This is a genomic window from Phytoamicus setariae, assembly GCF_016722925.1.
Lineage (GTDB): Bacteria > Pseudomonadota > Alphaproteobacteria > Rhizobiales > Rhizobiaceae > Rhizobium_E > Rhizobium_E setariae.
In genome coordinates this window covers 54290-284975 of record NZ_JAEQNC010000001.1, presented here as the reverse complement: position 1 = coordinate 284975, position 230686 = coordinate 54290, and the positions used below count along the sequence as shown (strand labels likewise).

Annotated in this window: 199 protein-coding genes, 1 tRNA gene, 1 other RNA gene and 2 pseudogenes (2 of these 203 cut by a window edge); 104 read left to right on the top strand and 99 right to left on the bottom strand. The window is 59.8% G+C overall.

Annotated features, from left to right (window positions below; all coding sequences use genetic code 11):
• On the bottom strand, positions 1-93 hold the 5' end (the start) of the coding sequence (locus JJB09_RS26870; protein WP_201651993.1) for a globin-coupled sensor protein. Its footprint begins 1518 nt before the window's first position; 93 of the gene's 1611 nt are visible here — the first part of the coding sequence; the start codon lies at positions 91-93; the stop codon falls past the left edge of the window.
• Between the two features lie 748 nt (positions 94-841).
• Between JJB09_RS26870 and JJB09_RS01295 the strand changes: the two genes are divergently transcribed.
• Together JJB09_RS01295 and JJB09_RS01290 are read left to right on the top strand one after the other, a co-directional pair.
• Positions 842-1300: a YbaK/EbsC family protein gene (locus JJB09_RS01295; protein ID WP_201651991.1), complete on the top strand. Its 459-nt coding sequence runs from the start codon at positions 842-844 to the stop codon at positions 1298-1300.
• Positions 1301-1310: 10 nt separating this feature from the next.
• Positions 1311-1610: a helix-turn-helix domain-containing protein gene (locus tag JJB09_RS01290; protein ID WP_201651989.1), complete on the top strand. Its 300-nt coding sequence runs from the start codon at positions 1311-1313 to the stop codon at positions 1608-1610.
• A gap of 18 nt (positions 1611-1628) precedes the next feature.
• On the opposite strand, the gene JJB09_RS01285 is transcribed toward JJB09_RS01290, so the two are convergent.
• The 5 genes from JJB09_RS01285 to JJB09_RS01265 all read right to left on the bottom strand — a co-directional run bounded on the left by JJB09_RS01285 (position 1629) and on the right by JJB09_RS01265 (position 4758).
• Positions 1629-2636, bottom strand: coding sequence for an HWE histidine kinase domain-containing protein (locus tag JJB09_RS01285; protein WP_201651987.1), 1008 nt, complete (start codon positions 2634-2636; stop codon positions 1629-1631).
• A gap of 104 nt (positions 2637-2740) precedes the next feature.
• A complete protein-coding gene (locus tag JJB09_RS01280; protein ID WP_201651985.1) occupies positions 2741-3547 on the bottom strand; it encodes a response regulator in 807 nt (268 codons plus the stop codon).
• 152 nt (positions 3548-3699) lie between these two features.
• Positions 3700-4101 (bottom strand): hypothetical protein, encoded by a 402-nt coding sequence (locus JJB09_RS01275; RefSeq protein ID WP_201651983.1) that lies wholly within the window; start codon positions 4099-4101, stop codon positions 3700-3702.
• A gap of 2 nt (positions 4102-4103) precedes the next feature.
• Entirely contained in the window at positions 4104-4448 is a 345-nt protein-coding gene (locus tag JJB09_RS01270; RefSeq protein ID WP_201651981.1) for an ElaB/YgaM/YqjD family protein, read from the bottom strand.
• 151 nt (positions 4449-4599) lie between these two features.
• Positions 4600-4758: a DUF3309 domain-containing protein gene (locus JJB09_RS01265; protein ID WP_201651979.1), complete on the bottom strand. Its 159-nt coding sequence runs from the start codon at positions 4756-4758 to the stop codon at positions 4600-4602.
• Between the two features lie 406 nt (positions 4759-5164).
• Here JJB09_RS01265 and JJB09_RS01260 point away from each other — a divergent pair, with 406 nt between their 5' ends.
• Complete coding sequence (locus tag JJB09_RS01260) at positions 5165-5362, top strand: CsbD family protein (RefSeq protein WP_201651977.1); 198 nt, start codon at positions 5165-5167, stop codon at positions 5360-5362.
• Positions 5363-5500: 138 nt separating this feature from the next.
• Here JJB09_RS01260 and JJB09_RS01255 read toward each other — a convergent pair whose 3' ends face one another.
• A complete protein-coding gene (locus JJB09_RS01255; protein ID WP_201651975.1) occupies positions 5501-5665 on the bottom strand; it encodes a DUF1328 domain-containing protein in 165 nt (54 codons plus the stop codon).
• A gap of 208 nt (positions 5666-5873) precedes the next feature.
• Here JJB09_RS01255 and JJB09_RS01250 point away from each other — a divergent pair, with 208 nt between their 5' ends.
• Entirely contained in the window at positions 5874-6059 is a 186-nt protein-coding gene (locus JJB09_RS01250) for a NepR family anti-sigma factor (RefSeq protein ID WP_246748526.1), read from the top strand.
• On the top strand, positions 6056-6622 hold the full coding sequence (locus JJB09_RS01245) for an RNA polymerase sigma factor (RefSeq protein ID WP_201651971.1): 567 nt from the start codon (positions 6056-6058) through the stop codon (positions 6620-6622). Before JJB09_RS01250 ends, JJB09_RS01245 begins: the two co-directional genes overlap by 4 nt.
• A gap of 60 nt (positions 6623-6682) precedes the next feature.
• On the opposite strand, the gene JJB09_RS01240 is transcribed toward JJB09_RS01245, so the two are convergent.
• The 5 genes from JJB09_RS01240 to JJB09_RS27095 all read right to left on the bottom strand — a co-directional run bounded on the left by JJB09_RS01240 (position 6683) and on the right by JJB09_RS27095 (position 12983).
• Positions 6683-7717: a sensor histidine kinase gene (locus JJB09_RS01240; protein ID WP_201651969.1), complete on the bottom strand. Its 1035-nt coding sequence runs from the start codon at positions 7715-7717 to the stop codon at positions 6683-6685.
• Between the two features lie 14 nt (positions 7718-7731).
• Positions 7732-8166, bottom strand: coding sequence for a response regulator (locus JJB09_RS01235; RefSeq protein ID WP_201651967.1), 435 nt, complete (start codon positions 8164-8166; stop codon positions 7732-7734).
• Positions 8163-9656, bottom strand: coding sequence for a sensor histidine kinase (locus JJB09_RS01230; RefSeq protein ID WP_201651965.1), 1494 nt, complete (start codon positions 9654-9656; stop codon positions 8163-8165). The genes JJB09_RS01235 and JJB09_RS01230 overlap by 4 nt, the downstream gene beginning before the upstream one ends.
• Positions 9657-9837: 181 nt before the next feature.
• Positions 9838-12531 carry a bifunctional diguanylate cyclase/phosphodiesterase gene (locus tag JJB09_RS01225; protein WP_201651963.1) on the bottom strand — a complete coding sequence of 898 codons (2694 nt, stop codon included), beginning with the start codon at positions 12529-12531 and terminating at the stop codon, positions 9838-9840.
• A gap of 230 nt (positions 12532-12761) precedes the next feature.
• Entirely contained in the window at positions 12762-12983 is a 222-nt protein-coding gene (locus JJB09_RS27095) for an SH3 domain-containing protein (RefSeq protein ID WP_425523675.1), read from the bottom strand.
• A gap of 333 nt (positions 12984-13316) precedes the next feature.
• On the opposite strand from JJB09_RS27095, the gene JJB09_RS01215 reads away from it, so the two are divergent.
• Positions 13317-14510 carry a CaiB/BaiF CoA transferase family protein gene (locus JJB09_RS01215; RefSeq protein WP_201651959.1) on the top strand — a complete coding sequence of 398 codons (1194 nt, stop codon included), beginning with the start codon at positions 13317-13319 and terminating at the stop codon, positions 14508-14510.
• A gap of 207 nt (positions 14511-14717) precedes the next feature.
• The gene (locus JJB09_RS01210) at positions 14718-16151 is read left to right on the top strand and encodes an aldehyde dehydrogenase family protein (RefSeq protein WP_201651957.1); all 1434 of its coding nucleotides are present in this window, start codon (positions 14718-14720) and stop codon (positions 16149-16151) included.
• 93 nt (positions 16152-16244) lie between these two features.
• Here JJB09_RS01210 and JJB09_RS01205 read toward each other — a convergent pair whose 3' ends face one another.
• Both JJB09_RS01205 and JJB09_RS01200 read right to left on the bottom strand, forming a co-directional pair.
• A complete protein-coding gene (locus JJB09_RS01205) occupies positions 16245-17234 on the bottom strand; it encodes a LacI family DNA-binding transcriptional regulator (protein WP_210341637.1) in 990 nt (329 codons plus the stop codon).
• Positions 17235-17287: 53 nt separating this feature from the next.
• Positions 17288-18379, bottom strand: a complete 1092-nt coding sequence (locus JJB09_RS01200; protein ID WP_343228971.1) for a lactonase family protein — start codon at positions 18377-18379, stop codon at positions 17288-17290.
• Between the two features lie 298 nt (positions 18380-18677).
• Here JJB09_RS01200 and JJB09_RS01195 point away from each other — a divergent pair, with 298 nt between their 5' ends.
• Positions 18678-21233 carry a sensor domain-containing protein gene (locus JJB09_RS01195; protein WP_201651955.1) on the top strand — a complete coding sequence of 852 codons (2556 nt, stop codon included), beginning with the start codon at positions 18678-18680 and terminating at the stop codon, positions 21231-21233.
• A 135-nt stretch (positions 21234-21368) separates the two neighbouring features.
• On the opposite strand, the gene JJB09_RS01190 is transcribed toward JJB09_RS01195, so the two are convergent.
• The 7 genes from JJB09_RS01190 to JJB09_RS01160 form a co-directional block, all read right to left on the bottom strand.
• Positions 21369-22796, bottom strand: a complete 1428-nt coding sequence (locus tag JJB09_RS01190) for an aldehyde dehydrogenase family protein (RefSeq protein ID WP_201651953.1) — start codon at positions 22794-22796, stop codon at positions 21369-21371.
• Between the two features lie 33 nt (positions 22797-22829).
• A complete protein-coding gene (locus tag JJB09_RS01185) occupies positions 22830-23909 on the bottom strand; it encodes an ABC transporter ATP-binding protein (RefSeq protein WP_201651951.1) in 1080 nt (359 codons plus the stop codon).
• Complete coding sequence (locus JJB09_RS01180) at positions 23902-24522, bottom strand: cupin domain-containing protein (protein WP_201651949.1); 621 nt, start codon at positions 24520-24522, stop codon at positions 23902-23904. Before JJB09_RS01180 ends, JJB09_RS01185 begins: the two co-directional genes overlap by 8 nt.
• Before the next feature lie 77 nt (positions 24523-24599).
• Positions 24600-25673 carry an ABC transporter substrate-binding protein gene (locus JJB09_RS01175; protein WP_201651947.1) on the bottom strand — a complete coding sequence of 358 codons (1074 nt, stop codon included), beginning with the start codon at positions 25671-25673 and terminating at the stop codon, positions 24600-24602.
• A gap of 41 nt (positions 25674-25714) precedes the next feature.
• Entirely contained in the window at positions 25715-26530 is an 816-nt protein-coding gene (locus tag JJB09_RS01170; RefSeq protein WP_201651945.1) for an ABC transporter permease, read from the bottom strand.
• A complete protein-coding gene (locus JJB09_RS01165) occupies positions 26527-27414 on the bottom strand; it encodes an ABC transporter permease (RefSeq protein WP_201651943.1) in 888 nt (295 codons plus the stop codon). Before JJB09_RS01165 ends, JJB09_RS01170 begins: the two co-directional genes overlap by 4 nt.
• An 88-nt stretch (positions 27415-27502) precedes the next feature.
• Positions 27503-28783: an NAD(P)/FAD-dependent oxidoreductase gene (locus tag JJB09_RS01160; RefSeq protein WP_201651941.1), complete on the bottom strand. Its 1281-nt coding sequence runs from the start codon at positions 28781-28783 to the stop codon at positions 27503-27505.
• A gap of 732 nt (positions 28784-29515) precedes the next feature.
• On the opposite strand from JJB09_RS01160, the gene JJB09_RS01155 reads away from it, so the two are divergent.
• From JJB09_RS01155 to JJB09_RS01130, 6 genes are all read left to right on the top strand, one after another.
• The gene (locus tag JJB09_RS01155; protein ID WP_201651939.1) at positions 29516-31930 is read left to right on the top strand and encodes an FAD-dependent oxidoreductase; all 2415 of its coding nucleotides are present in this window, start codon (positions 29516-29518) and stop codon (positions 31928-31930) included.
• A gap of 211 nt (positions 31931-32141) precedes the next feature.
• Positions 32142-33395 (top strand): sarcosine oxidase subunit beta family protein, encoded by a 1254-nt coding sequence (locus tag JJB09_RS01150; protein WP_201651937.1) that lies wholly within the window; start codon positions 32142-32144, stop codon positions 33393-33395.
• Between the two features lie 12 nt (positions 33396-33407).
• Positions 33408-33680 (top strand): sarcosine oxidase subunit delta, encoded by a 273-nt coding sequence (locus JJB09_RS01145; protein ID WP_201651935.1) that lies wholly within the window; start codon positions 33408-33410, stop codon positions 33678-33680.
• Positions 33677-36568 (top strand): sarcosine oxidase subunit alpha family protein, encoded by a 2892-nt coding sequence (locus JJB09_RS01140; protein WP_201651933.1) that lies wholly within the window; start codon positions 33677-33679, stop codon positions 36566-36568. Before JJB09_RS01145 ends, JJB09_RS01140 begins: the two co-directional genes overlap by 4 nt.
• A complete protein-coding gene (locus JJB09_RS01135; protein WP_201651931.1) occupies positions 36561-37073 on the top strand; it encodes an aminomethyltransferase family protein in 513 nt (170 codons plus the stop codon). The genes JJB09_RS01140 and JJB09_RS01135 overlap by 8 nt, the downstream gene beginning before the upstream one ends.
• Complete coding sequence (locus JJB09_RS01130; RefSeq protein ID WP_201651929.1) at positions 37070-37717, top strand: TetR/AcrR family transcriptional regulator; 648 nt, start codon at positions 37070-37072, stop codon at positions 37715-37717. The genes JJB09_RS01135 and JJB09_RS01130 overlap by 4 nt, the downstream gene beginning before the upstream one ends.
• 134 nt (positions 37718-37851) lie before the next feature.
• Here JJB09_RS01130 and JJB09_RS01125 read toward each other — a convergent pair whose 3' ends face one another.
• The gene (locus tag JJB09_RS01125; protein ID WP_201651927.1) at positions 37852-40764 is read right to left on the bottom strand and encodes an aminotransferase; all 2913 of its coding nucleotides are present in this window, start codon (positions 40762-40764) and stop codon (positions 37852-37854) included.
• A 185-nt stretch (positions 40765-40949) separates the two neighbouring features.
• On the opposite strand from JJB09_RS01125, the gene JJB09_RS01120 reads away from it, so the two are divergent.
• From JJB09_RS01120 to JJB09_RS01100, 5 genes are all read left to right on the top strand, one after another.
• On the top strand, positions 40950-41777 hold the full coding sequence (locus JJB09_RS01120; protein ID WP_201651925.1) for a DUF6030 family protein: 828 nt from the start codon (positions 40950-40952) through the stop codon (positions 41775-41777).
• Positions 41778-42027: 250 nt separating this feature from the next.
• A complete protein-coding gene (gene ileS / locus JJB09_RS01115) occupies positions 42028-44934 on the top strand; it encodes an isoleucine--tRNA ligase (protein ID WP_201651923.1) in 2907 nt (968 codons plus the stop codon).
• A gap of 219 nt (positions 44935-45153) precedes the next feature.
• Positions 45154-45768, top strand: coding sequence for a hypothetical protein (locus JJB09_RS01110; protein ID WP_201651921.1), 615 nt, complete (start codon positions 45154-45156; stop codon positions 45766-45768).
• Positions 45769-45771: 3 nt separating this feature from the next.
• The gene (locus JJB09_RS01105; protein ID WP_201651919.1) at positions 45772-46299 is read left to right on the top strand and encodes a DUF4136 domain-containing protein; all 528 of its coding nucleotides are present in this window, start codon (positions 45772-45774) and stop codon (positions 46297-46299) included.
• Between the two features lie 145 nt (positions 46300-46444).
• On the top strand, positions 46445-47185 hold the full coding sequence (locus tag JJB09_RS01100; protein WP_201651917.1) for a GGDEF domain-containing protein: 741 nt from the start codon (positions 46445-46447) through the stop codon (positions 47183-47185).
• Here the strand turns inward: JJB09_RS01100 and JJB09_RS01095 are convergent.
• Entirely contained in the window at positions 47182-47613 is a 432-nt protein-coding gene (locus tag JJB09_RS01095; protein ID WP_201652662.1) for a nucleoside deaminase, read from the bottom strand. The genes JJB09_RS01100 and JJB09_RS01095 overlap by 4 nt on opposite strands.
• 88 nt (positions 47614-47701) lie before the next feature.
• On the opposite strand from JJB09_RS01095, the gene JJB09_RS01090 reads away from it, so the two are divergent.
• The 3 genes from JJB09_RS01090 to JJB09_RS01080 are packed head-to-tail and all read left to right on the top strand — an operon-like array spanning position 47702 to position 50978.
• Positions 47702-49567 carry a pseudouridine synthase gene (locus JJB09_RS01090; RefSeq protein ID WP_201651915.1) on the top strand — a complete coding sequence of 622 codons (1866 nt, stop codon included), beginning with the start codon at positions 47702-47704 and terminating at the stop codon, positions 49565-49567.
• The gene (gene rsmD, locus JJB09_RS01085; protein ID WP_201651913.1) at positions 49548-50105 is read left to right on the top strand and encodes a 16S rRNA (guanine(966)-N(2))-methyltransferase RsmD; all 558 of its coding nucleotides are present in this window, start codon (positions 49548-49550) and stop codon (positions 50103-50105) included. Before JJB09_RS01090 ends, rsmD begins: the two co-directional genes overlap by 20 nt.
• On the top strand, positions 50106-50978 hold the full coding sequence (locus JJB09_RS01080) for a patatin-like phospholipase family protein (protein ID WP_201651911.1): 873 nt from the start codon (positions 50106-50108) through the stop codon (positions 50976-50978). It abuts the gene before it with no gap.
• A 3-nt stretch (positions 50979-50981) separates the two neighbouring features.
• On the opposite strand, the gene mscL is transcribed toward JJB09_RS01080, so the two are convergent.
• Positions 50982-51389, bottom strand: a complete 408-nt coding sequence (mscL, locus tag JJB09_RS01075) for a large conductance mechanosensitive channel protein MscL (protein WP_201651909.1) — start codon at positions 51387-51389, stop codon at positions 50982-50984.
• 210 nt (positions 51390-51599) lie between these two features.
• Here mscL and JJB09_RS01070 point away from each other — a divergent pair, with 210 nt between their 5' ends.
• The 3 genes from JJB09_RS01070 (at position 51600) to JJB09_RS01060 (ending at position 57250) form a co-directional block, all read left to right on the top strand.
• Positions 51600-55103: a hybrid sensor histidine kinase/response regulator gene (locus JJB09_RS01070; RefSeq protein ID WP_201651907.1), complete on the top strand. Its 3504-nt coding sequence runs from the start codon at positions 51600-51602 to the stop codon at positions 55101-55103.
• Positions 55104-55147: 44 nt separating this feature from the next.
• The gene (gene mutL / locus JJB09_RS01065; protein ID WP_201651905.1) at positions 55148-56950 is read left to right on the top strand and encodes a DNA mismatch repair endonuclease MutL; all 1803 of its coding nucleotides are present in this window, start codon (positions 55148-55150) and stop codon (positions 56948-56950) included.
• Positions 56951-57019: 69 nt separating this feature from the next.
• Positions 57020-57250: a DUF2093 domain-containing protein gene (locus tag JJB09_RS01060; protein WP_201651903.1), complete on the top strand. Its 231-nt coding sequence runs from the start codon at positions 57020-57022 to the stop codon at positions 57248-57250.
• A 14-nt stretch (positions 57251-57264) separates the two neighbouring features.
• On the opposite strand, the gene JJB09_RS01055 is transcribed toward JJB09_RS01060, so the two are convergent.
• The gene (locus JJB09_RS01055) at positions 57265-57645 is read right to left on the bottom strand and encodes a nuclear transport factor 2 family protein (RefSeq protein WP_246748524.1); all 381 of its coding nucleotides are present in this window, start codon (positions 57643-57645) and stop codon (positions 57265-57267) included.
• Positions 57642-58118, bottom strand: a complete 477-nt coding sequence (locus JJB09_RS01050) for a VOC family protein (protein WP_201651901.1) — start codon at positions 58116-58118, stop codon at positions 57642-57644. Before JJB09_RS01050 ends, JJB09_RS01055 begins: the two co-directional genes overlap by 4 nt.
• A 48-nt stretch (positions 58119-58166) precedes the next feature.
• On the opposite strand from JJB09_RS01050, the gene JJB09_RS01045 reads away from it, so the two are divergent.
• Complete coding sequence (locus JJB09_RS01045) at positions 58167-58799, top strand: TetR/AcrR family transcriptional regulator (protein WP_201651899.1); 633 nt, start codon at positions 58167-58169, stop codon at positions 58797-58799.
• Here JJB09_RS01045 and lpxK read toward each other — a convergent pair.
• From lpxK to JJB09_RS01015, 6 genes are all read right to left on the bottom strand, one after another.
• Positions 58796-59821: a tetraacyldisaccharide 4'-kinase gene (gene lpxK / locus JJB09_RS01040; RefSeq protein ID WP_201651897.1), complete on the bottom strand. Its 1026-nt coding sequence runs from the start codon at positions 59819-59821 to the stop codon at positions 58796-58798. The genes JJB09_RS01045 and lpxK overlap by 4 nt on opposite strands.
• 104 nt (positions 59822-59925) lie before the next feature.
• Positions 59926-60639: an HAD family hydrolase gene (locus JJB09_RS01035; protein WP_201651895.1), complete on the bottom strand. Its 714-nt coding sequence runs from the start codon at positions 60637-60639 to the stop codon at positions 59926-59928.
• A 2-nt stretch (positions 60640-60641) separates the two neighbouring features.
• Positions 60642-61967: a lipid IV(A) 3-deoxy-D-manno-octulosonic acid transferase gene (gene waaA, locus JJB09_RS01030; RefSeq protein ID WP_201651893.1), complete on the bottom strand. Its 1326-nt coding sequence runs from the start codon at positions 61965-61967 to the stop codon at positions 60642-60644.
• The gene (locus JJB09_RS01025) at positions 61967-62209 is read right to left on the bottom strand and encodes a DUF4170 domain-containing protein (RefSeq protein WP_201651891.1); all 243 of its coding nucleotides are present in this window, start codon (positions 62207-62209) and stop codon (positions 61967-61969) included. Before JJB09_RS01025 ends, waaA begins: the two co-directional genes overlap by 1 nt.
• A 121-nt stretch (positions 62210-62330) precedes the next feature.
• Positions 62331-63149, bottom strand: a complete 819-nt coding sequence (locus JJB09_RS01020) for a 3'(2'),5'-bisphosphate nucleotidase CysQ (RefSeq protein ID WP_201651889.1) — start codon at positions 63147-63149, stop codon at positions 62331-62333.
• An 11-nt stretch (positions 63150-63160) separates the two neighbouring features.
• Complete coding sequence (locus JJB09_RS01015; RefSeq protein ID WP_201651887.1) at positions 63161-64507, bottom strand: TldD/PmbA family protein; 1347 nt, start codon at positions 64505-64507, stop codon at positions 63161-63163.
• Positions 64508-64636: 129 nt separating this feature from the next.
• Here JJB09_RS01015 and JJB09_RS01010 point away from each other — a divergent pair, with 129 nt between their 5' ends.
• The 3 genes from JJB09_RS01010 to JJB09_RS01000 all read left to right on the top strand — a co-directional run bounded on the left by JJB09_RS01010 (position 64637) and on the right by JJB09_RS01000 (position 69794).
• The gene (locus JJB09_RS01010; RefSeq protein WP_201651885.1) at positions 64637-66403 is read left to right on the top strand and encodes a monovalent cation:proton antiporter-2 (CPA2) family protein; all 1767 of its coding nucleotides are present in this window, start codon (positions 64637-64639) and stop codon (positions 66401-66403) included.
• Positions 66404-66628: 225 nt separating this feature from the next.
• Positions 66629-68302, top strand: coding sequence for a response regulator (locus JJB09_RS01005; RefSeq protein ID WP_201651883.1), 1674 nt, complete (start codon positions 66629-66631; stop codon positions 68300-68302).
• Positions 68303-68432: 130 nt separating this feature from the next.
• Positions 68433-69794, top strand: a complete 1362-nt coding sequence (locus JJB09_RS01000; protein WP_201651881.1) for a putative bifunctional diguanylate cyclase/phosphodiesterase — start codon at positions 68433-68435, stop codon at positions 69792-69794.
• 36 nt (positions 69795-69830) lie between these two features.
• On the opposite strand, the gene JJB09_RS00995 is transcribed toward JJB09_RS01000, so the two are convergent.
• A complete protein-coding gene (locus JJB09_RS00995) occupies positions 69831-70112 on the bottom strand; it encodes a porin (RefSeq protein ID WP_201651879.1) in 282 nt (93 codons plus the stop codon).
• 108 nt (positions 70113-70220) lie between these two features.
• On the bottom strand, positions 70221-71144 hold the full coding sequence (locus tag JJB09_RS00990) for a LysR substrate-binding domain-containing protein (protein WP_201651878.1): 924 nt from the start codon (positions 71142-71144) through the stop codon (positions 70221-70223).
• 101 nt (positions 71145-71245) lie between these two features.
• Between JJB09_RS00990 and JJB09_RS00985 the strand changes: the two genes are divergently transcribed.
• The 3 genes from JJB09_RS00985 to JJB09_RS00975 all read left to right on the top strand — a co-directional run bounded on the left by JJB09_RS00985 (position 71246) and on the right by JJB09_RS00975 (position 76310).
• A complete protein-coding gene (locus tag JJB09_RS00985) occupies positions 71246-72790 on the top strand; it encodes a trimethylamine methyltransferase family protein (protein WP_201652656.1) in 1545 nt (514 codons plus the stop codon).
• 204 nt (positions 72791-72994) lie between these two features.
• A complete protein-coding gene (locus JJB09_RS00980) occupies positions 72995-75046 on the top strand; it encodes an NADH:flavin oxidoreductase (RefSeq protein WP_201651876.1) in 2052 nt (683 codons plus the stop codon).
• 97 nt (positions 75047-75143) lie between these two features.
• The gene (locus tag JJB09_RS00975) at positions 75144-76310 is read left to right on the top strand and encodes a pyridoxal phosphate-dependent aminotransferase (RefSeq protein WP_201651874.1); all 1167 of its coding nucleotides are present in this window, start codon (positions 75144-75146) and stop codon (positions 76308-76310) included.
• A gap of 88 nt (positions 76311-76398) precedes the next feature.
• Here the strand turns inward: JJB09_RS00975 and JJB09_RS00970 are convergent, their stop codons facing one another.
• Entirely contained in the window at positions 76399-76833 is a 435-nt protein-coding gene (locus tag JJB09_RS00970) for a DoxX family protein (RefSeq protein ID WP_201651872.1), read from the bottom strand.
• 224 nt (positions 76834-77057) lie between these two features.
• On the opposite strand from JJB09_RS00970, the gene JJB09_RS00965 reads away from it, so the two are divergent.
• Entirely contained in the window at positions 77058-77762 is a 705-nt protein-coding gene (locus JJB09_RS00965; RefSeq protein ID WP_201651870.1) for a glutathione S-transferase C-terminal domain-containing protein, read from the top strand.
• A 37-nt stretch (positions 77763-77799) separates the two neighbouring features.
• On the opposite strand, the gene JJB09_RS00960 is transcribed toward JJB09_RS00965, so the two are convergent.
• The 3 genes from JJB09_RS00960 to groES form a co-directional block, all read right to left on the bottom strand.
• Positions 77800-78234: a hypothetical protein gene (locus JJB09_RS00960; RefSeq protein WP_343228970.1), complete on the bottom strand. Its 435-nt coding sequence runs from the start codon at positions 78232-78234 to the stop codon at positions 77800-77802.
• Positions 78235-78878: 644 nt separating this feature from the next.
• On the bottom strand, positions 78879-80519 hold the full coding sequence (groL, locus tag JJB09_RS00955; RefSeq protein ID WP_201651868.1) for a chaperonin GroEL: 1641 nt from the start codon (positions 80517-80519) through the stop codon (positions 78879-78881).
• A gap of 66 nt (positions 80520-80585) precedes the next feature.
• Entirely contained in the window at positions 80586-80882 is a 297-nt protein-coding gene (groES, locus tag JJB09_RS00950; RefSeq protein WP_201651866.1) for a co-chaperone GroES, read from the bottom strand.
• A 317-nt stretch (positions 80883-81199) separates the two neighbouring features.
• Here groES and JJB09_RS00945 point away from each other — a divergent pair, with 317 nt between their 5' ends.
• The 4 genes and pseudogenes from JJB09_RS00945 (at position 81200) to JJB09_RS00930 (ending at position 86195) form a co-directional block, all read left to right on the top strand.
• On the top strand, positions 81200-82108 hold the full coding sequence (locus tag JJB09_RS00945; protein WP_201651864.1) for a LysR substrate-binding domain-containing protein: 909 nt from the start codon (positions 81200-81202) through the stop codon (positions 82106-82108).
• Positions 82109-82244: 136 nt separating this feature from the next.
• Positions 82245-84110, top strand: a pseudogene (locus JJB09_RS00940) (TPR end-of-group domain-containing protein).
• Positions 84111-84344: 234 nt separating this feature from the next.
• Positions 84345-85193, top strand: coding sequence for a TIGR01459 family HAD-type hydrolase (locus JJB09_RS00935; protein WP_201651862.1), 849 nt, complete (start codon positions 84345-84347; stop codon positions 85191-85193).
• 21 nt (positions 85194-85214) lie between these two features.
• Positions 85215-86195, top strand: coding sequence for a bifunctional riboflavin kinase/FAD synthetase (locus JJB09_RS00930; RefSeq protein WP_201651860.1), 981 nt, complete (start codon positions 85215-85217; stop codon positions 86193-86195).
• Between the two features lie 203 nt (positions 86196-86398).
• On the opposite strand, the gene hisG is transcribed toward JJB09_RS00930, so the two are convergent.
• Genes hisG through hisS form a run of 3 tightly spaced genes read right to left on the bottom strand, consistent with a single transcriptional unit; the run spans position 86399 to position 89759 of the window.
• A complete protein-coding gene (hisG, locus tag JJB09_RS00925) occupies positions 86399-87091 on the bottom strand; it encodes an ATP phosphoribosyltransferase (RefSeq protein WP_201651858.1) in 693 nt (230 codons plus the stop codon).
• Complete coding sequence (locus tag JJB09_RS00920; protein WP_201651856.1) at positions 87088-88212, bottom strand: ATP phosphoribosyltransferase regulatory subunit; 1125 nt, start codon at positions 88210-88212, stop codon at positions 87088-87090. Before JJB09_RS00920 ends, hisG begins: the two co-directional genes overlap by 4 nt.
• A gap of 32 nt (positions 88213-88244) precedes the next feature.
• A complete protein-coding gene (gene hisS / locus JJB09_RS00915) occupies positions 88245-89759 on the bottom strand; it encodes a histidine--tRNA ligase (RefSeq protein WP_201651854.1) in 1515 nt (504 codons plus the stop codon).
• A gap of 439 nt (positions 89760-90198) precedes the next feature.
• On the opposite strand from hisS, the gene JJB09_RS00910 reads away from it, so the two are divergent.
• Positions 90199-91014, top strand: a complete 816-nt coding sequence (locus JJB09_RS00910; protein ID WP_201651852.1) for a hypothetical protein — start codon at positions 90199-90201, stop codon at positions 91012-91014.
• A gap of 62 nt (positions 91015-91076) precedes the next feature.
• Positions 91077-91553 (top strand): hypothetical protein, encoded by a 477-nt coding sequence (locus tag JJB09_RS00905; RefSeq protein WP_201651850.1) that lies wholly within the window; start codon positions 91077-91079, stop codon positions 91551-91553.
• A gap of 47 nt (positions 91554-91600) precedes the next feature.
• On the opposite strand, the gene JJB09_RS00900 is transcribed toward JJB09_RS00905, so the two are convergent.
• The 4 genes from JJB09_RS00900 to JJB09_RS00885 form a co-directional block, all read right to left on the bottom strand.
• Positions 91601-92821 (bottom strand): MFS transporter, encoded by a 1221-nt coding sequence (locus JJB09_RS00900; RefSeq protein WP_201651848.1) that lies wholly within the window; start codon positions 92819-92821, stop codon positions 91601-91603.
• A gap of 101 nt (positions 92822-92922) precedes the next feature.
• Positions 92923-93771, bottom strand: coding sequence for an MOSC domain-containing protein (locus JJB09_RS00895; protein ID WP_201651846.1), 849 nt, complete (start codon positions 93769-93771; stop codon positions 92923-92925).
• The gene (locus JJB09_RS00890; protein WP_201651844.1) at positions 93768-94424 is read right to left on the bottom strand and encodes an HD domain-containing protein; all 657 of its coding nucleotides are present in this window, start codon (positions 94422-94424) and stop codon (positions 93768-93770) included. The genes JJB09_RS00895 and JJB09_RS00890 overlap by 4 nt, the downstream gene beginning before the upstream one ends.
• 49 nt (positions 94425-94473) lie before the next feature.
• Complete coding sequence (locus tag JJB09_RS00885) at positions 94474-97329, bottom strand: DUF2339 domain-containing protein (RefSeq protein WP_201651842.1); 2856 nt, start codon at positions 97327-97329, stop codon at positions 94474-94476.
• Positions 97330-97488: 159 nt separating this feature from the next.
• Here JJB09_RS00885 and JJB09_RS00880 point away from each other — a divergent pair, with 159 nt between their 5' ends.
• Positions 97489-99489 carry a PhoX family protein gene (locus JJB09_RS00880; RefSeq protein WP_201651840.1) on the top strand — a complete coding sequence of 667 codons (2001 nt, stop codon included), beginning with the start codon at positions 97489-97491 and terminating at the stop codon, positions 99487-99489.
• A gap of 229 nt (positions 99490-99718) precedes the next feature.
• Here JJB09_RS00880 and recO read toward each other — a convergent pair whose 3' ends face one another.
• A complete protein-coding gene (gene recO, locus JJB09_RS00875; protein ID WP_201651838.1) occupies positions 99719-100450 on the bottom strand; it encodes a DNA repair protein RecO in 732 nt (243 codons plus the stop codon).
• Between the two features lie 3 nt (positions 100451-100453).
• Positions 100454-101071, bottom strand: coding sequence for a DNA-3-methyladenine glycosylase I (locus JJB09_RS00870; RefSeq protein ID WP_201652650.1), 618 nt, complete (start codon positions 101069-101071; stop codon positions 100454-100456).
• Between the two features lie 196 nt (positions 101072-101267).
• On the opposite strand from JJB09_RS00870, the gene JJB09_RS00865 reads away from it, so the two are divergent.
• The 3 genes from JJB09_RS00865 (at position 101268) to JJB09_RS00855 (ending at position 103707) form a co-directional block, all read left to right on the top strand.
• Positions 101268-102008: a L,D-transpeptidase gene (locus tag JJB09_RS00865; protein WP_201651836.1), complete on the top strand. Its 741-nt coding sequence runs from the start codon at positions 101268-101270 to the stop codon at positions 102006-102008.
• A gap of 130 nt (positions 102009-102138) precedes the next feature.
• Entirely contained in the window at positions 102139-102837 is a 699-nt protein-coding gene (locus tag JJB09_RS00860) for a L,D-transpeptidase (RefSeq protein ID WP_201651835.1), read from the top strand.
• A 204-nt stretch (positions 102838-103041) separates the two neighbouring features.
• Complete coding sequence (locus JJB09_RS00855; protein ID WP_246748523.1) at positions 103042-103707, top strand: outer membrane protein; 666 nt, start codon at positions 103042-103044, stop codon at positions 103705-103707.
• An 85-nt stretch (positions 103708-103792) separates the two neighbouring features.
• On the opposite strand, the gene JJB09_RS00850 is transcribed toward JJB09_RS00855, so the two are convergent.
• The 5 genes from JJB09_RS00850 to JJB09_RS00830 all read right to left on the bottom strand — a co-directional run bounded on the left by JJB09_RS00850 (position 103793) and on the right by JJB09_RS00830 (position 109241).
• Positions 103793-104125: a hypothetical protein gene (locus JJB09_RS00850; RefSeq protein WP_201651833.1), complete on the bottom strand. Its 333-nt coding sequence runs from the start codon at positions 104123-104125 to the stop codon at positions 103793-103795.
• Between the two features lie 484 nt (positions 104126-104609).
• On the bottom strand, positions 104610-105074 hold the full coding sequence (locus tag JJB09_RS00845; RefSeq protein ID WP_201651832.1) for a hypothetical protein: 465 nt from the start codon (positions 105072-105074) through the stop codon (positions 104610-104612).
• A gap of 53 nt (positions 105075-105127) precedes the next feature.
• Positions 105128-106426 (bottom strand): glycolate oxidase subunit GlcF, encoded by a 1299-nt coding sequence (gene glcF, locus JJB09_RS00840; protein ID WP_201651831.1) that lies wholly within the window; start codon positions 106424-106426, stop codon positions 105128-105130.
• Between the two features lie 3 nt (positions 106427-106429).
• Entirely contained in the window at positions 106430-107623 is a 1194-nt protein-coding gene (glcE, locus tag JJB09_RS00835; RefSeq protein WP_201651830.1) for a glycolate oxidase subunit GlcE, read from the bottom strand.
• 178 nt (positions 107624-107801) lie between these two features.
• Positions 107802-109241 (bottom strand): FAD-binding oxidoreductase, encoded by a 1440-nt coding sequence (locus JJB09_RS00830; protein WP_201651829.1) that lies wholly within the window; start codon positions 109239-109241, stop codon positions 107802-107804.
• 162 nt (positions 109242-109403) lie between these two features.
• On the opposite strand from JJB09_RS00830, the gene JJB09_RS00825 reads away from it, so the two are divergent.
• Complete coding sequence (locus JJB09_RS00825; protein ID WP_201651828.1) at positions 109404-110300, top strand: LysR family transcriptional regulator; 897 nt, start codon at positions 109404-109406, stop codon at positions 110298-110300.
• A gap of 26 nt (positions 110301-110326) precedes the next feature.
• Here JJB09_RS00825 and JJB09_RS00820 read toward each other — a convergent pair whose 3' ends face one another.
• Positions 110327-111736, bottom strand: a complete 1410-nt coding sequence (locus JJB09_RS00820; RefSeq protein WP_201651827.1) for a DUF6880 family protein — start codon at positions 111734-111736, stop codon at positions 110327-110329.
• Between the two features lie 21 nt (positions 111737-111757).
• The gene (locus JJB09_RS00815; protein ID WP_201651826.1) at positions 111758-113023 is read right to left on the bottom strand and encodes a DUF3422 family protein; all 1266 of its coding nucleotides are present in this window, start codon (positions 113021-113023) and stop codon (positions 111758-111760) included.
• Between the two features lie 208 nt (positions 113024-113231).
• On the opposite strand from JJB09_RS00815, the gene JJB09_RS00810 reads away from it, so the two are divergent.
• The 11 genes from JJB09_RS00810 (at position 113232) to JJB09_RS00760 (ending at position 124450) form a co-directional block, all read left to right on the top strand.
• Complete coding sequence (locus tag JJB09_RS00810; RefSeq protein WP_201651825.1) at positions 113232-114053, top strand: FadR/GntR family transcriptional regulator; 822 nt, start codon at positions 113232-113234, stop codon at positions 114051-114053.
• Between the two features lie 185 nt (positions 114054-114238).
• Positions 114239-115375 carry an alpha-hydroxy acid oxidase gene (locus JJB09_RS00805; protein WP_201652647.1) on the top strand — a complete coding sequence of 379 codons (1137 nt, stop codon included), beginning with the start codon at positions 114239-114241 and terminating at the stop codon, positions 115373-115375.
• Between the two features lie 379 nt (positions 115376-115754).
• Positions 115755-116150, top strand: coding sequence for a DUF930 domain-containing protein (locus tag JJB09_RS00800; RefSeq protein WP_425523668.1), 396 nt, complete (start codon positions 115755-115757; stop codon positions 116148-116150).
• Between the two features lie 162 nt (positions 116151-116312).
• Positions 116313-116795 carry an NUDIX hydrolase gene (locus JJB09_RS00795; RefSeq protein ID WP_201651824.1) on the top strand — a complete coding sequence of 161 codons (483 nt, stop codon included), beginning with the start codon at positions 116313-116315 and terminating at the stop codon, positions 116793-116795.
• A 63-nt stretch (positions 116796-116858) separates the two neighbouring features.
• Positions 116859-118406, top strand: a complete 1548-nt coding sequence (locus JJB09_RS00790; protein ID WP_201651823.1) for an inorganic phosphate transporter — start codon at positions 116859-116861, stop codon at positions 118404-118406.
• Between the two features lie 10 nt (positions 118407-118416).
• A complete protein-coding gene (locus tag JJB09_RS00785; RefSeq protein ID WP_201651822.1) occupies positions 118417-119154 on the top strand; it encodes a 16S rRNA (uracil(1498)-N(3))-methyltransferase in 738 nt (245 codons plus the stop codon).
• 120 nt (positions 119155-119274) lie between these two features.
• Positions 119275-120648, top strand: a complete 1374-nt coding sequence (locus JJB09_RS00780; protein WP_201651821.1) for a glutamate--cysteine ligase — start codon at positions 119275-119277, stop codon at positions 120646-120648.
• A 143-nt stretch (positions 120649-120791) separates the two neighbouring features.
• Positions 120792-121634 (top strand): DUF937 domain-containing protein, encoded by an 843-nt coding sequence (locus tag JJB09_RS00775; protein WP_201651820.1) that lies wholly within the window; start codon positions 120792-120794, stop codon positions 121632-121634.
• A 432-nt stretch (positions 121635-122066) separates the two neighbouring features.
• Entirely contained in the window at positions 122067-122801 is a 735-nt protein-coding gene (locus tag JJB09_RS00770; protein ID WP_201651819.1) for a sugar transferase, read from the top strand.
• Positions 122802-122884: 83 nt separating this feature from the next.
• Positions 122885-123454, top strand: a complete 570-nt coding sequence (locus JJB09_RS00765) for a hypothetical protein (protein ID WP_201651818.1) — start codon at positions 122885-122887, stop codon at positions 123452-123454.
• Positions 123455-123607: 153 nt separating this feature from the next.
• Positions 123608-124450 carry a calcium-binding protein gene (locus JJB09_RS00760; protein WP_343228969.1) on the top strand — a complete coding sequence of 281 codons (843 nt, stop codon included), beginning with the start codon at positions 123608-123610 and terminating at the stop codon, positions 124448-124450.
• 74 nt (positions 124451-124524) lie between these two features.
• On the opposite strand, the gene JJB09_RS00755 is transcribed toward JJB09_RS00760, so the two are convergent.
• The 5 genes from JJB09_RS00755 to JJB09_RS00735 form a co-directional block, all read right to left on the bottom strand.
• Positions 124525-125313, bottom strand: a complete 789-nt coding sequence (locus JJB09_RS00755; RefSeq protein WP_201651817.1) for a heme ABC transporter ATP-binding protein — start codon at positions 125311-125313, stop codon at positions 124525-124527.
• 10 nt (positions 125314-125323) lie between these two features.
• A complete protein-coding gene (locus tag JJB09_RS00750; RefSeq protein ID WP_246748539.1) occupies positions 125324-126376 on the bottom strand; it encodes a FecCD family ABC transporter permease in 1053 nt (350 codons plus the stop codon).
• Positions 126377-126440: 64 nt separating this feature from the next.
• Positions 126441-127319, bottom strand: coding sequence for a heme/hemin ABC transporter substrate-binding protein (locus JJB09_RS00745; RefSeq protein ID WP_201651815.1), 879 nt, complete (start codon positions 127317-127319; stop codon positions 126441-126443).
• A gap of 11 nt (positions 127320-127330) precedes the next feature.
• Positions 127331-128383: a hemin-degrading factor gene (locus tag JJB09_RS00740; RefSeq protein WP_425523674.1), complete on the bottom strand. Its 1053-nt coding sequence runs from the start codon at positions 128381-128383 to the stop codon at positions 127331-127333.
• A 25-nt stretch (positions 128384-128408) separates the two neighbouring features.
• A complete protein-coding gene (locus JJB09_RS00735; protein WP_201651812.1) occupies positions 128409-128597 on the bottom strand; it encodes a hemin uptake protein HemP in 189 nt (62 codons plus the stop codon).
• Positions 128598-128802: 205 nt separating this feature from the next.
• Here JJB09_RS00735 and JJB09_RS00730 point away from each other — a divergent pair, with 205 nt between their 5' ends.
• From JJB09_RS00730 to JJB09_RS00700, 7 genes are all read left to right on the top strand, one after another.
• A complete protein-coding gene (locus JJB09_RS00730) occupies positions 128803-130068 on the top strand; it encodes an energy transducer TonB family protein (protein ID WP_201651810.1) in 1266 nt (421 codons plus the stop codon).
• 169 nt (positions 130069-130237) lie between these two features.
• A complete protein-coding gene (locus JJB09_RS00725) occupies positions 130238-130489 on the top strand; it encodes an acyl carrier protein (RefSeq protein ID WP_201651808.1) in 252 nt (83 codons plus the stop codon).
• Positions 130489-131670, top strand: coding sequence for an acyl-CoA dehydrogenase family protein (locus JJB09_RS00720; protein WP_201651806.1), 1182 nt, complete (start codon positions 130489-130491; stop codon positions 131668-131670). Before JJB09_RS00725 ends, JJB09_RS00720 begins: the two co-directional genes overlap by 1 nt.
• Before the next feature lie 7 nt (positions 131671-131677).
• On the top strand, positions 131678-132586 hold the full coding sequence (locus JJB09_RS00715; protein ID WP_201651804.1) for an amino acid--[acyl-carrier-protein] ligase: 909 nt from the start codon (positions 131678-131680) through the stop codon (positions 132584-132586).
• Between the two features lie 10 nt (positions 132587-132596).
• Entirely contained in the window at positions 132597-133568 is a 972-nt protein-coding gene (locus tag JJB09_RS00710) for a DUF1839 family protein (protein ID WP_201651802.1), read from the top strand.
• A 75-nt stretch (positions 133569-133643) separates the two neighbouring features.
• Positions 133644-136112 carry a glycoside hydrolase family 2 protein gene (locus tag JJB09_RS00705; protein ID WP_201651800.1) on the top strand — a complete coding sequence of 823 codons (2469 nt, stop codon included), beginning with the start codon at positions 133644-133646 and terminating at the stop codon, positions 136110-136112.
• Between the two features lie 105 nt (positions 136113-136217).
• Complete coding sequence (locus JJB09_RS00700; RefSeq protein WP_201651798.1) at positions 136218-137291, top strand: glycoside hydrolase family 5 protein; 1074 nt, start codon at positions 136218-136220, stop codon at positions 137289-137291.
• A gap of 11 nt (positions 137292-137302) precedes the next feature.
• Here the strand turns inward: JJB09_RS00700 and JJB09_RS00695 are convergent, their stop codons facing one another.
• Both JJB09_RS00695 and JJB09_RS00690 read right to left on the bottom strand, forming a co-directional pair.
• Positions 137303-137578 carry a hypothetical protein gene (locus JJB09_RS00695; RefSeq protein WP_201651796.1) on the bottom strand — a complete coding sequence of 92 codons (276 nt, stop codon included), beginning with the start codon at positions 137576-137578 and terminating at the stop codon, positions 137303-137305.
• Between the two features lie 79 nt (positions 137579-137657).
• The gene (locus JJB09_RS00690) at positions 137658-139568 is read right to left on the bottom strand and encodes a GumC family protein (protein ID WP_201651794.1); all 1911 of its coding nucleotides are present in this window, start codon (positions 139566-139568) and stop codon (positions 137658-137660) included.
• 252 nt (positions 139569-139820) lie between these two features.
• Here JJB09_RS00690 and JJB09_RS00685 point away from each other — a divergent pair, with 252 nt between their 5' ends.
• Positions 139821-140984, top strand: a complete 1164-nt coding sequence (locus tag JJB09_RS00685; RefSeq protein WP_201651792.1) for a glycosyltransferase family 4 protein — start codon at positions 139821-139823, stop codon at positions 140982-140984.
• A gap of 29 nt (positions 140985-141013) precedes the next feature.
• On the opposite strand, the gene JJB09_RS00680 is transcribed toward JJB09_RS00685, so the two are convergent.
• The 6 genes from JJB09_RS00680 to JJB09_RS00655 all read right to left on the bottom strand — a co-directional run bounded on the left by JJB09_RS00680 (position 141014) and on the right by JJB09_RS00655 (position 152823).
• The gene (locus tag JJB09_RS00680) at positions 141014-144322 is read right to left on the bottom strand and encodes an oligosaccharide flippase family protein (protein WP_201651790.1); all 3309 of its coding nucleotides are present in this window, start codon (positions 144320-144322) and stop codon (positions 141014-141016) included.
• Positions 144323-144335: 13 nt separating this feature from the next.
• Entirely contained in the window at positions 144336-145505 is a 1170-nt protein-coding gene (locus JJB09_RS00675; RefSeq protein WP_201651788.1) for a glycosyltransferase, read from the bottom strand.
• Between the two features lie 165 nt (positions 145506-145670).
• Entirely contained in the window at positions 145671-146855 is a 1185-nt protein-coding gene (locus JJB09_RS00670; protein WP_201651786.1) for a calcium-binding protein, read from the bottom strand.
• Between the two features lie 153 nt (positions 146856-147008).
• On the bottom strand, positions 147009-148148 hold the full coding sequence (gene dnaJ, locus JJB09_RS00665) for a molecular chaperone DnaJ (protein ID WP_201651784.1): 1140 nt from the start codon (positions 148146-148148) through the stop codon (positions 147009-147011).
• A 153-nt stretch (positions 148149-148301) separates the two neighbouring features.
• A complete protein-coding gene (dnaK, locus tag JJB09_RS00660; protein WP_201651782.1) occupies positions 148302-150215 on the bottom strand; it encodes a molecular chaperone DnaK in 1914 nt (637 codons plus the stop codon).
• A 268-nt stretch (positions 150216-150483) separates the two neighbouring features.
• Positions 150484-152823, bottom strand: a complete 2340-nt coding sequence (locus JJB09_RS00655; protein ID WP_201651780.1) for a transglycosylase domain-containing protein — start codon at positions 152821-152823, stop codon at positions 150484-150486.
• A gap of 265 nt (positions 152824-153088) precedes the next feature.
• Between JJB09_RS00655 and JJB09_RS00650 the strand changes: the two genes are divergently transcribed.
• On the top strand, positions 153089-153358 hold the full coding sequence (locus JJB09_RS00650) for a hypothetical protein (RefSeq protein ID WP_201651778.1): 270 nt from the start codon (positions 153089-153091) through the stop codon (positions 153356-153358).
• Between the two features lie 83 nt (positions 153359-153441).
• On the opposite strand, the gene JJB09_RS00645 is transcribed toward JJB09_RS00650, so the two are convergent.
• Both JJB09_RS00645 and JJB09_RS00640 read right to left on the bottom strand, forming a co-directional pair.
• Positions 153442-161874 carry a glycoside hydrolase family 94 protein gene (locus JJB09_RS00645; protein ID WP_201651776.1) on the bottom strand — a complete coding sequence of 2811 codons (8433 nt, stop codon included), beginning with the start codon at positions 161872-161874 and terminating at the stop codon, positions 153442-153444.
• A gap of 479 nt (positions 161875-162353) precedes the next feature.
• Positions 162354-163742 (bottom strand): M20/M25/M40 family metallo-hydrolase, encoded by a 1389-nt coding sequence (locus tag JJB09_RS00640; protein WP_201651774.1) that lies wholly within the window; start codon positions 163740-163742, stop codon positions 162354-162356.
• Positions 163743-163968: 226 nt separating this feature from the next.
• On the opposite strand from JJB09_RS00640, the gene JJB09_RS00635 reads away from it, so the two are divergent.
• The 5 genes from JJB09_RS00635 (at position 163969) to JJB09_RS00615 (ending at position 168772) form a co-directional block, all read left to right on the top strand.
• Entirely contained in the window at positions 163969-164349 is a 381-nt protein-coding gene (locus JJB09_RS00635; protein WP_201651772.1) for a methylglyoxal synthase, read from the top strand.
• Between the two features lie 25 nt (positions 164350-164374).
• Positions 164375-165391 carry a glucokinase gene (locus JJB09_RS00630; protein WP_201651770.1) on the top strand — a complete coding sequence of 339 codons (1017 nt, stop codon included), beginning with the start codon at positions 164375-164377 and terminating at the stop codon, positions 165389-165391.
• Positions 165392-165479: 88 nt separating this feature from the next.
• The gene (locus tag JJB09_RS00625; RefSeq protein ID WP_425523667.1) at positions 165480-167282 is read left to right on the top strand and encodes an ABC transporter ATP-binding protein; all 1803 of its coding nucleotides are present in this window, start codon (positions 165480-165482) and stop codon (positions 167280-167282) included.
• The gene (gene dapB, locus JJB09_RS00620; RefSeq protein WP_201651768.1) at positions 167279-168103 is read left to right on the top strand and encodes a 4-hydroxy-tetrahydrodipicolinate reductase; all 825 of its coding nucleotides are present in this window, start codon (positions 167279-167281) and stop codon (positions 168101-168103) included. Before JJB09_RS00625 ends, dapB begins: the two co-directional genes overlap by 4 nt.
• A 33-nt stretch (positions 168104-168136) precedes the next feature.
• Entirely contained in the window at positions 168137-168772 is a 636-nt protein-coding gene (locus tag JJB09_RS00615) for a 2,3-bisphosphoglycerate-dependent phosphoglycerate mutase (RefSeq protein WP_201651766.1), read from the top strand.
• Between the two features lie 28 nt (positions 168773-168800).
• Here the strand turns inward: JJB09_RS00615 and JJB09_RS00610 are convergent, their stop codons facing one another.
• Positions 168801-169679, bottom strand: coding sequence for a methylated-DNA--[protein]-cysteine S-methyltransferase (locus tag JJB09_RS00610; RefSeq protein ID WP_201651764.1), 879 nt, complete (start codon positions 169677-169679; stop codon positions 168801-168803).
• A gap of 70 nt (positions 169680-169749) precedes the next feature.
• Entirely contained in the window at positions 169750-170250 is a 501-nt protein-coding gene (locus JJB09_RS00605; RefSeq protein ID WP_201651762.1) for a DUF2244 domain-containing protein, read from the bottom strand.
• 21 nt (positions 170251-170271) lie between these two features.
• On the opposite strand from JJB09_RS00605, the gene nth reads away from it, so the two are divergent.
• Positions 170272-171024, top strand: a complete 753-nt coding sequence (gene nth / locus JJB09_RS00600) for an endonuclease III (RefSeq protein WP_201651760.1) — start codon at positions 170272-170274, stop codon at positions 171022-171024.
• Here nth and JJB09_RS00595 read toward each other — a convergent pair.
• A complete protein-coding gene (locus tag JJB09_RS00595) occupies positions 170996-171727 on the bottom strand; it encodes a sulfate transporter family protein (protein ID WP_201651758.1) in 732 nt (243 codons plus the stop codon). The genes nth and JJB09_RS00595 overlap by 29 nt on opposite strands.
• Before the next feature lie 81 nt (positions 171728-171808).
• Between JJB09_RS00595 and JJB09_RS00590 the strand changes: the two genes are divergently transcribed.
• Positions 171809-172087: an Rdx family protein gene (locus tag JJB09_RS00590; protein WP_201651756.1), complete on the top strand. Its 279-nt coding sequence runs from the start codon at positions 171809-171811 to the stop codon at positions 172085-172087.
• Between the two features lie 77 nt (positions 172088-172164).
• Here the strand turns inward: JJB09_RS00590 and JJB09_RS00585 are convergent, their stop codons facing one another.
• On the bottom strand, positions 172165-172557 hold the full coding sequence (locus tag JJB09_RS00585; RefSeq protein ID WP_201651754.1) for a BA14K family protein: 393 nt from the start codon (positions 172555-172557) through the stop codon (positions 172165-172167).
• 321 nt (positions 172558-172878) lie between these two features.
• On the opposite strand from JJB09_RS00585, the gene JJB09_RS00580 reads away from it, so the two are divergent.
• Together JJB09_RS00580 and JJB09_RS00575 are read left to right on the top strand one after the other, a co-directional pair.
• Positions 172879-172965 (top strand) — tRNA-Leu (locus JJB09_RS00580).
• Between the two features lie 396 nt (positions 172966-173361).
• Positions 173362-174225, top strand: a complete 864-nt coding sequence (locus JJB09_RS00575) for a LysR substrate-binding domain-containing protein (protein WP_201651752.1) — start codon at positions 173362-173364, stop codon at positions 174223-174225.
• Between the two features lie 24 nt (positions 174226-174249).
• On the opposite strand, the gene JJB09_RS00570 is transcribed toward JJB09_RS00575, so the two are convergent.
• From JJB09_RS00570 to JJB09_RS00555, 4 genes are all read right to left on the bottom strand, one after another.
• Positions 174250-175293, bottom strand: a complete 1044-nt coding sequence (locus tag JJB09_RS00570) for a zinc-dependent alcohol dehydrogenase family protein (protein WP_201652635.1) — start codon at positions 175291-175293, stop codon at positions 174250-174252.
• Positions 175294-175411: 118 nt separating this feature from the next.
• Positions 175412-175909, bottom strand: coding sequence for a heme-degrading domain-containing protein (locus JJB09_RS00565; RefSeq protein ID WP_201651750.1), 498 nt, complete (start codon positions 175907-175909; stop codon positions 175412-175414).
• Positions 175902-176894 (bottom strand): NAD(+) diphosphatase, encoded by a 993-nt coding sequence (nudC, locus tag JJB09_RS00560; RefSeq protein WP_201651748.1) that lies wholly within the window; start codon positions 176892-176894, stop codon positions 175902-175904. Before nudC ends, JJB09_RS00565 begins: the two co-directional genes overlap by 8 nt.
• On the bottom strand, positions 176894-177298 hold the full coding sequence (locus JJB09_RS00555; protein WP_201651746.1) for an HIT domain-containing protein: 405 nt from the start codon (positions 177296-177298) through the stop codon (positions 176894-176896). Before JJB09_RS00555 ends, nudC begins: the two co-directional genes overlap by 1 nt.
• A 92-nt stretch (positions 177299-177390) precedes the next feature.
• On the opposite strand from JJB09_RS00555, the gene ffs reads away from it, so the two are divergent.
• The 3 genes from ffs (at position 177391) to JJB09_RS00540 (ending at position 179765) form a co-directional block, all read left to right on the top strand.
• Positions 177391-177488: signal recognition particle sRNA small type (ffs, locus tag JJB09_RS00550), an RNA gene on the top strand.
• Positions 177489-177593: 105 nt separating this feature from the next.
• Positions 177594-179423, top strand: a complete 1830-nt coding sequence (locus tag JJB09_RS00545) for a DNA polymerase III subunit gamma/tau (RefSeq protein WP_201651744.1) — start codon at positions 177594-177596, stop codon at positions 179421-179423.
• Between the two features lie 18 nt (positions 179424-179441).
• On the top strand, positions 179442-179765 hold the full coding sequence (locus JJB09_RS00540) for a YbaB/EbfC family nucleoid-associated protein (protein ID WP_201651742.1): 324 nt from the start codon (positions 179442-179444) through the stop codon (positions 179763-179765).
• Positions 179766-179864: 99 nt separating this feature from the next.
• Here the strand turns inward: JJB09_RS00540 and JJB09_RS00535 are convergent, their stop codons facing one another.
• On the bottom strand, positions 179865-181877 hold the full coding sequence (locus JJB09_RS00535; RefSeq protein WP_246748522.1) for a mechanosensitive ion channel family protein: 2013 nt from the start codon (positions 181875-181877) through the stop codon (positions 179865-179867).
• Between the two features lie 268 nt (positions 181878-182145).
• Between JJB09_RS00535 and JJB09_RS00530 the strand changes: the two genes are divergently transcribed.
• From JJB09_RS00530 to JJB09_RS00520, 3 genes are all read left to right on the top strand, one after another.
• Positions 182146-182757, top strand: coding sequence for a LysE family translocator (locus tag JJB09_RS00530; RefSeq protein WP_201651740.1), 612 nt, complete (start codon positions 182146-182148; stop codon positions 182755-182757).
• A gap of 99 nt (positions 182758-182856) precedes the next feature.
• The gene (gene recR, locus JJB09_RS00525; RefSeq protein WP_201651738.1) at positions 182857-183462 is read left to right on the top strand and encodes a recombination mediator RecR; all 606 of its coding nucleotides are present in this window, start codon (positions 182857-182859) and stop codon (positions 183460-183462) included.
• Between the two features lie 26 nt (positions 183463-183488).
• Positions 183489-184739, top strand: a complete 1251-nt coding sequence (locus JJB09_RS00520; RefSeq protein WP_201651736.1) for a lytic murein transglycosylase — start codon at positions 183489-183491, stop codon at positions 184737-184739.
• 42 nt (positions 184740-184781) lie between these two features.
• Here JJB09_RS00520 and JJB09_RS00515 read toward each other — a convergent pair whose 3' ends face one another.
• Together JJB09_RS00515 and JJB09_RS00510 are read right to left on the bottom strand one after the other, a co-directional pair.
• On the bottom strand, positions 184782-185228 hold the full coding sequence (locus JJB09_RS00515; RefSeq protein ID WP_210341627.1) for an SRPBCC family protein: 447 nt from the start codon (positions 185226-185228) through the stop codon (positions 184782-184784).
• Complete coding sequence (locus JJB09_RS00510; protein WP_201651734.1) at positions 185215-185556, bottom strand: ArsR/SmtB family transcription factor; 342 nt, start codon at positions 185554-185556, stop codon at positions 185215-185217. Before JJB09_RS00510 ends, JJB09_RS00515 begins: the two co-directional genes overlap by 14 nt.
• Positions 185557-185799: 243 nt before the next feature.
• Here JJB09_RS00510 and rimP point away from each other — a divergent pair, with 243 nt between their 5' ends.
• From rimP to truB, 7 genes are all read left to right on the top strand, one after another.
• Complete coding sequence (gene rimP, locus JJB09_RS00505) at positions 185800-186390, top strand: ribosome maturation factor RimP (protein ID WP_201651732.1); 591 nt, start codon at positions 185800-185802, stop codon at positions 186388-186390.
• A gap of 60 nt (positions 186391-186450) precedes the next feature.
• The gene (gene nusA / locus JJB09_RS00500) at positions 186451-188079 is read left to right on the top strand and encodes a transcription termination factor NusA (protein ID WP_201651730.1); all 1629 of its coding nucleotides are present in this window, start codon (positions 186451-186453) and stop codon (positions 188077-188079) included.
• 20 nt (positions 188080-188099) lie between these two features.
• A complete protein-coding gene (locus JJB09_RS00495; RefSeq protein ID WP_201651728.1) occupies positions 188100-188750 on the top strand; it encodes an RNA-binding protein in 651 nt (216 codons plus the stop codon).
• A gap of 69 nt (positions 188751-188819) precedes the next feature.
• Positions 188820-191510 carry a translation initiation factor IF-2 gene (gene infB / locus JJB09_RS00490; RefSeq protein WP_201651726.1) on the top strand — a complete coding sequence of 897 codons (2691 nt, stop codon included), beginning with the start codon at positions 188820-188822 and terminating at the stop codon, positions 191508-191510.
• Between the two features lie 233 nt (positions 191511-191743).
• On the top strand, positions 191744-192424 hold the full coding sequence (locus JJB09_RS00485) for a hypothetical protein (RefSeq protein WP_201651724.1): 681 nt from the start codon (positions 191744-191746) through the stop codon (positions 192422-192424).
• A gap of 149 nt (positions 192425-192573) precedes the next feature.
• Positions 192574-192981 carry a 30S ribosome-binding factor RbfA gene (gene rbfA / locus JJB09_RS00480; protein WP_201651723.1) on the top strand — a complete coding sequence of 136 codons (408 nt, stop codon included), beginning with the start codon at positions 192574-192576 and terminating at the stop codon, positions 192979-192981.
• A 2-nt stretch (positions 192982-192983) separates the two neighbouring features.
• Complete coding sequence (gene truB, locus JJB09_RS00475; RefSeq protein ID WP_201651721.1) at positions 192984-193913, top strand: tRNA pseudouridine(55) synthase TruB; 930 nt, start codon at positions 192984-192986, stop codon at positions 193911-193913.
• On the opposite strand, the gene JJB09_RS00470 is transcribed toward truB, so the two are convergent.
• Genes JJB09_RS00470 through gstA form a run of 3 tightly spaced genes read right to left on the bottom strand, consistent with a single transcriptional unit; the run spans position 193910 to position 195143 of the window.
• Positions 193910-194125 carry a tautomerase family protein gene (locus JJB09_RS00470; RefSeq protein WP_201651719.1) on the bottom strand — a complete coding sequence of 72 codons (216 nt, stop codon included), beginning with the start codon at positions 194123-194125 and terminating at the stop codon, positions 193910-193912. The genes truB and JJB09_RS00470 overlap by 4 nt on opposite strands.
• A 9-nt stretch (positions 194126-194134) precedes the next feature.
• Positions 194135-194512 (bottom strand): nuclear transport factor 2 family protein, encoded by a 378-nt coding sequence (locus JJB09_RS00465; protein WP_201651717.1) that lies wholly within the window; start codon positions 194510-194512, stop codon positions 194135-194137.
• 22 nt (positions 194513-194534) lie between these two features.
• Positions 194535-195143 carry a glutathione transferase GstA gene (gene gstA / locus JJB09_RS00460; protein ID WP_201651715.1) on the bottom strand — a complete coding sequence of 203 codons (609 nt, stop codon included), beginning with the start codon at positions 195141-195143 and terminating at the stop codon, positions 194535-194537.
• A 138-nt stretch (positions 195144-195281) separates the two neighbouring features.
• On the opposite strand from gstA, the gene JJB09_RS00455 reads away from it, so the two are divergent.
• The 6 genes from JJB09_RS00455 to JJB09_RS00430 all read left to right on the top strand — a co-directional run bounded on the left by JJB09_RS00455 (position 195282) and on the right by JJB09_RS00430 (position 201682).
• Positions 195282-195659 carry a winged helix-turn-helix transcriptional regulator gene (locus tag JJB09_RS00455; protein ID WP_201651713.1) on the top strand — a complete coding sequence of 126 codons (378 nt, stop codon included), beginning with the start codon at positions 195282-195284 and terminating at the stop codon, positions 195657-195659.
• 204 nt (positions 195660-195863) lie between these two features.
• Complete coding sequence (gene rpsO, locus JJB09_RS00450; protein ID WP_201651711.1) at positions 195864-196133, top strand: 30S ribosomal protein S15; 270 nt, start codon at positions 195864-195866, stop codon at positions 196131-196133.
• A 249-nt stretch (positions 196134-196382) separates the two neighbouring features.
• Positions 196383-198521: a polyribonucleotide nucleotidyltransferase gene (pnp, locus tag JJB09_RS00445; protein ID WP_201651709.1), complete on the top strand. Its 2139-nt coding sequence runs from the start codon at positions 196383-196385 to the stop codon at positions 198519-198521.
• Positions 198522-198708: 187 nt separating this feature from the next.
• A complete protein-coding gene (locus JJB09_RS00440) occupies positions 198709-199725 on the top strand; it encodes a class I SAM-dependent methyltransferase (RefSeq protein WP_201651707.1) in 1017 nt (338 codons plus the stop codon).
• A 277-nt stretch (positions 199726-200002) separates the two neighbouring features.
• Positions 200003-201109: an AraC family transcriptional regulator gene (locus JJB09_RS00435; protein WP_246748520.1), complete on the top strand. Its 1107-nt coding sequence runs from the start codon at positions 200003-200005 to the stop codon at positions 201107-201109.
• A gap of 324 nt (positions 201110-201433) precedes the next feature.
• Positions 201434-201682 carry a LuxR C-terminal-related transcriptional regulator gene (locus JJB09_RS00430; RefSeq protein WP_201651705.1) on the top strand — a complete coding sequence of 83 codons (249 nt, stop codon included), beginning with the start codon at positions 201434-201436 and terminating at the stop codon, positions 201680-201682.
• Positions 201683-201896: 214 nt separating this feature from the next.
• On the opposite strand, the gene fabI is transcribed toward JJB09_RS00430, so the two are convergent.
• The 3 genes from fabI to fabA are packed head-to-tail and all read right to left on the bottom strand — an operon-like array spanning position 201897 to position 204488.
• Positions 201897-202703, bottom strand: a complete 807-nt coding sequence (gene fabI, locus JJB09_RS00425; protein WP_201651703.1) for an enoyl-ACP reductase FabI — start codon at positions 202701-202703, stop codon at positions 201897-201899.
• A 4-nt stretch (positions 202704-202707) separates the two neighbouring features.
• Positions 202708-203928, bottom strand: a complete 1221-nt coding sequence (gene fabB / locus JJB09_RS00420) for a beta-ketoacyl-ACP synthase I (RefSeq protein WP_201651701.1) — start codon at positions 203926-203928, stop codon at positions 202708-202710.
• Between the two features lie 44 nt (positions 203929-203972).
• Positions 203973-204488, bottom strand: coding sequence for a 3-hydroxyacyl-[acyl-carrier-protein] dehydratase FabA (gene fabA, locus JJB09_RS00415; protein WP_201651699.1), 516 nt, complete (start codon positions 204486-204488; stop codon positions 203973-203975).
• A gap of 228 nt (positions 204489-204716) precedes the next feature.
• Between fabA and irrA the strand changes: the two genes are divergently transcribed.
• Entirely contained in the window at positions 204717-205136 is a 420-nt protein-coding gene (irrA, locus tag JJB09_RS00410; RefSeq protein WP_201651697.1) for an iron response transcriptional regulator IrrA, read from the top strand.
• Positions 205137-205230: 94 nt separating this feature from the next.
• Here the strand turns inward: irrA and JJB09_RS00405 are convergent, their stop codons facing one another.
• From JJB09_RS00405 to JJB09_RS00390, 4 genes are all read right to left on the bottom strand, one after another.
• Complete coding sequence (locus JJB09_RS00405; protein WP_201651695.1) at positions 205231-206589, bottom strand: esterase-like activity of phytase family protein; 1359 nt, start codon at positions 206587-206589, stop codon at positions 205231-205233.
• 122 nt (positions 206590-206711) lie between these two features.
• Positions 206712-207347: a trimeric intracellular cation channel family protein gene (locus JJB09_RS00400; RefSeq protein WP_201651693.1), complete on the bottom strand. Its 636-nt coding sequence runs from the start codon at positions 207345-207347 to the stop codon at positions 206712-206714.
• 92 nt (positions 207348-207439) lie between these two features.
• Positions 207440-208222, bottom strand: a complete 783-nt coding sequence (locus JJB09_RS00395) for a YdcF family protein (RefSeq protein WP_201651691.1) — start codon at positions 208220-208222, stop codon at positions 207440-207442.
• Positions 208223-208298: 76 nt separating this feature from the next.
• Positions 208299-209486, bottom strand: a complete 1188-nt coding sequence (locus tag JJB09_RS00390) for a TMEM43 family protein (RefSeq protein ID WP_201651689.1) — start codon at positions 209484-209486, stop codon at positions 208299-208301.
• 234 nt (positions 209487-209720) lie between these two features.
• On the opposite strand from JJB09_RS00390, the gene JJB09_RS00385 reads away from it, so the two are divergent.
• Complete coding sequence (locus JJB09_RS00385; protein WP_201651687.1) at positions 209721-211733, top strand: hypothetical protein; 2013 nt, start codon at positions 209721-209723, stop codon at positions 211731-211733.
• Positions 211734-211817: 84 nt separating this feature from the next.
• Here JJB09_RS00385 and JJB09_RS00380 read toward each other — a convergent pair whose 3' ends face one another.
• The 3 genes from JJB09_RS00380 to JJB09_RS00370 all read right to left on the bottom strand — a co-directional run bounded on the left by JJB09_RS00380 (position 211818) and on the right by JJB09_RS00370 (position 216303).
• On the bottom strand, positions 211818-215210 hold the full coding sequence (locus tag JJB09_RS00380) for an acyl-[ACP]--phospholipid O-acyltransferase (RefSeq protein ID WP_201651685.1): 3393 nt from the start codon (positions 215208-215210) through the stop codon (positions 211818-211820).
• Between the two features lie 92 nt (positions 215211-215302).
• Positions 215303-215584, bottom strand: coding sequence for a YiaA/YiaB family inner membrane protein (locus JJB09_RS00375; RefSeq protein ID WP_201651683.1), 282 nt, complete (start codon positions 215582-215584; stop codon positions 215303-215305).
• 32 nt (positions 215585-215616) lie between these two features.
• On the bottom strand, positions 215617-216303 hold the full coding sequence (locus tag JJB09_RS00370) for a PspA/IM30 family protein (protein ID WP_201651681.1): 687 nt from the start codon (positions 216301-216303) through the stop codon (positions 215617-215619).
• Between the two features lie 110 nt (positions 216304-216413).
• Here JJB09_RS00370 and JJB09_RS00365 point away from each other — a divergent pair, with 110 nt between their 5' ends.
• The 8 genes and pseudogenes from JJB09_RS00365 (at position 216414) to rpsA (ending at position 224978) form a co-directional block, all read left to right on the top strand.
• Positions 216414-217004 carry a TetR/AcrR family transcriptional regulator gene (locus tag JJB09_RS00365; protein WP_201651679.1) on the top strand — a complete coding sequence of 197 codons (591 nt, stop codon included), beginning with the start codon at positions 216414-216416 and terminating at the stop codon, positions 217002-217004.
• 104 nt (positions 217005-217108) lie between these two features.
• Positions 217109-217813, top strand: a complete 705-nt coding sequence (locus JJB09_RS00360; RefSeq protein ID WP_201651677.1) for a DUF899 family protein — start codon at positions 217109-217111, stop codon at positions 217811-217813.
• A gap of 111 nt (positions 217814-217924) precedes the next feature.
• Entirely contained in the window at positions 217925-219250 is a 1326-nt protein-coding gene (locus JJB09_RS00355) for a vanadium-dependent haloperoxidase (RefSeq protein WP_246748519.1), read from the top strand.
• 3 nt (positions 219251-219253) lie between these two features.
• A complete protein-coding gene (locus tag JJB09_RS00350) occupies positions 219254-220858 on the top strand; it encodes a CRTAC1 family protein (protein WP_201651674.1) in 1605 nt (534 codons plus the stop codon).
• Positions 220859-220924: 66 nt separating this feature from the next.
• Positions 220925-221416, top strand: coding sequence for an L-2-amino-thiazoline-4-carboxylic acid hydrolase (locus JJB09_RS00345; protein WP_201651672.1), 492 nt, complete (start codon positions 220925-220927; stop codon positions 221414-221416).
• Positions 221417-221503: 87 nt separating this feature from the next.
• Positions 221504-222306 (top strand): annotated as a pseudogene (locus JJB09_RS00340) (alpha/beta fold hydrolase).
• A 211-nt stretch (positions 222307-222517) separates the two neighbouring features.
• A complete protein-coding gene (cmk, locus tag JJB09_RS00335; RefSeq protein ID WP_201651670.1) occupies positions 222518-223174 on the top strand; it encodes a (d)CMP kinase in 657 nt (218 codons plus the stop codon).
• Positions 223175-223274: 100 nt separating this feature from the next.
• Positions 223275-224978 carry a 30S ribosomal protein S1 gene (gene rpsA, locus JJB09_RS00330; protein ID WP_201651668.1) on the top strand — a complete coding sequence of 568 codons (1704 nt, stop codon included), beginning with the start codon at positions 223275-223277 and terminating at the stop codon, positions 224976-224978.
• 106 nt (positions 224979-225084) lie between these two features.
• Here rpsA and JJB09_RS00325 read toward each other — a convergent pair whose 3' ends face one another.
• Positions 225085-226842, bottom strand: coding sequence for a hypothetical protein (locus JJB09_RS00325; RefSeq protein WP_201651666.1), 1758 nt, complete (start codon positions 226840-226842; stop codon positions 225085-225087).
• Between the two features lie 185 nt (positions 226843-227027).
• Here JJB09_RS00325 and JJB09_RS00320 point away from each other — a divergent pair, with 185 nt between their 5' ends.
• Together JJB09_RS00320 and JJB09_RS00315 are read left to right on the top strand one after the other, a co-directional pair.
• The gene (locus JJB09_RS00320; protein WP_201651664.1) at positions 227028-227363 is read left to right on the top strand and encodes a DUF6665 family protein; all 336 of its coding nucleotides are present in this window, start codon (positions 227028-227030) and stop codon (positions 227361-227363) included.
• Positions 227364-227430: 67 nt separating this feature from the next.
• The gene (locus tag JJB09_RS00315; protein WP_201651662.1) at positions 227431-227808 is read left to right on the top strand and encodes a nuclear transport factor 2 family protein; all 378 of its coding nucleotides are present in this window, start codon (positions 227431-227433) and stop codon (positions 227806-227808) included.
• Between the two features lie 2 nt (positions 227809-227810).
• Here the strand turns inward: JJB09_RS00315 and JJB09_RS00310 are convergent, their stop codons facing one another.
• The 5 genes in view from JJB09_RS00310 to JJB09_RS00290 are tightly spaced (at most 51 nt apart) and all read right to left on the bottom strand, a layout consistent with a single transcriptional unit that may run on beyond the window.
• Positions 227811-228353 carry a DUF1697 domain-containing protein gene (locus JJB09_RS00310; protein WP_201651660.1) on the bottom strand — a complete coding sequence of 181 codons (543 nt, stop codon included), beginning with the start codon at positions 228351-228353 and terminating at the stop codon, positions 227811-227813.
• Between the two features lie 17 nt (positions 228354-228370).
• Positions 228371-228997 (bottom strand): ribonuclease D, encoded by a 627-nt coding sequence (locus JJB09_RS00305; RefSeq protein ID WP_201651658.1) that lies wholly within the window; start codon positions 228995-228997, stop codon positions 228371-228373.
• A gap of 51 nt (positions 228998-229048) precedes the next feature.
• On the bottom strand, positions 229049-229285 hold the full coding sequence (locus JJB09_RS00300; protein WP_201651656.1) for an Lrp/AsnC ligand binding domain-containing protein: 237 nt from the start codon (positions 229283-229285) through the stop codon (positions 229049-229051).
• Between the two features lie 18 nt (positions 229286-229303).
• Positions 229304-230158, bottom strand: a complete 855-nt coding sequence (locus JJB09_RS00295; protein ID WP_201651654.1) for a prephenate dehydratase — start codon at positions 230156-230158, stop codon at positions 229304-229306.
• A gap of 31 nt (positions 230159-230189) precedes the next feature.
• On the bottom strand, positions 230190-230686 hold the 3' portion of the coding sequence (locus JJB09_RS00290; RefSeq protein ID WP_201651652.1) for a 3-deoxy-manno-octulosonate cytidylyltransferase. 250 nt of this gene lie beyond the right edge of the window; only the last 497 of its 747 coding nucleotides appear in the window; the start codon falls outside the window, past its right edge; the stop codon is at positions 230190-230192.

The following is a 230686-nucleotide window of genomic DNA, read 5'->3' as shown; positions in this document are numbered from 1 at the left end:
ATCGGAGGCTTCGAGCCCGGCAAAACGCAGCCGACCGCCGAGGCTTCCGCCGTCGCGCCGCTCCTTGTCCGCCGATGTTTCCGCCTCAACCAATACAGTCCCCGTCCAAACGCATGACGCCAGCCAATGGGCTGACATATCCCCTTGCGCCGCCACGCCTGCCCCTTTTGCTCGGTACAAACCCGAACGAAAGCCTGGACGTGCGGCCAAAATATTTAGTGAATTCCGGGTCTTAGTACCGGCACGGCGAAGCGGCATCATGCCTATGGATTGGCTCAGCAATCCCATTCCGGCGTAGTAACAATGTTTATGGTTAATTCCTTGCCTGAAGGTTAACGGAGGGTGCAAACTTTCGGTATCCACCAAATAAAGCCAGTCGATAAGACTTTATTCATCTCTCGCGAAAAGCCGTGCATCGCAGGGGTTTGGCGCGCAAGCTACAAGCAAGTCTGGGCGTGTACAGACCCACGTGTAGCTGACAATGTCGTCACTAGAGGTTGAGCAATGATTGTTCTTGGACTGAGTGCTTCGCTTATCGCCACCTTTACCCTGGCAGCCGTAACCCTTCTCCTGAATATCGACTTCGACAGAAAGACCGCTAGCAATAAAGTGTTCTGACGCCAGACAGCGAAACCCTCGAGAATAGTCGGAGCAGTCCGACACCAAGGGAAGGATGCCGACCGAAGACGAAAGATTGCGCTGCGGGATCGCCCCGGGGATTACCCGGAGTTTCGCGCAAGCCAGTCGCCGAAAGTAAAATGCGCTGTCCGAAAGGGTTGGCGCATTTTCGCTTTGCAGCTATAAGTCGGGCACCTTCAACAGTTTCAAGTGTTCGATTTTCATGAGTGTTGCCTCGGTCAAAGAATTTCTCAACCTGAACGCTCCCGATATCGATATCATCGAACTGGACGTCAGCACCGCCACGGTGGAACTGGCGGCTGCAGGCCACGGGGTGGAGCCCGGCCAGATCGCCAAGACGCTTGCACTCAGGATCGGCGACGAGATCGCCCTGGTCGTCGCCGGAGGAACTGCGAGGCTTGACAACAAGAAGTTCAAGGCCCGCTTCCAGACCAAGCCGAGAATGCTCGATTTCGAGGACGTGGAGCGGGAAACCAGCCACCCGGTCGGTGGGGTGTGCCCTTTCGGGCTGCCAAAGCCGATGAAGGTGTTTTGCGACAGTTCCCTGCGGGTCTATGACGAGGTCGTTCCTGCAGCCGGCGGCACAAAGGCCGCGCTGCGTATTTCCCCCGAACGGCTGGTCGCACTGACCGGGGCGGAGTGGATCGACGTTTGCCAGTGAGGAGAGCACCATGATCACAGCATCCCAATGCCGCGCCGCTCGCGCGCTGACTGATGTTTCCCGCGCCATTCTCGCCGATCAGTCCGGCGTGTCGGAAGATGTGATCCGAGAGTTTGAGAACAAGCTTTCCAAGCCCGATGACGCGACCATCAATGCGTTGCAAGCGGCGTTGGAATCTTTAGGAGCGTTGTTCATTGCCGAGAACGGCGGCGGTATCGGCGTACGTCTGAAATTCACCCGCTCGGAAGCCCGTCGTATCGCACAAATGGAAAACGAGGGCGGACCGACGGCATTTGACGAAGTCCCTTGAGGTTCGCTCTGCTCTCGATCAGTTGATGCTGACGGGGTCGGCCGGGAAGGCCAGCTCGTAATGTATATTTTTTGGTGTAATTGAGTATCTTGCCTGCCCGTTCACCGAGGCTGGAACCACTCTCTCCAGGATAGCCGTTCCCAGGCGGCGCACCGGAGTGGGCAGGTCAGTCAACACCAGCGGATGTTGGGGTGTAACCGGCTCGTTCCACTGAACCTTAACCTGCCTGACATCGCCGCCATTCTTTATACGGCAATCGACCTTGATCTGCTCTCCGGTCGAAAGAAACGTGCCGTAGTTGATCGCGTTGACCAGCAATTCGTGAAAAGCCAGCCCTAGATGCATAGAGACGTTCGGCGACAGCAAAACGTTCTCGCCGGTAAAGTTCACCCTATTCTGGCGTCCGGGCATGTAGGCAGCAACCTGCTGATCCAGCAGATCACGCACGAAAGCGCCGCGCCAGCCCGAATCCGTGACCAGATCCTGTGACCGCGAGAGCGAGTAGATCCGGCCCCTCAGCTTCTGCACATAGGCATCGATCGAGTCGGTATGCTGCGACGTCTGCGTGGCGATGCTCTGGATGATCGCCAGCAGGTTTTTCGACCGGTGACTGACATCCCTCAGTAAGCCTTGCAGCACCTTCTCGCGCCGGCGATCCTCGGTACGATCGACGATCGTGGTGATGACTTGCGACCGCGACTCTCCGACGAAGAACACCAGGATCCGAAACTCGAAATAGCGCCGCTCGTCGAGCGACACCTCGATCGTCTCGGTCGATCCCGACTGGCGGGCGCGGCATTTCGCACTTGCCAGCATGCCGGCGATCGCATCTCCGAAGATGGTGTTGTCCGCGGGCACCGTGGACCCGTCGATGCTCCAACAGTCTGGTAGGCCGGTGATGCAGAGATAGGCATCATCGGAGTCCTGCAGGATCAGACTTGCACTCATATCCAGCAGTGCCACGACCATGAATGTACTCAGGGAGTCCGCATTCACATGATCGGCGCGCCAGAGAAATCGTTGCACCACAACCCACCTCGAAACCGCCGGACCAGGAGGTGCGACGCCCGTTCAATTCTACTTTCTGTCCGTGCCGAACCCCAGGCGCACGAACCGGTTTTTCCCAATCGTCACGCCGACTGAACCCGCTGCGACGTCGCGTTCTCCTTGAAGAACAAAGCCTGACTGATCAGCGCCTTCAACATATCCGGATTATAGGGCTTGGTGACGAGGAAGGTCGGCTCCGCCCGTTCACCCGTCAACAGCCGCTCGGGAAACGCGGTGATGAAGATCACCGGAATGCTGGCGACCTTGAGGATTTCGTTGATCGCATCGATGCCGGAGCTTCCATCAGCAAGATGAATGTCGGCGAGGATCATGCCGGGATTGGTGCGGTGATAAAGCTCTACAGCCTCCGCACGGGTGCGCGCTATGCCGCTGACCGAGTGCCCGAGATCGACGACGATCTGCTCAATGTCGAGCGCAATCAAGGGTTCGTCCTCGATGATCATGATCTCGGTCGAGATATGGCGAGAGATTTCCCTTGCCGCTTCATCGACCAATGCCCGGCATTGTTCCGCCGATGCATCGAGAATTTCGGCGGTTTCTGCGAGATTGAAATCCTCCACCGAAACGAGCAGGAACGCCTGCCGCGCCATGGTTGGCACCGAAGACAGGTTCGACATCGCCTTGGTTTCCCAGGCAAAAGGCGACACGACCGGGGGAATATTTATCGAAGCCGACTTCTGGATGCGAACATAAAGCTTGTAGAGCGCCACACGGTCGGACGACGCCTCCGGAAATATCGACAAGTCGGCGATCAGCGCTTCGAGTGTGGCGGCTACGAATGCGTCACCAGAGGTCTGTGTGCCGGTAATGGCTCGCGAAAAACGTCGTAGAAAAGGGAGATGGGTGGCTACACGCTCGGTCAATGTCATAAACTAAACTCCCATATAAGCAGTCAGACGCTGGCTTGAACTGACCATAAACGTGCTAGTGACGCATTGGTTCCGACAAATCCGTTTCGTTGTTCGACAACTCGGCAAATAGCTCCGGAACCCGATCCGGGCGGAACAGGTTTGCGGGCATCCTATTTCTGACTGGCCTTGGCCAGCACATACGCCGCAGCAGCGACGGCCGCGAGTGTTCCGAGCGGGCTGGCCCGCAAGGCGACGGGAAGGGCCTGCATTGCAGCGGCGGTCAGCGCCGGCTGCGTCGCTTTGCGCAACAATCTTCGGCGCCGAAGACTTCTGCGCCTGTAACCAAGCCACCCGAGCACCGCGAGCGCGGCCACAAGCGCGAAAACCGCGACGCTCAACGCCGCCGCCACAGGCCCGTAGGCCAGTGCCACCGCAGTCGCGGCGGCATAGATAGATGCGCCAAGCGCCACCAACAGCAGCAAGGTGATGACCGCATAGGCAATGATTGTCACGACCACCCGCTCACCGGACGCTTCCATACGGGCGACATAAGCAGCAAACAGATCAGCCATCTTCATCCGCGCCGTGTCAGGAGTGCCGCAAGGAAGCCGATGCCGACGGCGATTCCGACAGCGTGCAGCGGCCGGCTGCGGATCTGGGTTTCGAGACTCTGCTCAAGCGATACCGCCTCGTCCTTTGCTGATTGAAAGGCCTGTGCCGAGGCTTGCTTGACATCCGCGGCAAGTCGGTCGAGACCAGCACGATAGTCATCGGCCTTGGCTACCCCGAAATCGGCGAGCGCCTTCGTCAACGCAGCGACTTCGCCCCGCAGTTCTTCAATACGTTCTTCGATTTCTGCCGTCGATGCCTGCGAACCATTGGACTTCAGGGCTTCCTGGGGGGCTTTGCTTACAGCCATTTTGTTATCTCCTCAAACGTCAATCGATGCGAGATGTGTCGGCTCAGTTTACCCATCCGAGCAGATACAGAAGGATGATCACCTGGATAGGTATGCCGATAATCCAGAGTAGAATGGGTTTCATTGCTTCTCTCCTCATGAGCGTACCGGGTCAGATGACCTTCATCAACATCAGGATGACGACAATGATGAGGATCGTTCCGATCAGCCCGGTCGGACCGTAGTTCCAATTGCGGGAATGCGGCCAAGTTGGCAGGGCTCCTATTAGCAGGAGTATCAGCACGATTATGAGAATGGTCGTAATCGTCATAACTTCGGTCCTTTCGTCAGGCGGCTCCTGCAGGCCACCGGGCTGATGGTTTTCCATTTGCCGCCGAAGAGGACTTGCATCGCTTCCGGCTTGATACTGCAACGTCCTTTGAGACGTATTGTTCCAGTCGCCAGACGACCAGCCGCGCTTCGGTGAGAGCAAAAGGGAACGGTTCCCTCAAATAAGACGCCAGCGTGCGGGGGCAATTGCGGCGCCTTGGCAGAGCAACGAATGAGGGCAATCCGCGCGTCCCGCAACCGCTTCAACGTACCTCTCCCGGTTTGGTTCTAGGCAGAACACACGCAATGTGAACTATTTGTCAGGGAACCCTACCGCGACTGGGTTCGTTCTTATTGCGGAGCGACCGTTCGCCCATACAACGCAATAGCATTCGAAAGGAAAGACCATGAACTGGAACCAAGTCGAAGGTAATTGGGAACAGGCCAAAGGCAAGATCCAGGAGCAGTGGGGCAAGCTGACCGGCGACGATCTGGATGTGATTGCCGGCAATCGCAAACAACTCGCGGGCAAACTCCAGGAGCGTTATGGCAAGGCCCAGGACGACGCCGAAAAGGAAATCGATCGCTGGCTGGGCAACGCATAAGCCCAATTGCCCGAACTCACTAATTGAAGCGGCATCGCCAGGCGATGCCGCTTTTTTTCTACGTCCGTCTGGCCCGGACTGAGCCAACAAAAAGCCGGGCGCATGACCCGGCCATCTCCGCCTCCATTCCTGACTGCGTCAAACGCTGCGGATCGCCTTTAGGATCAGCGACACCGCAAGAAGTGCCAGGAAAAGAAAGAACAGGATCTGTGCGATGCCGGCCGACGTTCCTGCGATGCCCGAAAAGCCGAGGACGCCGGCAATGACGGCAACTACCAGAAAAAGCAGAGCGTAATACAGCATGATCATCTCCTTGTTGTCACACATGATAGAAATGTGCTCCTTTCGGATTTGTTCCTCTTTTAGGTCGGCAAGGGCGACCTGCCGACAATAAGGAACGCGCCATGCATTATATTCCAGAGCATTGGAACATTTCCATATTCCAATCGTTTAGGACCAATGCCGAAAACAAATTCGCACTGATACGAGCACAACGATAATGGCAAATTACATGAAATCAGCAGATGAAGCGGGACTGCCGGCACCGATTGAGGAAATACCCCGAAAGCTGAGGCAGTACTACGATTCCCTGCAAAACGAGGCGATCCCGGATCGCCTGCTGGACCTTCTTGAAAAGCTGGATCAAGCCGAGCAAGCCGCGGCACGACAGGCCTCCGCTGAGGAATCCGGAAAATGACCACAGCCGCCGAAGCGCTGGACGATGATTTCAAACGTACCATGCTCGGCTGCCTCGGCAGTCTGCGCGCCTTTGCCGTTTCGCTGAGCGGTCGACACGACAGAGCTGACGATCTGGTACAGGACACCATCATGAAAGCCTGGGCGAAGAAAACATCCTTCGAGCCCGGAACAAACATGAAAGCCTGGCTTTTCACCATCCTGCGCAACGAATTCTATAGCCAGATCCGAAAAAGCGGGCGGGAAATACAGGATTCGGACGGTTACTACACGGAACAACTCGCCAGCCACCCCGGTCAGTACGGTGCTCTGGATTTCAGTGATTTCAAGATTGCATTGGAAAAATTGCCCGACGACCAACGCGAGGCAATCATCCTGATCGGCGCCACTGGCTTTTCCTATGAAGAAGCGGCCGAGATCTGCGGATGTGCAATCGGCACGATCAAAAGCCGCGTCAACCGCGCAAGAACTCGCCTTACCGAATTGCTCAACATCGAAGGCGATGGGGATTATGGCCCGGATTCAGGCGCTCTCGCAGTGACCGGACGGCCATTCATAAACTAACGCGACGCATAGCCATCAGCGGGAAAAGTATATCAAAACTCACCCTTCGGCGGGAAATGTTCAGGGATGCAGGCTAAGATGGACCTCGGCCCGCGTGCCGCTTTCCAATGGCACGTAACGTATGCCATCGCCGATCGACTTGGCCATCGAAGCAACAATACGGGAGCCCAGCCCCGTTCCCTGAGCGGGGCTGTCGACATTGTAGCCCGCCCCGTCATCCTCCACCACCAGCAATGCCTCGCTGTCGCGAATGCGCTCCAGCTTCACCCGGATGGCACCAGCCGCGCCATCGGGATAGGCATATTTAATCGCATTGGTCAGGAGCTCTGTCACGATCATGCCAGCAGAAACCGCCCTATCGGACGAAACGGCAATCGAATCGAGCGAACACTCGATATTCAGCTCCTGCCCGTCCTTCGACATCGTCTGCGCAATATCCGAGACCAGCGCCGATAGATAGCGGTTCATATCCACACTGCGAACATCATCCGAAGTATAGAGACTGCGATGCATGCCGGCGATTGCCGAAATGCGCGCCTGCGTTTCGGCCAGCGCATTCTTGACAGCGGCATCTTCGGTTGTCGAAACCTGCAGCCGGATCAAGGCGGCCACCAGCGCCAGGCTGTTGGCGACGCGATGATTGACTTCCGCCAACAGAATTTCTGCCCGCTCCTTTGCCGCTAGGATTTCCTGCTCCGCAAGCTGGCGCGCGGCACGAAGTTCCGCGTTTTCCAGCGCCTGCTCGATGGAGTTGAGCAACAACGGCCAGAACTCATCACCGACCGTTTTGATCACGTAGTCGGCAGCGCCCGCCTTCAATGCCTCGATTGCAATCTTGGCCTCGCTGGAGCCCGTGACGTAGACGACCGGCGTAGGAATTCCCCGACGGTTGAGCTCCTCCAGAAAAGACAGTCCCGTATAGCTTTGCAGATAGTGATCGAGGATGATCCCCGATATGTCGCCTTCGGCGAGGCGCACCAGCCCCATCTCCGGATCTGACGCGTGCACCACCTCGTAACCCGCACGGTCGAAGGCCTTCTGCGCCAGACGAACCAGTCCGAAATCGTCATCGATATACAGCAGCTTTTTCGTCATTCGCCGTCACACCATCAAGGAACTTGCATTACTGAAAAGAACAGACCCAATTGGCGTATCGCGTGGGCGAAGCTGTCATAGTCAACCGGCTTGGTGATATAGACATTGGCGCCGAGATCGTAGCACTTCTGGATTTCCCGCTCGTCGTCAGTCGTCGTCAGAATTATCACCGGCAGGCGCTTGGTATGGGGATTGGACTTGACCCGCTCGAGGACATCGATGCCCGACATGTCGGGAAGGTTCAGGTCCAACAGGATCAGCAGATAGCGATTGAAGTTCTCGCCGCTGCGGTCATGGCCAAGGATGAAGTCGAGAGCCGAGTTTCCATTGGTGAACGGCATGATCGGGTTGTTTACTCCGGCACGCCGCACATTTTTCTCGATCAGCCTGGCGTGACCCTCGTCGTCTTCTATCATGACGATCGTCACTTCTTTGCCTGCGGCCATCATGGTCTGGCACTCCTCAAAACAGCGTCGAGATTCAGAGGCAGGCGTATCATGAATGTCGTTCCTTTACCAATCTCGGATCGCAACTCGATGTCACCACCCATGTTGCGCAAGAGCGAACGGACATGCGCAAGCCCGATCCCTTCCCCCGGACTATCCTGCACGCCGGCACGACGAAAAAGCTCGAAAACACGTTCGCGGTCGCCATCGGAAATACCACGGCCGTTGTCCGCCACCTCGATGCCGACCGTCAAACGGTTTACGACATAGGTTCTTATCGACAACCGCAGCGGCCGCGACGGCTCCTTGTATTTGGCGGCGTTATCGAGGAGATTGGCGATGACCTGTTCGATGGAAAAACGGTCGGAAACGATCTGTCGCACGCCTATGGAAATCTCAATCTCACCGTTCGCATCGGAAACCTGGTGGCGAATGGTCTGCGTTGCCGAATTGATGAGGCTTTCCAGATCGATCGTCTCAGGCTTCAGATCTCGGCGACCGTCGCGCGAGATCTTGAGGATGGCACTGATCAGGGCATCCATTTTGCTCGTGGAGGAGCGGATGAAACCGATGGCCTCGGGCAGGTCCTCACTGACCGCGTGCTCCGCCGCTTCCTTAGCCTGCGGATCGAGATTGTCAGCGGTATTAAAATAGGTGGAGATGGCTTTCAGCGCGGCGTCGAGTTCGCTGGTAAAACCCATTATATTGACGAGCGGCGCCCGAAGATCGTGGGTGACTATGTAGGTATAACGCTGGATCTCCTGGTTGGCGGCAAGCACGTCCTGTGTGCGCTCCCTGACCCGTTCCTCCAGGCTGGCATTCAACCCTTCCAGTTCCACGCGCGCAGCCAGGATCTCGAGCACATACCGACGCATAACGGCAATCACCGCAATCATGATGCACACGATGAGGATTGCGCCGACGACGGTTGCCAAACGCAGCAGCGTGGCCAGTTCCACCTGTGTCGTAAGCTGGCTTTCGATCCGGGCATCCGAGGCTTCGATGATCCCTGACAGCTCCGCGCGGATGTCAGCCATCAGCCTGAGACCGTATTCGCTGCGCAAGACCTCCATCGCCTCGTTGCGACGATTGGCCTGCGCAAGCGCCAATGTCTGGCGAAGCTCGGCAATCTTGCTGTTGATCGTCTGCTTGATGAGCTCGGGATCCACCGCGATGAAGTCGCTCTGCGACAGAGCCCTGTCGAATTCAGCCTCCCGCTCCTCGAGCTTTCCAATGGATTCGAGATATGGCGTTAGGAATGCGTCCTCCTGCGTCAGCAGAAAGCCGCGCTGTCCGGTCTCCGCGTCCTGGACGGCCAAAAGCAGGTCGGCGGCCGCACTGCGCACCGTCCGCGCCTCCACCGCGCCAGAGACGAAATCCTGGGTCCGGTAGACGAGGTAGACCATCGAGGCGACGATTCCGACAAGCACCACACCGCTCGATAACAATGCAATGGATGTCGAGCGAATAAGGGATTTTTTCCTTGCCGGCATACATGAACTTTCGAAGTCTGCTGCAAAACGTCAAAGCCAAATCCGGCCGTCGGGTTGCTTCGTCCATGGGCCGCAACGGCAACGATACTCCGGTCAATCGTCAAGATGCAACCGGATATGCCGGAAACGGGCCAGCACAGGCAATGTGCGCTGCTGCGGTCTTCGGGGGGCTGCAGGCTGCCTAGCCTGCCTTGGCGCCGGGCCAATTGCCGAACCAGCGGCGTTCACTTGCAAATTCCAGCAGTTGCGCCGGGCTGAGCGGCTTTGACAGTGCATATCCCTGCAGGACATTGCAACCGAGGTCACGCAGGATCTCGGCATGGGCTATTGTCTCGACGCCTTCGGCGACGATCTCGATTCCACGCGAACGGCCTATCTCGATGATCGAGCTGACCAATCGCTGCTGGGAGGTCGAATTGACGATCGGGAGGATCAACTGTCGGTCGATTTTCAATCGCTTGGGCGTCAATTTCAACAAGGTAACGATCGAAGCATAACCCGTGCCGAAATCATCGATATCGATGTCGATACCAAGATCGCGGATCTTCTCGATCTGCGGAATCAGTTCCCCGTCATGGCCGTCGAGAGAAATCGACTCCAACAGTTCGAATGACAAGGTGCCCGGCCGGAAACTCAAGTTCCTCAGTCGGTCGAGCAAGGTTTCGTCGCGCAGACGCTGGGCGGAAATGTTGACCGAGACCTTGGGGATGTGGATGCCGTTTGCCGCCAGCCGATAATGTTGCAACAGCGCCTGATTGAGAATGATGTCGTCGATGGTCGAGACGACTTTCAAGCTCTCGGCGATCTGCAAGAACGCACTGGGGGGCAGCATCCCCTTGCTCGGATGATCCCATCGGGCCAGCGCCTCGATGCCAACAATTTCGAGCGTATGGGCGTCGAACTGCGGCTGGAAATGGGCGATGAACTCATTTTGCTCAAGTCCACGCAGGATCTCGTCAGCCGTCTTCTTGGTGTTGATGGCGACCAGCCTCAACGTGTCGGTGAAATGCTCGACCCGGTTGCGGCCACGGCGCTTGGCTTCGTAGAGAGCAATGTCGGCGTTGACGAGCAGTTCGTCGATGCCTTCGCCCTCGTTGGAGCGGCAGGCGATGCCGATGCTGGCGCCCACCCTGCATTCGTGCCCCTCGTAGTCGACGGGCTTGCTGATCGCATCGATGAGGCGGGACGCCATTGCGGATATCTGATCCAGCCCCACGCCGCGCGATACGATCACGAATTCGTCGCCGCCGATGCGGGCCAGGAAGTCGTTCTCACGGATATTCTCCCGAAGCGTCTTGGCGGAATGGCGCAAAATGCGATCGCCCGCAGCGTGGCCAAGGGTATCATTGATGTCCTTGAACCGATCGAGATCGATGTGCAGGATAGTGATGTCGTCTGCCAGTCTTGCCGTATCGAGCTCGACCATGACCCGGTCGAGGTAGCGCCGGTTCGGCAATCCGGTCAGGGCATCATGCAGGGCAGCACTTTCCATGCGCAACCGCGCCTGCTCGAGCGCCCTGTTCTGCTCGTCGGACTGACGTTTGGCCTGGCGCAAATCCGCCTGCAGCTGGACGTCGGCGGTGACATCCCAATTGACGCCGACGATCTTGCGATTGCCTGTAGAGTCGCGATAGATTGAACCGATCGCGCGAACATGGCGGATGTCGCCGTTGCGCCAGACGACCCTGAATTCGCTGCGGTAGTTGACGTCATTGTCGACAGAAGCGGCAAAACTCCGCATCGCTTCATCGACATCGTCAGGATGGATGGCCCTGCGCCAATCCTCGTAACTTATCGTCCCGCTCTCCTGGTCGATGTCGTAAAGATCCCTCATCCGCTTGTCCCACAGCAACTGGTCAGCGGTGATGTTGTACTCCCAAACACCGATCTCTGATGTCTGCAGCGCGATCCGCAGGCGATGCGACATCCTCTTCACTTCGTCTTCACGCTGTGCAAGCTTCAGGGCGCTACGCTGGCGTTCTTCCATCAGGCGCCCGGCCCAGAGCATGGGCAACACCACGAGGAATTCCCCGAACAGCAGCAAAAGCCGGAAGCGCCAGATCTGGATGAAGGAGAGGTGCCAGCCAGCCTTTGGCTCAGCCGTGATCAACCAGTCTTCGTGACCAATCCGGATCACCGAACTGACCGGATCGCTAGCGGGCGTATCCCGCTTGCCGAAAAATGTTTCACCAACGCTACCGTCTCGCGGCATTGTGGAAATGGAAACGTCGATGGGAAGCGTGGATGATGTCAGGCCACTATCGCGATAGAGCGCTTGCATATCCATGACCGCCGAGGTGATACCCCAGAACACATTCTGTCCATAGCCCCCCTCGATGGTCATAGGAAAGCGTGCGACAAGCCCTTCCCCTCCCTGCACCAGCTTGATTGGCCCCGTCACGACCACTTTTTGGGTGTCAAGAACTTCCAGTGCGGCCGGTCTTTGCCGTTCGTTCCGCATATAGTCCAGCCCAATGACCTGCTGGTTCGTCTCGAACGGATAAACCATTCGAACGACAAAATTGGGTGCGACGGCGATGTTGCGGAACTGGTTGGAATTGGCGGTCACATGCCTGGCAATATGCTCAAATTCTGCCTGCTCCATCGTCGGCTCGATCTCGACCGCAGCAACAAGGCCGCGCATCAGCTGGATATTGCCGTTGATGTTGTTTTCCAGCCGTGTGCGGATTTCGCTAACCTGGTCGGAAACGGCATTCCGCTTGGCTTGCATGACCTCGCTTTGGTTCAGCCAGTCGGCGTAGATAAGTATTCCAAGCATCGCAATTATTGCAACAATGGCTGGCACGTAATGCAGAGTGAAGAAACGCCTGAACGGCGCTATCCCATTTTTCCCAGCATCATACGCCTTTAACATTGTACGCCCGCACCGCAATTACAAAAGGGCCACCCTTGGCATCCCCGTGTTGAGATGTCTCACACTTCTCTTAAGAAGACCTTGACTTAGTGATGCGATATACACGCTGAGCTTGTCGGTGCCGAGTTACAGCAACGAATTTTCAAAACCTCGTAAAGATTGTATTATTCCTATGCCTGTGCAGTCGAATTGCAGGGTCTAGTGCCTTGCAAACTCGAATTATCACAACTTCAAATCGTGACGTGCACGGCATCATGGCGAAGGTCTATCGCGCGATAGGCCGGCATTGTCGGCCAGGTCAACCTGTTACCCTCCACCCAACCGCGCTGGCCGTCGACCAAGACCTCACACCATCCGACTCGCCTGTCGCATCCAACGACCTTAAGGCTTTGCCTCCAGGTTATCATCGCAATGGCTGGGTAATCTTTCGATGGGCCCCCATACAGCCTCATGGAGTTTTTCGCCAAGGCGATATCGGCTGCGGACGCTGCACTGGTCATCATTGTTAAGGCTAAAAACGCAGATGCGAAGAATTTGTGCTCAAACATGGCTCGTTCTCCTCGTGCCCGGTAACGCGTCATCCGCTGACCACCGGTTGACTTCGAGTACAATGCGCTCGCATGCTTGTTGTTCCACGCCCAGCATCCCGCACCTTCGATTTCGATCTGCACGCAACCGTCCCATCCTCTAAAAATGTTAGCGCTAACTCTTGACTTACTGAGCAGTTCTCTTAGTTTGCGACAAAGCAGGGGCTCCCGATCAGGCGGAGCGGGAAGGAAAAGACGATGGGAATTTTATCGGGGTATCGGGTACTGGATTGCTCTATTGCCATGGCGGGGCCGTTTGCAGCCCAGCGGCTGGGCGATCTTGGCGCCGATGTGGTCAAGATCGAACCTGTGACGGGGGAGTGGCAGCGCCACGTGGCCGCTGGCGGTGCGACCGGCAACAAGGTCAATGTGTCGTTCCTGTCGCTCAACCGCAACAAGCGCTCGCTTGCGGTCGACCTGAAGGCCCCCGAAGGCAAACAGGTGCTCATGGATCTCGTCAAGACAGCGGACGTTTTTCTGCAGAACTACCGCCCCGGTGTCGCAAAGCGTCTTGGGGTCGATTATGAAAGCCTTTCGGCGATCAACCCCGGGATAATCTACATTTCGATGTCGGGTTACGGCGAAAGCGGTCCCTACATGAACTGGCCGGGTCAGGATCTGGTGTTGCAGGGTCTGTCAGGGGCAATGCTATCGACCGGCCGGGAAGGCGAACCGCCCACGGCTGCAGGCCAGTATCTGGTCGATGCCATCACTGCCTACACAGCTTTCGAAGGCGTCTTGGCGGCGTTGCTGCATCGCGAACGCACCGGCGAGGGCCAGCTCGTCGAAGTCAACATGCTCGATGCGATCACCACGATCCAGATGCAGGAACTCTCGGTCCATACGGTCGGCGGCAAGCAACAGAAGCGATCGGCCGAACCCCACGCACACGTCTTCATCCGGGCGCCCTATGGTGCGTTTGCGACGACCGATGGCTTCATCATCATTTCATTTCCGAAGTTGAAGACACTCGGCGAGGTCATCGGCGAGGAAAGCTTCCTCACCATGAACGACGAAGTCGACAGTTGGACGCAACGCGACGAAATTTTCGCCAGGACGCGTGACAAGATCAAGACGAAAAGCAGCGCCGAATGGCTTGCGGCGCTGCGCGCGGCCGACATCTGGTGCGGCCCGGTCTATGGATATGCCGATCTCGTCAAGGATCCGCAGATCGTCCATAATGGCACATTCGTCGAATACGACCATCCGACCGAAGGGCGCGTCAAGACGCCGGGATTTCCGATCAAGTTCTCCAAGACACCTTCGAAGGTGGAACGGGGCGCGCCGGTCACCGGCCAGGATACGCGCGATGTGCTCGCCGAGGCCGGATACGATGCGGCGACGATCGACAGACTTGCGGCCAATGGCGTCATCGCAACCGGCAGCGTCTGAGCTCTGCCGCCTGCGAGATCAGTTGTGAATTTGGCTTTCGGCGAGCATTGCAAGATGCTGCCGGAGGCCATACATCGTTGCGGACATATTTTCTTGCTGTTGCGGCCTGAGCATTTTCCAGATGCCAGTCTTCTACGACGCTGCAAAGCGCCACCACCGGCTCCTCGTGGAGCTGACTTTACCAATGACCTAGAACGGAACAAGATCATGGCACTTCATCATAATCTGATCGGCGGAGAATGGGTTGGAGGCGAAGCCGTCGCCAATATCAATCCATCGGATACAAACGAAGTGGTGGGCGAATTCGCACGCGGCACCGCCCAGGACATGAAGGATGCCATTGCGGCAGCCAAGGCGGCATTTCCTGCCTGGTCGCGCTCCGGCATCATGGAGCGTCACGCCATCCTCAAGAAGGCCGCCGAGGAGATCATGGTCCGCAAGGACGAGCTTGGCGCGATCCTGTCGCGTGAGGAAGGCAAGACCTTGCCCGAGGGCATCGGCGAGACCATTCGCGCAGCCCAGATTTTCGACTTCTTCGCCGGCGAGGCCCTGCGCCTGACGGGCGAGACGGTCCCCTCGGTACGCCCGGGCATCGGCGTCGAGATCAACCGTGAGCCGCTCGGCGTGATCGGCGTCATCACGCCGTGGAATTTCCCGATCGCCATCCCGGCCTGGAAGATCGCACCGGCCCTTTGCTACGGCAACACGGTCGTGTTCAAGCCGGCCGACCTGGTCCCGGCTTCGGCCTGGGCTATCGTTGATATCCTGCATCGTGCCGGCCTGCCCAAGGGCGTTCTCAACCTGGTCATGGGCAAGGGCTCGGTCGTCGGTCAAGTCATGCTCGACAGCCCCGATCTGTCCGGCCTGACCTTCACCGGCTCGACCGGCACCGGCAAGCGGGTGGCGCTGTCTTCCATCGAGCATAACCGCAAGTACCAGCTGGAAATGGGCGGCAAGAACCCATTCGTGGTGCTCGACGACGCCGACCTAAACGTTGCGGTCGAAGCTGCAGCCAACTCGGCCTTTTTCGCCACCGGCCAGCGCTGCACGGCGTCCTCGCGCCTGATCGTCACCGAAGGCATCCACGACAAGTTCGTCGCCGCGCTGACCGAGCGGATCAGCGGCCTCAACATCGACCACGCGATGAAGCCCGGCACGCATATCGGCCCGGTGGTCGATCCCGGCCAGCTCAAGCAGGACGAGGACTACATCGCCATCGGCAAGCAGGAAGGTGCAAAGCTCGTCACGGGCGGCGAACGGCTGGAGCGTGAAACTCCGGGCTTCTACCTCAAGCCGGCACTTTTTACCGAAGCGACCAACCAGATGCGGATTTCCCGCGAAGAAATCTTCGGACCGGTTGCATCGGTCATCCGGGTCAAGAACTACGACGAAGCGCTGGCCGTCGCCAACGACACGCCGTTCGGCCTGTCCTCCGGTATTGCCACCACCAGCCTGAAGCATGCGACGCATTTCAAGCGCAATGCCGAAGCCGGCATGGTGATGGTCAACCTGCCGACAGCGGGCGTCGATTTCCATGTGCCGTTCGGCGGCCGCAAGGCGTCTTCCTTTGGTTCGCGCGAACAGGGCAAATACGCCAACGAGTTCTTCACCACCGTCAAGACCGCCTACACGCTGGCCTGAGCCACACAAGTTGCATTCTCAAAGCGGGCCATCCTACGGCCCGCTTTTTTTCCAGAGTATGCCGATCGAGAACTTCCCAGAGACCCTGACGCGTCAACTGCTCTGGCGGATCATCAGCCTGAACCCTACATCGATATGCTTGTCTGAAGACACGATACCCTGCATGCCTTCCAGCAGCAGCCTTCCGGCTTCGCGGCCGATTTCGGCTGCGGGCACGGCCACCGTCGTCAGCGACGGGTTAAGGTGACGGGCGAGTTCGAAATCACCGAAACCGGTGATCGCGATGTCTCCCGGCACCGAAATTCCACGGCGCACGCATTCGAGCAGCGCACCCGACGCCAGCACATCGCTCGAAAACATGATCGCGTCAGCGTCCGGAAACTCTGCCCGGGCACGGACGAGAAGTTCGGCGCCGGCCGACATATCCAGCGCCAGTTCGCTCGACGTCACAAGCCTTGGTGCTTCGCCGGCAAAGGTCTTGCTCATAAGTTCAACAAATCCGTCGCGCCGCTCGCTTGCGCGACTATCGCCTTTGCGCAGTGTCCCAGCAAAGACGATCTTCCGGCGTCCACCATTGATCAGATAGGTCGCCAGATCGGCAATGGCGGCTGCGTTCGAAAACCCGACAAGCCGATCGATCGGGCGCGCGGTGAGATCCCAGCCCTCGACGACCGGAATGCCAGCCCGCTTCAACAGTTCCTTGGCCTGGCGGCTGTGATGCGTGCCGATTATGAAAATGCCATCCGGTCGTCGGCCCAGCAGACTGCGGATCACCTCCTCTTCCCGGTCTTGCCGATAATCGGTGTTACCCAGGAAGATCTGGTAGCCCTGCCGATTGAGCGTCTCGGAGAAGTGCTGGATCGTTTCGGCGAACACCGACGCCGACAGGGTCGGGATGATGGCCGCCACCGTATTGCTGCTCGCCGAAGCGAGATGGCTGGCTGCGAGATTGTGGACATAGTGAGTCTTGTCGATCGCAGCGCGGATCAGTTCGCCGGTATCCGCCGTCACAGTATCGGGCAGACGCAGATAACGCGAAACGGTCTGCATCGACACGCCCGCGGCGGCAGCAACGTCTGCCATCGTCACGCTCGTCCCCTTGCGACGGGCTTTTCGCGGGGTGGAGGGAGCCTCCGTCACAACAGGAAAGGCCTGACGCACATCGGGGTCCCGACCTCGATCCGCTTGCCCGTGAAGGCCAGCGCGCCCGTATCGCCGTCACGTCGAAAGATGGAGATGTTGTCGCCATTCTGGTTGGCAACCAGCAGCGTGCGTCCACCGGCCATCAACACGAAGCTGCGCGGGGTCGCACCGCCGCAATCGACATGCCCGTTCGGCGCGAGCACTCCGGTTTGCTGATCGACCCGGAAAATCGCGATCGTATCGTGTCCGCGATTGGCCATATAGACGAAGCGGCCGTCAGCGGAAACATGGATATCGGACGGATGGTTTTGTACGCCTTCCGGAGCGGCCGGCCAACTGCCGACATGCCTGAGGTCATGGCCATCGCGGACCAGCGTCGAGACCGTTGAGTTCAACTCGTTTGATACGAAGACAAAACGGCCGCCGGGATGCTGGGCGATATGGCGGGGTCCCGAGCCCTCCGGCATCGTGACCGCGGAGACCAAAGCGAAACCACCGCTGTCGGTCAGCCGGTAACTGAAGATGCGGTCGAGCCCCAGATCAGCCGACAGGAATCCTGTCTTGTCGACCATCTCGACAATAGAATGGGCATGGCTGCGCTCTTGTCGCTCGGGCACTGTCATTGCAGCCCCTTCATGCGCAGCACTGCCACTCGGCGGCGCAAGTCCACCATCCGGACGGAACGGAAATGACACGAGCGACTGATCCGGGCCAGCATTGCCGTAGCCATAGTTTGCCACCAGCAGAAAACGCTGGTCCGCCGTTATCTGGGCATAGGCTGAAATGGCGCCGAGCGTCGGCTGCTTGTTGAGATAGACGAGTTCCTGTGTCCGCTTGTCGAAATGAAATGCCGTTGCCGTGCCTTCACACCATTCGGCGACTTCGGACACGGAATAGATAAGGCCGTCTTTCGGGGAGACCGCAAGATAGCAGGGATTGTCGGCTGTGGCAGAGGAGGCAAGTTCTTGCCATTCGAGTCGATCCTCGTCGAAGGCATAGACGATGACGCCCCTTCCCCTCGCCCCCTGGAAATAGGGTGTCTCCCGATTGAGCGTTCCGACCGCCAAATACAATTGCTGCACCACTTAGCCCCCAGATGAATTCCTGGCACTCTGTTTGGCAGGGCATTTCGCGCGACGTTTCCTGCCATCGGAGCGCTCTAATTGGCGATATCAATCAGCATATTAGCGAAGGGAGCAAGCGAAATCGTCAGTGTTTGCGGGTAACTCACAATGCGACAATACGGCCCTACGCCGCCTACAGTTAGCGAGCCTGCCAACGGCACAGAACAGACCGCCAAATCCGCCTTCTGTACTTCGTCGATTAAGATGAATTTAAGCGGTCTGCAGTATTCAGTTTAGCGTAGAAATCGAGAGTACCGACTTGGCGTCGTCCGGCAAGAAAATACAACCAGACTCTATTCGCGTCCCTGGCAACGAAGCCACGCTTGCAGGGCTGCTCGACGACTCTCCCCTGGGCATGGTCCTGCTCTCTTCGGACTACCGCATCCTCTATTCGAACCGAATTTGCAGGGACCTGTTTTCCAGCCGGATACAGGGCTCCTCGCCCGTACTGCTGACCGATCTCGTTTGCCCGGAAGATCGTGAGCGGATGCATTTTGCCTTGACGCTGCATGCCCTTGCGGAGTTTCGCCCGCGCCACAACGAGATCCGCTTCATCAGAGATGACGGAACCGAGCGGTGGATGTCGGTGCACATGTCGTCGGTGCATTGCGTCGGACCGGATTTCGTCGCCAAGATCGTCGTGCAGTTGACGGATATCGACCAACGCAAACGCGATGCGATGGAACATCGGGCATGGGAGGAACGCTGGAACAGCGCTCTGGTTAGTTCGGACCTCGGCGTCTGGGACCATGATTTCAAGACCGGAACTATGTATTACTCCGATACATGGAAGCGGCTGCGCGGCATGGCGGCGAATGAGGAAGTAGACTCGGTGACGGAAGACTGGCTGCAAAAGGTGCACCCAGACGACCGCGCCCATGTGCAGGAATGCATCCGTCGGCAGAATGCCGGTGAAGTCGCCTTCTCGATTTTCGAATACCGCGAACTGCATAAGAAGGGCCACTGGATCTGGATTGAATGCCGGGGATCTTGTGTCGAATGGGATGAAAACGGCAAACCGACCCGAATTGTCGGAACCGATATCGACATTTCAGCCAGAAAATCGACCGAAGAGGAGCTGGCCCGCGTTTCGCACAGGTTGGAACTGGCGCTGACCGTGACACGGATCGGCGTCTTCGAAGCCGACATCAGCGAAGGCAGCCTGCTTCTGGACGACAGACTGCTGTCGATCATGGATCTGGAAGGCGCACCCAGGTGCCAGGGACCGGACGACTGGAAATACATTATCCATCCCGAAGATCGGGAAATGACCAGGCAGCGCATCGACAGCAGCGTCAGCGAGAATGCCGATTTCTCCAACCAGTTCCGCATTGTCCGAAAGGACGGTTCCATCCGTCATATTCGCGCGCGCGTCGCACCCTTCGAGGACAGTTCAGGTCATACCAAATATATCGGCGCCAACTGGGACGTTACCGAGGACATCGAGGTCCGCCAGGAACTCGAACGCGCCAAGCTGCTTGCCGAAGCGCGCAACCGCGAACTTGAAGATGCCAAGGCGAAGATCGAGCATAACGCCCTGCACGATTTCCTGACGGATCTGCCCAACAGGCGCTACCTTGACGACAGGCTCGGACACCGCGACCCTGCAACGATACATGGCCTGGCCGTCCTGCATATCGATCTCGACCGCTTCAAACAGATCAACGACACATTGGGCCACCAGGCCGGCGATTCCATGCTGATGCATGCGGCAAAGGTGCTTCGCGAAAATACCGGGCCGGACGAGTTCGTCGCACGCATCGGCGGCGACGAATTCGTGGTCCTGTCGCCTTTCGATGGCGCAAAGGACAAGCTTACGAGACTTGCCGACAAGATCATCAGGCGGATGTGCGAGCCGGTGCACTTCAACGGCATGACCTGTCGGATCGGCGCCAGCATCGGCATCGCCTGCGACCCGCATCCGGCGGCGGATGCCAAGCAATTGCTGCTCAATGCCGACATCGCGCTCTATCGTGCCAAAAGCCGTGGCCGTAACCGCCACGAATTCTTCACCCTCGACATCCAGCATCAGGTCATCAACAACAAGCTGGTTTCCGACGAGATTCTCGTGGCACTCGAGAAGGACGAGTTCGTACCCTTCTATCAGTTGCAGTTCTCGGCGCAGACACTGGATATTGCCGGGGCCGAGACGCTTGCCCGCTGGGCACATCCAACCAAGGGTATTCTAGGACCCGACAGCTTTCTGACCATTGCCGAAGACCTCGATGTGGTGGCGGCCATCGACAGCGTCATTCTGCAAAAAGCACTGGTGGATCTGGAAGCATTGCGCCGCCACGGCATCGATATTCCCAACCTGTCGGTCAATGTCTCGACGCGCCGGCTCTATGACCCCAAACTCGCCGAAAAGCTCGACAGCCTGGATATTCAACCGGGCCGGGTTTCCTTCGAGCTGCTGGAGTCGATCTTTCTGGACGACTGCGACGAGATGGTACGCGACAACCTCGATGCAATCCGGCGCAAGGGGATCGGCATCGAAATCGACGATTTCGGCAGCGGCCATGCCTCTATCGTCAGTTTGCTGAAGATTGGCCCCGGCACGCTGAAGATCGACCGTGAACTGATTTTTCCGATCGACAAGACGGCCGAACAGCGGCGGCTGGTGCGCTCGATCATCGACATCGGCAAATCGCTGGGCATCAGGGTCGTCGCAGAGGGCGTGGAGACCCGAGAACACATCCGTATCCTGCAGGATCTGGGCTGCGATGTTCTGCAGGGCTACGCCCTTGCCCGGCCGATGCAGTTTTCAAGCCTGGAAAGCTTCATTCACCAACAGAAGTGGCGGGCGGAGAGCTAAGTACTAAATGCATCTGCGTCCATAATATCCGCCTCGGGGCGCGCATGATGGAGGGTAGCTCGTTGCCATTTTTTTGGCATCGCTGCACTCAAGGATTGACGGCGAGCAAACTGGCTCGCCGTCAACTAAATCAGATCAATCGCCGTAACCGACGATGCTCTTGATTTCCAGGAAGTCGTGGATGCCGAAATCGGCATACTCGCGACCGTTGCCCGACTGCTTGTACCCACCGAACGACGAGAACGTATCCCAATCCGGATAGTTGAGATTGACCGTGCCGGCGCGCATCTCGGCAGCGACAGCGCGGGCATGGTTGATGTCTTGCGACTGGATATAGGCAGCCAGGCCATAGACCGTGTCGTTGGCGATGCGGATGGCATCTGCATCGTCGTCATAGGAAATGATCGACAGCACCGGTCCGAAGATCTCTTCGCGGGCGACGGTCATTTCCTCGGTCACATGGCCGAAGACGGTCGGGCGGATGTAATAGCCACGGTTGAGATGTTCCGGACGGCCCACCCCGCCGGTGACGACGGTTGCACCTTCATCGATGCCGGTCTGGATCAGCCGTTGGATCTTGTCGTACTGCAACTGGCTGACGACCGGGCCGAGATTGGTGTCGGCGGCCTTCGGATCGCCGGTCTTGAAGCCTTCGGCTGCAACCTTGGCAATCTTCAGCGCTTCGTCGTGACGTTCCTTCGGCACCAGCATGCGGGTCGGCGCATCGCAGGACTGTCCGGTGTTGCCGAAGCAACCCTCGACACCCTTGCTCACGGCCGTCTCGAAATCGGCATCACGCAAGATGATGTTGGCCGACTTGCCGCCGAGTTCCTGCGCCACGCGCTTGACGGTATCGGCTGCGGTCTTGGCAACGATGATGCCCGCGCGGGTGGAACCAGTGAAAGAGACCATGTCGACATCGGGATGGCCAGCCATGACCTGACCGACGTCAGGACCGTTGCCGTTGACCATGTTGAAGACGCCCTTCGGCACGCCGGCGGCATGCATGACTTCGGCAAACACGATGCCGCTGATCGGCGCGATTTCGGACGGCTTGAGCACCACGGTGCAACCGGCTGCGATGGCGGGCGCCACCTTGCAGACGATCTGGTTGAGTGGCCAGTTCCAGGGCGTGATGAGCGCGCAGACGCCGATCGGCTCCTTGACGACCAGGGTCGAACCGCGCTTTTCGCTGAACTTGTAATCTTCGAACGCCGCGATGGTCGCTTCCATATGTGCACGGCCAGCCCAGGCCTGTGCTTCGAGCGCAAAGCTCATCGGTGCGCCCATTTCATCGGATACGGCGCGGGCGATGTCCTCATAACGCTCGTTATAGACTTCGAGAATCTTCTTGAGCAACGCCAGTCGCTGTTCCCGCGGGGTCTTGGAGAAGGTTGCGAAAGCCCGCTTGGCTGCAGCAACCGCCTTGTCGACGTCAGCCTTCGAGCCAAGGGAAATCTTGGTGTAAGCTTCCTCGGTTGCCGGATTGATGACATCGAGCGTTGATGGCACCTCTGGGGCAACCCACTCACCGTCGATGTAAAATTTCAGGTTATTGCTCATTATTCACTCCCATTTCGAAGATCGCGGATGTTATCAGGCCGCAAGAACCGGGCAAGTGGCATCTTGCCTCACATACACATGAATATTCGTACCCGCCTGCAGCGCCGATGTCTCGCCTTGGCGCGGCGTATCGATGACAATTTCCGTAGCGGTGCCGATCACCGCCCGAATACGCAGTGCCTTGCCATGGAAGACAATGTTCGCCACCCGGGCAGGCGTCGTTGCCGGGCCGGCGACAGCCGATATGAGGATGTCCTCCGGGCGGACGCCAATCGTCCGGCTCTCGCCGAGCCCCGGAGCCTCGCCCGCCGCCGGTATCGACAGATGCAGGCCGTCGGCATCGAACTTCATCATCCTTTCGGACAATCCCGCAAAACGAGCCTCGAGCAGATTCATTGTGCCGATGAAGCTTGCGACGAAGCGGGTGGCCGGCCTGTCATATAGCGTTGCCGGCGACGCAATCTGTTCGATCCGCCCATCATGCATGACGACAATACGGTCGGATATCGACAAGGCTTCCGTCTGATCGTGCGTCACCATGACGAAGGTCGTGCCGAGACCCGACTGCAGGCGCTTCAACTCCACCTGCATCTGCTCGCGCAAATGCGCATCCAGTGCCGAAAGCGGCTCATCCAGGAGCAGCATGCGCGGCTCGCAGACGATGGCGCGCGCAAGCGCAACGCGCTGGCGCTGACCGCCCGAAAGCTCCGTCACCCGAGCCGAGATCTTGTCGGACATCCCGACCATGTCGAGCGCGGCGGCAACCTTCTTGCGTCTGTCGGCGGGGGGGATCTTTCGCAGCCACAAACCGAACTCGATGTTTTCAGACACATTCATATGCGGAAACAGCGCATAGTCCTGAAAGACCGTGTTCACCGGCCGATCATAGGGTCTGAGTGGCGTGATGTCGCGGCCATCGAGCAGGACCGTGCCGCCGGTCGGTGCCTCAAAGCCTGCGATAACGCGCAGCGTCGTCGTCTTGCCGCATCCAGAAGGGCCTAGCAAAGTCAGGAATTCGCCCTGGGCAATATCGAGATCGATGGCATCCAGCCCGATGACGCCACCCGCAAATTCCTTGCGCACGGATTTGAGGCGCAGCAGCGGGTCAGCCATTGTCGCGTACCTCGGATGGCTTTGTGGTATTGACCCAGAGTATCTCGCCACGCACACGACTGTTGTTGCGGAAGGCGTGCAAGAGCGTGCTCTTGAAGGCGAAGCTGTCGCCCTGCCTGAGAATGTAGGCGGTGCCGTCGACCACCAGTTCCATTTCCCCGGACAGGACGTAGCCGAACTCATGGCCGGCATGGGCATAGGCTTCCGCCGTGCCACCGCCGGGCTCGACGATCACCATCATGCCGGTCAGTGCCGCGCCGGGTGGCGACAGCAACTGTTTGGCGATGCCCTCCGAACGCACTGGCAAGGGGCGGCGCGCATGGGCACGAACGCAATAGAGATCGCCCGCAGCATCCGCACCATCGCCGATCAATGCGCTTGGCTCGACGGAAAGCGCCGCCGCCAGAGGCCAGATGACCTTGACCCGCAGCGACGTAAGTCCACGTTCGATCTGGCTGAGTGCGCCGATGGAGATTCCGGCCATGCTGCCGAGATCGCTGAGAGACAGGTTGCGCTCGAGCCTGAGCGCTCTTACCCTGCGGCCGACAAGCACATCCGCCTCGCTGATGTCCCTGCTCGCCTTCTCCACCACGCCTTGCAACTCTTCTACCATATGCACTCGCCTTCCCAGCCAGTTTCGAATACCACGCGGACGAGAACCTGAGCCCTCGCCCGCGCGATCTTCCCGGTTCAACCGCCTGCCTTGATCTTCTCGAACATCTTGGCGAGGTCGTCGTTCTGCTTCATCGGACCTGTGAAGATCGTGGTCTTCAGCATCACGTCAGGATCGGCAGGCAGTTGCAGATTGTCGAGCGTTTCCTTGGGAACTGCTGCAAAGGCAGTGCTGGTGGAACTGCCATAGCCATAGGCTTCGATCAGGTATTTGCCGGCATCAGTTTCCAGCCGGCTGTTGATGAAGTCATAGGCCAGATCGACATTGGTCGCATCCTTGAGCAGCACGTAGCCGCAAGTCCAGGTCAGCATACCTTCCTTGGGGTTCATGAACTCGACCGGCACTCCCTGCTTCTTGAGCGCAACCGCCGAAGCATTCCAGGTCATGGCCGCGACCAGCGCGCCGCTGGCGAGCGCCTGCTGGACCGAAGTCATGTCGGTGGTGTAGGCGCTCAACAGCGGCCGTTGTTCGCGCAGCTTTTCGGCGACCTTTTCCAAGTCTGCCGGGCTCATGTCGAACGGATTTACGCCTGCCAACACGGCGGCGACGAGCGGTGTGTCGTGCACGGCGTCGATGGTCGCCATGCGGCCGGCATATTGCTTGTCCCAGAGCAGGTTCCAGCTCTTCTCAGGATCCTTCACAAGGTCCGTGCGATAGAGAATTGAGGTATTGCCCCAATCCCACGGCACCATCCAGACCTTACCGTCTCCCGCCTGGATATCCGGCAGGTTCCTGAAAGTCGGGAATATGCTCTCCCAGTTCTTGATACGCTTGGTATCGATTGGTTGCAGCAGACCTTCCTTGTTCCACCGCGCCACCTTGTCATAACAAGGATGGGCCACGTCGGGCCTGAAACCGGCTTTCACCTTGGTGAAGGCATCATCGTCATCACCGAACATGGAGAATTCCACGCCGTCCGGATGGGCGGCAAGGAAAGTCTTGTTGAAATCGGGCAGCTCATAGCCCGACCAGGTGAAATATTTGAGCTTGCCATCGGCCAGCGCCTGGCCCGCCAGGGACGTAACGATTGCAGTGAGAACAGCAAGTCCGGTCTTTTTGACGCGGTTGGCATTTCCGGTATCCCAGTACATGATCATTCTCCTCTTGGTGGTTTTGTTCTTATGGTTCGATGTCATCGGCGCTCGCCGGCGGAAAGCCCCCGGTTGCGGAGCAACTCCGCAGCACCGGCGATCACCACGGATGCGAGCAGGATCACGCTGCCCAGCGCCATCACGACAGGCAGCGATATCGGGAAACGCAACTGACTCCAGATATAAAGCGGCAGGGTCTGTTCTGAGCCAGCCAGGAAAAAAGCGATGATGAATTCATCGAAACTGGTCAGGAACGCCAGCATGAAGCTCGACGCTACAGCCGGCAGTGAAAGGGGCAGCAAGATCCGCCAGAAGACCAGCGCTTCGCGCGCTCCCAGATCCTCAGCCGCCTCGGCGACGCTGCGCGGAATGGCCTGGAACCGGCCCTTCATGATGATCACCGTCGTCGGCAGGCCCGCCAGCACGTGGCCGGCGACGATTGCCAGCAAGGAAGGCCCGAGGCCCGCAAGGTTGACGAGGATGAGCAGCGCAATGCCGACGATGACCCCGGGAATGAGAATCGGCAGCCGGGCGATGGCCGAGATCGCCCGGGCTGTCGTGTTGCGCCCGAAAACATCCATGTAGGAGATGGTGACGCCGCACAATGTGGCGATCCCTGCCGCGGACACGCCGACCAGAAGGCTGTTCACCAGTGCATTGCGCAAGGCTTCGTTGCCGGCGAGCGAACGATACCAGTCAAGCGTAAAACCCATCAGCGGAAACGCCGCCTGGATGGAATCGTTAAAGGAAAACAGCGGGATCAACGAAACCGGCAAATAGAGAAAGGCGATATAGAGCAGCACATAGGCGCCGAGCCAACGGCTGCCTTGCCCAGGCGCTGCCGCCCCACCGCTCATGTCCTGCTCCCGTATCTCTTATCCATCGACCGGACCGTCAGGATAAGCGCCGCGATCAGCAACATCACCGACACCGCAAGTGCTGCACCGAACGGCCAGTCATTGGCTTTGCCGAACTGGGCCTGGATCAGCGAGCCAACCATCGTGCTGGACGGTCCGCCAACCAAGGCGGGGGTAACATAATCGCCGATGGTCGGGACGAAAACGACGAGCGCACCGGCCAGGACGCCGGGCATGGAGAAGGGCAGGATCACCTTGCGAAAGGTGGTGAAGGGCTTTGCGCCGAGATCTGCCGCCGCCTCGGTCAACGACTTCGGCATCGTCTCCAGCGCCACATAGATCGGCAGGATGGCAAACGGCGCATAGGCATGGGCCAGCGTGACGACCACGGCGGCGGGCGTATTGAGAAACGCCAGCGACGGCTCGTCGATGAGCCCGGTGGCCATGAGGGCCGAGTTCAGCACCCCATTATAGGCCAGCACAATCTTCCAGGCGAAGACGCGCAGCAAGTAGCTCGTCCAGAACGGCAATGTCACCAGAAACAGGATCAGCTTGCGGCGACGGCCGGCATGGAACGCCAGATAGTAGGCGACGGGATAGGCTGTGACCACGGTTGTCGCCGTCACCAGACCGGCAATCAGGATCGAACGCAATGAGACGGTCAGATAGAGCGGATCGGACAGCACCGTGGCAAAATTGCCGAGCGTATAGCCGTCACCCAGAAGGTTGCCACCATTAAGGCGGAAACCGAGAAAAACCACCAGCGCGAGAGCAAACAGAATGAGGACGAAAGTGACAAAGCCGCCCGGCAGCAGCATCGCAAAGTGAAACCTGGCCCGCGAGGCGCCTGAGGTCTTGACCGCCGATGTACTGATTTGAGACATGGCAATTTTTCAGAAGTGAAATCCTGTCTAAAGATTTCACGGTTTGAAAAACTGTCAAGTAAAATACGACGATGCGCGCCGTTCATCTCTATTGTTCGATCGCGTCCAGCATCCGATACCATCCGATCGTCGCCGCGACCCCGATGTTGCGCAGGAAGTGAAACGATATGGGCTTGATCGGCGTTATGGGAAATGGAAGCGCGGCCTGATCGCCCGTCAGAATATAGTCGGCAAGCCGCCGGCTCATGGCGGTCATCAGACCGACGCCCCTGCCCTGACAGCCGACAAAAGCCAGCAGCCCCTTCTCCGGTTCGTGGAGATGCGGCAGGTGGTCCGGCGTCATCGCCACACGCCCATACCAACGCCTGGAAATCTCGACATCGGAGAGCGAGGGAAACAACCGCGCCATGGCCCGCTCAAGATGCGACCAATCGTCGATATGCTTCGGTCGGGAAAGCGGCCCTCGCCCGCCGAGAATGAGACGCCGGTCCGGCGTGCGCCTGTAGTAGACGAGGATGCGGCGCGAGTCCGAGACTGCGTGCCCTTGCGGCAGGATATCGCGCGCCACATGTTCGGGCAGCGGCTCGGTGGCGATCTGGAAGGAGTGCAGCGGCACCAGAGTCTGGGCGAGGCCCGGCACGAGATTGCCGGTATAGGCATTGGTCGCGACCAACACCGATCGGGCACCAATCTCGACACCGTTTTCCATCGTCAGCAGCCAGCGATCCTGCCGCTTCTCCAGCTTGCGGCACTTCATGTTTTCGGTGATGCGCGCGCCGGCCGCCGCGGCAATGCGCGACAGTTCCATCGTATAGGCAAGCGGCTGAATGACACCTGCGCGGCGGTCAAGAAAGCCGCCGTGATAGTTGCTGGTGCCGATCAGCCGCTCGATCGTCTGCGCATCCAGCATTTCGACATCGGCGCCCAGCGCTTTCCACTGGGCAAATCGGCTCGACGCGGTTTTCAGGGCCGCTTCCGTATGACAGGCCTGGATCCATCCATTGCGATTGTAGGCTACGTCAAGCTTCTCTTTGCGGATCAGGTCAAAAACAGCATCCGCAGTCTGCGACGCAAAGTTGATTAGCACTTCGCCACGTTCGCGCCCAAAGTGTTGGAGCAGCCATTCCGGGTCATACTTCAATCCCGGTATGACCTGGCCGCCGTTCAAGCCACTGGCCCCGTCGCCGATTCGTCCCGCATCGATGACTTGCACCTTGAGGCCGTTCCGCGCGGCATGAAAAGCCGTGGCCAGACCCAGAATACCAGCGCCCACCACAGCAAGATCGACAGTTTCGCCGGATTCAAGCGGCACGCCGCTCGACTTGCGGATATGCTCCTCGGCCCAGACAGGCTCCGAATAACCGGGCATGCCGCAAAGTCTCCAAAAAACGGCTCAAATCAATGCCGGAATGATAGTGCAGTTTCACATTTCTGAAAAGAGAGCCGCAATAGTATGCCATGCCTTGGAAATCAGTTAACCACATCGCCCTCTGCTGCGATGCAAACAAAACAACCGATCACGAAACCGCAAGCAATCCAAAATTTCACTTCCGCAACCAGAAGATACAACAATCACCAATTTCGATTGAATTCGCATTTCAAATTTTAGATATCCGAGCTCAGCCGAGCATCCGAATATGACAATTCATCTTAAGTCTAATATTTGTATTCGAATGTATATTGAATTCAACGGAGATGGACTTGGAATTCCACACGAGGTTTCGGGCATGACCTCATATTCCAGCTTCGCACCGCCGCTCCAACAGGAATTGGCAGGAATTCGGGACCTAATGCGCGCCGATGCCGATCGAGCATTCAGTCCATCAAAATCGCGCAGAGACGCGCATTGTGCAGCGCGAATATTTATGGACACTGATGTATGCATTTTTCGCTTTGCAAGTTCACTATGCATGAATGCGCGGCCCCCTGACGCCGCCAGCAAGCACGCGCGATGGGATCCATTCCGTCGATCGTCAAAAGGCGGCAGGAAATAGGCGCCAAAGTGTCCAAATGGGATAGCACCCGAACGGGAAACTCCCTAGACATTTATGTCCATACATCTTACCAATATCCGCATTCCGGGCGCAGAGGGAGCATCGTCGTGAAATCGCATTACAAGGTCGTGGTCATCGGTGGCGGCGTGGTTGGCGCCTCGGTTCTCTATCATCTGGCCAAATATGGCTGGAGCGACACGCTGCTAATCGAGCGCAACGTGCTAACCTCCGGGTCCAGCTGGCATGCGGCCGGCGGTTTCCACGCGCTCAATTCCAATCCGAACGTCGCAACGCTCCACGCCTACACGATCGACCTTCTGAGCGAGGTCGAGAAGGAATCCGGCGTCAATATCGGCATGCACACCACGGGCGGCATTTCCTATGCCTGCAATCCCGACCGCTGGGATGCGCTCAAAGCCTCCTACCGGGTCTTCCAGTCAACCGGCATCGATGACGTCCGGATGATCTCGGTGGAGGAAATCCTCGACCGCTGCCCGATCGTCAAGCCCGACGGCATCATCGGCGGCCTCTATGCCGACCGCGAAGGCCATATCGATCCCTCCGCCGTCGTTCACGCCTATGCCAAGGCCGCCCGCATGCGCGGCGCATCGATCGTCGAGAAGAACCGCGTCATCGAGCTCAAGCAGCGCCCGGACAATTCCTGGGACGTGATCACCGAACAGGGCACCGTCAATGCCGAGCATGTCGTCAATGCCGGTGGCCTGTGGGCCAAGCAGGTCGGCCGCATGGCCGGGCTTGAGCTGCCGGTTTCGCCGCTCGAGCACATGTATCTGGTCACCGAAGCAATCCCGGAGGTCGCCGAGCTCAAGCAAGAGCTGCCGACCATGGTCGACCTCGACGGCTTCTCCTATCTGCGCCAGGAGCAGAAGGGAATCCTGCTCGGCATTTATGAACTCGACCACCGCCATTGGAACATGGACGGCGCGCCGTGGGATTACGGCTTCGACCTGATCCAGGAAGACGCCGAGCGCATCGAGCACGAACTGACCCTATCCTACGAGCGCTATCCGATCCTCGAACGCGCCGGCATCAAGCGCTGGGTCAATGGCGCCTTCACGTTCACCCCTGACGGCAACCCGCTGGTCGGCCCCTCGCGCGGCGTGCCGAACTACTGGCTGGCCTGCGGCGTCATGGCCGGCTTCATGCAGGGCGGCGGCGTCGGCAAGGCGCTGGCCGAATGGATGATCCACGGCGAGCCGGAAGACGACACCTTCGGCATGGACATCGCCCGCTATGGCCAGCACACGGCCAACCGCCAGTATATCAAGGAAACCACGGGCCAGTTCTATTCCCGCCGTTTCGTCATGACCTATCCCAACCAGCAATTGCCGGCTGGACGCCCGCTCAAGGTCTCTCCGTCCTATGACGTGATGACCGAGGCCGGCGCGCGCTGGGGTTCGTCCTGGGGTCTCGAAGTGCCGCTCTATTATGCACCGAAGGACTACGTCGAAAACCACACGCTCCGCCGCTCCACCGCCTTCGATATCGTCGGCAAGGAAGTGCTGCATACCCGCGAAAAGGTCGGTCTGATCGATATTTCCGGCTATTCGCGCTACGAGGTGAAGGGGCCGAAGGCCTACGAATGGCTCGACAAGGTTTTTGCCTGCAAGATCCCCAAGCCGGGCCGTTCCGTTCTTGCACCTATGCTGGCGCCGAACGGCAAGCTCAAGGGCGACCTCACCATCTTCAACTGGGGCGACGGTACCTACTGGATCATGGGCTCCTACTATCTGCGCGAATGGCACATGCGCTGGTTCGACCTCTTCCCGATGGAGGGCGTCATCGTCAACGACCTCTCCGATGCCTGGGTCGGCTTTTCGCTTTGCGGTCCGCTGTCGCGCGAAGTGCTGCAGCGCACGACGGAAGACGATGTGTCGAACGGCAACTTCAAGTTCCTTGCCGCCAAGACCGTCGATATCGGGCTTGTCCGCGCCAAGGTCGGCCGCATGTCGGTGACCGGGGAAATGGGCTACGAGATCAACATCCCGGCGGCCCAGCATCGCACGGTGCGCGAGACTCTGATGAAGGCCGGCGCCGATATCGGCCTGCGCGATATCGGCTTCGGCGCATCTCTGTCGATGCGGCTGGAAAAGAGCTACGGCATCTGGAGCCGCGAGTTCACACAGGGGTATACCCCGCAGATGACGCTGTTTGACCGCTTCATCGATTTCGACAAGCCCGATTTCATCGGCAAGCAGGCAGCGGTGGCGGAGAAGGAAACCCAGTCCGCCAAGCAGCTGCAGGTGACGATCGAGGTCGATGCCGTCGACGCCGATGCTTCGGGCTACGAGCCGATCTGGAAGGACGGCAGGCTGGTCGGCTACGTGACGTCGGGCGGCTACGGCTACACGATCGGCAAGTCGATCGCAATGGCGCTGGTCGACCGCGAATTTGCTGTTGTCGGCACCGAGTTCCTGACGCACATCGTCGGCGAGGAACGCGGCTGCCGGATCATCGAGGCTTCGCCTTATGACCCGATGGGCAAAGTGTTGCGGGCGTAATTTTGCCCCTCACCCTAACCCTCTCCCCGTAGAAACGGGGAGAGGGAATCTGCTCCGAGTCTCGCCGCTCTGTCGCTCCTTTTATTGGGGCGAGTTGGGCGAAACAGCGCCACAAGTCCCTTCTCCCCGCAAGCGGGGAGAAGGTGGCGGCAGCCGGATGGGGGGCAATTGCGCGTATGTAATTTGACCAGCTAGAGACCATGGGAAACACATGACCCGTCACTACTCAGCACTTTCCCTGCTCAAGGAAGGCTTCGCCAACCAGAAGGGCTGGCAAAAGGCCTGGCGCTCGCCCGAGCCGAAAGCAGCCTATGATGCCATCATCATCGGCGGCGGCGGGCATGGGCTGGCGACCGCCTATTATCTCGCCAAGCACCACGGCATCACCAATATCGCTGTTATAGAGAAGGGCTGGCTGGGCGGCGGCAATACCGGCCGCAACACCACCACGATCCGCTCCAATTACTTCTATCCCGAGAGTACCGACCTCTACGAATATTCGCTCAAGCTCTACGAGGGCCTGTCGCGGGAACTGAACTACAACATCATGTTTTCGCAACATGGCGTGCTGACCATGGTGCATTCCAAGGGCGAGATGGAAATCGCCGCTCGCCTCGTCAACGCCATGCAGATCAACGGCATCGATTCCGAACTGCTTGGTGTCGACGAGATCAGGAAGCGCGTACCGCTTTACGACCTGTCGCCCAATGCACGCTTCCAGGTGCTGGGCGGCGTCTGGCAAGGACGGGCAGGCTCGGCCCGGCACGACGCGATCGCCTGGGGCTATGCCCGCGCCGCCGACCGCCTGGGCGTCGACATCATCCAGAATTGCGAGGTCACCGACTTCATCGTCGAGGGCGGCCGTTGCCGTGGCGTCGTGACCTCCAAGGGCAGCATCCGCGCAGATCGCGTCGGCCTCGCCGTCGCCGGTCATTCCTCACAGATGGCGGCCAAGGCCGGTTTCCGCATGCCGATCATTTCCTACACGCTGCAGGCCTGTGTCTCGGAGCCGGTCAAACAGGCGCTGGGCTGCACCGTGCTGGCACCAGCCACCGGCACCTATGTCAATCAATCTGCAAAGGGCGAATTCGTCATCGGTGGCGGCATCGACCGCGTGCCGTCCTATGCGCAGCGCGGCAACATGCCGGCGCTGGAAACGGTAATCTCCGGACTGCTGGAAATGTTCCCGTCACTCGGCCAGCTCAAGCTGATGCGGCAATGGGGCGGCGTGGTCGACGTGACGCCGGACTCCTCGCCGATCATCGGCGAAAGCCCGCTGCCTGGCCTCTATCTCAATTGCGGCTGGGGCACCGGCGGTTTCAAGGCGATACCGGGAGGCGGGGTCACCCTCGCCCATCTGCTGGCAACCGGCAAACACCACGATCTGTCGCGCCCCTTCGACCTCGACCGCTTCCGCACCGGACGGCTGATCGACGAAGCGGCCGGTTCCGGCATCGCGCATTAAGGGAGTACGGATATGCAACTCTTCCCCTGCCCTTTCTGCGGCCTTCGTCCCGAGACCGAGTTCCACTTTGCGGGCGATCTCGGCAACCTTCGCCCCGAAGGCTTTCTGGACGTCTCAACCGAAACCTGGACCGACTATCTCTTCGCCCACAACAATCCGCGTGGCGAGAGCAAGGAAATCTGGAAGCATTTGACCTGCATGGAAGTTTTCACCATGACGCGCGACACCGTCAGCCACAAAGTCACGTCATCGACCGCGTTGCTACCTGAGGGAGACGCCCAATGAGCGCGTTCCGACTGACCGAAGGCGGCAAGATCGACCGCTCGCGCCCGTTGACCTTCACTTTCGACGGCCAGATCGTGCATGGCTTCGAAGGCGACACCGTCGCCTCGGCGCTGATTGCCAGCGATATCCGCATCGTGGGCCGCAGCTTCAAGTATCACCGCCCGCGCGGCATCTGGGGGCACGGTTCCGAAGAACCCAATGCACTTGTCGATGTGTCGGGGACTGTCAGCGCCTCGCCCAACGATCGCGCCACAGTGGTTACTGCCAAGCAAGGGCTTATCGTCCGCAGCGTCAACAACAAGCCCGACGCCGCGCATGACAAATTCGCCTATCTGGACCGCTTCTCGCGGTTCATTCCGGCGGCCTTCTACTACAAGACGTTCATGTTTCCGAACTGGCACCTGTTCGAGCCGCGCATCCGCGAAATGGCAGGGCTGGGCAAGGTCGACCCGACCTGGAAGAAGACCGGCCTCGCCACCCAGCGCAATGCGCATCCGGACGTGCTGGTTATCGGCATGGGACCGGCGGGGCTGACCGTCGCACTCGATGCCGCCGAGGCCGGCAGGACAGTGATGATCGCCGACGAAAAATCGACTGCCGGCGGCTCGTTGCAGCATCGCGATTACGCCGCCCAAATCGATGGCAAACCGACGATAGTGTGGGTGTCCGAGACCATCGAGCGCCTGCGCGCGCTGGGCGCCGTGATCCTGACCGACACGACCGCCTTCGGCATCTACGATCACGCCATGGTCGGCCTCAACCAGCGCCATACCGATGGCAAACGCGATACGCTGTGGCGCGTCCGGCCGAAACAGGCCGTGCTGGCAACGGGCGCGATCGAACGCCCATTGCCGTTTGCCAACAACGACCTGCCGGGCGTCATGTCGGCGGATGCCGCACTTTACTACCTGCGCCAGCAGGCCGTCGTCGTCGGCAAACAGATCGTCATTGCCTCGAACAACTCGTCAACAATCGAGGTCGGCATGGCACTGGCTGCAGCCGGCACTGACGTCACGATCGTCGATCACCGTGCCAATGCCACACTGCCTCACCCACAATCGGGCCTGACCCTGATCGCCGGCAAGCGCGTTGTGCAGGCGCTCGGCAAGCAGGCCGTGACAGGCGTGGTGCTTGACGATCGGACCCGGCTTTCGGCCGATTGCGTTCTGGTTTCCGGCGGCTGGACACCGACAATCCATCTCTACGGGCAGGCCAAGGGCAAGCTGCACTGGGAGGAGTCGTTACAGACATTCGTGCCCGGCACGGCTATTGGCGGCTTGACCGTTGCCGGGGCGGCGAACGGCCGGCTGACGCTGGCCCGAGCGCTCGCCGACGGCGCCACCGGTGCAAGCCATGTGCTCGGCAGGGAACTGGCCGCCCCCGGCGCGACCGGCATCGGCGAGACCTATTCCATCTCGGCGGCCTGGCCCGAACCGGGCCAGAAGGGGCGCGTCTGGATCGACTATCAGAACGATGTGACGGCTAAGGATGTCGAGCTCGCCGCGCGCGAAAACTTCACCTCCGTCGAGCATCTCAAGCGCTACACGACGCTGGGCATGGCGACCGATCAGGGCAAGACCTCCAATCTCAACGGTCTGGCACTGATGGCAACCCTGACCGGCCGGACCATTCCGGAAGTCGGCACCACGACTTACCGGCCGCCGTTTACGCCTGTGCCGCTCGCAAGCTTCACCGGAAAACGCTCCGGCAACTTCTTCAATCCGGTCAAGCGGCTGCCGCTTGAAAATGCCCATCGCGCCGACGGCGCCGTGTTCTGGGATTACGGCGGCTGGCTGCGGCCCGCCTATTTCGGCACCGGCGCGGCGGACGACGAGATCGCCCGCGAAGTGCTGGCGGCGCGCGCATCGGTAGCACTGTTCGACGGATCGACGCTCGGCAAGATCGAGGTGATCGGCCCGCAGGCGGCGGAATTCCTCGATTTCATGTTCTACAACACCGTGTCGACGCTGAAGCCGGGCAAATGCCGCTACTGCTTCATCCTCACCGAAACCGGCATCATCTATGACGACGGCGTGCTGGTGCGGCTTGCGGACGATCACTTCGTCGTCTCCTGCTCGTCGTCGCACGTCGCCGGCGTCTATTCGATGCTGGAAGACTGGCGGCAGGACCGGTTTGACCGCACACGCGTGTTCATCCACAACGCGACAGCCAATTATGCGACCCTGACCGTCACCGGCCCGCGTTCGCGCGACCTGCTGTCGACGATCGACTTCGGTGGCGCGCCGCTCGATGACGCGACGCTGCCGCATATGTCGTTGGTTCATGGCAGCTACAGGGGCGACCCGATCCGCATCACGCGCGTCTCCTTCACCGGCGACCGCTCGTATGAAATCACTGTTCGTGCCGACCGCGCCGAAGCGCTGTGGGCCGAACTCAAGGCCAACGGCCGCGCATTCGATGCCGTGCTGCTCGGGTCCGAAGCGCTGCTGCTGCTGCGCGCCGAAAAGGGTTATGTCATCGTCGGCAAGGACACCGATGGATTGACGCGTCCTTCCGACATGGGCCTGCATGGCCCGCTGAAGAACAAGAAGGTGGAGTTCATCGGCAAGCGTTCGCTGATGCTGGAGGACGCCCAGCGCCCCGACCGCAAGGAATTCGTCGGGCTGGAAGTCGCCGACGACGGGCCACCGTTGCCGGCCGGCGGCCACGGCGTGGAGTGGCAAGGCGAGAGCTGCCGCAGCCTCGGCTATGTCACCTCGAGCTATATGAGCCCGACGCTCGGACGACCGATCGCGCTCGGCCTGATCGAGCGCGGCATGAGCCGGCACGGCGATATCATCGATATCAGGCATTTCGGCGAAATCAGGAAGGCCCGTATCGTCGGCCCCTGCGCCTTCGACCCGGAAGGAGGACGCCTCAATGCGTGATTTGACTTCGAACTGGCTGCCAGTCCCGGCATGGGATGACGTATCGCTCAACCGCAGCGACCTTACTGCCCGTACGGTGACGCTCCCGAGCCAGCATCTCGTCAGCGGCAACCTCACGGCCTTCTCGGCAAAAGCCGGATTGCCTGACAATGGAGCCGGCGCATTTCAGGAGGTGTCCGGCGACCACTACGCCTTGCGTGTCGCGCGCGATAGAATTCTGGTGGTGGGTGGTCCGGCCGAAGAGCTCGGCCCCGGCTGGCATCCGGACGGCTATGCAGCAACCGACGTCAGCGCCAGCTTCCATGTCTTCGAATTCTCGGGCACCGGCATCGAAGCCCTGCTGCAGGAGGCAATGTTCGTCGATCCGAATATCCAGAGCGCCAGCGCATCGACGATGTTTGCCGGCCAGGCAGCCTTTGTCTATTACCATCAGGGCAAGCTGCGGGTGCACGTGGAGCGCGGCTTTGCGCCCTTCATCTGGCAGTGGCTGGAGGCGCGGGATTGACCGCGCTGGTCGCCAGCGGTGACGCGCAAAGCCGATCCACCAAGGAGGATTGGCTCAATCACGCGATCGCGACGCTGGTGACTGACGGCATCGACCATGTGAAGATCCAGGTGATCGCCAAGGAACTCAACGTCTCGCGCTCCAGCTTTTACTGGTTCTTCGAGAGCCTGCAGGACCTTCACGACCAGCTTTTGCAGCACTGGCTGCACAAGAACACCGGCGGCATCATCGAGCGCGCCATGCGGCCAGCGCCCAACATCATTCGCGGCATATTGAACGTGTTCGAATGCTGGGTCGACGAAGCGCTGTTCGACCCGCAACTTGATATGGCCGTGCGCCTGTGGGCGCGGCGTTCTGCAACGGTCAAGGCCGTGGTGCAACAAGCCGACACCCAGCGCGTCGACGCGGTGACTCAGATGTATCGCCGGCACGGCTACGAGGAAGAAGACGCCTTCATCCGGGCACGCGTGCTCTACTTCACCCAGATCGGCCACTATGCACTTGAAGTCGATGACGACATGGAGACGCGCCAGTCGCATCTGGCCGCCTATCTCCGAAGCTTCAGCGGACGCGAGCCGACGACGGACGAGATCGAGGATTTCCGACGGTTTACGTTTGGGCGGCAGAGCGGAATACCGACGTAACGGCTGACTTCCACTTCTCCCCAGCGGGGAGAAGTGCCGAGCGAAAGCGAGGCGATGAGGGGGCCTTGCTCCAAGTGGCGAAGGCCCCCTCATCCGGCCTTCGGCCACCTTCTCCCCGCTGGGGAGAAGGGAGTTCACCAGCCCTCGTCCAGCACCTTGGCCAGCATGTCGGCGAAGAAATCCGCGCTTTCCTTCGTCAGGCAAAGCGGTGGTTTGATCTTCAGCACGTTCAGATGGTCGCCGGTCGGCTGCATGATCACGCCGAGGTCGAGCAATCGGTCGCAGATACCCGCCGTCTCAATCGTGGCCGGCTCAAGCGTTGCCCGGTCGCGGACAAATTCCAGTCCGAGATAAAGACCCATGCCGTGGACGGCACCAACGATCGGGAATCGCTGGCCGAATGCTTCGAGCCGGGCCTTGAGATGATCGCCGACATCGCGGGCGTTTTCCTGCAGCTTCTCGTCGCGCATGATGTCGAGCACCGTCATGCCGACCGCGCAGCTGACCGGGCTGCCACCGGCCGAGGAGAAGAAGTAGCCCTCGCGCTCCAGCGAATCCGCGATCGCGCGCGAGGTGATCACCGCGCCCAGCGGATGGCCGTTGCCCATACCCTTGGCGATGGTGATGATATCGGGCGTCACGCCCTGTTCTTCAAAACCCCAGAAATAATGGCCCAGACGGCCATACCCCACCTGCACCTCGTCGGCGATGGTGACGCCACCACGCTCGTGCACCTGCCGGTAGACCTCCTTGAGATAGCCCTTTGGCAGTGGAATGCCGCCGGAATTGCCGTAGACGGTTTCGCAGATGAAGCCCGCGAGTTTCTCGCCCTTCGCATCGACATTCTTCAGCGCTTCTTCGACCGCTGCGATGTAGCCCGGCGCGGAATCCGCCCCGCGGAACGGGCCACGATAGGTATTGGGCGATGTGACCGGATGCACCCAGGCGGGCCGCGTGGTCAGCGCCAGCGGGTTGTCGGCAATCGAGGTGGAGACGGCATCGCTGGCTACCGTCCAGCCGTGATAGGCTTCGAGCAGGCTGATGACGTTGCGCGCGCCCGAATGCGCCCAGGCCAGCCGAAGCGCCAGATCGACGGCCTCGGAACCGGAATTGACCAGAAAGATCGTATCGAGGCCTTCAGGCGCAAGATCGGCCAGACGCTTGGAAAAATCCGCCACCGCCGCGTAGTGGAAGCGCGAATTGGTATTGAGCAGCGACCATTGCCGCCCGACGGCCGCAGACAGTCTCGGGTGGCCGTGGCCGGCTATCGCGACATTGTTGACCATGTCGAGATAGGTGCGTCCGTCCATGGCATACATCTGCGCGCCAAACCCGCGCTCGATCTGCGGCGGCGTCTTGTAGTAGTTCTTCTGCGGCTTGGCGAAATGCGCATGGCGCGTTTCGAGCAGGCCATCGCTCTCGAGCGGCGGCGCATCGAAATCGGCACCGAGCAGGATCGACGGCGACGGGCAGGTCGACGACCATGCGGCCGCCTGATGCGGCATGACGAATTCCGGCGGCGTCACCGTGGGGTCCATGCAAAGCTGGATCTTGAGATGGCCACTATCAGACACAACAGCGAGATCGAGGCCGGGCGCGGCCTTCATGCCGGTTTCCAGCACGGTATCGACGCCATCGAGCAACAGCACCACATCATGCGCAACCAGGCGAAAGCGGCTGCCGGCCAACTCGACCGATCCGGCGAAGGGTGCAGCAATCCGCGTGCCGGCCGGCAGCACCATCTCGATGAACAATGCCCTGGTGGCCGACGGCGTGGCCGAATGGTGTCGTGTCCGGGTCAGACGATATTCGCCGTAGCGCGCCAGTGCTGCCCCAGCCTCACCTGCCGCGTCGCTTAGCAGTTCCTGATCGATGCCCGGTCTATGCCAGTTGCCGTTCTGAAGGTGCGGGCTCAGCGTTCCGAGTTCGACGATCCGGATCGCCACGGGGTCAATATCAGGCAAAAGCCGATGCATGGATGGCAAGGCTGGCGTCTTGTTGATGCCGACCGCATCGAGAATTGCCGCCTGCATGACTGCCAGCGGCACGGAGGTTGCCACCTCGAAGATCGTCCGCTCATGCTCGATATTGCCCAAGACATAGTCGTTGTCGGGCTCCAGCTCGAGTTGCTGTTCGCTCGACGCGATCAGCACACCCGCACGCTGGATGATCAGCGGCCACAGCGCCTCCGCCTCATCGGCATTCAGCGGATGGGCCGCATGGAATGCCCTGACCGCGGGCAAGATGAAGAACGGATCGCCGCTGGCATGGTGCAACAGCGAGGCGCAGCAGACCGCGAGATCGGCAATCAGCCAGCCCTCCATCAGGTCGCCGAAATCGATGACGCCGTTGGGGATCAGTTTTCCATCAGCGTCGGCGGCCGCGACGACATTGTCGTCGGTGATATCCTGGTGGATCGCCTGCAATCGGAAGCCGGCGGACAATGGTTTGACCAGCGTTTCTGCCGCGGCCATGGCTGCAGAGACCCGCGCGCGCTTGCCTGGATCCGGCACAGAGGCCATCAGTGCGTCGGCAATTGCCACCGCATGGCGGAGATCCCACTGGATCTGTCTGTTGAGGCCATCATGGCGAAAACTCGCCAGCCCCCTTGCCGTCTCGCCGCAAACCCGGCCAAGTGCAGCGACTGTCGCTTCCGGCAAGAACTTGCGCCGCGTCAGCGGTTCGCCCTCGAGGTAGCTGAGCAACCGGACCTGGCAGGACTGGTCGTTGATATCGAGCGACAGGATTTCCGAACCGTCCTTCGCAGCAACAGGCTGCGGCACGGCAGGCCCTGCCGTTGTTTTGGTCAGGTGACGCATCGCAGCGTTCTGCGCCTCCAGTTCGAGTCGACTATATTCCGCATGGCAAATCTTCAGCACGAAGCGACCGGAGCCGGTATCGACGCGGAAATTGCGGTCCTGCTGGCTGCCCAATTCGACGATCGGACCTGACAGGCCGTAATGCTCGGCAAAAATCCGCGCCGCGTCGGCCGCCGTCACATTCGGGCGCGGCAATTCGGCGCGTCCAAAGGCACTCATTTCCAGCATAATAGGTCTCGCTCCTGCCCTGATCCTGGATGAGATGTTAGACCAAGCGACGATTACAGAGCAACGGGATTACGCGCGTTGCGTTGCACATTAATACGTGCCGCCGCTTGCCAGTATCCGGCGCCTTGTCTATGAGAAAACGACCGCAGATTGTTCGGCCTGCGTGACTCCAAGTCAAAAGATTGATGGAAAACAAGCCACAGCGCAAACGCGGGACATTGATATTCTGGTTGCTGTTCCTGGCGATCGCGACCGCCATCTCTGCAACCGTCCTGTTGGCCAACCAACACCGCAACCTCAAGCACCTGATGCGATGGCTCGGCCTGCCGCTCCATGAAACAATGGTGATACCCAAGCCGGGTGGCTTGGAAAAGTTCAGAGGCAGGCGCCTGCAAGGCGTCGCCGTGCTTCTTGATCCTTACGTGTTCATGCATGAAATCAAGGGCATGGAAAGCGCCTTCTTGCGCAGCATGAAGAAGGATGGCGAAAACCTGTGCGACCTCTTCAACCGGTCCGGCTTTCCAATGTCGAAATGGCAGCCCGGCACATTCGCCAAGAAGGTCAACGAGTGCTGGTATGAGCTGGCTATTCCCAATGCCGAAAAGCCTGACGACCCCTCGACGTTCTTTCTGATGATCAAGGGCGCGCAGGATGGCACGCTTGTCTCCACCCGCGTCAAGTTCATCTTCACCGATGCCGCCGCGCGGGCGAAGCTGACAGCGATGGCCGCCGAGGTGCTGACGGACTTTGCCGATGCAACCAAGTGGACGGAGATCGCCGACCAGAAGAACAAGCTTCTGGCGCTCACCCCCTTCAACTCGACGCTTTCCGGGGTCAGCGCAAGATTCTCGAGCGAGTTTTCCGGGTCCGGCCGCTATAATCTGATCTTTTCGCGCACAGATTTAAACCCCGCGCAAAAGCGCACAGAGGACTACTTCGAACACCGCCATTTCTATCCGCTGCTGCCGGAGCATGGCGGGCCAGCCATCGCCGCGGCGCAGCCAAAGCCATAGTATCTGCCATTTTCGCAGGCGTTAGGCGGTGAATTCCCCTTCCCTTTCCCGGCAAAACCGCATAAGAACCCGGGCCATGGATAGCTTGCGGCTTTGGATCATATCCCGAATTATTTGCCCGGCCTTTGCAGCCTGATCGGCTCCTCGCAAAGGTCCGGGCCGACTGGCGTTGCGCCACACGAAGCCGAAATCTCAGATTTCAGAATTTTCGCGCGCCCCCGAGAGGCGCAGCACAATCAACGGTATGACGATGAACGATTCCGCCGACAAGAACGACTACTCTTCCACACTCTACCTGCCGCAGACGGACTTCCCGATGCGCGGCGGCCTGCCGCAGAAGGAACCCGAACTCGTCGCGCGCTGGCAGCAGATGGGCCTCTACAAGAAGCTGCGCGCCTCTGCCGCCGGCCGCGAAAAATTCGTGCTGCATGACGGCCCTCCCTATGCCAACGGCAACATCCATATCGGCCATGCGCTCAACAAGGTGCTGAAGGACGTCATCACCCGTTCGTTCCAGATGCGCGGCTATGACGCCAACTATGTTCCGGGCTGGGATTGCCACGGCCTGCCGATCGAATGGAAGATCGAGGAAGCCTACCGCGCCAAGGGCAAGAACAAGGACGAAGTGCCGGTCAACGAATTCCGCAAGGAATGCCGCGAGTTCGCGCAGAACTGGATCAACATCCAATCGGGCGAGTTCAAGCGTCTGGGCATCGAGGGCGACTTCGAAAAGCCCTATACGACGATGAACTTCCACGCCGAAGCGCGCATCGCCGGCGAGCTGATGAAGATCGCCGCGAGCGACCAGCTCTATCGCGGCTCCAAGCCGATCATGTGGTCGGTGGTCGAGCGCACGGCGCTGGCGGAAGCCGAAGTCGAGTATCAGGAATATGAGAGCGACACGATCTGGGTGAAATTCCCTGTTGCTTCGGGCTCTGAAAGCCTGGGCGATGTATCGATCGTCATCTGGACGACGACGCCATGGACCATCCCCGGCAACCGGGCCGTCTCCTACTCAAAGCGTATCGAATACGGCCTCTATGAAGTGACCGCTGCCGAAAACGATTTCGGCCCGCAGCCGGGTGAAAAGTTGATCTTCGCCAAGCGCCTCGCCGAGGATTGTGCAACCAAGGCAAAGCTCACCCTTAACCTGGTGCGCGACGTGACCGGCGACGAGCTTGCCGGCATCAATTGCGCCCATCCGCTCAAGGGCTTCGGCGGCGGTTACGAATTCTTCGTTCCCGTTCTCGATGGCGACCATGTCACCGACGATGCCGGCACAGGTTTCGTGCATACGGCGCCCGGCCACGGCCGTGACGACTTCGAGATCTGGACGCATCATTCCCGCGACCTCGAAGCGCGGCACATCTCGTCGAAGATCCCGTTCACTGTCGACGATGCCGGCTTCCTCACCGAGGATGCACCCGGTTTCGGTCCCGACGCCGAAGGGGGTGCCGCCCGCGTCATCGACGACAACGGCAAGAAGGGTGACGCCAACAAGCGCGTCATCGAGCAGCTGATCGCCCACAGCGCGCTGTTTGCCCGTGGCCGCCTGAAGCACGAGTATCCGCATAGCTGGCGCTCCAAGAAGCCGGTGATCTTCCGCAACACGCCGCAATGGTTCGTCTACATGGACAAGGAACTCGGCGACGGCACCACGCTTCGTTCGCGCGCGCTCAGCGCTATCGATGCGACCCGTTTCGTGCCGGCAGCCGGCCAGAACCGCCTGCGCGCCATGATCGAGCAGCGTCCGGACTGGGTGCTGTCGCGCCAGCGCGCCTGGGGCGTGCCGATCTGCATCTTCGCCGACGCCCAGGGCAATGTGCTCAAGGACGACAAGGTCAACGCCCGCATCCTCGAAGCTTTCGAGAAGGAAGGCGCTGACGCCTGGTTTGCCGACGGCGCCAAGGAGCGCTTCCTCGGCAACGAGCATGATGGCGACAAATGGCAGATGGTGTCGGACATCCTCGATGTCTGGTTCGACTCCGGTTCGACCCACACGTTCACGCTCGAAGATCGCCCTGACCTGAAATGGCCGGCCGACGTCTATCTCGAAGGCTCCGACCAGCATCGCGGCTGGTTCCATTCGTCACTGCTCGAAGCCTGCGCGACGCGTGGACGCGCGCCCTACAACGCGGTGGTCACCCACGGCTTCACCATGGATGAACATGGCCGCAAGCAGTCCAAGTCGCTTGGCAACGTGGTGGTGCCGCAGGACGTGATGAACCAGTCGGGCGCCGATATCCTGCGCCTGTGGGTGATGAACACCGACTACTGGGAAGACCAGCGCCTCGGCAAGACCATCCTGCAGACCAACATCGACAACTACCGCAAGATCCGCAACACGGTTCGCTGGATGCTGGGCACGCTGGCCCACGACAAGGGCGAGGAGATCGCCTATACCGATCTGCCGGAACTCGAAAAGCTGATGCTGCACCGGCTGGCAGAACTCGACCAGCTCGTACGCGACGGCTATGACGCATTCGACTTCAAGAAGATCGCCCGCGCATTGACCGATTTCGCCAATGTCGAGCTCTCGGCTTTCTATTTCGACATCCGCAAGGACACGCTTTATTGCGATGCGCCGTCGAGCCTGAAGCGCCGTTCGGCCCTCTACGTCATCCGCAAGCTGTTCGATTGCCTGGTGTTGTGGTTTGCGCCGATGATGCCGTTCACGACGGAAGAAGCGTGGTTGTCTCGCGATCCTTCCGCCGTTTCCGTGCATCTCGAACAGTTCCCGGAAATCCCGGCGAAGTGGAAGAACGATGCGCTGGCCGACAAGTGGAAGAAGGTTCGCACCGTTCGCCGCGCGGTTACTGGAGCGCTCGAAATCGAACGCAAGGACAAGAGGATCGGCTCGTCGCTGGAAGCGGCTCCCGTCGTCTACATCTCAGACGCGGACCTCTTTGCCGCGCTGGAGGATCAGGATCTCGCGGAAATCTGCATCACCTCAGCCATCACCGTCGAACTCGGCGAAGGTCCGGCTGATGCGTTTCGCGCAGATGACGTCGCCCAGGTCAGCGTGCTGCCGACGCTGGCACAGGGCACGAAATGCGCCCGTTCCTGGCGGATCACCACCGATGTCGGCTCCGACCCGGATTATCCCGATGTGTCGGCCCGCGATGCTGCAGCACTTCGCGAATTGGCAGGACTTTAACATATAGAGGCATTCACGTGCGGTCCGTAAAATGGCCGCCCGTGTTGCGTATCCGGCAACACGAAGCGTCGTTACAGGATGAATTCGTGGATTGTGACAGTGGATGAATTGCACTTTTGCGCTGCCTCCGGTAAAAGCTGCCTGAAAATGGCCGGATTTTTGCGTCACCGCGAGAACCAATTTTTAAGATCTTGCGCTTTGCAGCGCCGGAAAGGCTAGTTGAGCATGACACAGATGTATCGCATGGCTGGATCAATGATCGTGCTGGCTGCTATCGGCCTCGGCACGACGAGTTGCATGGGTCCAACCTACGGCACAGACAAGAGCTCCAGCGAGCAGTTGGTAGACGATCTGGGTGATGCGTTCTCGCTGGCCCCTCCAAAGAGGCAGAACCTGGCCTATCAGCCACGCGGCGCTCTGGTAAAACCAGCTGATGACAAGAAGCTTGTCGCTCCGGAGCAAAATCTGGCAACCCGCGACAATCCGCAGTGGGTCGAAAGCCCCGAGGAAGCACGTGCACGCCTCAAGCAGGAAGCGGACGACAACTCCAACAACGGCAATTATCGTTCGCCGCTGGCGGTTTCCGTAACCGAAGGCAAGGTCATGTCGCCTGAACAGCAGCGTGCCGCCTACCGCGATGCGCGCAAGCTGCAGGACGGGCGTTACTCGGATCGCCGCCGTTTCATGAGCGATCCGCCGCTCGATTATCGCCAGGTAGACGATCCGGCCAAGCTGCAGCAGCTCGGCGAGTCCGAGCGCGCCAAGGAAGCTCGCCGCAAGAAGGAAGCGGAAATCGCCGGCACCGGCCGCAAGTGGTATCAGGTCTGGGATTGATGCATGCGAAACGGGCCGCTATTTCCTTCCTTGGCCCGTATCGCTCTGCCCGTATTGTTCTGGCTGGCCGCAATCTGCCATGGCTCAACGGCCGCCTCCAGTCTTGATGGCAAGACCTACATCATCCAAATGAGCAGCAGCCAGGCTAGCAGTGGGTATGCCTCCTATCTCGTTCCTCCGCTTGCAAAAGCGCTCAATAAGGCCGGCCTGAAGAGCAAGGGCGGCCCCGGTGCCGATCTGGCGATTAATATCGTCACCAATTCCGATGTCGGCCAGTGGATGACTACGACGAGCGGGAAGGAATGGCTGTATACGGTGAAAATCACCGTCGGTATCAGCCCTGAGGATTATGAGATCCCCTATGAGGGAACGCCGCAGTTCGGGGCGGAAGTTACGCTTCTCACGCCGAATGGCGACCGGGAAGACGAACTTGTCTGCCTGATCGATCTGGCGACGAAAAACGCGATCGCGCATTACAAACCGACCGGGCTGCACAAATCCTCCGGACAAGCCTGCCTGAGGAAGCAATAGGCCTGGGCGAATTGACGCGGCGCAACAAATAGGCGCTTCTCCACCAAATGGTCAGAACGCGTTAACATTGCGGCCCTAATATGCGGCCATGTTCGGAATTAGCAGAAAGACCGCTGTCAAAGCTACCATAGCTGCACTCGCATCCATGGTCGTTTCGCTGTCCGCCGCCCTCATACTGGTGCCGATACTGGGCGGACACCCGGATGGCCCGGGCTTCTGGATGAGTGTCGTCTGCCCGCTCGCGATCGCGTGGCCGGCGAGCGCCTACCAGTTTACGGTAAACGAGCGCCTGAAAACGATGAAGGACCGACTTGCCGCAGCGCATGTCGAACTTGACGAGATGCATCGTGCCCTGACGCAAGCACATGCGGCTCTGCAGGAAAAAGCCCGGCATGACGCCATGACGGGCGCGCTCAACCGCGAAACGTTCCTCTCGCTGCTTGAAGCGGCCAGCACCGATCGCCGCGCCTGCGCACTGCTAATCATAGATGCCGATCATTTCAAACAGATCAACGACACCTACGGCCATGCCTGCGGCGACGAAGCACTGAAAGGCATAGCACGGACAATTTCCTCGGTTCTGCGCCCGCAGGACTTCTGGGGACGCATGGGTGGTGAGGAATTTGCCGTATTCCTCGACCTGACGAGCAAAAGCGACGCCTGGAAGATGGCTGACGATATCCGCATGGGCTGCGCCGGGATCGACCTGCGGGCCAATGGCAAAGCTGTCAGCGTCAGCATCAGCATCGGCGCTGTCTGCTTTACCGATGGCTTCGATCCGACCGTCGCGCTCAATGAAACGGATCGCCGCTTGTATCGCGCCAAGCACGCGGGCCGCAACTGCGTCGTCATGGACGAGATCACCCGCAGAACCGCAATCGCTTAATCACGCCTGTCTCGAAAGAACGTCCTGAGGATCTCGCCAGCCTCGATCTCGGAGAACCCGCCATAAACTTCGGGCGCGTGATGGCAGGTCGGCGCAGCAAAGAAGCGCACGCCGTTCTCCACCGCGCCGCCCTTGGGATCTTCCGCGCCATAATAAAGCCGACGGATGCGCCCGAAGGAAATCGCGGCCGCACACATGGTGCACGGCTCCAGCGTCACATAGAGATCGGCATCAACAAGCCTTTCGCTTCCCAGCACCTTGGCGGCGGCACGCATGGCTTCGATTTCCGCATGCGCGGTCATATCTGCCAGTTCACGGGTGCGGTTCCCAGCGATCCCGACGACCTCGTCCCGGTACACCACGACGGCGCCCACCGGCACCTCGCCACGCGCCGCTGCAGCACGCGCTTGCTCGATTGCCATGTCCATAAAGCGATTTGGAGGTTTCACACCCTATTTTCCTCTTAACCCGGACCTCATGTCCTGATAGGAGACGAGTAACTATGAGGCAAGTGAAATGAAAAATACCAGAAAACCGGGTGAAGGCGGTCGCAAACCCTTCAAGGGAGACGGCAAGCGCGCCGAAAGAGGCGACCGGGCTGGCGGAAAGCCCCCGGTGAAGAAGAGCTTTGCCTCCAAACCCCGATCTCAGCCGGAGAAGAACCCGGATCACGTCGCTGTCACCGGCGAGGGTGAACGCATCTCCAAGATCATGGCGCGCGCCGGCGTGGCATCGCGCCGCGACTGCGAGCGGATGATCATGGAAGGCCGCGTCAACCTGAACGGCAAGGTTCTCGACAGCCCGGCCGTCAACTGTACGCCGTCCGACATCATTCTCGTGGACGGCGAGCCGATCGGCGCGATCGAACGGACGCGGCTGTGGATCTATTGCAAGCCTGCGGGGCTTGTGACCACCAACCACGACCCCGAAGGCCGGCCCACGGTATTCGACAACCTGCCGCCAGAATTGCCGAGGGTGATTTCCGTCGGCCGTCTCGACATCAACACCGAAGGCCTGCTGCTGCTGACCAATGACGGCGGACTGGCGCGAATGCTGGAACTGCCGACCACAGGCTGGCTGCGCCGCTACCGCGTGCGTGCTTACGGCTCCATCGACCAGGCACGGCTTGACGAACTCAAGGACGGCATCGCCGTCGACGGCGTATTCTATGGCGCGATCGAAGCCACGCTCGACCGCGAGCAGGGCCACAATGTCTGGATCACGATCGGTCTTCGCGAAGGCAAGAACCGGGAAGTCAAGAATGTGCTCGGCTCGCTCGGCCTCGACGTCAACCGGCTGATCCGCATTTCCTACGGCCCCTTCCAGCTGGGCGAGCTGGAGGACGGCGAAGTCGTCGAAGTCAAGAGCCGGACGCTGCGCGACCAGCTCGGCCCACGCCTGATCGAAGAGGCTAACGCCAACTTCGAAGCCCCGATCTTCAACACTGGCAAGCCGGATGAAGAAGCGAAGGCCGACAGCTGGGAGCGACCGCAGCGCCAGGAGCGGCACGAGAGCCGCGAGCGCGATTCTGGACGCAGCGATGCGAAACGTCCGGAGCGCTCAGAGCGGCCGGCACGTGGAGATCGCCCAGAACGCAGCGAGCGGCCGGCACGCGGAGATCGTCCGGAGCGCAGCGAACGACCGGATTGGGGCGACCGCCCACCACGCGACCGGGATCGGGATGGAGACCGCAGAGGTGGTCCGCACGGCCGCGATCGCGACGACAACAAGAAGAAGCGGCCACCGCTTGGCACGACCCGCACGGCCAATGTGTGGATGGCGCCAGGCGCTCGCCCCGTGGCGACCAAGAAGCCGAAAGACGAGGCCGCAGGCGACGCAAATCCCAATCGCCGTACGTTGCGGCTCAAGAAGGATGACGGCGATGCCGTAGCCTCCCCCCGCCAGCGCGAGGACATGCCGAAGCGGACGGCAGGCGCTCAGCGCCCGGACCGGCCGGAAAGGCGCGAGCGGTCCGAGAGACCCGAACGCGGCGAACGTCCGGCAGCCAGACCTTTTGCGCGCAAACGTGACGATGCCGCAGGCGAAGGCGGCCATGGCCGTCCGGAACGCAGCTTCGAGGGTAAGCGTTCCGAGGGCAAGCCACGTGGTGACAAGCCGTTTGGCGACAAACCGCGGGGTGACAAACCATTTGGCGCAAAGCGTGAGGGCGACCGCCGCGAAGGCCCCGCCAAGGGACCGCGCAGTTTTGGCGGCAAACCCAAAACCGAGGGCGATCGCAGCACACGGCCGCGCGGGGAAGGCCCACGCGGCGACGGGCCTCGTGGTGACGGGCCTCGCGGAGATGGTCCACACAAAGGCGGCCCCGGCGGCAAGGGTCCCGGCTCGAGAGGTGTGAGAAGCGGTGCGGATCGTCGGCGGTGAATTTCGTGGCCGCGCGCTCGCCACTCCCAAGAGCAATGACATCCGCCCGACCACCGATCGGACTCGAGAAAGCCTGTTCAATATATTGAGCCACTCCTACGGCGATATCTTGAACGGCGGCCGCGTGCTCGACTGTTTTGCCGGAACCGGCGCAGTCGGGCTCGAAGCATTGTCGCGCGGGGCCACCCAGGCCCTGTTCGTCGAAACCTCGGTGGAGGGGCGCGGCCTTCTGCGCACCAACATCGAGACCATGGGCCTGCAGGGTCGCGCCAAGATCTTCCGGCGCGACGCGACCGATCTCGGCCCTGTCGGCACGATGGAGCCATTCGACCTGTTGTTTGCCGACCCGCCTTACGAAAAGGGGCTGGGTGAAAAGTGCTTTCACGCAGCGGCCGCAGGCGGCTGGCTGGTGGACGGTGCGCTTGCAATTCTTGAGGAACGCGGCACTATCGAGCCGATCGTTCCTGCTGCGTTCACGCTTGTCGACGTACGCGAGTTCGGCGAGACAAGGATGCATTTCCATCGGTATAAAAGGTGAATGGACGCAATCGGCATCGTCAGTGACCCGCATTCCTCCCCGACCGTAGCCGTCGCGTTCGGCGGAGGCGGTGCGCGGGGCCTTGCCCATATCCATGTCATCGAGGCGCTGGACGAACTCGGCATCCGCCCGGTCGCCATTACCGGATCATCGATCGGGGCGATCATGGGTGCCGGCATGGCAGCCGGCATGAAAGGCCGCGACATCCGCGAATTCACCTTGAAATCGGTCGGCAACCGCCGCGAGGTCATGAACCGGATCTGGTCGATGCGGCCGACGTCAGTACGCGAGGCCGTTGTCAACGGTTTCCGACTGGGCCAGTACAATCTCGAGCGCGTCCTGAAGGCATTTCTCCCAGACGCGCTGCCGCAGGATTTCGCCGACCTTGCCATTCCCCTTCAGGTCACGGCGACCGATTACTACGGTCAGTCAGAAGTATTGCTCGGCACAGGCGACCTTATCCAGGCGCTGGCCGCATCCGCGGCTATTCCTGCCGTGTTCATGCCGGTCCGGGTAAACGGCCGCATCATGATCGACGGCGGCATTTTCAATCCTGTGCCGTTTGATCACCTGCTCGGAAAGGCCGACATCGTCGTCGGCATCGATGTGGTCGGCGGCCCGGAAGGCGAAATCGACCGCATGCCGAACCGTATCGACAGCCTGTTCGGCGCAAGCCAGTTGATGATGCAATCGATCATAGCTGAAAAGCTCAAGATCGAAGCGCCCGACATCCTCCTGCGGCCCAGCGTCGGACGTTTCAAGGTCATGGATTTTCTCAGGGCTGGCGAAGTCCTGGAGATTTCCGCCGGCATCAAGGAGGATGTCAAACGCGCGCTCGACGCCGCATTCGCCGAGCGCGCGAGATCTGGCTGAAGACTATTTCTTCAGCGAGTCGCGAATCTCGGTCAGCAATTTGACCTCATCGGACGGACCGGCTGGTGCTTCGGCTTCCTTCTTGGGAATGGCGCGATTGACCGCCTTGACGAGCAGGAAAATGATCCAGGCGATGATCATGAAGTTGATCGCGACCGTGATGAAATTGCCGTAAGCGAAAACTGCCCCCTGCTCGCGCGCGGCGGCGAGCGATGTGGCCGTGACCTTGCTCGACAGCGGAACAAAATAGTTCGAGAAATCGATGCCGCCGATGACCGCGCCAACGATGGGCATGATCAGATCGTCGGTCAGCGACTTGACGATGGCTCCGAAGGACGCGCCGATGATCACACCGACGGCCAGATCCAGAACATTGCCGCGCGCGATGAAGGTCTTGAATTCCTGTAGCATTAGCCTCTCCTGCTGTTTTCTGCTGGAAGACCAGCAAGATAAATAAACCGCATATGCCAATTTGTCGCAAGGCAATAGCAATTTCGCCCAACACAATTCTTGATAAGGGTCGGCGCATACATCCTCACGACGAAAGCATGACTTTGCAGCGTCCGCCAATCGCATTATTGTCCGGCGATAACGGTGCTCGTTGCGCCCAAGGGAGGTTTCATGCTGCCAGGCTGGGTGGTTTTCGGCTCGGCGTTCGCCTATCTGGTCCTGCTGTTTGCGGTAGCTAGCCTCGCGGACCGGCGGGCGAAGGCGGCCGCGTCGACCATTTCCGGCCGCCCGGTGGTCTATGCACTCAGTCTGGCGATCTACTGCACATCCTGGACATATTTCGGCGGCGTCGGACTGGCGTCCGAACGCGGCTTCGAGTTCCTGGCGATCTATATCGGCCCGGTCCTGATGTTCACCATCGGCCTGCCGCTGTTGCGCCGCATCACGGCAATCGCCAAGGCCGAGAAACTCACATCGATCGCCGACTTCGTCGCCGCCCGCTACGGCAAAAACCCTGTCGTGGCGATGATCGTCGCCTTCATCGCGCTTGCAGGTGCCGTTCCCTACATTGCGCTACAGCTCAAGGCAGTCTCCAACTCTGTCGCAGCGCTTGTCGATACGTCGGGCTATGCGATTGGTCTGGACCAGCACCAGTTGATCGACCTTCCGCTGCTCGTATCGCTGTCGCTCGCCTTTTTTGCTGTCGTCTTTGGCACGCGCCATGCCGATGCGACCGAACATCAGGACGGCTTGATCCTGGCAATTGCGATGGAATCCGTCGTTAAGCTGGTCGCGCTGCTGACCATCGGCATCACCGTCGTCTACGTCATTTTCGACGGCCCTTCAAATCTGCTGGCGCTCGCCAAAGCGCATGCGCCGGCATCCGAAGCGCTGTTTCATACGACGCCGCTCAGCCGCTGGATCATGATCACCGCGCTTTCCGCCTTTGCGATTATCATGCTACCCCGCCAGTTCCACGTCATGGTGGTCGAGAACCGCACATCGGGAGAACTCAAGCTCGCGCGCCTGTTCTTCCCGCTCTATCTGATCCTGATAAACCTGTTCGTGCTGCCGATCGCTATCGGCGGCGCCCTGCTGTTCAATGGAACCGGCAACGGCGATCTCTACGTTCTGACAGTGCCGATGAATGCCGGAATGCCGACGATTACCTTGATCGCCTTCATCGGTGGCTTCTCCGCGGCGACTGCCATGGTGATCGTGGAATCGGTAGCCCTTGCCATCATGATTTCCAACGACATCGTCATGCCCATCTTGCTGCGTCGCAATCTGGTGGCAGCCTCGCGGGACGGCGAGGATCTCGGAAGGCTTGTGCTTACGGTGCGCCGCGGCGCCATCTTCGCCGTCCTCTTGCTAGGCTACGGCTATTATCGGTCCGCCGGGTCCGAGAGCGGGCTGGCGTCCATCGGCCTCATTGCCTTTGCGGCGATCTCCCAGATCGCGCCTGCGACGCTCGGCGGCCTCTTCTGGCGCAGGGCCAATGCGCGCGGCGCGATCGCCGGGCTGATTTCCGGCTTTGCCGTCTGGGTGTGGCTGCTGTTCATTCCTAGCCTGGGCGGCACCGACACATCGCGCGATGCAGGCGCTATTCTCGACGCGCTGTTGCCGTCGTCGACTTTCTTTTCCGGACCGGGCCACGATGCCTTCATCAATTCGGTATTGCTCAGCCTGATCGTCAATGTCGCAGCGTTTGTCATCGGTTCCATGACCCGCAACTCGAACCTGATCGAGCGGCAGCAAGCCAACGTCTTCGTACCACGCGACGCGAACGCCAAGCCGCTGCTGCGTAGCTGGCGCACGAACCTGACTGTCGGCGACCTCAAGCAGGCGATTGTCCGCTACCTCGGCGAAGAGCGGATGGCGCGCTCGTTTGCCAGTTATGAGTATTCCTCCGGCAAGGTGCTGGACGATCGTCGATTTGCCGATGCCGAATTGCTGAACTTTGCCGAGCAGATGCTGGGATCGGCAATCGGATCATCGTCGGCGCGGCTGGTGATTTCACTGACCATGCGGCGCATGGACGAGCACCCCAACGACACCGCGCTGCTGCTCGATCAGGCAAGCGAGGCGCTGCAGTATAATCAGGGCGTGCTGCAGACCGCGCTTTCGCAGATGGACCAGGGGATCGCGGTGTTCGACGGCGAAAACCGGCTGGCGATCTGGAACAAGCGCTTCCGCACCCTGCTGGAGCTACCGGAATCGGTCGGTCAGGTGGGATATCCGCTTTCGGGAATCATTATCCTGCTGGCGGAGCGGGGCGACATCCGCGAAGGTGAAGAGGTCGACGTGATGGAAAAGATCCTGACGCCGGACACGCCATTCGTGCTGACGCTGGACGGTGGGGCGCGCATCGTGGAACTGCGATCCAATCCCATGCCCGACCGCGGCGTGGTCGCCACCTGTACCGACATTACCGAACGCGTCCGGGCAAATCGTGCACTCGAAGTCGCCAACGAAACACTGGAGCAGCGCGTCAACGAACGCACCAGCGAACTGACCGAAGTCAACAGACAGCTTGCCGAAGCCCGGGCCTCCGCCGAAGACGCCAACATCGGCAAGACGCGTTTCTTCGCCGCCGCCGGCCATGACATCCTCCAGCCCCTGAACGCCGCCCGGCTCTACTCGTCGTCGCTGGTCGAGCGGCTCGGCCATTCGCGTAACAGCGACCTTGTGCTCAACATCGATTCAGCGCTGGAGTCGGTGGAAACGATCCTCGGTGCCGTCCTCGATATTTCCCGGCTCGACACAGGCGCGATGAAGCCGCGGCTGCAGGGGGTCAACCTCGACGGCTTCCTCAAGCGGATTGAAACCGACTACCAGCCGCTGGCGCGCGCCCGAGATCTGCGGCTGACCGTTCTGCCGACGAACCTGAGGGTTCGTACCGACCCGACATTGCTGCGCCGCGTGGTACAGAATCTGGTTTCCAATGCCATCAAGTATACCGTCAAGGGACGGGTGCTGGTAGGGGTGCGCCGGCGAGGAGATGAGGCGTGGATTGAGGTTTACGACACCGGCATCGGCATTCCGGCATCGAAGTTCAAGACAGTGTTCAAGGAATTCGCGCGGCTGGACGAAGGCGCGCGAACATCCACGGGCCTCGGCTTGGGCCTGTCGATCGTCGATCGCATTGCGCGCGTGCTCAGCCATCCTGTCGAACTGCAATCCGTTCCCGGCAAAGGCACGATGTTTCGGGTGCGCATTCCGCTCGATCTCACCGAGACGCCTGCCCTGCCCGCCGAGACCAGAAAGCCAACCTCACGACCTGCTGAACGGCTTGACCAGTTCAAGGTGCTTTGCATCGATAACGAAGCGCGCATCCTTGATGGCATGCGGCTGCTGCTGGGTGGCTGGGGCTGCAAGGTAGAGACCGCCACAGGCATCGATTTCGCATTAACCGCTATCGAAGGTGGCTACTGTCCCGATGCGATCGTTGCCGATTATCACCTCGACCATGGCACCGGGCTCGAGGTGATCAAATGTCTGCGCGAAAAGCTGGGCCCGGTACCGGCTCTGCTGGTCACCGCCGACCGCACGACCGACGTCCGCGGCGAAGCCGAGCGCGCAGGCGTCGAACTGCTCAACAAGCCGGTCAAGCCCGCGGCCCTTCGGGCCGTGCTCAGCCGGTTCGTGGGCCTTGGAAAAGCGGCCGCCGAATAGATTTCCCGCTTTGCTTTGCCCACCGAATCCGCGAAAATAGCCTTATGTCCATCAAGCTCCTGCCTGAAACGCTGATCAACCAGATTGCCGCCGGCGAAGTCATCGAACGACCCGCCAGCGCTGCCAAGGAGTTGATCGAAAACGCCGTCGATGCCGGCGCCAGCCGTATCGAAATCGCCACGTCCGGCGGCGGCAAGAGCCTGCTGCGCGTCACCGACAATGGATCGGGAATGCAGCGCGCCGATCTTGAACTCGCCGTCCGCCGGCATTGCACCTCCAAGCTCGACAACGGGCTCGACGATATCCGCACCCTGGGTTTCCGGGGTGAAGCACTGCCGTCAATCGGCTCGGTGGCCAAGCTTTCGATCACCAGCCGGACCAGGGACGCGTCCGACGGGTCGGAGGTCGTGGTCATCGGCGGCAAGGTCTCCGAGCTTCGGCCAAAGGCTGCAAATCCCGGCACGATCGTCGAGGTACGCGACCTGTTCTTCGCCACCCCGGCGCGGCTGAAATTCCTCAAATCGGAAAAGGCCGAGGCCGGCGCCATCACCGAAGTGGTCCGCCGAATGGCGATCGCCTTCCCGAATGTTCGCTTCACATTATCAGGCACCGATCGTTCGACACTTGAATTTCCGGCAACCGGCGACGACAAGCTCGGACGCATTGCCCAGGTGATCGGCAAGGATTTCGAGGAGAACGCCATCGCCATCGATGCGGATCGTGAGGAGATCCGACTGACAGGTTATGCCGGGCTTCCCGTCTTCAACCGTGGCAACGCGGCCCATCAGTTTGCCTTCGTCAACGGCCGGCCGGTCGCCGACAAACTCATATCGTCGGCCCTGCGCGGCGCCTACGCGGAGACCATCCCCTCCGGCCGCTATCCCGTGGCGGTGCTGGATATCAGCCTCGATCCGGCGCTTGTCGACGTCAATGTGCATCCGGCCAAATCCGACGTGCGCTTCCGCGATCCGGGGCTGGTGCGCGGCCTGATCGTCGGGGCGATCCGCGAGGCACTTGCCCGCGATGGTGACCGGTCCTCGACCACGGCTGCCCGCGCGATGATGTCGGCGTTCCACACCGGCTATCGTCCGCCGCCGGCCCAGAACTGGACACCGGCTGCCTCGCCATTCCGGCCGTTTTCGAGCGAGCCCCAGGGCGGGCTGCGTGAGACGGTCTCGCCCATGTTCGGCGATATGGCCATACCGTCGGCACGCGCCGAACCGGTTGCGGAGCCGGCTGAAGAACGATTGGCCGAGCGGATCGAAAGTCATCCGCTGGGCGCCGCCCGCGCTCAGGTACATGAGAACTACATCATCGCCCAGACTGACGACGGCATGGTAATTGTCGACCAGCATGCGGCTCACGAACGGCTGGTGTTCGAGGATATGCGCAAGGCGTTGCATGCCAAGACGATCGCTTCGCAGGCGCTGCTGATCCCCGAAATCGCCGACCTGCCCGAGGAAGACTGCGACCGCCTGATGGAGCACGCCGAAAGCCTGAAACAACTCGGCCTGCATTACGAGCGTTTCGGTCCCGGCGCGATCCTGATCCGGGAGACACCGGCAATGCTGGGCGAGATCGATGCTGGCGCGCTCGTCCGCGAACTCGCCGACGAGATCGGCGAATGGGACACGTCGGGCACCTTGAATGCACGGCTCGAACATGTTGCCGCCACCATGGCCTGTCACGGGTCCGTTCGGTCAGGGCGGCGGCTGCGGATCGAAGAAATGAACGCGCTGCTGAGGCAGATGGAAGCAACACCCGGCTCCGGCCAGTGCAACCACGGCCGGCCGACCTATATCCGCCTCAAGCTTGCCGATATCGAGCGTTTGTTCGGCCGCAGTTGACCGGACCCGAATTGCAATCCCGTGCGGCGGGCGCTATATCCGGCAAAACGTTGAAAGGAAGTCACGACAATGAACCGGTTTGAAGGAAGCGGCAGCCGCGAGGCCAAGATCCGGTATCTCGACGGCGATTTCCAGATCCTGATGCCGGGCGGCTTCGTCACCTGCGCCATTACCGGCAAGGCGATCCCCATTGACGAGCTCAAATACTGGAGTGTGGACCGGCAGGAGCCTTATGCCGATGCGGAGGCTTCCTTCGAAGCCGACAAGCGTGCGGGCGTGCTGCCGGGTTCGGCAGGTTAGTCGCCCGCGTCTGGTCAGCCGGTTGCCGGGCTCAAGTGGGTCAGAACACACAGCCACTTGTCTTCAACTTTTCGGTATATATCGGTGATCCATTCATCGGCTTTGATCGGTTCACCTCGGAAGGTGCCGGAATTTCGGCCGCGTCCGGTAACGACGGCGATCTCCCCGTAAATCTCGACCCGAACTATCTCCTTGGTCATCATGTCGTGGCTTAAGATGCCGCTTGCGATGGCGTCCAGCATTCCCTTGCGGCTGACTGGCCCGCTTTCAGGTGTCACAAGCACCCACTCGTCTGCCATGCAATCCGCGATCCGGCCGATGTCATTGGACACCATGGCCGCGCTGAACGCATTTTCAACTGTCACAAACTCTTCGAATTGGAGGGAGTTCATCATGCAGTCTCCGGCTCGAAGCCATGTTCAGAGGCCATGCTCGTCCATTTTCGCTGCATCTCATCCGGGCCCACATCACTGACCTTCGTCGCAACAAACCAGCTGTAGCCATAGGGATCGACGATCATCCCCGTGCGGTAGCCATGGAACTCCACTTTCGGCTGACGCAGCAGCAGGGCCCCGCAATCGACAGCATGGGCAATGAACAGGTCGACATTGTCGACATCGAGATGGAACTTGACCGTTGTGCCGCCCAGCGAATCCGGACTCAGCGCACCAAAATCCGGGTACTCGTCGCTGATGTAGAGCCGGTAGCCTCCGAGAAGCAGCTCCGCGTGGCCAATCCGACCATCGACTGGATCGACCAGCCGGAAGTCTTCCTGCGCGCCGAAGGCCTTCTTGTAGAATTCGATCGCATCCGCAGCCCCCTTGATGGCAAGGTAGGCACTCACGCTTCGCACGGTGATCTGGTTCATCACGGCACCTTGATGTTTGGATATAATTACGTTACGATACGTTTTATAATGAGTCAAGACAATTCGAAACCACCTGTCGGCAAACCCGGCCGTCCGCGCAGCGAGGCAGCAAGGCGCGCGATCCTGCAAACCGCGCATGAAATCCTCGTTGCCGATGGTTTGGGACGGCTGACGATCGAGGCCGTTGCCGAGCGGGCTCGCGTCGGCAAACCGACGATCTATCGCTATTGGCGAAATGCACAGGAATTGGCCATGGCAGCCCTCATGGCAGATACGCCGCTGGAACCAGCAGCCGAAGGGCACGGCAGTGCACGAATGCGCCTGCAGGCGCATGTCGAGCATCTGCTCGAGACTTTCACCACGGTGCGGGGACGCCAGATTGCCCAAGCGATGGCGGCGGCCGATCAGGAAAGCGAATTGGCAAAGGCATTCAGGTCGCGTGTCATCTTGCAGTATCGGGAAAAGGCGCGGAGTATCTTAACCGACGCACAGGCCAACGGGGAGATCGCGCTGAAGACAGACATCGAGGTCATTCTCGACATGCTGCATGCACCTGTTTTCTATCGCCTGCTGGTCGGCCATCAGCCATTGTCGCAATCATTCGGTCTCAACATCATCGATACGATGTGGGCCGCTTTGGCGCCGACCAATGGCCGTGGCGCTACGTTGCCGAAATCCTAGCGCACCCGGCGCTTGCGTGCGGCGGCAACTGCCTGATCGATGATCCGGCCCGTTGCGGCTGGTGAATCGAACACCATCTCCACATCGATGACCTGTGACCTGGCGAGAAGTGCGGCGGCCTGCCCATGGCTGCCGATCAACCTGACGGCATCCTTGGCCGTGGTGACGATGATCAGATCTCCGGCATCGGCCGTTTCGATGATATCGCTGATCTCGTCCTCGGTCAGATGCTGGTGATCGCCGAAGGGACGTTTGGCAGAGATGATGCCGCCGATTTCGGTGACCGTCCTGAAGAATTTCTCCGGATCAGCAATTCCTGCGAATGCGAGCACGTTCTTGCCGGCGATATCGGGCGGCGCAACCGGACGGATCGCGGCTTCCAGAACCTGCTTGCCAGCACGCGCTGCCTTGCGGATGAAAGGGTCGGCCTGGTTGCCGGCCCCAACCTTGAGAAGGGCAGTGGAAAATTTGAGCTGCAGGTCGATCGGGGCACGCACGGGACCTGCCGGAACCATGAAGCCATTGCCGATGCCGCGTATCGTGTCGATCACCATCAAGGCATAATCGAAATGCAACTTGGCGCTCTGGAACCCGTCGTCCATGATGATAAGATTGGCGCCTTCGTCGATCAGGCGCCTGGCGCCCTCGATACGCTTGCGCGAAATCACGGCCAGCGCTTCGCGTGCGATCAGCAAAGGCTCGTCACCGACGTCCTTGGCACGGTGATGAGCGTGATCGACGACTGTTGTTCTGTCCATGCCGCCGCCATAGCCCCGGCTTAGAACACCCGGCTTGAAACCCTTGGCACGGGCAGCTCGGGCCAGCGCGATGACGGTTGGCGTCTTGCCGGCACCGCCGACGGTGAAGTTGCCGACGCAGATAACCGGCACTTCCATTTCCAGCCGCTTGGCTTTTTTCATATTGCGGCCGGCGATCGCCCCGTAGATCCAGGAAGCGGGTGCCAATGCCCAGGCCCGCCAATCGCCTTTCTTCCACCAGAATGGTGGTGCTTCCGAAACCATGTCCCCGCGCCCCGCTTAACCGGGGCCCCCAATGATACTTGCCCTTCAGGCGAGAAAACGCGAAAAGCCCAGAGATTGCAAGGTGTTTGCGGGTAACGTCTAGATCAGGACGCCGAAAGGCGGTCCAGAAGCCCCTCGAGATCGTCGATGCTGGCGAGCACGTGGTCGGCATGCGGTGAAAGCATCGCACGATCGCTCGTTCCCGTCAGCACGCCAACGGCAAGGCCGGCTCTGGCATTACGCGCCATGTGCAGATCATGGGTGTTGTCGCCCACCATAGCGATTTCGGCATGGTCTAGCCCGTGACCTGCGGCAAATCCGTCGATCATGCCAGGTTCCGGCTTGACGCCATGGCCACTGTCATAGCCGGCGATGTAGTCGATATAGGGCATGATGCCCATGTTTTCGGCCATCCGCCGGATCGATGCCTCGTTGTCCGACGAGGCAATACCAAGCCGCAAGCCACGGCCTTTCAAGCGTGCGAAAAGAGCTTCGAGATCGGTGACAGCCACCGCATGAGCCGCCCCTTCCACGAACATCCGGTTGATTGCGACCGTCAGTTCCTCAATCGAGAAAGGTGCACCCGCCTCGACCATCGCCGCGACGATCTCGCTTGGCGCGGCGGCGGCAAAAAGGCTACCGCCCTCGGTCTTGCCGGTTTCAGGATCCATGCCGCATGTGCGCATGATGTGATCGGCCAATGCGGGATCGCCACCCGCTGCAAACAGGCTGGCGCGGCGATTGACCGGCTCCCACGTCCTGTCGAAGTCCAGCAGCGTCCCGTCCTTGTCGAAAAGGATTGCGGCAATCTTCGTCATTCTCAGGCTCCGGCTATCGCGCCATTGCGCGGCATCAGCCGGGCCTTCATGGTCAGCGGGTTGATATAGGGCTCAAGGCCGCGAAGCGTGGCGTTCAGCGCCCCGCGCATCTGATGAACAGTCTGCAGCCCGGCATCGATCATCCGGTGGCGGGCCGGCTCGTTGGTCAGGAGATAGTAGACGCCCTTGGTGAGCATCTCGCCATCTCGCACCATGCGGGCCGAGCCGTTGCTGGCGAGCATCTGGTAGCTTTCCCGGAAATTACCGACATGGCCGCCCGACAAAATAGCGCAGCCCATCATTGCCGGCTCCAGCGGGTTTTGCCCGCCTTCGGCAGTCAGCGAACGTCCAACGAAGGCGACTTCGGTCAATTGCAGATAAAGGCTCATCTCGCCTATCGTATCGCCGAGATAGATATCCGTGTCCGGTGCAATCGCGTCATTTCGGCTGCGGCGGGCGACATTCAGCCCTTCCTCAAGCAACATCGCCTCGATCTCATCGGCACGCTCCGGATGGCGCGGCACGATGATAGACAAAAGATCGATCCGGCTCTTTAGCGCCCTGTGAACGGCCGCAGCGGCTTTTTCCTCGCCATCGAATGTAGAGATGGCCGCCCATGTTTGCCGTTCGCCTATCTGGTAGCGGCAGCGCGTGAGGGAAAGCTGATCGGCTTCGGGCATGCCGCTGTCGGCCTTGAGATTGCCGGACACCAGAACCGGCAGCGCCCCGAGTTCCTGAAAGCGCGTTGCATCCAGTTCGGACTGGGCAATGACCAAAGCAAAGTTTTCAAACAGCGTCGAGGCGATGTTGGTGACCGAAGACCAGCGACGGAACGAACGGTCCGAAATGCGCGCATTCACCAGAATCTGCGGAATATGCCGGTGACCCAGCTCCATGACCGTCACCGGCCAGATCTCGGATTCGGCAAACAGCGCGATATCGGGCTGCCAATATTCCAGGAAGCGGTTGATCACCGGCTTCAGATCCAGCGGCACATATTGATGGATAACCTCATCGCCCAGTCGCCTGTGCGCCACGGATGCCGACGTCACCGTGCCGGTGGTCAACAGAACCGTAATGTCCCGGCGGGCGATTTCCTTGATAAGCGGCACCATAGCGTTGGTCTCGCCGACGCTGGCCGCATGGATCCATACCAGCGGCCCTTCCGGGCGGGCCGCGCTCGCATAGCCGTAGCGCTCGGATTTGCGTGCACGCTCTTCCTTGCCGCGCGCAGTCCTGAGCGCCATCATAGCGTTGACCGCGGGGTAGGCCGCTACCCCGGCCCAACGATACGCCGACAAAGCTATGCGTGCGCGCAGGCTGCTCATCAGGCTTTACCAACCTGGGGGTCGAGAAGCTTGTGCATGTGGACGATGAAATAGCGCATGTGGGCATTGTCGACGGTCTGCTGCGCCTTGGCCTTCCAAGCCATATGGGCGGCGGCATAGTCAGGAAACACGCCGACGAGGTCAAGGTCCTCGAGGTTTTTGAATTCGGTCGAACCGAGAGTCGTCAACTCTCCACCGAACACTAGATGCAGCAGTTGTTTTGGTTTTTCGCTATCGCTCATTCTCATCACCTCGTGATCGTGATTTCAGCGCGCTTATCCGCATGGAATTGCGGCATTCCTATGTAAACGTCAATGGTTTGGCGGCCATACTACGCTCGAAGCTGATCAATGCACCGATTTCTTAGTGGGTGCCGCCCGGGAACGCTGCCAGAATTGCTCTATGCAGTCCCGCATCCGCTGCGACCAGCACGTTGTGGCGAGGGATAGGGGTGTTGTAGAGCAACGCCTCGCCGGCGAGATTTGTCAACCGACCGCCGGCATTGCGAAGGATCAGATCGGCAGCGGCAAGATCCCAATCATGGGCATTTGGCTTGACCAAAGTAGCATCCAGCCTGCCGTCGGCGATCATTGCGAGCCGATAGGCAAGCGATGGAATGCGGCTCATCCGTTCGAGCTGCGCATTGACCGGCGCCCGCAGTGCCTTGACCATGTCATCGGCCGCACTGATCCGGATGGGTTCGCCGGGCTTGTGGCCGGCAAGGGCGAGCGGCTCGCCGTTCTTCTCCACAAGTCCATCGGCCGTCGCTACATAAAGCTCATCGAGCGCCGGGGCATAGAGCACGCCGGCGACAGGCAACCCACCCATTGTTACCGCGGCGCTCACCACCCAGGTATCCTTGCCTGCCATGAAGGCGCGGGTGCCGTCGATAGGATCGACAATGAACACCGCATGCCGCGAAAGCCGCTCGGCGCTGTCTTCGCTTTCCTCCGACAGCCAGCCGTAGTCAGGCCGGGCGGAAAGAAGCCTGTGCTTTAGAACATCGTTTGCCGCGTGGTCTGCCGCTGTGACCGGCGACGTGCCTTCATTTTTCCACCAGATCTTCACGTCATTGCGAAAATAGGTCATCGCTTCCCGACCGGCCGCCTTGGCTGCTTCGACCAGCAAGTCGAGATCGTCGGCATATTGCGGCCGGGATGGCGTTGAAAGTCCTGATGTCATGGTCGCGTTTCCTACCGTCCGGCGATCGTCATGTTCTCGATCAGCACGGTCGGGGATGCCGTTCCAAACTTCCTGTCGATGTCGCTGGCGGGCGTCATGTTCAGGAACATATCCTTCATGTTCGACGCGATCGTGACCTCGGAGACGGGATAGGTGAGCGCGCCGTTCTCGATCCAGAAACCGGATGCGCCGCGCGAATATTCTCCGGTCACGAGATCGGCGCCGTGACCGATCAGCTCGGTCAGGTAGAATCCGTCCTTGATGGAGGCGATCATGTCCTCAGGCGAAACATCGCCAGGCTCCAGCGCCAGGTTTGTGGATGTGGGCGAGACCGTGTTTCCGCCTCGCGCACCGCGACCGTTGGTCTTGAGGCCGAGTTCGCGGGCGGCGGACGTTGCCAGGAACCAATGGTTCAGCACCCCGTCCTCGACCATCAGCAGCCGTTGACCCTGAACGCCTTCACCGTCGAAAGGCCTCGAAGAGGATCCCTTGTAGACAAGTGGATCGTCGGAAATGGTCAGCCCCTTGCGCAGAATCTGCTGGCCCATGCGGTCCTTGAGAAACGAGGTCTTGCGGGCGATCGCCGCGCCATTGATCGCAGAAGCGATATGCGACACCAGTCCGCGCGCCACGCGGGGATCATAGATGACCGTCAAGCCGGTACCGGTGTCTGCCTTGCGCGGATTAAGGCGGCGAACTGCACGCTCGCCGGCTTTGCGGCCGATCTCCACAGCAGCATCGAGATCGACGTAATGCAGGCGCGAGTCGCTTTCATGATCGCGCTCCATGCCGGTGCCCTCGCCGGCAATGACGCTGACGCCACGCCCAAATCGCGTCGCCATGTATGAGCCCGAAAAACCGTGCGAGGTAACCAGCACCAGTCCGCCCATCGACGCAGAAGCGCCTGCACCGCCGGAGTTGGTGACGCCGCCAACTGCGAGCGCGGCGCTCTCGGCTTCAAGTGCAGCGTCAGTCAACTGCTGGGATGAAACATCGGTTGCATCGAAAAGTCCGAGATCCGGATGATCGCGCGACAGATCGCCGGAATCAGCCAAGCAGGCAAAAGGGTCTTCAGGGGAGGCCTTCGCCATCGCAACGGCGCGCTCCGCCAAGACGCGAAGATCAAATCCCGGATTGGCCGAGACGCTCGCCACCCGCGCGCCGACAAAGACACGCAGCGAGAAATCGTCGCTTTCAGATGAGTCGACGCCCTCCACCTTGCCGAGCCGCACGGATACGGATCGCGATTTGGAACGAACGACAACGGCGTCCGCCGCCGTCGCGCCCGCTTTGCGGGCGAGATCGACGAGTTCGGATGCACGGGAAAGCAGGCTGGTGGAATCAATGGGCTCAAGCATGGGAGGCCTTTCTCATGCCCTTCATTTATTGTGCGCTTGCAAAATCATCAAGGGTCGCTCACCTTATCTTTACCTGTCTCGGGCCTAACAGGCTCACAAACATCGATCGACACCGGATCCATAGCTCTCATGGCTCAGCCGCATGCCCTATTCAACGAAGCGCTTCTGCTCCTCGGGGGCGCCGTTGTTGCCGCGCCGCTTTTCAAGCGCCTCGGCCTAGGCACTGTCCTTGGCTACCTCGCCGCGGGCATCGTCATCGGCCCGGTGCTCGCGCTGATCAGCGGCGGCGACGACATCTTGTCGGTCGCCGAACTGGGCGTGGTTTTCCTGCTGTTCATCATCGGCCTGGAACTCAAGCCGGCGCGGCTTTGGCAGATGCGCAGAGATATCTTCGCGCTGGGTAGCGTGCAGGTGCTGGTCTCCGGCGCGGTGTTGTCGGCGTTGGCATACTATCTCGGACTTCTCGATTGGCGCGGTTCGCTTGTTGCCGGATTCGGACTGGCGCTGTCTTCCACGGCTTTCGCGCTGCAGATCCTCGAGGACCGGGGCGATCTCAACACCCCCTATGGACAGCGCGCCTTTTCCATCCTGCTGTTTCAGGATCTCGCCATCGTGCCGCTCCTGGCCATGACGGCGTTCATAGCGCCGGGCGGCGACGAAGGCGGCTTCAGCCTCGCAAGCGCGGGCATCGCCATCGGCGCCGTCATTGGCCTCGTGCTGATCGGCCGCTATCTGCTCACACCGCTTTTCCAGATCATCGGGCGAACTGGCGCACGTGAAGCCATGATTGCGGCAGCCCTGTTCGTGGTACTTGGGGCAGCAGCGCTGATGGAGGTTGCCGGCCTGTCGATGGCCATGGGGGCGTTTCTTGCCGGCCTGATGCTTGCCGAATCGTCATACAGGCACGAGCTCGAAGCCGATATCGAGCCGTTTCGCGGCATTCTGCTCGGCCTGTTCTTCATGGCGGTCGGCCTGTCGCTGCAATTGCAGGTGGTCAGCGAGAACTGGCTCATCATCGTCCTGGCCGTGCCGCTCATCCTGCTTGTCAAGACGGTCGCAATCTATGTGCTTTACCGGCTTGCCGGATCGTCGCACAACAATGCGCTGAAGGGCGCATTTCTGCTGTCGCAGGGCGGCGAGTTCGGCTTCGTGTTGTTCACCGCTGCGGCAGGCGCTGGCATTTTTCCGCAGTCCACCGCCTCCCTTCTCATTGCCATCGTCACCGTGACCATGGCGCTGACGCCGGTGTTTGCCGCCATCCCCGCCCTGATCGCCAAACCGGAGGAACGTGAAGAGATCGAGGAGGATTTCGAAGGCGCAGGAGCAGACGTTTTCATGGTCGGCTTCTCGCGCTTCGGCCAGATTGCGTCGCAGATCCTGCTTGCCGGCGGACGCAGCGTCACCGTCATCGACCAGTCCGCCGATCGCATTCGACAGGCGTCCCGCTTTGGCTTCCGCATCTACTTCGGCGACGGCACCCGCAAGGATGTGCTGATCGCGGCCGGAATCGAGAAGGCCAAGATCATCGCGATCTGCACCCAGAAGAAGGAAATCACCGACCGGATCGTCGATCTGGTGCAATCGGAATATCCGAATGCCCGTATTTTTGTCCGGTCCTACGACCGATTGCACGCACTCGAACTGCGCAGCAAGGCCGTCGAGTACGAGCTGCGCGAGACCCTGGAATCCGGCCTGCTTTTCGGTCAAAGAGCGCTCGAAGCACTTGGCGTACCGGAAAGCGATGCGGTGCTGGTGACCGAGGATATCCGAAAGCGGGACGAGGCGCGCCTCGAACTGCAGGCATCGGAAGGCATCACCGCCGGCAGAGAGATGCTATACAATCATCCTGTCCAGCCAGAACCGCTGGTGAAGCCGCGGCAGGAGGCTGCTGAGTAACCGCCTGCGGCAGAAAAGCAGGAAGATTGCGGACGCGTTAAACGCTAATTAATTTTATCCTGCAATTAAATGTACAACTTGAAATGAATGCGGGACCGGTGCGCGGTTCTTACCCGCAGGCCAGGATCATTTGCTGGAGTGATCCAATTGCGAGCCTGCCGTTTCCCGCTTCAGGCCATCACCAGCATGAAAATCCACAAAATGTAGCCCTTCAGGGAGCCAGCAATGGACGATGCCGCGTCGATGGACGCCATCATGCAATGCAATTTGCTGGAGATCTTCTGTGAAGGTCTCGGGGCGGCGATTTTCGTTACCGACAAGCTCGACCATTTGAGCTTTGCGAGCCTGCGTCTGCTGCACCTTTTTCCCATTCCTGAAGCCGCCATCGAGGTCGGCAAGCGGGCACGCGACCTCTACGGCGCCCTGTTCGATTCAGGGCTACGGTTTGGCGACGGTTCCAAGTCCCCCGCCAGCCGCGAACAATGGATTGCCGAGCGCGTGGCTGTTGCCTGGAAGGAACGGTTCGATACGATCGAGCAATGCGGGCCGGACCGCTGGCTACGCATCGTCAGCCGCCGTTTTCCGTCCGGATTGGGCCTCACCATCATTCTTGATGTTTCAGAACAGAAAAAACGAGAAGTGAGCTGGCGTGTCGATCAGGAGCGCGTGCGCCTCACCGAGGAAATCCTCGACACGCTGCCCGTCGCCGTCGCCATAAAGGACAAGTATCTGAACTTCGTTGCAGTCAACCAGAGATTCTGCGCGATGCTGAACCTGCCTGCCGAGGCCATTCTCGGCAACAATATCTGGTCGATATTCACTCCCGAACTCGCGCAGACGCTGGAGGAAGCCGACTGGCAGCTTCTGGCGAGCGGGGTGGACCGGCAAACGATATTCAATCTGGGTGATGCCGAAGACAAGCAATTGACCATCCTGCATCGTGCGCGCCGCATGGGAACAGCCGGCAACCAATTCATCGCCATGTCCTTCGACGAACTTCCGCAGGCTTCCGTGAATAGATCGGCTGCCGATCTCATGCTGAAAATCGACACGTCCGCATTATCGCCTCGCTCGACCGCAGCAGATGGTCCAGCACACCGGACCGAGCCATCGGTGCCGAATCGGGTGCGACGTCGCATTGTCTATGTCGCCACCGAGGGCGAGAATGACGAGGCGCTGATGCAGGATGCTGCCGGTAGACAGATTGATCTCTGCATCATTCGCGACCCCGTGGAGTTCGCGGCGTTCCTGCCTGCAGTCAAAGCTGCCGGACTGACGATCGACCTCGTTCTTCTGGCAAGCGACAGCGGCGGCCTATTCATCGAAATCGCAGCACGGCACCAGATTGCCTGCAGACGACTGGCTGTGAACGCCAGTCCCGCCAGTGGGTTCGAGATCGCGCCGGCCGTCGATCTGCTGCAGGCAAGTCCAGCATACAAGCCGTTTTCTGGGGCAAGTCCGCAGGCGACGCCGCTGCCCGCTGCCGAGGTTACCGACGTGCTCGCGGTCGAGGATAACCCGGTCAATCGTCTGGTGCTCGAACAGTTGCTGGAAAGCCTGGGATTGAACTTCACGATCGTCAGTACCGGCAAGGAGGGGTTGGCGAAAGCCGCCGAACTCAAGCCACGCATCATCTTCGTGGACGTCACGCCGCCGGACATGACCATTGGCCAGTTCGCGGCCACTGCGAGCAGCCTGTTCATGCCCGACGCCAAGGCGCCGCCGATCATCGGGCTGTTGACTGGCAACTCAACGGAACAGCATCAACTCTGCATCGATGCCGAACTTGCCGGCGCGATCGCCAAGCCGCTCAGCCCGGACGCCCTGGACGCGGCCATCCGGAAGCATGTGTTGAATTTGGAGGCTCCTCGCGCGTTGTCATCGCGTTCGGCTGCCTAAGTCGATTTATTTCCGGCCTTGCGACTTTTACGGTTGCATTCCGGAAAACTAATCGCCTCGAAAAAGCCAATTTTTAACACTTTCGCCTCAATGTCACATTGTGACGTAAATGCTTGCAGGGAATGCGCAAATGAGGGTCGATGACCCGGGATTATCGCCAGCTAGCCAAAATGAATTGCAGGCATTGGCTTTCACCGATCCGCTCACGGGACTGGGTAACCGCCACAGGCTACGGGACAAACTGCGCGCTCTGATCGCCGAACGTGCCGAAGATCCAGCTCCTTTCGCCATCGGCATTGCCAATCTTGACGGCTTCAAGCCGATCAATGATCTGTTCGGCCCTTCCTCCGGCGACCAGATATTGTGCCAGGTCGCGCATCGGCTGAAAGCGTGCATACCCGATGGCGCGACAGTGGTGCGCTATGACGGCGATGAGTTCGCCTTTCTCTTCCCACTCGTCTTCGAGCGCCGCAGCGCCGAGAGGACTGGGATCATGCTCAAGGAAGTCCTGTCGGCGCCGTACGATCTTGGTGACCGCAACGTGCGCCTATCCGCTTCATTCGGTTTTTCGATCCATCCGTTCGCAGGCGAGGATTTCGAGGACCTGATCAAGAGCGCGGAAACTGCGCTCTATCGTTCGAAACGCCGCGGTCGCGGTCAGATCACCGTCTATTCCACCGAAATAGCCGAGCAGATGAAGCGCGCGACCCAGCTAGAGCAAGCCCTGCGCAACGCCATCATCGCCAATGAGGTGGAGGTACATTTCCAACCGATCGTCGATCTCCAGAATGACACGGTCGTCGGTTTCGAGGCGCTGGCTCGCTGGATCGACCGCGATCTCGGCTTCGTTTCACCCGCAGTTTTCGTGCCGCTTGCCGAGGAACGGGGATTCATCGACGCGTTATCGGAGACGCTGCTGCGCAAGGCAGCCGAAGCTGCGCTTTCATGGCCGCAGGAACTGTTTTTGTCCTTCAATCTTTCATCAGCGCAATTGATGGACCCATCCACAGCGTTCAATATTCTGGCGATCATCAATCGCACCGGCCTCGACCTGCGCCGCCTGGAGCTCGAGATCACCGAGACGGCGATGATGACCGACCCGGAAACCGCGCACAAGATCGTCACTGAATTGCGCTCGGCAGGGGTGCGCATTGCGCTGGACGATTTCGGGACCGGTCAGTCGAGCCTCAGCAGGCTGCGCGATTTCGCTTTCGACAAGGTCAAGATCGACCGCGCCTTCGTCTCCCGCATCACGTCGGACAGCGCTTCCGAGCACATTGTCAAGGCTATCATCGCCATGTGCCGGGGTCTGGAGCTCGAAGTCGTAGCGGAAGGAATCGAGGACTTCGCCGAGGCGCTGCGCCTCAAGGCACTCGGCTGCGGTTTGGGCCAGGGATATTTCTACGGCCGCCCCGTCGATGCCGAGGCGACGCTCGACTATATCGCCCGGAAATATGTCGATGAAGGCAACAGAGAAAAGGCGACGGCCTGAACCTTCGCTGCGCCGCTCAACGTGCCGATTGAAGCATCAGTCGCTGTTGGTCTCGAAATCCAGGGTAAAGCGGCCAATGCTACCGTGTGCCGTGCCTTTTCCCCCGCCTTGAGAAAAGTGGTTTTCGTAGCGGAGCTGGCCGCTCATTTTCACACACGTGTTGCTGCCAGGAACCAGCGTGTAGCCCGTGCCGTAAGCATCGCAAACATTTACGCGCTCCATCGTCAGCGGATCGGTTGCCACGATCGCGTCCTCGGCCCGAGCGCTTACGGCGGCAAGGCTGATGACGCTGCCGAAAAGAACACTCCTGATGAACATTGCGGGCCTCCGGCCAAAAGCTGACGACATGGATGCACCGGTAGAAATGGGGCAATCTGATGGACTATCCACTTTTGCACGCGGATTTTCCACCGGCAATTCTCGCGACTAGGGCAAGTCGCTTGCTCCTGTCCCCTGCCCCACGAGCCAGTCCCTCACCTTGCGGGCGGGAAGGCTGAGTTCGCGCGAGCGCGGCCAGACCACATAGAACGCGTTGCCGGTTTCCAGCACATAATTGCCAACCGGCATCAGCGCGCCGGACCGCACCTGCGGTTCTATCAGATGCCGCCAGCCTAGCGCGATGCCCTCGCCTGCCAGCACGGCCTGGATGACCAGAACATAATCATTGATGATCAACGGGCGATAAGGCCTCGCATAGTCGATTCCCGCACGCGCAAACCACTCCTTCCAGTCGCAGGCCTCGCGAACGGGCTCTTCGAGGTGGATCAGCCTGAGCCCGGTCATCTCGGCCAGCAACGGCGGTTTACCCAGCGCATCAACGAAGCTGGGACTCGCCACGGCACAGACGACCTCCGGGGCAAGCATGGCAGAATGATACTGCGGCCAGGCGGAGGGATCGCCTCCGCGAATACCGAGCGGAATAGCTTCCTCCTCCAGATCGAGGTCGCGCACCGATGTCTGGATGCGCAGGTCGATTTCCGGCAAGTCCTTGCGCAACAGGTTGATGCGCGGCAACATCCACATCGAGGCAAAGGCCGTGGAAGCAGCGAGCGTGACGTTGGTCTCCCGGCCCTTGGCACGAATGGCCTCCGCCGACTTTTGAATGCGGGTCAGCCCGGCGGAAACATCGGCATGAAAGCGGGCGCCGGCCTCGGTCAATTCCACGGCCCGATGGCTGCGGTGAAAGAGCGGCACGCCAAGTTGGTCCTCCATGGTCCGGATCGCATAGGAAACCGCAGCCTGGGTCATGCCAAGTTCATCGGCCGCGCGCGTGAAATTCTCATGGCGCCCGGCCGCTTCGAAGACGACGAGCGAGGAAGCCGAAGGCAGCAGTCTCTTCAGGTTTTGCATAAGGAGATTTTATATCTTCTCTCGAAAATTTGGAAGGATACTTCGTGAAAAATCACCGCTAGTCTTTCGCCAACCACAGGGGAGCTTATGCAATGGCAGTCATGGAAGCGGACAAATCAACCGGGCCTGCACCGGCGCGGCGCGAGCGCGGCAAGCGGCGCGACCCATCCGCCAAGCCGCTGGGTATTCCCTACATCGTCAGGAACATCCCGACCTACGACATCCTTGGCGAAGAAGGCCTCGAGCGGATCGAAAAAACCGGTGAACGCATCCTTGCCGAAATCGGCATCGAGTTCCGTGACGACCCGGCAGCATTGGAACTCTGGCGGAAAGCCGGCGCGAAGCTCGACGGATTGAAGGTGACCTTCGAACCCGGCATGCTCAGAGAGATCGTGGCATCCGCACCCGCGAGCTTCACCCAGCATGCCCGCAACCCGGCACGCAGTGTCGAAATCGGCGGCAAGTCGGTTGTGTTTTCACCTGCCTATGGCTCGCCTTTCGTGATGGATCTCGACAAAGGCCGCCGCTACGGCACGATCGAGGATTTCCAGAACTTCATCAAGCTGGCTTATTCGAGCCCGTGGCTGCACCATTCCGGCGGCACGATCTGCGAGCCTGTCGACCTGCCGGTCAACAAGCGTCACCTCGACATGGTCTACAGCCACATAAAATATTCCGACCGCGCCTTCATGGGATCGGTAACGGCGGAAAATCGAGCGGAAGAATCGATCGACATGGCCCGTATCGTCTTCGGGCGCGACTTCGTCGACAACAATTGCGTCATCCTCGGCAATGTCAACGTCAACTCGCCGCTGGTCTGGGACGGCACAATGACAAAGGCCATGCGCGCCTATGCCCGCGCCAACCAGGCCGCCGTGATCGTGCCCTTCATTCTCGGCGGCGCGATGGGTCCCGTCACCAATGCCGGCGCCATTGCCCAGAGCTGGGCCGAGACGCTGGCGGGATGCGCGCTGACGCAGCTTGAGCGGAAAGGCGCGCCTGTGATTTTCGGCAATTTCCTGTCCTCTATGTCATTGCGCTCAGGATCGCCGACATTCGGCACGCCCGAGCCAGCGATCGGCTCCATGGTGGTCGGCCAGCTCGCCCGGCGGCTGAAGTTGCCGCTCCGTTGCGCCGGCAATTTCTCCAACTCGAAACTGCCCGATGGCCAGGCGATGCAGGAAGGGGTGGTCTCTATGCTATCTGCCGTGCATTGCGGCGCCAACTTCATCCTGCATTCGGCGGGGTTCCTCGACGGCTTGCTGTCGATGTCCTACGAGAAATTCATGATGGACGCGGATTTCTGCGGCGCGCTGCACGCCTATCTCAAGGGTGTGGAGTTCGATGACAATGCGCTCGCCTTCGACGCGTTTCAGGAAGTCGGTCCGGGCAGCCATTTTCTCGGCAGCCAGCATACGCTGCGCAACTACCAGACCGCCTTCTGGGACACAGAACTCTCGGACAACGAACCCTTTGAAAAATGGAGCGACGAAGGTGGTTCGACCGATATCGCCGCCCGCGCCAACAAGAAATGGAAGCGGACGCTGGCCGAATACGAAGCGCCGCCTTTGGACGTCGCCATTGACGACGAATTGCAGGACTATATGAACCGACGGAAGAACGACGTGGCGGATGCTTGGCATTGAGAGGGAATAGCATGAACCAATACCCCCCTCTGCCCTGCCGGACATCCCCCCCTCAAGGGGGGAGATCGGCAAGACGTGAACTCGCCATTTCCAAACTTTTGCCGAGTGCTGAGACAACGCTGTTATCCTTCGGCACGACGGCACTACATCCAATCTCCCCCCTTGAGGGAGAGATGCCCGGTAGGGCAGACGGGGGTGCTTCGCATGGCTGATCAATCCAACGACCCCCTGCTGCAGCCCTACAAGCTCAGGCACCTGGCACTGAAGAACCGGATCATGTCGACCGCGCATGAGCCGGCCTATTCCGAGGACGGGATGCCGAAGGACCGCTACCGGCTCTATCATCTCGAAAAGGCCAAGGGCGGCATCGCCATGACGATGACGGCGGGATCGGCCAGCGTCGCGCCGGACTCGCCGCCCGCCTTCGGCAACCTGCTCGCCTACAAGGACGAGGTCGTGCCGTGGCTGAAAAAGCTCACCGACGACTGTCATGAGCATGATTGCGCCGTGATGATCCAGCTCACCCATCTTGGCCGCCGCACCGGCTGGAACAAGGGTGATTGGCTGCCGGTGCTCGCCCCTTCCCCCGTGCGCGAGCCGGCACATCGCGCCTTTCCCAAGGAGATCGAGGATTGGGATATCGAGCGTATCGTCGGCGACTACGCCGATGCCGCCGAGCGCATGCAGGCGGCGGGTCTCGACGGTATCGAATTCGAGGCCTATGGCCATCTGATGGATCAGTTCTGGTCGCCCGCGACCAACAGGCGTGAGGATGAATTCGGCGGTTCGCTCGACAATCGCCTGCGGTTTTCGAACATGGTCATCGATGCGGTTCGCAGGCGAGTCGGTCCGGACTTCATCGTCGGCATCCGCATGGTAGCGGACGAAGACTGGGATATCGGCCTTTCACGCGCTGAGGGCATGGAGATCGCCCGGCGCTTCGCCAAATCCGGCAAGATCGATTTCCTCAACATCATCAAGGGGCATATCGACCATGACGCGGATCTGAACGAGGTTATCCCGATCCAGGGCATGCGGTCAGCCCCGCATCTCGATTTTGCCGGTGACGTACGCGCCGAGACCAAGTTTCCCGTTTTTCATGGCGCCCGTATCGCAGATGTCGCGACAGCCCGGCATGCCATTGCCGAGGGCAAGCTCGACATGGTGGGCATGACACGCGCCCATATTGCCGACCCGCACATCGTCAACAAGATCCGCTCCGGCCGCGAGGCGGAAATCCGCCCTTGCGTCGGCGCCACCTACTGCCTCGACCGGATCTACGAGGGCGGCGAGGCGCTCTGTATTCACAATGCGGCCACCGGCCGCGAGGCGATCATACCGCACACGATCCCCAAGACCGAGGGCAAGGTCCGCAATGCGCTCGTGATCGGTGCCGGCCCCGCCGGACTGGAAGCCGCACGCGTGCTTGCCGAGCGCGGCCACAAGGTCGAGGTGCTGGAGGCGATGGATGAAGCCGGCGGCCAGATCAACCTGCTGGCCCGCAATCCCCGTCGCAAGGAAATGATCGGTATCGTCGACTGGCGGGTGGCTGAACTCGAACGGCTTGGCGTGCCGGTGCACTACAATTCCTATGTCGAGGAAGACGAGGTTCTGGGACGCGACGCGGATCTGGTGATCGTCGCGACCGGCGGCATGCCGCAGAATCCTCCGCTTCTCGAAGGCGACGGTCTGGTCGTTTCGAGCTGGGATATCATTGCCGGCACCGTCAAGCCAGAAGGGCCGGTGCTGCTGTTCGACGACAACGGCGCCCATCCCGGCATGACGGCCGCGGAACTGATCGCCAACCAGGGTGTTGAACTCGAACTGGTTTCGCCGGAGCGGTTCTTCGCGCCGGAAATGGGCGGGATGAACCACGTGCCTTATGCCCGCGCCTTCGCCAAACCGAATGTACGGGTGACGATCAACACGCGCCTGCTCGCCGTGCGACGCGACGGCAACAGTCTGATCGCTACGCTCGGGTCGGATTTCGACAAGTCCTCTCGCATCGAGCGGCGCGTGGCGCAGGTGGTAGTCGAGCACGCAACCGAGGCCAATGACGGGCTCTACAAGGCGCTCAAGCCGCATTCGCGCAATCTCGGGGCGGTCGACTACAAAGCCCTGATAGCGCGCAAATTCCCGCTGGGAGAGCGCAATGCGGAAGGCCGCTTCGACCTCGTCCGTATCGGCGATGCGGTGGCGAGCCGCAACATTCACGCGAGTATCTATGAGGCGCTGAGGATCTGTTCGCTGGTGTGATCCCCATTCACCTTGCTGACAGGTCCTTCAAGATTTCTCATAGGATTTCGGCGAAAAATCAGGTTATCAGGGAATACCTATCCAGGAGCCCGATTGCATGAATTTCCTCGACAGTCTTAGCCCGCAAGCCCGCCTCGCACCCGAGAGCGGCATCCTCGAAGTCGTCAACTATGCCCGGGGCCGCGAAGGATTGATCCCGCTGTGGGTCGGCGAAGGCGACATGCCGACGCCCAAATTCATTGCCGATGCGGCAGCGGCCTCGCTGGCTGCAGGCGACACGTTCTATACCTACAACAGAGGTATTCCGGATTTGCGGCGGGCGCTATCCGACTACTATTTCAGACATTTCGGCAAGCGTCTTTCACCAGAGCATTTTTATGTCGTCGGTTCCGGCATGCAGGCGATCAAGCTGTCGATCGAAGCTGTTTGCCAACCCGGCGACGAGGCGATCTACCTTTCGCCGGCCTGGCCGAATTTCGCTGCGGCACTGGAGGTCTCGGGCTCGCGGGCCGTCGCCGTGGAACTAACCTTCGGCCACGGTCGGTGGAGCCTCGACATCGACAGGCTCAAGTCCGCGATCACGCCGAAAACGAAGGCGCTGTTCATCAACACTCCATCCAACCCGACAGGCTGGACGGCGACGCGTCAAGACCTGCTCGAGATCCTGGCGCTTGCGCGGGAGCACGGTATCTGGATCATCGCTGACGAGATCTATGCGCTCTACTCGTATACGGCCCAGCGCACCCCCTCGTTCCTCGATGTAATGGAACCCGAAGACAAAATACTGTTCGTCAATTCCTTCTCCAAGAACTGGTCGATGACCGGCTGGCGCGTCGGATGGATCGTCGCTCCGCCGCAAACCGGACAAGTGCTGGAAAACCTCGTTCAATACGCCACATCAGGCGTTGCCGAGTTCATGCAGAAGGGTGCGATCGCCGCGCTAGACCAGGGCGACGGCCTGATCCACAGCAATTTCGACAAGGCTAAAATCTCACGCGACATTCTCTGCGATGCACTGATCGCCACCAACCGGGTGGAAACACTCAAGCCAGACGGCGCACTCTATACGTTCCTGAAGATCGATGGTGTGGTGGACGCGAAGAAAGCTGCCTTCGACATCGTCGACAAGGCCGGCGTTGGACTTGCTCCGGGCACGGCTTTCGGGCCCGGCGGTGCAACGTTCCTGCGCGCATGTTTCCTGCGCGACCCCGAGCAGGTGAAGACCGCAGCGGAGCGGCTGGCAGAATACATCCGAGAGCTATGAGCCGCTCCAGATCAGTTCCAGGAGATCTCAAAACAAAAAACCCGCCGGCGATTGCCGGCGGGTTTTCGATTTCTGGCTTCGAAAGCAATCAAGCAGTGACTGCCACGCCGCGGCGTGCATCGAGCGAAATCGCGCCGGCACCGACGGTGGCAAGCAGAACATAGGCACCTGCAAGGGTAATGTTCTTCATCATCATGATCTGGTTGAGCGTGTTGATCCAGCCAAGCGCGCCTTCCGGCCAGCCTTCAATAGCAACCGTGCCGCTGTGGAAAACGACGCCGGTGAATACGCAGAACAGGGCGAGTGCCCAACCGACGATCCGGGTCTGAAAACCAGCGAGGACGGCAAGGCCGGCAACGAGTTCGAACAGACCGGCGAGGTAGGCGAGAGCCGTCGCAGCCGGCAGACCGGCACCAGCGATCATGCCAGCGGTACCAGCAGGATCGGTCAGCTTGCCGAAGCCGGCAAAGATGAACATGAAGGAGAGCAGGATGCGTGCGACGAGAATGATAACGTTGGACATGGGTGGCTCCGATTGGGTTTGATGAAAGCAGATAACCACTTTCTCATCGTAACCGAAAGCCAGCCAGCAGTGCACATATTGTCAAGCAATAATGAACGATAACCGGCTTGCATATTTCTTCATTTTAAAGGTGATAACCTTGCGGGCCGCTGGTCTGCTCCTTATGTCTCCTGTCACCACCTCGATTTCCCGGTTTTACTACTCTTCCCTAAGGATTTGATTTCATGGCCGATCTTTCGAATTTCCCGATTACTGCCCGCTGGCCAGCCACCAAGCCGGATGTTATCCAGCTCTATTCGCTACCCACTCCGAACGGCATCAAGGTTTCCGCCATGCTCGAGGAAATCGGTATCGACTATGAGCCGCATCTCATCGATTTCGGCAAAAACGACCAGATGACACCAGAGTTTATTTCGCTCAATCCCAACAACAAGATCCCGGCGATCATCGATCCCAACGGTCCCGATGGCAAACCTATCGGGCTGTTCGAATCCGGCCTGATCCTGCAATACCTGGCAGAAAAGACCGGAAAGCTGCTTCCCACGAACGCGTCAGGTCGGTACGAAACCCTGCAATGGCTGTATTTCCAGATGGGTGGCATCGGGCCGATGTTCGGCCAGGTCGGCTTCTTCGTCAAATTTGCGGGCAAAGAAATTGACGATCCACGTCCGCGCCAACGCTACCTCGATGAAGCCAAACGCCTGCTCGGTGTGCTCGAGCGTCGCTTGGCCGGTCGCAAATACATCATGGGCGACGACTACACGATTGCCGATATCGCACTTTGGCCGTGGCTGAGGACCTTGACCGGATACTACGAAGCCGGCGATCTGGTCGGCATATCCAACTTCCCGAACGTGCTAGCCTTCCTCGATCGCTGTGCAAGCCGTCCTGCCAGCCTGAAAGCCATCAACATTCCCGCACGCAGCTGACGGACAAACGGAAATCCCCGCAAAGCGGGGATTTCAATCAATGCGTACCCTGAATATCGGCCGCCATGCGCGGAAAGACAAACACACCGCGCATGCTGCCGCTGGAACTATCGCTCATGCTTATCGACTCGCCAACGCACATCAGCGGCTGCCGATCGCTAGGCCCACCGACAATATATGTCGAGAAACAGAAGGACGATGGGGTCGAGGATGCATTTTCGAGCAACTCGAGAATGCTGACGCGATCGTTCGGCTCATAGCAGCGCAGAAGCGTCAGCAGCCCGCATTCACCTTCATCCAGGCCGTGAAAATAGCCGCCGACCCTGCCGATCTGGAAGAGACCGTTCGCCAGGTCACCTGTCCAGTTCTCGGTCGCACAGAATTTGTAGAGTTCGACGCCGTCCGCCGTCAGGGCCAGCCCGTCTACGAGGCTGATTGTCGAAGGCGCTTTCGATTTTGATATCCTAAACACTTCCAAGACCTGTTATTAGGATCCGCCAAGAATGCGCCGCCGAGGCAGACGACAATGTTTCGGACGATCCATGCACCAATGTTATGGCAAATTCCTGTCGAGCAGTAGAAAACGCAATACATCGGCCACAACGCCTACCAGCATTGTGCCATCAGACAAAATTCTCGGTGCATGCTACAAGCGTGTCACATGCTTCTGCAGAATCACAGAGCACACTCCGTCCGCATCGATTATAAGAAATTCTTTATAAGACCTTTTACCTTGACGGCAATAGCAAATGTAACGGGCAGCTACAACGCCTGAATATCGATGATGTACTTCGGTTGACTGGACAAATTGCAACTTTCGCCGTCGAAACAGGAGGCTACGCAAACAGCCGCCCCCTCCTGGACTTCCCACCTAGAACAACACTTCCGAAAATATCAATTGAATTAGTATTCTAGTCCGCTTTGATTGCTCAAATATTACGACATTCGCACAATATTTCTCGCTACGACGCCCTGAACGATAGTCCAGCTCCGCATGATCAAGGGCGGAACCTCTCGGGATATGACATGAACGTCCACCGCTTGAAGCCTGAAGCGAAAAAGGGGCGCCCTCGCGGGCACCCCTCAGCTCTATCGATGCATAAGGCTAACGCCTTGTTACATCATGTCCATGCCGCCCATGCCGCCCATGCCGCCAGGCATGCCGCCAGCAGCTTCCTTCTTCGGAAGTTCGGCGATCATGGCTTCGGTGGTGATCAGGAGCGAAGCAACGGAAGCTGCGTTCTGCAGAGCCGTGCGCACAACCTTGACCGGGTCAACAATGCCCATGGCAATCATGTCGCCATATTCAGACGTCTGGGCGTTGTAGCCCCAGTTGTCCTGGTTCTTGTCGAGGATCTTGCCGACAACGATCGAGGCTTCGTCACCAGCGTTGTCTGCGATCTGGCGAACCAGCGACTGCAGAGCGCGGCGGATGATGTTGATGCCGGCTTCCTGGTCGTCGTTTTCACCCTTGGCAGTGATCTTGGTGGACGAACGGAGCAGAGCCGTACCGCCGCCTGGGACAATGCCTTCCTGAACAGCAGCGCGCGTCGCGTTGAGAGCGTCGTCGATACGGTCCTTCTTTTCCTTGACTTCGATTTCCGTCGAACCGCCAACGCGGATCACGGCAACGCCGCCAGCGAGCTTGGCAAGACGTTCCTGCAGCTTTTCGCGGTCGTAGTCAGAGGTGGTTTCTTCGATCTGAGCCTTGATCTGGGCAACGCGGCCTTCGATGTCGGACTTCTTGCCGGCGCCGTCGACGATCGTGGTGTTTTCCTTGGAGATCGAAACCTTCTTGGAACGGCCGAGCATGTCGAGGGTGACGTTTTCGAGCTTGATGCCGATGTCTTCGGAGATCACGGTGCCGCCCGTCAGGATGGCGATGTCTTCGAGCATGGCCTTGCGGCGATCGCCGAAGCCCGGAGCCTTGACAGCAGCAATCTTGAGGCCGCCACGGAGCTTGTTGACGACGAGCGTTGCAAGAGCTTCGCCTTCGACGTCTTCAGCGATGATCACGAGCGGCTTGCCGGTCTGAACGACAGCTTCGAGAACCGGCAGCATTGCCTGGAGGTTCGAGAGCTTCTTTTCGTGCAGCAGGATGTAGACGTCTTCGAGATCGGCGATCATCTTTTCTGCGTTGGTCACGAAGTACGGGCTGAGGTAGCCGCGGTCGAACTGCATGCCTTCGACGACTTCGAGTTCGGTCTCGGCGGTCTTGGCTTCTTCAACAGTGATAACGCCTTCGTTGCCGACCTTCTGCATGGCTTCAGCAATGTCGAGACCGACCTGCTTGTCGCCGTTTGCGGAGATCGTGCCGACCTGTGCGACTTCTTCCGAGGTCGAGATCTTCTTGGCCTTGGCCTGGAGATCCTTGACGACTTCGGAAACTGCGAGGTCGATACCGCGCTTGAGGTCCATCGGGTTCATGCCGGCAGCAACGGCCTTGTTGCCTTCGCGAACGATGGCCTGGGCCAGAACGGTTGCCGTCGTGGTGCCGTCACCGGCGATGTCGTTGGTCTTCGAAGCAACTTCGCGGACCATCTGGGCGCCCATGTTTTCGAACTTGTCTTCGAGTTCGATTTCCTTGGCGACAGAAACACCGTCCTTGGTGATGCGCGGAGCGCCGAAGGACTTGTCGATGATGACGTTACGGCCCTTGGGGCCGAGGGTGACCTTCACCGCGTCAGCGAGAATGTCGACGCCGCGCAGCATCTTTTCGCGGGCGGAACGGCCAAACTTGATTTCTTTAGCAGCCATTTTACAAAACTCCCGGGCTCATTGCCCATTGGTTGTCATGGTTAGGAACAGGTGGGATTGCGGCAATCAGCCGATGATGCCCATGACGTCGGATTCCTTCATGATCAGAAGGTCTTCGCCATTGAGCTTGACTTCGGTGCCCGACCACTTGCCGAACAGGACGCGGTCGCCAGCCTTGACGTCGAGCGCAACAAGCGCACCCTTGTCGTCGCGAACGCCGTTGCCGACGGCGACAACTTCGCCTTCTTGCGGCTTTTCCTTGGCGGTGTCCGGGATGATGATGCCGCCCTTGGTCTTTTCTTCGGACTCAACGCGACGAACGACGACGCGGTCATGAAGCGGACGGAAATTGATGCTTGCCATTGTCTGTTTCCTCGATCAAATGACATTGCCGGGTTCGACCCGGATGATTGGACTGCTAGCACTCGTCTCCGTGGAGTGCTAGCGGGCTGGATTTAGGACCCTGCCCAGGCAGAGTCAAGGATTAGCCCCATAAAAAAATCCGGAATGGTGAACGACGCGGGGATCATTCGTAAAATCAACTGGTCCCCAGAAATGGCTCACAGCCTTACGCATCAGCGTGAATGTAAGTTAACAAGGACGCGCGGCGGGTCCTAAGGCATTTCATCCCGGATGATGTCTGCTTGCCAATCCCCGTGTCGCCGTGCCATCAGTCGGCCATGGCTTTTACGCTCCGACAGCTCCAGTATTTCATTGCAGTTGCCGAAAACGGCACGGTCAGCGGCGCTGCGCAGGCACTGTCGATTTCGCAGTCGTCGATCACCGAGGCGGTGAAGGAGCTCGAAAGCGATCTGGGTGTAAACCTGTTTGAGCGGCACTCGCGTGGCCTGACTATCACCCACAACGGTCACCAGTTTCTCCGGCATGCGACCAACATCCTCGCTTCCGTCTCAGATGCGAGACGGACATTCACCGACAAGAAGGACGAGATGCGCGGCTCGCTCAATCTCGGCGTCACCTCTCTCGTGGCGGGCTACGTGCTGTCGGACCTGCTGCGGCGTTATCGCCGGGCCTATCCCGCCGTCAGTGTCAGCGCCATCGAGGACAATGGCAGCTATCTCGAACACCTGCTGATCGGCGGCGAACTCGACATCGCCGTCATGACCATCTCCAACCTGCGCGACCGCATGGCGCTTCAGGCCGAAATCATCGAGACCTCGCCTTACCGCCTTTGGTTGCCGATGGGCCACAAGCTCGGCAGCGCAGACATCATCTCGGTCAGGGATATCGCCCAGGAACCGCTGATCATGCTGACGGTGGATGAAATCGAGGAAAACACCGGCAAGCTCCTGACCGCGCTCGGCGCCAAACCGCACGTCGCCTTCCGGACCCGTTCCGTCGAAGCCGTGCGCAGCCTGGTGGCCACCGGCGCCGGCATCGCGCTGCTGCCGGATCTCGTTTATCGCCCGTGGTCGCTGGAAGGCGACCGGATCGAAAGCCGCGATGTGTCCGGCGCGCTGCCCGTGGTCCAGGTCGGGCTGGTGTGGCGTCGCGGCTCGTCGCTGCCCTCCGCCGCCAAGGAATTTCTGCGGATCACCGAGACCGCCCGCGCCATGCGCGATCGGTAATCGAAGCGATAGCGAGAGTGTTGCTCCGCAATCTCGCGCAAGCTGCAGCAACCCGGCCGTTTGGCGGGTTCGACCACAGATTGACTTCGTTGGAGTTTCCATTGTTATATGTCAGGCAAACAGATCGTTGGCTGCCATGCAACGTCGCCTTACTGCCATTCTCGCTGCCGACGTGGTCGGCTATAGTCGTCTCATGGGGCTGGACGAGCGGGGAACCCTTGCGGCATTGAACCTGCACCGCGCGGAACTGGTCGATCACAAGATAGCCGAGCATCAGGGTCGCATCGTCAAACTCACCGGCGATGGTATTCTGGTGGAATTTCCAAGCGTTGTCAGTGCCGTCGCTTGCGCCACGGAAGTCCAGCTGCAAATGCGTGAACGCAACTTCTCGGTCAAGGAAGACCAGCGTATTCAGTTTCGCATCGGCATCAACGTCGGCGATATCATCGTCGAGAACGACGATATCTATGGCGATGGCGTCAATGTCGCCGCGCGGATTGAAAGCATGGCGCCGGTGGGCGGCATATCCTTGTCCGGCACCGCGCGCGATCACGTCGGCAGAAACCTGGGACTGCACTTTCACGACAGGGGCGAACAATCGCTGAAGAATATCGAAAGGCCGGTGCGTGTCTTCGACGTGCTGCTGCCGGAAGATGAGGACAGGCCGGCACAGAACAATATGGGCAGCGATGCGTCGGCCTCCAGCAAGCAAGAGCGACCATCCATCGCGGTACTTCCCTTCGACAACATGAGCGGCGATCCGGAACAGGAGTATTTCTCCGACGGCATCACCGAGGACATCATCACCGACCTTTCCAAGATCTCCGGGCTTTCCGTGATTGCGCGGAATTCTGCTTTCACGCTCAAGGGTAAGGCTGTGGATATTCAAGAGGTAAGCCGGCGCTTCAACGTCGCGACCGTCCTTGAGGGCAGCGTCCGCAAGGCGGGCCAGCGCGTGCGGGTCACCGCCCAGCTTATTCTGGGCAAGGATGGAACACATCTCTGGGCGGACCGCTATGACCGCGAACTCACCGACATCTTTGCCATTCAGGACGAGATCACCAAGACCATTGTCGACCAGCTCAAGGTCAAATTGCTGCCGGCCGAGCAGAAAGCGATCAGCCTCAGCCCCACGACAAGCGTTGAGGCATACACAGCCTATCTGCGCGGCCGAGACTTCCTCCACCGCCATACGAAATCTTACTATGCGCTGGCGCGGCGCATGTTCGCAAAGGCAGTCGAAATCGATCCACTCTACGCGCGCGCCTATGCCGGAATTGCCGATTGCGATTCCTTCCTCGTGTTGAACTACAATACGCAGATTACCCTCGAGAGCATCATGGCGACCAGCGCCAAGGCGCTTGAACTTGAAAGCGGCCTTGCCGAAGCCCACGCGTCGCGTGGTCTCGCGCTCTCGCTCGGCTAGCGCTACGAGGAAGCGGAGATTGAATTTCTGAAAGCAACCGCGTGCGATGCAAATCTTTTTGAGGCGCCGTACTTTTACGGGCGGGCCTGCTACGCGCAGGGCAAGATCGAAGACGCGGCGAAGCTGTTCGAGAGAGCCGTCGAACTCAAGCCCAACGACTACCAGACCTGGGGCTATTTGCGGCAGACCTACAACACGTTGAGCAGGAAAGCTGACGCAATGGGGGCCGCGCTAAAAGCGATCGACGCAGCCCAAAAGGAGCTGGCGATAAACCCGGACAATTCGCGCCCCGCTTATCTGGGGGCCATCGCGCTGATTGCGATCGGCGAAACCGACAGGGCACACGAATGGGCCATGCGTGCACTGACAATCGAGCCGGACGATGTGTTATGCCAGTACAATATTGCCTGTGTTTATGCGTTGTCCGGTGAACTCAGCCAGGCATTCGAGACGCTTGAACGCGTCTTGTCGTCGGCCAACCACGAAACGAAATCCTGGGTCAAATATGATTCCGATTTCGAGCCGCTTCATTCGGACCCGCGCTGGGAGAACATTCGCCGGCTGATCGAAAATTGAACAGAGGTCAGCCGCTTGAGCCGTGCAGCTTTTGGATTCGTCTTCACGGCGCAATGCTGTGTCACGCGGCGCATGAGGTTCGAAGCTGCGGCTTCACCGACACCCCGGCGAACTCCCCGCCCCGCCAAAGCGGTGCGCGGATTGCATCCCTTTTCTCACTGTCGGCCACTTTAACCCTTGTCATCGGGCCGCCATTTTGCGATCTGGGGCACGAAGATTTTCCTGGAGCATTTCATGGCAGAGCGCATTGGATCCCTCAACGACATCGTCAAGCACTACGATGTTATCCTTTGCGATGTTTGGGGCGTGCTCCACAATGGCGTCAGCAGCTTTGCCGACGCCTCCATTGCGCTTCGATCGGCGCGCGAGGCCGGACTGTCGGTGGTGTTGATCACCAACTCGCCACGCCCCGGTAACGGCGTCATCCCGCAACTTGAGAGCCTGGGCGTGCTGCCCGAAGCCTACGACCGGATGGTCACATCGGGTGACGTAACCCGCAAGCTGATCGCCGAAGGCCCGGGCAAGGTGTATTTCATCGGCGCTGACCGGGAAACATCGCTGCTGGAAGGCCTCGACGTCGAATGTGTGGACGAAGAGCAAGCCGAAGTGATCGTCTGCACCGGCTTTGTCGATGACGAGGTCGAGACGCCCGAGGATTATCGCGAAGTGCTGACGCGACTGGCGTCGAGAAACATTCCGATGATCTGCGCCAATCCCGATCTGGTGGTCGAGCGCGGCCATCGGCTGGTCCCCTGCGCAGGGGCGATCGCAGCCCTCTATACCGAACTCGGCGGCACCTCGCGGATTGCCGGCAAGCCGCACAAGCCGATCTATGTCGCGGCTCTGGACGAAGCACTCAGCCATCGTGGCCCCTTCGACAAGAACCGGGTGCTCGCAGTCGGCGACGGCATGCCCACCGACGTACTCGGCGCGATAACCGAGGGGCTCGACCTGCTCTACATTTCCGCCGGCATCCATGGGCGCGATTACATGGATGGCGCCAAAACGGATGTGGCGGCGCTGGAAGCCTTTCTCGATAGCCACAATGCCCGGCCCCGTTGGTGGATGCCGCGCTTGCAATAAGATGCCGGAGACAATGGCCTGATGACGGTCTTTCATCGCAATGAACAACGGGGCGATCTGCCGGAGACGCTACAGGGCGGAGTACTGGCGATCGGCAATTTCGATGGCGTGCATCGCGGCCACCAGGCCGTCTTGTCGCGCGCGCTGGAAATCGCCTCGGACAGGAAGATCCCGTCGCTCGTCCTGACGTTCGAACCGCATCCGCGCACGATCTTCACACCGGACAAGCCGGTTTTTCGCATCACGCCGGCGCCGCTGAAAGCCCAGATCCTCGAGAAAATGGGCTTCAATGCCGTGCTCGAATATCCGTTCGACCGGACATTCGCGGGCCGTTCTGCGGAAGAGTTCATCCAGTCCGTGCTGATCGACTGGATCGACGCCAAGGAAATCGTCACCGGTTTCGATTTCCATTTCGGCAAGGGTCGCGAAGGTGGACCGGCCTATCTGCTTGCTGCGGGCGGCCGGCATGGTTTCGGTGTCAGCCTGATTGACGCCTTTCGCGACGAAAACACCGACGTGATTTCCTCGAGCCGCATTCGCTCGCTGATATCCGAAGGCGACATGGTGGAAACCGCCGGGCTGCTCGGCTATCGCTACACCGTACAGTCCCCTGTTATCCACGGACAGAAGCTGGGCCGGACGCTCGGCTTTCCCACGGCCAACATGGCTCTGCCGGTGGATGTCCAGCTTAAGGCCGGAATCTATGCCGTTCGTTTCCGCCTTGAGGATGGCCGCGTGTTTGACGGCGTTTCCAGTTTCGGCTACCGGCCGACGGTGACCGACCACGGTGCGGCACTGCTGGAAACGATGCTTTTCGATTTCTCCGGCGATCTTTATGGGCAGACCTGTTCGGTGTCGTTCTTCGGGTTCCTGCGGCCGGAAATGAAATTCGACGGGCTGGAGCCGCTGGTCGAGCAGATGAACCGGGATGTCGAGGAAGCCAGAGCGCTGCTTTCCGGCGTCAAGCCGCTTGGATCCATCGACCAAGCCATCGCTTTCTAAACTTGGTTATCGTTAAATCGATTTGCTAAGCTTCGCTCAAGATTGGCGTCTTAGGTCTTGTGCATGGGCAGTTGCATGTGATCCGGGCTTAAAAGCCCGACCGAGCGAAGCAGGACCGCCTTCCTGCATCGCCGGTTCACATGCCTGCTCAACCCCATTCATCGCGTTCGCCAGATCGCGGCGCAAAGGACGATCTGGTCGCGTCAGATCGCAGCCTTGACCGCTGCGACGATTTCGGCGATGCGTGCATTGCCCTCATGCTCCGGCTTGCGCGAACGCACTAGGCAGGCCTCGGACTTCAGCACAGTCCCATCAGACAGGATCTTCAGGTGATTGGCGCGAAGCGTCGATCCCGTCGAGGTGATATCAACGATGATATCGGCTTGTCCCGCCGCCGGCGCACCCTCGGTGGCACCGAGGCTCTCGACGATCCGGTAAAGCTGTATGCCGTGCTGGGAGGAGAAGAACTGCTGCGTCAGTCGCCAGTACTTTGTGGCAATCGCCAGACGCCGACCATGCCGGGCGCGAAAATCAGCGGCAACATCACCCAGATCAGCCATGGTATCGACATCGAGCCAGATTTCCGGCACAGCGACCACGACATCGGCATGGCCGAAGCCCAGGCGCACGCAGAATTCGGCGCGCTTGTCGGCTTCCGCAAGATCTTCGCGCACAAGGTCTTCGCCGGTGACACCGAAATCGATCGATCCGGCACCCAGCTCGCGGGCGATCTCCGAGGCGGACAGGAACGCGATTTCGATATCGTCGGCACCTTCGACACGGCCACGATAGGAACGGTCGTTGCCGACGGCCAATATTTTCATGCCGGCGCGCTCGAAAATCGCCGAGGCGTCATCCTTCATCCGGCCCTTGGAAGGGAGTGCGATGGTGATCATACGATTTCTCCCCTCACCGCCTCGATACGGTCGAGCCACAGTGCAAAACCGACAGCCGGGATTTCTTCTGCAGCCCCAAGCAGCGTCATCATCCTGTCGAAGCGCCCGCCGCCGGCGAGCACCCTGTGGTCTTCGCGCACCGTGATCTCGAACACCAGGCCGGTATAATAATCCAGCGGACGACCGAAGGCCGCGCGCCATGTCACGGTCGACAGATCAACACCGATGCCGGTCAACGCAGCGACGCGGGCATCGAAGCGATCGACCGCGCCGTCAAGCTTCAGCCCTGCGCTGCGGGCGAAGGTCGCAAACACATCAGGCGCGTATTTCAAGCTGACGCTGAGTGACAGGAATTCCTTGAGAACTTCCAGCTTGGCCGGATCGAGCGCCGTGCTTGCCAGCGCCCGCTTTTCGCGCAACCGTCTGGCGATGCTGGCCGGCGAGCGGCTGGCATTGCTGGAATAACCGGTCGCCTGCATGATCGCGTCGATATGGCCGATCAAAGTGGCCTCGTCACCGGCCGCAAGCATCGCCTCGACCTCTGCACCGAGATCGGTGACGCTTTCGGGCCGGGCAAGCCGGGCGATCATCGCGTCCAGCTTGGACGCCTCGCCGAATGCGTGCACCAAACGTCGCTGCCAGCCGGAGGGAAGGCCGAGCGCCTCGACCACCGCCTCGAACACCGATTGGTCACCCATGGTCACGGCGAGCGGTTGGCCCGGCAGCAATGCCTTTAGCGTGGCGATGGCATCCGCGACCGCCCGCGCATCGGCGCCGGCGACATCTTTGGTGCCGAGATCCTCGATGCCAGCCTGATAGAACTCCTTGCCGCCTTCGCGACGCTGGCGGAAAACCTCGCCGAGATAGGAATAGCGCTTGGGCGTTCCGGTCGCGGTCTCGATGTGCTGCAGGCAGACAGGAATGGTGAATTCCGGCCGCAGGCACAGGCTTTCGCCGGTCTCACTCTCAGTCATGAAGATCCGCCGACGCAGATCCTCGCCGGCCATGTTCAGGAACGGCTCAGCCGGCTGAATGACCGGCGTATCGACGCGATCAGTCTTCAGCGTTTCGAACAGCGATAGCAGCTCATTGGAAAAGTCTGGAAGATTTATCAAAGGCATGAGCGTCCCCTAGCGGCAGGCTGACACATTGGTTACGACTGCCGCTTCCGATCTTCGGCCTGGTCGGCGAGCATCTCGCGAACCTTGGCGACAAGATCGGTCTCAGCCACCGAGACCTGCGCGACACGGGCCTCACGCCAGGCGACGTTGTCGGTGATTTCCCCCGACAGACGCTTACCCTCGATCAGATCCTTGATCTGCACGATGCCCTGGGCGCGCTCGTCGCCACCCTGGATGATGGCGAGCGGCGAACCGCGACGGTCGGCATACTTGAGCTGGTTGCCGAAATTCTTCGGATTGCCCTGATACATTTCGGCACGGATATTGGCGTGACGAAGCTGCTGCACCATCTTCTGGTAGCGGCCGAGGCTTTCGACATCGCGGTCCATGACGCAGACGACGACCGGTGCGACGACTTCGTCGGCGCCAAGCTTGCCGAGGTTCTTCAGCGCCGTCATCAGGCGAGACACGCCGATGGAAAAGCCGGTTGCCGGAACCGGCTGGCCCATGAAGCGCGACACCAAACCGTCATAACGGCCACCGCCGCCCACAGAACCAAACACGACCTTCTCGCCCTTTTCGTTGGTGACGTCGAAGGTGAGTTCGGCCTCATAGACCGGGCCAGTATAGTATTCGAGGCCGCGCACGACGGAAGGGTCGATCTTGATGCGGCCGGCGTCATAGCCGGCGCTGGTGACCAGTGCGCCAATGGTGTTGAGCTCGTCGACGCCTTCCTGCCCCTTGCTCGTACCTTCCAGAAGCTGCGCCAGTTCGCCGGCACTTGCCGCATAGTCCTTGATGCCGACGAAAAACAGCACCTTGCCGATCTGTTCGTCGTTCAGGCCCGCGCCCTTGGTGAAGTCGCCGGATTCATCCTTGCGGCCAGGGCCGAGAAGCAATTTGACGCCTTCCGGGCCGAACTTGTCTAGCTTGTCGATGGCGCGCAAAACATTGAGGCGGTGGCCTGCCTTGTCGTCGCCACCAAGCCCGATGGCCTCCATGACGCCATCAAGCACCTTGCGGTTGTTGACACGGATGACGTAGTCGCCGCGCCTGATGCCGAGCGCTTCGAGTGTGTCGGCCATCATCATGCACATTTCGGCATCGGCCTGAACGCCGGCGGCACCGACGGTGTCGGCATCGAACTGCATGAACTGGCGGAAGCGGCCGGGACCCGGCTTTTCGTTGCGGAATACGTAGCCGGCCCGATAGGTACGGTAGGGAAGCTGGATCTGCTGGAAATTTTCGGCGACGTGGCGGGCAAGCGGCGCGGTCAGATCGTAGCGCAGGCTCATCCACTGCTCGTCATCATCCTGCAGCGAGAACACGCCCTCGTTGGGGCGGTCTGCATCCGGCAGGAACTTGCCCAGCGCGTCGGTGTATTCGAACAGCGGCGTCTCGACGGGGTCGAAACCATAGCGTTCATAGACTTCGCGGATCTTGCCGGTCATCTCGTTGACGGCGCGGATATCGGACGCCTCGCGATCGACAAAACCGCGCGGCAGGCGGGCCTTGAGCTTCTGCTGTTTCTTCGGCTTGTCATTCATGGCGGGGTATCCGGAAAAATTCAGTTTGTTGTTGCGGCTGCTCTAACGGATTGAGGAAATTGCGGCAAGTGCAATGATGGCTCCGCCATGTTTGGCGATTGCTTGCAACCTGCGTTGCAATCGACTATTTTAAGGGAGTGGAAGACGGGCTCGCGCCCGCCTCCCGTTTCGTTAGCTATAAAGTTGGACGCGGATAACGAGGGACCAGCTCGTCCGCGTCCTCTTTATTTCAAACGTGATGCGTATTGGCGATTGCCACATAGCAAGCACTCCTATTCAACAGCGAGGCTGACGCCACAGCCAAGGGAGCCCATCTTCCTTGGTCGCGCCGGCTGGTCTCGGCGCTGCTGCTTTCGCCATCGAACGCTCCCTTATTTCATTTGCCCGCGTTTTCGGCAATATACGCCTCAACGACTGATTGCGATTCACCGAAAGCCTCATGCTGCTCGAAGCCCTCAATTTTGCCGCCTCATATGCCACTTCGCCGCGACGAAATGCGGGCGAGATCAATTCCTCAGTCAATCTCTGGGCGCGGGCCCGGCGTTGCGCCCGCGATTGGGCCGAACACGAGGAAAACTCGAAGGCCTTCGTTCAGCGGGCAATCGAGATGCTGCCACAACGGCGAGTGGCCGTGGTGCTCGGTTCAGGATTGTTGCGTGATGTGCCGATCGCCCTGTTGTCAAAGAGCTTTTCCGAAGTCCGCCTTTATGACCTGCAGCATCTGGCAAGCGTGCGCGCATGGGCGGCGATCAAGGGTTTGCGCAATCTGACGTTCGAGTGCCTCGATCTCTCTGGGTTTGAAGCCTTGCGAGACACGCCGTCTTCGCCTCCGACGCCGCTGGCCTTTCTCGCAGAGATTGCCGATCTCGACTTTATCGTCTCGGCCAATCTGCTCTCACAGATTGGCGTCGGCGTCGGCCATCTGATGGAAACGCAGCCGAACCTGCCGGCAGACACCGTTGGCCGCCTCATTCAGGCGCATGTCGATGGATTGAACGCGACTGCCGCACCAAGCTGCCTGCTGACCGATATTTCCTATGATGTGATCGGCAAGTCAGGCGAGGTTCTGGAGCGCGACGACCTGATGCACGGCGCTACCCTGCCGTCGCCGCACACGGAATGGCAATGGCTCGTGGCGCCTTATGGCGAGCTTGATCCGACCTACAAGGCCGTACACCGGGTGGTGGCGATCAGGCTGCCAGCAGAAGTAAGGAAAATCCCTCTACACCCGTCATCGAACTCAGCAATGAATTGACTCACCATAAAGAATCTTGATATTTTTTCAGTATTTCTACCAAAATGCCGGAGAAAAACGCGGTGAATTTAAACGAAATTCTTAGATCATTAGTTTCCGAAACCATAAAAACAGGAAACCACTACGATGTAAACGCCATTATCGCAAAGGCAAAAGCAGATCACAGTAAACTCATAGAAATGTCAGCGAGTTCGCTCATAGATAGAGCTCTAAAACGAATGATATCTGATATTGGAAACAAGCCTCCCAAAGTTCGCAATCCCAATCAAACAGACATGTTCGACGAAACTCCGTCGCTCCCCCTCTCATTCAGACTGAAGGATGCTCATGGCCAGACACGAACACTTTCACCATTAGACATTCCAATGGACCAACTCAGCGCCGAAATTGATAGAAAGATTCAGAATAACGCGAAAAATATTAACAGCACGAGGAAACAAGAAGTAGAAAAATTCCGGACTGAAAACAAATCACATATCATATCTCCAAGCGACACTATGAATGACGTCATCAAAAGAAGAAGCAAGGAGAATAGTTAGTTATTACGCCAATCAGAGGCGGCCTCAACCATACTATCAACCTGAATTCAAACTGCCACAGGCCGGCCCGGCACAACCGCTTCCCTGATCGGGACATGGACGATTGCTGCCAACAGTCCAAGCACCACGCCCAGCCACCAGACCGGATCGTAGGTACCGAAATGGTCGTAGAGATAGCCACCCAGCCAGACGCCGAGGAACGAGCCGATCTGGTGCGACAAAAACACGATACCGCCCAGAAGCCCCAGATGCCGTGTGCCGAACATGATGGCGACGAGGCCGTTGGTTGGCGGGACGGTGGACAGCCACAGCAGGCCCATGACGGCGGAGAAGATGATGACCGAAACCGGGGTGATCGGCAGGAGGATGAACAGCGTCACTGCAATCGAACGACCGATATAGATCAGCGCCAGGAACCACGGCTTGGAATAGGTCTGGCCGATCACGCCCGCAGCAAGCGAGCCGATGATGTTGAAGGCGCCGATCAGCGCCATGCCGATAACTGCATATTTCGGCTCGATGCCGATATCGAGCAGATAGGCCGGGAAATGCGCAGTGATGAACGCCACCTGAAATCCGCAAACGAAGAAACCGGAGGTCAGCAGCAGGTAGGAGCGATGGCTTAGCGCTTCGCGCATGGCCTCACCCACCGTCTGCTGGAAAGCCGCGTGGCTTTGGCTGCCGGAATGGGCGTTGCCGCGCAACGCAATGGCGAGAAACGGGATGGCCGCCATCAGCAGCGCCATGATCATCAGCGCTTCGCGCCAGCCGAAGGATGTGATCAGCCCCTGGGCAAGCGGCGCGAACACGAACATCCCGGCCGAGCCGGCTGCAGTCGCGATGCCGAAGGCCATCGAGCGTTGGGCCGGGGTGACGTTGCGGGCAAAAGCTGAGAGAATGACGCTGAACGAGCCTGCGGCTATTCCCAGCCCGATCAGCACGCCACCACCGAGATGCAGCATCGCGGGGCTCGAAGGATGGGCCATCAGCAACAGACCGGCGGCATAGAATATCGCCGACATGATCAGCACACGGGCCGTGCCGTACTTGTCCGCAAAGGCGCCGAAGAACGGCTGGCCAACGCCCCAGAAGAGGTTCTGCAGCGCCATCGCAAAGCCGAATGTCTGCCGATCCCAGCCGGTATCGGCAAGCAACGGCAGCTGGAAAAAGCCCATTGCCGAGCGTGGCCCGAAGGTAATCATGGCAATCAGCGAGCCGGCGACGATGATCGCCCATGGCAAGGTTTGGGTGCGGCTTGCTGCAGTCATGGAAAACTCCGTTTGTTCAGCCTTCACCATTAGGGGCCGCGCCCCGTCGTGAAAAGCGAGTTTTTCTGAATGCAGAAATCACTTTTGCTGATGGAAACGGTTCAACGCTGCTTGAGTGGCCAGCCCTCCGGGCGCTGTTCGAGTACGCTCACGCTGTCGCCCACTTGCAGTGCCCCGATAGTGCGCGGCACGGCGTTCCATCCGAACAAGACACCCGACACCCGCCGGTCGGCGGACATTCTGAGCTTGCGCATCGCGGGCATGGGGTCCGGTCCGCCGCGTTCGCCGGTCAGCTGATCCTGTGTGGTCATGATGCAGCGGGCGCAGGGTTTGACCAGGTCGTAGCGGATGCCGCCGATCTCGATCGCCGCCCAGCGGTCGTCTGCGAATGGTGCATCGTCTTCTATGACGACATTGGGACGGAACCGGTCCATGCCGAAGCCCTCGTCACCGGCGGCAAGCGTCGCCTCGTTGAGCGCCTTGAGCGAACCGGTGGTCGTCACCAGGATCGGGTAGCCGTCGGCAAAACCGGTCGAGACGCTCGCGCCGGCCCAGTCCGGGCTGCATTGGCGATCGGTGATTTCGTCGGCATGCACAAGCAGCACCGGAATGCCGAACCATTTGCTCAGCGCATGATTGACTCCATCCAGCGCAACGGCTGCGGTGACCTTGCTGTCCCAGATTTCCACATTCATGCGCCGGTCAGTGTCGAAGCTGGCAAGGATCGGCTGCGGCTCTCCAACCTTCGAAAGCGTCAGAACGCCATCCTTGGCAACCGCGGTCACCTGCGCCAGCGGCTGCACCTCGCGCTGGGTGATGCACCTGCCGTCAGGATCGACGAGCATATAGCGGCGGTCTCCCGACAATCCCCAGGCCGTGATCGCGGCACTGTCCAGATCAATGACGCGGCCGCTTTTCAGCGGATAGATATGCAGGGATTTGACTTTCATCCGATTTCCTCGAGGAACTGGTGATAGAATTGCTCAAGTCGCGCATGCCGCTCCGCCGCCATTGCCCGACCAGTCGGCGTCTGAAAGCCGTCCGCGAGCTTGAAGAGCTTGACCGGAAAGTGGTCGATGGAGAACCGCTTGTCGTCCAGCGCGCGATCTTCCGCCCTGGGATCGGTGGAATCGTAGAGCCCCGAGCCCATGCGTCCGCCAGTATAGAAGCAGCGCGCCGCGCCGATCAGGCCAATGGCATCAAGGCGATCGGCGTCCTGCAGGATTTTGGCTTCCAGCGTCTCGGGTTTGATCGCCGCTGAGAAGCTGTGCGCGGCAATTGCATGGGCAGCGCGCGCGATCTGGTCAGCAGACCAGCCGAGCACAGCCAGGATTCCGCCGGCCTTTTCCGCCGCAAGCCGGGACGCTTCGGCCCGCAGCGGCGAATTCTTCTCCACCGCCACACAATCGTGCAGCAGCACCGCGCCCGCTATCGTTTCGGCGTGGCCACCCTCGACCGCGTGAATGCGCATGGCATTGGCAAAAACCCGCTGGATATGGGCGATGTCGTGGGCGCCATCGCCGGGGGCGACGGCATGGGGAATCAAGTTTGTGGCAAGCTCTTCGAAAGGCTTGAAAATCCGGGCGATGTCATCTTGCTGCATCGTTCCGTTTTACCGGTTTACGACTTTGCCGCAACCACCAATCGCTGGCTTAGGCGCCTTCAGTTGGAGTGGCCGTGATATCCTTATGCGGCTCGTCACCCGCCAGCCCCGTGAGGATAGTCTGGTAAAAGCGGCCGATGCCGATGAGAGCCACGCCGAGGCCGATAAAGGACAACACTCGGTAAAGGCCTTCGAGGTTCGACATATCGATCAGGAACACCTTGACGACGGCAATCAGCACCAGCACCGCCGATGCAATGCGGATGCTCTTGGCCCGGAACCGGTAACCGACCACGAGCAGCAGCACGCCGAGCAGCAGCCAGACAACCGAATAGGTGTAAAGTTCCGCCTGCTGGAAGCCCTTCCAGTCGGCTATGCCCTCGCCATGGAAAATCCGGCGCACGGAAAGCGTAACATAGGCAAACAGCAGGCTCGCACCGGTCAGCGCCAGCGCGATCACATAGTGCAGCGGCCGGCGGTCGCGGGCATACCAGGCCGCGAGGCCGTAGGCCAATCCGGGTAGCAGATAGGCGAGGAACAACAGGTTGAAGAAGGGAATGCGGCCGGTCAGTTCTCCGGTCAGGTAAGGGTTGAGGCCGACATAGTGGGCTGCAATCACCGACACCATCGAGAGATAGCCGACCGCCATCGAGCCGGTGCGGAAAACGATGCTCGGGCGACGGAGGTCGAGATTCATGAGCGTTGCGGAAGCGCCCACCGTGAGAAGCGTGTAGATAGCCTGCTCGGCAAGCGTCGGCACGGCCGAGTTCAACTGGCCGCCATTCATCGCGTGGCGAACGAGGATGCCCAAGGTCAGCAGGGTGAACAGGCTGGCCAGCGCCTCCATCACGTTGCGCAGGCGGACATCGTCGCTCTTGCGGACGATCCATGCCGAAGCAATCAGCAACGCCGACGGGATGCCGTAGCCGGCAAGCAGCGCGTTGAAGACAGGTGTCGTCCCGAGATGGCTGGCGCCGACAATGGTCGGCTCCCAGGCTATCCGGCCAGCCACGAAGATGGCCGAAGCCGCCATCGCCCACGGCAGAACGGGCCAATCTCGTATCCGTCGGGCATTGAGGAAAACAAAGCCGAGTACCGCGGAGCCGATCGTCGTCGTGATCCCATCGGTCATCACGATCAGTGCGAACACGAAAGCGGCCCAGGAGCCCGCAACAAACAGGTCACGCGCAACGACATAACGTCCGGCAAATGCCGCTCCGCGGAATGCCCCCTCCGCGCTTGCGAGCCAGAGGACGCCGAGCACGACCGCATAGAGCCCGTACTTCAGATCGAAAAAGTAGTTGCCGAAATAGAAGAAGCCGACACTCGCAAGCACAAGTGGCGTTGCAATCGAGATCACCGACCAGGCAATCGCATGCGGGCTTTCCTTTTCCTTGCGGCCGAAAGCAAGCACGACGCCAAGACCTGCCTGGAACAGGCCGAGGCCCAAGGCAAGCCAGGTGACAACAGCCGGATCAGTATAGCCCACAAATCCGTCAGGCACCTGATCGTTCAAGCTGACCGTCGCTGCACCGAAGCTCATGACCCTGATACCGCCAAGCGCGGTCAAAGCGGCAAACGCCGCCGGGTAGAAGGCATAGGTTCTGATTGCGCCCAGCAGCGCAAGCCCGATCACAAGTATGGCGAAGCCCCACGGCGCATAGCCGGTGCTGATGCTCTCGGGCGCAACGAAGGCGATGGCTGCCGCCATGACGCCGAGCGCGGCAGTGAGCGTGCTGGCGATGTGCCGCGGCAACACCAATTGCTCCCATGCGCCGCGATGTTTCTGCGGGGTTGTCACCGCTGTCGGAGCAACCTCGCCATCTGTCTCTCCGTCAGCGCTTTCTTCCAGAGCAAGTTCGGGCGCGGCAACCGATGGCGGCTCGGACCAGCGGCCCGGCCAGATGAAGGCGATACCGGCCAGCATGATCAGCAGCGAAAGCGCGACAGGTGCGACGTGGAAAGGATCGACCGACGCGAGATAGGCGACTGCCCACGCGGAAAGGCCGGCATTGCCGATGGCCGGCGCAACCCGCCAGTGGCACAGCTTCGACGCCAGGCTACTGCCGATCCAGGCGACCGACAGGAAGCCAAAGAGCGGCCATGGATTGGGGGCTTCCGATGCCACCAGCAGCGGCGTCACAAACGAAGCGACCAGGCCAAGGCCTGCAAGAGCCTGGCCGTGGATCAGCGACAGCAACAGGGTTGCAAGCGAGATGAGGCAGAGCAGGATGAATGCCGTCGCAGGCCCGAAATAGCCGTAGACGGAATGGGCGACGAACACTGCTCCCATCAGGGTCAAGGTTCCGGCTGCCGTCAGGATTCCGGGAATGAGCGCATTCTGGAAGGTATTTTCGAGAAGCGGCGTGCTGCGGCGGCGAACCCACTCGCCCGCAGCCATCAGTACGAGGCCAAACAGTCCGGCCAGCGAAAGCCGTACGGCGGGGCTCAGGAGTCCCTGCTCGATTGAGTATTTGACCGCAAAAATGCCGGCGAAGGCGAGCGCGATACCGCCGACCCAAACAGACCAGCGCGCCGCGAGCCGGGATTCGAAGCTTTCCCTCGGGGCCGCGGCTACCGTTTGTGCGAGGGCTTCCTGTGGCTCCTCTTCAACCACCACCAACTCGGCAGTTTGCTGTTCGGGTGCGTCGGCGCCAACTTCTTCAGGCACGGCTTCCGTAGCCGCTTCACCAATGGTTTCCGCTGTGCCCTGTCCAGTTGCGAGCACCTCGCCGATATCGGATGGTTGCGGGGAACCCGTACCTGTCCCGACCTGTCCCTCCAGCCGCTTCAATTCCAGTTTGAGCGCGGCGAGTTCCGTGTCAAACCTAGCACGGGTGCCGCGCGCGCTTGACAGCGCTCCGATGGCGAGGGCGATGGCGATCAACGAAATAAGTTCGAACATGGTGGCAGCGTGCTTTCCGGACATGCGCAATCGGCGCAAAAATGCTTTCCGAGCGGAAGACGTTCGGTGTTCAAGTTTTATTTATCGATCCGTCACACGACTGTCATGCGGCAACGAATAAAAAGCTCTCGGAGTGAATTCCCCTAAAGGAGCAGTAACATGGACCATCTCAGAGACCACCACAATCCGGAGTTTTCCCAGACACCGCAGGATCTGATCGAGGCGAAGGAAGACTATGGCCGGAACTGTTCCAGCAATCCGACGATGGGGGATATCATCAATCGCCGCTTTTCCCGCCGTGGCTTCATCGGCGGCTCACTTGCTGTGGCGGCCATTGCCACCACCGTCAGCCCGCTGGCGCTGGTGGCCGCCGACCGGGCGCATGCCGAAACCAGGCCCGCTTTCGATTTCGACGAGATCGAGGCCGGCGTCGATGAAACGCACCATGTCGCCAACGGCTATGATAGCGATATCCTGCTGCGCTGGGGCGACAAGGTGTTTGCCGATAGTCCGGACTTCGACCCGCTCAAACAGTCTGCCGCCGCCCAGGAAAAGCTCTTCGGCTACAACAACGACTATGTCGGCTTCATTCCGCTTGAGGGCAATCCGGATCACGGCCTGCTGGTGGTCAATCACGAGTATACCAATGCCGAGCTGATGTTCCCCAACTTTGCCCATATCGGCAAGAAGGTCGAGGACGGCAAGGAAGAAGACGCTGTGATCATGGGCGACCATACCCAGGAGCTGGTCGATATCGAAATGGCGGCCCATGGCGGCACGATCATCGAGGTCCGAAAGGTCGGCGGCAAGTGGCAGCCGGTGCTGGACGGCAAGTTCAACCGCCGCCTAACCGCCAAGACGGAGATGACCGTCAGCGGCCCCGCCGCCGGCCATGACCGTTTGAAGACCAACGAAGATCCGACCGGCACCAAGGTGTTCGGCACCATCAACAACTGCGCGGGTGGCGTGACCGCATGGGGCACCTGGCTGATGGCCGAGGAAAACATCAACAACTATTTCAGCGGCGAGCTGAAGCAGGACCACCCGGAATATGCCGCATACGAGCGCTACGGCATCCCCGGAGGCGAATTCAAATGGGCCGCCTTCTACGATCGTTTCGACATTGCCAAGGAGCCCAACGAAGCAAACCGTTTCGGCTGGGTGGTTGAGGTCGATCCTTTCAATCCGTCCTCCAAACCGGTCAAGCGCACCGCACTGGGACGCTTCAAGCACGAAGGCTGCGAGTCGGTTGTCAACAAGGATGGACGCGTGGTCGTCTATTGCGGCGACGACGAGCGCTTCGACTATGTCTACAAATTCGTGACTGCGGGCAAGTTCAACCCGGACGATCGAGCCGCCAACATGACGCTGCTCGATAACGGCACGCTGCATGTCGCAAAATTCTCCGAGGATGGCACGGTCGAATGGATGCCGCTCATCCACGGCCAGGGCCCCCTCACTGCTGAAAACGGCTTTGCCTCGCAGGCCGATGTCGTGGTTCATACCCGCCTGGCCGCCGATCTGCTCGGCGCCACCAAGATGGACCGTCCCGAGGACGTGCAACCCAATCCGGGGACCGGCAAGGTCTATTGCATGCTGACTAACAATTCCAAGCGCAAGGACGAGCAGGTCGACAAGGCCAATCCGCGCGCCAAGAACAAGTTCGGCCACATCATCGAGATCACCGAAACCGACGGCGATTTCGCCTCGACCAAATCCACATGGGAAGTGCTGCTGAAATGTGGCGATCCTGATGTCGCTGAGGTCGGCGCGTCGTTCTCAACCGCCACCACTAAAAACGGCTGGTTCGGCATGCCCGACAATTGCGCCATCGATGCGGACGGACGCCTGTGGGTCGCCACCGATGGCAACAACGAGAAAGCTACCGGCCGTACGGATGGCATCTGGGCGGTGGAAACGGAAGGCGAGATGCGCGGCACCTCGAAACTGTTCTTCCGCGTGCCTGTTGGTGCCGAGATGTGCGGCCCCTGCTTCAACCCGACATCGGACACGTTCTTCGTGGCGGTCCAGCATCCGGGCGACGCCGGCCTGCCGACCTTCGAGACTCCGGCAACCCGCTGGCCTGACTTCAAGGACGGCATGCCGCCGCGTCCGTCGGTCGTCGCCATCACCAAGGCCGGCGGCGGCAAGATCGCTTAGCTTGCCTTCCTGGGCTCGCCCCTCATCTGCCTGCCGGCATCTTCTCCCCGTTGCGACGGGGAGAAGGGACTCGCGGCACAGCTGCCGTTTCCCTCGGATGTCGGCATTTCTGGCAATTGACTGCAGATACAACTCGGGACCAGTCCCCTCTCCCCGCCTGCGGGGAGAGGGTTAGGGTGAGGGGCAATTCTGAGTGGAATAAAGGCCAATTTCGTTCATGTGAGGCGAACTATTCCACCAGTTCCTCCAGCACCGCCCTGATGAAACCGTCGCGCGCCGTGCCGTGTTCGATGCCGCGTGGCTCATAGACATAGCGGTCGAGAAAGTACTGGGTCATCCGGAATGCCTCGATCAGACTTTGACGGTTTGCTGCCTCTTTCGACGAGGATCTGAGGAATTCGGGGAGCAGGAACAGCTTGTCGTGATAGGGCATGCCGGCCTCGCGGCTGACCGCCCTGCCGGATCTCGGCGAGATGTATTCCAGATTTTCCCGGCTGCCGGTCGCGGCGCATTCGACCAGGTCCAGGCCGAAGCCGAGATCGTTGAGAACAGCAAGCTCGAAACGGATGTAAAGTTCGCCAGCGCCCGATGCATCGGCAAAATTGTCCAGTACAATGTTGAGCATATCGAACAGATGCGGATGCGGATCGCGTTCCGGCAGCAGCCGCAGCAGTGCCGCCAGCGCCTGAACACCATGCAGGCTGGCCGCATGTTCCATCAGGCTTGCCGCGCGATAGCTCAGGGGCTCGAGCGTGAAATTGCCGAGATGCTCGTCAAGTCGCGCCCGCCAGCTGACCTCGACGAGATTTCCCGGCTGCAGCACCGGCAGCATGGTGCGCGACTTGCCATTGCGGATCAGGCCGAGATGGCGGCCGCGGTCACGGGTCATCACCTCGGCGATGACGCTTTGCTCGCCGTGCCGTTTGACCCCGAGAATGACCGCCTCATTGGTCCAGTGCATGTGTCAGCCTATCCTGGCCGCCTCCGCGCGTGGGCGGCACCAGCAGCCCTCGATGTGGTCGTTGACCAGCCCCATCGCCTGCATGAAAGCATAGACCGTGGTCGGGCCCACAAACGTCCATCCGCGCTTCTTCAGATCCTTGGAAAGTCGTGTCGAAGCAGGCGAAACCGGATTGGCGCGCAGCCAGTCGATTTCGATGATCTCGGGCCGTTCGCCCGGCAATGGAGCATGCTTCCAGAAGTAGTCCGAAAGCGTGCCGAATTCGTTCCTCAGTTCGATGGCGCGCCGGGCATTGTTGATGGTCGAGACGATCTTGCCGCGATGGCGAACGATGCCCTTGTCCTCCAGCAGCCTGAGGATGTCGGCTTCATCGAATTCAGCGACCGTGTCGTATTCGAAGTTGGCGAATGCGGCGCGAAAATTGTCGCGTTTGCGCAGGATCGTCAGCCAGGAAAGACCGGACTGGAAACCTTCGAGGCAAATCTTTTCGAACAGCCGGCGATCATCTCGCACCGGATAGCCCCATTCCTCGTCGTGATAGCGCACATAGTCCGCAAGCCCGCCATGCCAGAAGCAGCGTGTTTTGCCGTCGCTACCGACGATCAGTCCATTGTCACTCATGTTCATCCGTGAATCGTTTGCCAGGAAATCGAAGGTTTACCATTCGCTTACCAGTTTTCCAAACCGGACGGTAACCCTGACAAAAAGTTTCCGCTTTTGCGCCATGTTTAGCGAGCCGGCGTTTACCATTCGCTTGCTCAAGATGTGCATGGTCATCTGATCACATCAAGGCACGAAGTATAGAATAGGCCAGACGATGAAAAAAGCGCTTCTTCTCGCGACCGCATTGACAACCCTGACGACGCCATCGCTTGCAAATGACCGTTACAAGGTCGTACGCCCGGTGATCATCGAATCCGGCATTGCCGGTCAATGGGTCATGCAACTGTCCGGCCCGGTTCGCCCCGTGGTGGTCCGTCGTATCCAACCCGTGCAGAACTATCGTCCGGTGCGGCGCAGCAAGGATTACCAGGAGCAGACCAACCAGGGCGACGCCCAACAGGTGGCATATCAGGCTCAACAACCGGACTACAACCAGATCGAACCGCAATTCCTGCCGCAGACCGTCGATTACGACACCGACAAGAAGCCCGGGACGATCATCATCGACACCAACAATCGCTTTCTCTACCTCGTGATGTCGGATGGAAAAGCACGGCGCTATGGCATCGGTGTCGGCAAACCAGGGTTCGAATGGGCCGGCGAGCACAAGATCACCCGCAAGGCGGAATGGCCCAACTGGGTTCCGCCGAAGGAGATGATCGCCCGCGAAGCGGCAAAGGGCCATTTCCTTCCCGATCGAATGGACGGCGGGGAAGCCAACCCGCTTGGCGCACGCGCAATGTATCTCGGCTCGACGCTCTATCGCATCCACGGAACCAATGCTCCCTGGACGATTGGTTCAGGCGTCTCCTCGGGCTGCATTCGCATGCGAAACCAGGATGTCGTCGATCTTTACGAGCGCGTCGGGGTGGGCACCCGCGTTGTCGTGATGTAGGCTAGGGGACAAAATCTGGACTTCACGGAAACGTGAACGGGGCTTTTGGCGCGCAAAAACGTCAAACTTCTTGAAATAACCGGTAAAGCCGATAGTTTTTTCGAACTTTCTAATTTGAGGGGATTTTAGCATGCGCAAATTGGCCTTTACGCTGACGGCAGGCGCGATTGCCGCCGCCAGTATTTTCGGAGCGGGCAGCGCCAGAGCGTTCACACAATCGGGCAAGCCGGTCCCAGCTGCCGCCAGTGACGTCACGCAGGTGGCAGTGCAGCGGCAGGTCCCGCAGAAATACAAGCGAAAGAGCGTAAAGCTGGTAACCGACGAACGGCCCGGCACGATCATCGTCGATACCAACAACAAGTTTCTCTATTTCGTAGAGGGCAACAATAGGGCAACGCGTTACGGAATTGGCGTCGGCCGTGAGGGTTTTGGCTGGTCAGGTGTCGTCAAGGTACAGCGCAAGGCCGAATGGCCGGGCTGGACGCCGCCCAAGGAAATGATCCGCCGCGAAGCCGCCAAAGGGCATATCCTGCCCGAATACCAGGAAGGCGGCATCGACAATCCGCTCGGTGCGCGTGCACTCTATCTTTACAAGGGACGCAACGATTCCGGCTTCCGGATCCACGGCACCAACCAGCCATGGTCCATCGGTCTCAACATGTCGTCCGGCTGCATCCGCATGATGAACAAGGACGTCGAGCATCTCTACGACCGGACCTCGCTCGGCGCCAAGGTCATCGTCATCGGCCCCGGAAACCGCCAGGGCAATGTGCAGTTCGCCGACCAGGGCGTGGATTATTTCCGCACGCTGTTTTCGTCGCTTCAGTAAGAGATCACGCGTGCCGATTTCGAGCCCCGCGATGGCATGAACGCCCCCGACAGCTGGAAAGCCATTTTCGGGAGGGTTCACTTCATCGCGGGCTTTGCCTTGCGGCTGCAACAACCTGTTGATTGCTGAATATAACATATGCCTGTATCAATTCGGCTGCATATGATGATTCATCGTAATGCACGGGCACTGGGGGCTGGCAATATGCATCGGGTTGGATTGTTGTCGTTGATCGCGGCTGGGCCGCTTGCTGTCGTTGCACAGGCTGCTGCGGCTGATCCCGTTCTCTCTGTCTACGGCGGCTACCAGACGGCGCCGCACAGCACGGTCAGCGTAACGGACGGCACAGAGTTCGTCAGCGGCTGGCAGGGAAAATCCTTCTCCATGCCACCTTACTGGGGTGTGCGTGGCACATGGTGGCTGGATGAAATGGGCTATGACAACATCGGCGTGGCAATCGACTACAGCCATTCCAAGGTCTATGCCGACAGACAAACCTTGCGCGACAAGACGCCAGGCTGGACGCATTTCGAGTTCACCGACGGCCTCAACCTTGCCACCGCCAACGTGTTCTATCGTTATACGAACCCGGCCCGCGCCTGGACGCCTTATGCCGGCCTTGGCGTCGGGGTCAATGTTCCGCATGTCGAGGTCATCCGCCCATCCGGAAAGACATGGAACTATCAGCTTGGCGGTGTAACCGGACAGTTGACCGCCGGCCTGGACTACCGGTTCAGCCAACACATCTCGGCGTTCAGCGAATACAAGCTGAATTACTCGCATATCGACGTCGACATCGATTCAGGCGACCAATTGAAGACCAACATCCTGACGCATGCCGTCAATGTCGGTCTGTCCTATCACTTCTGATTTGAATGTGACGTGGAGTTTCACAGGCTGAGGGAAATCCCTCAGCCGTGATCGGGTCTAGGCGCCCCGGTTTCACATCGGGCGATCAGCGGCAGACTCGGACACGCTTGATATAGGCGTTGCCCCACTGATCATACCGGCGGACCTTCCTAATGAAGCAATAGTCATTATAGCCGACATAGGGATCATAGTAGGCACCACCCCAATAGCCGCCGCCCCAATAACCACCACCCCAGTAGCCGCCGCGCCAATAGCCACCGTGCCAGCCACAATGCCTGCCACAGTGCCCACCATGACCGCGATTGTTGTTCCAGCCATTATTGAAACCCGGGTTACCGCGCCGACCGGCATCCGCGCTCGGAACGAACGACAGCATAGCGAAAATACTGACCAAGACAGCGATTGCGATTTTTTTCATCGCAGTTCTCCTAAGGAACAGTTTGATCTTGTTACTGATTTCCTTCGGCTCGGACTTTCAATTCATCCGCGGAGACCTTCTATGCGCCCAAAGCGTCTCACCGCTGCTCCCAGAACTGGTGGTGCCGGTTGACGGCAAACCTCCAGACGTGACCCTCCTGGAAACACTCTTGTAGGCCGAATATGCACCCGAGCCGAAACGTTCAGAACTTCGGCATCCGATAGCCTCTGCCGATTCATGAACGTCTCTGACACTCAGTTCTTCGATAGTCCGGGAATGTACGTGGTCTCGAAATCCGCCGAGCGGATCGCTCATTAAGCCTATTCGCTCAACTTTCAGCCCGAGGGCGTCATGGCAGGACTATTTTCCTGCATGAATTATCAGCCCTAATCCAGATTTTTTCAAGTTTTTTGATTTGCCATGCGCCGCCGGTTTGGCTGCCTGCAACGACGCCAGGCAAAGACGTGCGTTTCTACACAGCTCGTCAACCAGCCGAACAGCCGACCTTGCCGTTCAAGGTGATCAATTCGCTTTCGCTGTCTGCCACCGCAGGCGTGACGACGAGCGTGTAGTTTCCTTCATAGCCGATTTCATCGTCGCCCGAGACCGCTTCGATCGTCAGCTTGACGGCTGCATGCGGAACGTTATCACCGGTGGTCTCGCGGTAGAATTGCAGCTTGAGATCCTTGGCCTCGAACCATTGCTGGATCAAGTCTCCGCGCTCGATTGGAAATTTCTTCAGCGTCGGATAGGCTTTGGGGCTCTTCGCTGCGAACTCGCCGCGGATCTGCATAAGCGGACTGGTGCCGGCATAATTGTAGAGCGCTTCGAACTCAAAATCGAGATTGGCGTCATGGATGCCGCAGTTCAGCCCGCCCGTGGCCGATGCCGATGTCGGCAGGAAGGCGATGGCAAATGCTGCAGCGGCGTATTGCAATTGCGATTTCATGGATATGTCCTGTCTTCAGATGCACTTCACTGGAGACGGACAACCGTCGTCATTTATTTCAGCGCCGCCGGCTTGGCGCCGCCATAGGCCCAGTTCAGCAGCTCGACCGTATGCAACACGGGCGTTTCCATTGCCGTGCCGATCTGTGTGATGCAGCCGATATTGCCGGTGGCGATCACATCCGGCTTCAGGGCTGAAAGGTTCTTGACCTTGCGCGCCTTGAGCTGCTCGGAAATCTCCGATTGCAGCATGTTGTAGGTGCCGGCCGAACCACAGCAGAGATGACCCTCGGCAGGCTCGCGAACGGTATAACCTGCCTTGCGCAACAGCGCCTTCGGCTGGACCGTAATCTTCTGGCCATGTTGCAGAGAGCAGGCCGAATGATAGGCGACGACCATGCCTTTCGAGGACTGCTCGGGCATATTGAGCCGGTCGAGATACTCAGTCACGTCGCGGGTGATGGCGGAAACCCGCCTGGCCTTCTCCGCATAAGCGGGATCGTGACGGAACATGTGACCATAGTCCTTGATGGTGTTGCCGCAACCGGACGCGGTGATGACGATCGCATCCAGGCCATCGCCATCCATCTCGGCAATCCATCGGTCGATGTTGTTGCGGGCGGACGCGAGCGCTGCGTCCTCGTGGCCCATGTGATGGCGGAGAGAGCCGCAACAGGCCTCGCCCTTCGGCAGCACGACTTCGACCCCCAACCTGTTCAGCAGCTCGATCGATGCCTGGTTGATGCCAGGATCGATCACCGGCTGGACGCACCCCGTCAGCATGGCCACACGCTGTTTCCGCTGGCCTTTGGCGGCAAAAGTGCCCGGCTCGGCGAAACGCGACTTTGGCGGCAGCGCAGTCGGTGCGAGATCCAGCATGGCGCCAAAAGCTCGGAGCGCGGGGACGCGCTTCAAGACACCAGCGAATGGCCTGCCCAGTTTTGCAAGCGTCATGGCGAAGCGAAAGCGCGACGGCGACGGGATGAAATAGCCAAGCAATGCCCGCTGGATACGCACCATCAACGGCCGTTTGTAGGTATTCTCCACATGCACGCGAGCGTGATCGATCAGGTGCATGTAATCGACACCCGACGGGCAGGTCGTCGTGCAGGCAAGGCACGAAAGACAGCGGTCGACATGCAGCGCAACCTTTTCGTCCGCAGGTCGGTCGTTCTCCAGCATGTCCTTGATCAGGTAAATGCGGCCGCGCGGACTGTCGAGCTCATTGCCGAGCGTCACATAGGTGGGACAAGTGGCCGTGCAGAAACCGCAATGGACGCATTTGCGCACGATGCTCTCGGCTTCTGCAATCTTCGGGTCGGCAAGCTGGGCCGGGGAGAAATTGGTCTGCATGTCTTATCCCATCCGCCCTGGATTGAAGATGCCGGCGGGGTCGAACTTTTCGCGGATGCGTGCGCTGAGCGCGGCCACTGCTGGCGCTTGCGGCTCGAAGACCGCGATGGAGCGGCGCTGGTCGTCGGTCGCGCGCATCAGCGTGGCGTGGCCGCCGCCAAAGTGCTTGATGCCTGCCCGCAGCATGTCCGCTTCCGGTTCGGCCTCCATCCTGAGCCACAAGAGCCCACCCTGCCAGTCGTAGTATCCATCGACGCCGGTCTGCATGCGCAACGCCGAGAGCAACTGATGGCCAGCATTGGGCGCGACGGAAACCTTCCACAGCGGCCGCGGGCGACCATCGGCAAAAAACGGCTTCACATCCCGGATTTCCTGCCAGAGCGTGGCGCTTTCATCCTTGTCGAGCACGGAGAGCGTGGCACTGGGGAAGGCCGACTTCAGTCTCGCAAGACGCTCTTCGACCGAGAAGGCCAACCCTTCCAGCCTGAGCAGGGTCGCGGGCCCCTCGGGCAGCTGGCTTGCAAGAAACTGCCACTTGCAGCTTTCCGGCAGATACGCGGCCCCGGTTACCTCGACGGATTTGGACAGGGCATGCGACATCGCCCAGCTCGCATCCTCGTCATGGAGGCCGGACAGCACGACGGTTACCGCCGTTTCGGGGCGAGGCAGGACCTTGAAGGTCAGTTCGGTCATGAAGCCCAGAGTGCCGAACGAACCGGCCATCAGCTTGACCAGATCGAGACCGGTAACGTTCTTCATCACCCGGCCGCCCGCACTGACAGCTTCACCAAAGCCATTGATGAAGCGAACGCCGAGCAGGTGGTCGCGCGCCGCACCCGACTGGAAACGGCGTGGGCCGGAGAAATTGCCGGCAAACAGCCCACCAATCGTTGGCTCGCCCTCTGAGCCATAGATGCCGCGATAATCCGGCGGCTCGAAGGCCAGCATGTGCCGGTTTTCATCGAGCGCAGCTGTGATGATCGAGAGTGGCGTTCCAGCCCGTGCCGTCATCACCATCTCGGCCGGATTATAGGCGGCAATGCCGGTAAGTGCCGAAGACGACAGTTTTTCCTGCGTCTCGACAAGATTGCCGAGGCCGCGCCGGGTGCCGCCACCGACGATTTCCAGCGTCGTACCAGCGGCAGATGCAGCGCGGATGATGTCGATGGCTTCGGATTCTGATCGGGGCGTCAGCATTGCAGTACCCACCTCTGCCCTGCCGGGCATCTCCCCCTCAAGGGGGGAGATTGGATTCCATCTTCGCCGTCATCCTCCACGACGCCGCGACTATGGCAGGCGAGCGCCACATCCGATCTCCCCCCTTGAGGGGGAGATATCAGGCAGGGCAGAGGGGGGTGAGCCATGGAACATTCGTTCATGCCGCAGTCCGTCCTTCCAGAGGAAACACCTTGGATGGATTGAGAATCCATTTCGGGTCGAAAGCCGCGCGCAGGCGCATCTGCTGGGCGAGGTCGGCTTCCTTGTACTGGTGTCGCATCAGGTCGCGCTTTTCGATGCCAACGCCATGTTCGCCGGTCAGGCAGCCGCCGTGATCGACGCAGAGCTTGAGAATGTCATTGCCGGCAGCTTCGGCCGCAGCCGATTGCTCGGGATCGTTGATGTTGTAGAGGATCAATGGATGCATGTTGCCGTCGCCGGCATGGAAGACATTGGCGACCCGCAATCCATAGTGAGCGCAGATGTCGTAGGTACCCTTGAGCACATTGGTGAGCTCGGACAATGGCACCGTGCCATCCATGCAGATGTAGTCGGCGATGCGGCCGGTGGCTCCGAACGCCGATTTGCGTCCCTTCCAGATCGCGGCAGCTTCCATGGCCGACTGGCTCTCCTTCACCGCCTTGACGCCATGCCGCCGGGCGATGCTGATGATGTGCTGCAGCATCCGGTCCATCTCGGTCTCTGACCCTTCGACCTCGACGATCAACAGCGCCTCGACATCCATCGGATAGCCGGCATGCGCAAAAGCCTCGCAGATCTCGATGGCCGGCTTGTCCATGAATTCGATGGCAACCGGGATCAGGCCGGAGCCGATGATTTCGGAAACGCAGGCGCTGGCACCTTCGGCTGTCTCGAAGCCGAACAGCACGGGTCGCGCACCTTCCGGTTTGGCGAGCAGGCGAACGGTTGCCTCGGTAACGATACCGAGCTGGCCTTCAGAGCCACACACGACACCCATCAGATCCAGCCCGCCCGCATCCAGTGCCTTGCCGCCGAGTTCGATGACGGTGCCGTCGAATAACACAAGTTTGACGCCCATCAGGTTGTTGGTGGTGACGCCGTATTTCAGGCAATGGGCGCCGCCCGAATTCATGCCGATATTGCCACCGATGGTGCAGGCAAGCTGGGAGCTTGGATCCGGTGCATAGAAAAAGCCATCCGCACCAACCGCATCGGAGATCGATAGATTGGTGACACCGGCCTGAACGACCGCAGCGCGGTTTTCGAAATCCACCTCCAGGATACGGTTCATGCGGGTGAGCGCAATCACCAGCGCATCCTCCTGCGGGATCGCGCCGCCGGAAAGCGAAGTGCCGGCGCCACGCGGAATGACGGGAATGTCATATCGTGCGCAGTATTTCATCAGTTCAGAGACTTCAGCTGTGGTGCGCGGCAGCGCCACCGCCAGCGGCAGGTTGCGACAGGCAATGAAACCGTCGGTTTCGAAGGGAACGAGCTCAAACGGATCCGAGACGATGCCCTCGCGACCGATCAGATCCACGAGGTCGGCGACGATGGTATCCCGGCGGGCCAGTATTCTGCTGTCGGGCGGCAGAAATGCCAATGATTGTTCCATGATCCAGCCTCCTCGACCTGACACCAGTTTCCTGATCGGCCCCGTTTCGTCAATGATTATATCGCCTTGAACGTTGCTGTCCGTCCTTTTTCAACGGCAAACACTCTTGCATGATCAGGAACAAATCGGCATGGATTATACCGCGAACGAGCAAGGAAGAGCATGGCAAATCTGGCGGACCTGGAAATCTTCGCCCGCGTGGTGGCGAGCGGCTCGATGTCGGCGGCGGGCCGGGAACTGGGTTTGCAGCCGGCCATCATTTCCAAGCGCATCAAGCGTCTGGAAGAGCGGCTCGGCACGCGACTTTTCCAACGCACGACGCGCCACATTTCGCTGACGGAAGCCGGCGAAGGCTTTCACGCGCGCGTCGTGGCCGCACTTGCGGGGCTCGAAGATGCCGAAGCCTTCATCTCGGGCAAATCGGGCGAGGTGCGCGGGCGGCTCAAGATCTCCGCCCCCACCTCGTTCGGGCGGATGCATATCGCCCCCCATCTGAAATCCTTCTTCGATCTCTATCCCGACCTGAAGGTGCAGCTTATCCTCACCGACAAATTCCAGGATCTCGTTGCAGAAGGGCTGGATGTCGCGATCCGCATCGCCGATCTTGAAGATTCCAGTCTGGTGGCGCGACGGCTTGCACCGGTGAAGCGTGTGCTTTGCGCAAGCGCGGATTATGTCGTCGCCCGCGGCGTGCCCAAGACGATCGCCGACCTCGACAAACACGCCTGCATTCCGGCCCACAACAATGCCCACTGGAATCTGATTGGGCCGGACGGTCCAATCTCCTTGAAACCGGAAGGACCACTCGCCACCAATTCCAGCGAAGTGATCCGCGAGACGGTTTTGGCCGGTCTGGGCATCGCACTGCGATCCACCTGGGACGTCGGTGCCGAGTTGCGATCCGGCAATCTCGTGCGCGTGCTGCCGCAACTGGCGGGATCGTCGAAGGTCGGGCTCTATGCTCTTTATCCTTCGCGGCAATATCTGCCCGCCAAGGTGCGGGTTTTCATCGACTTTCTCGCCGACCTCTACGGGCCGACCCCTTACTGGGATCTTTAGGGCATTGCGCCTTGGCAGGCATCGGGTCAGAAATTCCGCCGGTCTACCATCTGCCAGAATGCATACTTCTTGGCGTGGCGACTGCGAATTCCGGCAAGAAATGACGGGTGGCTCTCAAGGCGAGGATCGCCTTCGATCTCAGGCGCCAGCGCGATAAGTGCCTCGAAATATCCAACGGCAAGTGGATAAGCTGCGATCGGCGCGCGATCGAGAATGTGGTTGAGCAGTATCCTGAACAGCACTGTTGCCGCCAGCGGCTGATCCTCGGAAAGAGCCGAAGCCGCCGCCACAAGCAGATCGTGATTGCGGGCATCCCACTTCTTTGCATGTGCCATCACATGTGTGGCAGCTACGTCACGCTTGGGCCATTCGATCAGGAATAGCAGCGCCTCGTAGATATGCTCGCTCTCCAGCACGGCGGCAAAAGCCTTGTCGAGCTCATCGAATTCGGCAAAATCATCGAGCTTCGAGATATATTTCCGCAGCACATCCGCATCGAACGTATCGAGGAAAACCTTCCAGCGCAGTGCCTGTGCCTCGCTCCGCTCCTTCATCGCATCGAGAATATCGGCCTCCAGCAGCTTGCGCTCGCGCGCCTGATAGTCCTGGCCGACCTTGGTGGCGATGCCGTTGACCGGCAGGATGCGAATGGCGGCGATCTTCTTGCGAACCCAGTCGAGCGCTTCGGCATACCGTCCGGCCTTGTGCAGCATACCGGCAATGGCGTAGCTGTCCTGGCTGTGATCCGGCTTGGCCTTCTCGAGGCTTATATAGGCATCGAGGTCGCCTCGGTGGAGAAACAGCCGTTGCAGCAGGCGTGAGACGAAGCGTCCGGGCTCACCTGCCTTGATCTGACCTTCGAGGATCGCTTGCCAACGATCGGCGGCGGATTTTCCTATGCCACAAAGGGCCGTGGCGAAAAACTCGAACCGCTCGCCATAGCGGTCGCGCTTGCGATCGCTTTCCAGCATCGCCACCGCATTTTCCTGCGCCGCTTCCGGAAGGGTCGGCAGCAGTTCCGCAAGCACAAGCTCCACTTCGGAAAAGACCTTCGCCAGACGGGCGCTGTCGGATTTGAGCCGGTGTTCGATGCGAAGGCGCAATGCCGCCAGCCGCATCAGCCGCTCGAACGCGGCAAAGGCATCGACACCGCCGAGCTCGGACTGGATGTTGCGCATCAGCCCCGATAGTTCGACAGCAAGATCGCGGGCGCGGGTACTGTTGATCGACGTTTTTGCCGTCTCCAGCGCATCGAGCCGCTTGTCGATCAGGCGGGTGATTTCCTCGGGGCCTGATGTTCCGGCAAGGGCTGCCTGCAGGCGAGCCTTGAGCGACTTGTTGGCGACGGATTCCTCAAGTAGGATTTCGACAAGCTTTTCCAGGCCGAGGTTGCTCAGCCCCTTGGCGTCAAGCCTCGCCTTCACCTGCCTTGCCATTCGGTCCGTCCTTGTTCGCGCTCAGCTTTCGTGCCCCTTGCGGATGCGGCGTACCACATACCACACGGCGACGACGGCGAAAGGCACGAAAAAGCCTGTCAGTACCGCCGGGTCAACCGGCAGGATGTCATGGCTGACAGCCTTGGCGAGATAGCCGAACAGCCCGACGATATAGTAGGAAATGGCCGCGACCGACAGGCCTTCGACCGTCTGCTGCAGGCGCAGCTGCATTTCCGCACGCCGGTTCATGGCCGAGAGCAGCGCGCCGTTCTGGCGCTCCAGCTCGACATCGATCCAGCTGCGCACCAGTCCATTGGCACGCGTCAGCTTGCGCGACAGGTTGGCCTGGCGCTCCTCCACCGACTGGCAGGTTCGCATGGCCGGCGCCAACCGGCGCTCGAGGAAGGATCCCAACGTTTCGAAGCCCGGAATGGCCGTCTCGCTGAGCGTCTTGATGCGTTCCTGCACGATGCCGTAGTAAGCCCGAGACGCCCCGAAACGATAAAGCGCCAGCGCCGCATTGGCTTCGAGATCGGCCGCAAGCCGGGTGATCTCGGCAAGCATCCGGTCAGCTTCCTCGCGTGCCTCGGATTTCATCTGCTGGGTGATGCCGGTCAGGCCATCCTCGATGCGGCGAATTTCCGGCGACAAGGTCTGGGCGAGCGGCAATCCCAGCATTGCCAATGTCCGATAGGTTTCGATTTCGAGCAGGCGCTGGGTCAAGGCACCGGTGCCAAGCGGCGTCAAGCCCCGGTCGACCACGAGGATCTGGGTCAAACCGTCACCGTTCTGGCGAAAGTCGGTGTAAATCACCGCCTGACCATCCTTGACCTCGCTATAACAGAGGCTCGCCGGATCGAAGGCCGCAATCGCCGCCGGCACCTGAGCGTCGTCAGGTCGGATTTCCAGCCGGATCCCGGAGATCAGTGAACCCGGCGGCTGAAATCCATCGCCGAAGGGATGGGTGGTTACTTCGCCGCCGAATTTCTCCGGCAACGGCCCGTCCCAGAACCATGTCGAAAATTCCGTATGCTGCTCCCAACGGAGCGTACCGGGGCCCCAGGCCATGGCATGGTGGCGGGCATCGCGGCCCGGCGGCGTCACGCCGCGCTGCCGCGACATTTCGGCCATGACTGCGTGGTCGACGCCCGAGCCTCCATCCATCATGAAAGCAAGCTGAAAAATCACGCGCGGTGAATTGACCAGCACATATGGGCGAGCATGAATCTCACCGAGCGCCCGCGCCCTGTCCGGCGCTTGCGGAAATGAAAAGGCACGATTGCCCATATATGCTTGTCCCCCTAGGTTCCCCTCACGCAGTCTGGCGAAGATCACTAAAAAAGGGAAGCGGCGCTTTGCCGCAGGCACAACGAAAAAGTCCATGAAATCGGCGGCAACGCGCCTCGGCGAAGACACCGCCTCCGCCATCGAGAAAGTGGATAACAAAATTGACCACTTTTGCGTTTCCTGCTAAATTGCTTGACAGGAGACCATCATGGGCGACGAACTTTTCCAGGGAATCGATCACATGCGCACTGCCGACGAGGCCGTGCGGCAGATCGAATTGCTGCTGCTCGATGGGGTTCTGTCGAGCGGCGACCGGTTGCCGAGCGAACGCGACCTCGCGGAGCAGCTCGACATTTCCCGCCCGGTGCTGCGCGAGGCGCTGAAGGAACTGGAGAACCGGCAGTTGATCGTCAGCCGCCATGGCGGCGGTACCTATGTCGCCGATCTCATCGGCCAGGTTTTTTCCAAACCGGTCGCCCAACTGGTCTCGCGACATGACCGGGCGACGCGCGACTACCTCGAATACCGCCGGGAACTGGAAGGGCATGCCTCGGAACTGGCCGCGCAAAGGGCAACGCCCGCGGATCGCGAGCGGCTGTCGTCCATCTTCGCCAAGATGAAGGAGTTGCACGAACGCGGCGATCCCGAAGGAGAACTCGATGCCGATGTCGAGCTCCACAATGCCATCGGCGAAGCGGCGCACAATCTCATTCTCATGCACACGCTGCGCGCCTGCTACCGACTGTTGAGCGAGGGCATCTTCCATCATCGGAAGCTGATCCTGAACATGCCCGAAGCGCGCGAGACGTTGCTTGCACAGCACGCGGCAATCGTTGTGGCAATCGTTTCGGGGGATGCGCAGGCCGCGCGCAATACAGCCGAACGACACATCGACTATGTCGCCGCGACTGCTGCGGAAGCCGCACTTTCGCTGGAGCGCGAGAAGATTGCCAATCTGAGGAAAGTACAGAGGGAAACATCGAAGTCCGCCCCGGCGGACGACAAGAGCACAAAAGGAAGACGGATATGAAATCGACCTCGAAAATCGATGACATGCACGACCGGGATCCGACCCGCTCGCCGGACATGCCTGCTCAACATCATGAAGCCGAAAGCCGCGCTGTCGTTCTGGCAACGGCAGGCCGCGATCTCGCGCCATTGCAAGACACCGCCCTCGACATTTCAGGGCCCCAAGACTCCATAGGAAAACCAGACATGAAATCCGTCCTGACCATTGCCGAAATGAAAGAGCGCGCCCGCCGCCGCGTGCCGAAGATGTTCTTCGATTACGCCGACAGCGGCGCCTGGACCGAAAGCACCTATCGGGCCAACGAAGACGATTTCGCCAAGATCAAGCTTCGGCAACGGGTGCTGGTCGACATGACCGGCAGGACGCTGGAATCGACGATGATCGGGCAGAAGGTGTCCATGCCGGTGGCGCTGTCACCCACCGGCCTGACGGGCATGCAGCATGCGGACGGCGAAATGCTGGCTGCACAGGCGGCCGAGGAATTCGGCGTGCCGTTTACGCTATCGACGATGAGCATCTGCTCGATCGAGGATGTCGCATCGGTTACCAAGAAGCCGTTCTGGTTCCAGCTCTATGTGATGAAGGATCGCGAATTCGTCGAAAACCTGATCAACCGGGCAAAAGCGGCGAAGTGCTCGGCATTGGTGCTGACACTCGACCTGCAGATCCTCGGTCAGCGTCACAAGGATCTGCGAAACGGTCTTTCGGCTCCGCCGAAATTCACTCCCAAGCACATCTGGCAAATGGCGACGCGCCCCTTCTGGTGCCTGGAGATGCTGCAAACCCAGCGCCGCACGTTCCGCAATATTGCAGGCCATGCCAAGAATGTCTCCGACCTCTCTTCCCTTTCGGCGTGGACTGCCGAGCAGTTCGATCCGCAGCTTTCGTGGAAGGATGTCGCCTGGATCAAGGAAAAGTGGGGCGGCCCGCTTATCCTCAAGGGCGTGCTTGATACGGAGGATGCACGCGCGGCAGCCGATACCGGCGCCGATGCCATCATCGTATCCAACCATGGCGGACGCCAGCTCGATGGCGCTCGCTCCTCCATCTCGATGCTGCCAAGGATCGTGGATGCGGTCGGTGACAAGATCGAGGTGCACCTCGACGGCGGCATCCGCTCAGGTCAAGACGTCCTGAAAGCGGTGGCACTCGGCGCCAAGGGCACCTATATCGGCCGGCCATTCCTCTATGGGCTCGGCGCCGGCGGCAAGGCGGGCGTCACCCGCACGCTTGAAATCCTGCAGCGCGAGATGGACATCACCATGGCGTTGTGCGGCAAGAAAAACATCAGCCAGATCAACCGCGACATCATCGACGCGTAGGCGTTTTTGCCCAGGCAACCCTCGATCGGCGTCTTCCAGCCGTACCCGCAGATGGCAGGTACGGCTGATGCCGGAGGAGGTTTGCGGTATCGCGATCATATTGCCACCCCGTGCCGAGCATCGTTGAGCCGCATGACCGTTGTTAAACTCGTCCACAACTAATCCGGTTGCCCGAACGAACCCGTAATTATGTTAGGAAACCCTTACATCCTCGGCGGGTGTGCGACCGCTTCCTGCTTACCGGGTGGCCCGGTGGGCACACAGATGGCGTATTTGGGACATTTTCCTCGCTGCGGTTTGTTGCCAGCAGAGTCCCGCAGGTCTAAGTCACCCTCGCTTTCTAAGTGAGAACCACCAGATTTGAACGCGGGAGAACAGTTTGAAATTTGCATGCACGGCCGCAGCGTCTCTTCTCTTGGCTACCCTTCCGTCCCATAGTTTTGCGGTGGACGGCAAGCTCAAGGCGCAGCTCCTGAAACTCGACCCAAAGACGCGACTGGAACAAGCATGCGACACGGAAGCGATGTTTCGTATCAAGGCCGACGACAACCCGTACCAACCCGATAAGGTCATCGCCTATACGTTCAAGGATCCCGTCTACGGCAAGGACTGGATCGAGGCACCCGGCGCTGTATTTCGCAGCCACGGCGACTGGTATCGGCTTTCCTTCAAGTGCCACACCGGCCCCCAAAATCTGGATGTGGTCGCTCTTGACTACAAGATCGGCGAGAAGATTTCACGGGAGAGTTGGGGCGAGTACTATTTGTACGATTAAGCTATCCGGGCCAGATTTCGTGTCATTTCTGGAACGTTCGATGTAAATTTCTGTGATCAACATCGATATCCAGAAACAAATTCATCAAAATGCTACAAATGCCCTGCTATATTTAGAGAATTGTATTCCATGATTCGCAGAGGCTCCAGGCGGTAGCTGCAGTTGAACATTTTCACCGGTATTTCAGACTCTGTACAGTTGATGTTTCGCCGGCCACGGCGGGGACAATTTGCGGCGCTGTGCTACCGTATTGCTGAAGCGACCGGCGAACCCGAAATCCTCGTTCTGACCAGCCGGGATACTGGCCGATGGGTCATTCCGAAGGGCTGGCCCATGGGCGACAAGCCCGGCCATGAGGTCGCGGCACAGGAAGCTCTTGAAGAGGCCGGCGTCATCGGACAGCCGGAAAATCAGCCAACCGGAACCTATACTTACCAGAAGGGTCTTGGCGATGGAGTGGCTGTTCCATGCCAGGTCCAGGTCTATGCGCTCCGAGTGACTTCGCAAGTCGAAAACTTCAAGGAAAAGGGCAAGCGCCGCATCGAATGGGTCAGCCCGGCCGTTGCCGAGCGTCGCGTGCACGAGCCTGAACTGAAAAGATTGATCCACCACTTTTCGCAACGTTTCTCTGCCACCCGTGGATGACGACGCGTTTTCCAGTTGCCGCTTTGCGGATTTCAGCCTAAGCGGCGAAAACTGGATTGAACGATGAGCGAGCCGAATTCACCTTTTGAAAAACCGACATTGGACAAGGACCTCGAAAAGCTGGGCTTTATCGAGACCGCGACCCAATTCGTCGTCATGCGCCTGGCTGCACCCGGGCTGGCCCTCATATTCGTGGCCGCCTCGGCACTGTTTGCGGCTGCATTCGTTTCCACCAATCCTGGCGGGCTGATCGTCGTCGCCGCCTCTATCGTGGCGGCCTACATGGCCATGAATATCGGCGCCAACGACGTGACCAACAATGTCGGGGCAGCGGTGGGGGCCAAGGCTATCAGCATGGCCGGCGCGCTGATCATCGCCGCGATCTTCGAAATCGCCGGCGCCATGTTGGCCGGAGGCGCGGTCGTGGATACGATCAAGTCCGGCATCGTCAGCTCGACGCTTGTGCCCGATGCGGACCAAATGATCGTCATCATGATGAGCGCCCTGCTTTCAGCGGCGTTGTGGATCAACATAGCGACCTGGCTCAATGCGCCCGTCTCGACGACACATTCGATCGTCGGCGGCATCATGGGCGCGGGCGCAGCCGTTGCGGGACTGGGCGCGATCAAGTGGTCCTTGCTGGGCGGGATCGCCATCAGCTGGGTCATTTCACCCATCCTCGGTGGTGCAATCGCCATCGCACTGCTCTGGTTCATCAAGGAAACCATCATCTACCGCGAGGATAAGATCGCGGGTGCGCGCAAGTGGGTTCCGCTGCTTCTGGCCCTGATGACCGGCGCTTTCCTGAGCTACATTCTGCTGATTGTCGTGCAGATCGTAGGACCGTTTCAGGTCTGGCATGCCATCGTCGCCGGTGTTGGCGCCGGCTTTGCCAGCTACTTCCTGTATCGCGGTATTGTCGCGCGGGCGTCCGCCAAACTCGACAATCGCAACCAGTCTCTCAAGATCCTGTTTCGCCTGCCGCTGGTCTTTTCGGCAGCCCTGCTATCCTTCGCCCATGGCGCCAACGACGTTTCCAACGCGATCGGCCCGCTGGCTGCGATCGTGGAGGCCAGCGGCATTCAAAGCATCGCCACCAATGGCGACGCGCCGATCTGGGTCACAGCTATCGGCGCATTTGGGATCTCCATTGGGTTGTTGCTGTTCGGGCCGCGCCTTATCCGCATCGTCGGCGCACAGATCACCCGCCTCAATCCCCTGCGCGCCTATTGCGTCGCCACATCTGCCGCCACGACCGTTATTGTTGCTTCCGCCTTCGGAATGCCGGTCAGTACGACGCATATTGCTGTTGGATCAGTGTTCGGAGTGGGCATTTTTCGCGAGTGGTACACCGCAAACTCCGCGCGTCGACGGGCCTATATCGAGCGCAAGGCCGAACAGGGCGACAATTCTGCCGCCAAGACACTAGCACGCGCCAATCGCCCCTCCGACGACGACGACGCAGAAGATGGTGGCGAGCACCGCCGGTACCGGTATCTCGTTCGTCGCTCCTATCTCAGCTCCATTCTCGCAGCGTGGATGATCACCGTACCCGCTTCCGGCCTGCTGGCGGCGGCCATCGCGATGCTGCTTATCCGCTTCGATTTTTAAGGATCTCTTGATGCGCGCCAATTTCCGAATGCAGAGGCTTTTTGTTTCCGCTCCCATCGAGGCCGGCAAAGCCATCGCCACTGACAGCGACCAGTTCAACTACCTCGCCAATGTCCTGAGAATGGACGACAATGCCGAACTGCTGATTTTCAATGGCAGGGACGGCGAATGGCTTGCGCGCGCCAGCTACCCCTCGCGCAAGAAGGTCGACCTGATACCGATCGAAATAACCCGCCCGCAACCGGCCGATTCCGATCTGCACTACCTCTTTGCGCCCCTGAAGGTCGGCCGTCTCGACTACCTGATCCAGAAATCGGTCGAGATGGGTGCCGGTGTCATCCAGCCGGTCATGACCCAGCATGTGCAGGGCAGGATCACCTCCATCGATCGCTTGAGGGCCAATGCGATTGAAGCGGCGGAACAATGCGGCATTCTGGCGATCCCGGACGTCCGTGAGCCGGTGCGCCTGACTACCCTGCTGGAAACCTGGCCAGCCGAGCGGCGCATCATCTATTGTGACGAAGGCGCGGAGACCAATAATCCCGTTCCGGCGCTCGGCGCGATCAAGGAAAAGCAGCACGCGCTGTTGATCGGCCCGGAGGGCGGATTTTCCGAAGACGAGCGGCAATTGCTTCGGTCGCTCGACTTCGTCACCGCCATCCCGCTGGGCCCGCGGATTCTGCGGGCTGATACGGCTGCGGTCGCTGCATTTGCAATCATCCAGGCCACCATCGGCGACTGGCATTGATCAGATAAATTTGACAAGGGCTTGAATCCTTTTCACTTGCAAAACACATGAAGACGGTACAAGCAAATCTCCCGGTGGCCTGCGGACCTGCATGCCCTCTCCATTTATGAAGAATTTGACATGGCCCGTGATACTACCGACAGCACACACGTCTCCTCCGTCGATGACCTGATCGCCTATATCGCCGCTGGCGAAAAGCCTGAAAGCGCCTTCCGCATCGGTACAGAGCACGAGAAATTCGTGTTCTTCACCAAGGACAATTCGCCGGTACCCTATGCCGGGGATGCCAGCATCAAGGCACTACTCGATACGATGCAGGCAAAGCTTGGCTGGGAGCCGATCATCGATGCCGGCAACATCATCGGCCTCGCCGGTCCCGATGGCATGGGCGCAATTTCGCTCGAGCCCGGCGGACAGTTCGAATTGTCCGGCGCACCGCTGGAAAACCTGCATGAGACCTGCAAGGAAACCGGCCAGCATCTGGCGCTGATGCGCGAAATCGGCGAACCGCTCGGCATTGCATTTCTCGGCATAGGCGGCAGCCCGAAATGGACGTTCGACGAGACGCCGCGCATGCCGAAATCGCGCTATGGCATCATGTCACGCTATATGCCCAAGGTCGGAAGCCAGGGCCTCGACATGATGTACCGGACCTGTACGATTCAGGTCAATCTCGACTTCTCCTCGGAAACCGACATGCGTCGCAAGATGCAGGTAGGCTTGAAGCTGCAACCGCTGGCAACGGCGCTTTTTGCCAGTTCGCCCTTCAGCAATGGCCAGCCGAATGGCCTCAAGTCCTGGCGCGGCGATATCTGGCGCGACACCGACAACCAGCGCGCCGGTCTGCTGCCCTTCGCATTCTCGGACAACTTCGGCTACGCGGACTATGTCGAATGGGCGCTTGATGTGCCGATGTACTTCATCGTGCGCGACGGCGCCTATCACGACTGTACCCATGTGACGTTCCGCCAGTTCATGGCAGGCGCGCTGAAGGGCGAGGTCGCCGACTGGCAGCCCAATATGGGCGACTGGACCAACCACCTTTCCACGCTCTTTCCGGACGTGCGGCTGAAGCGCTTCCTCGAAATGCGCGGCGCCGATGGCGGCCCCTGGCGGCGCATCTGCGCACTTCCGGCACTCTGGGTCGGCCTGCTCTATGACGCAGGTGCACTTGCCGAAGCCGAGACGCTGGTGAAGGATTGGAGCTACGAGGACGTGCTGCGGCTTCGCAACACCGTACCGACAGAAGCACTGAACGCCAAGCTCGGCGGCCGCGACCTGTTCGAGATCGGCAAGGAGGTCGTGGACATTTCCCGCCGGGGTCTGGTGGCACGCGCCCGGAAGAATTCCTCCGCCCAGGATGAAAGCATTTTTCTCGCACCGCTGGACGAAGTGCTGGCCAAGAAGGCCACCCTCGCCGACGAGATGCTTTCACTCTGGAGTGGCCGCTGGAACGGCAACATCGATATGGTGTTCGAAGACTACAAGTACTGATCGTGGCAGCGCCCAAACGTGGGCGCCATCCCTTCCCTCTTCGACAGAGATTTGGCGCACCGCACGCTAAAATCCTGTTTGATAATCACAAATTCGGGCTATAGTGAGCAATCTCCATTGCGCCCGACACGGGAAGGATTGCCATGTTGCCTCTGTTCGACCTGATGCTGAAAGCGCAAAACGGTCATGCCGTCGAGGCCATGTCGAAGCAGTTCGGCCTGGCCCAGGAACAGATGAAGGATGCCATGGCAGCGTTGATGCCGGCGTTCTCCACCGGGCTCAAAAGAACCGCTACCAACCCTTACGATTTCACCTCGCTGATGTCGTCGGCAATGAGCGGCAACTATACGCAATATTTCGAGGACATGGCCAAAGCCTTTACGCCGAAGGGAATAACTGACGGCAACACGATCCTCGCCCAGATCTTCGGCTCCAAGGACGTTTCGCGCGCCGTCGCCGCACAGGCCGCGCAAATGTCGGGTATTGGTCAGGACATTTACAAGCAGATGCTGCCGATCGTTGCCAACACCATGGTTGGCGGCTTCTTCAAGCAGATGGCGGAGCAGTTTCAGGCGACGGGCGAAGCCTTCACATCGGGAAACGGCGCCAACCTGTTCGATCAGTGGATGCGGGCGACCGGCCTCGCCGACAAGCCCAAGCGCGAATCGAACCCGATGTTCGACAATCCGTTTACCCAGTCGTTCCAGGCCATGTTCACACCGCAGGCCGGAAAAGACAGTTCCACGAGTGCGAATCCACTCGCCAACAATCCTTTCCTGCAAATGTTTCAGGCGATGATGACGCAAGCACAGGGTAACAGCGATTCTCCCAAGCCTGCCGACGCCGCTCCACAGGCTGGCGGCATTGCTGATCTGGTCAACCAGATGTTCGACAGTGGGATCGAGGTGCAGAAAAGCTACCAGAAAAGCATGGATAGCATCTTCGATACTTACCTCTCCAATCTGAAGCCCAATACACCGAAATAAAACCGGCTTATTCAGCCACCATATCAAGCTTTACATTTGCGCGAGGAACCCTTCGGGGCCTCGCGCATTTTTGTTGTACTTGGTTTCCGACAGGAAAAACCGGGGAATAGGCGTGTCCAGGGTGCGCTGGACAGCCAGAAGTGCAGCCAGAGAAATGCGAGGAAAGCATGGCAGAGATGCAGTTGCGGAATAGCTCTGGCCGACAAAATAGGTCCTGTGGACGCAGCCAAGCGTTTGCGGCGAGCGTTATCCCGGCAATTCAGCGCGAGTCGCCACATTTATGCAGTTTTTATCAGATCAATGGTTCTCATCGCCAATCGGTAACGGTGGCGGAACATAGTGAAGGCTTCATTAATTGATGATGACAATCAACTGTGTTTCGTCTATCGAATAGTCCGCCCGCCAAGAAAAGTCCAATTCAGGCAATCAGTTATGCATCCTGGAAACATCATCACCACCATTGCGCTTCCGGCACCGGCCCTTGACGGGGCGTTTCACGTCGGCACCCAGGCGCTACCGGGCCTGAGAGACGACAGCTGGATCCATGCCGCGCTGCGCAAACCCTACCAGTTTGCAGCCAAGCGCGCGTTCGATGTCGTCGTGTCGGGGCTGGCGCTGGCCTTCCTGCTACCCTTTTTCGCTGCCATCGCGGCGACGATCGTTATCGAGAATCGCGGTCCGGTATTCTTTACCCAGATGCGTTGGGGTCGCGGCGGCAAACTGATCCGTATCTATAAGTTCCGCTCGATGCGAACGGATATGTGCGACGAATCCGGCGTCGCCCAGACCAAGGAAAATGATCCGCGTGTCACGCGAATCGGTGCCTTCCTGCGCAAGAGCAACCTTGACGAACTGCCGCAGCTCATCAACATTTTCATGGGCGACATGTCGCTCGTTGGTCCGCGCTGCCACGTTCCGGGCATGCTGGCCGCTGGTCGGCTCTATGAAGATCTCGTGCAGGAATATCACCTGCGCCATCTGGTCCGTCCCGGTCTGACCGGCCTTGCCCAGGTTAACGGCTTTCGTGGCCCGACCGACCGTGAAGACCTCGCTCGTGGCCGCGTCGCACATGACCTCGAATATATCAGGAGCTTCTCGTTCCTGAAGGACATCGAGATCCTGGTGAAGACCGCGATCAAGGAAATCAAGGGCGGAACTGGTTTCTGATAGAAATCCACGCCATTTCTGCTAGTCAAATGAACCGGAAGAAAGGTTTCTTCCGGTTTTTTTACGTCCGGACGCAACAAGAGATGGACAGGCTAAGACGTCAGCTGATCTGCGCTGTGCCTGCAGTGGCGCTCTGCGCCCTTCCTGCTGTCGCCGATGATACCCTCTGGACGCAGGAACCGACCCGAATCGACAAGAGCAAGCAGCATTTCGAGCGTTTGCCACCCCTGACGAAACCGGTCGACGGACGTATCTGGCTGCAGGTGAGCGAACGCATCGTCGTGCTCGATAGCGTACGGTTTTCAATGGATGACAAGGTCTATCGGATTGGCGGGATCCATCCGGTCAAGCCCCGGCGCATCTGCAAGCAGCAAGACGGTTCGCGTTGGCACTGCGGCCGCATGGCAGCGATCAATCTCGGAAACCTGGTGCGCGGCAACCGGCTTCTCTGCGATGTCACGGCTGACGACAAGGAAACCATCCTCAGCAACTGCCTGTCAAAAACCCGGAACATCGGAACTGAAATCGTCGCCAGGGGGTATGGCCGAGCCGACGGTGAAGGCCCTCTCGCGGAGATCCAGCTGGACGCCCAGAGGAACGGGTCAGGGCTTTGGCGCAATCCTGCCTGCAAGATCGACTTCGACAATTGCTGACTCTTTTTGCGGTCAAAGCCGCCGATCTCAGATTCCGAAGCTATGGCGGCACCATTCAAATTTCAGGAAAACCCGCCCACTATATCTTGACATATTTAGTCATGTTAAATACCTAACTCAAACACTCAAGTTTGGGAATGAAAGGAAATTAACGTGGCACTGCAGATCAGCGTCAAAGACGCAAACGGCGACGGCAAGGGCGTCAATTTCACCAGCTACCTCAAATCCTTCGCCAACACGTTCGAATCGACTGAGCGCGGCGGCTTCAACCCGGCGGACCCGAACAATCCGATGCGCGGCCGCGGTTATGTCACGACCGACAGCGATACCGGTGGCGGCACGAGCGTGCTGTTTCAGTCTTCTTCGTACTTCAACTACGATCTTCCCACGCACGTCATTGGCGGCAAGCTAAAGTCGATCACGTTCGGCGTTGACACTGTCTACAACAGCGCCAAGGAGACCTACACCAACAGCAAAGACATCACGATCTCCGGCTTTGCCAAGAACTACGCGACCGACAGCAAAGACGGCTCCGTGATGGGCGACATCATGGATGCCAACACGGCAAGCCTGATCAAGCTTCTCAAGAGCGACGATATCGTGTTCAAGGGATCGTCCGGCAGCGACGTCTTCACCAGCTACGGTCACGCCGATAAACTCAACGGCGCAGCTGGCAACGACAAGCTCAACGCCGGAGGCGGCAATGATCGCCTGATCGGTGGCCTCGGCAACGACGTCCTTACGGGCGGCGCAGGTGCCGACACGTTCTATTTCGCCAAGAACCACGGCAATGACCGGATCACGGATTTTGCCGCCGGCAAGGCTGGCAAGGACGTGATCGAGTTCCAGAAGGGCCTCTTCGATTCCTACGCCGACGTCATCGACCATGCCGTCCAGACGGGCAGCAACACCGTCATTTCCTACGACGGCGGCAGCGTTACCCTGGTCGGCGTCAATATTTCCCAGTTGCACCAGAGCGACTTCCACCTGCTCTAAGGCCAGCACGCGCAAATAACTGCAAAAGCCCGCGATTGGTTTCGCGGGCTTTTCGCGTTTATCTGCTTGTAAATTCAGGCTGCTGTCTGGGAGGGGTAGATCCGGAGTTGGCCCGTCGCGGCATCGCGCGATACCGAAATCGGGCAACCATACACCGCCTCGAGATTGGCCTCGGTGAACACGTCTTCCGGCGCGCCCGTCGCGTGGCACTTTCCGTCGCGCAGCATGATGACCTTGTCGGCGAACATGGAAGTGAGGTTGAGATCGTGCATGACGGCGAGGACGCCGCCGCCCCGGCGGGCGAAATCGTATGCGAGCCGCATGATCGAGAGCTGGTGCTTGATGTCGAGGCTTGCCACAGGCTCGTCGAGAAACAGCCAGCGCGCGCGCGCGTCCAACACCGGGCTGGAGATCTGGCAGAGAACCCGGGCCATGTGCATGCGCGCCTGCTCGCCACCGGAAAGTGCGGTGGCGATACGGTTCTCGAAGCCCTTGAGATCGACGCGTTCCAGCGCCTCGGCCATGACCCTTTCGGCTTCCTGCCGGCTGTGGATATCGCCGGCGACGACGCCCATTTCAAGGATCTCGCGAACCTTGAAAGGAAAGCCGAGGCTGATCGACTGGGCCAGCACGGCCCGATCCATCGCGAGCTCGTGAGCACTGAACGATTTGAGATCACGTCCGCCAAAACCGATGCGCCCGCGATAGTCGCGTTCACCGGAAAGCGCCCTCAGCGTTGTGGTCTTGCCGGACCCGTTGGGACCGATGATGGCAGTCAACTGGCCCGGCGCGGCAGAAAAGGACAAGGCCTTTACGACCTCACGGCCGGCAAGCGAGATCGATACGTTGTCGAGTTCTATCATGGTATCTCGCTTACATGATCCGGCCGGAACGGCCCTTGAACAGGATCCAGAGGAAGAAGGGCGAGCCGATCAGCGCCGTCAGGATCCCGATCGGCAGTTCGGCCGGCGCGACGATGACGCGCGCCACCATGTCGGCGGCGAGCAGCAGGCTGCCGCCCAGCAATACGGAAGCCGGCAGCAGGAAGCGGTGGTCCGGCCCCGCCGTCAGGCGGATCAGATGCGGCACGATGATGCCGACAAAGACGATGCCGCCGCTGAAAGCCACCGATACACCGGTAGCCGCCGCGACCAGCAGGATCGCCACGCGCTTGAAGCGCTCGACGGGGATGCCCATGTGGAACGCCGCAGCTTCGCCGAGCGTAAACGCGTTCAGGCCACGACCGAGAAACGGTACCACCAGCAGCGCAGGAAGAATAACCAGCGCCGCAATGCCGGCCTTGCTCCAGGTCGAACCGGCCAGCGAACCGAGGCTCCAGAATGTGATGTCGCGCAACTGCCGGTCATCAGCCATGTAGATCAGAAGGCCGGTAATCGCCATTGCCAGCGCCGACACCGCAATACCCGCGATCAGCAGCGTGCCGATCTGGGTTTCGCCATCGCGCGAGGACAACTTGTAGAGGATCAGCGTTACCGCCAGACCGCCGATGAAAGCGGCCACCGGCAACGCGAAGATGCCGAACAGCATCATGAACGGTGCAAGCACGGTTGGCCCGAAGACAATGCAGCTGACCGCCCCGAGGCTTGCCCCGGAAGAGACCCCCACGACCCCGGGATCGGCGAGCGGATTGCGGAACAGGCCCTGCATGACCGCACCCGATACGGCCAGGGCCGCACCCGTCAGAAAGCCGAGCACGGCGCGCGGCATTCTGATTTCAAGGATGACGATCCTGTCCCGCAACATCGTGCCGGCACTGTCACCGGATGTGTCGAGCAAATAGGAGCGAAGGACTGCGAATACCGAGGCGGTGCTTGCGCCGGTGGCTGTCGAAGCCACCAGCACAACCAATGAAAGCACGGCCAGCCCGATGAGGCCGACAGTCGGCCCAGCGGCAGAACCCAGCATTCCGCCTGTGCGTCGCGACGTCGGAATGCCACCCTCCTTCAGCTCCATCTGCAATGTCATCAGACTAGCCGCCGTAAAGTGCTTTTGAAAGCTCGCGGATTGCCTCCGCCGTGCGCGGTCCAAATCCCAGGAGCGTCATTCCGCTTTGACGGATCAATGCCCTGTTCTTGCCAGCCGGCGTCAATGCGATCGCAGGATTGGCGAGCACTTCGGCATCCGATACGCCCGGCCCGTTGTCACGCATCATCAGGATGACATCCGGCTTTGCCTCGATGATCGTCTCGTCGTTGAGCGGCTTGTAGCCATGGAATGCGGCGGTGGCGTTGATTGCGCCCGACATTTTCAGGATGCCATCGGCCGCGGTGTGCTGACCCGCTGCCATGATCTTGCCGTTCTGCATGGTGAGAACGAAAAGCACGCGCTTGCGCTTGTCTTCAGGGATCTTTGCCGCGGAAGCTTGTGCAACATCGACATCGGCAGCAACCTTGGCAGCGAGGTCGTCGGCTTTGTCTTCGACATTCAGGGCCGTACCGACGGCCTTGATCTTGGCGATGATGGCATCCTTGTCATAGCCTTCCGGGATCGTCACCAGCGGCACCGATGCCTTGGAAAGCACATCGAGCGTCTCCTTGGGGCCGCTGCCCTGGATCATCAGGATTGCCGATGGGTTGACCGAGAGCACGCCTTCCGGCGACAGCGCCCGCATGTAACCGACATCCGGGAGCTTCATCGCCTCATGGGGATAGAAGCTGGTGGAATCGCGGGCGATCAATTTGTCGCCCTCGCCGAGCGCATAGACGATCTCCGTCACGGCGCCGCCGATCGATACCAGCCGGGACGTGTCGACCGGCTTTTGCCCTTCGGCAAGAGCGGCAGACGTTGCAAGCGCGGACACCGCCGCCAGCGCCATCAAGGCGCGGCGGCTCAAGGTCATCATCATCATCTTTCAGCCTCTCAAGCAGCGACTGCAGTGCGGACGGCGAGCCCTTCGACCAGCGACCGCCACTCGGCCATCTCGACATTGCCTTCCTTGCGCTTGCCAAAGAACTGGATGATCATTTCACCGTTCTTGTCATAGGCTTCAACTGAAGTGACATGCCCGTCCTTGGTCGGCTTGCGCACGGCCCAGGCTTCGGCGATGTGATCGGCACGAAGGTGCAGGTGGAAGGTCGGATCCATGACATTGACCCATGGGCCCATCGGCTGGATGTTGCTGACCGGACCGGTATGGATCTGCACGATGCCGCGATTGGCGACAAAGCACATCAGGTTGATCTGGGTTTCGGCGGCCTTGCGGAAGAACTCCTCGGCGGCGCCGTCGGCAAGCTGCCAGGCGAAATCGTTACCCACATGCTGGACGGCAGCCTGGCGATCGATGTCGAGCTTCTTCAGCATACCGAAGAACTCATGCGTATCGGTCATCTTGCTCCAGGAACTGCGCAGCTCATCGACATCGAAGCCTTCCTTGCGGCCCGAAGCAAGCTTGGTGAACGCCTCTGCGACGAATTCCTGGCTCTGGTCCTCCAGACGGAAATCGGCAACAATCTTCTCATAAGCTTCGAGGTTCGACGCTGGGCGTAGATGGACCTTGTGGACTGCCTCGCCAGACTTGTCGAAGTACTGCAGGCTGCGGCGCACCGTCTCCCCATCGGTCTTGGTGACGGCAAATGCATGCGCCCAGACCCAGTTGAAGATACGCAGGTCGATGTTTTCGCCAAGCGTCAGCGACGTCTTTTCACCGATCTGGATATTTTCATAGACACCGATCTTTTCATGCACAGCGCTTTCGTTGCGGCTGAGTGCCATGACCTCACCGAGTTCGGGCGCACGCTCAAGCAGCCGGTTCGGATTGGCATCGATACGGATAACGGAAATTCCGCACTCGGCAGCAACCAGTGCAGCTTCCGACACGCCGAGATTGGCAGCGATATCGCGCTCGCGCATCTTGGGGTTTTCTGCGCGGTATGCGCGGATTTCAGCCGGTGTCTTTGCAGTCATTTTCAGTATCCCTTCCCTCGGTCATATACCTGGGTCATTTGTTGAGAATAAGTTTTCCCTGTTTGGTGATCTTCATCCTGTACGCCGCCCCGGCGTGATGGATGACGATTTCGCGCGCACCATCGAAAAGGGAGCGCGTATCGTATTCCGGAAGGCGCGCTACATCAGCGCTGGCTGTTCCGGTTTGCTGAGCCTGAGCGGTTATGTCTTCCGCCGCCATCATGCCGCTTTCCCTGTTCACTGGTGGTATTCATTGTTGACTTCGTTACTCATATTTCATTATTGATGCAATACCTGTCTGGAATAGTCGACTTTAATTTTGTTGAAAGATTTTGACGAAGCCGGGCGACCCGAATGAACACGGAGTCCGTCATGCAAAAACCTCTGACCGGAAGAATGCGCCAGCCACATCTGGGCGAGGGCTGAGTTTGGAACCCGCCGGCGACAACGTGGTCAATCTACGGGAATTGCGGTTCGAGCCGGCCAATTCCAACGACGCGGCGCGCGCCATCTTTTCGCATCACTTCAGGGATGTCCCTCGCTGTTCCTTTGCAAAGGACGACGGGATTTCCCAGTATCTGGGCTCCGAGACGGGGATGGAAACCTTTCCGTGCTCGCCGGGCGAGCACGTGCCCCTGCATCAGGACGTTCCGACCGTTGCAAGCGAGATCCCCCAATCGTCGCGGAAACTTGCCCACAGATTGCTGCGCAGCGGCTTCGGTCTGTCAGTGCTTCTGCATGCCGTGATGGCGCTTGCCGTCAGCTATGTCGCCGTGACGCTGCCGGACGAGGATACGCTGGTCGAAGGCGTGACAGTCATCAGCGTGGTCATCGAGGGCGAAGCCGATGCTGCCGCAGTGTCCGCAGGCCAGAAGGAAGAAGCTGAAGAACCGATAGAAAAGCCCGTCGACAAACAGCCCGAACCAGTCAAGCAGCCTGAAGTGGTGAAGAACGTTCTGCCGCAGGCCGCAGAAATCCTGAAAGACCTGCCGATGCCGCAGCTCGGTGCGGCCGTTCCCGATATCCTCGTAGCCCGCGATACTGCCGTTACCAAAACCGAGATGGTCGCCAAGCCCGTGGTCGAAGAAAAGACCGTGCAGCAGCCGGAAAAAGATATATCGGCGACCGTTCCTGAACCCGTCAAGGATGAGGCCAAGCCGAAACCTGTCGAACCCAGAAAACCCGAAGAAGCCAAAACCGTCGAGAAAAAGCCGGACCTCAAGAAGCAGGAGCCGCAAAAGGAAAAACCCAAGAAAGACGTCAAGAAGCAGGAAAAGCCTGTCGATAAGGCAAAAAAGAAAAAGGGCAATCAGGGCGACGCATCCGTGACGGCCAGGAAGGGCGACGTCGACGCGCGCAGGAAAGGCGAAACGGCAAGCGACAATTCCCGTGGCGATTCTGATAACCGCGAGATCGGCAATGCTGCACGTTCAAATTATGCGGGTGTAATCCGGAAAAAGCTGATGCGGGCAAAGAGTCGCATCCGCAACCCGGGCAAGGGAAATGTCACTGTGGCATTCACGATCACGGCCGACGGCAGTGTCTCGGGCTTGCGGATTGCCCATAGCTCCGGCAAGGAAAAGATCGATAGCGCGGCCTTGAAGATCGTCAGCGGTGCCGCGCCCTTCCCCGCAATCCCGGCCGAGGCCAAACGCAAGAGCTGGCCGATGTCGGTTCCGATGCAGTTCAAGTGACGCACTGCGGATAGTAAATGTTTTCCTAAGTTAGTATATGCAACTTGCAATTCACGCATTACCGATGCTTAACCAATAGATTTAGTTAATTCTTAGACCCTTTTCCCTATGGTCTGTGCCAATCCGGAATGAAAATCCGGAAGCGCTGATAATTTGAAGGAGTACAGGGATGAGCACGAATATTCGCGAGCTTTTGAAAAAACACGCTGGCTTGCCGGTGACTGTGGACGATCTTGCTGACAGCGCCGATCTCTATGCTGCCGGCCTTTCGTCCTTTGCATCCGTTCAGCTGATGTTGGCCATCGAGGAGAATTTCGACATCGAGTTCCCCGACAGCCTGCTCAACCGGAAGTCTTTCCAGAGCATCGAAGCCATCGAGCGCACGGTCAATTCCATCATCGAGGACAGGAAGGTCGCCTGATGAACATCCCCGTCAATCTGGCAACAGGTAGCCTGACAGACCGTGCCCAGCGCGTCGCTTCGGTGGCGAAAGCCTATGCCGATTGCGTGGACGACAAGGGCCGTTTTCCCGACGAAGCCGTCGATGCCATGAAGGCCGAACGGTTGCTCTCCATCCAGATCCCCGCCGATCTGGGCGGAGAAGGCGCCTCGACCGGCGAGATCGCCGAGCTTTGCTCGATCATTGCACAGGCCTGCGCATCGAGCGCGATGATCTTCGCCATGCACCACATCAAGCTCTCGAGCCTGGTCGAGCATGGCAACAACAGCGACTGGCACTGCGACTTCATGCGCAGCATCGTCGCCAATCAGCTGCTTCTCGGCTCGGCGACGACCGAAGGCGGCATCGGCGGCAACCTGCGCAACTCGATTTGCGCGGTAGAAATCGAGGGCGATATCTGCCGTCTGACCAAGGATGCCACGGTCATTTCCTACGGCGCCAAAGCCGATGCTATCCTGATCACCTCCCGCGCCCACAAGGATGCGGCATCCACAGACCAGGTGATGACTGCCTTCCTCCGCGATCAATACACGCTCGAAAAGACCCACGACTGGGATACGCTCGGCATGCGCGGCACCTGCTCGGAAGGTTTTCTATTCAAGGGCGAAGCACCGGCCGCCCAGATCTTTCCGAAAGCATTTGCCGAGATCGCGGCGCAATCGATGCTAGCAAATTCCCATATTCTCTGGAGCGGCGTCTGGTACGGCATCGCCGTCGATGCAGTAGCACGCGCACAAGCCTTTGTTCGTGCAGCGGCCCGCAAGTCGCCCGGCCAGGTGCCGCCCGGCGCCATCCGCCTGGCAGAAGTTTCAAATCTTCTGCAGATGATGAAGTCCAACGTCGTGGCTGCCATCAAGGCTTACGACGAGGCCCGGCGCGACGAGGACAAGCTGTCGTCCGTCGCCTTCGCCGTGGCGATGAACAACGTCAAGATTGCGTCTTCGGAGACGATCCTCACCATCATCAATCACGCGATGCTGATCTGCGGCATCATGGGATACAAGAACGGCACACCTTTCAGTCTCGGGCGGCATCTTCGCGATGCGCATTCTGCCCAACTCATGATTTCGAACGACCGGATTCTCGGAAATACGTCCAACATGCTCCTGATCCACAAGCAGGACACTAGTCTTTTGGGGTAAAACCACTATGGATATGCAAGTCTCCCTTCTCGACCGGCTCTTCGAGTCCGGCCTGCTGATCGAAACCGGCGTTGATGGTCTATATGGCCGCTCCGGCCAGTTCGAAGACGTGATTGCCGCTTTCGAGCGCCTGGTTGACCGTTTCGGCAGCGCCGATGGCGCCGAAGCCATCCGATTCCCACCCGGCATGAACATGGCCTACTTCGAAAAAAGCGGTTACATGAAGAGCTTCCCGCAGCTCGCGGGCACCGTTCACTCCTTCTGCGGCCATGACCATGACCACATGAGCCTGCTGAAATGCATGGAGGAAGGCGGAGACTGGACGAAGGAGCAGAAGTCGACCGACATCGCGCTGACGCCCGCAGCCTGCTACCCGCTCTATCCGACGATTGCCAAACGCGGCCCGATCGCCATGACTGGCGGTCTCTACGATCTCCAGTCCTATTGCTTCCGCCACGAGCCTTCGAAGGATCCGGCCCGCCAGCAGATGTTCCGCATGCGCGAATATGTCTGCATGGGCACGGAGCATCACGTCACCGAATTCCGCCAGACGTGGATGGATCGCGGCGTCGAGATGATGAAGCTCGTCGGCCTCGACGTCGAGATCGACATTGCCAACGACCCGTTCTTCGGCCGCGCCGGCCGTCTGCTGGCCAACAACCAGCGCGACCAGAACCTCAAGTTCGAACTGCTGATCCCGGTCACCTCGACGGCCAACAAGACGGCCTGCATGAGCTTCAACTACCATCAGGACGCCTTCGGCGCCAAATGGGACCTCAACCTCGAGGATGGCAGCGTTGCCCACACCGCTTGCGTGGGCTTCGGCCTCGAACGCATCGCGCTGGCGCTGTTTGCCCATCATGGCCTGGACGTGGCGCTCTGGCCGGACGCGGTTCGCAAGACGCTGTGGGGCTGAGACCAGACCCATGACCACTGCCGTATTCCCGCTCCTGGATCCCCGGGATTATCAGCCTCATCGGCTGCACAATCCCGAGCGGATCTGGCCGGAGACCAATTGCTATGTCGATCTGTGGATCGAGGTCCTCAATGCGCGGGGCCTCGCGCCGGAGGCGATGCTGGGTTTTACCGTCACTCAGGATTTCGAGGGCGATCAATTCACCTTCTTCAAGGTGCCGCTCGACGATCTCGAGACGCTCTACGACATCCGCGTGATGGAACTTGCGATCTTCGACAAGGTCGAGGCGCATGTCGCAGAACAGATCGGCCGTGGCCGGCTCTGCCTGGTGGAGATGGACAGCTTTTACATGCCTGATACGCAGGGCGTTGCCTATCGCACCGAACACGGCAAGACCACGGTCGGCATCAACCGGATTTCGGAGCGGGACAAGGAAATCGACTATTTCCACAATGGCGGGTTTTTCCAGCTGAAGGGCGAGGATTTCGACGGGCTGCTCGGGCGGCTATATCCCGCGGGCGGACCACCCTTCCTGCCCTATACGGAATTCGCCAAGTTCCCGGACCGACCTCTTGACCAAAGCCAGTTGCGCACCTCCGCCGAAACCCTGCTGGAGCGCCATATAAGACGAATGCCCAAGGAAAACCCGGTCGCAGCGTTTGCGCGCCACTTTCCGGAACAGGCACAAGCGCTGGCAGAACGCCCGTTCGAATATTTTCACAAATATGCCTTCAACACCCTTCGGCAGTTGGGGGCGAATTTCGAACTGGCGGCAAGCCATTTCCAGTGGCTGTCGCCCGAGGGCGAATTGACAACCGCTGCCGATGCCGCGTTGCAGATTGCAACAGCGGCCAAGACGGCGCAATTTCAGCTCGCGCGCGCGCTGACCCGCAAGAAGTTCGAACCGCTCGCCACGGCGCTTGATCCTGCCATCGAAGGATGGGATCAACTTGCAGGGATATTGCACAGCCGAATCAACTGAGTTGATACGATCTCGGCCTTTTCACGATCATCCCGGCGTATGCGGGGTGATCGATTTCATGAGAGAAGGATCGATATGAACGGAACGTCAGCCGGACTTCAGACGAAACACTCTCTGGCAGGGGACTGGGCGCTGGTCGTTTCCGAAGCGGGCGCCTATGCGCTGCCGGCAGATATCCCCGCCTCCGCTCGCACCATTGCCGCGCCGGTGCCCGGCACGGTGGCTCAGGCCCTGGAACGTTCAGGCAAATTCGACCGGGCCAACCCGGCCAGCCTCAACGACTGCGACTACTGGTATCTCGCCGCCATCGAGGGTGAGCGCCCGGGGCCGGGTCGCCTGCAATTTGACGGGCTGGCCACCATCGCCGAGGTCTATCTAAACGGCGAGCGGGTGCTCGAAAGCGTCAGCCAGTTCATCAGCCACGATATCCCCATCGCCCTCACCGGCTCCGACCAGCTGGCCATCTGCTTTAGGGCGCTCAATCCACACCTTGCAGTGCAAGGACCGCGCGCCCGCTGGCGGCCGCAGATGATCACGCCACCCGGCATGCGGCTGGTGCGCGCCACGCTGCTTGGCCATATGCCCGGCTGGTGCCCCGATGTCGAAGCCATCGGTCCCTTCAGAGCTATCCATCTCGTGCGCCACAGCGAGGTCGAGATCGACGACCTCCGCATCCAAACCGCGATCGATACGGACGGCAACGGTATCCTCGATGTCTCGTTCGGCTTTTCCGGCCGCGCCGGAGACCTGAAGGTCAGTTGTGCCGGTCACACCGTTCCCGTCACCATATCGGCTGATGGACGCTTGCGGGCGCATCTCGAGGTTCCAGATGTCAAGCCGTGGTGGCCGCATACCCATGGCGAGCCGGCCATTTTCCCAGCAGCGCTGGTGATCGACAATGTCAGCCACGTGCTCGCCCGCATCGGCTTCCGCAACATCTCGCTCGACCAGGGACCGGACGGCAAGGGCTTTGCCATCGAGATCAATTCCGTGCCGATCTTCTGCCGTGGCGCCGTCTGGACCAATGCCGATATCGTCCGCCTGCCCGGTGGTGGCGAAGATTACCGGCCATGGCTCGAACGTGCCCGCGACGCCGGCATGAACATGGTCCGCATCGGCGGCACCATGACCTACGAAACATCCGAATTCTTCGCGATCTGCGACGAGCTGGGGCTGATGGTCTGGCAGGACTTCATGTTCGCCAACTTCGACTACCCGGCATCGAATGCCGATTGGGTCGAGTTGGTGGAGCGCGAAGCCTCGGACCTTCTGAAGAGCATCCAGGGTTCGCCGTCGCTGACCGTGCTGTGCGGCGGTTCGGAAATCTACCAGCAGGCAGCCATGCTGGGCATGCCGAAGAAATTCTGGACCGGGCCGCTGACCGAGGAAATCCTGCCGGCGATCTACGACAGCTATCGGCCTGACGTGATCTACATCCCCAATTCGCCCTTCGGCGGAGCCATGCCGTTTTCGCCCAATCAATCGGTGACGCATTACTACGGTGTCGGCGCCTATTGCCGGCCGCTGGACGATGCAAGGCGCGCCAACGTGCGCTTCGCGGCTGAAAGCCTCGCCTTCGCCCACGTTCCGGAGCAGGTGACGCTGGATACGCATCTGCCTGTTCCGGCGGTCCATCATCCGCGTTGGAAAGCGCGCGTGCCCAGAGACCGGAGTGCATCCTGGGATTTCGAAGACATTCGCGACCACTATCTGACTGAACTCTACGGCTTCGAGCCTGCACGGCTGAGGCGCGAAGACCCGGCGCGTTATCTGGATTTCTCGCGCGCCACCACGGTGGAAGTCGCCGAAGCGACCTATGGGGAATGGCGCCGGCCGGGATCGCAGACCGCGGGGGCGCTGGTCTGGACGTTGCAGGATCTTCTGCCAGGGGCAGGTTGGGGCGTGATCGATTCCACCGGCTTGCCGAAGCCGGTCTGGCATGGGCTTCGCCGAGCGTTTAAACCCGTGCAGGTGCTGCTCAGCGATGAGGGCACAAGCGGACTTGATGTGCATGTGATCAACGAAAGCCAGCATCCAGTACCGCTTTTGCTTACGGTCAGATGCCTGCGGGACGGCGCCACGCAAGTCGTGGCGGGCTCCATAGAGATCGAGCTTGCCCCGCGCGGTACGATAAGCATCCCGGCAACGGAACTGTTCGGTGCATTCTTCGATACCAATTACGCCTTCCGCTTCGGGCCAGCCGCCCATGACGTAACGGTCGCGACCCTGAAAGACCTGGAAACAGGTGCGGAAATCGCTTCGGCGTTCCACTACCCCAAGGGTCGGCCGGCAGCGATGCATGAGGCAAACATTACTGCAAGCCTTGATCGCCGGGACGGCGATTGGGTGATCGCGCTCTCCACCGACAGGCTCGCACAATCGGTCAATATCGCGGTTCCCGGGTGGCTGCCCGACGACAATTGGTTCCATCTGGCGCCGGGGCAAGAAAAAATGGTCCGGATCGCAAGTTTTTCTGCAACCGCCGGCAATAAACCGGAGGGTGTCATCCGTTATCTAGGAGTTGCTACAGCCATCAGCATCTGAACAATCTGCGAGTTGACCTCACGTCGGGAAATTAACAATTTCAAGCCATAGTCCGGTGATTTTCGAGAGATAGCGCGCCGCAATATTAATTCGAGTAAGTATCTCATGACACAGAAGACGCGAAAGATTCTGAAGGCAGCACTCACAGCAGGCGTTGCGCTTGCAATGAGTGGATCGACGTTTGCACAGGCAACGGCCGCCACACCCTGTTTCCGCGGCATCAACCTTTCCGGCGCGGAGTTCGGCAAGCCCGGCGGCAAGATCAACAAGGACTATACCTGGCCTTCCGAGGAGACCGTTGCCTATTTCGCGTCAAAGGGCTTCGATACTGTTCGGCTGCCATTCATGTGGGAGCGCCTTCAGCCGAAACTCATGCAGCCGCTGGACAAGGATGAAGTCGGCCGGCTCAAGGAGGCTGTCGAAAGGATCCGCGCCCATCGCATGCGGATCATTCTCGACCCACACAACTACGCCCGCTACAATGGCCACCTCGTCGGCAGCGAACTCGTTCCGGATGCCGCGTTCGGCGACTTCTGGGCCCGGCTTGCCAAACTCTACGCCAACGAGCACGACGTGATCTTCGGATTGATGAACGAGCCGGCAAAAATCCCGATAGCCCAATGGCTCAATGCCGCCAACCAGGCAACCGCGGCAATTCGCGGCAAGGCCGGCGCCGACAATCTCATACTGGTGCCGGGCACCGCCTGGACCGGCGCCCACAGCTGGATGCAGCCGATCTACGGCGAACCCAACGGCGTGGCGATGGCGCGGTTCGAGGATCCCGGCAAGAATTTTGCCTTCGAGGTTCACCAATATCTCGATGACGACTTTTCCGGCACGAAGAACAACTGCTCGCGCTCGGACGATGCGGTCGATGCACTCAAGAGCTTCACGCTTTGGCTGCGCGAGCATGGTTTCCGCGGATTTCTCGGTGAATTCGGCGCGCCTGGCGGCAAGGTGCGCTGTATCGATGCGCTCAAGGGCATGGTCGATGTGACCGAGGATAACAAGGACGTGTGGACCGGCTGGACCTACTGGGTCGCCGGTGACTGGTGGCCGGCAACGGAAGAGCTCAATATTCAGCCGACGGCCGAAGGCGATCGGCCACAACTTGCAGCCCTTAAGCCGGCTCTCAGCGATTTTTCAGCCGAGGGAAAGAACTGCCCGTCGCTGAATTGAGGGGTCTTCGTTCAACTGCTTGTTCCTGCCGCCAAATACTCTTTTCCAGAACCCCTGCGTTTGGGGGAAGTCGGCCGGGCGAACAGAAAGAACATATAGGTCAGGAAGATCGCGAGGAACACGTAGAGCCCTACCCTGCGATCCAGCGCCGCCAGGAAGGCGGTACCGGTTACTGCCATTTCCATCAACATCACATGGCTGTCGCTGATGCCCATGAAGCGCGTGTTGACGAAACACAGCACCAGATTGAAAGTCAGGCCGGCGAGTACGCTTGCGATTGCCGCCATCCGCAAAAGCGTACCAGCATGCTCTCGGAAGCGTCCGGAGCGAACGCGTGCGCGATGCTGTCGCCCGCGAGCGCCATGGTCAGGTCGTCTTATCGACGATCAGTGTGCCGAGCATCCTGTCCTCGAAAGGCGCCAGCGACTTGATGAAGGCATCGATCTTCTTCTGGCCATCATGCTGGTCGGCGAGTATGAGGATACCGCTGGCCTCCGCGAGCAGCTCGTCGAGATGACGGCTTGCCTCGCCGCCACTTGCGTCGATCAATACGTAGTCGGCCGTCTTGCGGCGGCTGGTAGAGTTCCGGAACGTTGGAGCGGAGCTATCTGCCGGGTGCTCGGGAATCGGCGACAGGCGACGGAACTTGAGGACATCGCCGAGTGGCGCGTCGACCGCATGGCGCCGGTCGCTGAGATCGGCTCCCTCACCGGAGGAATAGAGCACGTCCTTGGAGTGGCGGTAGAGGGCATCAGCGAGCCTCGGCAAAATGCTTGGCGACGGCTTGTCATTGTCGAGCGAAAGCAGGACGATGGTCGACGTCTGGTCCGGCTGGTGCAGATGCAGCAACAGGTCCACCGCGATTGGCAGGCTTCGCATCGAGAGCGGTCCGGGATCGCCTTCGTTGGCAATCGGCTTGCTGGCAACACCAACGGGTTCGCTATCTGCCACCGGCATATCTGTGCCAGGTCGTGTTAACATGCGACCGAGCAATTCCCGTGCGACCGCCAAGCCGCAACCGGCCGCAATACCGAACAGGGTCGCTGCGACCAGAACCATCAGCTTGGCGAGCATTCCGGAGCCGCCGACCCCGACGGCCTTGGAGATGACGCGGGAATTGTTGACGTTGACGGCATCGCCTTGCCCCAGTTCTTCCGAACGGGCCAGAAACGCCTTGTAGAGCGCCCGCAGCGTATCGACCTCGCTCTGCAACTGGCGTGCCTTGATACCGGCTTCTGACGTATCGAGGCTGGACCTGGTCAATTCCGAAAGCCTGGCTTCGAGAGCTCTAACGTTGCCCTCCGCCCGCTCCATGCCGCTTTGCAACGATTGCCGAATGCGGGCGAGTTCCTGTTCAATGGACTGACGCATGCCAGCGACCTGAGAGCGCGCCGCGATCATCCGCGGATGGCTTGCTCCCAAAGACGAAGCAAGTTCGTTCATGTTCGCGACCATGTCTGCATAGCGCGCGCGCATGCTGCCGAGCGCTGTTGATGCGAGGGCTTCAGGAATAGCCCCATCCTGTACAGACCCGGCAGTCAGCGAGCGCGCCTGCTCGTAGCTCGACCGTTTCACGCCGAGATCCGTGCGCGCAGCGATCAGCTGCTTGTTGACGCCTTCGAGCTGCTGGTCGATGACCAGGCCTTGCTGGCCGGTAGACACCAGATCATGTGCCGCTTTGAAGGCTTCTAGCTCCGTTTCCGCCTTTCGAACGCGTGCGGCAAGTGTTTCGGCCTGGAGCTCGAAGGCGCCGCTGGCACGGCTCGATGCATCGTTGCGTGCTTCGTGATCTTTCTTCAGATAGACGGAAGCAATTGCGTTGGCGATCTCGGCACCCTTGGCCGGGTCGCTATGTTTGACCGTGAGGGTGAGCACGAAGGATTGCCCCGCGCGCTCGATGCTGAGATGCTTCTGCAATGCCGTTACGGTTGCGGTACGGGCGAAATCCTTGTTGGCAAGGTTGCCCCTAAACAGAAAGCCATCCTTGGTGAGATCGAGCTTGTCGACAACGACGTCAAGAATTTCGCTCGATTGCATCACATAGATCTGGCTTTCGAGGACAGCCGAATCCTGATTGCCAGCCGACGAAGCGGCGGGCACGAGATCACTCTTTTCGGCGATAAGCCCCTGCGGATCGATGAGAATGTCTGTAGTCACGGGGATCGTCGGCTTGACGACAACCACGTATGCTAGCGCGAACGCCACGAACAGAATTGTCGGCGCCAGAACATAGATCCAGCGCTTCCGCAATATGCCCGGCAACTGAAAGACGTCCATTGCGAAAGCCCTGCCGATTTCATCTTCTTGTTTATTTGTTTGAGGCGCCCATCCCAAAAGATGACCGCACGACACCGTGTCAATGTCTCATCACATGGTGAACACCCAGTGAACTTACAGCTTTATTAATCCGCCTGCGGCCAACCAGCGATAGCGCTCTCAACCTCGATAAACGCGATCTTAACGGCCTCGACGCCATTATCACCGCCCCGAGCACAGCCGGCATCCCAGCCTACAACAACTGGATTTTCAATGCACACTACCGTCGACCGCAATTCGGCAAAGATGTCCGGCACAAGCGCTTCGCCGCTGGTGGTGCAGGTCGTCCGTCAGTTTCTGCCAAATCGCGGGGGGTTGGAGGATGTGGTTTTCAACCTCAGCAGACAACTCATCCGGCGAGGATATCGCGTCCGCGTCGTGACCCTGGATTCGCTTTTTGCGGATCCCTCGCTACCGCTCAGCGACCGTGAGACGATCGAGGGGATCGAGGTGGCTCGCATTCCCTGGAAGGGGTCGACCCGCTATCCGATCGCACCTTCGGTGCTGCGACATATCGGCGATGCCGACCTGGTACATGTGCATGCAGTCGATTTTTTCTATGATTTCCTTGCGCTGACCAAGCTATTGCATCGCAAGCCGATGATCGCCACCACCCATGGCGGCTTCTTCCACACACGTCGCTTCGCTGCGATCAAAAGCCTGTGGTTCAATACGCTCACGCGATTTTCATCGCGGCGCTACCGATACCTGGTAGGCTGCAGTCGCTCGGACGTCGAGACATTCACGCCGATCAGCCGCGCCAACCTGCGCTTGATCGAAAACGGTGCTGATACGGACAAGTTTCAGGACCAGGCCTCACCCGTACCGACAAAACGGATTGTGACAATCGGACGGTTCTCATCCAACAAACGGCTCGATCGCCTGATCGGCATGATGCGGGCGCTGGTCGATCGAGAACCGGATTGGCGGCTGGAGATCATCGGCGTGCCATCCGACCTGTCAAACAGCGACCTCACCCGGATGATCGGGGATCGAGGCCTTGCAGGTCACGTCAGGCTGCTTACAGGATTGAGCAACGAAGAAATCTGCCGGGTGATTTCCGGCGCCAGCTTTTTCGCGTCCGCCTCCGAATACGAGGGTTTCGGCCTCGTTGCCATTGAAGCGATGAGTGCGGGGCTTCTTCCGGTCTTGCAGGAAAACACCGCCTACCAGGCGCTGGCGGGCAAACACGACCTCATCAGCCTTGCGGACTTTTCCAGTCCCTCCGCTGCCGCAACGATTATGCTGGCTGCGTGGGGCAGGCTTTCAGCCGATCCGGCGCAGACCCGTGCCACGCTCATCGCTCAGAGCGAAGCCTATTCATGGAACAGCGTCGGCGACAGCTACGTCGCACTTTACAATGATATACTGGGCTGAACCGCCAGGCCGGGTAAACCGGACTGGCTTCATGCCCTCTTTGCCAGCTTGAAGATCTCGTCGAACAACCGGCGGCGCGCGCGCGCCGGCGTGAGATTATGATCGGTCTGCGGCATCATGATCAGTTCGACATTTTCATAGCGCGAAATGCGTCGTCCATTGGCGCCGAAATGAAAATAGAGATGCTCCAACCCGACGTCACGCTCGCTGTACATCACAGTCACGGGAATGCTTTTCTGATGATAATGCGCAAATGAACGCTTCACTTCCCTGGCGACGGTGCTTCGTCCCGGCAAATGCATCAGCAGCGGCGCGATCCGGAAGGAGATGCGCCTACTCATGGCGACGATCATGTTACGGAGCGCCGCCCGGATATTGATCTCTCCCTTGAACAGGCGCTTGAGGGTCTCCACGCGTGCAAACCGGTTGCCGTAGTCCTCCAGGCTCCGCGGCACGACACTGATGTCCTCTGGAACTTTCTCGTCCGGGTTCCAATAGAACACGAATGGATTGACCGTAACGATGGCAGACAGACGCCGGTCAACCAGACCTGTACGGAATGCGACATAGCCGCCGGAGCACCGCCCTGCCACCATCAACGGCCCGGGCTTGTGTGCTTCGAGCACATCGAGTGCAGCGACCGCGTCCTCGTTCTGAGTTTCCGAATATAGGACGCGATCGGGCGCATCCGGTCGCGGAGGGCTGTCCGCGATATTCGAGGAATCGTAGCGCATCGACGCGATGCCATGCCGCGCGAGTTGCCGCGCCATCGCGACCATGCTGCCGCCCCAGCCGGAATGACGATCATAGGCGGTGGTGAGCAACAGCACCGACGCTCCGGTCGAAGGACCATCAGCCGGCAAACAAACGACCCCGACGAGATTTTTGTGAACACCGAAGCGCACCGGCTGCTCCCGGAATCCCTCGCCCTCCAAGAAGCCCGAGTCGGGACGCTCGGACGCCGCAGGCCGCGTCCCAGGCGTCGCCAAAGCGCTCACCCAATCCACGAGACGGTTCATGACCTCCACCGGCTCCCGCGCTGTCAACGGCATTGTCATCAATTCGTCGTAGCCGGCATATTCGATCTGCTCGACAGTTGCTCCGTTGGCGGCCAACGCATCGAGCAACGTGGTATCCGCCATCTTGAGTCCGCGCTCCACGATCAGCGCGTGCTTTATCGCCACCTTTTCGTCACCGCCCAGCTTGATCTTGCGAACGTCTTCAGCGATTTCGTCCGGCATGCGCAGTCCGGCAATCGATACACCCTCGACCTCACGATCCGCGTCGCTGAGTCCCAGATCCTCGTAAATGAACTTCGCCCGGAAGGAGACCTCACGTAGATAGGTACGTCCGTTCGCAACCGGCGCAAGCAGGCCGAGCGCTTCGACGCCGCCTATCCGTTCGGCGATCCGATATCCGATCGTCGCGCCAATCCCCTGTCCGATGACCACCAGCCGGTCGCAATGGCTCAGCGCCTTCAATTGACGCGCAGCGTCCAAAGCGGCTTCTTCCCATACGGCAATGCCGGCGCCGAAGTCGGTAGCGTCAATGGAGTCCCCGGTGCCGGGGAAGTCGAACCTCAAACTCGCAATTCCCGCAGCGGCGAAGCGCTCGGCAAGAACACGGTAGGACTTGCGAAGGCACATCTCATCGTAGCCCCAGGGGCTGAGCAGCAGAACGGCGACATCGCGCTTTTCAACTTCCATGTCCTCCGGCATGAAATGGCCCAGTGTTCCGGCGAACACGACAGGAAGTGCTGCCTGCCGGCCCGCGCCCTCGGTCGATATGGCGGAAGGTATTGCGGGGCTCACAGTCGCAACTGCCTCGACGGTCGGTGGACATACGAAGTTTGCAATAGCTTCGCCAAATCCACGCAGCCTTCCAGGCAATTTGCGAGCGCTTTGTCGAATCAGATCGGCATCCTCTTCCGGCACGGCGCGGAACAACTTGAGCGCGGGAACATAGACGACCGCGCCGGCCACAATGGCCAGAAGCAGGCCTATCGGGCCGCCTTGCAACGAAAGAACGCCGAGCGCCGCCATGCCACATCCTGCGGAAGCAAGTGCAACCTTGAGCAGCGTCACATAGAGCTTGTTGAACTCACTTCCGAACTTCAGAAGCTTGATCATCATCACGCACATCGCCACGAAGACCGCGATGCGTGTCGCCGCAGCACCTTCGCCACCGAACTGCGGCACCAGCGCCAGACATCCGACGACCATGATCGCACCCGCAATGACGCCGATCCACAGGCGTTCCTTTGCCCGGTCCTGTGACAGAAGATACAGGCTGAGCGTCTGCATGAAGGCCGCGCCGGGAGCCGCAAGCGCGAGCAGCGCCACCATCATGCCCGCATCGCGGAACGGCTCGCCGAACACGGTCACCACAAGCTCTTCGGATATCGCCGCCAGCCCCAGGCTCATCGGTAGGGTAATGTAGGACAGGCTGCGGACAACGCCGCCGATGACATCGGCAGACAGACCGCCGCCGCCACTTTCATGCCGGCGCTCGGAATAGTAGGGCAGCAGACTGCCCGTCAGCTGGATCGGCACCTGCAGCGCCATATTGGCGATCGACAGTCCGACTGCATAGAAACCGACCATCTTCACCGACCAGAACTGCTGCAGGAAAAGCAGCTCAAGCCGGTTGAGAAAGATCGAATCGACAATGAATTCGAGCGAAATAATGATCGAGGACGATGTCAGGTAGTTCTTCGGTACGTCGCACCAGTCGCGCCGCGTCAGAATGATCGGCAACGTCGCGATGAACAACACGAGTTGGCCGAACGCATAACCGACTAGCGCGCCTTCGACCCCATAATAGATCGCGCCGAACAGCACACCGGCCATCTGTACCAGTGAAACGAGCATGGTAAGTTTGAAGAAACTTCCAAGTCGCTTTTCACCGATCAGGTAAAATTTCGAGAAAGAGCCGATTGCCTGCATGACGAAGAGGATGCCGGTTACCAGCGCCACGCTGGGGGCGGTCTCCGCCCAATGCAGTTGCTCCGACGTCAGGAAAAAGACGCCATAAAGCGCCACAAGCACGACAGTAGCAAACACCGTCGGGATGATGAGGATCGCCGCAAAACCCTTGCGGCGATGTTCGTCATAACCCTGCGCCTTGAGTTGGGGCAGCATCTTGAGCAGCAAAACCGACGAGCCGAGCTCGGCGATCGAGGCGCCGGACACAACGAGCCATAGGGAGAACGCGATGATACCGTTGGCTTCCGGTCCCAGAAGTCGTGCGGTGATGATTGCCGACGCAAAGCCGGTGACCAGCAGCATAAAGCCGGCCAGCGCGTTGACGATCGAGTTTGCGACAATCCCGTTAGCCATTATTCTCTCTTGCTCATGCCGACGCCAGCTGCGCCAGCGCCTTTCTGTAAGTATGCTCTGCCAAATAGCGTTCGAGATAGTCCTTCGCACGGCCGGCTTTCGCCGCAGCAGCGGACGGATCGCCTGCGATCTCGCTCAGCTGGATCGCCGCGTGAGTCGCATCCGCATCAGCCCAGACAGCATCCTTCAGCCCGGCGAATTCCGGATGCGTGTCGACGACCGGAATCAGCCGGTAGCGGGTGTTCCAGGTATTGTCGGGATCGCAGAAATCCGATGTGCCCGACCAGCCGGTGGAAACAACGGGGGTGCCACTCAGGATCGCCTCGGCGACCGTCAGCCCAAACCCCTCCGACCGATGCAACGAGACATAGGCGTCCGACTGCGCGATGATGCCGTTGACATGCGAGGTAGGCAGCAGGTCGGCAACGATCCTGATGTTGCTGCTTTGCTTTGCCCGTTCGACCAATGCGCCCAGGCGTTCGTCCCGTGCCGGGTTGCCGCTGGCCTTCATCAGGAGATAGGCTTCTGGGTGGGTTGCCGAAAACATCCGAAATGCCTCGAAAACGGCCTCGGGGTTCTTCCGGTTTATCGAGGAACCGGCGCTGAAGATCGTGCTGATCAGAAACGCGTCCTCGGGTATGCCGAAGCGGGCTCGCATGCCCGGCGCCGCCGGCTTAGGCGTCACCGGATGCGGAACCACGATTACCGGGATATCGGTGTGTCTGGCGATAGCCCTGGCGGTAAACGAGGATGGAGCGAATACGGCGTTCATGTAACGCAGCGCCCGCTTCCATTCATCGGGAATGATCTCAAGCTCCCAGGCCCAGTAGCCGATATTGTAGGTTCTGGCGAACTTGCCAAGACCTATCCTGGCGATGGCACGCGGCAGCATGGGCGGGTTGAGATGAACGATACGGGTGGACGCATTGTCGGCCGGCTGCGGCGGACGCTGCCACTCGACATCGCCCGCTTCCTGGAGATCCGGGCTGACATCGCCGATCTTCACCGCAATTCGGGCTCTCGCCAATGCATCGACGCAGAGCCGGGCGGATTCGGCGATACCGGCGGTCATGGAGAAATAGCCATCAACCTCAATGGGCCTGGAGGATTCGAACGCTGCCCGCGACTTCGGGATAACCCGCTGCAGCACATGGCTTCGAAACATCCGATAATATTGGCGCACGGCTGAACCTTCTTTTCGCAATCAGGTTCAGGGATAGCGGACAGTTGTTATTGAAATCTGAAATTGCGCTTCATGGCCGATGTATGTGCCGAATTGATAAATTCATCCTCAAGAAAAGATAAACTCCGGGCGCTCTGCGCGGTCCCGCCTTTGCCGGAGTGCGCCTCAGAAGATGAAATCGGCCTTGTCCAACTCCGCCCTGGAGACGTCGACAAGCGTCAAAGCATCGTCGCCGGCGGAGATGACCAGATCGTCGCCCTTCACCGTCAGGTGATGCTTCATCAGGTCGCCGTAGGAGGTGATCGGGTCGAACTCGTCGAGCTCGATCCTGTCGGCACCATTGCCGAAATCGAGAATGCGGTCATGGCCATTGCCGATTTCGAACAGGAAGGTGTCGGCGCCACCACCACCCCTCAGCACGTCGTTTCCCCTGTTTGCGGCAAACTCGTCCCTGCCGGCGCCACCCGACAGCCGATTGTCAAAATCATTGCCGATGAGGCGGTTGGCGAGGTCGTTGCCGGTGCCGTTCACCTTACCATCGCCGTAGAGGATCAGATCCTCGAAATTGGAGCCGAGCGTCCAGCTGACGGAGGCGTAGACGAAATCCGACCCACCATTGGCGGCTTCGCGGATATCCAGCCCCGCCTTGTCGACATAGTAGAGGTCATCGCCTGCACCGCCGCGAACAATGCCGTTCATGGTACCGCCATCGTTCTGGTACACATCGTTGCCCGCGCCGAAGGTCACGTTGCCATTGATCGTGCCACGGTTGCTGACGATGGCACCGAGGGTGATCCCTGTCGCGTCGATGGCCAGTTTGGTCCCCTCGATGAGCCCGTTATTGGAGACGTTGGCGGTCGTCCCATCTAAGGCAATCCCACTCTCGCCGCGAATCGTGCCCTGGTTGATCACGTCGCTGCCGTCGCCGGTTATGTCGACCCCTCGAAGCTTGCCTTCTACCGTGCCCGCGTTCGTAAAGCGCAAGTCGTCAGCTACGCCAAAAAAGCCGGCATTCCCCGTGCCCTTGAGTGTTCCCTGATTGGTCGCCCACTGTTCGTCCGCATAGACTATGAGCCCATCGAGACCAGAGACGGTCCCAGTGCTGCCAACGACCAGAGTGTTGGCTTTGCCCCCATGCGTGTAGAAATCACCAACTATAACGCCAGCGCCGTATTTGGAAGAAATCTCGCCGTGGAGAGAGAAACTGCGACCGGTTGCGTCGCTGCCGGCATCGAGCGCCGTCAAGCCGCCCGGTGAGGTGATCGACCTGCCGGTTCCGAGCACATATTCGTTGCCGCCCGCTGTCGCGTCATAAGAGCCGGTCATTGTCTGAATGCTGATCTGAGCCATTTAAGCCTCCATGTCTCACTTGAGGACCTGTCTAAGGCTCTTGCATTTCAGCCGGAGTTCGCCGCGACGCGAGATTCGTTTCAATTGTTTCAAAACACAAACGCCCGCCCCTGACAGGGGCGGGCGTTCAAAGAACCTGCGATGCGGAGACCGTCAGTCGCTGAGCGTGTCGAAAAAGTCCTTCATCTTGGCGAAGAAGCCGCTCGATTCCGGATTGTTTTCCTTCGAGGAGATCTGCTGGAACTCATCGAGCAGTTCGCGCTGGCGCTTGGTGAGCTTCTGCGGCGTTTCCACTACGATCTGCACGTAGAGATCGCCGGTCTGGTGCGACCGCAACACCGGCATCCCCTTGCCCTTCAAGCGGAACTGCTTGCCGGTCGGGGTACCTTCGGGAACCGTCACGCGCGACTTGGTTCCGTCAAGCGTGGAGATCTCGAACTTGCCGCCGAGCGCCGCTGTCACCATCGGGATGGTGACCATGCAATAGAGGTCCGCGCCATCGCGCTTGTAGAACGAATGCGGCCGAACCGACATGAAGATGTAGAGATCGCCGGACGGGCCACCGCGCAAGCCAGCCTCGCCTTCGCCCTGCAGGCGAATGCGCGTGCCGTCTTCGATGCCTTCTGGAATGTTGACCTGCAGCGAGCGCTCTTCGGTGACTCGGCCCTGGCCATGGCACTTGGTGCACGGATCGGAAATCGTCTGGCCCTTGCCCTGACAGGTCGGGCAGGTGCGCTCGATCGAGAAGAAGCCCTGTGTCGCGCGGACACGGCCCGAGCCATGACAGGTCGCGCAGGTCGACGGTTTGGTTCCCGGCTTTGCGCCCGAGCCCGTGCAGACATCGCAAGTGATGGATGACGGCACACGGATCTGCGCAACCTTGCCCGTGAAGGCTTCCTCGAGCGAGATTTCCATGTTGTAGCGCAGGTCTTCGCCGCGCTCGCGGCCCTGTGACTGGCCGCCGCCACGACGGCGCCCGCCCATCATTTCGCCGAAGATGTCCTCGAAGATGTCGGAGAAGCCACCGGCATTCTGGAAACCGGCGCCCTGCCCACCCGGGCCACCCTGTTCGAAGGCAGCGTGACCGAAACGGTCGTAGGCCGCGCGCTTCTGGGGATCCTTCAGCATTTCGTAGGCTTCGTTGAGCTCCTTGAATTTCTTCTCTGCTTCATGATCGCCGGGGTTCTTGTCGGGGTGCCATTTCATGGCGAGCTTGCGGAAGGCGCTCTTGAGCTCCTTTTCATCCGCAGTCTTGCTCACGCCGAGCGTTTCATAAAAATCAGGTTTTGCCATTTGTTACTGTACCGGACGCGCAAGCGTTCTGAATTTGGTTCTGGATCTTCCATTCCTCTCTTCAGGTTCAGCGCCCACGGGGGCGCCAGATTTTGAAAGGATGGTCAATTGAGAAGGCCTGCAAGCGAACTTGCAGGCCTGATTTCGATCAGCTTAAGCCGACTTTTTCTTGTCGTCGCTGACGTCTTCGAAGTCTGCATCGACGATGTTGTCATCGGCGGTCGGGCCGTCCTCGCCCGGAGCGCCACCCTCTGCCTGCTGAGCTTCATACATCGCTTGGCCTAGCTTCATCGACGCTTCGAGTAGCGCCTGAGTCTTGGCCTTGATGTCCTCGGCATCGGCATCTTCCGATGCGGTCGCTGCCTTGAGCGCCTCGATCGCAGCGGCGATTGCCGCACGGTCGTCCTCGGTCACCTTGTCGCCGAAGTCCTTGAGGGACTTTTCGGTCGAGTGGATGAGGCTCTCGGCCTGATTGCGTGCTTCCACGCCTTCACGACGCTTCTTGTCGCCCTCGGCATTGGCTTCGGCATCCTTGACCATCTTTTCGATGTCGGCGTCGGAGAGACCGCCAGATGCCTGGATCCGGATCTGGTGTTCCTTGCCGGTGCCCTTGTCCTTGGCCGATACCTGCACGATACCGTTGGCGTCGATGTCGAAAGTGACTTCGATCTGCGGGACGCCACGCGGTGCCGGCGGAATGCCGACGAGGTCGAACTGGCCAAGCAGCTTGTTGTCGGAGGCCATTTCGCGTTCGCCCTGGGCGACGCGGATGGTCACGGCCTGCTGGCCGTCTTCGGCGGTCGAAAACACCTGGCTCTTCTTGGTCGGGATCGTCGTGTTGCGATCGATCAGGCGGGTAAACACACCACCGAGCGTTTCGATGCCGAGCGACAGCGGGGTCACGTCGAGCAGCAGAACGTCCTTGACGTCGCCCTGCAGAACGCCGGCCTGAATGGCAGCACCCATGGCAACGACTTCATCGGGGTTGACGCCCTTGTGGGGCTCCTTGCCGAACAGCTGCTTGACGACTTCCTGGACCTTGGGCATGCGGCTCATGCCGCCGACCAGAACCACTTCGTCGATTTCAGCGGCAGACACGCCGGCATCCTTGAGTGCGGCCTTGCACGGCGCAACGGTGCGCTGCACGAGGTCGTCGACCAGGCTTTCGAACTTGGCGCGGGTCAGCTTCATCGTCAGGTGCTTCGGACCGGTCGCATCGGCTGTGATGAACGGCAGGTTGATTTCGGTCTGCTGCGAGGACGAAAGCTCGATCTTGGCCTTTTCGGCAGCTTCCTTGAGGCGCTGCAGGGCAAGCTTGTCGTTCTTCAGCTCGATGCCCTGTTCCTTCTTGAACTCGGCTGCGAGATATTCGACGAGACGCATGTCGAAGTCTTCACCGCCGAGGAAGGTGTCGCCGTTGGTGGACTTCACTTCGAAGACGCCATCGCCGATTTCGAGAACCGAAATATCGAAGGTGCCGCCGCCAAGGTCGTAGACAGCAATCGTCTTGCCTTCGCGCTTGTCCATGCCATAGGCAAGGGCAGCTGCGGTCGGCTCGTTGATGATGCGCAGGACTTCGAGACCGGCGATCTTGCCGGCGTCCTTGGTGGCCTGGCGCTGGGCGTCGTTGAAATATGCCGGAACAGTGATAACGGCCTTTTCGACCTTCTCGCCGAGATAGGCTTCCGCGGTTTCCTTCATTTTCTGAAGGATCATGGCGGAAATCTGCGAAGGCGAATAGCCGGTGCCGCGGGATTCGACCCAGGCATCGCCGTTAGGCGCCTTGACGATCTTGTAGGGAACGAGGCCCTTGTCCTTTTCAACGGTCGGGTCTTCATTGCGGCGGCCGATCAGGCGCTTGACCGCGAAGACGGTATTTTCCGGGTTGGTCACAGCCTGACGCTTGGCCGGCTGACCGACCAGACGCTCACCTTCTTCGGTGAAAGCCACCATGGAAGGCGTTGTACGCGCGCCTTCGGAGTTTTCGATCACCTTGGAGTCCTTGCCATCCATGATGGCGACACAGGAGTTGGTGGTCCCGAGGTCAATACCGATTACTTTAGCCATTTTCACTTCTCTCCTTTTAGCAGGCTGCCGGGACCCTCAACAAGGCGTTCCCACGCAACCCCTCTGGAATTGGGTTTTGCGTTCTTCAGAGCTTCAAGAGCTCAGGTTCATGCCGGGTATATAAGGAGGCATTTTTGGCTCTGCAAGGCGTTAGTGACCGCGATGCCACCCAAAATACAATGTTTGTGACAAGAATTATTACAGCTTTTTCAGCCGATCCATAAGGTAGCGCAATTTGTTTCCACCGAGATCTGGCGTCCTATCGCCGTCACTCCTGCATAATCACGTCCAGCAGCGTGGAGTTGGCCTTCTTCGGCTGCGGGTTTGCGCCGGTCCGGCCGACGTCCATTGGCGGCACGAGACCGTTGTTCTGGTCGCGATCCGAGTGCCGGATTACATCATCGATCTCTGCCGCCGGCAAACCGCTCTCATCGACGACTGGGCGGTCTCGATTGACCTTGGTATGGTTGCCACTGACGCTTTCGCCCTGCCCCACGCCAACTTCCGGCGTCGGCTTGCCGCCATCGCCGCCCAGCGCATTGGAAATCATCTCGAACAAAGTGTCTTTGTGCTGCTGCTGCGGCTGCTCGCCCGCCACCGGGTCCGGATCCTGCATCTGAACGCCACCAAGGCCGAACAGAGGCGCTGGCGCAAGCCCCTTGTGGGCGGCGATCATGAAATCGCTCCAGGTCTGCGCTGGCAGCCCGCCGCCGGTAACCTTCTTCATCGATGCGCCGTCGTCATTGCCGAACCACACGCCGGTCGTCAGATTGGCCGAATAGCCCACGAACAACGCATCGCGGAAGGACTGGGTGGTTCCGGACTTGCCAGCCACCTGCCAGCCCGGGAGCTTGGCCTTCTTGCCAGTGCCGCGGGTGATGACGCCGGCCATCATCATGTTCATCTGGGCGGCAATCTTCTCCGAAATGACCTTGGGTGGCGTATCGTAGGTGTTCTCGTAGAGCACTTTGCCGGAAACCGTGGTCACACGTTTGATGACATGCGGCGTCGCCTTGAATCCGCCGTTCATGAATGGCGCGTAAGCAGCAGTCAGCTCCACGAGGCTCACCTCTGAGGTTCCCAGCGCGATCGAGGCATTGTCCTGCAATTCGGTTTCGATACCCATGCGATGGGCAAGCTTGGAGACGTTCTGCGGGCCGGCTTCCATGACCAGTTGGGCCGCAATGGTGTTCAGCGAATTGGCTAGCGCGTTGGCGAGCGTCACCTGGCCGCGATACTTGTTGTCGTAGTTTTCCGGCGTCCACTTGCCGATGCGCACCGGGGCGTCATTGCGCACCGAGCCGGGGGTAAGCCCCTGCTCCAGCGCTGCGGCATAGACGAACGGCTTGAAGGCCGAACCGGGCTGGCGCTTGGCCTTGAAAGCACGATTGAACTGGCTCTTGGCATATTCTCGGCCACCGACCACGGCGCGGATCGCGCCGGTTCCGTCGATGGACACAAGAGCGGCCTGCGAAACGCCGAGCCGCTTGCCATCCTTGTCGAGTGCCGTCTGGATCGATTTCTCGGCCGCCTTTTCCAGGGTCTTGTCGATCGTCGTGTCGACGACGATATCTTCCTTCACCTCGCCGATCAGGCCGGGCAACTCATCCATGACCATGTCGGCGGCGTAGTGCTCGGCACCCGACCAGTAGCTTTTCGCCTTCGGCGCTTTCTGGTCCAGTGCAGCTGTCAGCTCGTCGTGATTGATATAACCTTGGTCCTCCATGGCAGCGAGCACCAGCTTGGCGCGCGCCATCGCCCCTTCCGGGTTCTTGGCAGGAGAAAGCGCTGACGGAGCCTTGAGCAGGCCGGCCAAGATCGCCGCTTCGGTCAGGTTCACGTCTCGCGCTGATTTATTGAAGTAGCGCCTGGAGGCTGCCTCCACGCCATAGGAATTGGAGCCAAAGAACACCCGATTGAGGTACATCGCAAGGATCTGTTCCTTGGTGTATTTACTCTCGAGCCAGAAGGCGAGCAACAGTTCCTGCACCTTGCGTTCGAGCGTGCGCTCCGGTGTCAGGAACATGTTCTTGGCGAGCTGCTGGGTAAGCGTCGAGCCACCCTGCACCATGCGGCCGGACATGGCATTGCGCATCATGGCGCGCGAAAGACCTATCGGATCGACGCCGAAGTGCGAATAGAACCGCCGATCCTCGATGGCCATGACCGCCTGTGGAATATAGGGCGACATGGAATCGAGCGGCACTGCCTCGCCGCCTGTGGAGCCGCGATTGGCGAGCAGGCTGCCGTTTACATCGACGATCTTGATATTGGGCGGCCGGTCAGGCATCGCCCAGCTTTCGGCGCTCGGCATGCGCGAGCCGTAGTAGACAAGCAATCCGGCGACGGCGATTCCGCCCCAGAGGCCGAGAACGAGCATCCAGTAGATGCCTCGGCGCAGGAAGCCAAACAGTCCGCCACCCGAACGCCGCTTGGTTCGCGAACGGCTCGTCGAACGCGATGATTTCGAAGTCGGCTTGGCGGCGCGGCTGGTTTTGGAAGTTGCGCGATCACGTGGGTCGGCACGCAAATCGTCGTCACGACCACGCCTGCCTCCTCCATCGAAGGAAGGTTCGATTCTCTTGCCGGACTTCGATTTTGCCGCCATGCGCGCGTATTTTCAGCCTGTGGTCGTCTGATGATTAGAATTTGCGATGAACTTTAAATGTGGCGATTTAACGGGCCGTTAACTGGGCTAACCGGGGTTTCCCTGACAGCTCAAACGCTTGCTTTGCTGTGTGGCAGATATGCCGATGTAACGCCAGCGCAGAACTCAGACGCCTCAACAAATCGTGAAACGACGCACTGGACCGACGGGTATAGTATCGCGCCTTCGCCAAAACGGAGGGCTGAACTGACTACAGGAGCAAATGATGAACAAGGTTCTAAAGATAGCCCTGGCTTCGGCCGCGGCAATAACGTTCATCGTCAGTGCATCGGCAGGTTTTGGAGCAGACAGGAACAATAGGGACCCGAACAACCCCAATGGGTTGAGCAACGGCAGGGGCCCCTCGGTTGAGGAGCGAGAAATACTTGATTACGGCATGACGGGCTCGATCACTCGATGCGAGAGCGAAACATGGGATCAGTACGGTAACTGCGTAATCTTCGACCCTGAATACAGGTACCAAGACAGGTACTGATAAAGACAATCCCATTCAGCCATGAAATCATACTGCCCTTCGCACGGCTTGCGGAGGGCCTGTCGGGCACCTCGCCTTTCCCCTTAAGATGAAAGCTCGAATGTACCGTCGCCGGTGGCAGACGCCTTTCCGTTGACGGTCACCGTGTGAGTGCCGTCGGCCGACCGCACCACATCCACCGCGAACTGCTTGCCATCCAGTTGCAGCATAGCGCTGAAGCCCGGCCATTGCGAGGGGAGCGCGGGCCGGATGACCAGTGTGGCGCCCCGTCTGTTGATCCCGAGTATCGCCTCGACGGCAGCTCGGTAGAGCCAGCCAGCCGAACCTGTATACCACGTCCAGCCGCCCCGACCTGTGCGATCCGCCGCCCCGTAGACATCCGCCGCGACCACATAGGGCTCGACACGGTAAAGCTCCGCATCCTCCCGCGTCAGGGCATGATTGACGGGGTTGAGCATCGAAAACAGCCGCCACGCATCGTCGGCTCGACCCAGCCTCGCAAGGGCATAGGTCGTCCAGATTGCAGCATGCGTATATTGTCCGCCATTTTCGCGTACACCGGGCGGGTAGCCCTTGATGTAACCAGGATCCCTGGCGGAATGCTCGAAAGGCGGCGCAAACAGTTTGACGATGCCGGCCGTGTCATCGACGAGGTGTGAGAGAACGCTGTTCATTGCCTGTTCGGCGCGACTGGCATCACCTGCCCCGGATAGCACGCTCCAAGACTGGGCAATCGAGTCGATCCTGCATTCCTCGCTGGCGGCCGAACCGAGGGGCGAACCGTCATCGAAATAGCCCCTACGATACCATTCGCCGTCCCAGGCCTCGGATTCGATGGCCTTCTTCAGGCTGATGCAATGGCTCTGCCAAGCATCGGCACGGGTCTGGTCGCCCCGCTCGCGCGCAATGATGACAAAGTCTTCAAGCGCCTTATGGAGGAACCATCCAAGCCATGTGCTCTCACCCCGGCCTTCGATGCCGACGCGGTTCATGCCATCGTTCCAGTCCCCGCCGAGGATGAGCGGCAGACCGTGCGAGCCCGTGCGGTGCACGGCGAGATCGAGCGCCCGCGCGCAATGTTCGTAGAGGCTGCCGACTTCACCGGATATGGTCGGCACCATGTAACTCTCATGCTTTTCGCCCAGCGGTTCGCCTTGAAGAAATGCGATTTCCTCGTCGAGAATGGCGCGATCGCCGGTTGTGGCAACATAGTGCGCAACCCCGTAGCCCAGCCAGGCGACGTCATCCGAAATCAACGTGCGAACGCCCGCTCCGGACTTCGGCAACCACCAATGCTGCACATCGCCCTCGACAAACTGACGGCTTGCGGCGTTCAGGATCTGGGCACGAGCAAGGCCCGGATCCTGCAGCATCAGCGCGAGCGTGTCCTGCAACTGGTCGCGGAATCCGAACGCGCCGCTTGCCTGATAGAAAGCGCTGCGGGCGCGAATGCGGCATGCGAGACTCTGGTAGGGCAACCAGGTATTGACCATCCGGTCGAATGCCTTATCAGGCGTCGTGACCTGCAGGGTGGCAAAAAAGGCCTCCCACTGGCTTTCAGTCTCGCGCAGGCTTTGTCCAAACCCCTCCGCCAGCAGCCTCTTGATCATCGGTTCGGCCAACTCTTGCGTCTCGACATCGCCGAGAATGAAGACGACCTCTGTCATACTGCCAGCTGCGACAGAGGCATCCACGGCAATCGCCGCACATGGATCGCCACCGCTTTCCTCTGTGCCGGAAAGCGCTGCACCCGAAACAGCTGTTTCCGGCGCAAGGCTGTTGCCCGTTTCGCCCAGAAACTCCATGCGGTTGATGGTGTGGGATGAAAGGGCCGCGCTCGATGCGAGGAACGCAACGCGCTCCGAATTCTCGACACTGAAGGGGTTAGAGGCCATCAAGGCGTTGGTGTCTTCGCTATGCCAGCTCTTGATGTGGGGAGCTGTCTTAGCTCGATTGTTTCCCAGTACCCATTCCACATATCCATAAATCCTGAAATTCCTCGGAGCCGATCCGCGATTGGCGATCTTCAGACGGATCAGCTTGGCGGGATCGCGGGGCGCGACAATCTGCGTCATCTCGATGGCCAAATCGCCAACGGTCGAGGAAAATGTCGAGTAGCCGGGACCATGCCGGGTTTCATGCAGGATCGCCGGATCGGCCGACAGGGCTGGGAAGGGTGAGAGCATCGTGCGGCGGTCGAGGTCATGGATGTAGAAACCCTCGCCCGGACGATTGCTGACCGGGTCATTGCTCCAGGGTGTGAGCTGATAGTCGCGCGAATTGGTGCTCCAGGTAAATCCCGCGCCCTCCGCCGACACATGGAAACCAAAAGTGCCGTTGGAGATGACATTGACCCATGGATGGGGCGTTGCCTGGCCGCCCCTCAGGCGAATGACATAGTCCCTGCCATCAGCATCAAAACCACCGTAACCGTTCCAGAATTCCAGATCGCCGCCGGCATCCGCGGCAGTTTCGAGCGCGGAAGTTGCAGGCCTGGCGATCGCGCGACGGCGGGCCGCGGCAATCGATTCCGGCCTTCCGGCCGCAGCCTCGCTATCATAGATGCGTTCGAGCCTGTCTATCTGCTCTAATATGGCGCCATTGCGTGTATGCAGCACAATGCGCGCCGCGCCCATCAGAGCTTCATAGGCATCATCGTCAATCAGGTCTCTGCGAACCGAGAAAATGTGCTGCGCGGGGCCTGACGACAGCCCCCGACGCCGGGCGTTCTCGCACATGAAATCGATGGCATGCTGAACGTCCTGGGCATAGGTCGAGCCACGCTCGTTGATGATGACGAGATCGGAAATGACGCCGCGCCCGCGCAGGTATTCCTGCATACGGAACGCCTTCTGAATGATCGGCAGATCGACGTCGTTATCTATGCGAAGTGCAAAAATGGGGAAGTCGCCCGAAATCGAAAGCGGCCAAAGCGCTGATTGCGGCGCTTCGCCCACCTGCCCGCCAGTCTGCACCTGCCTGAGGCGCATATCAGGGTAGATCAGGAAGGCGGCGATGCGTTGGAAAATCAGCGCTTCCTCGTGGGTGGTATCCAGATGCCGGATCTGCACTTGCGAACGTGTCCAGGCATGACGGCTTTCATGGTTGAAACACTCCACATGGCGGCAACGCTCGACGGCGCGCTCGACTTCGGGACGGTTTGGCGCGGCGATTGTCCAGAAGGTGACAGACGCCTCCCGGCCGGACGGTATGCGCAGCACCCGCCGCAGCGAGAAGATCGGATCCAGTGTGAACCCCTGATGCCCCTGCAATGGCGCCTCGCCCTCGAACGCCAGCGCGTTGGCCAGTTCCCTTCCCCGGCCGATGAAGGCCCGCCGGTCCGTCTCGGCTTCGGTTCGCCTGCTTCTGCCCGCGCCGGTGACGAGATGGGCAACCTCTATGTCCGGCTCGTCTGGCGACCGCTTGTTGCGTCTTGCATAGATGACGTCGCCATCCTCGGATATTTCCGTTTTGACGAACATTTTCGAAAAGACCGGGTGGGCTGCGTCGCTGTCGGGAAACGCCAGCACGAGTTCACCAAACGATGTCACTTCGATGTAACGATCGATTTCGCCAGTGTTTTTGATGGTCAGCCGCCTGGCTTCAGCATCCGATTCGGTTGCGACCAGGATTTCGAGCCGAGACTCGATGTCTCCAACTTTCTTGCGAAACTCCGCCTTCTCATCAGAGAATATCGCGCGCGACACCTCGTCAGGCCCCTGCTTCGGTCCGGCAGTCGCCGACCACCAGTTGCCATCTGCAACGTCGCGCAGAAAGACATAGCTGCCCCAATCATCCGAGGTGGGATCGGGCTTCCAGCGCGTCACAGCCTGACCGTTCCACATCGAGTAACCCGAGCCGGTGGCAGTGACCATCAGCGCATAATGGCCGTTGGAAAGCAGCGATACGGCGCGCTTGGTGTTCAATGGATCTTCGACCAGCCGATATTTCTGGCCCAATCCCGCCCGGAGCGTGTCTGGCCGGCCATCGCCGAGCTCGACCTTGACGACTGCCACGAAGTCGCGTGGCGCTTTTTCCTGGAGGAGAAGTTCGGCAGCCTCGATCACCGGATCGCTGTGAAAGCGATCTCGCAGCAGACCATTGTGCACGGCATTGCCGATTGCGGTGATCGTCATGCCCTGATGATGCGCCATGTAGTTCTGCACCACGGCACAATCCCGGCCTTCCGGTATGCGGCTCTCGGTGAAGTCCACGGCGTCATAGTAACCATAGATTCCCAGCGCTCCGAGAGCCTGCAGCCGCTCGTAGTTGGCGACAGCCTCTTTGGGATAGAACTGGCTCGCAAGACCGGTCGAGTAGGGCGCGATCACCACATTGGCGGCAATGTTGCGCTTGAGCCCGAGTGCGGGCACTCCGAAATTCGTATATTGATAATTCAGTTCGCGGTCGCGCGCGTTATAGGCGGATTCCGAAACGCCCCACGGCAAACGCTTGCCACTGGCATATACCATCTGCCCGACGATGGAGAGCCTGTCTGACTGGTTGAGGATGCCGCCTTGCCGCTCGTGCATGACGATAGCCGGCATCAGATACTCGAACATCGAGCCTGCCCACGAGACCAGGACCGCCTGCCCTTTCACCGATGTGACCGGACGACCAAGGCGAAACCAGTGTTCGCTCGGCAGGTCGCCCTTGGCGATTCCGAACAAGCTTGTCAGCCGCGCCTCCGAGGCCAGGAGATCGTAACAGGCCTCATCGAGCTTGGCGTCTTCATACTGGTAGCCGATCGACAGAAGGCGGCGTTCCGAATTGAAGAGAAAGGCAAAATCCATGGCGAAGGCCAGAGCCCTTGCACGCTCGCCCAGCTCCAGCAGACGCTCCCGCAAGACCTCCGTCTGGTCGCGGTCGAAAACCGCATCGCCGAAGTGGGCCTCGCAAACCCTGTGCAGCTTGGCTGCCCATTCTGTCAGCCACCCGGTAGCAGAACTTGCAAGCTCCCCATGCAGATCCTTCACCAACGCTTCGATTTCACGGGCTATGACGGACAATCCGATAGAGCGGACGGGAGCGAATTGCGGGGTTTCGAGATTGGATTGCAGTGCGGCCACAAATCCTTCCAGCCGTTCCTCCAAACGACGTCGAAGCGGCCTGATGTTGCGGCGGTTGTCGGGAACGCGGGCCAGCGTTTCACGGACGATCTGCACGGTGTCGCCAATCCCGCGGGCATCTCCCAACAGATGGACGGCGGGGGCGGCAGCCCATTCCCTCAGGCTCGATGAAACCACTACGAGGTGGCTGGCGAGGTTGCCGCTATCCACGGACGAAATGTAGCGGGGCGAAAGTGTCGCCATCGATTTCGTGTCGTACCAATTGAATAAATGGCCCTTGTGCTTGTCCATCCTCTCGACCGTCGCGATGGTTTGCTCAACCCTCTCGATCGCTTCATTGAAACTGATCCATCCCATATCGCGAGCCGTGATCGTCGAGATCAGATAAAGTCCGATATTGGTCGGTGAAGTGCGATGGGCTACATAGGGGATCGGCACTTCCTGAAAATTGTCGGGCGGCAGGTAATTGTGCTCGGCGCTGACAAACGTTTCGAAATAATGCCAAGTGCGCCTGGCGATGGCGCGCAGCGCATTGGTATCTTCCTGGGAGATTACCAGGCAGTCCTCATTCACTTCCGACTGGCTGACCCACCAGGCAAGCCCCGGCGCTATCAGCCAAATCAGGGTGAAAATGCCAGCCACTATGGCGTTGGCCGGGTTGACCAGCGCGACGATGGCAAAAAGCACCACCGCAGCCACCAGCGACAGCGCCATCATCCTGTAGTAGTCGCCGACGCCATTCGGTCTTGCAGCATGCGCATCCTCAGCCGTCAGCCACTCCAGCAGGTGCCGGCGGCTGATGAACAGACGATAGGCCGTTCTGACGATCGCATCGATCATGGTGATCGCGTTGTGGATCATGAACGCGATGAGGAGGCCGATCTGGGCCAGGGCATCTATGCATTCGGCCAGAATCGTCTTGAGATGGCGCCATGGCGTGACATCCCGTTGCTGGGGAGCGAGCCCGGTCAGCAGCGATAGCAGCGTCGCGGCAAAAGTGCTTCCGATCAGGACCAATTGCCAAAAAGCCGCAGCCGGCGGTGAAAGCAGGCACCAGCCCAGCATTGACGCCACCAGCCAGATGACGGGCATCAGCGACCGACGCAGATTGTCCAGCATTTTCAATCTTGCGAGCGCACCCAGCCCGTTATTTCTGTCAAAGATCATCGGCAGGAGCTGCCAGTCGCCGCGTGCCCAGCGATGCTGTCTTGACAGCTCCACCTCATAGCGGACCGGAAAATCTTCGACAAAGGTCACGTCGCTGACAAGCGCGCAGCGCGCAAAAGACCCTTCCAGAAGATCATGGCTCAGCACCGTATTCTCGTCGATCCGCCCTTCCAGTGCCTCGGAGAAGGCGCTGATGTGATAGAGCCCCTTGCCTGTATACGAACCCTCACCAAACAGGTCCTGATAGAGATCGGATACTGCAAAAACATAGGGATCGAGGCCGCAGTCCTGGGAGAATATCCGCTGGAAAACGGATGCCTCGTCGCCGGTCGTCAGCGATGGCGTGATGCGCGGCTGCAGGATGCCGTAACCCTCGGTAACCCTTCCGGTCTCCGCGTCGACCACCGGAGCATTCAGCGGGTGCGCCAGTTTTCCAATAAGCTTTCGGGCCGAATCCCGGGGAAGTCGGGTATCGGAATCAAGTGTCAGGATATACTGGATGCCTGTCGGCAGATCCTCATGGTGGCCGACGAAGGTGGTGTCCTGTTCGCCGTTCAAAAGCAGGTTCAGCTCATGCAGCTTGCCGCGCTTTCGCTCCCAGCCCATCCATACGCTTTCGGCCTTGTTGAACAGTCGGCGACGATGCAGCAGAAAGAAACGTCGGGGGCCGGCCGTCAGGTATTTATAGGCAATCCGGTCGATCTCGGCTTCCGCAAACGCCAGAAGCTCCTTGTCGTCCTCCGCTTCCTCCTGTTCGGCATCAGGCCAATCGCTTAACAGCGCAAAGCAAATATTGTCATCGGGGTTGGCGAGATAGTGGATCTCCAGATTTCGCACCAATGCCGCGATGGCATCCCGGTCGGTCAGCAAGCACGGGATGACGACCATGGTCCGTACAGTCTGTGGTATGCCGCTCTTGAACTCGTAACCCGGCAAAAACGATGGTGGCAGTAGTGCGAAGACGATGCTGCGAAAGATCGCGGAAGCGACCTCCCAGGCAAGCGGCGCAAAGACGAGGCTAAGCACTAGGTTTTCAATGACATCCAGCGCCAGGAAGCTCAGCATCCAGGAAGCGAAACCGACCATCGCCAGCGCCATCAGCGCGACGGGCACCATCAAGGTGGCAACGCCAGCGCGTCGCGCGGCAGACTCCACTCGCTGCAAGACAGGTGTTCGATAGCCGGCGGCGCGCCTGAGGGCTGAAACACCAACCCCGACCAGGTAGTAGCCGACATTGGCCTGCCGCCTTGCAGGGTCAGTGTCCGGCATGGCGGACTCACGGGCAGCAAATTCAAGCGCGAGCTTAGCGACCTCGATTTCGGATTTATCCGAGCGGCGCGCCGTTTTCTCGATTGCCGTGCGGTAATGATTGCGCGTGGTCGGATCGAGCCGACCGAAATCAGAGCCTTCGCGCAACGCCCTGTCGACGGTGGAAATTTCCTCGAACCATTTCGTCCAGTCGAAATCGTCAATGCGCCGCAAGCTGCGAATAATGTTGCCGACAGTCAGGTTGTTGGTCGATATCCTTGCATGCTCGGCAATCATCACCTCTTCGGCATTGCTGTCGCGCGCTTCGAGACGTGCCTCGAGCCAATCGAGCGCTTCCGATGCGGCTTCGGAATCTTCCCGCAAGCGATAGAGCAGCTGGGTGGAGAAAGCGTTGTCGCCGGTAAGCTTCGCCTTCACCCGAAAGGCGGCCTCCAGGCCGCTCCGATCGCTGCTGGTTGCCAGGAAATCGGCGAACCGATTGGCTTCAATGCGCATCTGACGAGATTGATCGACCCGATCGGAGATGCGGCGCAAATTCTCGAGCAGTATGTATCTGAGGATGGCAGGAACAGCCCAGATCTCGCCAATGGTCAAGGACTGGCTATGTTGGAACCCGTTGACGACCGCACTCAGCGTAGCCCCTTCGAACGTGCTGTCGGTATGGGCAACATAGACCCAGGCAAGCGCAAACGTTCGTGGCAACACGGCCCCGCCCTCGACGGTGATTTCCGGGAGTTGCCGATAGAACTTGAGCGGCAGGTCGCGGCGTACCTGACGAAGGTTTTCGCGCACCAGATGATGGTTGTCGAGCAGCCACTCCGCAGCCGGGGTTATGACCTGGCTGCTGCGCGATGCGATCGAAATTCTCTCGTAGTTTCCGTGGATCGCGATCTCGTTGTCGAAAAGTCGAGCCGGAAACCGGAATGGCTTGAAAAAAGGCAGCGAAGGCAAACTAGCGGACGCGAGCCCGCGGCCGATGTCGCTGAGTTCCGCCTCACTGCGGAATTCCATACGAATAGGCTGGTCCAAGCCATCAAAGGCGGCGACGCTGACTCGTGGAATCTGATTTTTCTTTGTTCCAATATCCATCAGCAATCGTTCCACCCGCAGCCTCTATTGCTGTGGAGAATGCCTGCGGGACGAAATGGTTCCGTCAATCCACCGTCGTTGTGACTCGGCCGAACGTGATTGTCTCGCCCTGCTACCAGACATTCGAGCGGCGAGCCAAGCCGACAAGCCGCCCGAAGCCACCCAGTGTTCATGCACTGTGCGTTTCAGCGGCTGTTTCTCGCGGAAGCCGAGTGTTTTGCGGCTGACCTTTTTACTGACGCCTTACCGCCTAGCGCCTTGCGTATCCGCTTGTTGGTGTACTTCGATCTGCCTCCACGTGACATGACGGTTCTCCATTCCTGATCTGGCTTTGAAACAGGCCAGCGCAGGAATGGTTCCGCCTGCCAACGTGCGACAGGCGCATAGCGTGATGGCGCCGCTCAGCCCTTGAGCGCGGCCATGATCCGGATCCAAGAGCGAATGCCCTTGTGGTAGGAGGTCAGCTCGTATTTCTCGTTGGGCGAATGGATCCGGTCATCCGACAGCGCAAACCCGGCAAGCAGCGATTCCATGCCCAGCATTTTCTGGAAATCGCCAACGATGGGAATCGAGCCGCCCATGCCAATGGTGACTGCAGGCTTCGGCCATTCGTCCGACAACGCAGCCTTGGCCTTGTTGAGCAGCGCTGAATCATAGGGTAGCTGGATCGCCGGCGAACCGCCGTGCTTGTGAAATTCCACCGAGCAATCGGCGGGAATCTTCGACTTGACATAGGCGCGGAAAGATTCGCGGATTTTGTCCGGATTCTGCTTGCCGACAAGCCGGAACGAAACCTTTGCGGACGCCTCAGCTGCGATCACCGTCTTGAAGCCATCGCCGGTGTAACCGCCGATGATGCCGTTGACTTCCGCAGTCGGGCGAGCCCAGGTCGATTCAAGCACGCCACGGCCTTTTTCGCCCGAAGGTACCGACAGGCCAATTTCGCCCAGGAACTTCTCGTCGCTCATGCCGAGGGTCTTCCACGAATCCTTCACGTCCTCGGGCGTTTCTTCGACACCGTCGTAAAAGCCCGGAAGCGTCACCCGGCCATTATCATCATGCAGACCATCGAGAATCCTGGCGAGGATGTGGATGGGGTTGGCGGCGGCACCGCCGAAATAGCCCGAGTGCAAATCGCGGTCGGCGGCCTTGACGACGATCTCCTCGCCCACCAATCCGCGCAGACCGGCAGAAATTGCGGGCGTTTCCGCATCCCACATCGATGTATCGCACACCAGCGCGAAATCGGCCTTCAGTTCAGCGGCATTCGCTTCAAGAAAAGGCTTCAGGGACGGCGAGCCGGATTCCTCCTCGCCTTCGAAAAGGATCGTGACCTTGACCGGCAGCGAGCCATGCGTTTCCTTGAAGGCGCGGCATGCCTCGACAAATGTCAGCAACTGGCCCTTGTCGTCGGAGGTGCCACGTCCGGTGATGACTTTGCGACCGTTGGCGGTTTGCTTGATGGTCGGTTCAAACGGGTCGGTTTCCCACAGATTGATCGGGTCCACCGGCTGAACATCGTAGTGGCCGTAGAAGAGCACGTGTGGCGCATCCGGGGCCGCACCCTCGTGATGGGCCACGACCATGGGATGGCCGGGCGTTGGCCGAACCGATGAGGTGAAGCCGAGGCTCGCCAGGTAGTCGCTCAGCCATGTCGCTGCACGGGCGCATTCCTCCTTGTAGGCCGGATCGGTGGAGATCGATTTGATCCGGCAAAGCGCGAACATCCTTTCGAGGCTGGAATCGAGATTGGCGTCGGCGCGGGAAAGAACGGTATCGAGAGCGGGCATGACATTCCTCACTGATGAGCACTGATGAGCACTGATTTGCTCGGGAGCTTAGCGAATCGCCAGCAAGAATTCGCCTCGCTTTTTGAACATTCTGTGGCAATTCTGTTATGCATTCGGGCCATGGCTCGAGAAGGGCGGTCAAATCGATTGAAATCCTTTGATCCCCGAAAAAAATCCGCTATAGCCCAACATTGAAGATCTCGGTTCAAGCGGCGGGGGAACTGGTTTGGCAAAACGGGAAACGATCGCACTGATCGCACACGATCAGAAGAAAGACGATCTTGCCGATTTCGCGCGCACCCACGAGGCGGTGTTGTCGCAGTTCGATATCGTCGCGACAGGAACCACCGGCGGCAGGATTATCGAAGCGTGTCCCTCACTCTCGGTCAGGCGCATGAAGAGCGGTCCGCTTGGCGGCGACCAGCAGATCGGGGCGATGATCGCTGAAGGCGAAGTCTCCATGCTGATCTTCTTTACCGACCCGCTGACGCCCATGCCGCATGACGTCGATGTCAAAGCCTTGACGCGGCTGGCAACCGTCTACGACATTCCAATGGCGCTCAACCGCGCGACGGCCGAAATTCTGATCGGCGCATGCGATCGATAAAAAGACAATACCGGGCAGGACTCCCATGGCAAACGCTTACGATCACTATCCCTTCCCGATCCTGATCGGCGATATCGGCGGAACCAATGCGCGCTTTTCGCTGCTTGCCGATGCCTATGCGGAACCCAAAGAGTTTCCGATTGTCCAGACCGCAAAGTTTGCGACTATCGACGAGGCCATCCAGCGGGTCGTTCTAGACAAGACCTCGATGCATCCACGATCGACGATTCTTGCCGTCGCCGGACCGATCAACGGCGATGAAATCCCGCTGACGAATTGCCCGTGGGTGGTGCGCCCGCGCGCGCTGATCGACAACCTCGGCTTCGAGGATGTGGTGGTGATCAACGATTTCGAGGCGCAGGCACTCGCGGTCGCCTCGCTGGGCAACGAAAACCAGATCCAGATCGGCCGGGGCAGCGTGTTGCCGGGGCATTCCAAGGTCGTGCTGGGACCGGGCACTGGCCTGGGCGTCGCCGGACTGGTGCATGCGCTGAATGCCTGGATCCCGGTGCCGGGAGAAGGCGGGCATGTCGACCTCGGCCCGCGCAGCGTGCGCGATGAGAAGATATTTCCGCATATCGAGCAGATTGACGGCCGGGTATCGGCCGAGCAGATCCTGTGTGGACGCGGCATGGTCAATCTCTATCGGGCGATCTGTGCGGCCGATGGCGTTGCGCCGGCGTTTTCCGATCCCGCCGACGTCTCCAACAACGGCCTTTCGGCGGAAAATGCACAGGCCGCCGAGACGCTATCGCTGTTTGCCACCTATCTTGGTCGCGTCGCGGGCGACATGGCGTGCGTGTTCATGGCGCGGGGCGGCGTCTACCTCGCCGGGGGCATCCCCCAGAAAATCCTACCAGCACTGCAGCGCCCCGAATTCCGCGCCGCCTTCGAGGACAAGGCACCACACAGTGCTCTTATGGCAACGATCCCCACTTTTGTCGTGACCCATCCCTTGGCGGCGCTGGCAGGCCTCTCCACATATGCACGCACGCCATCGCAATTCGGCGTCGCCACCGAAGGCCGACGCTGGCGGAAATGACTGTTCAAAGGCGTCGCTTGCCGCTACTAGAGCCTTTCAATTGCAATAGGCCCTATGCCGTAGCGTTGTCGGCCAGGAAAGTTCTGATTTGAGTGTATCACGCCCCCAGAAGCAGGAAATCGACCGTTCGGCGATCTTCCCGGTGATCAAGCGGGTTTTCAAGGAGAACGCGCGCGAGCATATGCGCGGCTACATCCTGGCAATCTCCTGCCTGATGGTCGTGGCGCTGTCGACGGCTTTCACTGCCTGGGTGATGGAGTCTGTGATCAACGAGACGTTCGCCAACAAGCGCACCGATCTCGTCTGGATCATCTGCATTTCCATTTTCGTCGCCTTCTCGCTGAAAGGTCTGGCGTCCTACGGCCAGGCCGTGGCGCTTACCAAGATCGGCAACGCGATCGTCGCTCGCTATCAGAAGCGCCTGTTCAACCATCTGCTGGCTCTGAACCTCGGCTATTTCTCGGAAGCGCGCTCGGCGCGGATCACCGCAACGATCTCGCAGAATGTCAACGGCATCCGTGACACGCTGAACCTCACCATTACATCGCTTGCCCGTGATGCGTTGACGTTCGTGGCACTCGTCGGCGTGATGTTCTCGAAGGACCCGCTGCTGTCGGTGATCGTCTTCCTGGCAGCCCCGCCGATGTTTATCGCCATGCGGATCATCGCCCGGAAAATCCGGGTCGCTTCGCGTGAATCGGTAGAATACAACGCCCATGTCAGCGGTGCGATGCAGGAGGCCATCCAGGGGCTGCCAATCGTCAAGGCTTTCACCATGGAAAGCCAGTTGAGAGGTCGCGTCGAGCATCTGGTCGATACTGCAGAAAGGCGCGCCAACCGCATAGCCCGGCTTTCCGAACGCACCGCGCCATTGACCGAGAGCTTCGCCGGCGCGGCGATCGCACTCGTGCTCGGCTACGCCGCCTACCAGTCTATCTACAACGGCCAGCTTCCGGGTGCCTTCATCGCCTTCATCACCGCGCTGCTGCTTGCCTACGATCCGGCGCGGCGGTTGACGAAACTGCAGGTGCAGATGGAGCGCGCCTACGTCAATGCGAAGATGATCTACGACATCCTCGATACGCCCATACCGATGCGTGACGTCGCCGAGGCTAAACCGCTGGAAGTGACCGCCGGCAAGATCGAATTCCGCAATGTGCATTTCGGCTATGGCGCCGATCCCATTCTGAAGGGCGTGAGCTTCGTGGCCCAGGGCGGCGAAACGACCGCATTTGCCGGCCCCTCGGGCGCCGGAAAATCGACGATCATCAACCTGATCCCGCGGTTTTATGATCCCGATCAGGGCCAGATTCTGATCGACGGTCAGGACCTGCGCTTTGTGACAAAGCAATCGCTCCGCGAAAAGCTCGCTTACGTGTCGCAAGCACCCGTGCTGTTTGAAGGTACAGTGCGTGACAACATCCGCTATGGCCGGCCGGATGCAACGGATCGCGAGATCGAAGATGCTGCACGACTTGCCTATGCCCACGAATTCATCCTCAATCTGCCACTCGGATACGATACCCCGGTGGGCGAGAACGGCGCCAACCTGTCCGGAGGACAGAAGCAACGGCTGTCGATCGCCCGCGCGCTTGTGCGCAATGCGCCGATCTTGCTATTGGACGAGGCGACCTCCGCACTCGACAATGAATCGGAAGCCGCGGTGCAAAAGGCCTTCGAAAACGCCATGAAGGGCCGAACCGTGGTGGTGATCGCCCACAGGCTTTCGACCATTGCCGAAGCCGACAAGATCATCGTCATCGAGGCCGGGCAGATTGCGGAAGAAGGCTCGCATGACATGCTTGCACGGGAAGAAGGCGGGCTCTACGCTCGCCTGAACCGGCTGCAGATACGAAAAGACGACATCTCTTCGATGGGAACAGGACAATGACGGATACCGAGATGAAGATGGTGGTGGTGGCCGGAGCCGCCGGGCGCATGGGACAAACCCTGCTGAAGGCTATCCACGCCGCAGCAGGCATGCGCATCCATGCGGCGATCGAACGGGAAGGCTCTGCCGCCATCGGCAAGGACGCAGGCGACGTCTGCGGCATCGGCCCGATCGGTGTGCCGATCACGGCCGATCCACTCGAGGCTTTCGTCAAGGCCGATGCCGTCATCGATTTTACTTCGCCGGCGTCGACGGTGGAATTCGCGGCCCTCGCGGCCCAGGCCCGCATCGTCCATATCATCGGCACCACCGGCTGCTCGCAGGACGATGTTGAAAAGATCAAGGCTGCCAGCCGTCATGCCCGCATCGTCATGTCCGGCAATATGAGCCTCGGCGTCAACCTGCTTGGCGTGCTCGTGCGGCAGGCCGCTGCCGCGTTGGAAGCGGTCAACTGGGACATCGAAGTGCTGGAAATGCACCACAACAGGAAGGTGGATGCGCCATCGGGCACCGCTCTGCTGCTCGGCGCGGAAGCTGCCAAGGGCCGGGGCATCGACCTGCTCGCCAATGCCGTCAAGGTGCGCGACGGTCACACCGGTGCGCGCGAACCGGGCTCGATCGGATTTGCGACGCTGCGTGGCGGCGGCGTGATCGGCGATCACGAGGTTATCTTCGCCAGCGAGACCGAAATGGTGACGCTTTCACACCGGGCTACCGACCGGTCGCTGTTTGCGCAAGGGGCCTTGAGAGCCGCGCGCTGGGCTTTCGACAAGAAGCCCGGCTTCTACAACATGCTCGACGTGCTCGGGCTCGACAGCTGACTATCCTGACATGCAGATGAGGAGAATGACCCTATGAGCGGAACGTTGGTACTGGTTCGTCACGGCCAGAGCGAATGGAACCTGAAGAACCTGTTTACCGGCTGGAAGGATCCCGACCTGACCGAACTCGGCGTTACCGAAGCCAATGCCGGCGGCCAGGCGCTCAAGGACTACGGTATCAAGTTCGACATCGCCTACACATCCGACCTGGTGCGTGCGCAGAACACGCTCAAGATCATCCTGGATTGCGTCGACCAAAGCGGCCTTGAAACCATCCGCGACCAGGCGCTCAACGAGCGCGATTATGGCGATCTGTCGGGCCTCAACAAGGATGACGCGCGCGCCAAGTGGGGCGAGGAGCAGGTGCATATCTGGCGCCGATCCTATGACGTGCCGCCGCCGGGCGGAGAGAGCCTGCGCGACACCGGCGCCCGCGTCTGGCCCTATTACCTCACCGATATCCTGCCGCAGGTGCTGGCCGGCAAGAACGTGCTGGTCGCCGCCCATGGCAACTCGCTGCGTTCGCTGGTGATGGTGCTCGACCGCCTGACCAAGGAGCAGATCCTGTCGGTCAATCTCGCGACCGGCGTTCCCATGGTCTACAAGCTCAATGCGGATTCCACGGTCAAGTCCAAGGAAGTGCTGGGCGACATGTCCGGCGCCCATTGAGCGCGAATTGAGCTGACGGGCGAAGGCGTCACGCCTTCGCCGCTTCCCAGCCGAGCATCGCCCGCTTGCGGGTCAGGCCCCAGTGATACCCGGTCAGAGCGCCGGATTTTCCGATTGCGCGATGGCAGGGAACCACGAACGACACCGGGTTGCGGCCGACGGCCGCGCCGACCGCGCGCGATGCCTTGGGCGCGCCGATGCGATTGGCGAGGTCCGAATAAGTGCAGAGCCGACCAACCGGAATTTCCAGCAATTGTTCCCAGACCCTGATCTGGAAATCCGTGCCGATCAACACGACGCGCAGCGGCTCGTTTGCCTGCCAGCGCTCAGGATCAAAGATCCGCTCCGCGTAGGGCAGCACCGCTGCGTCATCGTGGCTATAGACGGCATCTGGCCAGCGGTGTGTCATGTCCTCCAGGGCAAACTGATCGCCGCCTTTGTCCTCATCAGAGAAGGCAAGGCCGCACAGGCCGCGGTCGGTCGCCATCAGCAGGGCGCGACCGAACGGCGAATCGTGGAAGCCATAACGGATCGCCAGCCCCCTGCCCTTCTCTTTCCACTCGCCGGGAGACATGGCCTCATGGGTGACGAACAGGTCATGCAGCCGCCCCGGTCCAGACAAACCAAGCTCGATTGACGCCTCGAGCAATGGCATCCGTTCCTCGCCGAGCAGGCGCTTGGCGTGATCGAGCGTTACCGCCTGCAGAAACGCCTTGGGCGAGAGCCCAGCCCAGCGGGTGAACGTCTTCTGCAGCTCGAGCGGGTCGCGACCCATCTCGCCCGCTATCCGGTCGAGCGAGGGCTGGTGCTGGTAGTCCTCGGTCAGCATTTCGATGACACCCGACACCACGGCATAATCGTCGCCTGCGGGAGTGATGTCCTTCGCGTGATTTAGAGAAATTGTCATGCCCGTAATCCTTGTTTGGATGAAGCTTGGCATGAAAGGCGGCCCGCGGCCACCCGCTTCTTGCACGGTTCTAAATCCGCCGCTTGACCGTTGCCAGCGCCGACGTGAAGGCGCGCGCGAAGCTCTCGCGCTCGTCGGCGCCGAGGAACATGCCGACCGGCGTGTACCGCCCCTTGCCGGTCACGGCCATCGATGTGATCCCATATTCTTCGTGCCGCGCCACGTCGAAGCGCGCCCAGAACGGGCTGTACAGGCTCCGCGTGATCCTACCTGCCGGGGAAACCTTATGAATCTCGAGCTCGGTGCGTGAAAGCATGATCCTCTCACGCGCCCTGGCCGACCGGTAGTTCAGCCAGAAGGCTCCGTAAAGAAGGATGAAATCGATCCCAAAGAACATCGCCACCGGCAGCGCGCCGGTTACCATGAAGAAGATCGCGTTGAAGAAGCAAAGCACAAAGGTGAGTGCCATCAGCACGCGAAAACCCGTCTTTCCAAGGGAACGGTGAGGTTTCAGCTCGGCGGTAAAAACCGGCTGGCTGTTGATCGTCTCGCTGTCGTTCCCTATCGTCATTGCTGAAACTATAGGACAATCATGACAAAGCGCAACCCGATCGAAGCCGTAGCCACCGCGACCAGAAAGATCCGCAAAAAACTCACCTTCCGCTGTCCGTACACGCCGGAAGAAATAGAGGAAATCTTCCGGCGATTCTCGATCCTACGGCCCGAACCGAAGGGTGAGCTCTTCCACACCAACCCCTACACGCTTCTCGTCGCCGTGGCGCTTTCGGCGCAGGCGACCGACGTCGGTGTCAACAAGGCGACGCGTCCGCTGTTTGCCATTGCCGATACGCCAGCGAAAATGCTGGCACTCGGCGAAGACACCGTGCGCGAATACATCAAGACGATCGGCCTCTATCGCAACAAGGCCAAGAACGTCATCGCACTTTCCGCCAAGCTGCTGACGGATTTCGGCGGTGAGGTTCCCAGGACACGAGAAGAACTGGTGACGCTGCCGGGCGTCGGGCGCAAGACTGCCAATGTGGTTTTATCCATGGCCTTCGGGATAGCCGCGCTCGCGGTCGACACCCACATTTTTAGAATTGGCAATCGCCTGAAGATTGCACCGGGCAAGACGACTGACGAGGTCGAGAACCATTTCCTGGAAATCATCCCGCCGCACTATCTTTATCACGCCCACCACTGGCTGATTCTGCACGGGCGCTATTGCTGCAAGGCACGGCGCCCCGAATGCGAAAAATGCGTTATCGCCGATATCTGCAAATCGCCCGACAAGACCTGCGACGTGCCGGCGGAACTCAAGGAACTGCCGCCGCAGGTCTTTTAAGCGCGGCATCCTTCTCTTTCATCGCCTTGAACAGATGGACCATCAGCACGGCCGCAAACAGCGGTGTCAGCAGGTTGAGAACCGGCACGAGAAGCAGGAGACCAACCAGCATCCCTGCCAGGATCACCGTGCCCTGATTGACACGACGGTACTGCTTTGCCCCGGCCACGCCGAGATGGCGGCTGGCGGCAAACTCGAAATACTCCCGGCCGATCAGGTAGCCGTTGACGACAAAGAAGATGACGATGTTGACGCCGGGCACCAACAGCAGCACCAGCGCCAGCAAGTTTGCAGCGATCACGACAAGGAAAAAACGCAAGCTGGAAGCAAGCGCCTGGCCTAGCGGCAGGGCCACACCGGGGCGATCGTCTGGATAATCCTTTCCTTCGATGATTTCAGCCGCGTCATCGAGAAAAAAACCGGCCACAATGGCACTCACCGGCGCGATCAGCATGGCGACCGCTGCAGCAAGACCCACTGCCCAGATGAAAGAGCCTGCAACGGCGAGCCAGCCTGCCCAGTCTGGCAGGCCGGGAAACCAGGGCTCGATCCATGGCATCACCCATGACACGAACGCCTGGCGGATGGAAAGCCACAATGCGGCCAGCGCGAGCACGGTCAAGCCCAGCACTTTCCAGAAAACACCGCGAATCTCCGGCGAAAAAATGCCGGCGGCAGCGCGGCTAGCAGACGTCAATATCATAGGGGTCTCCGGTGTTTTTGGGCCAGATGTCGGTGCGCCCTGCAGCCTTTGCAAGGTCGGAATGGAATGGTATCAGTCGGCATGACCCAAAAAGCGCGCGTGACCATCCTCTACTGCACCCAATGCAACTGGCTGCTTCGTGCCGGCTGGATGGCGCAGGAATTGCTCCAGACCTTCGGTCAAAGTCTCGCAGAAGTGGCGCTGGTGCCGGGTACCGGCGGAAATTTCGAAATCAGGGTGGACGACCAGCTGATCTGGGAGCGCAAAGCCGACGGCGGCTTTCCCGGCCCGAAGGAACTCAAGCAACGGGTTCGCGACATCATCGAGCCTGAGCGCGATCTTGGTCATACAGACCGATAGTCACGCTCAGCAATCGCATTGAACGACAAAGGGCAGGCGGTTCACCGCCTGCCCTTTGTCAGCTTACCAGCCGTCGATCAACGGTATGGCGAGTTGCAACGCTTGTAATAACCGTCATACGACAGGAACGTGTTGGTTCCCGGATTGTACGACCCATAGCGGTTCAGGCACCACCGGACGTGGGCGTTGTAACCGCGGCGCACGCCGTAACCCGGCGCAATAACCACCCGTGGAGCAATCCAGACTCGGCGCGGACCCCAATATCCACGACCACGCCAGTAACCACGGCCGCGCCAGTAGCCACGACCACGGCCGCAACCCCAACGTCCGCAACGGACCTGCGTGACATCAGAGCTCTTTTCAATTTTCAATGGCGCAGGTGCAATAGGCCCGGCTTCGGCTACCGACATCGGGATGACCGAAGCAACAGCGAGTGCGCCTGCCATCACGATATTGCGGATTTTCGACATATTCTAATCCTCTCAAGTTTGTCCGGAGCCATATGCTCCAAGGTGTCCCTTGCAGTAGACGTTTTTTTGTTCAATCTTATTCGTTGAACTATGACCACATTCTACAATACGTTGGCAACTCCAAAAAAATTCCCTCCGCTTGCAGTTGCAGTTCCAGGTTACCAATTGCTTATTTTTGGCAAAATGAGGGCAACCGCCTGCAAACCAGCCGCTCCAGCTGGAATGTTAGAAAAGGCTCAAACGGCGACCTCATTTTTCTCCTGCATTTTTTCAAAAACCCTGTTGACAGGCGGCCAGCCGGCCCGTACATGCACCGTCGTTGCCCAGATGGCGGAATTGGTAGACGCGCCAGCTTCAGGTGCTGGTACCCGAAAGGGTGTGGAGGTTCGAGTCCTCTTCTGGGCACCAGTCCTTTTTCCGACGGTCGTAAGCCGTTGAGAAAACTCAAAAAAGCCCGGTCCGCCGGGCTTTTTGCTTTTTTAGCGCCAAGCAAACGTCCCGCCTAAAGCCGCGATCGGCCCAGTTCGGTATCGGACAAATCGCTTCCTGAAAACCTCGGGGGATCAAACTCGCCTTCGGAGAGTCCAAGGTCTCGGCGCAAGTGGGCGTTGAGGCGCAAATCGCTCCCAACATCTGTGATCGCACCAGTCTTCTGCGACAGAGTGGCAAGCATTTTCTTCAACCAGTGCTGGATCATCGTTCTCATCGCAATTCCTCCTGGTCCTAGATTCGGTCGCCGCTTGACATAAATCAAACGAATATACTAAATCTCGTTCATGATTATTTTTAATGGCTATCGCAATCATGTCCAGCACCCTCGAAAGCGACCTCCTGCGCACATTCGTGGCCGTGGCCGACACCCGAAACTTCACCAAAGCGGGTGAAGTTGTTGGCCGCACGCAGTCGGCCGTCAGCATCCAGATGAAGCGGCTCGAGGAAAATCTCGGCGAGTCGCTGTTCGACCGCACGTCGCGCGGCGTGATCCTGACCACGCACGGCAATCACCTGCTCTCGAAGGCGCGGCGCGTGATCGCGATGCTGGAGGAAGCTGCAGCCAGCGTGCGCCAGCCGCATCTGAGCGGGCTGGTCAGGATCGGCATTCCAGAGGAATACAGCTCTTTCGTCTTGCCCAGGGCGCTGGGCAGCTTCGATTCAATGCATCCCGGGGTGGAAATCCTGGTTCGCTTCGGGCTGTCGGCGACCAACATTCAAGCCCTCAACAACGACCTGCTCGACCTTGCCGTGGTCTATGAACAGGGAGACCACTCCGCCCACGAACTGCTGTGCAGCGATCCCACCGTTTGGGTGACCTCCAAGATCCATGAACAGCATCTGCGCAGCCCGATGCCGGTGGCGATGTACACCAGCGAGAGCTGGTGCAAGACCATGTCGCTTGCCTCGCTCGACAGAAAGCAGGACAACTACCGGATCTCCTATCTCTCGGATAGCAGCAACGGACTGACGGCAGGGGTCCGCGCAGGACTCGGCATTGCCCCGCTGGCACGAACCAGCATACCGGACGATTGCCGGGAACTCACGGCGGCCGACGGCTTTCAAGTGATCGATTTCTCGCGCGTCGTCCTCCGACTCTCCAATCGTCTGGCCAGCGAGGCCATCCTTGGCATGGCGGATGCCATACGGCAGGCCTTCAGGGCATCACAGGCCTGACCAGCCGGCGACCCGTCGCCTGCCTCAAACGAACCGGTCTATGATCCTTATCCCGGTATCGGCGAAGGCATCCATGTTGGTCAGTGCGGATGCCGCCTCTGAAAGCGTCAGAGAGCCGCCGATCAGCTTTTGCGGCTGGAGCTTGCCGGCGGAAATCATCTCCAGCATGGCGTCGTATCGCCAGGCCTGCATGCCATGGCTGCCGTAAATCTCCAGCTCTCGGGAGATCACCTCGGCCATTGGTATCTTCGGGGTGGTATGCTCGCCGAGCATCAGCCCCACCTGGACGTGGCGCCCTCTGCGCCGCAAGTTGGCAATAGAGTTGAAACAGGTTTCGGGGTGGCCGAGCGCATCGATGGAAGCATGCGCGCCGCCGCCGGTCAGGTCCTTCACCGCTTGCACAACGCTGGCCACGTCTCGGCTGTTGATGGCCGCTGTTGCGCCAAGCGAAAGGGCCAGCTCCAGCTTTTCGCTTGAAATGTCAACCGCGATGACGCTGGCGCCCTGCGCCGCAGCAATCATGATCGCCGAAAGCCCCACCCCGCCACAGCCATGCACGGCCACCCATTCGCCGCCGCGCACGCGCGCCTGATCGACGACGGCGCGGAAGGATGTCGCGAAGCGGCAGCCAAGGCTGGCCGCTGTTGCGAACGCCATGCTGTCGGGCAGCGTCACGAGATTGTTGTCGGCATAGTGGATGGCGACATATTCGGCGAACGACCCCCAATGGGTAAAGCCGGGCTGGAATTGCTCCTCACAGACCTGCTGGTTGCCGGAGCGGCACTCATGGCAGTGTCCGCAGCCTGAAACAAAGGGAACGGTGACCCGATCGCCTACCTTGTGGCGTACGACCCCGTCGCCCACTGCAGCGACCACACCAGCAAATTCATGGCCGGGCACATGCGGCAGACGAATGTCGGAATCATGCCCCCTCCAGCCGTGCCAGTCGCTGCGGCAAAGCCCCGTCGCTTCGACCTTGACCACGACGGCACCCGGCACCGCGACCGGATCGGGAAGGGTCCGGATTTCAGGCATTTCTCCGAAACGTTCGTAGTACATGGCCTTCATCACGGCACCTCTTCACTCACGACGAAATTTCACTCACAGCACGGTCCGACATTCGGCGTCGGTCTGGCGGGTAACCTTGTTCTGCACATTGTCAGACCGGCAGTTTCCGGTCCGGTTGTCAAAAGTGCGGAAGGTCGACTTTCAGGAACAGGCCGAGCGCCTCGACAATCATGCGGTGATCGTCAAGCTGCGGCAGGCCCGAAACGGTAATGGCGCCGACGACGCAGGATTTCCGGATGCGCACCGGAAAGCTGCCGCCGTGGCCTGCATAGTCCATCAAGCCGATGCCCATGTCAGGGTTGATTTCCCGCCCCTTGAGCGCCAGCGTGTCGCCGAAAAGCAGGGAGGACTGGTGATAACGCAGCACAGTGTTGCTCTTGCGGCGTACCCAGTTGTCGTTGTCGGGTGTCGCGCCCGGCATTGCGGCGTGAAACAGCACACGGTCGGACGTGCGTATGTTGACGACGACGGGCGCGCGCTTGGCCCGGGCGATGCCGAAGATCACAGACCCGAGGTCAAAGGCCGTTTCTTCGGTAAAGGTCTGGAACTGAGCCAGTTGCTCCTGCTTCTTCAGAATGGCGACACGCTCCTCGCGGTCGATCTCCACCTCACTCATTTCGGGTCCTCTCCTGCTCAGGCCAGTCCAGCCAATCGCGAATCAGCCGATAGGCGATTGCGCCACCGACCGGTACATAAATTCCATCAGGGTGACCGCCTTCCACCATCGCCAGAACTTCGGCGCGGGTAAACCAGCGGCAATCCTCCAGTTCGGTCGTATCGGGCGTCACATCGAACGAGAGTGCTTCGGCATAGCAGCCGATCATCAGCGAATGCGGCATCGGCCATGGCTGGCTGGCATGATAGCGAACCTTGCCTGTTTCGATACCGGACTCTTCGAACGTCTCGCGGCGGACCGCGCTCTCGATCGTCTCTCCCGGCTCGACGAAGCCCGCCAGGCACGAATACATCCCTTCGCTGAAATGCGGCGACCGCCCCATCAGGCAACGGTCCCCAGCCACGTCGATGGTCAGCATGATGGCGACCGGGTCGGCGCGGGGAAAATAGAGCGTCGCGCAGGCCGAGCATTTGCGCCGGTAGCCACCTGCCTCACTCAAGGTGGACGCACCACATTTGCCACAGAAGCGCGCGGCGGCGTTCCAGGCGATCAGCGAGCATGCCTGGGCGAATTCGCCCAGCAACTCGTCGCCGATCAGGGCCTCGCGCATCAGCGTGCGCCCGTCGGCAAACTTCAGTTGATCGACGCTACTCTCCGGATCGAGTCCGACAGGCACGGCGAGCCGCGCCTCGCCTGTCTTTTCATAACCGAGCAGGATCGCGTTGTCGAAATCCGGCTCGAGATCTTCGAGTTCGTAGGGAGCAAACAGCGGATCGAGGAGCTGCTCCTCGTGCTTGAGCACCAACTTGCCCCCGGCAAACGCATAGAGGTGAACGCCTTCGCTCTTCAGCGCCGCATCCACGCAATCGGCCGGGCGATGCTCCGACTGCCGGTCCAGCCGGTTGGCTGAAAACGCGACTAGGCTTGAGGCTTCGGGATGGGGTTGCAGTACATCGAAAATGGAGTGTTGCTGCGTTTTGGGCATCAAAGAGCATCCAATATGTATTTCACCAAAGCCGCTTTCTCCGCTTCTGGATAGGGCTGTCTTTCACCGTATCCCCAGACCGGGCCGGGCCAGTTCGCATCGTTTTCATAGCGGGCGATGACGTGCACATGCAACTGACGAACGATGTTGCCAATTGCTGCGACATTGATCTTCTCCGCGCCCTTGACCTTCTTCAAGGCCTCGGCGACGAGATTGGTCTCGAAGGTCAACATGGCCTGATCGAGCGGGGCGAGATCGAACATTTCGCAGATATTGTCGCGCTGCGGGACAAGGATGAGCCATGGCCAGCGGCTGTCGTTCATCAGCCGGAGCTGGCAAAGGCCGATATTGGTGACGAGGACCGAATCGCCTGCGAGCCTCTCATCGAGTTTGAACGTCGCCAAATCCAGTCTCCCTGCAGGTATTTTTCATTTGCATATCAGTTTATTCCAAGTTTGGCTTGCAATCGAGAGCGATATTGACGATATGGACAGCGGGAGGCTGGTGGTGGACGCGCCACTCGCCAACCGGGTCAGGTCCGGAAGGAAGCAGCCCCAACGAGCTTCGGTACGGGTCATCGTGCCGGCCTCCCACCCTCTTTTTCCCGTGGACTTCGCTATTTCAGAGATGACCGGAATTTCCATTTCCGGTCAAGTTGGATAGTTTGATCCGGAAACAGGCGACAGCGCAGCGGACGAGATGGCAGACGAGCTCATTCCATCAGGACAACCAACCGAGAAGACCGGCTACCGCGTGCTTGCGCGCAAGTACCGGCCGAAGGACTTCTCCGACCTGATGGTCGGCCAGGAAGCCATGGTCCAGACGCTGACCAATGCTTTCGAGACAGGTCGCATCGCGCAGGCCTACATGCTGACCGGGGTACGCGGGGTCGGCAAGACCACCACCGCCCGCATCCTTGCCCGGGCGCTCAACTACAAGACCGATACGATCGACAAACCGACGATCGACCTGCGGGACCCCGGCATCCATTGCCAGGCGATCATGGAAGGCCGCCATGTCGACGTCATCGAAATGGACGCCGCCTCGCATACCGGCATCGACGACATCAGAGAGATCATCGAGCAGGTGCGCTACAAGCCCGCATCCGCCCGCTACAAGGTCTACATCATCGACGAAGTGCACATGCTGTCGACCGCGGCTTTCAACGGCCTGCTGAAGACGCTGGAAGAGCCGCCCGAGCACGTCAAGTTCATCTTCGCCACCACGGAAATCCGCAAGGTTCCGGTCACCGTCCTTTCCCGCTGCCAGCGTTTCGACCTCCGTCGAATTTCGGCGGCCGATCTCACCGGCCTATTCACCACCATTTCCGAAAAAGAGCAGATCACCGCCGAAGCCGAAGCGCTGGCGCTGATCGCACGCGCCGCCGAGGGTTCCGCCCGCGACGGCCTTTCGCTGCTCGACCAGGCCATAGCCCATGGCAGCGGCCATGTAGCAACCGACGCCGTGCGCTCGATGCTGGGTCTTGCCGATCGGGCGCGCATTGCCGATCTCTTTCGCCACATCACCAAGGGCGACATTAGTTCAGCCCTGAAGGAATTCGCTGGCCAGTACGAAGCCGGCGCCAACCCCACCGTGGTCTTGACCGATCTGGCCGACTTCACCCACCTGGTAACACGGCTCAAATTCATTCCGGAAGCGGCGAGCGATCCGTCGCTTAGCGAGATCGAACGAGTGCAGGGCGCCGAGTTCGCAAAGTCCATTGCGGTTACCACTCTGTCGCGGATCTGGCAGATGCTGCTCAAGGGCATTCCGGAAACCGAAAATGCCTCGCGCCCGTTTGGCGCCGCCGAGATGGTGCTGATCCGCCTGACCCATGCAGGCAGCCTGCCCTCTCCCGAGGATGCCGCGCGACGCATCGCGGCAATCGCCAGCGGCGAAGCGGAAGCGCCCGGTTCGGGTTCCCGGCCGACGAATGGCGGCGGCGGCATGACGCAATCCTACACGACCGATGCGCGCGGCCACGACCAGCCTTCGGGTCCCCGGACCTCGGGCGGAGGCGCCTCTGCCATGTTGCGCGCCGTGCCCAATACAAGGCCGGAACCCTCGCAGATGGTCGCACCGAGGATCGAAGAGAAGCCTCAGCCGACAGTCAACATCCGTTCGCTGGCCGATGTCGCAAATCTGGCTGGCGAAAAGCGCGACATGAAACTGAAGGCGCAGATTCGCCAGTTCGTGCGGCCGGTCCAGATCGAGCCCGGCAAGCTCGAGGTGGCACTCTCGCCCGACGCGCCACGTTCGCTCGTCAATGACATGGCACTGAGGCTGAAGGAATGGACGGGCATGCACTGGCTCGTCGTCCTGAGCAACGGTCCCGGCGGGCTGACGCTCGTCGAAAACGACGCCAAAGAGCGTGACGACCGGGTAGCGGACGCCCGCGCCGACCCTGACGTCGCGGCAATCCTTTCCCGGTTCCCAGGCGCGAAGATCATCGATGTTCGCATCCATGCTGTCGCTGAAGACGACGACGAGACGCTGCCAGAACCCGATTCGAATGACGACAACGACTGATTTCAGAGGAGTACCGCTATGAAAGACCTGATGGGCATGATGGGCAAGGTCAAGGAAATGCAGGCCAAGATGGAAAAGGCCCAGGCCGAGATCGCCGCACTCAGCATTGAGGGCAAATCCGGCGGCGGGCTGGTGACTGTCATTCTCGATGGCAAAGGCCAGATGAGCGCGATCAAGATCGACCCCTCGCTGTTCAAGGAAGATGATGTCGAGATCCTCGAGGACCTGATCGTCGCCGCACACAAGGATGCAAAGGACAAGGGCGAAGCCCAGGCCGCCGAAAAGATGTCGGCGCTGACTGCCGGCCTGCCGCTGCCTCCGGGCATGAAGTTCCCGTTCTGAGCCTGCGGGCCTTGCAGCCCGAACGCTGATCGCCCAAGTACCAAGACGAGCCCAATAGCCGGCACTTTACTCTGTGCCGGCTTCAGGCTTGCTTCATCCTCATTGTTCCGCCGCCGCAGCGGTTGCCTCGGCCAACTTCTTCTGCGCGGCAATTGCCGATGCCACGGCCGCATTTTCTGCCTTGTCCTCGCCGCCAACCTGGATAGTCGGCTGTGCGAACTCGATGCCGTTCTCCTTGAACGCCTGCCGTATCATTGTGTAGGCACGCCGACGGATCATCGATTGGTAGCCGGGTTTGGCCATGAAGGCGAATGCGAGTTCGATACCGTACTCGCTGATCTGCTCGACACCCTTCATTTTCAGTGTCTCGATAATTTCGGGGCCAACTTCCGGATCTTCAAGCAGCTCGGCCCCGATCGCCTTCACCAGCTTTTTCGCCTTGGCGATATCGGCATCGAATGTGACGCGCAGCAGGAACTTGTCGATCGCCCAGTCGCGGCTCATATTCTGCACCGCACCAAGCTCCCCGAAGGGGACAGTGAAGACAGGGCCGCGGTGGTGACGAAGCCTGATTGAACGGAGGCTGAAGGATTCCACCGTTCCCTTGTAACTGCCGCTCTGGATGTATTCTCCGACGCGGAAGGCATCATCCATCAGGTACAAGACGCCACTGATCACATCCTTGACCAGCGTTTGTGACCCGAAGCCTATCGCAACGCCGAATATGCCGGCACCGGCGATGAGCGGCCCGATCTGGACGCCCAACTCGGCAAGAACCATCAGGGCGGCAACGACAATAAACACGGCGGCAAGGCCATTGCGAAAAATCGGCAGTAGTGTCCGCAGCCTGGCCCGGCGCGCTGCCTCCTCGGGCGGCAAGGGCCCATCGGTTCGTACGGATTCAAGCTTGCGGTCGATCAATGCCTTGGTGAGGCTCCAACCGAGATCGAACACCAGGAGCACGATCATGCTGACGAACAGACCGCGTATGATGGTGTCGAGGAATGAGATTTCACGACCAAGATTTTGGGGATTGTACTGCCAGACGACCGCAAGCCATGCGACGGCGGCAGCGAAGATTACCGCTCTGACGCCGCGTACGACGAGAACGGTACGTATACTGTGCTCCGGCTGATCCGGCCAGCGGGCAGCGACGAATGCCTTTGCAAAGCGATCCACCGCCGGCAGTATTTTCGGGAGCGCGACTGCATAAAGGCAGGCCCAGAACAATACACGGAAGCCGCAGGACCAGAGCAGCCACAGCGCGACGAAATAGGCGGTCCGAACCAGCCTGGTACGGACCGGCGTGACGGACGGATCGGGATGTCGCCAAACGGCTTCGCAGCAGAGCCCCAGCAAAACGATGGTCGCAAGGAAAGACGCCGCGCGAATTGTGTCCGGAGGAACGGATAGTTTTTGGGCCAGCCGGGCAGTGGCAATCGAAAGCAGCAGGATGGCGCTGAACAGCAGCACCCTGCGATACATGAAGGTCGACAAGCTTCCAGCGGACAAGGCCATGGCGGATGCCGAGGCGACAATCCTGAAGGCAACAACGGCCAGCAGGTAGAAGAGTATGGCCGAATGCATAAGGTGCGGCCAGTCTATCGAAAGGAACGCCGCAGCCACAATCAGAATGAAGGCAACCAGCGGCACAAGCTCCATATACGTCCGTTTTAGCAGCAGGCTTTCGTTGGCAGTCCGGCGGATGAAGCTCCGGACCGCCCACTCGCCAAGAAAACTGACCAGCAGAACAATGGCAATGCTGCTGGCGGCAGACATGAACCCGCTGCTTGCAGCCTCGCTACGGACCCGTCCCGCCGCTGCGGCAAACTCGGATGGAACCGTCGGGATTGCCCTGAACAATTGCCGGAAACTCGATCTGGCATTGGCCTCCCATTGCTCGATGCCGGGCTCCAGTTCGGATTCGACCGGCTTGGCTTGAGTCTGCTGCTGTGTTTTCAGCCAGTCGCGGATTGTCGGATCGTCCAGCAACCGGATCAGTTCCGAGATTTTCTCAGGCGGCGGCGCGGGCGCTTGCTGGGCAAACGCAATCGCCCCGGACAAGGTGAGCATGAATGAAACAAGGAAGGCAGAAAAGCCAATGCGGAGCATTACGAACATCCAAAGCCTGCGGTTGTGGCAACTGAGAAAAGACGTGCAGTTTATTCCGAAAGCTGAAAGGTGGGTGCACCGCCAAGAAGCTGTAAAAATTACAGCTCTCAATCGCGGGTGCGATTTCCCCTTTCACACCGATTGAGAGCACTGAACCACAAAAAAACTGGTTCGGCAATGTTACCTTATTTGAAGGGCACGAGCCAGTCAGCCGGTTGCCGGATAAGATGCCTGGTGTATGATCCGACCTGCCACGGGAGGGATAACGATGACCTTAGCATCACTTGCCATCTTCGCGGGTGCGCTGGCGATCGCCGCCGGCTCGCCGGGCCCCAGCATCGCTGCACTGATTGCGCGTGTCCTGTCGCGAGGGCACCGTGACGTGTTGCCGTTTCTGGCCGCGATGTGGATCGGGGAGATGATGTGGCTGTCGCTTGCGGTGCTCGGACTTGCGGCAATCGCCGAGACATTCCATTACCTGTTCGTAGCGATCAAATGGATTGGCGTGGCCTATCTGCTGTTTCTCGCCTGGAAAATGTGGCACGCGCCAACCGGAACTGAAGGCAGCGCAATCCCGGACGCCGGCTCGGCGAGAAAGCTGTTTTTCGCCGGCATGACCGTGACACTCGGCAACCCCAAGATCATGATGTTCTATGTGGCATTGTTGCCCACAATCATCGATATCAATTCGGTAACGGTTGCAGGCTGGGCCGAACTCGTCGGGGTGATGCTGGCGGTGCTGGTCGCCATTGACCTTGCCTGGGTCCTGCTTGCCGCGAAAGCCCGCGGCTTCCTGAGAAGCAGTCGGGCAATGAGGATTGCCAACCGGACCAGCGCCGGCTTGATGGCGGGCGCAGCGGCTGCGATCGCCGCAAAATAACAAGTGGCAAGTTTACGACGATTTTCCCATTTCCGCCTGCGGCTTTCTTTCCGGCTAAAGTGATTCACAAACGTATCGAACATGGGATAAAAGCAGCCCATGGCAAAGCGAGTCACCGGACCAGAAATCGAAAAACTCATCCAGCTCCTGGCAAAGGTGCCGGGCCTCGGCCCGCGCTCGGCGCGACGGGCGGCCCTTCATCTCGTCAAGAAGAAGGACCAGTTGCTGGGCCCGCTTGCGAGCGCGATGGCGGAGGCCCACCAGAAGGTTCGCATCTGCTCCTGCTGCGGCAATGTCGATACGATCGATCCCTGTACGGTCTGTTCGGACGAGCGACGCGATCATTCTGTCATCATCGTCGTCGAAGACGTTTCCGACCTCTGGGCGTTGGAGCGCGCAGGCGCCATGAACGCCGCCTATCACGTGCTCGGCGGCACACTTTCGCCACTCGACGGCATCGGTCCCGATGATCTGAACATCCGTGGACTGATCGAGCGGGTCGGCGATGGACGCGTCAAGGAAATCATCATCGCCGTCAACGCGACCGTCGAGGGCCAGACGACCGCCCACTATATAACCGGCCAGCTTTCCGGGCTGGGGATCAAGGTCACTCGGCTTGCGCATGGCGTGCCCGTGGGCGGCGAACTCGAATATCTGGACGAAGGCACGCTGACGGCGGCGCTTCGATCGCGGACGACAATCTGACCCCCTAACAACAGCAAGGAGTGAGCATGAGTCTGCCACGCCCTACCTTGAAGGCAGCCATCGCTGCACTGGCACTGTTCCTGGCCCCGATATCGGCGTCCCACGCCGCCTCCCAGGCTGCGGTCGAAAAGCAGTTCCACAGCTGGATAGAAAGCGACATCTGGCCAGCTGCCCAGGCGCAGGGCATCTCGCGCAAGGCCTTCGACCGTGCCTTTGCCGGTGTGGCACTTAACTGGAAGCTTCCCGATCTCGTTGCCCCGGGCGAGAAGCCGAAGAAAAAGAAGAAACAGACCCAGGCAGAGTTTGCGACGCCGGGCCCCTACTTTTCCGAAAAGCGGCTGGCGAGCCTGGCGAGTCAGGGCAAGGCCTACGCGTCCTCGCATGCGCGCCTGTTGAAGAACATCGAAAGAAAATATGGGGTTCCCGGCGAAATCGTCGTGGCAATCTGGGGTCGCGAAACCGGCTACGGCAAGGCCAAAATCACTTCCTCCGAAATGGACGTGCTTGCCACGATGGCCTTCATGGGCGATCGAAAGGATCTCTTCCGCAAGGAATTGCTCGCCGCACTGCAGATGGTTGAAAGCGGCATCGACCCCAAAGCCATGAAGGGTTCATGGGCCGGCGCCATAGGCCAGCCTCAGTTCATGCCTTCCTCCTACCTGAAATATGCCGTCGATTTCGACGGAGACGGGCGCAAGGACATCTGGAATTCGGTGCCGGATGCACTCGGTTCCATTGCCAATTACCTGGTCGCCAAGGGTTGGCAGCGTGACCGTGGCTGGGGCTACGAGGTGATGATTCCTGACACTGTCTCCTGCGCGCAGGAGGGCCCGGACCTCGCCCAGCCGCTGAAGAAATGGGCCACGCTTGGGATCACACGCATTTCGGGGAAAGCTTTCCCTGGCAACGAGATGAAAGCCGACAGCATGATGCTGGTGCCGGCCGGACGGCACGGGCCGGAATTCATCGTCAGCCCGAACTTCTACGTTATCAAGGAATACAACAACTCCGACCTCTACGCGCTGTTCATCGGCAACCTGGCCGACCGCATCGCCAATGGGACGGGGCCGTTCAAGGCTAGTTGGGGTCAGGTGGGCCACATGCTGCGCTCGGATGTGCTGCATATGCAGCAGCGGCTCAACAAGATGGGCCACGATGTCGGCAAGATCGACGGCCTGCCGGGCTACAAAACCCGCCGCTCGATCGGCCGCTGGCAGCAGCAGAACGGCATCAAGCCGACCTGCTATCCGGATGAGGCTTTGCTCAGCAAAATATAACGGGCGGGCGGCGGCAAGCCGCCCAGCCGGTCTCCAGTGCCGTCAGGCTAGCACGAGGGTGAGCTGGTCGAACATTCGCGTCCAGCCCTTGATATGGCCGTCCCGAGACTCTTCGCTCGAGAACTTGACCTGCTTCAGTGCGACAAGCGTCGACCGCATCCCGATTTCGGTAAAGTCGATCGTCACGACACTGTCATCCTGCGAAAAGGGCGATTCCCAGGTGAATGCCAGGCGCGAATAAGGCTTTACTTCCAAGTAGGTGCCGGCATGCGGAACTTCCTTGTCTTCCAGCTTCATGACGATGGAGAAGCGTCCGCCTTTGACCGGGTCGTTCTGCACCGTCGCGTCCATCCCCTCGCCGTCGCAGGGTCGCATGAACTTCGCCAATGTTTCGGGTTCGAGCCAGGCATTGAAGACCTTCTCGAGCGGGGCGGCGATCGTGCGGCTGACATTCAGTTCAAGTTCACTCACGGCATCAAGTACACTCATGATCGTCTTCCTTTGAAGCGAGCAGTTGATCGAGCGCCGAAAGGCGCAGTTCCCATACAGACTTCAGTTGCCCGAACCAATTTTCCGTATGTTTCAACGGATCGAGCTCCGCCGCAATATAGTGTTCGCGGCCCAAAGTCCGGCGAGTGACCAGTCCCGCCTCCTCCAGCACCTTGATATGTTTGGAGACGGAGTTCAGGGACATGGCAAAATGGGAGGCGAGAGCCGTCACTCTCAGCGGCCCCTCCTGGACGAGGAGCGTGAGGATATGCCGCCGCGTGGTATCTCCGACAGCCTTGAGGATACGTGACAGAGTTTCGTCTTCCATTTATTCACCCTGTTGGTTGAATATTCCATTTCGCCTCATTAGTCAACCATAAGGGTGAATATTTTGACAGCTACGGAATCTCCCGTCCACTGAAACTTTGGCCCGCAAATGGCGCAAAGCTTGCAATTCGCGATGGGGCGGAGTATATGAAGTCCAAATTCTTGATCTTTTGATGAAGGGTGGGCCCGAAAGGACCCGCTCTTTTTTGTTACCCCCGGCACGGCCGGGTGAAACGAGAGCAAAATGAACGACACGGTAATCGAACCGAGACTGATCACTGAAACCGGCATTGATGCCCGCGTGGCTGAAATCATCGAGCCCGTCATCAATGGCATGGGCTACCAGCTGGTGCGCGTAAAGCTTTCGGGCCAGAACGGCATGACGCTGCAGATCATGGCCGAGCGCCCCGACGGCACGATGACGGTCAATGACTGCGAGATCCTGTCGACGGCAATCTCACCGGTGCTCGACGTTGAAGATCCGATCGACAAGCAGTATCATCTGGAAATGTCCTCGCCGGGCATCGACCGGCCGATGGTGCGCAAGTCCGATTTCTCGCGCTGGAGTGGACACCTGCTCAAGTGCGAAACCTCTGTCATGGTTGAGGGGCGTAAGCGCTTCCGCGGCAAGATCGTCGGCACCACCGAGGAAGGCTTTATCATCGATCGCGACCAGCCGGCTGCCGGCGAAGAGCCGCAGGTGACCATTCCCTTCACGGCGCTGGCCGAGGCACGGCTGATTCTGACCGATGACCTGATCCGCGACGCGCTGAGGGCCGACAAAGCCGCACGCGAAGCGGCCAACCAGAACAACGAAGACGAGGATGAAGGCTGATCGCCGCAAGGCTTCAGCTCATTCTTGGTAACTTGACCATCCAAATGGAGACCTAAGACGATGGTAGTGAGTGCAAACAGGCTGGAACTTCTCCAGATCGCCGACGCGGTAGCGCGGGAAAAGTCCATCGACCGCGAGATCGTTCTCGCCGCGATGGCGGACGCGATCCAGAAGGCTGCACGCTCGCGCTATGGCACCGAGTCCAACATCAAGGCCGACATCAATCCGAAGACGGGCGAGATGAAGCTGCAGCGCCTGCTTGAAGTGGTCGAACACGCGGAAGACTATTCCCGCGAGATCCCGCTCTTGCTGGCCCGCGACCGCAACCCGGATGCCCAGATCGGTGACTTCATTGCAGATCCCCTGCCGCCGATGGATTTCGGCCGCATTGCCGCGCAGTCTGCCAAGCAGGTCATCGTGCAGAAAGTGCGCGAAGCCGAGCGTGACCGCCAGTTCGACGAATACAAGGATCGCATCGGCGAAATCATCAATGGTACCGTCAAGCGCGTTGAGTATGGCAACGTGATCGTCGATCTCGGCCGTGGCGAAGGCATCATCCGCCGCGACGAAATGATCCCGCGCGAAGCGATGCGCCCCGGCGACCGTGTCCGCGCCTTCGTCTACGACGTCCGCCGCGAACAGCGCGGCCCGCAGATCTTCCTGTCGCGCACCCATCCGCAGTTCATGGTCAAGCTCTTCACCATGGAAGTGCCCGAAATCTACGACGGCATCATCGAAATCCGTTCGGTCGCCCGCGATCCGGGTTCGCGCGCCAAGATTGCCGTCATCTCCAATGACAGCTCCATCGATCCTGTCGGCGCCTGCGTTGGTATGCGCGGCAGCCGTGTCCAGGCCGTCGTCGGCGAGCTGCAGGGCGAAAAGATCGACATCATTCCGTGGTCCAACGATCCGGCCAACTTCATCGTTAACGCGTTGCAGCCGGCGGAAGTCGCCAAGGTCGTTCTCGACGAGGATGCAGAGCGCATCGAAGTTGTGGTTCCCGACGAGCAGCTTTCGCTCGCCATCGGCCGCCGCGGCCAGAACGTTCGCCTCGCTTCGCAGCTGACCGGCTGGGATATCGACATCCTGACCGAAGCGGAAGAGTCGGAACGCCGCCAGAAGGAATTCAACGAACGCACCAAGCTGTTCATGGATGCACTGGACGTCGACGAAATGGTCGGCCAGGTCCTGGCTTCGGAAGGCTTTGCGCAGGTCGAAGAACTTGCCTATGTCGAACCGAGCGAAATTTCCTCGATCGACGGTTTCGACGACGAAACCGCCGTGGAAATCCAGACCCGCGCCCGCGACTATCTCGAAAAGCTCGAAGCCGAGATGGATGCCAAGCGCAAGGAACTGGGCGTAGAGGACGAACTCTACAAGATCGAAGGCCTGACCGCCGTGATGCTTGTGGCGCTTGGCCAGGACGGCATCAAGACGATCGAGGACTTCGCCGGCTGCGCCGCTGACGATCTCGTCGGCTGGACCGAAAAGAAGAACGGCGAGACCAAGCGTTTCGAAGGCCTGTTCCAGAAGTTCGACGTTTCGCGCACCGATGCCGAAGCCATGATCGTTCAGGCGCGGCTGTCTGCCGGCTGGATCACGGAAGAGGATCTGGCCAGGGAAGCCGCAGCACTAGCTGCCGAAAGCAGTGACGAGGCTGATGAGGCCGGCGAAGCTGAAGAAGCTTGAGACAAAGGCGGCGATCACTCATGCAATCCGAAAAAGACCTGGATCCGGACGAATTCATGAGTGAACGCATGTGCATCGTAACACGCGAGACGCATCCGGCGGAGGACATGATCCGCTTCGTCGCCGGGCCGGATGGCTCGGTGGTGCCGGACCTGAAGCGTGTATTGCCAGGACGCGGCTGCTCGGTGAAAGCCGAACGGCCGCTGCTCGAAAAGGCCGTGCAGAAGAACATATTTGCACGGGCACTGAAAAAGGACGTGAAACCTGCGGCGGACCTCGCCAGCCAGGTCGATCGGCTGCTGGTCATGAACATGACCGGCATGATGAACATGGCCCGCAAAGCTGGACAATTCCTTTCCGGCAGCACGAAGGTCGACAATGCCGTACGGTCTGGTGAAGCACTTGCTGTGTTCCACGCGACCGATGCCGCCCCCGACGGGGTAAGAAAGATTGCACAGGCCCGCAAGGCCTGGGCGCTCGTCATGGACGAGCCGGAACAGGTGCCCTCGTTCCAGATGATTTCCTATGAGGAAATGCAGGAACTAATGGGCGATAATGCATTTATCCACGCCGTAGCGCTTGCAGGGCAGGCCGGTGAGGGTGTAGTGAAGCGCGCGAAACTGCTTGAGAGCTATCGTGGCGGCAACGCGCAAAAGGCATCGGGCAACTGATGCCGCGATTTTTTGAAGGCGAAGGGCGCCTGCTGTGATGTAGAGCTGCTCTGGAAGAACGGGACCGGAATGACGGACAACAACGACGACAAGACACTGCATGTATCTGGCAAGAAGACCCTGACGCTGAAGCCGTCCGGGCTGCAGCAGGGTACGGTGCGCCAGGACATGGGGCGCGGCCGCACGAAGGCCGTTGTCGTGGAGACCCGCAAACGCCGTCATTCAGGTCCTGATGACAAGCCGGCAGTAGTTACGCCGATCGTGGCGAAACCCGCACCGCAACCTGTGCAGCCGCAGCCTCGCATCCATCAGCAGGAACAGCCGCGCCGACCCGAGCCGCAGCGCCGTCCGGAGCCTTCGCGCACCGGCAACGTGCTGAACGAGCTTTCCGCCGGTGAAATGGAAGCCCGTCGCCGCGCGCTCGCCGAAGCTGCGGTACGCGATGCAGCCGAAGCCAAGGCTCGCGCCGAAGAAGCCGTTCGCCGTGAAAAGGCGATGGCCGAGGAAGCCGCACGTCAGGCCGCCGAAGATGCTGCCCGCAAGGCAGAAGAAGCCTCTCGCCCAGCAGTCGAGCCGGTCGCTGAAGTCAAGGCCGAACCGGTCGTCGAACGGGTTGCACCTGCGGCCCCAGCCGAGCTTGTCCGTCGCACCGACAGCGCGGCTCCGCAGGCACGTCGTCCCGATGGCCGTCCGGCGGCTCCCGCTGTCCTGCAGCCTGCAGCTCCAGGAAAGCCTGGCGTCGCAGTGCCGGGCCGTGGCCGCGGCCGCGACGAGGAAGAAGAAAGCCGTAGCCGCGGGACTCCCGTGCGTGGCAAGCTTCCCAGCCGCGTCGAAGTCGCCAAGCCTGTTCGCAAGGTCGAAGATAACCGCCGCGCGCCAACCAAGGTCGTCGTCGGCGGAGAAGATGAAGACGGCACGCAGCGCGGCCGCTCGCTTTCGGCAATGCGCCGCCGGCAGGAGAAATTCCGCCGCAGCCAGATGCAGGAAGTGCGCGAAAAGGTTCTGCGCGAAGTCATCCTTCCGGAAACGATTTCCATCCAGGAACTCAGCCAGCGTATGTCCGAACGTTCGGTCGACGTCATCAAGTTCCTGATGAAGGAAGGCCAGATGATGAAGGCGGGCGACATCATCGATGCCGACCTTGCTGAACTGATCGCGGTCGAATTCGGCCACACCGTCAAGCGCGTTTCGGAATCCGACGTCGAAATCGGCATCTTCAACCGCGATGACGAAGAAGGCGAAATGCTGCCGCGTCCGCCTGTCGTGACCATCATGGGCCACGTCGACCACGGCAAGACCTCGCTTCTCGATGCGATCCGCCATGCAAACGTGGTTGCCGGCGAAGCCGGTGGCATCACCCAGCATATCGGCGCTTATCAGGTCGAGCAGAACGGCAGCAAGATCACCTTCATCGACACGCCAGGCCACGCCGCGTTTACCGCAATGCGTGCTCGTGGTGCGCAGGTCACCGACATCGCGATCCTCGTGGTCGCCGCCGATGACAGCGTGATGCCGCAGACGATCGAATCGATCAACCACGCAAAGGCGGCCGGTGTGCCGATCATCGTGGCGATCAACAAGGTCGACAAGCCATCCGCCAATCCGCAGAAGGTTCGCACCGAACTTCTGCAGCACGAAGTGTTCGTGGAATCGATGGGTGGTGAAGTGCTCGACGTCGAAGTTTCGGCCAAGACCGGTGCCGGCCTCGACAAGTTGCTGGAAGCAATCGTCCTCCAGGCTGAAATCCTCGACCTTCGCGCCAATCCGAACCGGACGGCAGAAGGCTCTGTGGTCGAAGCCAAGCTCGATCGCGGCCGGGGTTCCGTTGCGACCGTTCTCGTTCAGAAGGGCACGCTGCGTCCGGGCCAGATCATCGTCGCCGGCGACCAGTGGGGTCGTGTGCGTGCGCTGGTCAACGACCGTGGCGACCACATCAAGGAAGCCGGTCCTGCAACGCCGGTCGAAATCCTCGGTCTGCAGGGCACGCCGCAGGCGGGTGACCGTTTCGCCGTGGCTGAAAATGAAGGCCGCGCCCGCGAAATCGCCGAATACCGTCAGCGCCTGACCCGCGAGAAGGCTGTTGCCCGCCATGCTGGCCAGCGCGGCTCGCTGGAACAGATGATGACGCAGCTCACCGCTGCCGGCGTCAAGGAATTCCCGCTGGTCATCAAGGGCGACGTGCAGGGCTCGATCGAAGCCATTGCCGGCGCACTCGACAAGATCTCCACCGGCGAAGTCCGCGCCCGTATCGTCCATTCGGGCGCTGGTGCGATCACCGAGTCCGATATTTCGCTGGCAGAGGCTTCCAATGCCGCGATCATCGGCTTCAACGTGCGTGCCAATCCGCAGGCTCGCGATGCCGCCGAACGTGCCGGCATCGAGATCCGCTACTACAACATCATCTACGATCTGACAGATGACGTGAAGGCAGCGATGTCGGGCCTGCTTCCGCCGGAGCGCCGCGAAACCTTCCTCGGTTATGCAACGATCCGGGAAGTGTTCAACATCACCAAGGTCGGCAAGGTCGCCGGTTGCCAGGTTACCGAAGGCAAGGTGGAACGTGGCGTCGGTGTTCGCCTGCTGCGCGACAACGTCGTCATCCACGAAGGCAAGCTCAAGACCCTCAAGCGCTTCAAGGACGAAGTCTCGGAAGTGCAGACCGGCCAGGAGTGTGGCATGGCGTTCGAGAACTACGAAGACATTCGCGCAGGCGACGTCATCGAGTGCTTCCGCGTGGAAATGATCACCCGGACGCTCTAAGCTTGCGAAGATATAATGATCCAGAAAATGGCGGCTTTGGCCGCCATTTTTTTTGCGACAGGCGCTACTGCCACACACTAACCTGAAGATGGCAACCATTTGCCGAGCGCCGCCTTGCGTTGTCGCCTCGCATTTTTTATGCAAAGCAACTGGCACGCAAGTTTGTAACAAGCCTGCTGCGCTAGACCCCTGTGCATTGGATGTATTCCTTTCATCGCATGGACGGTTTGGAAATGCTCAGATACGCACCTCAGCCAAAGTCAAATAACCTCGCTCGCTATGAGGCCGTGAACCGGCGCCTCTCCATTTCGTTCGAGCGTGACCCGGCCGAGCATGTCGAAGTCATGCTCTCTGCGGGACGCTGGCATATGACCGCCCCACGCCCACGCTACACTTGGCTCGTCCTTGCGGGCGCCATAGCCTCTGGCCTCGCCATCGGCCTGCTGATGGAACTCTATCGCCGCTTCGCATTGCCGCTGGTTCTGGACGCACAGATGATTCCGACACTTTCGGTCGTACTCTTCCAGTTCCTGCCATTCGTGATCCTGATCGCCGCGCTGGTCCTCGGCCGGTCGCGCTATCTCGACAGGCTGCGCCGCCAATCCTTCGAGACGCAGCTGGAAACCGGCCAGTTCATCGACACCGACGTCTATGACAACGGCATCGAGACGACATCGGGCGACGTCACCGTCTGGATGCCGTGGGGCACCGTGCGCGATGTTGTCGTGTCGTGCGGCCGCATCGAGGTTTTGGGCGATGCCTTCATCGCCTACCTGCCTGAGCGTGCATTCCCCAACAAGGAGGCCTTCCACCGGGCGTCCGTCCTGCTCGCCGACCTGCGCCTGGAAGCGCAGGTCGTGCCGCTTTTCGAGCAGGAAGAGGAACGCGAAAACGCGCTGGATCAGGCAGCCTGAGCAGCACCGCCTCCCTCGGAGCTACCCAGCAAAGCGTGGAGTCGTCGCACTCTCTGACACCGATTTCGGCTCCGCACTTGACGTTTTGGCGCAAAAGGTTCATTCCAGCCCGCTTGAGCGTTGGCCGTTTTGGCCCCATTGGAAGCACCATGTCTAAAGCCACATCCTCCTCGCCCTCGCAGCGCATGTTGCGGGTAGGCGAGCAAGTCCGTTCAGCAGTCACTCAGGTGCTGCAGCGCCGCGAGATCATTGATCCCGTGATCGAAAATGCAGTCGTGTCGATTTCGGAAGTGCGTATGTCACCGGATCTCAAGATCGCGACGGCGTATGTCACGCCGCTTGGCGCCAAGAACCACGATGAAATCGTCGCCGCGCTGAACCGCAACGCGAAATTCATTCGCGGCAAAATCGGCGGCGCACTCCGGCAGATGAAATACATGCCGGAAGTCCGCTTCCGCGACGACACCAGCTTCGAAAATTACCGCAAGATCGACGAACTTCTGAAATCCCCGGAAGTTGCCCGCGACCTCGACAATGAAGAAGAAGACCAAGACTAAGCATGTCCAAGCCAAGAAAACCCAAGGGCCGCCCGATTTCCGGCTGGCTGATCCTCGACAAGCCTGTGGACTTCGGCTCGACCGAAGCCGTCTCCAAGATCAAGTGGCTGTTCAAGGCGCAGAAGGCCGGACACGCCGGCACGCTCGATCCGCTCGCCTCCGGCATGCTGCCGATCGCGCTGGGCGACGCCACCAAGACGGTGCCATACGTCATGGATGGCCGCAAGATCTATGAATTCACGGTCTCCTGGGGTGAAGAGCGCTCGACTGACGATCTCGAGGGGCAAGCAACCCAGACCTCTGAGAACCGTCCTGCCGAGGAAGCCATTCGCGCGATCCTTCCCAACTATACCGGCGTGATCCAGCAGATCCCGCCGCAGTTCTCCGCCATCAAGATTGCCGGCGAGCGCGCTTACGATCTGGCCCGCGAGGGGGAGACTGTCGAGATTCCGGCACGCGAGGTGGAAATCCATCGTCTGACGCTCGTCAAGGCGGAACAGGATCGTGCCTGGTTTGAAGTCGAATGCGGCAAAGGCACTTACGTGCGGTCTCTGGCACGCGATTTTGGCCGTGATCTCGGCTGCTACGGCCACATCTCGGAACTTCGCCGTTCATATGTGGCGCCGTTCGACGAGGACAAGATGGTGCCATTGGCCGAGCTGGTCGCACTCGAAAGCATCGAGGACATGGACGAGCGGCTCGCCGCGCTCGATGCGTTCCTCATCGACACCGGCGAAGCGCTTTCGGCGCTGCCGCATCTTGCCATCAGCGATGATCAGGCTCGCCGCCTGCGATCAGGCAATCCAATCATCCTTCGGGGCCGTGACGCGCCGCTGCCGGTGCCGGAAGCCTACGCCACCGCCAAGGGCGAACTGATCGCCATCGGCGCCATCGAGGAAGGCGAATTCCGCCCCAAGCGGGTGTTCGGCTAAGCCGGCTTTGCGGCGGCCTTCTTCCGGTACTCTTCCACCGGCAGGCCGCCGATACCCCAATGCTCCATCTCGACCTCATCGATAACGACGACCGTCGTGGCCGGGTTCTTGCCCAGCACATCGACCAGAAGATCAGTAACGCCCTTTATAAGCGCCGCCTTCTGTTCGCTTGTCGCACCCTCGCGGGTGATCTTGATGTTGACATACGGCATGGGCGCTCCTCAGCTTGCGATGATGTCGTGGTGGAAAACCTTCGAAATGATCTGCCAGCGCCCCTCCAGCCGGATCAGCGACAGGCAATCGGTAAAAAACTTGTCGCCGATCGCACAGTTCACCCGCGCGGTTGCCGTGGCCGGCCCGGCAAACTCTATGGAAACGATGCTGTCGCGACGCGGCTCGCTACGGCTTGCCGGCGATGGCCGGGCTGCGACGATGGGGAAATATTCCCCCATCGTGCGGTAAAGCAGGGAGCCATCGGAAGCCGATACATATTGCGCCTGCGGATGGAACACGCGGGCGAGCCGCACCGTGTCGCTGAAGTACAGACCATCGAAATAGTCCCGCAACACTGCTTCGATTTCAGCAAATGCACTGCTCATGATCGCTCCCTCCTCTTCATGCTCAGATCAGGCCTTCGGCCTTCAGCGTCGCCTGAACGGCCGGACGCGCGGCGACGCGTTCCATATAGGCCGTCAGCTTGGGCCAGGCGGCGAGCGATATGCCGGTCATATGCGACCAGTTGGTCACGACGAAGGCATAGGCGTCAGCAACGGTGAAGTTGGCGCCGGTCAGGTAAGTCCGGCCATCTGCGAGACGCGATTCCAGCCACGCGAACTTCTTGGCCACCCCTTCGCGCAAGGCATCCTTTTCCGCATCTGTCTTGCCTGGATGGAAGAGCGGGCTGAAAGCCTTGTGCAGTTCGGATCCGACATAGTTCAGCATTTCCTGCACACGGGCGCGGTCAAGGGTGCCGGCCGGCGGGGCAAGTTCCGTCGCGCCATTGGTGTCGGCAATGTACTGCAGGATAGCCGGCCCCTCGGTCAGCACTTCGCCACCACCGATGTCGAGCGCCGGAACGGCCCCCTTGGGATTGATCGCCCAATAGTCGCGCCCGCTCTCCATGACCTTGGTCTTGGTGTCGACCTTCTCGATTTCGAACGGCTTGCCAATTTCATTCAGAACGACGTGGGATGCCATTGAGCAGGCGCCGGGGGAATAGTACAACTTCATCTATGGTTCTCCTGGGTTGCGAAACGCTGTTTGCGCGGTTTACCTATGTGATCTAGTATCCATTTGTAACCACCATTCTTGTGGTAACCATGATTTCGTGATAACCGCCGGGTAACCTGATATCGGGAGTGAGACTCCATGCCGCTGAAGCGTCGCAAGAACACCGCGCCCCACCCTTCCTGCCCTCTCGCCAAATGCATGGGGCTGCTTTCGGGCGCCTGGACGCCGAATATCATCTGGTATCTGAGCCAGGGCCCGCGCCGGTTTTCCGAACTACGCGCCGACATTCCCACCATTTCGTCAAAGGTGCTCAGCACACGGCTCAAGGAACTGGAGGGGCGCGGCATCCTGAACCGCCAGGTGATGCCGACATCACCCCCCTCGGTGGAATATGCGCTGACGCCGCTTGGTGGCGAGTTGATGCCGGCGATCGAAGCCATTGTCGATGTCAGTCACCGTCTGAGGCTGAAGGCACTCGGCCTTTGCGACGAGGCCGAACGCGCCACCGCGGCCTGACGCTGACGCACCCGCGCATGACCGCCATCCGGTCCAGGCCGCCGCCCGGATCAAACCGATTCGCATGCGGCCCTTTCCTTTTGCCTAAAATTCGTCTATAGGCCGCGCCAGCAAACGAGTTTTCTTTGCTTTCACTGGCCAGAGCTGGACGACATCCCGGCTTTGGGCGTCTCTAAAAATCCAAAAAAATCGAAAGGATTACCGATGTCGATTACTGCAGAACGCAAAGCCGAACTCATCGTCCAGTACGCAACCGTACCAGGTGATACCGGTTCTCCGGAAGTTCAGGTCGCCATTCTGACCGAGCGGATCAACAATCTGACCGAACACTTCAAGGGCCACAAGAAGGACAACCACTCCCGTCGTGGTCTCCTGAAGATGGTTTCCAGCCGCCGTTCGCTTCTTGATTATCTCAAGAAGAAGGAAGAAGGCCGCTACCAGAAGCTGATCCTGGCTCTCGGCATTCGCCGCTAAAACCTTTTCGGCGGAAGGGCTCTGGCCTTTCCGCCGTTTTCAATTTCCCGGCTCGCCGGGCCCCCTGAAGACGGATGGGCCGTTGCCTCAGGGAATGCCACCAGCCCATCATGGGGCAGGATTGCAGGACGTTTCCCGGCTGGGTTTGCCGGTACACAAGAAGCATCCCGCTGTCTTGCCCGTGATGTGCCCCAAAAGCGGAGCGGATTGCGAAAGTAAAATCGCCTCCGCGCACACAAAGGACAAAACATGTTTGAAACCCACAAGGTAGAAATCGAATGGGCAGGCCGCCCGCTCATCCTGGAGACGGGCAAGATCGCCCGCCAGGCTGACGGCGCAGTGCTCGCCACCTACGGCGAGACCGTGGTTCTCGCCACTGTCGTCTCCGCCAAGGAGCCGAAGCCCGGCCAGGATTTCTTCCCGCTGACCGTCAACTACCAGGAAAAGACCTATGCCGCCGGCAAGATCCCGGGTGGCTACTTCAAGCGCGAAGGCCGTCCGAGCGAAAAGGAAACGCTGGTTTCCCGCCTGATCGACCGCCCGATCCGCCCGCTCTTCCCGGCTGGCTACAAGAACGACACCCAGGTCGTCGTCACCGTCATGCAGCATGACCTTGAAAACGATCCGGACGTGCTGTCGATGGTCGCCGCTTCGGCTGCCCTGACGCTTTCCGGCGTTCCCTTCATGGGCCCGGTCGGCGGCGCACGCGTCGGCTACATCAACGGCGAATATGTTCTCAACCCTCATCTCGACGAGAACGACGAGAGCGTTCTCGATCTGGTCGTTGCCGGTACGTCCGAAGCCGTTCTGATGGTTGAATCCGAAGCCAAGGAACTCAACGAAGAGATCATGCTCGGCGCCGTCATGTTCGGCCACCGCGGCTTCCAGCCGGTGATCGACGCGATCATCAAGCTCGCTGAAGCTGCCGCCAAGGAGCCGCGCGACTTCACCGCACCGGACCATTCCGAGCTCGAAGCCGCAATGCTCAAGCTCACGGAAGAAGAACTCCGCGCCGCCTACAAGAACACCGAAAAAGCCGCCCGCTATGCTGCCGTCGATGCCGTCAAGGCAAAGGTCAAGGCGCATTTCGTCGACGCCGAAGGCAACAGCAGCTATCCGTCTGACGTCATCGGTTCGGTGTTCAAGGAACTGCAGGCGAAGATCGTTCGCTGGAACATCCTCGACACCAAGAGCCGCATCGACGGCCGCGACCTGGAAACGGTTCGCCCGATCGTTGCCGAAGTCGGCCTTCTGCCGCGCACGCACGGTTCCGCCCTGTTCACCCGTGGCGAAACGCAGGCGATCGTCGTTGCCACGCTCGGCACCGGTGAAGACGAACAGTATGTCGACAGCCTGACCGGCATGTACAAAGAAACGTTCATGCTGCACTACAACTTCCCTCCCTACTCGGTCGGTGAAACCGGTCGCATGGGCTCCCCGGGCCGCCGCGAAATCGGCCATGGCAAGCTTGCATGGCGCGCTGTCCACCCGATGCTGCCGACTGCGGAAGCGTTCCCCTACACGCTGCGCGTCGTTTCCGAGATCACCGAGTCCAACGGCTCGTCGTCGATGGCCACCGTCTGCGGCACTTCGCTGGCTCTGATGGATGCCGGTGTTCCGCTTGCCAAGCCGGTTGCCGGTATCGCCATGGGCCTGATCAAGGAAGACGAGCGTTTCGCCGTTCTCTCCGACATCCTGGGCGATGAAGATCACCTCGGCGACATGGACTTCAAGGTGGCCGGTACCGATGCTGGTATCACGTCGCTGCAGATGGACATCAAGATCGAAGGCATCACCGAAGAGATCATGGGCATCGCGCTCAACCAGGCAAAGGGCGGTCGCCTCCACATTCTCGGCGAAATGGCGAAGGCCATCTCCGAGAGCCGTGGCCAGCTGGGCGAATTCGCACCGCGCATCGAAACCATGAACATCCCGGTCGACAAGATCCGTGAAGTCATCGGTTCGGGCGGCAAGGTCATCCGCGAAATCGTCGAAAAGACCGGCGCCAAGATCAACATCGAAGATGACGGCACGATCAAGATCGCGTCCGCATCCGGCAAGGAAATCGAAGCGGCCCGCAAGTGGATCCATTCGATCGTCGCTGAACCGGAAATCGGCCAGATCTACGAAGGCACTGTCGTCAAGATCGCCGATTTCGGCGCGTTCGTGAACTTCTTCGGTCCGCGCGACGGTCTCGTGCACATTTCGCAGCTCGCTTCCGAACGCGTCGCCAAGACCAGCGATGTCGTCAAGGAAGGCCAGAAGGTCTGGGTCAAGCTGCTGGGCTTCGATGAGCGCGGCAAGGTTCGCCTTTCGATGAAGATCATCGACCAGGCGACCGGCAAGGAAATCGCACAGGAAAAGAAGAGCGCGGAAGACGCTGAATAAGCGCTTCTCGCGACTTGGATTGAGGCGCGGGAAACTCCCGCGCCTTTTTCATATTCACGAAGCATACAAGAATGCCCCCTCATCCGGCCCTTCGGGCGACTTTTGCCAGTTGCTGGAAAGATAGGCCGAAGGGCCGGATGAGGGGGCGGACGCACTGCAGTTCGCCCCAAAGAGAAAGCCACACAACATGAGCCGTGACGCCGTAAAAACCCTATTCCATCCTTTCGCCACACGAACGCTGACCCCGCCTGCGCAAGGCGAGCGTGTCCTCTTCCTCGGTGCGGAGGCCGGCTTCGACCTTCCGGAAGACTTCGGTGCGGCAATCACCGCCGTGCAGCCGTTCCGACCTCTCTACAACGGCTTGATGCGTCGTGGCATCGAGGCCCAGCCCTTCACCGAGGGCGAGGACTACGACATGGCGCTGGTCCTGCTGAACCGCCATCGCGGCGCCAACGAGAACTATCTTGCTGATGCCCTGAAGCGGGTTCGCCCCGGCGCCCGCATCGTGGTTGCCGGCTCGAAGGAAGACGGCGTGCAATCGCTGCGCAAGCGCGTGGGCGGCCTGGGGCTAGAGACCGAGCATCTTGCCAAGTACCATGCACAGGCGTTCTGGTTTGCCAGGCCCGTGGACAGTGAAACGATCACCAAAGCCTTGGTGCAGCCGCAGGCATTCGTACTCGACCGCTTCGTGACCGCACCGGGAATGTTTTCGCATGGAGAAGCCGACCCAGGCTCGGTATTCCTGGCACGCTACTTCCCCAAGGATTACAAGAAGCTGGTTGCGGATTTTGGAGCCGGCTGGGGCTTTCTCGCCTCCGAATTCTATTCGGCTTCGCCGAACGTCGAAGGCATCGACCTTTACGAGGCCGACCATCCATCGCTCGAGGCGGCTCGCCGCAACCTCAACACACTGGCTCCCAAACTCAGCGCACGTTACTTCTGGCACGATCTCGCTCGCGAGGAGGTCAAGCACCGCTACGACCTGATCATCATGAACCCGCCCTTCCACGAAGGCCATGCCACCGAGCCTTCGCTGGGCCAGGCGATGATCAAGATGGCAGCCAGCGCGCTGAAATCCGGCGGTGAATTGCTTATGGTCGCCAATCGCGGGCTGCCATACGAGCCGGTGCTCAAGGAACTGTTCCGGACCAGCGGCGAAGTAGCCCGCAACGCCCGCTACAAGGTTCTATCGGGCAAGAAGTGACATTAAAAATACAGCAGCCGCACGCAAATTTGCGGGCGGCTGGCCCAAGCAGTCGATTGACGGTCTTGTAAAGCCGCGAATCCAGCATAGTCGGCAACGCATAATTGCAGTGCCGACCTGCCCCTTATGCATACCCGTTCCTGACGGCCTCGGTCATATGCTCTTTCGTCGCCCACAAAACAGCGCGGCATTGTGACCGAACGCCCGGAAACGCGCCGAACTTCTCCATTATATCGTTATATTTCATCTACTTACGACTACTCCACACAATTCGCAATTGTGTCATTTTCAGGGCAAGACACCGGGAAACACCTGTGTTAGCATTCGGCGCCAACAACTTAACATATTGCGCCAAATGGCTATCAAACGCGAAACCGAACTCGATCGATACTCGGCGCCTTCCGGTCTCGCTTCAGCGATCGGCGAGACCGCTGCGCTCTATGGAATCGATATCGTACCCATATGTGCGGCCCTTGATATCGACCCCGCCACGTTCAGCGATCTAACAGGGCGCATCAGCCTGGACCGGCTTTGCAGGCTACTGGAAACGTGTGCGCTTATTGCCAATGACGACATGTTCGGGCTTAAAGCCACCGAACACTTCCGTTCGGGCTCGACGGGCCCATATGGATACGGGCTGATGGCCGCGCCCACCGCGCTCGACTTCCTTCGGTTTTTGGGCGAGCACCAACAGTACGTCTCATCCAAAAGCTATATCAAGTTCACCATCAATGAGTTCAGTGCAGAAGTCGAGTTTTCTTACTCGCCCCTGATACTCAAGCGAAATCAATATGTTGACATGGGAATGGCGCTTATCCTGCAGCGGTTAAGGACCATTCTCGGCAGCCGGACCGACTTCATCGAGGTCGGAATGGAGCGCCCGAAGCCTAAGAGCCAGGCACTCTATCGCGAAAAAATCTCCCGAAAGGTGAACTTCGATCGCCGCGTCAACTCAATCAAGCTGCCTGCCGAACTCTTCTCTGTGCGCAACCCCAATGGCGATCCCCGCCTTTTCAGATTGATGGATCTGCAATGCAGGTCGCTTCGACCACCCCCACAAAAAGAAGCTGACTTCACTGAGGAACTGAGGGAGTTCATTCTTTCCCGGATATCGGAGAGTGTCATCAGCCTCAGCGAAGCTGCTGAATTCTTTCGCGTTTCCGAGAGAACGCTACAGCGGCGCCTGGCAGACGCAGGCACCAGCCTCAATGATACGCGCGACGAGGTGCGGCGTGGGCTGGCAGAAAAACTGCTCGCCGAGACCGACCTGAGCGCCGCCGAGATCGCGTTGCGTCTTGGCTATTCCGCGCCCAGCGCGTTCACACGCTCAACGCTCCGATGGTTTGGCAAGACACCGCGCGATGTCCGCAAGGCGGCAGTGTAAAAGGCTCGGCTTGCTGCATGGAAAATCCTGAAGACGCGGTCGCGCGTCATGCAGGAACTTCACTTGCGGCGCCAATATTTTTAGCATTTGTTCAAAAGTTTGGCGTGTCGAGTGAATGCGCCGAAATCTGTTTCGAACTATTACACCGCCAATCCGAAATGAAACTGGGTTGTGACACACCGCTTTGCGAGGGGGACCGCGAGGCGGGCTTGTTTTGTGCGGAACCCAGTACGTTTCAATGCAGTTACATCAATGGTGAACGAACACATCCCGTGTGGAGCAAGGAGGGGCTTCAAGCGGGACAACGCGAAACGGTATGTTGTAATGAGCCAGAATTCCCTGAAATTGAGCATCAAGGACGAGCTGATCGAACTGTCTCGACTTGAACTCGATTGTCTGAAACTCGCCGCTAACGGCCACCGGACGAACCAGATCGGCAGTGAACTGAATGCCAGCGAGAAGGAAGTCGAAATCCTTCTTTACTGCGCGGAGCGCAAGCTCGGTGCAAAAAACCGACTTCATGCGATCGGTATCGCCGTTTCGCAAGGCCTGATCGGGATCGACTACAAGTAATCGATTCCGGGCGGGTGCTGCTGGTGTTTCCACAGCAGATCTGTGTGCCACCTCTATCGGCACCTGGTTAATGTGGAGTCCGAGGACGGCGGATCGCCTGCAGCACCGAATTTCCAGTAGTGCGTATGACAAAAGGGCCGTCGAACATGATGTTCGACGGCCCTTTGTTCATTTCCGACCAGCCTGGCGATCGCCGCGGCCGGTTCGCAGTTGCTTATTCAGCGTCGTTCTTGCCCAGCGTCTCGAGCGTCGGCATCGACGTGATGTTGTAGCCGGCATCGACATAGTGGATCTCACCCGTAACGCCGCTCGAAAGTGGCGACAGCAGGTAAAGCGCAGAGTTGCCGACATCGTCGATTGTCACCGTACGGCGCAACGGCGAGTTCTTCTGCTGCCAGGAAAGCATGGCGCGCGCATCCGAGATACCGGCGCCCGCGAGCGTACGGATCGGGCCTGCAGAGATAGCGTTGACCCTGATGCCGCGTGGACCGTAATCCGACGAAAGGTAGCGAACGGACGCCTCGAGCGCCGCCTTGGCGACACCCATGACGTTGTAGTTCGGCATGATACGCACCGAGCCGCCATAAGTCAGCGTCAACATCGAACCGTCCTCGCCCATAAGATCGGCGGCTCGCTTGGCGACTTCCGTAAACGAGAAGCACGAGATCAACATCGTCTTGGTGAAGTTGTCGCGTGTCGTGTCGGCATAGAGCCCCTTGAGCTCATTCTTGTCGGAGAAGCCAATGGCATGGACGATAAAGTCCAGCCCGCCCCACCGCGCTTCGATCGACGAAAACACCTTGTCGACCGATGCCAGATCTTCCACGTCACATTCGAGCAGGAAATCGGAATTGGCTTCGGCCGCCAGCGGCCTGACGCGTTTCTCCAGCGCTTCACCCTGATAGGTGAAGGCCAGTTCCGCGCCCTGCGCAGCCAGCGTTCTGGCGATCCCCCAGGCGATGGAGTGACTGTTGGCGACCCCCATGATGAGGCCGCGCTTTCCCTGCATGATCCCGGTCATGGCCTCACCCATTAAAGCGCTCGAAGACGAGCGTCGCGTTAGTCCCGCCGAAGCCGAAGGAGTTCGAAAGCGCCGTGTCGATCTTTGCATCGTCGATCCGCTTGCGCACGATCGGCACGCCGTCGAATTCCGGATCCAGCGTCTCGATGTGGGCGCTTTCGCCGATGAACTTGTTCTGCATCATCAGGATCGAGTAGATCGCTTCCTGAACGCCGGCTGCGCCGAGCGAATGGCCGGTAAGGGACTTCGTCGACTGGACATGCGGCATGTCAGCGCCGAAGACTTCGCGAATGGCGCCGATTTCCTTGCTGTCGCCAACCGGCGTCGAGGTGCCGTGGGTGTTGACGTAGTCGACGCGGTTCTTGACGGTCGACAGCGCCTGACGCATGCAGCGGATGGCACCCTCACCGGAGGGTGCGACCATGTCGTAACCGTCCGACGTCGCGCCGTAGCCCGTCAGTTCGCAATAGATCTTGGCGCCGCGCGCCTTGGCATGCTCGAGTTCCTCGAGGATGAGAACGCCTGCTCCACCGGCGATGACAAAACCGTCGCGGTTGGCATCGTAAGCGCGCGAAGCGCGTTCCGGCGTGTCATTGTACTTGGAGGACATCGCGCCCATGGCGTCGAAGAGGTTCGACATCGACCAGTCGAGGTCTTCGTGCCCACCGGCAAACATCATATCCTGCTTGCCCCACTGGATCATCTCCGCCGCATTGCCGATGCAATGCGCCGACGTCGAGCAGGCCGACGAAATCGAATAGTTGACGCCGTGGATCTTGAACCAGGTGGCCAGCGTGGCCGATGCCGTCGAAGACATAGCCTTGGGAACCGCAAACGGGCCTATGCGCTTGGGGCTGTTGTTCTGGCGGGTGATATCGGCCGCCTCGACGATCTGGCGCGTGGACGGACCGCCCGAACCCATGATGATGCCGGTGCGTTCGTTGGAGATATCGCTCTCCTCGACGCCGGAGTCGGCAATCGCCTGCAGCATCGCGATGTGATTCCACTGTCCGCCGGTCGACAGGAAGCGGGTCGCGCGGCGATCCACCATCCCCGTCACGTCAATCTTCGGGGCACCCCAAACCTGGCACTTGAAGCCGTGTTCGGCAAAATCGGGGGAATGCGAGATGCCGGACTTTGCATTGCGCAGGGCTTCAGTGACTTCGGCGGCATCATTGCCGATGGATGACACGATCCCAAGACCGGTGACAACGACACGTCTCATAGCTTCAAACCTTCAGTGGTTGACATTCGGGCCGGAGCTGGTGCTCAGGCCGCTTTCTCCTTGGACAGACCGACCCGGAGATCGGACGCCTGGTATATGGTCTCGCCGTCAGCCTTGAGCCAGCCATCGGCAGTGCCGAGAACCAGGCGGCCGCGCATGACGCGCTTGAAGTCGATACCGTATTCAATGAGCTTTGTGTTCGGGCGGACCATGCCCTTGAACTTCACTTCGCCTGTGGACAGGGCCATGCCGCGCCCTTCTTCCCCAAGCCAGCCAAGGAAGAAGCCGGTCAACTGCCACATGCCGTCAAGGCCCAGGCAGCCCGGCATGATCGGATTGCCTTCAAAATGACAGGGGAAATACCAATCATCAGGACGAACGTCATATTCGGCGCGAATATAGCCCTTGTCGAAGGCCCCGCCGGTTTCGGAAATATCGGTGATGCGATGAACCATCAGCATCGGAGGAAGGGGCAGCTGCGCATTGCCCGGGCCGAACAGCTCGCCGTGCGCACAACTCAGAATCTCTTCATAGGTATAGCTTGATTTCTGAACGGCCATAAAAGGCTATCCCCCTTCTCTTCATATGTAATTCAGGCCCCCGACGGCGTCGGCGGAGCATCCAGCTAGCGCCAATATAGGATGTGACTTGAAAAAGCCAACCCAATTCGCTGTTTTCCGGGGCCTCCAAAAGGCGGTGATGCCGAAACCTGTTGAAACAACTGCTGTCAGCCTATATATCGTTGACCAAAATACTCCTATTTAAACTGGCGTGGAGCGCGGCATTTTATGGCCACCGATCAATCGACAAAGACCGAGGCGAGATTGCGGCACGCAGGATTGCGCCCAACCCGCCAACGGATGGCGCTTGCAACACTGCTCTATGCCAAGGGTGATCGGCACCTGACAGTCGAGGAACTGCACGAAGAAGCGTCCGAGGCAGGCATCGACGTGTCGCTGGCCACCGTCTACAACACGCTGCACCAGTTCACGGAAGCCAAGATGATCCGCGTACTGGCGGTCGAAGGCAATCGCACCTATTTCGATACCAATGTTTCCGACCACCATCATTTCTTTGTGGAAGGCCGCAACGAGGTGCTGGATATCCCGCTTTCCAACATCACGATCGAGAACCTGCCCGAGCCGCCGGCCGGTATGGAAATCGCCCATGTCGACGTGGTGATCCGACTGCGAGAAAAGAAAGCCTGAAAACGGCTTTCCGCCAGAGCAACTTCCACGGCCATGAACATATGAAAGCCGCCCCGGCTCGATCCGGGGCGGCTTCTTTTTGTAGCCTCAAAAACTACTTGGCGTTCAGGAACTCGCCCACTTCGAGCAGCACGAATTCGTTGTCGTCTGCCTTGCCGAGCGTACGCCCGGAAGAAAACGGCAAGTTGTTGTCATTGCCGACGATGATATGGGTTGCATCGACGCGGTCGACATTTTCGATCGTGACGAAAGGCATATCGTAATAGCCGTCGCCGCCGCCGTGGATCTTCTTGTTGTCCGGATCCGCGATCTTCATCAGGTCGATGTAGCCGATCTTGCGGGCCGACTTGCCGACATTTTCATCCGTCATTTCGATCTTGTAGATGCGCTTGAACTTGGCCGGGACGGCAAAGCAATCGGACTTCGGATTTTCGGGATCGGCGCAAGCCTTGTCCGCAGAGCCGGCGCCATTGTCGCGCTCGATCACCAGTGCGGACGTCGCATCCAGCATGTTGAAATCGCCGATCGCTTCGCCGCCCTCCGACAGCGGATAGAACCAGAAGCGACCGGTCCAAGCCTTGGAGGCGGCATCGAGTTCAAGAATGCGCAACGCGGTCTGACCATCGGCCTTCTCTACCGAGCTGTCTTCCTGAAACAGCGGCCCCTCGAGCATGCCGTAAAGCTTGCTTGCGTCCTTGGACATCGCCAGGCCTTCATAACCGCCCGAGCGCTTGAGGTTGTAGACCGGTAATTTCATGTTCGGCTTTGCCGGCAATGTCATCGTCGGGTTGTCGGGAGACTTGACCTCGATGTCGCCCGCCTTGGTCGCGATAACGTCTGTCAGCTTGCCGTCGCGGCTGAACTTGAGGATATAGGGGCCGAATTCTTCACCGACCCAGAAACCATCGGCCACCGGCTGGATCGACTCGACGTCGAAATCGGCGCCCGTCAGGTAACGCTTTTCAGCGCCTTCCATGACGATGGGGAACGGCGCCTTCTTGTCCGGATCAGAGAGGAAGACGGTCTCCAGCGCCTGGACCTTGCCGTTCTTCCAGTCGAAGGACAGATGATGCAGCATCAACATGGAATCGCTGGAGTTCATCTTTGCACCAAAGCCGTTGTCGGAAAGGCTCCAGAATGTGCCGTCCTCCATTGCCTTGATGCCGGAAAATCCCTGCATCGCCTGACCATCGAAGGGCATGGAAAGACCGGTCGGCACAACGCCGTCCTTGCCAGCGACAGTGCCAATGCCTGCGGCGCGCTTGCGGTCGGGCGTGGTGAACTTGGCTGAAGTTTTCAGATGCTCGGCAGCATCCGCCGGCGCCGGTATGATCGTGTTGGCGGGCAGAATGGCATGGCCGACAAGCTTCGCCGGAAAAACCGCTTCTTCAGCGAGCGCCGGAATCCCTGTCAGGGCGGCAAGGGCTACTGAAGCGAATAAAAACTTGGTCACAATATCACCTGTTGGCTTGCGTAAGTTGAACAACGCAGAACCGATAGGCGGGCTAGATGACGGTGACTTGAAGTCCGGATGAAGCTTTCGTGACGTCGGCGGCAAAGCAGACGGTCAAATCGCTACATCACATCCTCGGGATCGCGCCCCGGGCGCCCCCTGTAGACCGGCATTGTCCAGCCAAAGCGGAGAGCCCCTCCGCGGATGGAAAAGGCCGTCGCCATGGCAAGCCCGAAGCAGACAAGCTCACTCATTTGCATATACGAGGCCCCGGTATAGACTGCAGCTCCCGCCAAAGCAGCTGTAACATAGATTTCGGGCCGCAACAGAACCGAAGGCTCTCCCGCGACGATATCGCGGAGCACGCCGCCGAATGTGGCTGTCAGCATGCCGGTGACGATCGCCACAAGCGGAGACCCCGTCGCCGCCAGCCCCTTGGCTGCCCCCAGCGCCGCATAAGCGGACATGCCGATCGCATCGAGCCAGATCAGCAGCCGGTAGCGCGATTCAAACAGATGGGCGGTGAAGAACACCAGAATTCCGGAGAACAGGCATGCCAGCAGGTAATTGGGATTCTTGACCCAGAAGACCGGCAATTGACCCAGGATGATGTCGCGGAACGTACCGCCGCCGATGCCGGTAATCGACGCCAGGAAAATGAAGCCGACGAGATCCAGCTGCTTGCGGCTCGCCGCAAGCCCGCCAGTCGCTGCAAACAGCGCAATCGCCAGGTAATCGAGAAATTCTAGATACGTCATGTCCGCTCCACAGTAACGGCATGGAAGGATGCCAATGGCTGTTTGTCAATCATACCAAGGATGGCCCCGCGCAGGTTAGCTCTGCAGAATCCTCAGGGAACCAGTTGCCTTGTCTTGCCGGTTGCATAGGAATTCAGGAGTGCAAGCCATTCACGCGTGGCGGTAGAGATCAGCTGGCTGTTTAACGTCGGTTGGGTAAAATCGAGGCCAAGCGCCACCTTGCCGCTGGCACGGTAATCAGTCGGCCATGCGATCGTGGCAACATTGCGTGCCTCGAACAGCGCCCGCGCCCGCGGCATGTGATAGGCCGAGGTGATCAGCAGGCAATCCGCAAGCCCGTTGCTGTCGAGAAGCTGCTTGGTTTGGGACACATTCTCCGCCGTGTTGCGCGAGACGGTCTCCCGGATGATCCGGCCGGGATCGACACCCATGGCGGAGAAGAAGTCGCCGGCCAGCTCCGCATCGCCCTTGTAATCGCCCGAAAACGATCCATCGCCACCCGAGACAAGGATTTTCGCGTCCGGATGTAGGCGGGCGAGCCGCGCCGCTTCGATGAACCGATCGGCGGACTGGTTCATCTCCATCCCACCGCGACCGGCTGTCACCTCAAGGTCGAACGCGCCGCCAAGGACGACCATGCAGGCCACGTTCTCAGGCAGCGCCGGTTTCGGATAGCGCGCTTCCAGGTGCTGAAGGCTCCAGGCGCCGAAAGTGGTAAACAACGCTATGAAAAGGATCAGTCCTGCCATTGACGACAACAGCACGGCCAGTTTCCGCCAACGCAACAATTGCAAGGCAACGGCTGCGGCGATCAGGAAGAACACCAGCGACAGCGGCTGGAACACCAGCCAGAGCAGCTTGCCTGCAACGAACATCAGTGTCCTTCCTAGAAAAACAAATAAGGGCCGGGCTTTGCTGCCCGGCCCTTCCTATTCGACACGTGCCGTGGCTTCAACCCGTTCGTCCCAACGCCGGCTGCGTTGTCGCAGCCGCCGCCGCTTTCCGGCGGAGGTAGATGAAGGCCGCGGCCAACAGCAGACTGCTGGCAATGATTCCTATTGCCAGCGCCGGGCGATAGGCAAACCAGCCGATGGCGATGACAAGCGGCCCAACGACCAATGTGAAGACCAGCGCAAGTATGCCGGTACCAAAGCTGACGATCGAGCCGATGAAAGGCACGACATCGCCAAGAACGGGCAGGATCATCGTCATCAACTTGAAGCCGATGAACAGGCCGAGCAGGCCGCCCGCGCGGATCAGCCAGGTGATGATGGTATTTTCCTGCTGCGCCTGCGCGAACATGGCCGGCGCATCCTTCTTGCCAGCCGCACTCAGCAGGATTTCGCGACCGTTGGTGCTGGTATAGGCCTCGATCCGGTCACCCTTCTGGGCGCCGACGAAGCTGGCTTCGGCAAGATCGGTGCGTTCGAACCCGATCTTCATGTCGCCGATTTGCGGCGAACTTGCAGAAGAGCCGAGATAGATGTCACCTTGATTGAACTTCACCGGCCTGTCGGTCGCGATCTCGCTGCCGATGCGCGACACGTCTTCCTCGGTCAACCGAATCTGCTTGTCATCGCCAAGATTGGCAACCTGCGAACCGTCGAGCACGAAGGCGCCGACGGTGGCGCTATCGACGACAATGCGCTTGGCGTCCACCGCAAATGAAGGATTCTCGTGGCCATCCGGCACCTTGAAGTCGGCGGAATCGACCGGGCTCGAGCGCCATTCTTTTGAATAGCTGTAGGTCGTCGTCGTCTCTTCGCTGCCACCGAGGTTCTTCTCGGTCTTGCTCTCGGATTTTTCAACCCACTGATACATCTCGACATTACGCACGATCGCCAGTGCTCCATCCGCCTCTACGGCGAACTGGTCGTCACTGACCGTGCCTTCGGCCTTCACCGGCCCGGTAATATGGATGAGCTTGCCATCGTTGGCAGGATCCGTCCTTGCGCTGTCGACCGAAACAACCAGACCCGCCCCCTCCACCAGCGAACGGTACGTCTGGATCGCGCGCCCCTCGTTCCAGAACAGGAAGTAGATGGAAACAAGAATTAGAACGATGCCGACAAGTATTCCGATCAACGCGTTCTTGATGCGCGTGAACCAGGATGTCGTGGTGGTTTCGGTGTAGCTCATAGCCCTCTCCAAACAATCGAACCGCAACCCCTTCTTGCGGCTCAGGCAGCATAAATGCCTCAAACGGCCCTAATAAAACGTGGATAGGCGGCCAGTTATTCGCCAACAAGCGGAGATATTTGCCGCTTGCACAGAGATGACCAGCAAAATCCCTTGCAATGCATGGAAAGTCCCACAAATAGTCGAAAGACACGGCGTGGGGACGCCGAATCAGTTGAAATGAGCGGAAATTCCATGAAAAATACGATCGACGCGTGGTTCGAGAACGCTGGGGCGTTCATCGCCGCCTGGTACGGGCGAATCTACGCCGTCTGCGCCTTCATACTTGGCGTCTTCATTGCCTGGCACGTGCTGAGCCTTGCGACACCGCTCGGAATCTTCCAGATCCTGCTCGTGATACTTTGCCTGGCGGGATTGTCGGTCGGGCTATGGATGCGCGGCGGCGAGATGCGCCTGCTCAACGTCCTTGCGACATTGGGCATGTATGCCGGCGGCTTTGCGGCAGCGCTGGCCATCTACGACACGATCCAGGGCGACGATACTGCCATCGCCGAGTGGCAGGTCTGGCTGATCTTCACCGGTATATTTCTGGCTCTCTATCGCGGCTTCATGGTCTGGTTTGCGCCGACCAAACGGCTCGAAGGCATGACCGACGACGAGCGGGCCGAATACCTCGCCGTGCGATCGGCCGATGCCAGGCGCAAGGCCGAACTGAAAAGCCTGCCATCGCATGGCTGGTATCAAATCGCCTCCTTCGTCACCGGCGCGGCCATGGTCGGTTCGTTTGCCACCACGGCAATCGGCTTTCATCACGAGATCGTCGACCCGCTCGATCCGCCGCTGGTGCAATACGGCATCCCGATCGGCCTTTCGGCGCTTGCAGCCCTGATCATCTGGGCGGGTTGGAACTTCGTTTTCCTGCGCATCCGACTGGCTTCGAACATGTTTTCGCGGCTGTTCGGCTTCGTCGCCGGTCTCATCGTTCTGGTACCCCTGACACTTGCCATCCACACGGTATTCGGCATCATCGGCGTCGGCGGCACGGAAGGTATCCGCGCCCATAACCTTTGGTATGCCGATGTTCTGGATGCCTACGAACGGCGCGTGGACGGCGTCCGCGCCATCGAGGCGAACCGGCTTTCCGGCGCGCTTCAATACATGTCCAACCAGCTCAAGGCGGCCGCGGCGAGCGAGGAGACTACGGGACAGGGCTGCGGCGCCGGCAAGGGCTCTCTCTGGACATTCTACACCGATTCCGCTGCGCGCACGGCGACGATCCTCGACATCGTCACCACCCGCAAGAATGCCAACCAGGACCTCAAATCCGAGATCGAGGCGCTGCGTGCCCGCATCCGCAAGCCGGAAGGCAAACTGGAAGACATCCAGCCGGAACTCGCCGCCCAGGCCGACCAGATCCGCCGCAAGATTGTCGAGACCGACAATTCGTCCGCGCTTCCCAGCGTCAAGACGTTCGTCAAGGAAACCAGCGCAACGGTGAATTCCGACGCGTTCTTCTCCGGCTGGTCTGCGTGTACGCTGGCCAAGAAGGATGTCATCCTCACCCAGATCAACACGTTGGTCGCCTCGGTGGACGACGCAGCTGAAAGCGCCGAAGCTGACATCGCGGTGAAGAAATCGAGCCTGGAGTTCCGTATTCCGGTCGAAAACCGCATCGAAACGATCCCGTTCATCGATCGCTATTTCCATGGTGAAAGGGCAGCAGCGGTGCCGACGCTGGAGCAGCAGGCCCAGTCAGCAGACAGTGTGCCGGTCTTCGTGCCGCTGAGGCCATTCTGGGCTGTGGTTTCCTATGCCGGCAGCCTGATGGGCTATGTCGCCCTGCAATTGGCGCTCGACTTTTCGCCAGCCGTGCTCGGCCTGCTGTTTGCGCTGCTCGCGCCCTTCCCGAACAGCCGCACGCGGCTCGGCAAGGCCTGGGACAGCTTCTGGGCCAAGCGCTTCGAGAAATGGACCCCGGCCGACGAGGAGCCGGAAGTCCCCGCTCCGGCTAAAGCCGCACCGCAGCCTAAAGCGGCACCGCAAGCAAAGGTGATGGAAGACGAACGCCCTGCGGAAGTCGAGGAGCATTTCCCTGTTATGGAGCCCGAGGACGTCTATCGGCCGCAGGCTCCGGACGCGGATTCCACCCCGCCCCAGCATCGCAAGGAGCCGGAATTCGGCGACGCCCCAGAACACGAAGAGGTCACGGCCCAGGACACCGGGCGCGAGCCACGTTTCGAGCGGTAGCAATAAAACATACCTAGATATGCAAGAGGCCGGCGATATCTCGCCGGCCTCTTGCATTTTGGGGGCATGTCTGTAACCGCGGCCTTAGGCAGCCTTGGCGGAATTTGTCTCCAACACCAGTTTACGGGCAGCAACAAAATCGACCTTGCCGGAACCGAGAACCGGCACCTTGCCAATGCGCACTTCCGCCGGCACCATCATGTCCATCGCACTTTTCAGCTTGGCAAAGGCGAGGAATTCGGCGCGGGTGGCGTCGGGCGCGTCGGTGAGCAGCACGAGGCGTTCGCCCTTCTTGGCATCCGGGATGGCCGAAACCACCGAGAGATGACCCGGCCACATCTCGCCGGCGAGCGCCTCGACGGCAGCAAGCGACACCATCTCGCCGCCGATCTTGGCAAACCGCTTGGCGCGACCGCGGATGCGGATGAAGCCATCCTCGTCGATGGTCACGATATCGCCGGTGTCGTGCCAGCCGTCTTCCAGCGGCTCGATGACGCCGGGATTTTCGGCCCTGAGATAACCGGCCATGACATTGGCGCCGCGAATATGCAGGCGGCCGCCTTCGTCGATGCCCGGCACCGGCTCAAGCTTCCATTCCATACCCGGCATGATCTTGCCGACAGTGCCCGAGCGGTTGAACATCGGCGTGTTGAGCGAGATCACCGGCGCGGTTTCGGTCACGCCATAGCCCTCGAGGATGCGGAGGCCGAACTTCTCCATGTAGGTCTCGCGCGTCGACGGCTTAACCGGCTCCGCCCCCGAGAAGATGTAACGGATCGAGCGGAAATCGTAGGGATGAGCCGTCCGGGCATAGCCGTTCAGGAATGTGTCGGTGCCGAAAATGATCGTCGCATTGGACGAATAGATCAGCTCCGGCACGATGCGGTAATGCAGCGGCGACGGGTAGAAATAGATCGGCACGCCCGAGACCAGCGGCAGCACCGTGCCGGCAGTCAGTCCGAAGGAATGGAACACCGGCAGGATGTTGAACACCTTGTCGCCCGAGTGGAAATCGATGCGGGAGGCGGCCTGCGCGGCATTGGAGAGAATATTGCGGTGTGTCAGCACCACGCCCTTCGGCGTGCCTTCCGAGCCCGAGGTGAAGAGGATCACGGCGGGATCATCGGCCTTGCGCTTGACCAGGGGGCGGTACTTTTGAAGTAGGCCGCGCACCTTGTCGGCAAAGGTCACGGTCGTGCGAAGCTCATCCAGCCAGATGATCTGCACTTCCTTTTCGAGTTCGGCAATGACGGGACCAAGCTTGCCCTGCTCGACGAAGGCGCGCGAGGACAGCACGTGCTTTATCTCGGCAGCCCGGCAGGCCGACAGGATGTTGGCGGCGCCCGCCGTGAAATTCAGCATCGCCGGAACCTTGCCCGCCGACATGACGCCGAGGACGGTGGCTGCAGTGCCATTGGCATTCGGCAGCATGACGCCGAGCGTTTTTTCATGCGGGAAAAGTGCCCTGAACTTTGCCCCGAGCACGGCAGCACCCGTGAGCAGCTTGGCATAGGAGAGCTGACCGGCAATCGGGTCCTCGACCGCGAGCTTGCCGCCGCCCTTCTCCCTGGCCGTATCGATGATCCGTTCAAGCACGGTGGAACTGGTATTGGACGTGCGGAACATCAGCATCGACATGACCTGGTAGAGCGCGGCACCGGCAGCGATGCGGCGCTTGCGACCCTTGAGATCCTCAGGGACATCCAGTTTGACCGGCTCAAGGATCGTCACCTTGACCTTGGGGAACAGGCGACGACGCACCTGGCCACCCGAGAGGCGCGAGAAGTAGCTCTTCTCCAGACCATCGATACGGACGGGAACGATCATCGAACCCGTCTTGTCGGCCACCATGGCGGCACCATCATAAACCTTCATCAGCGTGCCGGTGACGGTCAGGCGCCCCTCCGGGAAGATGCCGATCGCATTGCCTTCATTGACGATCTTGATCAGCGAGCGCGTCGCCATCGGCTTGGTCGGATCGAGCGGCAGGAACTTGCACATGTTGAGGAAAGGTTTGACCCACCATGCCTGGGCGATCTTGTAGTCCACGGCGAAGACCGGTTCCTCCTCGGTGATGGCAAGTGCCAGCGCACCATCGAGGAAGCTGACATGGTTGAGCGCGATAATCGGCGCAGTACCCGCCTTCTTGATGTTTTCCAGACCATCGACTTCCAGCCGCATGAAGGCGCGGAAAAGGATTGTGATGAAATCGCGGAAGGGATTGGTCGGCAGCGTCTTGATCATCAGCCAGGCAACGCCGAGATTGATGATGGAAAGGCTGAGAATGATGGCCGGTACCGTGGCGCCCAGCTTCTGCAGCACGGCAACGAGCGCCAGGCCCGAGGTGATGAACAGTGCGGAGAGAACGTTGGCCGCGCCAATGACGCGCGCCCTGCGATCCTCATGCGCCCAGGTCTGCATGGCCGCGAAGGTCGGCACGGCAAGGAATGCACCCGCAATCGCCATGCCCGCGAGATCGATGGCCACACGGATGGTCCGCTCGCCGGCAAAGAAGGCGCCGATGGTTTCAGCATGCGCGGTGGAATGCAAACCCCAGAGGTTCCAGGCGAGATCAAGACCGAATAGCGCGATCAACGCGGTGCCCACCGGCGCCGGCAACAGCACGATGCGGCCCGCGGACATCCAGCCGGCAATCGCCGAGCCCACCGCAATGGCAATGGCGAAGACGGCAAGATAGGCCGGCACGACGATTTCGGAACCACCGAGGATTTCGGTCACCATGACCGGCAGCATCGACATGACGAACGCACCGACGAACCAGAACCACGAATTCATCAGGGCGGAGCGCCAGATACGCTTGTCGGCACGGATCTCGTTGACGAGCGTATAGCTGGAACGCAGCACGTTCCTGTCGATGACAAGGTCTGGCGCCTTGGCTCCGGTTGCGGGGATCATCCGGCTTGCCAGCCAGCAAAGCACGGCAAGACCCATCATCATCGGTCCGAAGACCCAGACGCTTCCCTTATCTGAAAACGCCACCGCGGCAGTGATCGTGCCGGTCAGGATGGCGATGAAGGTGCCTCCTTCGATCCAGGCATTGGCCTTGGGCAGATCCTTGCGCTCGAGATGATCGGGCAGGATGCCGTATTTGATCGGGCCAAACAGTGCCGAGACGACCCCGAAGCCGAACAGCGCCAGCATCAGGATCCAGATGGAGGAGAAGGCGATGCCGGCGACGGCAATCGCTGCAACGCCGATTTCGGCGCGCTTGAGCAGTTCGGCCATCTTCGCCTTGTCGAACTTGTCGGCCAATTGGCCACCCAGCGCGGAAAGCAGCAGGAACGGCAGAATGAAGATGCCGCCGGCCAGCGTTACCAGCGCCGCGCCTTCGGCTGCGAGCTGCGCCATGATCACGAAGATCAGCGTGTTCTTGAGGAAATTGTCATTGAAGGCAGAAAGGAACTGCGTCCAGAACAGCGGCGCGAACTTCCTCGAGGTCATCAGATTGCGTTGCATGGCACGTCCCTCGTTAATTCCGAAGAGAGAGCCACAGAGTGGTTACGCAAAAGTTGAACAGCGCAACAACCCTGTGGTGTGGTTAAGAAAGCTCAGCTTTCGCCGTTACGATTGAAGTTCACGAGAAGCTTCTCGGTCCGGGCGTCCTCGACCTTGCGGATGAGTTTTTCAGCCTCGCTGTTGTCACGCAGCGTCTTGGTCATATTCACCGTGGTCTGCACCAGCATCAGGATACCCATGGCAAGATAGCCTTTTCCCCACAGGTCGAGCGGCATCATGTATAGGCCCATGGCGAGCATGAAGGCAGCCGCGCCGAAAGAGATATAGGAGAAGCTGACCCAGCTGGAGGAGTGTTTCTGGAAACTGTCGTTCATCGTGGTGATCCCTTCGTCAAATGGAATACGGTTCAGGCGGCGGAGTTCATGCGCCCGCGGAGGCGCACGAGCACATCGTCTGCGGAGGTGCGAAGCGGTGCGCCGCAGCCGGCATTGGCCAGCTTTTCGATGATGCCGGCGGGACGGATCGAACCTTCCATGTTCCGGAGCACCGATGCGGTGGTTTCGTTCTGGCTCTGGCGAATCCTAAGCCGGGCAAGCGTTTCCTCGGCCTCATCGAGCGTGGCCAAGCCCGGGCCTGCGACCGCAAGGTCGAGCTTCTGGGTTTCCTCGGTGGCACGGGCCAGCCGTTCACCGCGCTGCAAAGCCTGCAGCCGGGCTTCGGCATTGCGCACAATCGCCTTCAGTTTGTCGATCGTGGCGGTAAACTGGGCCTGCGCCTTCTGCGAAATGTCGCGCTCGGCTTCGAGATAGGCCAGCGCTTCGGCCGCTTCCCGGGCAAGGGCTTCGCTGCCTTGTTCAAGTGCGGCCAGCGTGCGGATTTCGAGATCCGCGATGCGGATCTGGATCGCGGCATGCTGGCCCTTTTCCTGTTCGTTCTGGGCGATGGCAACGGCGACTGCTCGCCGCGCCGCCTGCACGGAACCTGCGGCATCACGGATCTGCTGGCTGAGGAGCGGCACGGCGTTGCGGTCGGAGAATGCCTGCTCGGCATCGTATGCCCGGCCGCGCAGCAAAGTCAGAAATTGTTTGAACATTTGTAACCTCCCAGTTATGAACGTTGTTCAAGAAGTAACTTATGGCAGAATCATGAACGTCGTTCAAGAACTAATTTGAACGACGTTCATGAATCGAAACGGAATGGTTAATGGCTGGCAAAAGAGAAGAAAAGCGCGAGGACCTGAAGGCTCGGTTGATCGAGGCGGCGCGCAACCGCATTGCCAGCGAAGGGCTGGCAAACCTCCGGGCCCGCGAGATCACACAGGATGCCGGCTGCGCGTTGGGCGGTCTCTATACTGCCTTCGCCGATCTCGACGAACTCGTCATCCATGTGAACTCTTCCACGCTCGCCGCTCTGGAGCACTCGTTGGAAGAGACGGCCGGCCCGATCGACGGCCCGGTCGACACCCTGCGGCATCTGGCGCGCGGCTACCTCGCCTTCGCCGTCGCCAACCGCAATCTCTGGCGCGCCCTGTTCGAGCACCAGCGGCAATCCACACCCGACTGGCACCTCGCCGAGCACCTGTTCCTGATCGGCCTGATCGCCGAGCCACTCAAGCAGTTGCAGCCTTCGCTTTCCGATGAGGCCCGCTTCATTCGCGCCCGAACGTTGTTTGGAGCGGTGCATGGCGTCATCTCGATCAGTCTCGAAGGACGCTTTGTCGGCCTGCCGCTTGAAGTTCTGGAGCAGGAAATCGACGATTTCGTCGGGCTTATCGCAAGGGGCGCGCGCGCCTGACGTCTTCCGGCAGCCCGCATTTTGCCTTAACATGGGTTGCCCGGAACTTTACCGGCGCAATAAGGTTGAAGGGAGCATGCAGGCCAGCACCAAGGGAGGACAACATGACTGCTGCCGAGCCACTCAAGCCCGCCATCGAACTTGCCAGGTCAAATGGCGTCAGGTTCCCCAATGAATCCGAAGAATACCGACAGGCGCGCGATGCGCTGTTGGCCGAAGAAATCGAACTCCGCCGCCACATCGAGCGTGTCGCCGAACAACGGCGAGCCCTGCCGCCGGGCGGCAAAGTCAAGAAGCACTACATGTTCGACGGGCCGAACGGGCAAGCCAGTTTCGAAGACCTCTTCGACGACAAGGAAACCCTGGTTGTCTACAGCTACATGTTCGGTCCTGAACGCGAGCGGCCTTGCCCCATGTGTACCTCGCTTCTGTCATCCTGGGACGGCGAAGTTCCCGACATCCGGCAGCGGGTCGCCTTTGCCGTCGTGGCACGGTCGCCGCTTGAAAGGCTGCTGGCTTTCAAGAAGGAGCGTGGCTGGCACAACCTGCCGCTCTTTTCCGATCCGACTGGCGAATTCAGCCGCGATTATCATGCATGGCCGGCTGACGGCAGCGACGATGCCGCATTCAACGTCTTCACCCGACGGGACGGCACGATTCGCCACTTTTGGGGCGGCGAGATGAGCCAAGCAACGGCAGATCCCGGACAGGACCCTCGCGGCGCGCCCGACCTGATGCCGCTCTGGACAATCCTTGACAGCACGCCCGAGGGCCGAGCACCCGACTGGTATCCAAGATTGAATTACTAGAGTCTCTCAGGACTCCAAGCGACATCTGAATATACTTGCGAAGAACCTGCAGGCCATGCTTAATCATGGTGTGCAGGCCGACACAAGAATACGCCGCACGCGGGGGTACAGATGAAGTTGGTTCGCAACGTGATTGCCATGGCGATCACACTTTCCTTGACGTTTTTTCTCGCACTAGGGGCCACCACGGCACAGGCAGGCAGCCTGCCGCCCGAGAAGGTGCTCAGCAACTGGTACAGGCTCGTGCTGGAACTGGTGCGGCATACGCCGACCTATTCGCCGCCAGTTGCCAGCCGCAGCTTCGCCTATCTGGGCGTGACAGCCTTCGAGGCGACGGCCACCGGGCCCGGCGATCTCAGGTCGCTTGCCGGCCAACTGAATGCGCTGACGCCCGCGCCGCAACGCGAGGCAGGCAAGACTTATGACGAGGCCGTGGTATTGGACGCCGCGATCGCATTTGCGGCCCAGAACTTCTTTACCCATACCGGCCCGACCGGGCAGCGGGCGCTGGCCGCCATGTCCAAGAAGATGCGGGCGAAGGTTGCTGACGGCTTGCCTGATGACGTGGTTGCGCGCTCAGAAGCGCACGGCAAGGCAGTGGCAGAGCATATCCTCAAATGGTCCGAAACCGATGGCGGCGCCGTCGTCGAAAACATGGGCTTTCCGCTCGAATACAAGCTGACGCCCGGCCCGGCCCACTGGGTGCCGACCAGCAAGATCGCCCAGCAGCAAACCCCGCTTCTGCCCGCATGGGGCAAGAACCGCACCTTTGCGATGCCGGATGGCGCGACCTGCGGCCTTCCTCCGCCGCCAGAATACAGCGAAGACAAGAATTCCGCCTTCTACAAGGAAGGACTGGAGGTCTATGAGACCGTCAACACGCTAACCCCGGAACAGCGGGCCATTGCCCGCTTCTGGTCTGATGATCCGATGCTGTCGCCAACGCCTCCCGGCCACTGGATATCCATTGCCATGCAGGTGCTGGACCAAGAGCATGCCAAAGTGGATAAGGTCGTCGAGGTTCAGGCCCGTCTCGGCGTGACGCTTGCAGACTCGTTCATCGGCTGCTGGGACGCCAAGTTCAAGTACGACCTCGTTCGTCCGATTACCTATATCAAGCGCCTGATGGACCCGAAGTGGGAGGCACTGCTGATCACGCCGCCCTTCCCTGAATATCCCTCGGGGCATTCGACCCAGTCGGGCGCGGCGGCCGTGGTGCTTGCCGACCTTTTTGGCGAAAACCACGCCTTCGTGGACGCCACCCACGAGGCAGACGGGCTAATTCCGCGCAAGTTCACCAGCTTCTGGCATGCGGCCGAAGAAGCCGGCATTTCGCGGCTCTATGGTGGCATCCATTACCGCTCGGCGATCAAGCTGGGTCTCGATCAGGGCAAGTGCATCGGCGCCTACACCAACAAGCTCAAGACGAGGAAGTAAGCAATGCGACTCGTCCTTCTCTCTGCCGTCATCACAAGCCTGTCGCTGACAACGTTGGCGCTAGCCGCAGAAACCACTGTTGCCGTCCCATCTTTTCAGGAGGAGACGGCGAGCGCCGGCATCGACAGCATCTATGCCGGAGACTGGCAGTACATGGTCGGCGGCGGAGCGGCGAGTTTCGATTGTAATGACGATGGCTTTGCGGACCTCTACCTCGCCGGCGGCGAAAACCCCGCCACCTTCTACCGCAATGCCTCGACACGCGGCGGCGCATTGAAATTCACCAAGCAGGCGAGCGGGCTTGAACTCGACAAAGTCACGGGCGCCTACCCCATCGACATCGATGGCGACGGCATCACCGATCTTGCCGTGCTGCGCGTCGGCGAAAACGTGCTGATGCGCGGCCTCGGCGCGTGCCGCTTCGAGCGAGCCAATGAAGCCTGGAATTTCAATGGCGGAGATTTCTGGAACACGGCATTTGCCGCCACATTCGAGCGCGGCGCCGTGTGGCCGACACTGGCATTCGGCACCTATGTCGATCGCAACGAAGATACCTACCCCTGGGGAACCTGTACGGAAAACTGGCTGATACGGCCTGTGTCGGATGCAGCAAAGAAATTCGCCGCGCCGCTGCCGCTAAAGCCCAGCTTCTGCCCGCTGTCGATCATGTTCACCGACTGGAATCGTTCCGGCACGCCAAGCCTGCGCGTCTCCAACGACCGCGAATACTACAAGGGCGGGCAGGAGCAGATGTGGAAAGTCGAGCCCGGCAAGAAACCCGAGCTCTATACGCTTGCGGAAGGCTGGAAGTACCTGAGGATCTGGGGCATGGGCATCGCCAGCTACGATCTCGATTCCGACGGATATCCCGAATACTTCCTGACATCGATGGCGGACAACAAGCTGCAGTCGCTGGCTGCCGTGCCCAAGGACGGCAAGCCGAAGCCATCCTATGCCGATATAGCCTTCGCCAAGGGTGTCACCGCCCACCGCCCCTATGCAGGCGGCGACTGGCATCCGTCGACGGCCTGGCATACCCAGTTCGAAGACGTCAACAATGACGGCCGTGTCGACCTGTTCATCGCCAAAGGCAACGTGGCGGAAATGCAGGATTTCGCCAAGAAGGACCCCAATAACCTTCTGCTGCAGCTTGCCGACGGCAAGTTCACGGAAGTCGGGGACAAGGCGGGCATCGCCAGCATGGACGTGGCTCGCGGCGCGGCATTGACCGACTTCAATCTTGACGGCCTGATCGATCTCGTGGTCGTCAATCGCTGGAAGACCGCCCAACTCTGGCGTAATGTGAGCAAGGACGCCGGCAACTGGGTCGAGTTGAAACTCCAGCAGACCGGCGCCAATCGCGATGCCATCGGCGCCTGGGTCGAGGTGCGTTGCGGCGACGTCACGGTGCGGCGCGAGATCACCATTGGCGGCGGCCATGCCGGCGGCGAGCTCGGTTTCCGGCATTTCGGTCTTGGCGAGGCATCCACAGCCGACGTCAGGGTTATCTGGCCGGACGGCGCGGCCGGAGAATGGCAAAGCGTGCAGGGTGGCAAGATCTACCTTGTCAAACGGGATGCAAAGGTGGCGGAATGGGCTGCACAATAAGGGTGCGGCCAACAGGGGGCGAGCGCACGGCACCGAAATCCCCTCTATCTGCTTAGGAATACCACAATGAGCGAACAACCTCTCAATCTCCCAGTTCTTCTCAAGCGCAGCCTGCAGGCGCAGGTCATCGGGCCGATTCACGCCGAAATGGTCGAAGCCTTCGGCAAGGAAAAGGCCGATGCCGTGCTGGATTCGGCCATTCGCAAGGCAGCGATCGCCGAGGGACAGGCCTTTGCGGCCCGCGCACCGGATGGGCGTACCTCACTGGCGGATTTCATCAAGCTTTACGAGCTCTGGACGCACGACGGGGCGCTCGAAATTGAAGTCCTCGACGCCTCTGACGAGCGCTTTGACTTCAATGTCACCCGCTGCAAATATGCAGAAACCTACAAGGAGATGGGATTGGGCGACATCGGCCACCTGATGTCCTGCAATCGCGATGGCACCTTCTGTCAGGGCTACGATCCCAACATCAAGCTGGAGCGCAAGCAGACTATCATGGCCGGTGCGAGCTGTTGCACCTTCCGCTATACCTATGACGACGCAACAAAGCCGTGACACCGGCTTTCACCAGGCCGGCACACGGACTTGGCTTGAAATCAGGAGGCTTGCGATCCCTGAATATGCAACACGACGTCTGTGGCCATGAACATCGAGGATGACGACCTCCTGCAGTTCGAAGCACAAGGCGCGCCTCCCCTGCCAGAGCCGCAGGTTCAAGGGCATGTTATCAGGAACGGCGCCCGGATCTGGTATGCATCCTATGGTCAGGGACCGGCAGTGCTGTTGCTGCACGGCGGGCTCGGCCATAGCGGCAATTGGGGTTACCAGGTGGAGTCGCTCGTTGCGGCCGCCTTCTGTGTCACTGTCATGGACACGCGCGGGCACGGGCAGCACGCGACGCAAGACCATTCACTTACGATCTGCTTGCATCCGACACACTCGCGGTCATGGATGCACTCCAGATCGAGCACGCTGCGGTGGTCGGTTGGAGCGACGGCGCCTGTACCGGCCTCATTCTTGCCCACCATCACCCTGAACGGGTGGATGGCGTCCTGTTCTTCGCCTGTAACATTGACCCCGGCGGGACGAAGGAATTCGTGCCGACCCCGATCATCGATCGCTGCTTCAGCCGACATGGCAAAGATTATGCCACGCTTTCGGAAACACCCGACCAGTTTGAAGCATTCGTGGAGGCCGTCGGGCAAATGCAGAGAACGGAGCCCAACTACACGGCGCAAGACCTGGCCGGGATTTCCGTACCAGTAACTATCCTGCATGCCGAATACGATGAATTCATCAAGCCTGAGCATGCACAATACCTGGCGTACAACATCCCGGGCGCCGAGCTCGTCCACCTTGCCGGCGTCAGCCACTTCGCGCCGCTCCAGAGGCCTCGGTTTTTCAACGACACCATCCTCGCGCTCCTTCGAGAGCCAGTCGCGTGAAGCTGTTCCTGCCGTAAGACGGAGCCGGCGAGCCGCACTGCACATAGTTGCAATGCATTGGCCGAGCATCGGCAGTGTCGCAATTCTTCCGCAATTCCGGACGAAAACTGACGCGCGGCAGTCACAATTGCTTGGCATTCCCGGCGGGGTTCCTTAATAAACCCTGCGTAAAGCGGCCACAGCCCGCGATTCTTAAGCTATGGAACTGTAGATGACTGTGATTGCCATAGATGGCCCGGCCGCAGCAGGCAAAGGAACGCTTTCCCGCCTGATTGCCGACGCCTATGGTTTTCATCACCTCGATACCGGGCTGACATATCGTGCGGTCGCCAAGGCGATGATCGATGCGGGCCTTCCCTTCGACAATGAGGCTGTTGCCGTTCGTATCGCCCGGTCCATCGAGCTCGCCGGGCTGGATCGGACGGTTCTTTCCGCGCACGAAATCGGCGAGGCCGCTTCCAAGATCGCCGTCATGCCGAAGCTGCGCAAAGCACTGGTCGAGGCGCAGCGCGCTTTCTCCCGCCGCAATCCGGGCACAGTGCTCGATGGGCGCGATATCGGCACCGTTGTCTGCCCTGACGCAGCGGCCAAGCTCTACGTCACCGCCTCGCCCGAAGTGCGCGCCAGCCGCCGCTACGAGGAGATTGTCCACAACGGGGGCGATACGGATTTCGAGACGGTACTTGCCGACATTCGCAAGCGCGACGCGCGCGACATGGATCGCGCCGACAGCCCACTCAAACCCGCAGATAATGCGTACTTGATTGATACGTCTGAAATGAGTATAGAGGCCGCGTTCCAGGCTGCGAAAACTCATATCGATGCGGTTCTGGAACGGGAAGCTGCTGCAATCCGCGCGCCGGAATAGCCCTCCTGCAGAGGGCCGGATTGTTGAAGCGCCCATGTTCAACCCTAACCCCCGGCGCTTTGGCGGCCTAGATAGCATCTGTCGCCCGTTTGGAGAACCAATGTCCGCAGTAAACTCCCTGAAGGAGGACTTCGCGTCCCTCCTCGAAGAATCCTTTTCCAAGGTTGATCTGGCCGAAGGCTACGTCACCAAGGGCATCATCACCGGCATCGAGAAGGACGTCGCCATCGTTGACGTCGGCCTCAAGGTCGAAGGCCGCATCGCGCTGAAGGAATTCGGTGCGCGCGCCAAGGACGGCACGCTCAAGGTCGGCGATGAAGTCGAAGTTTACGTCGAGCGCATCGAAAACGCGATGGGCGAAGCTGTTCTGTCGCGCGAAAAGGCTCGCCGCGAAGAGAGCTGGATCAAGCTCGAAGTCAAGTTCAACGCCGGCGAACGTGTCGAAGGCGTGATCTTCAACCAGGTCAAGGGTGGTTTCACCGTCGATCTCGACGGCGCGATCGCCTTCCTGCCGCGCTCGCAGGTCGACATCCGTCCGATCCGCGACGTATCCCCGCTGATGCATGTTCCGCAGCCGTTCGAAATCCTCAAGATGGACAAGCGTCGCGGCAACATCGTCGTTTCGCGTCGTACCGTTCTTGAAGAATCCCGCGCTGAACAGCGTTCGGAAATCGTCCAGAACCTCGAAGAAGGCCAGGTTGTCGAGGGTGTCGTCAAGAACATCACCGATTACGGTGCGTTCGTCGACCTCGGCGGCATCGACGGTCTGCTGCACGTCACCGACATGGCTTGGCGCCGCGTCAACCATCCGTCGGAAATCCTGTCCATTGGCCAGCAGGTCAAGGTTCAGATCATCCGCATCAACCAGGAAACCCATCGTATCTCGCTCGGCATGAAGCAGCTCGAGTCCGATCCTTGGGGCGATATCGGCGCGAAGTACCCGACCGGCAAGAAGATCACCGGTACGGTTACCAACATCACCGATTACGGCGCATTCGTTGAGCTGGAGCCGGGTATCGAAGGCCTCATCCACATCTCCGAAATGTCCTGGACCAAGAAGAATGTCCATCCGGGCAAGATTCTCTCCACCACCCAGGAAGTCGACGTCGTCGTTCTCGAAGTCGATCCGTCCAAGCGTCGCATCTCGCTCGGCCTCAAGCAGACGCTTGAAAACCCGTGGGCTGCGTTCGCAAACGCGCATCCGGCTGGCACCGTTGTCGAAGGCGAAGTCAAGAACAAGACCGAATTCGGCCTGTTCATCGGCCTCGACGGCGACGTGGACGGCATGGTTCACCTCTCCGACCTCGACTGGAACCGTCCGGGCGAACAGGTCATCGAGGAGTTCAACAAGGGTGACGTCGTCAAGGCTGTCGTTCTCGACGTTGACGTTGACAAGGAGCGTATCTCGCTCGGCATCAAGCAGCTCGGCAAGGATGCTGTCGGCGATGCAGCCACCTCTGGCGACCTGCGCAAGAACGCAGTCGTCTCGTGCGAAATCATCGGCGTCAACGATGGTGGCATCGAGGTCAAGCTCGTCAACCACGAAGAGCTCACCTCCTTCATCCGTCGTGCCGACCTGTCGCGCGACCGTGATGAGCAGCGCCCAGAGCGTTTCCAGGTTGGTCAGGTTGTCGACGCCCGCGTCACCAACTTCTCCAAGAAGGATCGCAAGGTTCAGCTGTCGATCAAGGCTCTTGAAATCGCTGAAGAGAAGGAAGCCGTCGCACAGTTCGGTTCGTCCGACTCCGGCGCTTCACTCGGCGACATCCTCGGCGCGGCTCTGAAGAACCGCGGCGGCGAATAAGCCTCAGCCGAAATACTGAAATGAGAAACCCGCCGGAGCGATCCGGCGGGTTTCTTTTTTGGACGGCGCGCCCCCGCGAAACACCGCCCAACAATTACGGAATGTGCTAAAAGCCACCCATGCGCTGGTACATTGCATAGGCGCGGTCAGACTCGGACGAATCGCGCGTGACCGCTACCGTCAGCGGCTCCTCGGGCTCGCCGGTCAGCAGGTCGTCCACCGCCTTGCGAGCCAGTCGTTCACGGCGTTCCTCGCCCGTTTCGGCCTCGTCGCCTTCCATGTCGTCGCCCTCGCTCTCACCCTCCGGGTGTTCGTCTTCTAGGGGACTGGCATGAAATTCGTCCTTTGCCGGCAAGGCCGGCGCATAGGCGAAGGGAATGGCCACCGGTTCGGTTACGATCCTCGCAGGAGCGTGCATGTCTGGGCTATTGGCGGCTCGGCTTTGCGGCATGTCCTCCGCCTTTGTCTTTCGCCTCACCTGCTCTGCCTCATCTTCCTCGGGCGTGGCTCGGGCCAAGACCGCCTTATGCCTTTCAATAGCCGCACTGGCTGTCGCGACCGCTTTCTCAATTTTGGCTAACGCCTCGGCAACAACGGCCCGCGGAAGCTCTTCGCCTGTCGCGCGGCGGCGAAGCAGATCTGCAGGGTTGGGCTGGCTGGCAATGAGATCCGTTGCGTTGGTCGACTTGGCGACGACGACTTCGGCAACGGCCTTCTGTACGAGCACCGCCTCAAGACGACGTTCAGCCACCTGGTGTTTGTCCACTGTCCGGTTTTCAATCAGCTTTTCGCCTATTGCGGGCTTCAGTTGCACTTGGTCGCGAAGCCTCGCTCCATCCGGCCTGTCCAGATGCTTGGGGTTTGGTGTTTTAGTTTCAGCCTCAGGTGCCTGTTCTTCCGGCTCGGCCAGCGCTGCGAACTCCGATTCCGCCATCACTTCATTCGCCGCGATAGAATCCACACCCTCGGCAGCCACGGTTGCCACTGCTGTCTCGGGTTTCGCGACCCGCCGCGGGGTCTCTGTCTCTCGCACCGGCTCGTGTGGATCCAGCATTGAAGCGTCTGTATCGACATCCGGCACAACAACTTCCGGGTCGGCGACTTTGAGTGCCACAGGGCCGTCAGCATCGGCTGGATGCTCCATGGGCATGTTCGCCGGCCGGTCACCGGCGGCCTGCTCGCTGGCAGTCGACGCGCCCGGTTCGAACATCGATTTCAACTGGCTCTGCAGCCCCCTGGCTTCACCTTCTCCTGAACCTGCATTCGGGGCTTGAACCGAAATTTCGTTAGCCCGCACCACGGCCTCGATCGAAAACGCTTCCGCAGCGCGGGGCAGTACCGGGCCCTGCTGCAGGTAACTGCTGGTGGCGGCGATCGCTGCCGCGCGCGCAAATGGCGTGCGTGGCGCTTCCGCCAGGGCCACAATACGGGCAGCCATCGACCCTCCCGGCGCTTTCAGGGCTTCGGCGAGATCGGTCAACCGAATGTTGAGCGCCTTGAGGCCTGAGCGGATTTCGAGTGCTGCGCGGTCATTGTCCTTCATATTGGAGATCGCGGTTGCTAATCGCAGGAAGAATGCGTCCATGCTTTCGTCGTCACGGCGGCTCATGTTGAGCTGTGCGGCAATCGCAAACGCAAGCAGTTGCAACACCGTTCGGCTCGCTGCCGTCGCGGTGACCGCATTGACGTTGGCCAGTACCGTGCTCCCGGACAGCCCGATCGTCGGCGCCGCGCTTGCCAGCTGCGACTCGGAGACATCAGGCTGCGCGTCAGCAGCGGAATGGCCCGCTGCCGTGCGTGCTTCGGACCCATGGGTCTTGATCGATGCCGAGGCGATGCTCGATTGGGATACGGGATTCAGCATGGCAACGCTCGCTGCTGAGGAAGGGACATGGAAAGGAAACGCCGCTCATGCAGCTCTTGGTTTGCCGTACCGGCGTTGGCCGGAGGCGATTGGCATAACGCCAGCGAAGGCCTATATTATCGTTCAATTCTAGGAGATGTTGGTTAATTGTTTAATAACAACGGCCCGACTCTCAAGGTGCAGCAATGAGCCTTCGCCCACCGCAAACCTATTTTGACAACACATCCGGCAAAGCACCATTGAATGTGCTGGACTACGAGATGATGGCCGAGCGGGCGGATAGCCTCGGTCGTGCTGGATTGAGAGCAGAGGCGGCGCTGGCCAGTTTTGCCTGCGCATCAGACGATGAACGCGGCAGGTTGATAGACGAGGCCGCAGCGAAAGTTTATGCATTGTTTATCCAGCGAGAGATATGCGGCCTTAAGAACGGCCGGGACGTTGTCGCGCGGTATGCCATCCCGGGCGCCGTTATGGCACGGCTCGGGGCAAGCGCAAGGCAACCGGGAAATGCCTCCGCCTGATGATGGCGGAACCTAAGAGCGCCATCCAAAGTTATACTGATCTGCTTGAGGAATGGAGCTGACCGCCATGCTCTACGATCCCATTCATATCGCCCAGTCCAGCTACCTCGCCTACGTCAACAAGGACCGCGCGGCCCTTGAGGCGCTGATCGCAGACGATTTTCACTTCACAAGTCCACTCGACAACCGCCTTGATCGCGAGACTTACTTCGAGCGCTGCTGGCCCAACAGCGCGTCGATCTGTGGGTTCGATTTCATCCATACGGTGGCCCATGGCGACAAGGTCTATGTCACCTATGTCGGGCGAACCACGCACGGCAGTCAATTCCGCAACACTGAGATCCTGACGATCCATGAAGGCCGGATTGTCGAAGCGGAGGTGTATTTCGGCTGGAATGTGCCGCATGAAGCGGCCGAGGGCGGCTATATCGACGCCGGCGAGTGAGATCAGACCGATCGCGCCAATTCATCCAGCGCGAGCATGGTGTTCCAGTTGCGCGCGGTCATCGGCACCTTGAGTACCCGTTCGACCAGGCCCGCCAGCTTTGATTTTCCAAATCCATCTGGTGCGTGCAGATAAAGCACGACGCCGACGATTTTCCATTCATCGGCGCCGAAATCGCGCGACATGAGCTCCTCGACGTTCGCCGACTCCGGCTGACGGTCGAGGATGAACGCGTGCAATGTCCTGGGATGCTCCGCCGCCTGCAGAAAGGGATTGGCCGCGACTATATGCGACCAATCGTTGGCGGTACGCACCAGAACATGCACATCCATTGCGCATTTGTCGGCGATGGCTTGCGAAATTGCTGGTGCCAGCGTCCCAGCCTCAGTCTCCTGCGCACGGAAGACCATGTTGCCGCTTTGCAGATAGGTCTGGATGTCGGCGAGGTCGAGCATGGAGACGGCCTGCCTCAGGTCCGCCATCTTCAGCACTTTGCCGCCGACATTGATGCCCCGGAGAAGTGCGATGTAGGTCTGATCCGCCATGCCTTCTCCCAACATGGTCAGCTGTGAGCGAAGATATCCGTTTCTTCCCAGCCGACGAGATCGAGCTTGGCGCGGGTGGGCAAGAATTCGAAACAGGCCTTGGCCATTTCGATGCGGCCGTCACGCACAAGGCGGGCGGTAAGCTTGTCGCGCAAGGCATGCAAATGAAGCACATCGGAGGCCGCATAGTCGAGCTGTGCCTGGGTGAGCGTCTCTGCGGCCCAGTCGGATTGCTGCTGCACTTTGGAAACGTCGATTTCCAGCAGTTCCTTGAGATTGTCCTTCAAGCCGTGGCGGTCGGTGTAGGTGCGCGAAAGGCGCGAGGCGACCTTGGTGCAGAAGACGGGCGTCGTGGTCACGCCGAATGTGTGAAACAGGACTGCAATGTCGAAGCGGCCGAAGTGGAAGATCTTCTCGCGCCGGGGATCGGCAAGCATAGCCACCAGATTTGGCGCTACCGTCTGACCCTTGGCTATCTGGATGACATCGGCCGAGCCGTCACCGGGAGAAAGCTGCACAACACACAGCCGGTCGCGGCGCGGAATGAGGCCCAACGTTTCGGTGTCGATGGCAATCGCGCCGGTGTAGCGGGCAGCGTCAGCAGCGGAGATATCGCCCTTGTGAAGACGGATTGTGGTGGGCATGGGTAAATCCCCGGAGTTGATTTGTCGGCAAGGCCTATGGTGGAAAATACGTCAAAACGCCTTGAAGGTCATCGTGGTCAGCGAGCGCGAGATGTTCTCGATGTTCAGGACCTTGTTGTTGATGAAATGACCGATATCTTCCTCATCCGGAATGTAGAATTTGACCAGCAGGTCAAACTCGCCACTGGTCGAATAGATCTCGGATGCGATCTCGCGCTGATAGATCTGATCGGCGACATCATAGGCCGTACCCGGCTTGCACTGTAGCTGGACGAAAACGCAGGTCATCGACTGCTCCTTCCTGAATTACAAAGTGTCGCGCATCGGATGCGCGCGATAAGTTCCTAGCACGCGCACTTCCGTCGAGAAGAACTTCAACTCATCCATGGCGTGGCGCACGTTTTCGTCATCGGGATGGCCCTCGATGTCGGCATAGAACTGGGTCGCCACGAACTTGCCGCCGAGCTGGTAGCTCTCGAGCTTGGTCATGTTGATGCCGTTGGTGGCAAAGCCGCCCATAGCCTTGTAGAGCGCTGCCGGAATGTTGCGGACATTGAAGATAAAGGTGGTGATGATCTTCTCGTCCGCCGAATGGCGCGCCGGCACGATACGGTCGCGCGACAGCACCACAAAACGCGTGACATTGTTTTCGGAATCCTCGACGTTCTCTTCCAGGATTTCGAGACCGTAGAGGTCTGCTGCAAGCCTCGGTGCAAGTGCCGCCATCGTGCGGTCCTTTTCCTCGGACACCATCTTGGCTGCACCTGCGGTGTCGCCGGCAACGATCGCCTTCCAGCCATTCAGGCGGACGATCTTGCGGCACTGGCCGAGTGCGTGAACATGGCTGTGCACGGTGCGGATTTCGTCCATCTTGACGCCCGGCAGCACCATCAGCTGGAAGCGGATCGGCATGAAATACTCGCCGACGATATGTACCCGCGATTCCGGCAGCAGGCGATGGATATCGGCGACACGGCCGGCGAGCGTGTTCTCGATCGGGATCATGCCGAGATCGGCATCGCCGTTTTCGACCGCCGCCAGCGCATCTTCGAACGTGGCACAGGGCAGAGGCGACAGTTCAGGAAACTGGTCCCGGCAAGCCATGTCGGAATTTGCGCCGAAGTCGCCCTGAAAAGCGATACGGTTTGTCTTGGTAATCATAAGGAATGCATCCGCCCAATGTATGAATTATCTATTTTCCAGCGAGGATCGCCCGGGCCTTTTCGAGGTCCGCGGGAGTATCGACGCCGAGCGGCACCGAGTCAACGATTTCGGCGTCGATCCGCATTCCCGCCTCAAGTGCTCTGAGCTGCTCCAGGGATTCGCGCTTTTCAAGCACCGAGGGCTGAAGCGATACGAACCGGGCGAGAGCGGCGCGGCGATATGCATAAAGCCCGATGTGATGATAGAGCGGCCCCTTGCCATGCGGGGCCGTGGCTCGGGTAAAATAGAGCGCATGCAGCCGACTGTCGCCAATGGGCGAGCCGACAATCTTGACGACGTTGGGATTGGTTTTCTCGTCCTCATGGACGATCTCGACCGTCAGCGTGGCAATATCGACTTCCGCGTTTTCGAGCGGACGCAGGCTGGCGCGAATCGTTTCGGGCTCTATGGTGGGAAGATCGCCCTGCACATTGACGACGAACTCGGCCTTGCCGTCAGGATCGGCGCGGTTCAGCGCCTCGAAAA

Bases quoted from the DNA above. Each gene is read 5' to 3' on its own strand.
- JJB09_RS00945 (WP_201651864.1), top strand. From the start codon at position 81,200: ATGGCTTTTACGCTCCGACAGCTCCAGTATTTCATTGCAGTTGCCGAA.
- JJB09_RS01215 (WP_201651959.1), top strand. From the start codon at position 13,317: ATGGGAATTTTATCGGGGTATCGGGTACTGGATTGCTCTATTGCCATG.
- JJB09_RS00640 (WP_201651774.1), bottom strand. From the start codon at position 163,742: ATGCCCGCTCTCGATACCGTTCTTTCCCGCGCCGACGCCAATCTCGAT.
- JJB09_RS00920 (WP_201651856.1), bottom strand. From the start codon at position 88,212: ATGCCTTTGATAAATCTTCCAGACTTTTCCAATGAGCTGCTATCGCTG.
- JJB09_RS01100 (WP_201651917.1), top strand. From the start codon at position 46,445: ATGGTCGTTTCGCTGTCCGCCGCCCTCATACTGGTGCCGATACTGGGC.
- JJB09_RS00700 (WP_201651798.1), top strand. From the start codon at position 136,218: ATGACACAGAAGACGCGAAAGATTCTGAAGGCAGCACTCACAGCAGGC.
- JJB09_RS00375 (WP_201651683.1), bottom strand. From the start codon at position 215,584: ATGAACGACAGTTTCCAGAAACACTCCTCCAGCTGGGTCAGCTTCTCC.
- JJB09_RS01005 (WP_201651883.1), top strand. From the start codon at position 66,629: ATGGACGATGCCGCGTCGATGGACGCCATCATGCAATGCAATTTGCTG.
- JJB09_RS01260 (WP_201651977.1), top strand. From the start codon at position 5,165: ATGAACTGGAACCAAGTCGAAGGTAATTGGGAACAGGCCAAAGGCAAG.
- JJB09_RS00395 (WP_201651691.1), bottom strand. From the start codon at position 208,222: ATGTTCGTTGCAGGCAAGCTGCTCTGGCTGGTGTTCCAGCCGCTGTCG.
- JJB09_RS00645 (WP_201651776.1), bottom strand. From the start codon at position 161,874: ATGGAATTCCGCAGTGAGGCGGAACTCAGCGACATCGGCCGCGGGCTC.
- JJB09_RS00465 (WP_201651717.1), bottom strand. From the start codon at position 194,512: ATGAGCAGTGCATTTGCTGAAATCGAAGCAGTGTTGCGGGACTATTTC.
- JJB09_RS00510 (WP_201651734.1), bottom strand. From the start codon at position 185,556: ATGGAAGACGAAACTCTGTCACGTATCCTCAAGGCTGTCGGAGATACC.
- JJB09_RS00585 (WP_201651754.1), bottom strand. From the start codon at position 172,557: ATGTCGAAAATCCGCAATATCGTGATGGCAGGCGCACTCGCTGTTGCT.
- JJB09_RS01290 (WP_201651989.1), top strand. From the start codon at position 1,311: ATGATCACAGCATCCCAATGCCGCGCCGCTCGCGCGCTGACTGATGTT.
- JJB09_RS01210 (WP_201651957.1), top strand. From the start codon at position 14,718: ATGGCACTTCATCATAATCTGATCGGCGGAGAATGGGTTGGAGGCGAA.
- JJB09_RS01265 (WP_201651979.1), bottom strand. From the start codon at position 4,758: ATGACGATTACGACCATTCTCATAATCGTGCTGATACTCCTGCTAATA.
- JJB09_RS00860 (WP_201651835.1), top strand. From the start codon at position 102,139: ATGCGCAAATTGGCCTTTACGCTGACGGCAGGCGCGATTGCCGCCGCC.
- JJB09_RS01245 (WP_201651971.1), top strand. From the start codon at position 6,056: ATGACCACAGCCGCCGAAGCGCTGGACGATGATTTCAAACGTACCATG.
- JJB09_RS00545 (WP_201651744.1), top strand. From the start codon at position 177,594: ATGGCAGACGAGCTCATTCCATCAGGACAACCAACCGAGAAGACCGGC.
- JJB09_RS01080 (WP_201651911.1), top strand. From the start codon at position 50,106: ATGGACGCAATCGGCATCGTCAGTGACCCGCATTCCTCCCCGACCGTA.
- gstA (WP_201651715.1), bottom strand. From the start codon at position 195,143: ATGAAGTTGTACTATTCCCCCGGCGCCTGCTCAATGGCATCCCACGTC.
- JJB09_RS00975 (WP_201651874.1), top strand. From the start codon at position 75,144: ATGAATTTCCTCGACAGTCTTAGCCCGCAAGCCCGCCTCGCACCCGAG.
- JJB09_RS01055 (WP_246748524.1), bottom strand. From the start codon at position 57,645: ATGATGAACTCCCTCCAATTCGAAGAGTTTGTGACAGTTGAAAATGCG.
- JJB09_RS00470 (WP_201651719.1), bottom strand. From the start codon at position 194,125: ATGCCGTATGTCAACATCAAGATCACCCGCGAGGGTGCGACAAGCGAA.
- JJB09_RS01295 (WP_201651991.1), top strand. From the start codon at position 842: ATGAGTGTTGCCTCGGTCAAAGAATTTCTCAACCTGAACGCTCCCGAT.
- JJB09_RS00310 (WP_201651660.1), bottom strand. From the start codon at position 228,353: ATGGCGGATCAGACCTACATCGCACTTCTCCGGGGCATCAATGTCGGC.
- JJB09_RS01275 (WP_201651983.1), bottom strand. From the start codon at position 4,101: ATGGCTGATCTGTTTGCTGCTTATGTCGCCCGTATGGAAGCGTCCGGT.
- JJB09_RS00390 (WP_201651689.1), bottom strand. From the start codon at position 209,486: ATGAGCTACACCGAAACCACCACGACATCCTGGTTCACGCGCATCAAG.
- JJB09_RS00970 (WP_201651872.1), bottom strand. From the start codon at position 76,833: ATGTCCAACGTTATCATTCTCGTCGCACGCATCCTGCTCTCCTTCATG.
- JJB09_RS00780 (WP_201651821.1), top strand. From the start codon at position 119,275: ATGGCCCGTGATACTACCGACAGCACACACGTCTCCTCCGTCGATGAC.
- JJB09_RS01255 (WP_201651975.1), bottom strand. From the start codon at position 5,665: ATGCTGTATTACGCTCTGCTTTTTCTGGTAGTTGCCGTCATTGCCGGC.
- truB (WP_201651721.1), top strand. From the start codon at position 192,984: ATGTCCAAGCCAAGAAAACCCAAGGGCCGCCCGATTTCCGGCTGGCTG.
- JJB09_RS00570 (WP_201652635.1), bottom strand. From the start codon at position 175,293: ATGAAGGCCATGTACTACGAACGTTTCGGAGAAATGCCTGAAATCCGG.
- JJB09_RS00985 (WP_201652656.1), top strand. From the start codon at position 71,246: ATGGAAGCGGACAAATCAACCGGGCCTGCACCGGCGCGGCGCGAGCGC.
- JJB09_RS00305 (WP_201651658.1), bottom strand. From the start codon at position 228,997: ATGCCCACCACAATCCGTCTTCACAAGGGCGATATCTCCGCTGCTGAC.
- waaA (WP_201651893.1), bottom strand. From the start codon at position 61,967: ATGAGCAGCCTGCGCGCACGCATAGCTTTGTCGGCGTATCGTTGGGCC.
- JJB09_RS01000 (WP_201651881.1), top strand. From the start codon at position 68,433: ATGAGGGTCGATGACCCGGGATTATCGCCAGCTAGCCAAAATGAATTG.
- JJB09_RS01025 (WP_201651891.1), bottom strand. From the start codon at position 62,209: ATGAGCGATAGCGAAAAACCAAAACAACTGCTGCATCTAGTGTTCGGT.
- JJB09_RS01235 (WP_201651967.1), bottom strand. From the start codon at position 8,166: ATGATGGCCGCAGGCAAAGAAGTGACGATCGTCATGATAGAAGACGAC.
- rpsO (WP_201651711.1), top strand. From the start codon at position 195,864: ATGTCGATTACTGCAGAACGCAAAGCCGAACTCATCGTCCAGTACGCA.
- JJB09_RS01185 (WP_201651951.1), bottom strand. From the start codon at position 23,909: ATGGCTGACCCGCTGCTGCGCCTCAAATCCGTGCGCAAGGAATTTGCG.
- JJB09_RS00910 (WP_201651852.1), top strand. From the start codon at position 90,199: ATGCTGCTCGAAGCCCTCAATTTTGCCGCCTCATATGCCACTTCGCCG.
- hisG (WP_201651858.1), bottom strand. From the start codon at position 87,091: ATGATCACCATCGCACTCCCTTCCAAGGGCCGGATGAAGGATGACGCC.
- JJB09_RS00495 (WP_201651728.1), top strand. From the start codon at position 188,100: ATGCAATCCGAAAAAGACCTGGATCCGGACGAATTCATGAGTGAACGC.
- JJB09_RS00890 (WP_201651844.1), bottom strand. From the start codon at position 94,424: ATGCAGCAAGATGACATCGCCCGGATTTTCAAGCCTTTCGAAGAGCTT.
- JJB09_RS00355 (WP_246748519.1), top strand. From the start codon at position 217,925: ATGAAGTTGGTTCGCAACGTGATTGCCATGGCGATCACACTTTCCTTG.
- groES (WP_201651866.1), bottom strand. From the start codon at position 80,882: ATGGCAAGCATCAATTTCCGTCCGCTTCATGACCGCGTCGTCGTTCGT.
- JJB09_RS00610 (WP_201651764.1), bottom strand. From the start codon at position 169,679: ATGACAATTTCTCTAAATCACGCGAAGGACATCACTCCCGCAGGCGAC.
- JJB09_RS01060 (WP_201651903.1), top strand. From the start codon at position 57,020: ATGAACCGGTTTGAAGGAAGCGGCAGCCGCGAGGCCAAGATCCGGTAT.
- JJB09_RS00485 (WP_201651724.1), top strand. From the start codon at position 191,744: ATGCTCAGATACGCACCTCAGCCAAAGTCAAATAACCTCGCTCGCTAT.
- JJB09_RS00790 (WP_201651823.1), top strand. From the start codon at position 116,859: ATGAGCGAGCCGAATTCACCTTTTGAAAAACCGACATTGGACAAGGAC.
- JJB09_RS00715 (WP_201651804.1), top strand. From the start codon at position 131,678: ATGGATATGCAAGTCTCCCTTCTCGACCGGCTCTTCGAGTCCGGCCTG.
- JJB09_RS00815 (WP_201651826.1), bottom strand. From the start codon at position 113,023: ATGGGCAATCGTGCCTTTTCATTTCCGCAAGCGCCGGACAGGGCGCGG.
- JJB09_RS00320 (WP_201651664.1), top strand. From the start codon at position 227,028: ATGAGCCTTCGCCCACCGCAAACCTATTTTGACAACACATCCGGCAAA.
- JJB09_RS00850 (WP_201651833.1), bottom strand. From the start codon at position 104,125: ATGAAAAAAATCGCAATCGCTGTCTTGGTCAGTATTTTCGCTATGCTG.
- dnaK (WP_201651782.1), bottom strand. From the start codon at position 150,215: ATGGCTAAAGTAATCGGTATTGACCTCGGGACCACCAACTCCTGTGTC.
- cmk (WP_201651670.1), top strand. From the start codon at position 222,518: ATGACTGTGATTGCCATAGATGGCCCGGCCGCAGCAGGCAAAGGAACG.
- JJB09_RS00820 (WP_201651827.1), bottom strand. From the start codon at position 111,736: ATGGCAAGGCAGGTGAAGGCGAGGCTTGACGCCAAGGGGCTGAGCAAC.
- JJB09_RS00295 (WP_201651654.1), bottom strand. From the start codon at position 230,158: ATGATTACCAAGACAAACCGTATCGCTTTTCAGGGCGACTTCGGCGCA.
- irrA (WP_201651697.1), top strand. From the start codon at position 204,717: ATGGCCACCGATCAATCGACAAAGACCGAGGCGAGATTGCGGCACGCA.
- JJB09_RS01035 (WP_201651895.1), bottom strand. From the start codon at position 60,639: ATGACGAAGATTGCCGCAATCCTTTTCGACAAGGACGGGACGCTGCTG.
- rpsA (WP_201651668.1), top strand. From the start codon at position 223,275: ATGTCCGCAGTAAACTCCCTGAAGGAGGACTTCGCGTCCCTCCTCGAA.
- JJB09_RS00870 (WP_201652650.1), bottom strand. From the start codon at position 101,071: ATGAGTGACAATGGACTGATCGTCGGTAGCGACGGCAAAACACGCTGC.
- JJB09_RS00805 (WP_201652647.1), top strand. From the start codon at position 114,239: ATGAAATCCGTCCTGACCATTGCCGAAATGAAAGAGCGCGCCCGCCGC.
- JJB09_RS00965 (WP_201651870.1), top strand. From the start codon at position 77,058: ATGGCCGATCTTTCGAATTTCCCGATTACTGCCCGCTGGCCAGCCACC.
- JJB09_RS01280 (WP_201651985.1), bottom strand. From the start codon at position 3,547: ATGACATTGACCGAGCGTGTAGCCACCCATCTCCCTTTTCTACGACGT.
- JJB09_RS00520 (WP_201651736.1), top strand. From the start codon at position 183,489: ATGAGTCTGCCACGCCCTACCTTGAAGGCAGCCATCGCTGCACTGGCA.
- JJB09_RS01190 (WP_201651953.1), bottom strand. From the start codon at position 22,796: ATGAGCAATAACCTGAAATTTTACATCGACGGTGAGTGGGTTGCCCCA.
- rimP (WP_201651732.1), top strand. From the start codon at position 185,800: ATGAACGACACGGTAATCGAACCGAGACTGATCACTGAAACCGGCATT.
- JJB09_RS00430 (WP_201651705.1), top strand. From the start codon at position 201,434: ATGAGCCAGAATTCCCTGAAATTGAGCATCAAGGACGAGCTGATCGAA.
- JJB09_RS00440 (WP_201651707.1), top strand. From the start codon at position 198,709: ATGAGCCGTGACGCCGTAAAAACCCTATTCCATCCTTTCGCCACACGA.
- JJB09_RS01090 (WP_201651915.1), top strand. From the start codon at position 47,702: ATGAAAAATACCAGAAAACCGGGTGAAGGCGGTCGCAAACCCTTCAAG.
- nudC (WP_201651748.1), bottom strand. From the start codon at position 176,894: ATGCCCAAAACGCAGCAACACTCCATTTTCGATGTACTGCAACCCCAT.
- JJB09_RS00845 (WP_201651832.1), bottom strand. From the start codon at position 105,074: ATGAAATCGCAATTGCAATACGCCGCTGCAGCATTTGCCATCGCCTTC.
- JJB09_RS00755 (WP_201651817.1), bottom strand. From the start codon at position 125,313: ATGATAGAACTCGACAACGTATCGATCTCGCTTGCCGGCCGTGAGGTC.
- JJB09_RS00725 (WP_201651808.1), top strand. From the start codon at position 130,238: ATGAGCACGAATATTCGCGAGCTTTTGAAAAAACACGCTGGCTTGCCG.
- JJB09_RS00605 (WP_201651762.1), bottom strand. From the start codon at position 170,250: ATGACGATAGGGAACGACAGCGAGACGATCAACAGCCAGCCGGTTTTT.
- JJB09_RS01050 (WP_201651901.1), bottom strand. From the start codon at position 58,118: ATGAACCAGATCACCGTGCGAAGCGTGAGTGCCTACCTTGCCATCAAG.
- hisS (WP_201651854.1), bottom strand. From the start codon at position 89,759: ATGAATGACAAGCCGAAGAAACAGCAGAAGCTCAAGGCCCGCCTGCCG.
- fabA (WP_201651699.1), bottom strand. From the start codon at position 204,488: ATGGCCGTTCAGAAATCAAGCTATACCTATGAAGAGATTCTGAGTTGT.
- nth (WP_201651760.1), top strand. From the start codon at position 170,272: ATGACAAAGCGCAACCCGATCGAAGCCGTAGCCACCGCGACCAGAAAG.
- JJB09_RS01170 (WP_201651945.1), bottom strand. From the start codon at position 26,530: ATGAGCGGTGGGGCGGCAGCGCCTGGGCAAGGCAGCCGTTGGCTCGGC.
- JJB09_RS00720 (WP_201651806.1), top strand. From the start codon at position 130,489: ATGAACATCCCCGTCAATCTGGCAACAGGTAGCCTGACAGACCGTGCC.
- JJB09_RS00745 (WP_201651815.1), bottom strand. From the start codon at position 127,319: ATGATGATGATGACCTTGAGCCGCCGCGCCTTGATGGCGCTGGCGGCG.
- dnaJ (WP_201651784.1), bottom strand. From the start codon at position 148,148: ATGGCAAAACCTGATTTTTATGAAACGCTCGGCGTGAGCAAGACTGCG.
- JJB09_RS00900 (WP_201651848.1), bottom strand. From the start codon at position 92,821: ATGACTGCAGCAAGCCGCACCCAAACCTTGCCATGGGCGATCATCGTC.
- infB (WP_201651726.1), top strand. From the start codon at position 188,820: ATGACGGACAACAACGACGACAAGACACTGCATGTATCTGGCAAGAAG.
- dapB (WP_201651768.1), top strand. From the start codon at position 167,279: ATGACGGATACCGAGATGAAGATGGTGGTGGTGGCCGGAGCCGCCGGG.
- JJB09_RS00630 (WP_201651770.1), top strand. From the start codon at position 164,375: ATGGCAAACGCTTACGATCACTATCCCTTCCCGATCCTGATCGGCGAT.
- JJB09_RS00880 (WP_201651840.1), top strand. From the start codon at position 97,489: ATGGACCATCTCAGAGACCACCACAATCCGGAGTTTTCCCAGACACCG.
- JJB09_RS00855 (WP_246748523.1), top strand. From the start codon at position 103,042: ATGCATCGGGTTGGATTGTTGTCGTTGATCGCGGCTGGGCCGCTTGCT.
- JJB09_RS01230 (WP_201651965.1), bottom strand. From the start codon at position 9,656: ATGCCGGCAAGGAAAAAATCCCTTATTCGCTCGACATCCATTGCATTG.
- JJB09_RS00595 (WP_201651758.1), bottom strand. From the start codon at position 171,727: ATGATATTGACGTCTGCTAGCCGCGCTGCCGCCGGCATTTTTTCGCCG.
- JJB09_RS01205 (WP_210341637.1), bottom strand. From the start codon at position 17,234: ATGGCAGACGTTGCTGCCGCCGCGGGCGTGTCGATGCAGACCGTTTCG.
- glcE (WP_201651830.1), bottom strand. From the start codon at position 107,623: ATGCTGACGCCCCGATCAGAATCCGAAGCCATCGACATCATCCGCGCT.
- JJB09_RS01145 (WP_201651935.1), top strand. From the start codon at position 33,408: ATGCAACTCTTCCCCTGCCCTTTCTGCGGCCTTCGTCCCGAGACCGAG.
- JJB09_RS00315 (WP_201651662.1), top strand. From the start codon at position 227,431: ATGCTCTACGATCCCATTCATATCGCCCAGTCCAGCTACCTCGCCTAC.
- JJB09_RS00995 (WP_201651879.1), bottom strand. From the start codon at position 70,112: ATGTTCATCAGGAGTGTTCTTTTCGGCAGCGTCATCAGCCTTGCCGCC.
- JJB09_RS00515 (WP_210341627.1), bottom strand. From the start codon at position 185,228: ATGAGTGTACTTGATGCCGTGAGTGAACTTGAACTGAATGTCAGCCGC.
- JJB09_RS01225 (WP_201651963.1), bottom strand. From the start codon at position 12,531: ATGTTAAAGGCGTATGATGCTGGGAAAAATGGGATAGCGCCGTTCAGG.
- JJB09_RS00565 (WP_201651750.1), bottom strand. From the start codon at position 175,909: ATGAGTGAGGTGGAGATCGACCGCGAGGAGCGTGTCGCCATTCTGAAG.
- ileS (WP_201651923.1), top strand. From the start codon at position 42,028: ATGAACGATTCCGCCGACAAGAACGACTACTCTTCCACACTCTACCTG.
- JJB09_RS01240 (WP_201651969.1), bottom strand. From the start codon at position 7,717: ATGACGAAAAAGCTGCTGTATATCGATGACGATTTCGGACTGGTTCGT.
- JJB09_RS01140 (WP_201651933.1), top strand. From the start codon at position 33,677: ATGAGCGCGTTCCGACTGACCGAAGGCGGCAAGATCGACCGCTCGCGC.
- JJB09_RS01070 (WP_201651907.1), top strand. From the start codon at position 51,600: ATGCTGCCAGGCTGGGTGGTTTTCGGCTCGGCGTTCGCCTATCTGGTC.
- JJB09_RS00530 (WP_201651740.1), top strand. From the start codon at position 182,146: ATGACCTTAGCATCACTTGCCATCTTCGCGGGTGCGCTGGCGATCGCC.
- JJB09_RS00350 (WP_201651674.1), top strand. From the start codon at position 219,254: ATGCGACTCGTCCTTCTCTCTGCCGTCATCACAAGCCTGTCGCTGACA.
- JJB09_RS00455 (WP_201651713.1), top strand. From the start codon at position 195,282: ATGCCGCTGAAGCGTCGCAAGAACACCGCGCCCCACCCTTCCTGCCCT.
- JJB09_RS00825 (WP_201651828.1), top strand. From the start codon at position 109,404: ATGGCAAATCTGGCGGACCTGGAAATCTTCGCCCGCGTGGTGGCGAGC.
- rbfA (WP_201651723.1), top strand. From the start codon at position 192,574: ATGTCTAAAGCCACATCCTCCTCGCCCTCGCAGCGCATGTTGCGGGTA.
- JJB09_RS00670 (WP_201651786.1), bottom strand. From the start codon at position 146,855: ATGGCTCAGATCAGCATTCAGACAATGACCGGCTCTTATGACGCGACA.
- JJB09_RS01135 (WP_201651931.1), top strand. From the start codon at position 36,561: ATGCGTGATTTGACTTCGAACTGGCTGCCAGTCCCGGCATGGGATGAC.
- JJB09_RS00930 (WP_201651860.1), top strand. From the start codon at position 85,215: ATGACGGTCTTTCATCGCAATGAACAACGGGGCGATCTGCCGGAGACG.
- JJB09_RS00980 (WP_201651876.1), top strand. From the start codon at position 72,995: ATGGCTGATCAATCCAACGACCCCCTGCTGCAGCCCTACAAGCTCAGG.
- JJB09_RS01045 (WP_201651899.1), top strand. From the start codon at position 58,167: ATGAGTCAAGACAATTCGAAACCACCTGTCGGCAAACCCGGCCGTCCG.
- JJB09_RS01250 (WP_246748526.1), top strand. From the start codon at position 5,874: ATGAAATCAGCAGATGAAGCGGGACTGCCGGCACCGATTGAGGAAATA.
- JJB09_RS00685 (WP_201651792.1), top strand. From the start codon at position 139,821: ATGCACACTACCGTCGACCGCAATTCGGCAAAGATGTCCGGCACAAGC.
- JJB09_RS00885 (WP_201651842.1), bottom strand. From the start codon at position 97,329: ATGTTCGAACTTATTTCGTTGATCGCCATCGCCCTCGCCATCGGAGCG.
- recR (WP_201651738.1), top strand. From the start codon at position 182,857: ATGGCAAAGCGAGTCACCGGACCAGAAATCGAAAAACTCATCCAGCTC.
- fabB (WP_201651701.1), bottom strand. From the start codon at position 203,928: ATGAGACGTGTCGTTGTCACCGGTCTTGGGATCGTGTCATCCATCGGC.
- JJB09_RS01270 (WP_201651981.1), bottom strand. From the start codon at position 4,448: ATGGCTGTAAGCAAAGCCCCCCAGGAAGCCCTGAAGTCCAATGGTTCG.
- JJB09_RS00830 (WP_201651829.1), bottom strand. From the start codon at position 109,241: ATGGAACAATCATTGGCATTTCTGCCGCCCGACAGCAGAATACTGGCC.
- JJB09_RS00360 (WP_201651677.1), top strand. From the start codon at position 217,109: ATGACTGCTGCCGAGCCACTCAAGCCCGCCATCGAACTTGCCAGGTCA.
- JJB09_RS00695 (WP_201651796.1), bottom strand. From the start codon at position 137,578: ATGGCGGCAATCGCAAGCGTACTCGCCGGCCTGACTTTCAATCTGGTG.
- JJB09_RS27095 (WP_425523675.1), bottom strand. From the start codon at position 12,983: ATGAGGCTGTATGGGGGCCCATCGAAAGATTACCCAGCCATTGCGATG.
- JJB09_RS00990 (WP_201651878.1), bottom strand. From the start codon at position 71,144: ATGCAAAACCTGAAGAGACTGCTGCCTTCGGCTTCCTCGCTCGTCGTC.
- JJB09_RS00370 (WP_201651681.1), bottom strand. From the start codon at position 216,303: ATGTTCAAACAATTTCTGACTTTGCTGCGCGGCCGGGCATACGATGCC.
- JJB09_RS01015 (WP_201651887.1), bottom strand. From the start codon at position 64,507: ATGCTTGAGCCCATTGATTCCACCAGCCTGCTTTCCCGTGCATCCGAA.
- nusA (WP_201651730.1), top strand. From the start codon at position 186,451: ATGGTAGTGAGTGCAAACAGGCTGGAACTTCTCCAGATCGCCGACGCG.
- JJB09_RS00770 (WP_201651819.1), top strand. From the start codon at position 122,067: ATGCATCCTGGAAACATCATCACCACCATTGCGCTTCCGGCACCGGCC.
- JJB09_RS00650 (WP_201651778.1), top strand. From the start codon at position 153,089: ATGAACAAGGTTCTAAAGATAGCCCTGGCTTCGGCCGCGGCAATAACG.
- JJB09_RS00380 (WP_201651685.1), bottom strand. From the start codon at position 215,210: ATGCAACGCAATCTGATGACCTCGAGGAAGTTCGCGCCGCTGTTCTGG.
- JJB09_RS00775 (WP_201651820.1), top strand. From the start codon at position 120,792: ATGTTGCCTCTGTTCGACCTGATGCTGAAAGCGCAAAACGGTCATGCC.
- JJB09_RS00750 (WP_246748539.1), bottom strand. From the start codon at position 126,376: ATGCTGGGTTCTGCCGCTGGGCCGACTGTCGGCCTCATCGGGCTGGCC.
- JJB09_RS00365 (WP_201651679.1), top strand. From the start codon at position 216,414: ATGGCTGGCAAAAGAGAAGAAAAGCGCGAGGACCTGAAGGCTCGGTTG.
- JJB09_RS00345 (WP_201651672.1), top strand. From the start codon at position 220,925: ATGAGCGAACAACCTCTCAATCTCCCAGTTCTTCTCAAGCGCAGCCTG.
- JJB09_RS01010 (WP_201651885.1), top strand. From the start codon at position 64,637: ATGGCTCAGCCGCATGCCCTATTCAACGAAGCGCTTCTGCTCCTCGGG.
- JJB09_RS01105 (WP_201651919.1), top strand. From the start codon at position 45,772: ATGCGAAACGGGCCGCTATTTCCTTCCTTGGCCCGTATCGCTCTGCCC.
- mscL (WP_201651909.1), bottom strand. From the start codon at position 51,389: ATGCTACAGGAATTCAAGACCTTCATCGCGCGCGGCAATGTTCTGGAT.
- JJB09_RS00590 (WP_201651756.1), top strand. From the start codon at position 171,809: ATGACCCAAAAAGCGCGCGTGACCATCCTCTACTGCACCCAATGCAAC.
- JJB09_RS00705 (WP_201651800.1), top strand. From the start codon at position 133,644: ATGAACGGAACGTCAGCCGGACTTCAGACGAAACACTCTCTGGCAGGG.
- JJB09_RS00735 (WP_201651812.1), bottom strand. From the start codon at position 128,597: ATGATGGCGGCGGAAGACATAACCGCTCAGGCTCAGCAAACCGGAACA.
- glcF (WP_201651831.1), bottom strand. From the start codon at position 106,426: ATGCAGACCAATTTCTCCCCGGCCCAGCTTGCCGACCCGAAGATTGCA.
- JJB09_RS00325 (WP_201651666.1), bottom strand. From the start codon at position 226,842: ATGCTGAATCCCGTATCCCAATCGAGCATCGCCTCGGCATCGATCAAG.
- JJB09_RS00400 (WP_201651693.1), bottom strand. From the start codon at position 207,347: ATGACGTATCTAGAATTTCTCGATTACCTGGCGATTGCGCTGTTTGCA.
- JJB09_RS00765 (WP_201651818.1), top strand. From the start codon at position 122,885: ATGGACAGGCTAAGACGTCAGCTGATCTGCGCTGTGCCTGCAGTGGCG.
- JJB09_RS00615 (WP_201651766.1), top strand. From the start codon at position 168,137: ATGAGCGGAACGTTGGTACTGGTTCGTCACGGCCAGAGCGAATGGAAC.
- JJB09_RS01180 (WP_201651949.1), bottom strand. From the start codon at position 24,522: ATGGTAGAAGAGTTGCAAGGCGTGGTGGAGAAGGCGAGCAGGGACATC.
- JJB09_RS00385 (WP_201651687.1), top strand. From the start codon at position 209,721: ATGAAAAATACGATCGACGCGTGGTTCGAGAACGCTGGGGCGTTCATC.
- JJB09_RS01125 (WP_201651927.1), bottom strand. From the start codon at position 40,764: ATGCTGGAAATGAGTGCCTTTGGACGCGCCGAATTGCCGCGCCCGAAT.
- lpxK (WP_201651897.1), bottom strand. From the start codon at position 59,821: ATGGTTTCGGAAGCACCACCATTCTGGTGGAAGAAAGGCGATTGGCGG.
- JJB09_RS01020 (WP_201651889.1), bottom strand. From the start codon at position 63,149: ATGACATCAGGACTTTCAACGCCATCCCGGCCGCAATATGCCGACGAT.
- JJB09_RS00690 (WP_201651794.1), bottom strand. From the start codon at position 139,568: ATGGACGTCTTTCAGTTGCCGGGCATATTGCGGAAGCGCTGGATCTAT.
- JJB09_RS00540 (WP_201651742.1), top strand. From the start codon at position 179,442: ATGAAAGACCTGATGGGCATGATGGGCAAGGTCAAGGAAATGCAGGCC.
- JJB09_RS01160 (WP_201651941.1), bottom strand. From the start codon at position 28,783: ATGCCCGGTTATTCGGAGCCTGTCTGGGCCGAGGAGCATATCCGCAAG.
- recO (WP_201651838.1), bottom strand. From the start codon at position 100,450: ATGCACTGGACCAATGAGGCGGTCATTCTCGGGGTCAAACGGCACGGC.
- JJB09_RS00575 (WP_201651752.1), top strand. From the start codon at position 173,362: ATGTCCAGCACCCTCGAAAGCGACCTCCTGCGCACATTCGTGGCCGTG.
- JJB09_RS00710 (WP_201651802.1), top strand. From the start codon at position 132,597: ATGACCACTGCCGTATTCCCGCTCCTGGATCCCCGGGATTATCAGCCT.
- JJB09_RS00680 (WP_201651790.1), bottom strand. From the start codon at position 144,322: ATGGCTAACGGGATTGTCGCAAACTCGATCGTCAACGCGCTGGCCGGC.
- JJB09_RS00300 (WP_201651656.1), bottom strand. From the start codon at position 229,285: ATGACCTGCGTTTTCGTCCAGCTACAGTGCAAGCCGGGTACGGCCTAT.
- JJB09_RS00895 (WP_201651846.1), bottom strand. From the start codon at position 93,771: ATGAAAGTCAAATCCCTGCATATCTATCCGCTGAAAAGCGGCCGCGTC.
- JJB09_RS01175 (WP_201651947.1), bottom strand. From the start codon at position 25,673: ATGTACTGGGATACCGGAAATGCCAACCGCGTCAAAAAGACCGGACTT.
- JJB09_RS01095 (WP_201652662.1), bottom strand. From the start codon at position 47,613: ATGGACATGGCAATCGAGCAAGCGCGTGCTGCAGCGGCGCGTGGCGAG.
- fabI (WP_201651703.1), bottom strand. From the start codon at position 202,703: ATGACCGGGATCATGCAGGGAAAGCGCGGCCTCATCATGGGGGTCGCC.
- JJB09_RS01120 (WP_201651925.1), top strand. From the start codon at position 40,950: ATGGAAAACAAGCCACAGCGCAAACGCGGGACATTGATATTCTGGTTG.
- JJB09_RS00865 (WP_201651836.1), top strand. From the start codon at position 101,268: ATGAAAAAAGCGCTTCTTCTCGCGACCGCATTGACAACCCTGACGACG.
- JJB09_RS00785 (WP_201651822.1), top strand. From the start codon at position 118,417: ATGCGCGCCAATTTCCGAATGCAGAGGCTTTTTGTTTCCGCTCCCATC.
- JJB09_RS00810 (WP_201651825.1), top strand. From the start codon at position 113,232: ATGGGCGACGAACTTTTCCAGGGAATCGATCACATGCGCACTGCCGAC.
- groL (WP_201651868.1), bottom strand. From the start codon at position 80,519: ATGGCTGCTAAAGAAATCAAGTTTGGCCGTTCCGCCCGCGAAAAGATG.
- mutL (WP_201651905.1), top strand. From the start codon at position 55,148: ATGTCCATCAAGCTCCTGCCTGAAACGCTGATCAACCAGATTGCCGCC.
- JJB09_RS00655 (WP_201651780.1), bottom strand. From the start codon at position 152,823: ATGGCGGCAAAATCGAAGTCCGGCAAGAGAATCGAACCTTCCTTCGAT.
- JJB09_RS00935 (WP_201651862.1), top strand. From the start codon at position 84,345: ATGGCAGAGCGCATTGGATCCCTCAACGACATCGTCAAGCACTACGAT.
- JJB09_RS00535 (WP_246748522.1), bottom strand. From the start codon at position 181,877: ATGCTCCGCATTGGCTTTTCTGCCTTCCTTGTTTCATTCATGCTCACC.
- JJB09_RS01165 (WP_201651943.1), bottom strand. From the start codon at position 27,414: ATGTCTCAAATCAGTACATCGGCGGTCAAGACCTCAGGCGCCTCGCGG.
- pnp (WP_201651709.1), top strand. From the start codon at position 196,383: ATGTTTGAAACCCACAAGGTAGAAATCGAATGGGCAGGCCGCCCGCTC.
- JJB09_RS01150 (WP_201651937.1), top strand. From the start codon at position 32,142: ATGACCCGTCACTACTCAGCACTTTCCCTGCTCAAGGAAGGCTTCGCC.